We start from the raw sequence: 190,007 nt of genomic DNA on the forward strand, positions 1-190,007 counted from the left end.
AAGACCGTCAAGAACTACGTGTCGAGCCTGCTGGCGAAGCTGGGGCTGGAACGGCGTACGCAGGCTGCGGTGTTGGCCACCCGGCTCCTCCGCCCGCACCCCTGACCGTCAGTCGCCGAGCGGGACGCTCCAACACAGGCGCGTCCCGCGGGGTTCCGCTGGTTCCACAGCGAATTCACCACCCAGGCCGGCGGCACGCTCGCGCAGGTTGACCAGGCCGCCGCGGGCGGCGTCGGGGCTCGTGCCGACCCCGTCGTCGTCGACGGTGAGGGTGAGCCGTGGTCCGCTGACCTCGACCAGCACCTTGACCTGGCTCGCGTGCGCGTGTCGGATCGTGTTGGACAACGCTTCCCGGAGCACCGCGAGCAGGTCCGGGCGTACGGCGTCCGGCACGGCACTGTCGATCGGCCCGGAGATCTCGAGTGCCGGGCGGAACCTCAGTGACCTGGCGGCGGCGTCCACGGCGTCGCGGATCTCGGTCCGCAGGGCCGCGCTCATCGGGGTCCGTAGTTCGAAGATGGCTCGCCGGATGTCCCGGATCGTGGAGTCGAGCTCGTCGACTGCGGCGTTGATCCGCTGGCTGACCTCGGGCCGGGCGATCAGCGGCGCGCTGCTCTGCAACTGCAGCCCGGTGGCGAACAGCCGCTGGATCACCACGTCGTGCAGGTCACGGGCGATCCGCTCACGGTCCTCCAGGACGACGAGGAGTTCCCGTTCCTCCTGAGCCCGGGCGCGCTCCATGGCGAGCGCCGCCTGCGCGGCAAAGCTGGCCAGCAGTGGCACGTCGTCGTCGCTCTGCCGCACCTGACCGGCCGGGTACGCCACGACCAGGACGCCGTGCAGGGTCTCGCCCGCCGACAGCGGGGACACGACGGCCGGGCCGTCGGTGACCGGTGCGAGCCAGGGTGCCGCCTTGGCCAGACTCTCGACGACAGTGTGCCGGCGGTCCGTCACCGAGGCGGCGAAGGTGGTCTCGGCGGCCGGCAGCACCGTGCCGACCAGCGGGGGAGCCGCGCCGTCGATCGAGTCGACGACCTCGATGGTGAACTGGCCGACCTCCTCGTCGTAGAGCAGGACCAGCACCAGTTCGGCGTCCGCGACCTCGCGGGCGTGGCGGGCGACGAGGCCCAGCGCGTCGGTGCGGCGGACCTCGCCCAGCAGCACACTGGTGATTTCGGCGGTGGCGGCCAGCCAACGCTCACGACGGTTGGCGACGGCGTACAGCCGGGCGTTCTCGATCGCGACGCCGGCAGCGGCCGCCAACGCGACGGCGATCTCTTCGTCATCCTCGGTGAACTCGGCGGCTCCCCGCTTCTCCGCGAGGTAGAGGTTGCCGAAGACCTGATCCCGGATGCGGATCGGAGCACCGAGGAAACTGTGCATCGGAGGATGGTTCGGTGGAAAACCGTATGACTGGGGATGCTTCGTGATGTCCGGCATCCGCACCGGCCGCGGGTCGGCGATCAGCAGGCCGAGCACACCTCGACCGTGCGGCAGGTCGCCGATCCGGGCGTGCAGTTCGGCGTCGATGCCGTGCGTGATGAACTCCGTCAGGAGCCGGTCCGGGCCGATCACACCGAGCGCGCCGTAGCGGGCGTCGAGCAGCTCACACGCGGCCTCGACGATGCGGCGCAATGTGGTGCGAAGATCGAGGTCGGAGCCGATCGCCACCACCGCGTCGAGCAGAGCACGCAGCCGCTCACGACTGGTGACGACCTCGCCGACCCGTACGAGCATCTCCTGCAACAACTCGTCCAGACGCACCCGGGACAGCGGGCTCAACCCCAGCAGAGGGACGTCGCGCTGGTCGTCCTCGGACCTTTGGCGCCCGTCGTCAGCAACGTGCGAGGCATCCATCCCCTGATGCTACGGGCAGCCGACGGACGCGACGTACCGCCGGTCAGGCCACCGGGCAACCGCCACCCGTGGTCCGGCGCGCCGGGCCACCGACGGGTTCGTCGTTCACCGGTCGGGGGCCGTCTCGGTGACGGGTCGCAGCGGGCCGCCCCGCAGCGCGTACGCCAGCAGGCCCGTCACCGCCAGCACGGTGGCGCAGATGGTGGCGGCGGTGGTGCCGGCGGGCTGGATGAGCCAACTGGCGACCTGCGTCCGCACGTCCCTGCTGGGGCCCATGACGGGCAGGACCGCGATGAGGGTCCAGATCAGCGGGGCGACCCACGACAGTGCGGCACCGACCAGGGCGGCGCCGAGGGCGGTCAGCCCGAGCAGGCCGGCGGTGTTGCGCAGCACGAGGGCGAGCGGCTCGTAACGCGCGTCGGTGAGCGTGCTGAGCGACAGCAGGGCGGTGATCGCGGCACCGGCGAGGAACAGATGCACGGCACGTCGCAGCGGCCAGTTGACCGACGCGGTGTGGTCGAGGGCGTCGTCCGCGCCGCTGAGGGTGGCGCCGAACGCGACCACCGCCAACATGATGGTGAGGCTCGCGGTCCGGGCGTTGATGGTGGTCGAGTCCGTGTAGACCAGCGACAACACCCAGGCCAGCGTGATCAGCGCCGCCGCGCTGCCGAGCGCGAGGGGGACGCGGCGCGACCGTAGGTGGAGCCGGAACCATCTCATGGCTTCTTCTCCGCCAGGATCGCCAGGAGGCCGTCGCTGCGACAGTCCATCGCCGCCGCGCGGGCCGCCGCCATCCGATCTCGCTGCTCGGCCTGCGGCAGGCTCACCAGCGCCTGGTAGGCGCTCCGCACCCGCTCGATGTCCGCCGGTTCCCACCATCGCTGCGGGGTTGGCGGCTGACCGCTCAGCCAGGCCGTGGCGACCGTCCGAGCCAGGAATTCGTCGGTCTCCGGCTGGTCGCCGCAGTCCTGCCGCCAGGCGGCCTCAAGCAGTGACGGCAGGAAGTAGCCGTCGGACAGGTCGGCGCGGCCGGCCGGGTCGATCGCGGGAGTGTCGAAGACGATCGTGTCGTCGGCGTGCCGGGTCGGTGTCGTGCTCGCGCACAGTCGCCCCCAGTAGGCGATCTGTCGGGACTGCACCGCCCGGACGGGTGCGTTGGGCAGCTTCGCCGCCATAGTTCCGAGTGCCTGGCGGGCGGGGCCGACGACGTCGGGCAGCAACGCGGCGTGCGCCCGTGCCACGCAGACCTGCGGGCCGTCGTCGTCACAGACCAGCTCGATGGCGACCGGGTCGACGACCGCCGCCCCGCGCGTTCCGCCGACGGGCAGGAGCGGTACGGCGACCGCGCCGCCGAGCACCGCCGGAAGCACGGCGAACGCGATGGCGCGGCGGCGGACCGCGCCGAGCAGCAGCAGCCCGGTCGCGGCGAGGGACACCAGCCACAGCGTCTGGAGCACGCTGACCCGGGTCGCGATCGTCTGGAAGTCGTCCAGGCCGTTGAAGGTCGGTATGAGCAGCAGCGCCGACGGCTCCGGCCGGACCCTGGTGAAACTCGCGTCGGTGTGGGCCATCGTGACGAGGTCCGGGACCAACCCCACCAGGACGAAGCCGACCACGGCGAGGATGGGCGCGGTGACCACCCGGGGCACGGCGCGGCCGGCGGCCATGCCGAGCCAACCAGCGGCGACCAGCGCCGGGACGCCGACCGCGGCGACGACGATCGCGCTGGCCGGGAAGTATCCCGCCGTCGGCACCACCCATCCGGCCGCGATGAGGAACACCAGGACGTACGCGGTCGCCACCGCGACGGCCAGCGCGCTGGCGGTCGGGACGACGCGCTGCCAGCGCGGCCGGACGGTGCTGGCGAACAACTCGTTGACCCGGTAACGCGCGTCACGCTGACCCAGCCACGCTCCGCCGGCCAGCGCGAAGGGCAGCGACACCATGAGCATCGACCGCGAGAAGATCGCCAGTTGCATCCACCGCCCGACGAAGAACTGGGTGGACGTGAGCAGCAGCACCGTGCCGGCCACCAGCGACAGCAGGCCGATGCTCAGCGCCGCCGAACGGCGCAGCTCGATGCGAAGGATGCGCCCGGTCATGCCGACACCCGGCCCCGGTGGGCGCGCAGCAGCGACGAGTAACCGCGTTCGGTGGCGCTGTCACCGGCGTCGTCGGTGCCGCCCTGCTGGGCCAGTTCGCCGGCGCTGCCCTGCCACACCAGCCGACCCTCGCTGACCAGCACCACGTCGGTGCAGGCCACCGCGACGTCCTCGACCAGGTGGGTGGAGACGAGCACGCAGCTGTCCAGACCGATGTCGCGCAACAGCTCGCGGAAGTCGAGGCGCTGCTCGGGGTCCAGGCCGACCGTCGGCTCGTCGAGCAGCAGCACCTCCGGGTCGTTGACGATCGCCTGGGCGATGCCGGCGCGGCGCAGCATCCCGCCGGACAGCGTCTTCATCCGGGTGTCGGCGCGGTCGGCCAGGCCGACCCGTTCGATGGCCCGCTGCACCGCAGCGGGGATGACCGTCTTCGGCATCTCCTTGAGCCAGGCCAGATACTCGACGAACTCCCGGACCGTGAAGCGCGGGTAGAAACCGAAGTGCTGCGGCAGGTAACCCAGGCCACGTCGGACCCGGCGCAGGTCCGCGCCGGCGGTGACGTCCTCGCCGAGCAGGGTCAGTCGCCCGGCGGACGGTTTGACCACCGTGGCCAGGGCGCGCATCAACGTCGTCTTACCGGCGCCGTTGGGGCCGAGCAGCCCGTGCACACCGGTGCCCAACGTCAGGTCCAGCTCGTTGACCGCCAGGTGTCGGCCGGCCCGGACCTGCAACTTCTCGGCGTGCACCGCCCACGGATGGGTCGACGGCCTGGTCTCCGCCACGCTGACCGTACGCATCATGAGGTCTCCATTCGGTCCTGGCTCGGTGTCGTCATCGGAAGGTCCTGGTGAGTTCCCGTGGCCGTCGTCGGGCCCGGACGAGCAGCACGGCCGTCAACACCACGGTGGTGACCGCCCACCCGGGCAGGCTGTTGCCCGTGAGGACGGTCGGGAGCTGCCCGCCGGCCAGGCTCGGCGCCACCACACCCGCGGACCAGGTGACCGCCAGCGCGAGCGCGGCCCGGTCGACGCCCACCACGGTGCCCAGCGCCAACGTCCCGGCGGTGAAGCCCAGCGCCGGCAGCAACCAGAGGCCGACGGAGTGCCCGGTGCCCCACCCGGCCACCGCCAGCACCGGTACGACCGCGATCAAAACCCCCAACGTGCGGCGCATCAGCAGCGGCAGGCCGGTGCGCGGAGTGGTGGCCGTCAGCTCCCAGGCCGGGTCGAGTCGCCGGCTCCAGACGGCGGCCACCGGCACCAGCGGCGCGACCGGCGCGATCAGCAGCACCAGCGACGGCAGGCTGGCGAAGGTCTTCTCGAACAGCACCGCGGCCAGCATCAGCCCGGCGGCGGTGGCCAGCCAGGGCAGGACCCGTGCGGCGACCCCGGTACGCCTGCGCCGCCGACGACGCACCGGGCCGGGGCCGGCGGTGATCCCGGCGGCGAGCTCGTCGGCCACCCGGTCCAGCAGGTCCCGGGTGCCCGGGTCGACGGCACCGGTCAGCACCGCCCGGCACTCGGCGCAGACCTCCAGGTGTGCCTCCACCGCCCAGACGGTCGCGTCGTCGACGCCGGCGCCGCCCGACGCGTACCGGGAGATGAGAGCGGGCGTGGGATGAGTGGTCATGACAGCGCCTCCCGGAGTGCGATGCGGGCTCGTCGCGCGCGGGTCTTCACGGTCCCTTCCGGCATGCCGAGCAGCAGCGACGTCTCCCGGGCGGTCAACCCGTCGAGGACCATCGCGCGGAGCACCTGGCGTAGCTCCGGGGGTAGCGCGTGCAGGGCCCGTTCGAGGTTGGCGTCCATCCCGCCGGCCAGTGCCTCGTCCTCGGCGGCCGGGGCCACGGTCTCGAAGGTCTGCACCGACGGGATCCGCTCGCGTCGGGCCCGGTGGCGGAACGCGTCGATCAGCCGGTGTGCGGCGATCGTCCACAGCCAGCCGACGGCGCTGCCGGAGGTGGAGGATGACTGCGCCTGACTGCCGGCCGAGCGCCAGACCGCCAGGTACGTCTCCTGCAACACCTCGGCCACCATGTCCTCGTCGGCGCAGCGCCGACGCAGTCGGGTGGTCAGCCAGGGGGAGGTACGCCGGTACAGCGCGTCGAACGCGCGCCGGTCACCCCGGGCGACCCGGCGGAGCAGCTCGCCCTCGTCGAGTCCGTCCAGACTTCGTCTCACGTCAGGCAAGACGACGCGTACCCCCGCTCCGGTTCTGTCCTGGCTGTGGCCGTCGTCACAGTTCCGCCGTGTCCGTGCCCGACCGGCGCGGCGTGACACCCCACACACCGGGAACGTCGTTCGCCTGCGGGGCGTTGGCGAGCGAGAGAATCACCTTCGGGTGATCGCCGCACCCGGCCACCCCCACCACGACCCCTGCCTCGTCACTTCCTCGCCTCCATGGGCGGGCACCCCGCACCGCGCCCGCCGAGATCTGTGGACGCGGTGACGCCCTCAGTGCCGCACGTGACGACGCACCCGCTTCCGCAGAGAGACCGAGATGATGAAGCAGTTGGTGGACAAGACCGGCCCCGGCACCAAGGTGGGAGACCCCAACGAGGAGGTCCTGCCCGGTGACCTGATGACCAACCGTCAACGGGCACAACTCGTCCTCGTGCTCGGTGCGTTGATCGCGATCGGGCCGTTGACCATCGACATGTACCTGCCCGCGCTGCCCGCCATCACCACCGGGCTGCAGACCACCGAGACCGCGGTTCAGTTGACCCTGACCGGCACGCTGGTCGGCCTCGCGTTGGGCCAGTTGCTGATCGGGCCGCTCTCCGACGTGGTCGGACGACGGGTGCCGCTGCTGGCCGGGCTGGTCGCGCACATCGTGGCCTCCGTGCTGTGCGTCTTCGCGCCCAACATCGAAGTGCTCGGCGCGCTGCGCGTACTCCAGGGTCTTGGCGTGGCGGCCGCCACAGTGGTCGCGACGGCCGTCGTCCGTGACCTGTTCAGCGGAGCCTCCTTCGCCCGGATCTTCTCCCGGCTGATGCTCGTCATGGGTCTGGCGCCCATCCTCGCGCCGACCCTGGGCAGCGGCCTGTTGAGCTGGACCGACTGGCGGGGCGTCTTCGCGGCGCTGGCGGTGCTGGGCGCGTTGCTGATCGTCGTGGCCGCGCTGAAGCTCCCGGAGACCCTTCCGGTGGCGCGTCGGCGACACGGAGGGATCGGCGCCACCATGCGCGACTACCGGGGGCTGCTCAACGACCGGGCGTTCGTCGGCCTGGTGCTGGTCGCCGGGCTGGCGATGGCGGCCCTGTTCGCGTACGTCTCCGGGTCGTCGTTCGTTCTCCAGCGGGAGTACGGCCTCGACGAGCAGGAGTTCGGCCTGGCCTTCGGGGCCGGCGCGGTGGGTCTGATCGCGGCCACCCAGTTCAACGTCCGGCTGCTGCGCCGCTTCACCCCGCAGCAGATCCTGGTCAGCGCTCTGATCGCCGGCACAGCGGCGGGGCTGCTGCTGGTCATGTTCGCCGCGACCGGCTTCGGTGGTCTGGGCACCCTGCTCGCGTCGCTGTGGCTCGTCCTGGCCGCCACCGGCCTGGCAATGCCGAACGCCCCGGCGCTGGCCATGAGCCGGCACAGCGAGGCCGCAGGCACCGCCGCTGCGCTGCTCGGCGCCGTGCAGTTCGGCATCGGTGCGTTGTCGGCGCCACTGGCCGGCCTGTTCGGCACCGGGAGCGTGCCGATGGCGGTCGTCATCGCGGGCGGCATGGCCGCCTCGCTGCTGGTCATGCTTTTCGTCGTGCCCCGCGCCAGCCTGGGCACTGTCGACCCGGACCTCGCGGTCGCGCTGCACTAGGCAGACAGCGGGCGGGCCGGGTGACCGGCCCGCCCGACGATTTCAGCGGATCTCGGTGGTGTCCTCGGGGCGCGACTGACCGCGCGGCGGGGCGGACCAGGGCGACTCGCCGCCGACGCGGCGCGGCAGCGGCTCGGTCGGTGTCGAATCGCCCGGGTAACCGAGAGTGAGGGGCGCGGTGTCGCGCTCAGCGGGCGTGGGAGACGGCCAGTCGGTCAATGTGAAGTCGTCGTTGCGGGGGCCTCCGTCGGGCACGGGGGTCGGCGTCGCGGCCGGCTCGGTCGCCGGGCGTGGCCACTGCCGCCACCGCTGCCCGCTGAAGGTCGCCATCAGCAGCAGCAGACCGATCACGAACAGCGTGCCGTTCTCCACCGGCAGACGCAGCGGCAACGGATCGCCGAGCATCTTCCACTCGTGCGGGATCGCGTCCCGCACCGCGAAGGGCGCCACGAACATTCCGACGTACGGCGTGACCAGCAGCAACCCGGCCGCCAGCGGGCCCAGCGGCGAGAAGCGCAGCGTGCCTACCAGGCCCAGCAGGACTCCGCCGACGGCGAGGTACACGGCCGGCTCGATCAGGTTCGCGGTGTTGAACGTGCCAGTCTCCACCCAGCGGTCGACTGTCCGGCTCGACCCGTCCTGCCCCAGTGTGACCAGCACCCAGGTGATGGGCGCCACCACCAGCCCGGCGAGGAAGCTCCAGAGATGTCGCATCCGCGCACCGTACCGTTTTCGACATGACTGAGCACCTCTCCGCCGCACCGATCGGCAAGCCGACGTCGTACTCGCGCGTCACGCTGAGCAAGATCATGACTGCCGTTGACGTGAACCTGTACGGCACCGTGCACGGTGGGGTTCTGATGAAGTTCGTCGACGACGTGGCGGGTGCCGCCGCGGCCCGGCACAGCGGCGGAACGGCGGTCACCGCGGCGATCGACGAGATCGTCTTCTCCGAGGCGGTCCGGGTCGGCGACCTCGTGCACGCCCACGCGCAGGTGAACTGGACCGGCCAGACCTCGATGGAGGTGGGCGTACGGGTGGTCGCCGAACGCTGGGACTCGGCCGAGGACGCGGCAGTTCGGGTGGCCACCGCGTACCTGGTGTTCGTCGGCGTGGACGTGGGCGGGGCGCCGCGGGTGGTCCGCCCGGTGCTGCCGGAGACGGCGGAGGACGAGCGCCGGTACAAGGAGGCGGAGATCCGCCGAGCCCACCGCCTCGCCCGCCGTCGCGCCATCCAGGCACACCGCGCGGGCTGACCCACATGAGGTGGGTGGGTGCAGTGTGGGGCGGGCACGCGTCGGTTGGCGCACCCGGTGCGCAGAATGGCGCTTCGAGGTAGGGCAAGATGGCGCCACGGCCCATTCACAATGTCGTGCCGGGCCAGGGGAGGGTGAAGCAGTGGGTGACATGCTGTGGGCGCCGCCGGCGGACGTACGCGAGCATTCCCGGATCGGCGGCTACCTGCGCTGGCTGCGGGAGCACCGCGGGCTGGACTTCGCCGACTACGACGCGTTGTGGCGCTGGTCGACCACCGATCTGGACGCGTTCTGGCGTTCGATCTGGGACCACTTCGAGGTGGTCGCGCACACCCCGCCGACCGCGACCCTGGCCGAGCGGGGGATGCCCGGCGCCCGCTGGTTCCCCGGCGCCACGCTCAACTACGCCGAGAACGTGTTGCGGATGCCGGGGCGGCTCGACGACGACCCGGTGGTGATCGCACACGGGCAGACCCGGGCGCCCGTCACGCTGACCGCCGGGGAGTTGCGCGAGCAGGTCCGCCGGGTGTCGGCCGGGCTGCGCCGGCTCGGCGTCACCGCCGGTGATCGGGTGGCGGCGTACGCCCCGAACATTCCTGAGACGTACGTCCTGCTGCTGGCCACCGCCAGCCTGGGCGCGATCTTCTCGTCCTGCGCGCCGGAGTTCGGCACCCGCAGTGTCACCGACCGGTGGCAGCAGATCGAGCCGACGGTGCTGGTCGCCGTGGACGGCTACCGCTACGGCGACAAGCCGGTGGACCGCCGCGCCGAGGTCGCCGCGATCCGGGCGGCCCTGCCGTCGCTGCGGCACACCGTCAGCATCGGCTACCTCGACCCGACCGGCCCCGTGCCCGAGGGCGTGCTGGGCTGGGCCGAGCTGGCCGCGCCCACCGACGAGCCGTCGACGTTCAGGCCGGTGCCGTTCGACCACCCGCTGTACGTGCTCTACTCCTCGGGCACCACCGGGTTGCCCAAGCCGATCGTGCACGGCCACGGCGGCATCCTGCTGGAACACCTGAAGATGCTCGCCCTGCACCACGACCTGGGCCCGGCCGACCGGTTCTTCTGGTTCACCACCACCGGCTGGATGATGTGGAACTTCCTGGTCTCCGGGCCGGCGGTGGGCGCGACCATCGTGCTCTTCGACGGCAACCCGGCGGTCCGGGCGGAGCCCGGCCGGCCGGCCGAGCCCGACCTGGGTGGGCTGTGGCGGCTGGCGGCGGAGACCGGCACCACGTACTTCGGCACCTCCGCGCCGTTCCTGCTGGCCTGCCGCAAGGCCGGGCTGGTGCCCCGGGACATCGCCGACCTGTCGGCGCTGCGCGGGGTGGGTTCCACCGGTGCGCCGCTGCCCGCCGAGGGCTTCGAATGGGTGTACGAGACGGTCGGCGACCGCCTCCAGCTCCAGTCGCTCTCCGGTGGCACCGACGTGTGCACCGGCTTCGTCGGCGGCGTGCCGCTGCTGCCGGTCTACGCCGGCGAGATCGCCTGCCGCGCGTTGGGCGCCAAGGTGGAGGCCCGTTCCGCCGACGGCACCCCGGTCATCGGCGAGCTGGGTGAGCTGGTCATCACCGAGCCGATGCCGAGCATGCCGGTGGGCTTCTGGAACGACCCGGACGGCACCCGCTACCGCGAGGCGTACTTCGACGTCTACCCGGGCGTCTGGCGGCACGGCGACTGGATCACCATCAACGAGCGGGGCGGCTGCGTGATCACCGGCCGCTCCGACGCCACGCTCAACCGCGGTGGGGTGCGGCTGGGCACCGCCGAGTTCTACTCGGTGGTCGAGGGGCTCGACGAGGTGCTCGACTCGGTCGTCGTGCACCTGGAGGACGACGAGGGTGGCGCCGGTGAGCTGCTGCTCTTCGTGGTGCTGGCCGAGGGTCTGGAGCTGGACGACCCGATGCGCGCGAGGATCTGCCGCGAACTGCGGACCGCGCTCTCACCCCGGCACGTGCCCGACGAGATCCACCAGGTGCGCTCGGTGCCCCGCACCCTGTCGGCGAAGAAGCTGGAGGTGCCGGTCAAGAAGATCCTCACCGGCGTCCCGGTTGACCAGGCCGCGGCCAAGGGCGCCCTGGCCAACCCCGAGTCCCTGACGGCCTTCGCCGCCCTGGCCCAACGCCGAGCAACAGACAACACCCACGCCTGACAGCCCCCGGTCCCGGCCGGCCCCCGGCCCCCTCCGCTCGCGTCGATCATGGAGTTGTGGTGCCCCGTAGAACGGGCATCGGCGCATCATTCGCCCACCACAACCCCATGATCGACCCCGAGTCGACCCGGGGCGGGGCGGGGGGGGGGGTTACGGGAGGGTTTGGGTTACCTTTTCGGTGGCTTCGCGGCTGGTCAGCCGGGCCGGGTCGAGGTTGGCGCAGAGGACCACGGTGGCGGCCCGGGTCAGGGGGGCCAGCAGCCAGTCGACCGGGTCGGGGTGGCGGCCGGCGTCGACCAGGACCCGCGCGCCGGGCTCGATGCCCAACTCCGCGGCACGGGCCTCGGCGCGGGTCAGCAGCCGCGCGTCGGCGGGGCCCGGACCGGGCTGCGGGGTGAAGTGGTCGCCGTGTCGGCGGACCTCCACCACGTAGTCGGCGAACCCGGGCGGCACCTGCCGCAGCGGGGCGGCGAGCGGGGCCAGCGCGAGGGCGTACCGCTCGTCGGCGGACCAGGACTGCGCCTCGTCGAGCTGGTCGGCGGCGGCGAAGAGCACGTCCACGTCACCCGGTGCGTCCACCACGTTCAACTTGGCCGACCAGCAACCCAGCAGCACCGCCGCGGTCTGCCAGTGCGGCGGCAGCAGCACGCCGGCCGGGGTGCCCGCAGCGAGGCCGACCTCGTCGACGAGGAGATTGGCGGTCTTCGCCACCCAGTTCGCCAGAGTGGTGCCGGAAAGTTCGGTGCGGTCACCGCTGGCATCGTCGTACCAGGTGAGCAGCGGTCTGGTCGGGTCGGTCGCGATCGCGTCGGCGAACACCCGGGCAATGTTGTCGGCCATCGGCGCGAACGATACGCCCCCGCCGGCCGTACTCGTTGACGATGACAAGTCGGCGTACCGTCGGGTCGCAGTCAGCGCCGCTGCCGCGCCCCGGCGTAGGCTTGACCCCCGGAGTGTTGTTCCCCACAGACGCCAGTGCAAGGAGTCGCCCCGTGACCGCCGGTCGCCCGCCCCGCGTGCTCATCGACGCCACGAGTGTCCCCGCCGACCGTGGTGGTGTCGGTCGATACGTTGACGGTCTGCTCGGAGCCCTCGGCAAGGTGTGCGGGTCGGGGGTGGACCTGGCGGTGGTCAGTCTTCGCACCGACCTGGAGCGTTACACCCGGATGCTGCCCGGCGCGGAGATCATCCCCGCTCCGGCCGCCGTGGCGCACCGCCCGGCCCGGCTCGCGTGGGAGCAGACCGGCCTGCCGCTGCTCGCTCAGCAGGTGGGCGCGCACGTGCTGCACTCGCCCTTCTACACCTGCCCGCTGCGGGCCGGGTGCCCGGTCACGGTCACCGTGCACGACGCGACGTTCTTCACCGAGCCGGAGCATTACGACAAGTCCCGCCGCACGTTCTTCCGCAGTGCCATCAAGACCTCGCTGCGCCGCGCCAACCGGGTGATCGTGCCCAGCAAGGCCACGCGGGACGAGCTGATCCGGCTGCTCGACGCCGACCCGACACGCATCGACGTGGCCTACCACGGTGTCGACCAGGCTGCCTTCCACGCGCCCACCGAGGAGGAGAAGGCCCGTGTGCGGGCCCGGCTGGGGCTGGGCAACAGCAGCTACGTCGCCTTCCTCGGGGCCAAGGAGCCACGGAAGAACGTCCCCAACCTGATCCGTGGTTGGGCGCACGCGGTGGCCGACCGCGTCGACCCGCCGGCCCTGGTGATCGCCGGTGGTCAGGGGCACGACGACGACATCGACCGCGCTGTCGCCGAGGTCCCCTCGCACCTGCGCCTGCTGCGCCCCGGCTACCTGCGCTACGGCGACCTGCCCGGCTTCCTCGGTGGCGCGTTGGTCGCCGCCTACCCGTCCTACGGCGAGGGTTTCGGGCTGCCGATCCTGGAGGCGATGGCGTGCGCCGCCCCGGTGCTGACCACGCCTCGGCTCTCGCTGCCCGAGGTGGGCGGCGACGCGGTCGCCTACACCTCCGAGGACCCGGAGCAGATCGCCACCGACCTGGCCGCGCTTCTCGACGACGAGCAGCGGCGGCTGTCGCTGGCGAAGGCGGGGTTCGACCGGGCGAAGGAGTTCACCTGGGAGTCCAGCGCCGAGGTGCACATCGCCGCCTGGAGTCGCGCCAGTTCCTGACCCTCCGGAGCCCGGCTGGTGACCCATGCCACTCCCGGCAGGCACGTCGGGCATGATGTGCGGATGCTTTATGCGGTCATTCCAGCAGGTGGCAGCGGCACGCGGTTGTGGCCGTTGTCCCGCGCCGGCCACCCCAAGTTCCTCCACCCGCTCACCGGCACCAGCGCCTCGCTGCTCCAGGCGACAGTGGAACGGCTCGCCCCGCTGACCACACCGGATCGGACCCTTGTGGTCACCGGTGCCGCGCACGTCGCGGCGGTGGCTCGGCAACTGACCGGTCTGCCGGAGGAGAACATCCTGGTCGAGCCCTCCCCCCGGGATTCCTGCGCGGCGATCGCGTTGGCCGCTGCGGTGATCGCGATACGCGACCCGGACGCGGTGATGGGCAGCTTCGCGGCCGACCACCTGATCCGCGACCCGGAGAGCTGGGTCCGCACTGTCCAGGAGGCGGTTCGCGGGGCCGAGCAGGGCATGCTGATGACCGTCGGGATCACCCCCACGCGGGCGGAGACCGGCTACGGCTACCTGGAGACCGGCGACCCGACCGATGGCACGCCGTGGCGGCCGGTGGCCGAGTTCAAGGAGAAGCCGGGCGCCGAGGTCGCCGAGGCGTACGTCCGTTCGGGCCGGTACCTGTGGAACGCGAGCATGTTCGTGTGGCGGGTGGACGTCTTCCTCGCCGAGCTGGCCCGCCAACAGCCGGCGCTGCACGCCGGTGTGGCAGCGATCGCCGCCGCCTGGGGCACCCCGGAGCAGGACGAGGTCCTCGGTGCGATCTGGCCGACCCTGCCGAAGATCTCCGTGGACTATGCGGTGATGGAGGGCGCGGCCACGGCGGGTCGCGTCGCGACGGTGCCGGGCGACTTCGGCTGGAACGACGTCGGCGACTTCCACACCCTCGGCGAGGTGCTGCCGACCGACGACGCGGGCAACGTGGTGCTCGGCACCGACGCCAAGCCGGGTGTGCTGCTGCGCGACAGCGCCAACATGGTGGTCGTGCCGCAGTCGGGGCGGTTGGTGGCCGTCCTCGGGTTGCGCGACCTCATCGTCGTGGACACCCCGGACGCGGTCATGGTCTGCCCCCGCGACCGGGCCCAGGACGTCAAGGCCCTGGTCGACGAGCTCAAGGCGCGAGGCGAAGAGGGCTACGTCTGAGGGCTGCGAGGGCCGGCGCGACCATTTGCGCGGTCCCGCCGGCCAGCGGCTCGGGCAGTTGGTCCAGCGGGAACCAGCCCAGCTCCTCGGCCTCGTCGCTGACCTGCTCCACGGCCTCGGGCGGGGCCAGCACGGCGAACCGGACGTCGTGGTGTAGTGACCCGCCCTGACACTGCACCTGGTGCACGTCCACGTCGATCGGCACCGGGTCGATGCGCAGGCCGGCGATCCCGGACTCCTCGGTGGCCTCGCGGAGCGCGGCGGCGACCAGGGTCTGGTCGGTCGGCTCACAGTGGCCGCCGAGCTGCACCCAAAGCCCGAACTTGACGTGCAGGCAGAGCAGCACCCGCGAGCCGGTGGCGTCCAGGACCAGCGCGCTCGCGGTGACGTGCCCGGGTCGGTGCTGCCGACTCATCGCGATCGGGCCGGCGCCGAGCAGGCGGAGGGTCCGGTCCCGCGCTACGGCCGCGTCCGGGCTGGTGGGCTGCCAGCCTTCGAGAAGCGCGGTGGCGTCGGCGTGCAGCGTCGCGTACGTCTCGGGGTCGGTCGGGTGGGCGGTCGGTCCGGTGATCGCGGTGTCGGGCACCCCGTCACTGTACGAGCGGGTGCTTCGTACGCTGGCCCGGTGACCCTGCGACTCGTCGAATTCGTGGTGGCCGGCAACGAGGCCAGTGATCTCCTGCCGGTGCGGTCGGCGGCCCTGCTGCGCGCGTACGGCGCCTGGCGGGGCTTCTGGACCGTGCTGGACGAGGGGCCGGTGGAGCGCTGCCTCGCCCTGCTGCTGGAGCTGGACGACGGCGAGTGGACGGCCCGGCACGTGCTGGCGGACGCCGGTGCGGAGAACGGGCGGACCGAGGACGGTGAGGCGCTCGCCCACCATGACGGCTGGGTGTACGTCTTCGGCTCCCACTTCGGCTCGAAGGGTGGCCCGCTGCGCCCCCGACGTGCGTTCGTGGCCCGGTTCCGCGAGGACGACGCTGCGGCCGGGCCGATCCCGGTGCACGTGGTGCGCAACTCGTTCCGGCTGCACCGGGCGGTGAACGACGCCCTGGCCGGGTCGCCGCTGGTCCTGTTGCCTCCGGGGGAACGGGTGCGGGCCCGGTTCATCGTGGAAACTCTGGCCAGGGGGACCGCCCGGGAGAAGAGCTGGGTGAGCCGCCTCACCCCGGACGACCTGCCGTTGAACGTGGAGGCGGCGGTTTTCACCCCGGCCGGGACGGTGCTGCTCGGTCTGCGTTTCCCGGTCACCGAGGCCGGTGAGCCGATCCTGGTCGAGGTGGCCGACGTGCCGGGCATGTTCACGGCGGAGCCTTCGTGGCCACGGGCGTTGCGCACGTACGTGTTGACCGGGGTCACCCCGCCCGGGGAGCTGACCGGCTTCCGGGCGATCACCCCGACGGCGGACGGCGCGTACGCGGCCGTGATCGGCTCGATCGACGCGCTGGGCAAGGGATCGGTGCTGCTCGACGATCACCCCGGTGGGGGTGATGTCACCTCCCGACACGTCCGCTTCCGTCTCCCGGGCGGTGGGTCGGACGACGCGTGCCGGCTCGGCGGGGAGCTGGTGGCGAACCTGGCGCCGTTCCACCACGTCGAGGGGGTGGCCGAGCTGGACGGGCGGCCGTTCTACGTCACGGACGAGGACCACCGGGTCGCGCTCTGGGTCGGCTGAGCGGGATGATGCGGGGGGCGGGATGACCGGACGGCACCTCTGCGGAGCAAGGGCCGCAGACCCTCGTGGTGCCGCCCGATCACCGGGGCCTCCCCATGGCCCGGCGCCCTGGCGCCGGGAGCGTCGAGGACGCGCCGGCACCTGTTCGGGCACTGAGAGCATGCCGAACCTGCCCCGTTGACGTCGAGGTTTTTCATCCCAGGCTTAAAGATGGAGATTAGTGCCGTCCAGGTAGAGTCGAACGGTCATCCGGCATCCCCCTGCCGGGGACTCAGGAGTGCTCCATGCTGAAGATCCACTTTTCTGGGGAGGACATCCTCCGGACCCGGTTGGCGCCGGCTGCGGACCCGATCTGGGAGCTGGTCCTCAGCCTGCACGTGCTGCAGGGCCGCAACCGCGACCCGTTGACGGCCAACTGGCGGCGCACCGTGTCCCAGGCGTTGCGTCAGGACGTCGCCTCCGAGCAGCTCCGGTTGCTGTTCGCGCTGAACCCGCCACGCGGCTACTTCCCGGACTTCCTCACCCCGTACGACAGCGTCGACGGCTTCGAGGCCGGGCTGGACGCGCTCCGCCGCACCCCCACCGAGCTGTTGCACCGGGACCTGAGCGTGCTGGCCGCCGAGACCCAGCTGCCCTCCTCGGCCGCCGCGCTGGCCCGGGGCGAGGTGGCGGTGCTGCACCACCTCGCCGAGTCGATGGAGCAGTACCGATCGCTGGCGATCAACCCGTACTGGAGCAGGATCCAGGCCGCGGTGGCAGCGGACCGGGCCCGCCGCGCGCGGGCACTGCTCGACGGCGGTGTCGAGGGCCTGCTCACCAGCCTCCGGCCGGCCATGCGCTGGGGGGACAGGGTGCTCGAGGTCCGCCACTACCCGCACAGCCGGGAGATGCACCTCGACGGCCGAGGGCTGCTGCTGGTGCCGTCGTTCTTCTGCGCGAGCACGCCGGTCGCACTGCTCGACCCGGCGCTGCCACCGGTGCTCGTCTACCCGGTCGACCGGCTGGGCGGGCTGGCACCGGCCGACCGCGTCGCGGCGATCCCGTCGGGTGCTCCCCGCGACTCGCTCGCCGCGCTGCTCGGCCGCACCAGGGCGGCGGTGTTGCAGGCCACCGACGAGGGCTCCACCACCGGCGAGGTCGCCCGTCAGCTCAACATCTCACCGGCGGCAGCGAGCCAGCACGCCACGGTGCTGCGCAACGCTGGCCTGCTGGTCAGCCACCGGGAGCGCAACAGCGTGCTGCACACGCTGACGCCGCTCGGCCGGGCCATGCTGGACGCCTGACCCGGCCGTCTCTCACAGCGCGAGCGCGGCGCTCGCCGGGCTGCCCGGCGGTGGCGGCAACAGGGTCGACCCGACACCCTCGGCGGCCAGGGCGACGCGCAGTCGGTGCAGGTCGGCGCCGAAGCGGACCAGACCGATCGGCTCGACGGGCGTCGGGGCCGAGCCCAGCACCAGGGCGGCGCCCTCCGGCCAGCCCGGCATCTCGGCGACCAGACCGGCGCGTACCTCCGCCTCGTCGACCAGGGTGAAGACCGTGCCGGGGGCGACGACCTCGGCGACCGCGTCGATCGCCCGCTGCACCGCGGTCACGTCGGCCGGCGTCGAGCCGAGAGCGTCGGTCAGGGTGGCGGCGTCGGTGAGCCCGGCAGCACGGGCCTCGGCGGTGCCGAGCGAGAAGAGGTCCTGCGCGGCGTCGCGGATCAGCGCCCGCGCACCACCGGCGTCATCCGGGGTGGTCGTGGAGAGGTAGCCACGGACCACCGCGACCGGCACCTGGTCACACTTGCCCTTGATCAGCTCGCCGGCGCCCGCCAGCTCGTCCACCACGGCCATCTGGGTCAACTGCAACTCGTTGCCGTACGGGTCCACCTCGCCACGGTGGTCCCGGATGGCTGGCATTCCGGCCACGCCGAGCGCCACGTCGGTGAGCCCGTTGCGCCAGGGCCGGCCCATGGTGTCGCTGATGATCACGGCCAGATCCAGGTCGTAGCGCTCCCGCAGCGCCTCGCGCAGAGCCCGCGCCGACGCGTCCGGATCGACAGGGAGCAGCACCAGCTGGGTCTTGTCCACGTTCGACGCGTCGATCCCCGCGGACGCCATCACGAAGCCGTGATGGGTCTGCACGATCCGGGTCGGCCCCCGGCTGGCGACCACCCGGGCGGTCTCACCGGCCAGGACCTCGTCCCGGGCGGTCAGCCGCTCCGGACCGTCCGCCGGGACGTCCACCAGCCGCCCCTCCGCCTTGGAGACGATCTTGCTGGTCACCACCAGGACGTCGCCGTTGCGCAGCCACGGCGCCGCTGTCGCGATCGCCGCCGCCAGATCGTCACCCTCGGTCACGTGGCCGATGCCGAGCACCGGCAGGATTTCCAGCCTCACGTCAACTCCACCGCGGCGCGGACCATGGCCGCAGTCGCCGCCTCGTCGGTCATCCGCAGCGGCACCGCGCGGACCGTCACCCCGGGCACCACCGCGCCGGCGTCCTCCTCGGCCACCAGCCACCCGTCCAGCAGGCCGCCGTCCGGTCGGCCCCCGTACAGGCGGCCCACTCCGGCGGCGCTGCACTCGACACCGAGCACGGCGAGGCAGCGGTCGGCCATGCCCCGCACCGGAGCGCCGCCGATGATCGGTGAGACACCCACCACCGGCGCCGGGCTGTCGGCCACCGCCGCACGCAGCCCCGGCACGGCCAGCACCGGCGCGACGCTCACAACCGGGTTGCTGGGCGCGATCAGCACCAGATCGGCCGAGCCGATCGCCTCCAACACGCCGGGTGCCGGCTTCGCCGTCTCCGCGCCGACGAACACGAAGCGCTGAGTGTCGATGTCGGCGCGGTACCGCACCCACCACTCCTGGAAATGGATCGCCCGTTGGCCCTGCTCGTCCTCGACCACCGCGTGGGTCTCCAGACGGTCGTCCGTCGCCGGCAGCAGACGTACGCCCGGCTCCCAACGGGTGGACAGCGCCTCGGTGACCGCGCTCAACGGGTAGCCGCCGTTGAGCATGCTGGAACGCACCAGGTGGGTGGCGATGTCCTTGTCGCCGAGGCCGAACCACGTCGGCTGCGCCCCGTACGCGGCCAGCTCCTCCTTGACCGTCCAGCTCTCGCCGACCCGACCCCAGCCCCGCTCCGGGTCGGCGCCGCCGCCGAGCGTGTACATGACGCTGTCCAGGTCGGGACAGATCTTCAACCCGTGCAGCCACAGGTCGTCGCCGACGTTGACCACGGCGGTCACCTCCGCGCCGACCTCCCGGGCGTACGCCCGGACGCCGAGCAGGAACCGGGCGCCGCCAATGCCGCCGGCCAGAACCACGATGCGCATGTCGACCATCCTCGCGCACGTGACGCCTCCGGTCCGCCGGTGGCCCTAGAGACTAGGCTCACGTGCGCCCTGTCCGTTCATGCCCCGAGGGGGACCTCGTGACCAGCCCCGCCGAGCCCGCGTCGACCGACGCGACGAAGGCCCGTCAGCTGACCAAGCCACTACGCGAACTCGCTGCGCTCGCGTTGCTCGGCGCCAACGCGGTGTTCCTCTTCGTGGGCCTGCTCCGGCTGATCGCCCCGAACGACTACAGCTCCTTCACCGACCGCGCGGGCAGCGCCTTCTACGCGTTCATCGGGGTGGAGGCGGTGGTCCTCCCACTGCTGGCCGTGCTGTTGGCCACGCACGTCTCACCGGTGCTGCCGAAGGCGAAGCTGATCACCCAGGTGGCCCTCGCCGAGTACGCGGTCAGCGCGCTCTTCGGCACGCTGACCATGCTGATCTGGACGGTGGGCCGCCTGGCCGATGCCGAGGTCCTGGACGCGCTCCTCGGTGTGCTCACCCGGTTCGCCTGGATGGTGATCTTCGCGGTCGCCGCCTGGGTGGTCTACACCGTGTGGCGCGCCCACTACTACGTGCCGCGGCCCAAGGCCCAGCCCGGTGTCTACGGCCAGGCGCAGCCAGGCTGGCCGCAGCAGCAGGGTGGTTGGCCGGGCCAGGGGCAGCCCGGTGGCCAGCCGCAGGGCGGTTGGCCCGCCCCCGGCCAGCCGGGTGGCTATCCGCAGCCGGGCCAGCCGGGTGGCTACCCGCAGGCCGGCCAGTACGGTCAGCCGTCGCCGCCGTTCCAGGCCCCGCAGTCGGGACCGCCGCACCCGCAGTCGGGACCGCCGCACCCGCAGTCCGCGCCGCCGTTCCAGGCACCGCAGTCCGCGCCGTCGTTCCCGCAGTCCGCGCCTCCGGCGAACCCTGCCCCCCAGTCCGCGCCGCCTGCGCCCGCCGCGCCGCCGTTCGGGCAGCCGCCGTCGGCCGACCCCACCCAGACCATCCCGCGCCAGTCGGCGGACCCGACCGAGGCCATCTCCCGCCCCGGCGACACGGACAACGACCGCACCCAGCAGCTGAAGCCAGGCGACAACCCCGACCGGCCCCGCTGACCGGGGCCCGGCGGGTTCTTTGATCACTTGATGCTCAGTAGTCGTCAGCGAGTCTGCTGAACTGCTGAGCATCAAGTGATCAAGAGGGCGAACGCGTGCCGTTTCCCACGGTGCGGGCCGGGACTGGTGGGCCGGGCTCGCGCTGCGCATAGGCTGAGCGGATGGTTGATCGCACCCACTCCGGTCCGAGCGACGCGAGCGTGCGGCGGGCCCTGGGCCGGGCCGCGACCGGGCGTGCGCTGGATGTCGACGAGGCGACCGCGCTGCTGTCCGCTCGTGGTGACGCGCTCGACGAGCTGCTCCGGGTCGCCGGGGGGATCCGGGACGCCGGGCTGCGTGAGGCCGGCCGGCCGGGCGTGGTCACGTACTCCAAGAAGGTCTTCATCCCGCTGACCCGGCTCTGCCGGGACCGCTGCCACTACTGCACGTTCGCGACGGTGCCGCACCGGCTGCCGGCGCCATTCCTGGACCGCGACGAGGTCCTCGCGATCGCACGGGCGGGTGCCGCGCAGGGCTGCAAGGAGGCCCTGTTCACCCTGGGTGACCGGCCGGAGGAGCGCTGGCCGGCGGCCCGCAGCTGGTTGGACGAGCGCGGTTACGACTCCACACTGGACTACCTGCGTGCCTGCGCGGTCGCCGTGCTGGAGGAGACCGGCCTGCTGCCGCACCTCAACCCCGGGGTGCTGTCCTGGTCGGAGCTGCAACGGCTCAAGCCGGTCGCGCCGAGCATGGGCATGATGTTGGAGACGACAGCGACCAGGCTCTGGTCCGAGCCGGGCGGCCCGCACTTCGGCTCGCCGGACAAGGAGCCCGCGGTCCGGCTGCGGGTGCTCGACGACGCCGGCCGGGTTGGCGTGCCGTTCACCACGGGCATCCTGATCGGCATCGGGGAGACCCCCGCGGAGCGGGTCGACGCGATCTTCGCGATCCGCCGCGCCCACCGGGAGTACGGCCACCTCCAGGAGGTGATCGTGCAGAACTTCCGCGCCAAGCCGGACACGGCGATGCGCGGCATGCCGGACGCGGAGCTGCACGACCTGGCGGCCACGGTGGCGGTGGCCCGGCTGCTGCTCGGCCCGAAGGCCCGGATCCAGGCTCCGCCGAACCTCATCGCCGGCGAGTACGACCTGCTGCTGCGCGCCGGAATCGACGACTGGGGTGGCGTCTCCCCGCTCACCCCGGACCACGTCAACCCGGAACGCCCGTGGCCGCAGATCGAGGAGCTGGCCCGGCACACCGAGCTGGCCGGGTTCACGCTGCGGGAGCGGCTGACCATCTACCCGGAGTACGTGCGCGCCGGCGACCCGTGGCTCGACCCTCGGCTGCTGCCGCACGTGAACGCGCTGGCCGATCCGACGTCCGGCATGGCGGTGGAGTCGGCCATGCCGCAGGGCCACCCCTGGCAGGAGCCGGAGGAGGTGTTCGGCGGGCGGACCGACCTGCACACCACCATCGACACCACCGGTCGGACCGACGACCGGCGGGGCGACTTCGACAGTGTCTACGGTGACTGGGCGGAGGTCGCCACCAAGGTGACGGCCGGTCCGGCCGCGGCCGCCGGCGACCATGACCTGCGGGCCGGGCTGCGGCTCGCCGCCGACGACCCCGCCGCGCTGCTGGACCCCGCGCACACCGACGCCGCTCTGGCGCTGTTCGGCGCGGACGGTCCGGCACTCGACGAGTTGTGCCGGCTCGCCGACGACGTGCGCCGGGACGCGGTCGGCGACGACGTCACCTACGTGGTCAACCGCAACATCAACTTCAGCAACGTCTGCTACGTGGGCTGCCGCTTCTGTGCCTTCGCTCAGCGTGAACGCGACGCCGACGCGTACCGGCTCTCCGTCGACCAGGTCGCCGACCGTGCCGAGGAGGCGTGGACCCTCGGTGCCAGCGAGGTCTGCCTCCAGGGCGGCATCGACCCGAAGATGCCGGTCACCGGGTACGCCGACATCGTGCGCGCGATCAAGGCGCGGGTGCCGGAGATGCACGTGCACGCGTTCTCGCCCATGGAGATCGTCACCGCCGCCGCGAAGGCCGGCGTGCCGGTCCGCGACTGGCTGACCCAGCTGCGCGAGGCCGGGCTGGACACCATCCCGGGCACCGCCGCGGAGATCCTCGACGACGACGTGCGCTGGGTGTTGACCAAGGGCAAACTCCCGGCCGCCGCCTGGGTCGACGTGGTCAGCACCGCCCATGAGCTGGGCATCCGGTCCAGCTCCACAATGATGTACGGCCACGTCGACCACCCCGGGCAGTGGCTGGCGCACTTCCGGGTGCTGGCCGGGGTGCAGGACCGCACCGGTGGCTTCACCGAGTTCGTGGCGCTGCCGTTCGTGCACACCAACGCCCCGATCTACCTGGCGGGGATCGCCCGGCCCGGGCCGACCTGGCGGGAGAACCGGGTGGTCCACGCGATGTCCCGGTTGCTGCTGCACGGCCGGATCGACAACATCCAGTGCTCCTGGGTGAAGCTGGGCGACGAGGGCACTGTGGCGATGCTCCAGGGTGGCTGCAACGACCTGGGCGGCACCCTGATGGAGGAGACCATCTCCCGGATGGCCGGTTCCGGCAACGGGTCGGCGCGTACCGAGGAGCAGTTGCGGGCCATCGCGACGGCGGCCGGGCGGCCGGCGCGCAAGCGCTCGACCGCATACGGTCACGCCCGGCCCTGACGTCGAACCTTTCCCCGCCGCCGGCCGTACCACGCGGTGCCGGCGGCGGTTGCGGCGAGGACCGCCGCCGGTGTCCCCACGGGGCCCGGCGGCGTCGGTAGACGGCACCGGACCCGTCCGTCTCCGCGGGCGCGTTCGCGCCGCCGCCGGAAAGGTTGCCCATGACCAGTGATCAGCGGAAGCGGCAGTGGCCGCGACTGACCCGCCGGCAGACGTTGACCGCCGCGGCCAGCGCCACCCTCGGCGCCGCCGCGCTCACCGTGCCGGGCCTGTCGGCCGCGCAGAACGCTCCCGGCGCGGCCGGGCGAGCCGACGAGCCGATCGTCGTGCACCTGCGGGACGCCGATTCCGGAACGATGGACATCTTCGTCGGCGAGGCCCGGGTCGAGGTACGCGACCGTAGCCTGGCGGATCGGCTGCGGCGCGCCGCTCGGCGCTGACCCGGCACCCCGCCCTGCCATCCTGTCCCCGCCCAGTGAGGTTGGTCCGCCATGTCTTCCCACCGCGAGGCCCCGGAGATAGCCAAGGATCCGGTCGCCGACAGCTCCGACCTGTACGCGTTCGTCAGCCCCGACAAGCGCGACACGGTCACGTTGATCGCCAACTACGTACCGTTGCAGCTCCCCTCCGGGGGCCCGAACTTCTTCGAGTTCGGCGACGACGTGCGTTATGAGATCCATATCGACAACGACGGCGACGGCCGTCCGGATGTCACCTACCGGTTCGAATTCACCACCGAGATCACCAATCCGAACAGTTTTCTCTACAACACCGGTCCGATCGATTCGCTGGACAGCAGGAACTGGAACCGGCGGCAGTTCTACAGCCTGACCCGGGTGGCCGACGGCCGGGAGCACCGGCTGGCCCACAAGCTGCCCTGCCCGCCGTGCAATGTCGGCCCGCTGTCCACCCCGAAGTACGCCGAGCTGGTGCGGCAGGCCACCTACTCGCTCTCCACCGGGGAGCGGGTCTTCGCCGGGCAGCGTGCGGACGGCTTCTTCGTCGACCTGGGGGCGATCTTCGACCTCGGCACGTTGCGGCCGTTCCAGCAGTTGCACGTCGCCGGCAAGAAGATCTTCAAGGCCGAGGGGGAGCCGGTCAACGCCACCGACCGGATGAACGTGCACAGCATCGCCGTGCAGGTGCCGTTGGACCGGGTCCGCCGGAGTGCCAACCGTTACGGCGCGGGTGACCGGGCCTCGGTGATCGGGGTGTGGACGTCGGCGTCGCGCCGGCAGGTGCGGGTGCTCGGCGACCGGGGCGCTGCGGACACCGCCACCGGCCCGTTCACCCAGGTCTCCCGGTTGGGCAATCCACTGTTCAACGAGGTCATCGTGCCGATGTCCAAGAAGGACCTGTGGAACTCACTGCCGCCGTCGGAGGACAAGCGGTTCGCGCAGTTCGTCGAGCAGCCGGAGCTGGCGGCGTTGCTGCCGGCGCTCTACCCGGACGTCTTCCCCAACCTGGACAAGCTCACCAAGGCCAGGAAGGCGCGCGCCGACCTGGTGGCGATCCTGCTCACCGGCATACCGGCCGGGTTGATCGACGGCTTCACCAACACCACCGGCGACGTGCAGGCCGACATGCTGCGGCTGAACACCGCGATCCCGCGGACCCGGCAGCCGGACCGGTTCGGGGTGCTCGGTGGCGACCTGGCTGGCTTCCCGAACGGTCGGCGTGTCGGCGACGACGTGGTGAGCATCGCGTTGCGGGCGATCGCCGGGGTGACCGTCCCGCTGGTGGACAGGACGTTCCGCCCGGACGCGGCGGCCGCCGCTGTCACCCCGGGGCTGAGCGCCGCCGACGTGACAGCGCCGTTCCTCGGAAACTTCCCCTACCTCGGTACGCCGTACGACGGGTTCAACAACCCGTCGGCGGCGGCGTCCTGACCGGCGCGGGGGAGCGGAGCATGCACGAGCACGCGTACGGGCCGTCGGAGACCGGGAGCGTCGTCCTCGATCTGGGCGGCGACACCGGTGCCCTGATCGTCTACACGAGCCCGGATCTGCACGGTCGGGAGATCGAGATCAGCCGCGAGGGCGAGCGGCGGGTCCACTCGGCGGTGCGTGAGCGCCGGGTGCGCGACGGCTCGTTCCACACAGCGGTCTATCCCGATCTGCCGTCCGGAATTTATACCGTCTGGTGGGACGACAAGACGTCCGCCGGCACGGTTTCTGTCCATGGTGGAGGGATAGCCGAGTTCGTGTTGCCCAGCAGCGGTTTCGGGGTCGCCAGCTGACGTCGCCGCACGGGTTTTTCCACAGCGCCCTGTCCACATTGTGGACGGGGCGCATGTGCTGCCCGCAGCTCGACGGGCAGTCTGCGCCGTGTCGCGTTAACCTGTCCCACACCAAGATCAGCTTGGCGGTGATGGCGGCTGGCGCCGTCCTGGCGGTGACTCGTCAGGGAAGCGCCACGGCAGAAAAGTCGGGCAACTCGCCGGAGAGGGCGTTACTCGGCCGGGGTCTGAATCGATAGGGCAGGTTGCGAGGCTGGACGGCCCGAGTGGTCGTCCGGGGGTGTCGGGAGGGCGACTCCATTATCAAGTTTGGCTTGACGGCGCACGCATTACACGCGTGTAATTTGAATGGGGTTGTTCGCACGGAACGCAACAAAACGGGACCGGACGGACAAGCACGCCTTTCGCGTGGGGGGTTGCAGCGGCGATGACGCCGGTGCGCGACAAGGAGGCATTTGATGGACGGCCAGCTTGAGGTGGCCGACCTGCTCGGAAACGCGCCGGAGTGGCAGGAGCGAGCGCTGTGCTCGCAGACCGACCCCGAGGCGTTCTTTCCCGAGAAGGGCGGCTCGACCCGCGAGGCGAAGAGGATCTGTTCGCGCTGCGAGGTCAAGACGGAATGCCTTGAATACGCTCTCGGTCACGACGAGCGGTTCGGCATCTGGGGTGGGCTCTCCGAGCGGGAGCGGCGCAAGTTGAAGCGGCGGGCCGCCTGAGCGGTGCGAGGTCGGGGCGGTGGGGGCCGCCCGACTCGCCCGGCAGGTTGCCTGATCGGGTCACGGTCCGGCGTGCGGGGGCGCGCTCGGCCTGACTCGCGGGGAGCGCTCGCGGGGGAGCGCTCGGCCTGACTCGCGGGGGGACCGCTCAGGCCAGCTCGTCGGGGTCGACCCCAAGAAGGTTCGCCACCTGCTCGATGATCACGTCATGCACGAGATCGGCGAGGTCCTCACGGTCCATCGCCCGGAACTCCAGGGGTCGCCGGTACAGCACGATCCGCGGCGGCACCTCCTGCCGGCCCGGGCGGCCGGGCAGCAGCCGGGCCAGCGGGACCTCGCCGTCCTCCAGCACATCGGAGTCGTACACGTTCAGGTCCGGCGGGACGTCCTCGACGGCGAACTCGACCCCGGCCAACTCCTTGGCGAACCGACGCTCCAGCGTCTCCACGGTGTCCAGGACCAGGTCGTCGAAGACCTCGGCCTTGGTCCGCGCCAGCGGCACGGTGGCCGGCACCAGCCGCCCGCGCAGGCCGCGCCCGTGCCGGTCACGGTGCGCACGCCGGCCGGAGCCGGGGCGGCGGTGTTCCGGGCTCGTCATGAGGCAAAGGGTAGCGCCCGCGCCGGGCTCGCCAGCGGCAGCGCCGCTCGCCTGGCGCGGCGCGCCCAGGACGGGCAACTGTGATCACCACGACGGGCGTGTCGCAACGCGAAGCGATGCGCCGGACCCGGTAATGGAGATACCCTGCCGCCTGTGAGGTCACCACGGCGCTGCTCCCGTAACGGCTGCCCCCGGCAAGCGGTCGCCACATTGACCTATGTCTACAACGAGTCGACAGCGGTGGTGGGGCCGCTGGCGGCGTTCGCCGAGCCGCACACGTACGACCTGTGTGAGCCGCACGCCCGCAGCCTGACCGCACCCCGTGGCTGGGACGTGGTCCGGCACGAGGGTGAGTTCGAGCCGCCGCCGCCCACCACTGACGATCTGGTGGCGCTGGCCGAGGCGGTCCGCGAAGCCGCCCGCCCGGCCCCCGCCCCTCGCCCCCCGGACCCGGGCCAGCACCACGAGAACCCGAACCAGACCGGCCGGCGAGGCCACCTCCGCGTAATCCCGCCCAACCACTAACTGCCGGGCTCCGCCCGGCGGCCGGCCCGGCCCCGCCCTCCGGGCCCCGCCACCCTCGTTGATCAAGAGGTTTGCGTCAAAAACGCGCCGTTTGGTGACCGAAACCTCTTGATCAACCAGTGCGGGCGGGGTGGGGGCGTGGGGGCGTGGGGCGCGGGGTGGGACCTTGCGGGACGCCTTGGGGGCGTTCGGGGGGCGCCGGGGAAGCGTTCCAACACGTCCGACCGCCACACGCCGGTAAGCCGCAGACATCGGCACTCAGCGTGGTTAGCATGCGCCGCAGCGTGCACCGAGCCAAGTCACCGTGTACGCCTGGCGGGCAGGAGGGTCCGGTGGCGAACGAGGCGTTGCGGGTGGCGATGGCCGAGGCGGGGGAGACTGTCGAATCGCTGGCGGAAAAGGTTCGCGTCGACCCCAAGACGGCCGCGCGGTGGCTTGCCGCGGGGCGCATCCCGCACTCGCGTACCCGGGTCGCGGTGGCCCAGGTGCTGCGTCGGGACGCGGCCGACCTCTGGCCGGAGCCGTTCCGCCGCCGTGACCTGCCGTGGTTTCGACCGTGGGCCGAGCTTGAACAGGACGCCACCGGCATTCGGTGGTACGAGCCGCTGCTCGTGCCAGGCCTGCTCCAGACCGAGGGGTACGCCCGCGCGGTGCTGGGCACCGGTGGCCTGCTCCCACCGTCCGAGGTGGATCTGATCGTGGCGAGCCGCCTCGAACGGCAGGCGGTCCTCAGCCGCGATTCGCCGCCGCAGCTCGTGACGGTGATCGACGAGGTGGTGCTGCGCCGGCTGGTCGGCGACCGCGCCGTGATGTCCGGACAGATGACCCACTTGGCGGCGGTCGCCGAGTGGGAGCACGTGCAGGTCCGGGTCATCCCGGCCGATAGCCCGTGGCACACCGGTCTGGCGGGTCCCTTCGTGCTGGGCCGCCTGCCCGACGGGACGGAATTGGCGTATCTCGACAACCAGCTCCGCGGTCAGGTCGTGACCGATCCCGTCGACATCGCTAGCCTGGGTCGGAGGTGGGAGAGCGTCACCGGTGAGGCGCTACCCCAACGCCGGTCGATCGAGCTGATCAGGGAAGTGGCCACGACATGGACATGACCGACGCCCGCTGGCGCACGGCGACCCGCAGCAGCAACAACGGTGGTGCCTGCGTCGAGGTGGCCGACAACCTGCCCGGTCGGGTGCTGGTGCGCGACAGCAAGGACCCCGACGGCGGCACCCTGGCCTTCGCGCCGGCCGCCTGGTCGTCCTTCGTCGACGTTGTCCGTCGGTCCGACTGCTGACCCCCTGGCCGCTGATCCCCGGCCGCTGATCCCAGCCGCTGACTCCAGCCGCTGATCCACTCGGGTTCACGGAAGGCGCGGTGTCCCGGCGCAGAGACACCCCGACTTCCTGGAACGCGAGTGGATCAAGCTGAGCGTGGCCGACGCCTGCACGGGCAGTGACGCATTGGCCCCGATGCTCTTCCGGTGCCGCCGGTTTGTCATCGTGTCAGTCGTCCACGGCGCCGACCCCTGAGGAAAAGTGATGCGTACTCCCCTCCGGCCCCTCTCCCGGCGTGGACTACTCAGCGGCACTCTCGGTTCGGCTGCCCTGCTGGCCCTGGGCGGTGGCCTTGCCGGCTGCGGCACCAAGGGCGCGCAGCAGACCGAGGTCGGCTGCGTCAGCGAGGACCTGTCCGGCACCGAGCGCAAGCTCGTCTTCTCCAACTGGCCGCAGTATCTGGACGTGGATGAGAAGGACGAGTCCAAGCGGCCCAGCCTTGACGAGTTCGTCCGGAAGACCGGCATCGCGGTCACCTACACCGAGGACATCAACGACAACAACGAGTTCTTCGGCAAGGTGCAGCACCAGCTCGCCGCCTGCCAGAGCACCGACCGGGACATCATCGTGCTGAGCGACTGGATGGCGGCCCGCATGAGCCGGCTCGGCTGGATCCAGAAGCTCGACCCGGCGAACATCCCGAACGTGCGGGCCAACCTGCTGTCGTCGCTGCTCGACCGGTCCTTCGACACCGAGAACCGGCTCTCCATCCCGTGGCAGTCCGGCCTCGCCGGGTTGGCGTACAACGGCAACGTCACCAAAGAGCTGCGGACCGTCGACGAGCTGCTCACCCGCCCCGACCTCAAGGGCCGGGTGACCGCGCTCAGCGAGATGCGCGACACGATGGGCCTGCTGCTCGGTGCGGCGGGGCACGACCCGGCCAACTTCACGAGCGCGCAGTTCGACGACGCGCTCACCACGCTCAAGAAGGCCGTCGACTCAGGGCAGATCCGCAGGTTCACCGGCAACGACTACGCACCCGACCTGGCCAAGGGCGACATCGCCGCCTGCATCGGCTGGTCCGGCGATGTCGTCCAGCTATCCGGCGCGGACGAGAAGATCAAGTTCGTCGCGCCCGACTCCGGGGTGATGCTCTACAGCGACAACATGATGGTGCCCAACAAGGCCACCCACAAGGCGAACGCCGAGCAGCTCATCAACTACTACTACGAGCCGGCGGTCGCCGCGAGGCTCGCCGCGTACGTCAACTACATCTGCCCGGTCAAGGGCGCACAGGCCGAGATGGAGAAGATCGACCCCGAGCTGGCGGCCAACCCGCTGATCTTCCCCGACGAGGCCCTGCTGTCGAAGTCCACGCTGTTCATGGCCTTGGACGAGAAGCAGGAGAAGGAGTACGAGGGCAAGTTCCAGCAGGTCATCGGGGCGTGACGAGGATGGCGCGTGAAACACCCGCCGGCGATCTGCGCCTGGCCAACCTGACCAGACGGTTCGGCACCCTCACCGCGGTCGACGACCTCAGCCTGACGATCGCCCAGGGCTCGTTCTTCGCGTTGCTCGGCGCGTCCGGCTGCGGCAAGACCACCACCCTGCGGATGATCGCCGGTCTGGACGAGCCGACCAGCGGTCAGGTGCTGCTCGGTGACCGGGACATCGGCCGGCTGCGTCCGCACCAGCGACCGGTCAACACCGTCTTCCAGAGCTACGCGCTCTTTCCGCACCTCACCGTCTTCGAGAACGTGGCGTTCGGGCTGCGCCGACGCGGCATCCGCCCGGTTGACGTCGAGGTCAACCGGATGCTGTCGCTGGTGCGACTCGACGGCTACGGCAGCCGCCGCCCGGCCCAGCTCTCCGGCGGTCAGCAGCAACGGGTCGCGCTGATCCGTGCGTTGGTCAACCGGCCGCAGGTGCTGCTGCTCGACGAGCCGTTGGGTGCCCTCGACCTGACGCTGCGCAGGCAGATGCAGATCGAGCTGAAGCGCATCCAGACCGAGGTCGGCATCACCTTCGTGCACGTCACGCACGACCAGGAGGAGGCCATGGCCATGGCGGACACGGTCGCGGTGATGAACGCCGGCCGGATCGAGCAACTCGGCGCACCCGCCGACATCTACGAGTTTCCCGCCACCGCGTTCGTCGCGAACTTCCTGGGCCGGTCCAACCTGCTGGCCGGCGAGGCCGGCGGTGTCAGCGGCGGCGACGTCGTGATGACGGCGCACGGCGCGCGCTTCTCGGTGCCCGCCGGCCGGGCCCGGGCCGACCACGGCCCGGTCCACCTGGGGGTACACCCGGAGAAGCTGCTTCTGGTCGGCTCCGCCGACCAGGTGCCAGTGGGTCATCAGCACGTCACCGGTGTGGTCATCGACGCCTCCTATCTGGGGGTCAGCACGCAGTACCTGCTGCGCACCGGCTGGGGCAGCGAGCTGTCGGTGTTCGCGGCCAACACGGGGACGTCGACGCGGATCGCGGTCGGCAGTGCGGCCGTGGCGTGCTGGGATCCACGGCACGCGTTCCTGCTGCCCCGGGACGCCGCCGACACCGAACGGCCGGTCCCGGTGGTGCCGGACCAGCCGGTGGGCGCGTCGTCGTGACCCTGCTGGCTCCCACCGGACCGGGGCAGCCGCCGCCCGCGCCACCGGCAGCCCGGTCCGGGCGGCGCCGGCTCCTGCCGTACCTGCTGGTGTTGCCCGGTGTGGCCTGGCTGTTGATCTTCTTTGGTGTGCCGCTGGGGCAGCTCGCCGCAGCCAGCCTCTACGACCCCGGCGGCTCGCTCTCCACCGGGTACGCGATGACCTGGGCAGTCGGCAACTACCCGGACGTGTTGCAGGCGTACTGGCCGCAGTTCGTGCGCTCGTTCGGCTACGCCGCGCTGGCGTTGCTGCTGGCGCTGCTGCTGGGCTACCCGCTGGCGTACGCGATCGCGCAGAAGGCCGGTCGTTGGAAGAACCTGCTGCTGGTGTGCGTGGTCGCGCCGATGTTCACCAGCTTCCTGGTCCGCACGCTGGCGTGGAAGACGATCCTGTCGGACAACGGGGTGCTCGTCGGCCTGCTGCGCGACGTGCACCTGCTCGCCCCGGACGGTCGGCTGCTGGCCACCCCGTTCGCGGTGGTGCTCGGCCTGACGTACACCTTCCTGCCGTTTCTGGTGCTGCCGCTGTACGCGAGCCTGGAGCGGTTGGACCGTCGGCTGCTGGAGGCGGCCGGCGACCTGTACGCGAGCCCCGTGCAGGCGTTTCGCCGGGTGACCCTGCCGCTGTCCATGCCCGGCCTGGTCGCCGGCGCACTGCTGTTCTTCATCCCGGCCAGCGGGGACTACATCAACGCGGAGCTGCTCGGCACCCCGAACGAGTACATGGTCGGCAACGTCGTCGACTCGGCGTTCCTGGTCCGGCTGGACTACCCGCAGGGTGCCGCGCTGTCGGTCCTGCTGATGGCGGCGATCCTCGCGATGGTCTTCGGTTGGCTGCGCAGGGCCGGCACCGAGGCGGTGCGGTGAGACTCTGGCGATGGCTCGCCGACCGCTGGGTGATGATCGTGGCACTGCTGGTCCTCGGCTACCTGGCGCTGCCGATCCTGGTGGTGGCCGCCCTGTCGTTCAACCGCCCGTCGAGCCGGCTGTCGTACGACTTCAACGAGTTCACAGTGGACAACTGGCGTCGGCCGTGCGCCACCTCGGACATGTGCGACGCGGTGGTCCGCAGCGTGCAGATCGGGTTCCTCGCCACAGTGGTCGCGACAGTGCTCGGCACCCTGATGGCGTTCGCGCTGGTGCGGCACCGCTTCCGGGGCCGGTCCGCGATCAACGTGCTGGTCTTCCTGTCGATGGCCACCCCGGAGTTGGTGATGGGCACGTCGCTGCTCGCCCTCTTCGTGTCCGCCGGGGTGCCGCAGGGCTTCTGGACCGTCGTGATCTCGCACGTCATGTTCTGTGTGTCGTTCGTGGTGGTCACCGTGAAGGCACGGCTGGCCGGGATGGACCGGCGGTTGGAGGAGGCCGCCATGGACCTCTACGCCAGCGAGTGGCAGACCTTCCGGCGGATCACCCTGCCGCTGGTGCTGCCCGGCATCGTGGCCGCCGCGCTGCTGGCCTTCTCGCTGAGCTTCGACGACTTCATCGTCACGAACTTCAACGCCGGCACCACTGTCACGTTCCCGATGTACGTGTGGGGCGCCGCCCAGCGGGGCATCCCACCACAGGTCAACGTCATCGGTACCGCGATGTTCGCGGTCGCGCTGCTGCTGGTCGGGCTCAGCTCGCTGCGCGGTCGACGGGCCCGTCGCACCTCCGAGCCCGCCCGCTGACGGCATTTCGACACATCCACTGCCGCCCGCCGGTGACCGACCGTGCGACGGCACGGTGGGTGGGGATTTGCGACGCTTGTTGGCAAATGTAGCCGCACGATCGGCCCCGGCCGGCCGACCTGGAGGGTTGTCCCAGGTGTCGTCTCGTCGCCCGAGGAAGCGCCCATGGATCACCGGTGCGCGGCGAACGGCGCAGGTGACCAACGCGACGGATGATATTGCGCGCAGTGTTTGCGACGACACTCATCGCCGTGACGATGCAACCACCGCCGAATCCTGGCCCGCCGTACGCGCCGTCGTCCGGTCCGCCGCCCCGACCGAACTGGTTCCGCCGGGCCAGCCCCGCCCGCCGAGCCGCCGTGGTCCTCGGCTCGGTGACCCTGTCGGTCCTGCTGCTCTGCTGCACCGGCACCGCCATCATCAGCGCGCTGGCCGGCGAGCCGGAGCCGACCAGGACCGGCACGGCAGCCGAGGCGCAACAGCCCATCGTGGCGGCGCCCGCCGAGCCGACCGAGGGTGCCGACGCCCAGGCCGCGTCGCCGCTCGCCGCCCCATCCGCCACGCCGGACCCCAGCGACGCGGTGCCGGCCTCGCCGACCCCGGCCGACGCCGTGTCCCCGTCTCGCGCCGCGTCCACGCCGGTCGTCCGGGTGACGACCGAGACGGAGCGAGCCGCCGTGCGCTACACCGAGCGGACCGTCAAGGACGCGACCCTCGCCGAGGGCAAGCGCGTCGTCCGGACCAAGGGCGTGAACGGCGTACGGACCCTGACGTACGAGGTGACCACCACGGACGGGGTGCGCACGGCCAGGAAACTGGTCAAGTCCACAGTGACGAAGCAGCCGGTCACGCAGGTCGTAGCCGTCGGCACCAAGAAGGCGCAGTCGAAGTGCGACCCGAACTACAGCGGCTGCGTCCCGATCGCCAGCGACGTCGACTGCCTGCCCGGCAGCGGCGACGGACCGGCCTACGTTCGTGGCCCCGTCAAGGTCATCGGCACGGACAAGTACCGCCTCGACAACGACAAGGACGGCTACGGCTGCGACTGATCCTGCATGGCCTGCGATCACGCATTGTCATCTCGCGCGACCGAGACGCGGTGTGGAGCGTGATGCCTGTGAGTCATCTTGATGCCTCACAGGCATCACGGTCTCCAGTGCGAGCTATCCCCGAAGCTCGTCCCGCCCGGGAACGGCGCTCAGGTCAGGGGTCAGGCGGCCAGGCGGGAGCGGATGAGGAAGCGGACTCCGTCGGGTGCTTCCAGGGAGAAGCCGCTGCCTCTGCCCGGGACCACGTCGACGGTCAGCGTCGTGTGTTTCCACAGCTCCCACTGGGATTTCGACATCCAGAACTCGACCGGTTCCGGCACCCCGTCGACGGCCAGCGAGGCGAGCAGGACGTCGGACGAGCCGGTCCGGAACTCGCCCGCCGGGTAACACATCGGGGCGCTGCCGTCGCAGCAGCCGCCGGACTGGTGGAACATCAGTGGGCCGTGTCGCCCCCGCAGCGACCGGATCAGCTCGGCCGCGGCGGGGGTGACGGAGACGACCGGCATCAGAAGAAGCCGAGCTTCTTGGTGGAGTAACTGACCAGCAGGTTCTTCGTCTGCTGGTAGTGCTCCAGCATCATCTTGTGGTTCTCCCGGCCGATGCCGGACTGCTTGTACCCGCCGAACGCGGCATGCGCCGGGTACGCGTGGTAGCAGTTCGTCCACACCCGGCCGGCCTGGATGGCCCGCCCGGCCCGGTACGCCGTGTTCATGTCCCGGGTCCATACGCCGGCACCCAACCCGTACAGGGTGTCGTTGGCGATCTTCACGGCGTCGTCGAGGTCGGCGAAGGAGGTCACCGAGACCACCGGGCCGAAGATCTCCTCCTGGAAGATCCGCATCGAGTTGTCGCCCTCGAAGATGGTCGGCTCAACGTAGTACCCGCCCGACAGGTCTCCGCCCAGGTCTGCGCGGGAGCCGCCGGTCAACACCCGGGCTCCCTCCTGCCGGCCGATGTCCAGGTAGGACAGGATCTTTTCGAGCTGGTCGTTGGAGGCCTGCGCCCCGATCATCGTGTCGGTGTCCAGGGGGTGCCCCTGCACGATCTGCTCGGTGCGAGAAACCGCCGCGGCGAGGAAGTCGCTGTAGTGGCCCTGCTGGATCAGCGCCCGGGACGGGCAGGTGCAGACCTCACCCTGGTTGAGCGCGAACATGGTGAAGCCTTCCAGGGCCTTGTCCAGGAAGTCGTCCGATGCGGCGCTGACGTCGTCGAAGAAGATGTTCGGGCTCTTGCCGCCCAGCTCCAGGGTGACCGGTTTGATGTTCTCACTGGCGTACTGCATGATCAGCCGCCCGGTGGTGGTCTCACCGGTGAAGGCCACCTTTGCGACCCTGGCCGAGGAGGCCAGCGGCTTACCGGCCTCCACGCCGAAACCGTTGACGATGTTGAGCACGCCCGGCGGCAGCAGGTCCGCCACCAGCGACAGCCAGTAGTGGATGGACGCCGGGGTCTGCTCGGCCGGCTTGAGCACCACGGCGTTGCCGGCGGCCAGCGCGGGCGCCAGCTTCCAGGTCGCCATCAGGATCGGGAAGTTCCACGGGATGATCTGCCCAACCACGCCGAGCGGCTCGTGGAAGTGGTATGCCACGGTGTCGTCGTCGATCTCGCCGAGTGAGCCCTCCTGGGCCCGGATCGCCCCGGCGAAGTAGCGGAAGTGGTCGATGGCGAGCGGGATGTCGGCGGCGAGGGTCTCCCGGACCGGTTTGCCGTTCTCCCAGCTCTCGGCGATGGCCAGCGACTCCAGGTTCTCCTGCATGCGGTCGGCGATCCGGTTGAGGATCAACGCCCGTTCGCCCACCGAGGTGCGCCCCCACGCGTCGGCGGCGCCGTGCGCGGCGTCCAGGGCCCTCTCCACGTCGGGGGCGGTGCCACGGGCGACCTCGGTGAAGGTCTGCCCGGTGACCGGGGTGGGGTTCTCGAAGTAGGCGCCGCCGTGCGGCTTGACGTACTCGCCGCCGATGTAGTGGTCGTAACGGGACTGCCAGTGGGTGGGCGCGTCGTAGCGCGTCATGGTGACCTCCGCCGTCGATGGGGGATGACGGCGGGAAGGCTAGTTTCGCGGACGTTGCAGGAACGTTGCGCGCTCCAACGCGTACTCCCTGGCGAGCTGGTCGATGCGCGCGAGGGCGAGGGGCCGACGCGGCGCGCCCAGCGGCAACGCCCGCGCCAGGGCCTGCCACGCGACCAGGTCGTCGGCGCCGGCGGGCGTCGCGGTCCAGGCCGCGAGCAGCGCCGGGTCCGCGGTGGCCAGCACGGCCGCGCGGAGGTGACCGTCGATCAGCCGGCGCAGTCGCGTCACTCCCGGCGCGTCCGAGCCGGGCAGCAACGGCCCGGGGTACGCGTCGAGCGCGCCCGCCGCATCGCCCTGGTCCAGCCGGTGGGCGAGGGTGGTGAAGTCGGCGCGGACAGTGCCGCGCAGCCGGTAGGGGCGGGAGTCGAGCAGCTCGGGGCCGAGCACCCGGCGCAACCGGGACAGCTCGGCGCGCAGGGTGACCGGGTGCAGCCGGTCGTCGCCGTACAGGTCGAGGCCGAGCTGAACGCCTGTGCGTCCCTCCGGGTGGTGCAGCAGCAGCACCAGCAACTCGCTGTGTCGGCGACCGAGTCGGATCCGCCGGCCGTCGACCCGCAGTTCCGCCTCGTCGCGACCGAGCGCGGTCACTGTGGTGACGCCGGGCTCCACCGGTTGGCTGGCGGCGAGCTGCGCCTCGGCGGCCCGGGCGGTGGCACGGACGAGGGCCAGGCTGTGCGGATTGGCCAGGTGGTCCCCGCCGGTGATGTCGATCGCGCCGAGCAGTCGCCCGGTGGTGGGGTCGTGGATCGGCGCGGCCGCGCACGTCCAGCGTTGCACCGGGCGGCTGAAGTGCTCGGTGGCGAAGATCTGCACGCTGTGGTCGACGGCCAGCGCGGTGCCGGGCGCGTTGGTGCCGGCGTGCGTCTCGTCCCAGCGGGCGCCGGGCACGAAGTTCATCCGTTCGGCGTGCCGGAGCACGCCCGGATGCCCCTCGACCCACAGCAGTCGCCCGTCCGCGTCGCAGACCGCCATCAGGTGCGCGCCGTCCTGGGCGATGCCGCCGAGCAGGTCCCGGAACAGCGGCAGCACCCGGGCCAACGGGTGAACGGCCCGGTACGCGGCCAGGACGTCGTCGGCCAGGTCGACAGGTGGGGTGGCCTCGGGGTCGAGTCGTGCCGAGCGCTCCCAGGAGCGGCGCACCACGTCCCGCACCCGGTGTGGCGCGGCGCCGGCGGTGAGGAAGGCTTCGTGGGCGGCACCGACCTGCGCGATCCGTTCCGCCGGATCGACGCCGAACTCCAGGGCGAGCCACGGGTCAGCCATCAGGGCGACCTCCTCGGCCCCCATCGTGACGCAGCTCACCCTCGATCGCCAACCGCCGTGGCCGCCGGACCCCTGGGCGCAGACGGCGCGGCACGGGACGAAGCCGGCAGGGCGAGGGTTGCAATCGTTTGTCCGCTGGTCGCTGCCGTGGAGGATGGCTTCCGCGGGTCCTTACAGAACCCTTAACCCGGGCCTGCGACGGTATGCCGGGCAAGCGGAACTCGGGGGAGCGGACACGTGCGGGTGCTGGTGGCGGACGACGAGCGGTTGTTGGCGGACACGGTGGCCCAAGGGCTGCGCCGCCTCTCGATGGCCGTCGACGTCTGCTACGACGGTGACGGCGCGCTGGAGCGGATCGGGGTCAACCGGTACGACGTCGCGGTGCTGGACCGGGACATGCCGGGGCACACCGGTGACGAGGTCTGCCGCAGCATCACCGACTCACAGGTCGGCACCCGGGTGCTGCTGCTCACCGCCGCAGCCGGCATCCGGGACCGGGTGGAGGGTCTCGGTCTCGGTGCCGACGACTACCTGACCAAGCCGTTCGCCTTCGCCGAGCTGGTCGCCCGGGTGCAGGCCCTCGGTCGACGGTCCGCGCCGGCACTGCCACCGGTGCTCGCCCAGGACGGCCTGGCGCTGGACGTGGGCCGACACGTGGCCACCCGGGACGGCCGCCCGCTCGCGCTGAGCCCGAAGGAGTTCGCGGTGCTGCACGTGCTGCTGCGCGCGGACGGGCAGGTGGTCAGCGCCGAGGAGTTGTTGGAACAGGCCTGGGACGAGTTCGCCGACCCGTTCACAAACGCCGTACGGGTCACCGTGATGACGTTGCGCAGGAAGCTCGGCGACCCGGCGGTCATCCACACCGTGCCGAAGGCCGGCTACCGCATCGGTGGGACGGCGTGACCTGGACGCCCCGACGTCGGGTGCTGCTCGTGGGCCTGCTGGCACTGCTGGCCGGGCCGCTGCTGCCGACCATGGGCAGGTGGGTGTCGGGGGTGACCTGGACCTGGGGGCAGCAGCTCTGCGACCTGCCGGTGCCCGGTCTGATCTCGACCTGCGCCGACGTACGCCCGGGGGCGTTCGTGCTGCCCCTGCTGTCCGTGCTGCTCGTCACCGTGACCGCCCTGGTGGCGCTCTGGTTCGGTGCGGCCTGGTGCCTGCGCCCGGTCCGTGACCTCGTCGGACCGATCGGGCACCTCGGCCCGCAGAACCTCGGTCACCGGATCCGGCCCCGCGGCGGGGACGAGCTGGCCCAGCTCTCCCGCGCGATCGACGAGATGATGGAACGCGTCTCCGCCGGATACGAGGGGCAGCGACGGTTCGCCGCGAACGCCTCACACGAGCTGCGTACGCCGCTGGCGGTGCAGCGGACGCTGATCGAGGTCGGCATGGCCCAGGCGCTCACCAGTGAGCAGTTGGAGCTGTTGACCAGCCAGCTGCTGGAGACCAACGAGCGCAACGAGCGGCTGATCGAGGGACTGCTCGCACTCAGCGAGAGCGACCAGGGCCTGCGCTCGCGGATCCCGCAGCGGCTGGACACGATCGTCGAGGCGGTGCTCGCCGGGTATCAGGACCGCGCCCGGGAGGCCGGCGTCACCATCGACACCCATCTCGCACCCCGGGTCGTCGTCGGCGAACGGGTGCTGCTGGAACGCCTGGTCACCAACCTGGTGGAGAACGGGATCAAGTACAACCGGCGCGGCGGCTCGCTGACCGTCGCGGTGAGCGGCGCGCCCGCGCTGACCGTGGTCAACACCGGTCAGCCGGTGCCGGCCGAGGCGGTGGCCGGTCTCTTCGAGCCGTTCCGACGGCTCGCCCGGGACCGCACCTCGCAGGGCGGAGGCGCCGGCCTGGGGCTGGCCATCGCCCGCTCGATCACCCAGGCGCACGACGGCATCATCGCGGCCCGGCCCGCCGAGCACGGCGGTCTGCGGGTCGACGTCCAACTACCCAATGTGACCTAGCGCTCCACCCACCTCCCGGGGTCCCGCGTACCGCTGGATCCCGCCTGTGGTGTGCCCGAAAGGAGAAAGACGATGTCACACACCGTTGGCCAGGTTCGGGCCGATGTCGAGGAGGCCGCCCGCTGGCTGGCCGGCCGGGTGGTCCGCACACCCGTGCTGCGGTCCCCGGTGATCGACGGTCTGGCCGGCGCTCGGATCCTGCTCAAGGCCGAGAACCTCCAGAACGGCGGCTCGTACAAGATGCGGGGTGCGCTGCGGGCGGTCGGCCGACTCGCAGCCTCCGGCCACACTGGGGTGATCGCGCAGAGCACCGGTAACCACGCGATAGCGGTGGCGTTGGCGGCCCGGGAGCACGGGCTCACGGCCACCGTGGTGCTGCCGGTCGACGCGGCGTCGACGAAGGTCGACCGGGCCCGCGCGGCGGGGGCGCGGGTGGTGCTCGCCGGCACCGACGTCGCGGAGCGGGTGGCGGTGGTCGACGGGCTCAGCGACGAGAGCGGTCACCCGGTCGTCGACGCGTACGACCACCCGGACGTCATCGCCGGGCAGGGCACGGCCAGCCTGGAGTTGATCGAGGAGGCCGAGCGCGCGGGCACACCGCTGGACGCGCTGGTCGTACCGGTCGGTGGTGGTGGCGGGGTGGCCGGCGCGTGCCTGGCCGCCGCCGGCAGGGGCATCGAGGTGTACGGCGTGGAGCCGGTCGGTTGTGACTCGCTCGCCCGCAGCCTGGCGGCAGGTGTTCGCGTCCCGGTCGCGCCGGCGCCCACGATCGCGGACGGGCTGCGGCCGTCCTGTGTGGGTGAGCTGCCGTTCGCCATCGTGCGCGACGTGCTGCGCGGGGTCGTCCGGGTCGACGACGACGAGATCGGGGCGGCGTTCCGGCTGATCCTGATGGAGCTCAAGGTGCTCGCCGAGCCGTCCGGTGCGGCCGGCCTGGCCGGCGCGCTCCGGCTGGCCGGTGACGAGCGCGTGGGTCCCGGTCGGCGGCGGACGGTCGGCGTGGTGCTGACCGGCGGGAACGTGGAGGCGTCAGTGGTGGCTCGGTTGTCCACCCAGCGGTCCGCCACGGTGACGACTGTCGAGGGGATGGCGGCGTGAGCGCGCCTGTTCGGATCGGAATCCTGTTCGGTGGACCGTCGGCGGAGCACGAGGTGTCCTGCGCGTCCGCGCTCGGCGTGGCCCGGGCGCTCGCCGGCGGCGGCTACCGCACTGTCGCCATCGGTGTCACCCGCAGCGGCGGGTTTCGGCTGCTGCCCGACGCGCTGCTGGCCGAGCTGCGCGACCGGCCGGCCGGTGCGCGGGCCATCGACGACCGCCTGGTGGTGTCCGGGCCGTCGGTCGAGCTGCGGGCCGGTCCGCGTCCCGGCGTCGTGCAGGTCTGCGCCGGCAACGCCCCCGGCGCGGTGCACGCCGAGCTGGACGTGGTCTTCCCGGTGCTACACGGCCCGTTCGGTGAGGACGGTGTGGTGCAGGGGCTGTTGGAGGCGCTGAACGTGCCCTACGTGGGGTGCGGCATCCTCGCCTCGGCGGTCGGCATGAACAAGGTGGCGATGAAGCGGGCGTTGCGCGCCGAGGGCGTTCCGGTCACCCCGTACGTCGCGTTCGACGCGCACACCTACCGTGCGGCCGACGACCCGGAGAAGCTGGTCGTCGGGCTGCGCCGGCCGCTCTTCGTGAAGCCGGCCAGCATGGGTTCGTCGATCGGCATCTCCCGCGTCGGCGAGGGTGACGACCTGGCCGCCGCCGTTGAGGAGGCGCTGCGCCACGACCAGCTCGTCATGGTCGAGCAGGGGGTCACCGGCAGGGAGCTGGAGTGCGCGGTCCTCGGTGGCTGGCGCCCCGAGGCGTCGGCGGTGGGCGAGGTACGCGTCGCCGGCGGATGGTTCGACTACCAGCAGAAGTACTTCGGCGACAGCGATCCGATGATCGTCCCCGCGTCGCTGCCGGACGAGGTGACCGCGCGGGTTCGGGAGCTGTCGTTGCGCGCGTTCGCCGCGATCGGCGGTTGGGGCCTGGCCCGGGTGGACTTCTTCTACGACGAGACGACCGGTGAGGTGTACGTCAACGAGCTGAACACCATGCCCGGCTTCACCGCGCACTCGATGTACCCGAAGGTGTGGGCGGCCGTCGGCGTCGCCTACCGGGAGGTGGTGGACCGCCTCGTCGAGCTGGCCCGTGCCCGGCACGCCGAACGGCCGGCGACACCGGTGGGGAACACCCGATGATCCTGCTCTCCGATCCCCGGGTGGCGGCCGTGCCCAGCTCCGACGACGGCGACCCGCTGGTGGACCTGCGTGCGCTGCCGGAGCTGCGCCTCGACGGCCGCGCGGCCGACCCCGCCGGGGCGTACGCCAGGCTGCGCGCGGGAGTCGTGGACCGCCTGCTGGCCGCGCAGCGTGACCTGCCCGCCGGCATGCGCCTGCTGGTCGTCGAGGGTTACCGCCCGTACCAGGCGCAGTTGGCCATCTTCACCGGCTACCGGGACGAGCTGCGCCGACGGCACCCGGACTGGCCCCCGCAGCGACTGCACCGGGAGACCACCAAGTTCGTCTCGCCGGTCGACGTGGCCCCGCACAGCACCGGCGGGGCGGTCGACGTGACCCTGTGCACCGACGGCGGGATGGAGCTGGACCTGGGCACGGCCATCGACGCGACCCCGGAGGACAGTGCAGACGCCTGCTTCACCGACGCGCCCACGATCGGTCGCACCGCCCGCCGAAACCGGCGGATCCTGGTGGACGCTCTCGGCGGCGCGGGGATGGTGAACTACCCGACCGAGTGGTGGCACTGGTCGTACGGGGACCGTTACTGGGCGCTGATCACCGGTGCGCCGCGCACCCGGTACGGGCCGGTGGGCCTGGCCGCCGCACGATCGATACCCGTCCCGGCTGAACGGTAGGGCGCTCCCGTCCGTACCAGGTGAGTGAAGGACACCACCGAGGACGGGAGTGACGGCGATGAGGGTGCAGCGCAGGCACGTGCTGGCGGCGACCGTGGCGGTCGTCGCCGCCGCGGGTGTGGCGGTGGGGACCAGCTTCGGGTTCGCCGGCACCACCCCGGCACGGTCGTCCGTCTGCTCCGGCTCGGTCACGTTCTCGGCGGAGGGCGGTGCGCCGGCGGCCACCAGCGACCGTTTCCCGGTGGGTACCCGGTTGCGGGTGACCAACCTGGACAACAACCGGGCTGCCACGGTGACGGTGACCGGCCCGTCGGGTAGCTGTGTGCTGCTCAACGCCGCCGCCATGGAGCTGGTCCGGGAGCCGGGCAAGAACGTGATCCGCCGCAACGTGGTGGAGCGGCTGGACGGAGCGGCGCCCGTCGGGCAGCCACCTGCCGGCACGGTCCGTCCCGGCGTCGCGTCTCCCGGCGCGCCCGGCCCGGCACCCAGCTCGGCCTGCTCGGGGCCGATTACCTTCTTCGCCGAGGTCGGGGCGCCCGCGGCGACCAGTGGACAGTTCCCGGTGGGCACCCGGCTGCGCGTGACCAACCTGGACAACAACCGGGTGACGACGGTGACGGTGACCGGCCCGTCGGGCAGTTGTGTGCTGCTCAACGACGCGGCGATGGCGCAGATCCGGGAGCCGGGCAAGAACCTCATCCGCCGCAACACGGTCGAGGTCGTCCGCTGACCCTCCAGCCTCAGTCGGCCTGCCAGGTGCCGTCGTCGCGGACCCGGGCCGGTGCGCGGCCCAGCAGCAGAGTCGTCAGCGCGCTGTCGATGGAGTCGCCGAGGAACCACTCGCCGGCCTGATCGAGCGCGAAGACCCGGCCACGCTCGTCCACTGCGAGGATGCTGTCCTGCTGCTCGGTGCCGATCGGAAAGAGGCGTACGCCGAGGACAGCGCCGAAGTCCGCGAGGGTGTCGGCGGTGTGGGCGATGGTGTGCGGGCGGATGTCGAAACGGGAGATCCACACCTGCTCGCCCCGCCCGCGCCGCGCGCCGACCAGGCTGGGAAACGCGGTCAGCGCCTCCACGGCCGCGGGAAAGACCGTGTGCTGATGGGTCAGCCCCGACACGGCGGTGACGTCCCGCACGGCCGCGGCGGCCATGATCTGGTCCCCGATGTGCGGTCGCCACCCGGCCGCGACCAGCGCGTTGGCGACCTCCGCCGGGAAGCGCCCAGGTTCAGGGTCGGTTGCCGCCGGCGCACGCCAGGGTTCGGTGTATGCCCGAGCCGACTCCGGCAGGACGTTGGCGCGCACCAGGAAGGTGATGCACGAGTCGCAGGGCAGCTCGGCGGGGCCACCAGCCGGATCGCCCGGCTCCCGGATCCGGAAGATCTCGAACCGGGCACCCCCCAGCAGCGCCGCCGCCTCGGCCCGACCCATCGGCGCGATGCCCTCGGCGGCCCGGCGGTGGTCGTACTCGTGCAGGACGTCGGAGACCACGATCAGCTCGGCGTGCGACTCCCCGCCCCGGACCAGATCGCCAGGGGGTAGCTGGTCCAGGTAGTCGCGGACCAGCGGGTGATGGTTGAGCGGGACGTCGGCCCTGGTGCCCTGGGCGGTCCAGATCCGCCCGTCGAGCGCCAGATGGGCGGCGGTGTTCGGGGTGGCTGCCCGGTGGATCTCCCGGGCCAGCAGACTCGACGGGTCGACGGTGCGGGGAGAGGCCGGCCCGGTGGGACGGCTGCGTCGGTACAGATCCGCCACCACGTCGCTCGGCACCCGCGGCCAGGTGGTGACAGTGCCGGTCTGCTTGTCGATGACCGTCGTCGGCAGGTCCCCCGGGACCGTACGCACCTCGGTGGGCACCACCGACGTGATGACGAAGCCGAGGTCGAACTCGTCGACCATCGCTGTGCACTCGTGCCCGAGGCGCTGCGAGTCGCGGCGGGCCCAGGTGGCCGCGAGCTGCTCGGCCTGTTGACGGTCGATCACGCACTGAAACTACCGGACTACACGGATCGATGGCAGCCGGTATGGTGCTGCTCTACCGACGGTGACGGGAGGGGCGGCGGTGAGCGAACATGTGGACCGGCACGCCAACCGCGAGCTACGGGCCCGGTTCGACGACGTGTACGGGCAATATCAGCAGCTCAGGTCCGGTTTGGACACCCTGCAGACGAGGCTCGCCGAGCTGCGGGTGACCCGCCGCTCGGCCGACGGGCAGGTCACCGCCACCGTGGGGGCCCGGGGCGAGGTCATCGAGGTCGAGCTGACTCCGGCCGTCTACCGCGAGCGGGACGCCGGGGCGCTCGGCCGAAAAATCACCGAAACGATCCGGGCCGCCGCGACCGCCGCCGCCGACGCCACCCGCGACCTCGTCGCCGAGGCCGTGCCGGCCAACTCCGGCTCGATGGACTTCCTGCGCACCGGCGACTACGCGGCCCTGCTCGGCCGGGCCGACGCCGTGCTCGGCAGGCGTGAGGGGACGGCATGACCGACGGGCAGCTCTGGCTCGATCCGTCCCGGGCGCGTCGGGGCGGTGCCGACCTGGCGCTCGCCGGCGAGGCGGTCACGGCCCGTCGAGCAGCGGAAGGCGGTGCGATCGAGGCCGCCAGCGGTGCCCGGCCCTGGGGCCGCGACGACATCGGCGCCGCTTTCGAACGCAACTACCGCGCGATCGAGCAGACCGTGCTGCGGGCCTGGGCGGGCGTCGGGCATCAGCTCACCGAGTTGGGCGGCGACGTGGTCCGGGCGGTCGACGCGAGCGTGCAGACCGACGGGGCCAGCGCCGCCCGGTTCGGTCGGGTCACCGACCAGCGCTGACGGCCGACGATCCCGATGAGCGTGCTGCCGAGCCCGATCCCGCACCCCCTCGACCACGCACCCTGGGACGTTCCGGGCTGGATCTACGAGGCCCTGGACTGGGTGGTCGGGGTGCAGTGGCCGGAGGGCAACGAGCGGGCCGTCTGGGACGTCGCCGACCAGTGGTACGAGGTCGCCACAGTGCTCGCCGGCCCGCACACCGACGCCGCCACGGCCGCTGCCGAGGTGCACAACGGGTATGGCGGGGTCGGGGCCGTCGACGCGGCGTTCGTGGCGGCCTGGCGGGAGATCGCCGAGGGTGCCGACGCCCCGCTGCCCGTGCTGCTCGCGGTCACCGCCGACCTGGGCCGGCTGGTCGAGGAGTGCGGCTGCGACATCGAGGGCGCCAAGCTGGAAGTCTGGATCGAGCTGGGCATCCTGGTCATCGAGTTGCTCTCGGTGGCGGTCGCGGCGGTGCTGACCGCCGGTGCCGCAACCCCCGCCGCCGGCGCGGCGATGACCGCCACCCGGCTGCTGATCCAGCAGATCTTCAAGCGGCTGATGGGTCAACTGGCCAGCAAGTCCCTCAGACACGGGCTCAAGGAGGCCGGCGAACGGGCCGCCAAGGAGGTCACCCGGGGTGGCGTGCGAGGGCTCGCCAAGCGGGCCACCCGTGGAGGGTTGGAGGAGGCCGCCGAGGAGAGCGGCGTCAGCCTGGCCACCCAGGCGTACCAGAACTCCACCGGGCGGGCGCACGGCCTGGACATGACCGACCTCGGCGCATCGGCGGTCGGCGGGCTCGCCGGCGGGGCCGTGGCTCCGCTCGCCGGCCTGGGCCGGCACGCCACCGGGCGGGCGGCCCGGGTCGGGGAGCACCTGGGGCGGGAGATGACCGGCGAGGTGCTCGCCGACAGCGCTGCCAGCCTGGCCACCGGCCAGGGTCTCACCTCGGTGGAGGACGTGGCACGCGCTGCCGCGTCCGGGGCCACCGGCTCGGCGACCGGCCAGACCGACCACGCGTTACGGGCACGACTCGACGCGCAGGCCAACGCCCTCGCGGGGGCGTCATTCGCCAGCCCGTCGCTTCCGTCCGTGGCGGCGGTGTCGGGGGATTCGGCTCTCTCGGGGGCGGCGTCCTCCTCGGGCGGGGCTGCTTCTCTGGGCGCGGCCTCGTCTGTGGATGGGGCGTCTTCTTCGGGCGCGGCCTCGTCTTCGGGTGCGGCGTCTTCCGGGGGCGCGCCTTCTGCGGCGGGTGTTGTGCCTTCGGGGGAGATCTCGTCGCCGGTGGTGCCGGTGCAGGCGACGGCAGTCGCCGCCACGTCACCTGACCAGCTGACGCCGCTACGCGCCGAGATGCCGACGGAGCCGGGCGTTCACCCGTCGCGGGTGACCGATCTGCCGCCCGTCGCCGCCTCCGCCCTGCCCGCGGTTGCCCCCGAGCTGCACGGGTCGTCACCATCCTCAGTGGGTGCGGTGTCCGGCGTGGACGCCGCCGACCGCTCGCTGCGCCCGTCCGAGCCCACGCCGTCGACGGATGGGCCCCTGTCGAAGGTGGTGGGCGCGGCACACCCGGTCGCGGCCGACCCGACGCTCTCGTCGGTGGCTGCTGATCCGACGCTCTCGTCGGTGGGCACCGATTCGCGGCTCTCGCCGATGGCCGCACCTGCGGCCGGGACCTTCGAGCCGAGCAGCGGACCGGCCACCGGTGTCACGCCGGGCAGTTCGCCGCACACCCCCACCGCTGGCCCGGTCACGTGGTCTCCGTCGACCGGCGCGTCCCCACCGACGACCACCGTCGGCCCGACAACGCCGGTCACCTTCGGTGCCCCAAGCACGACCAACCGCCCGTCGGTCACACCGACGGTGGTGGGCCGATCCGCCGTGCCATCGCGCGCCCCGACACGGGAGGCGCGCCCACCCGACCATCCCGCCAGGGGCAGGGCGTCGATCCCCGTCGAGGTGGTGTTCGGCGATCCGGTCGTGCCAGCGATCGACCCCGACGACTGGTACGCGGCGCAGTGGGCCGCCGAGGCGGAAGCCGCCGAACGGCGGCGCTACCAGGGCCACTACGAGTCGCAACGGACCGGCTTCGAGAACAACCGCCGGCAGGCGGAGGCCACCCGACTGCGCGCCCGGGCCGCGGAGCACGATCGCCGGGCGGTCGAGTACGCCACCTACGCCCGGCAGTTGCACCAAGCAGGTCACCGACAGTGGGCCGACGGCTGGCAGCGGGCCGCGAACGACGAGACACGCGCGTACGCCCAATGGCGTGACCTCGCGGATGCGGTGCTGGCCGGCACCACGGCGCCGCCGGTCGTGGATCTCGGCGCCGGCACCTTCGAGCACGCGAACAGGGACGTCGGCGCGCTCGCGCTCGGCGCGGTGGAAACTGCCGGGCCGTCCCGGCTCACCGGCGACGACGTTCCCCCGCCGATCGACGATTCCCGGCCGTATGGGCGGCCCGGGGGGCTGCGCCCACCGCTCGCCCTGCACCAGGTCGACGTCGAACGGCAGATGCCCCGCGAGTGGGACGGCAGGATCACCCGCACCGCCGACCCCCGACGGGGCGGCTGGTTCCGACTGCTGAACGACGGAGGTCCCGCAGCCGACGCCACCCGGGGCATCAACTGCCTGGACTGCACACTGTCGTTGTTCGAGACCTGGGTGCACGGGCGGCCACGAGTGTCGGCGCCGCGTACCTTCGACGGCTACCTGGACGGGGACATTCGGCGCCCGATCCGCGGCGAGGCAGGCGGCCCGGGCCGGGTGGAGGACGTCACCGGTGGGCGCTTCCAGCAGCTCCTCGCCCCGCCGTCCGGCCAGCGTCCGTACGCCGAGCAGGCACGGCAGGCCGCCGACCGGGGCTACCGCAACCTGCGCGACCAACTGCTGCTGGGAGGCCACGGCAGCTACGCGTTCGTGGTCACCGAGTGGCCGCACGGCGGTTCCCACGCCTGGGTGGCGCTCAACCAGAACGGCACCGTGCTCTACGTCGACCCGCAGAACGGGGTGGTCCAGGACCGTCCCCTGTATCCCGACGTGGTGGGCATCGACGCGCTGGTGCTGAGCGGGGACGGGCGACCGATGCCGCTCGGCGGGCTGCCCCGGGGCCGGTTCAGTGAGCGGCCCGACCTGCCGGACCATCCGTCGACGGACGACAACGGCGGCCACGGTGACCCGTACATCAACCGGATGTACCTGCTGCTGGACGGCCCGGGCTCGGCAGATGTGGGTGACGTTGAGCCCGTCGACACCTCGTCCGGCGCTTTTCGGGGCCACCCCTCGACGAGCGGTCCGGCCCCTGTCGTCTCGATGGCAGACACCCTGGATGAGATCTTCGCGGCCGGAGTGAGTCCCGCCGACTTCGCGGCGGCGATCGACCCGCCTGCGCTCCGTCGTCTGGTACCCGACCTGGATGAGTCGTCGGCGCGGGATGTGGCGCGGCTGTTCGGCGACGGCCGGGTCCGCGACATGCTCGATCACGCACGGAGGGAGCCGCCCGCCAACGAGCCCGAACTGGCCGAGCGTCTGACCCGGGAGTTGGTGCGGCATCCAGACCTGGCGCGCCTGATCCTGTCGGCACCCGAACTCGCGAACTCGCTGACCGCACGCCCGTTGACTCTCTATCACCTGGCTGGTCATCAGCAGGCCATCGACGTCCTCGCCGAGGTGCTCGAAGACGTCGCCCGGTCGGAGGCTGTGTCGTCGGAGGCGGCGACCGACAGGGTCGCGGACCAGCCCCAGCCGACGCCGCTCACCGACGACCAGCGGCGGATCAGCGCGAGTATCCGACTGCCGGATGATTCGGCGAACCAACCGGGATTCGACAAGCGCCGTCAGGCTGACCCCTCATATCGGCAGCATTACCTGGACAGCCTCTACGCGGCGGCAGCGGTCGCCCAGACCGAGCTGAATCAGTTGGCGATGTCCCTGGCCCAGGTCGGTGATCGACGTGTCGGGGAGCCGGGCTGGCGTTCTCAGCCCAAGGACCGTCGCCGTGCCGAGGACAAGGTGGACAAGCATCAGGGCGACGCGTCCATGTTGCTCGATCTGGCGGGTGCGAAAGTCGAGTTCCGTAACCTCGATGACCTCTACGCGGCGCTTGAACGAGTAACCAACCACCCTGCCGCGGTCATCGTAGGCTATGACGATCGCTTCATTTCACCCATGGACAGCGGTTACCGGGATGTGCAGCTCGTGCTCCAGATGAGCAATGGACATCTGGCTGAGTTCCGGCTGCACCTGGCGGCCCTCGACGCAATCGCGGTTTGGGAGCATGTTCTCTATGAGGTTCGTCGCGACGTGGAAGCTCTCGCCGAGATAGATGGCCGAGCCCTGACGGCAAGCGAGCGTGCTATCACAGCCGGTATCCGGCGTCGTGAACGACAGCTGTTCTGGCAAGCATTGCAGTCAACATTCGAGGGGAAAACCTGATGGTTGAGGGTCTGTTACTTCCCTCCTACTACCTCTACTACCACTCCCCGGTCAAGATTGTGGAAACGCCAGATGGAGGTGCCAGAGTGTGGCGCGTCTCCATCGATACGGGTGGCTGGCACGAGAAGAACGAGATCTTTACAGAGATCACGCTAGGCGTTGGGGGAGATATTTTTCGGCGTACCCCTGAGGAGTTCGTGCAGGAGGTGGAGCGCTTTCGGGCTCACTATCTGGAGGGCAACGGCCCGATATTCGCTCTCTACGAGACGATACAGGCGGTCAGAGATGTGGCGAAGGCCGAAGATCGCCACCTGACGTCGAAGGAGCGAGCCCTCATTCACGGGATCCGACAGCGGACGTTCGTGATGTTCGAGGAGCAGCTCCGCGCTGCCGGTGATCCGGGCGCGGACCCTGATATAGCGAGGGCAAAGTAGGCGTTGCTTCGCGAGCGGATCGATGGAAGGGCGGGTCGGTGACGACCGTAGGACTGGACGCTCGGTTGGTGCGGGCGCAGGAACGTTACGAACGGGCGGTGTTCGGTGGCGACGCGAAGCCGCTGGACGAGGCCGAGCGGGATCTCGCGGCGCTGGACGCTGATGTGGCTCTGACCCGTGGCCGGATCCTGCACGCCCGCTTCATCGACACCGGTTCGGAGGACCCTGCGGAGCTGCCGCTCTTCGGACGGGCAGCCGCCATCTACCGCGAGCTGGGCGACGCCCGTGGTGAGGGCGAGTCTCTCTTCTGGGTGGGCGCGGTCCACCAGGTGATCCGGCAGGACCAGGTGACCGCTGCCCCTGCCTTCGCCCGGGCTCGGGAGTTGGCTACCGCGGCGGGGGACGAGCTGACTCTGTCGTACGTGCTGCGGCACCTCTGCTTCGCCGAGCAGGCCGCCGGTCGCGTCGACGCGGCGCGGCAGTTGCTGACGGAGTCGACCCGGCTACGCCGGAAGTTGTCCTTCACCGCGGGGGTGGCGGCGAACCTGATCGGTCTGGCGGACCTGGCGGCGGGCGACGGCGATCGGGACGCCGCCCGTGAGCTGCTCGACGAGGCCGCTGGGCTGGCGGCCGGCAGTGGCGCCCATGGGGTCGGCCGGTGGATCGAGCAGGCCCGCGACCGGTTGGGCCTTGCCTGACCGAACGTAGGTCGCCGCTGTCGCGGAAGGCAGGCGGCGCGGGCGGGAAAGTGGCAGAGCCGAATAACATCGACGCATGGCAAGACCCGGTACGGAGAGCATCAAGTCCAGTCTCTGGGCATGGCCGGTCGGCATCATGATCGGTCTGGCTGTCGGCATTCCCGTTTTCGGTTCGAAGGGCGGGGTGGCCTTCGGTGTCGCCCTCGGGGTTGCCTTCGCGGTCGCCTTCGGTGCGACCAGACGTCGGACCGGCGGCGACCCCGTCGGCGGGGCGGCGGGGCGAGATGTCAGCTCCACGGACGCGGGTCAGGGCAGCATCTCGACTGACGACGCCACCGTGGCTCACGCCGATGGCTCGCGCCGAGGGTGATCGACTCCGGTTTGGTGAAATCGGGGCATCCGGGTCCTTCGGATAGCCCGATTTTCATGAAGTCGAGTGGATCACGGCCGGACGCGGCGCCGGGGCGAGCGGCGGCGGCGCTGGGGCTAGCAGCGCTGAGCCGTGTGGTGGTGCCGGGCAGTGTGGCGGAGGCGGTGGCCGTACAGGAGGAGTTGCGGCCATTGGTCGACCTGGTCGGGCCGGGCCCCAGCGCGCCCGTGACGGTGGCCGGCCTGGACGTCGCGTACGGCCAGGGTGGTGACCTCCTGGCGGCGGCCGTGACGGTGCTGGACGCCGCGACGTTGGAGGTGGTGGATTCCGCGGTCAGCGTGGAAGAGCCCGCGTTCGACTACGTGCCGGGGTTGTTCGCCTTTCGTGAGTTGCCCGCGCTGCTCACCGCGTTGGACCGCCTGAGCGTCCTGCCCGACCTGCTGGTCTGCGACGGGCACGGTCTGGCCCATCCGCGACGGTTCGGGCTGGCCTGCCACCTTGGCGTGGTCACCGGGCTGCCGGCGATCGGGGTGGGGAAGACGCCGCTGGTCGGGACGTGGGATCCGCCGGCCGCCGAGCGGGGTGCGTGGTCGCCGCTGCGCGACGGCGGTGACGTCGTCGGCCGGGTGTTGCGCACCCAGGACGGGGTGAAGCCGGTCTTCGTCAGCGTCGGGCATCGGATGAGCCTGGAGAACGCGACAGCGCAGGTGCTCGCGCTGGCCCCGCGCTACCGGCTGCCGGAGACCACCCGCACCGCCGACCGACTCAGCCGCGACGCCCTCGCCGGCGCCGAACAGACCGACTGACCGCGCCGAGCGCGCCGACCCGACCCCGCCGAGCGCCGACCCGACCCCACCGCGCACGCCGACCCGACCCCACCGCGCGCCGACTGATCGCGCCCGGCGGGCCGGTCGGAACGCGCTCCGGTCGGACCCGTGCCGACCTTCTTCGCAGGTCGGCGGGCCGGGCCGTAAACCGTAACGCCGCACACATCCGGGCCGCTCTATGACCGATGGGGTAGGTGGGCCGGTAGTAGCCTGACCCGCGGACCCCACCCGGGGAGAACGGCGAGGTGATCATGACGGTGCGTCGACGCGCGGCACAGCTCGCGGCGGTCTGCGGTCTGGTGGGCGGCCTGGTGATGCTCGGTGCGTCACCGGCGCTGGCCGACGAGGACTCGGTCCGGGTGGGTGCGGCCAGCAGCTTCGCCGCCGGCGGATCCCCGCAGGGGGTGAACGTGGCGGTGCGCAAGCGCACCAATGGGTGCGTCCTGCTGCGTACCGCGCTGGGTCTGCGTCTTGAGGGTCTTGAGCCAAGCCAGGTGAAGGTCGAGGTCAACGCGGGCGGGCGCTGGTTGCCGGTGGGCGTCTCGGGTGGCGGCGGCACGGTGGCCACCGTGCCGACGTCGCCGACGAAGCCGACCCTGTGCAAGGGCAAGGGCATCACCGTGCGATACCGGGTGGCGTTCGCCGCGGGTGTCCCGGGTGGTCGACTCGTCGTCAGCGGCGCGGGTGTCAGCGCCATCGGTCAGGAGTTGGGTCGGGGCAGCGACACGGCGAAGGTGGCCGGCGCGCGGGTCACCCCGTCGCCGACGCCGTCGAAGAAGCCGACGCCCACCCCGAGCCCGTCCGAGGTCGTGGCCGTCGACGAGGCGGTAAACCCGGCCGCCCCGGGTGTTGTGTCGAGTGCCCCGAACACCACGGCGACTGCCGCGGAGTCGTCCGGAGGAGGTTCGATGGTGATGTTCTTCGGCATCGTGATGGTGGCGGTCGGTCTGCTGCTCATCGTGCTGCTGGTGCGTCGTTCGCGGCAGGACCGCAAGCCGTCCGACCAGTCGCCCGAGATGCTGCCGGGCAACCCCGGTGGCACCACCTACCGCGCCGGCGGTGGGTCGCCGGCCGCGCCCGGTCGCCCCGGCCAGGTGTACGGCCAGCAGCCACCGGCTGCCGGCTGGGGTGCCGTGCCGTCCCCGCGCCCCGCCACCGGTGGGGTCTACGGTGCGCGTCCCGGTGGTGCCGGTGCGGTCCCGGAGGCGACGCAGCCGATGCCGGGGACACCCGGAACTCGACCGCTGCCCGGGGACCCGCCGACGGATGAGGGCGGCCACACTGTCTTCATTCCCCGGCTCCCGGGCTGAGCGGGGCGAGACACGAACCCTCCGTTAGGCTCAGGACCGGTGTCCAACTGCGGCCAAGGAGCGGAACACGTGTCTGATCTGTCCCAGATTGTGAAGGCGTACGACGTCCGAGGGACGGTGCCGGACCAGTGGGACGAGCGGGCCGCCGAGGCACTGGGAGCCGCATTCACCCAGCTGCTCAACTCCACCGACGAGCCGGGCGACGCGGTCGTCGTCGGGTACGACATGCGGGCCACCTCGCCTGGGCTGGCCGCCGCGTTCGCCGCCGGCGTACGGGCCGAGGGGCGCTCGGTGATCGAGATCGGGCTCGCCTCCACCGACCTGCTCTACTTCGCCTCCGGCTCGCTCGACCTGCCCGGTGCGATGTTCACCGCCAGTCACAACCCCGCGCAGTACAACGGCATCAAGATGTGCCGCTCCGGTGCCCGGCCGATCGGCCAGGAGAGCGGCCTGACGGAGATCCGGGATCGGGCCCAGGCCCTCCTGGACTCGGGCGAGGCCCGTCCGGCCGGTGAGCCGACCCAGCCGGTCGAGCGACGTGACATGCTCCCCGACTATGCCGCCTACCTGCGCAAGCTGGTCGACCTCTCGGGCATCCGGCCGCTGAAGGTCGTCGTCGACGCCGGTAACGGGATGGGCGGTTTCACCGTCCCCACCGTGCTGGGCGACGCCGCCCTGTCGCCGCTGCCGCTGGAGATCGTGCCGCTCTACTTCGAGCTGGACGGCAGCTTCCCCAACCACGAGGCCAACCCCCTGGACCCGGCCAACCTGGTCGACCTCCAGCGCGCGGTGGTCGAGCACGGTGCCGACATCGGGCTGGCCTTCGACGGTGACGCCGACCGGTGCTTCGTGGTGGACGAGCGCGGCGAGCCGGTCTCGCCGTCGGCGATCACCGCCCTTGTCGCCGCACGTGAGCTGGCCAAGCACCCGGGCTCCACCGTGATCCACGGTCTGATTACCTCCAGCGCGGTCGCGGAGATCATCCGTGAGCACGGGGGGCAGCCGCTCGTCGCCCGGGTCGGGCACTCCTTCATCAAGGCGGAGATGGCCCGCACCAATGCCGTCTTCGGCGGCGAACACTCCGCGCACTACTACTTCCGTGACTTCTGGTTCGCCGACACCGGAATGCTCGCGGCGATGCACACGCTGGCCGCGTTGGGTGAGCAGTCGCTGCCACTGTCCGTGATGGCCGGCGAGTTCGAGCGTTACGTCGCCTCGGGCGAGATCAACTCGACGGTGGCCGACCAGGCGGCGGCGGTGGCCGAGGTGCGGGCCGCATACCCGGACGCGGTGGCCGACGAGATGGACGGTCTCACCCTGCGATTCCCCGACGGCGCGTGGTTCAACCTGCGCGCCTCCAACACCGAGCCGCTGCTGCGGCTCAACGTCGAGGCGCCCACCCGGGATCGGATGGTCTCGCTCCGGGACGACGTGCTGGACCGCGTTCGCCGATAAGATCGCCTGCGCCGGTCGGCACCGCCGCCGGTGAAGCCGCACACGTGGAAGGAGCCGTGCCATGGCCCTGGATCCGCAGTTGCTCGAGATTCTCGCCTGTCCGGACACGCACCACGCCCCGCTCACCTACGACGCCGAGGCGCAGACGTTGACCTGCACGGAGTGCGGTCGCATCTTCGAGGTCCGCGACGACGTGCCGGTGCTGTTGCTGGACGAGGCGCGCGGCGGCCCCGGGCAGCCGTCGTGATCGACGGTACGGCCGGGGTCAGCGGACGTCGCGATGCCGATGAAGCCCTGCTCGACAACCCGGAGGCGCTGGCCGAGCACGACCCGGGCGGCATGCTCCGGCACACGGCGTCGGCCGGTGCGCAGGTCCGCGAGAGCGCCGCACTGGCTGCCGAGGCGAACCTGGCGGTGCTCGCCGACGACGGGCGGCCCCGAGCCGTGGTCATCGCCGGCATCGGCACGGCGGGGCGTACCGGAGACGTGCTGGCCACGGTCGCCGGACCGCGCTGCCCGGTCCCGATCATCGGGCACCGCAGCGCCGGCGTACCCGGTTGGGTGGGCGCGGCCGACGTGGTGATCGCGGTGAGCGCGTCCGGCCGTAGCCCGGAGGCGCTCGGCGCGGCCGAGGCGGCGCACCGGCGCGGTGCCCGGCTGGTCGCCGTGGGTGCCCCCGACTCGCAGTTGCAGTCGATCGCCGAGCAGGCCCGGGCGCCGTTCATTCCGGTGCCCCGGCGTGCTCCGGCCCGGGCCAGCCTCTGGGCGCTCACCGTGCCGGTGCTGCTCGCGGCCCGTTCCCTCGGGCTCGTGAAGGTCAACGAGGCGGACCTGGCGGAGACCGCGGCCCGGCTCGACGCGGATGCCGACCGCTGCCGGTCCGCCGCCGAGTCCTTCGTCAACCCGGCGAAGTCGCTGGCCCTGGCCCTGGCTGGCTCGATCCCGATCGTCTGGGGCTCGTCCCCACTGGCCACCGTGGCCGCCCGCCGGTTCGGCGACACCCTGTCGGCCAACGCCCGCTACCCGGTGGTCACCGGGGCGCTCGGTGAGGCCGGCCGGGGTCGGGTCGGGCTGCTCGACGGCGTCTTCGGCGGTCTGGCCGAGGGGGAGCGGGACATCTTCGCCGACCCGGCCGAGGACGACGGCGAGGGCACCCGACTGCGGTTGGTGCTGTTGCGCGACGGCGGGCTCAACGCCGAGGACGACACCGACGAGCCCTTCGCCGTCGAGGAGCGCCGCGCGGACGCGGTGCAGACCCTCGCCGAGCGCCGTGGTGTGCGGTGCGACGTGGTGACCGCCGAGGGTGGCTCCGCGTTGGAGCGGCTGGCCTCGCTGATCGCGGTCCCGGACTTTGCCTCGATCTACCTTGCCCTGGCCCATGGGCTGGACCCGATGGCCGTGCCGGCCATCACCGAAATGAAGGAGCTGTCGAACCAGTGAACGAACGCAATGGGCGGCGCATCATGCGCGGACCGTTTGGCTTCGTACGGCGAAGCGGAGCGGTGGCATGAGCGCCAACGGTGGGACGAAGGCGATTGTCGCCGCCCTGCTGGCAAACGTCGGCATCGCCATCACCAAGTTCGTCGCGTTCCTGCTGACCAGCTCGTCGTCGATGTTGGCCGAGTCGGTCCACTCGGTCGCCGACTCCGGCAACCAGGCACTTCTGCTGCTCGGCGGCAAGCGGGCCAAGCGGGCGGCCACCCCGGAGCACCCGTTCGGGTACGGCCGGGAGCGCTACATCTACGCGTTCATCGTGTCCATCGTGCTGTTCAGCATCGGTGGCCTGTTCGCCTTGTACGAGGCGTACCACAAGTGGTCGGATCCGCACGGGATCACCGAGTGGCAATGGGTGCCGATCGTCGTGCTGGTGGCGGCGATCATCATGGAGTCGTTCTCCTTCCGGACCGCCATCAAGGAGTCCAACCACGTCCGGGGCAACCAGTCCTGGGTGCGCTTCATCCGCCGGGCCAAGGCGCCCGAGCTGCCGGTGGTGCTGCTGGAGGACTTTGGCGCCCTGGTCGGTCTGGTGTTCGCGCTGTTCGGTGTGACCATGACGCTGATCACCGGCAACGGTGAGTGGGACGCCGCCGGCACCGCGATGATCGGCGTGCTGCTGGTGCTCATCGCCATCGTGCTGGCAATCGAGACGAAGAGTCTGCTGCTCGGCGAGGGTGCCGAGGCGTCCGACGTCGCCGCCATCGAGCGAGCCGTCACCGAAGGCCCCGAGGTGGAGCGGATCATCCACATGAAGACGCTCTACCTGGGCCCGGAAGAGCTGATGGTGGCCGCGAAGATCGGCGTGCCGGCGTGCGAGAGTGCCCAGGACCTGGCCCGGGGCATCAACGCCGTGGAGGCGCGGATCCGCGCCGCGGTGCCGACCGCCCGGGTGATCTACCTGGAGCCGGACATCTACAGCGTCGCCGCCGCCGAAGCCGGCACCGGCACCGCTGCTGACACCGCCGCGCCGCAGCCAGAGGCCGAGCGGTCCGGGGGCTGACTGGTGGAGCCACTGTACGGACCGATCCGCGACTACGCGTGGGGGTCTCGTTCGGCCATCGCTCTCCTCCAGGGGAGGTCGGTGCCCAGCGAGGGTCCGGAGGCGGAGCTGTGGTTGGGCGCCCATCCGGGCGCCCCGGCCAGCGTGATCCGTTCCGGCCTCCGGGTGAGCCTCTGTGACCTGGTGCGGGACGAGCCGGGGCAGTGGCTCGGCCAGCGGGTGTCCGAGCGGTTCGGCAGTCGCCTGCCGTTCCTGCTCAAGGTCCTCGCGGCCGATGCTCCGCTGAGCCTCCAGGCTCATCCGGACGCCGAGCAGGCCCGGGCTGGCTTCGCGGCGCAGGCCGGGCGCCCCGAGGGGGAGCGCAACTACTCCGACCCGCACCACAAACCGGAGTTGCTGGTCGCGCTCACGCCGTTCGAGGCGCTGTGCGGTTTCCGGGACCCGGCGGAGTCGGCGGAGGCGCTCGCCGCGTTCGGCGTACCGCAGTTGGCGCCGGTGGTCGAGGCGTTGCGGGCCGGGCCGGCGGGGCTGAAGACGGCGGTACGGACGCTGCTCGGCTGGCCGGTCGAGCAGCGCGACGAGTTGTTGGGCGCCGTGCTGGCGTCGTCGGCCGACGGCCCGGACGCGGACCTGGTCCGCCGGCTGGCCAAGGCATACCCGGCCGATCCGGGCGCACTGGTGGCACTGCTGCTGCACCACCTACGACTGGTCGCGGGCGAGGGAATCTGGATGCCGGCCGGCAACCTGCACGCCTACCTGAGCGGCTGCGGGGTGGAGATCATGGCGGCCAGCGACAACGTGCTGCGCGGTGGTCTGACCCCGAAGCGGGTGGACGTCGACGAGTTGCTGCGGGTGCTGCGTTTCGAGGTGCTCGACGATCCGGTGCGGGCTGCCCAGCCGGTGGGCCCGGGTGTGGACTGCTGGCCCGTGCCGGTGGACGACTTCGCGCTGCACCGGGTGCGCGTCGGTGCGGAGGTGCCCTCGGTCACGCTGACGCTGCCCGGTCCCCGGGTGGTCCTCTGCGGTGGCGGTTCGATCACCGTGGACGATGGCGCCGGCGCGGTGACGCTCGCGTCCGGCGAGGCGGCGATCGGCACGGCGGCCGGCGAGCCGTTGCGGGTCAGCGGTGCCGGTGAGGCGTACGTGGCGACCTCTGGGTTGCGCTGACAGGCTCGTCCGGCAACGACACAAGTCCGATTTTCCCGGAATAGCTTGACGCTGCCCTGCCTGAGTGTGACGCTATGAGTACGCAGCGTTATCGCGACGACGGTCCGAGAACGTGCGGGGGAACCAAACCGGGGGGATGCACGGGGCGGGCGGGACGTGGGCGGTTATCCGTCCATCACCGACCGCCCCGTGCGCTGTCCGCAGCCCGTCCCCGGATGCCCGTCGCTGGCGCGCGTAAGGTGGAAGGTCGGCGCAGACATCGTTCGACAGGAGCTTTCATGACCAGCACCCTCCCGGCGTCCGCCAGCGGTACGCCGTCCGAGGCCCGGCCGAGCACGCTCGCCGAAGGCGACTTCAAGGTGGCGGATCTGTCGCTCGCCGAGTTCGGGCGTAAGGAGATTCAGCTCGCCGAGCACGAGATGCCCGGCCTGATGGCGATTCGCCGGGAGTTCGCCGAGGCGCAGCCCCTCGCCGGCGCGCGGATCACCGGCTCGCTGCACATGACCATCCAGACCGCCGTCCTGATCGAGACGCTGGTCGCGCTCGGCGCACAGGTGCGCTGGGCGTCCTGCAACATCTTCTCCACCCAGGACCACGCCGCCGCGGCGATCGTCGTCGGCCCGGAGGGCACCCCAGAGGCCCCGGCCGGCGTGCCGGTGTACGCGTGGAAGGGCGAGACCCTCCCGGAATACTGGTGGTGCACCGAGCAGGTGCTCGCCTGGCCGGACGGTCAGGGCCCGAACATGATCCTCGACGACGGCGGCGACGCCACCCTGCTCGTGCACAAGGGTGCGGAGTTCGAGAAGGCCGGGGCGGTTCCGCCGGTCGAGTCCGCCGACTCCGAGGAGTACGGCGTCATCCTCGAGGTGCTGCACCGCTCGCTCGGCGAGGACAACCAGCGCTGGACCCGGATCTCCGCCGGCATCAAGGGCGTGACGGAGGAGACCACCACCGGCGTGCACCGGCTCTACGAGATGCACCGCGCGGGCACCCTGCTCTTCCCGGCCATCAATGTCAACGACTCGGTGACCAAGAGCAAGTTCGACAACAAGTACGGCTGCCGGCACTCGCTGATCGACGGCCTCAACCGGGCCACCGACGTGCTGATCGGCGGCAAGATGGCCGTGGTGATGGGCTACGGCGACGTGGGCAAGGGGTGTGCCGAGTCGCTGCGCGGCCAGGGTGCCCGGGTCGTGGTGACCGAGGTCGACCCGATCTGCGCGTTGCAGGCCGCGATGGACGGCTACCAGGTCGCCACCCTGGATGACGTGGTCGAGCAGGCGGACATCTTCATCACGGCGACCGGCTGCTTCGACGTCATCACCAACGAGCACATGGCCCGGATGAAGCACCAGGCCATCGTCGGCAACATCGGCCACTTCGACAACGAGATCGACATGGCCGGCCTGGCCAAGCGTTCCGACGTCGAGCGGGTCAACATCAAGCCGCAGGTCGACCTGTGGCGCTTCGCCGACGGGCACGCGATCATCGTGCTCTCCGAGGGCCGCCTGCTGAACCTGGGCAACGCCACCGGCCACCCGAGCTTCGTGATGTCGAACTCGTTCGCGAACCAGACGATCGCCCAGATCGAGCTGTTCACCAAGACCGAGGAATACCCGATCGGCGTCTACGTGCTGCCCAAGCACCTGGACGAGAAGGTGGCCCGGCTGCACCTGGGCGCGCTCGGCGCCAAGCTGAGCACGCTGACCAAGGAGCAGGCCGCGTACCTGGGTGTCTCCACGGAGGGTCCGTTCAAGCCGGATCACTACCGCTACTGATCGACGATTCGGGACCGGGTCGGCTGTTCGCAGCCGGCCCGGTTTCGTCGTTTCCGGCATCAGGGCCGGCGGGGTCAGCCTGACCGAGGGCCGCGGCGGGTGGGGCGGAACCACGTCCAGACGCACCAGGCCAGCCAGCCGACCGACACCACGGTGGCCAGGGCCCGCAGGCGCAACGCGCTGAGCAGCAGCACAACGGCCAGCACCGTCAGCCACGGCAGGAATGCCTTCACGGCGGGGATCCTCCCACAGTCGACCGGGGTGGCCCGCCCTCCCGAGGCCGAAGAGGCTGGTCAACAGGGCGAGTGAGCTTGTCGCGATCGACTTGACGCCAGCCCCGAGCGGGAGGAAGGTATGCCTGCCCTAAGTCAGTTGAGGCGTGCCTAATCAACTCGGAGCCCGGATGTTCGCCACCTACCTGATCGGCCTTCGGGAAGGCCTGGAGGCCACCCTGGTGGTCAGCATTCTGGTCGCCTTCCTGGTGAAGTCGCAGCGTCGGGACCGGTTGCCCCAGGTCTGGGCGGGCGTCGGTCTGGCCGTCGTGCTCTCGGTGCTCTTCGGCTGGCTGATCGAGTACACGTCGACCTCGCTGCTGGCCCGTTCCGAGGACCGGGAGCTGTTCGAGGCGATCACCTCCGTCGCCGCCGTCGTCTTCGTCACTTGGATGATCTTCTGGATGCGCCGGGCTGCCCGGACCATCGCCGGCGAGCTGCGGGGCAAGCTCACCGAGGCGCTGGCCGTCGGGTCCCTCGCGGTCGCCGGCATGGCCTTCCTCGCGGTGATCCGCGAGGGCCTGGAGACGGCACTGATCTTCTACTCGGCCGCCCAGGGCGCGGCCGGCGACAGTCGACCGCTGCTCGCGTTGATCGGCGGCATCGTCACCGCCGTGGTGCTCGGCGTGCTGCTCTACGCCAGCGCCCTGCGGATCAACCTCAGCAAGTTCTTCACCTGGACCGGTGCGCTGCTGATCCTGGTCGCCGCCGGCATCCTCAAGTACGGCGTGCACGACTTCCAGGAGGCCGGCGTCCTGCCCGGCCTGAACGACCTGGCCTTCGACATCACCAGCACGCTCGACCCGAGCACCTGGTACGCCGCCCTGCTCGCCGGAATGTTCAACGTGACTCCCGCGCCCACCGTGCTGGAGACCATCGCCTGGGTCGGGTACGCCGTACCGGTCCTCCTGCTCTTCCTGCGGCCTGCCCGGCGTACGCCGGCACCCGCCGCGACCACCACCGTCACCGAGCGCGGGGCCGAGACCGGCACCGAGGCCGAGGCCGAGGCCGAGGCCGAGGCGGCGTCCACGCCGCAGCGTGCCTGACTCCACGAGGAGAGACAGCTCAGATGCGTACCACCCAGTTCTTCGCGCTGGCCGCCGCCGGCGTGCTGGCGACGGCCGGTCTGGCCGCCTGCTCCGACTCCGACAAGGGTGACTCGACTGCGACCGGCGGACCGATCGTGGTCAAGGCCAGCGACACCGCCTGCGAGGTCGGCACTACCGATCTGGGCGCCGGCACCGCCACCTTCAAGATCACCAACTCCGGCGCGAAGGTGACCGAGTTCTACGTGTACGCCGAGGGCGACCGCGTGCTCGGCGAGGTGGAGAACATCGCCCCCGGGCTCAGCCGTGAGCTGCACGTGGAGCTGCCGGCCGGCACGTACCAGACGGCCTGCAAGCCCGGGATGAGCGGCAAGGGCATCCGGGGCGCGCTCAAGGTCAGCGGGTCGGCGCAGCCGCTCACCGCCGACGCCGCGCTGGGTGACGCCACCGAGAACTACCAGCGCTACGTCAAGAGCCAGACCACCGCGCTTCTCGACAAGACCGAGGAGTTCGTCGGTGCGGTCAAGGCCGGCGACGTTGCCAAGTCCAAGGCGCTCTACCCGGTCGCCCGCACCTACTGGGAGCGGATCGAGCCGGTGGCCGAGATCTTCGGTGACCTCGACCCCAAGATCGACGGCCGCGAGGAGGTCATCGAGGAGGGGATGGAGTTCACCGGCTTCCACCGGATCGAGAAGGACCTCTGGCAGTCCGGCGACATCAGCAAGGACGGCCCGATCGCCGACCGGCTGCTGGTCGACGTCAAGGAGATCGTGGCCAAGGCCAACGCCGAGAAGCTCTCCCCGCTCCAGCTCGCCAACGGCGCGAAGGAACTGCTCGACGAGGTGGCCAGCGGAAAGATCACCGGCGAGGAGGACCGCTACTCGCACACCGACCTGTGGGACTTCGCCGCCAACCTGGAGGGTTCGAAGGCCGCCGTGTCCGCCCTCCGCCCGGCGCTCCAGCAGCGCGCACCGGAGCTGGTCACGCAGCTGGACACCGAGTTCGCCAACGTGGAGGCGCTGCTCGGCAAGCACCGCGACGGCGACGGGTGGAAGCTGCACACCGCGTTGAGCAAGGCCGAGCTCAAGGAGCTCTCCGACGGGATCAACGCGCTCGCCGAGCCGATCAGCAAGGTCGCCGCGGCCGTCGCGAAGTGACCGGATCGCAGAGGGAGTCGAGTCGATGAGCGGAAGCAGGTTCACCCGACGCCGGGCGATCACCCTGGCCGGCGCCGGGGTGGCGGGGGTCGCCGGGGTAGCGGCCGGCGCGGGGGCACTGCTGAACGGCTCCCATGGCCCAGCCGCGGCGAGCGACCACCCGGCCGGGGCGGTGCCGTTCCACGGTGAGCACCAGGCCGGCATCGTCACCCCGGCACAGGACCGGCTGCACTTCGTCGCCTTCGACGTGATCACCAAGGACCGGGCCCGGCTGGTCGAGCTGCTGGAGGAATGGACGGCCGCCGCCGCCCGGATGACCGCGGGGCGGGACGCCGGGATCCTCGGCGCGGTCGGCGGGATGCCGGAGGCCCCACCGGACGACACCGGCGAGGCGCTCGGGCTGTCCCCCTCGCAGCTCACCCTGACGATCGGCTTCGGGCCGACGCTGTTTCGCGACTCCGACGGCCGGGATCGCTTCGGCATCGCCGACCGGCGGCCCGCGGCCCTGGCCGAGCTGCCGAAGTTCCCGGGTGACGCGTTGCAGCCGCAGCTCTCCGGTGGCGACCTCTGCGTGCAGGCGTGCGCCAACGATCCGCAGGTGGCGGTGCACGCGATCCGTAACCTGGCTCGGCTCGGCATGGGCGTGGTGAGCGTCCGCTGGTCGCAGCTCGGCTTCGGGCGTACCTCGTCGACCTCCCGCGACCAGGCCACCGCGCGCAACCTGTTCGGCTTCAAGGACGGCACGGCCAACCTCAAGGCCGAGGACACCGACCTGCTGCGCGACCAGTTGTGGGTGCAGCCGGGCGACGGGCCGGACTGGATGGCCGGGGGCTCGTACCTGGTCACCCGCAAGATCCGGATGCTCGTGGAGACCTGGGACCGCACCTCCCTCGCCGAGCAGGAGGAGATCGTCGGCCGGAGCAAGGGCAGCGGTGCTCCACTCGGTCGGGCCGACGAGTTCGACGAGCCGGACTTCGCGGCGCGCGGCACGGACGGCAAGCCGGTGATCGCCGAGCATGCCCACGTCACGCTGGCCCACCCGAGCCGGAACAGCGGCGCCCAGTTGCTCCGCCGGGGCTACAACTTCGTCGACGGCTCGGACGGCCTCGGCCGGCTCGACGCGGGCCTCTTCTTCATCGCCTACCAGCGCGATCCGCGCCGCCAGTTCGTGCCGATCCAGACCCAGTTGGCCCGGCATGACGTGATGAACGAATACCTGCGGCACGTCTCCAGCGGTGTGTTCGCCTGCCCACCCGGGGTACGCGACGGCGGCGACCACTGGGGGCGCGCCCTCTTCGGGTGACCGTCGTCGAGATGGCGACAGCGGAATCGGTCCGGGCTGCGGTGGCGCCGGGCGGCGCCGAAGGGGGATCATGGTGGCAGCCAGGCCCGGGACCCATCCGTGCGCCCGGCGCCGCAGCACGTGGCGCATCTACCGGCAGACGCCGGTCCCACCGAACTGAATGAGGATGCAATATTAATCCCATGAGAGCCCGCGTACTGGTGGTCGACGACGACCCCGCGCTCGCCGAGATGCTCGGCATCGTGCTGCGTAGTGAGGGTTTCCTGCCCTCGTTCGTAGCGGACGGCGAGCGGGCGTTGGCCGCATTTCGTGACAGTCGTCCCGATATCGTGCTGCTTGACCTGATGCTCCCCGGTATGAGCGGTATCGACGTCGCCCGGTCCATCCGGGCGGAGTCCGGCGTGCCGATTGTCATGCTGACCGCGAAGAGCGACACCGTGGATGTCGTGCTGGGCCTGGAGTCCGGTGCCGACGACTACGTGGTCAAGCCGTTCAAGCCCAAGGAGCTGGTCGCCCGGATGCGGGCCCGACTGCGCCGAGGCGAGGACGTCGCCCCCGAGATGCTGACCATCGGGCCGCCCGACAACCAGATCACCATCGACGTGCCCGCGCACACCGTCAGTCGTAACGACGAGGAGGTGAAGCTGACTCCGCTGGAGTTCGACCTGCTGGTCGCGCTCGCCCGCAAGCCACGTCAGGTCTTCACCCGTGAGGTGCTGCTGGAGCAGGTCTGGGGTTACCGGCACGCGGCCGACACCCGCCTGGTCAACGTGCATGTCCAGCGGTTGCGGGCCAAGATCGAGCCGGACCCGGAGCGACCGGAAATCATCCTCACCGTGCGGGGCGTGGGTTACAAGGCGGGGACCGGATAGCCTGGTCGCACTGTGTCGACCACGCCCCCACCCTCCCCGAGTACGCCTGCCCGCCGGCCCAGCGCCGGCGGGGAGGTCTGGCGTGCGGTGAGCGGCCGGGTCGCCCGCGTGGTGGCCCGGGTGCACCAGACCTGGCGGCGCTCGCTCCAGGTGCGGGTCGTGACCATCACGCTGGTCGCGTCCAGTCTGCTGGTCGGCGGTTTCGCGTTCCTGATCGCCGACAAGATCACCACCATCCTGCTCGACAGCGCCCGCAGCGACGTCCGGCAGAGGGTGACCGGCGGCGCCAGCTATGCCGCCAAGCAGGTCTCGCTCTACGGCCAGCCGCAGGAGGCGCAGCTCCAGGAGACCATCGACGGCACTGTCAACTACCTCGCCGGTGGCGACCCTCAGCAGACCAGCGGGGTGGTGGTGGCGATCACGGCCAACGACTATCCCAGCGAGATCCAGACGCGCACCGCGCCCTCCGCGAACGTCCAACAGCTGATCAGCCCGGAGCTGCGGGCCGCGATCGCCGACGGCAAGGTCGCCAGCCAGATCCGCACCGGCCGGCTCACGGGGAAGTCCACCAAATACCTCGTGTACGGGTCGCCGGTGCCCACCAGCTTCGGCCAGATCGAGCTCTACTATCTGGTGCCGCTGACCGGGCAGGACAAGACCGCCGCCGACGCCCGAGCCACAGTGGTGGCCACCGGGGTCGCCCTGGTGATCCTGCTCGGGCTGCTCGCGGCGCTGGTCACCCGCCTGGTGGTCAACCCGGTCCGGGTCGCCGCGCGCACCGCCCAGCGGCTCTCCGCCGGGCTGCTCGACCAGCGGATGGTGGTCAACGGCGAGGACGACCTCGCCCTGCTGGCCGCCTCGTTCAACCAGATGGCCACCAACCTGCAACGGCAGATCCTGCGCCTGGAGGAGATGTCCCGGCTGCAGCGCCGCTTCACCTCGGACGTCTCGCACGAGCTGCGTACCCCGCTGACTACGGTCCGGATGGCCGCTGACCTGATCTTCGCCGAGCGCGACGAGTTCGACCCGGCGGTGGCCCGCAGCGCCGAGCTGCTCCAAGCCGAGCTGGACCGGTTCGAGGAGTTGCTCACCGACCTGTTGGAGATCAGCCGGTTCGACGCCGGTTTCGCCATGCTGGATTCCGAGCCGACCGACTTGGTGCCGGTGGTGCACCGGGTGGTCGACCGGCTGGCCGGCCTGGCCGAGCGGGTGGGCGTCCCGATCGAGCTCGACCTGCCGGGCGCGCCGGTGATCGCCGAGGTCGACCCGCGCCGGGTCGAGCGGATCCTGCGCAACCTGGTCGGCAACGCCGTCGAGCACGGCGAGGCCCGTCCGGTTCTGATCACCCTCGGCGCCGACGAGACCGCAGTGGCGATCACCGTGCGCGACCGGGGTGTGGGGCTCAAGGTGGGCGAGGAGAAGCTGGTGTTCAACCGGTTCTGGCGGGCGGACCCGTCCCGGGCTCGGCAGACCGGTGGCACCGGCCTTGGCCTGTCGATCAGCCTGGAGGACGCCCGTCTGCACGGCGGCTGGCTGGAGGCGTGGGGTGCTCCCGGGCAGGGCGCGCAGTTCCGGCTCACTCTGCCGGCCCGCGCCGGCGATCGGCTGACCACCTCGCCGCTGCGGCTGGTGCCGGCCGACGCCGCGCTGCCCTTCGGTGGCCCTCGCGACGGTGGCCCGCTGGCCATCGGCCCGGGCACCGGCGGGGCGGTGGCGATCGGCCCGGCGCCGACCGGGGACGGACAGCGGGCGGAGGTGCGCTCATGAGACGGCCCTCTCTGCTCGGGGCACTCGGTGTGGTGGTGCTGCTCGGTGCTGGCTGCGGCATCCCGGCCGGATCCGACGTGCGGGTGGACGGCAAGGGCGGGGCTGTGACCGGGGCCGGCGGGTTCGACGTCCGGCGCAGTGAGCCGCCGACGCGGACCGCCGGCGGCAGCGACAACGAGGTGTTCCTGCGCAACTTCCTGTCCGCCGCCGCCGGCGAGCCGGACCGGGCGTACGAGCGGGTCAAGGCATTCGTCGCCCCGGAGGACAAGTCCCGTCTGCAGGACAAGAAGGGCAGCGAGGTCGCGCTGAACGTGGTCCGGCTGCGCGAGGCGGTCTACACACTCAACAGCGACTCGACCACCACCGTGAAGATCACGGTGCAGCAGCTCGGTGTGCTGCGGGCCAACGGCACCCTCGCCCCGGCCGAGGCGACCGTGTCGGAATACGAGTTCGGGCTGCGCAGCGCGGCGTTGGACGGCGGCGCCAATGACGAGCGCGCCGGTCTCTACGTCCTCGACCCGCCGAACGTGCTGCTGCTCAGCGACGTCGCCCTCAAGCAGTACTACCAGGAGGAGACGATCTACTTCTGGAGTTCCGACCGCAGCCGGCTGGTGCCCGACCAGCGCTACCGGCCGGTGGCGGTGCCCAACGAGCGCCGGGTCAACGAGGTCGTGAAGTGGCTGGTCGGCGGCCCTTCCGACTGGCTGCGCCCGGGTGTCGTCGGGCTGCCCGACCGCACCGAGCTGATCAACAATGCCACCGGCGCGAACAACCGGTGGGAGGTCAACCTGGACATGTCCGGTGACGACCAGAACGGCATCGACCAGCTGATCACCCAGCTCGCCTGGTCACTGGGCGACCTGACGGGCGAGCTGGAGTTGAAGATCCGCAACAACTCGCAGCCCGTGCAGGACCTGAACGAACGGCGCAACTCCCAGCAGCTCTACCCGAACGCCCAGAGCCCACAGCGGTTCGGCGTGTACGAGGGCGCCATCCACCCGCTCGACTTCGAGGGCGAACTCAGCGGGATGGTGCCGCTGGCGCCCGAGGTCAACCGCAACATCGTCTCCGCCGGCCTGGCGTTGGCCCGGGATCAGCGGGTCCTCGCCGGGATGGTGGTCAACGGCAGCAGCAGTGGCCGGTACCGCCTCGCCGTGGGCACGGGTATCGCGCCGGTGTCGGTCATCAACCGCAGTGGCACCGAATACTCCTCGATGAGCCGACCGGTCTGGCTGCGTACCGTCGACTCCCGTGCCGATCGCGGCCTGGTCGTGGCCGACGGGCAGCTCTACCGGTTCGACGAAGCGGCGCGGATGTATCCGGTGCCGCTCAACCTGCCCACCGCTGACGTCACAGCGGTGGCCGCCGCGCTGGACGGTCAGCGGGTCGCGGTGATCGCCGGTGGAAAGCTCTACGTCGCCGCGGTCAACCTGGACGGCGGCGGCGTCTCCATCGGGCCGCCGAGGCAACTGCCCACCTCGCTGACCGGCCTCACGGCGGTCGACTGGGGCAGGGAGGACCGACTGGTGGTGGCGGGGTCCGCAGGCCAACAGGCGATCTACGAGATCAGCGTGGACGGCGCCGTGGAGACGCCCCTGCGGACCGACGTGGGCGCCAAGGTCAACCACCTGACGGCATACCCGACCAACCGCGTCGTGCGGGTCCCCAGCGGGGCCTACATGTACGAGGCGAACGGGGTGGCCTACCGCAGCAGCCCGTTCGAGCGGATCGAGCCGGACCGCGTGCGGGACATCGCCCCGGTGCCGGCCGGCGTCCGACCGAGCAACCCGTCGGCACCGTTCTTCCTCTACTGACACGGTGAGCGGGCTCTGGGCGGACCTCACCGACCTGGTGCTGCCCGCCACCTGCGCGGGTTGTCGGGAGCGCCGGGCCGGCCTGCGGCACGGGGTCTGCCCGGCCTGCGTCGAGGCACTGGACGCGCTGCGTCCACGATCGGTCCGCCCTACACCCGCCCCGCCGGGCCTGCCGTCCTGCGTCGCCCTCGGGCCGTACGCGGGCCCGCTGCGCGAGGCGCTGCTGGCGTACAAGGAACACGGCCGACACGGTCTGGCCCGCCCACTCGGGGCCCTGCTCGCCGAGGTCGTCGCGGCGGCGGTCGGCGTGGCCCGTCCGGTGGCGCTGGTCCCGGTCCCGGACACGGCGGCGGCAGCCCGCTCCCGGTACGGGGATCACCTGGACCGGCTCGCCCGGCACTGCGCGGCCCGGCTCAACCGGGGCGGCTGGGCGGCGCAGGTGCATCGTCCGCTGCGGGCGTTGCCCCGCCCGGACTCGGTGACCCTGGACAGCACCGGGCGGGCGGCCGCGGCCGAGGCCGCGTTCCAGCCCCGCTCCGCCGCGCCTGGCTGGCCCCGTGCCGCAGCCGCGCCCCCGGTCGTGGTGCTGCTCGACGACATCGTCACCACCGGCGTCACCCTGGCCGCCGCGACCAAGGCGCTGACTGCGACCGGGTGGGCACCGAGTGTCGCCGCGGTGCTCGCGGCGACCGAGAAAAGACACCAGTCGTAACCGATCGTGTTTCCGTTTCACCCGTTGGTGTATGAGCTGCGAAAAATCCTGGGCCGTCTCGGCAACATGGGGTGACTGTCGCGCGAACAGGAGTTAGCGTTTCGCTGTCGGGGGTAGGAGGTTCGTTCCACCCCGCCCCCGGCGGTGAGAGGAGGCGTAGCCGTACCAACCGGTCGACGCCAGCGGGTCTCCCCACGGCGCGCGACCGGGTAACCGGATCGAAGACCGTCCGAACAAGGGAGGTCACGTGGACATCGTGGTCAAGGGCCGAAACGTCGAAGTACCGGACCATTACCGGGTGCACGTAGCCGAGAAACTCGCAAAGATCGAACGCTACGACCACAAACTTATTCGTGTCGATGTCGAGCTTTTTCACGAGCGCAATCCGCGCCAAGCCGACCACTGCCAGCGGGTGGAGATCACCTGCATTTCCCGGGGCCCGGTCATTCGGGCCGAGGCGTGCACCAACGACTTCTACAGCGCGCTCGACGCGGCCATCGCGAAGCTCGACACCCGGCTGCGCCGCGCGGCCGACCGCCGCCGCGTACACCGGGGTCGGCAGACGCCGATCTCCGTCGCCGAGGCCACCGCGGGCCTGCCGGTCGCGGACCTGGTGGCCCCCGCCCTGAGCGCGCCGGCTGACGGCGCCCGCGCCGGCACCGCCGTCGCGGAGCGGGTCGAGGAGGAGTACGACGACCAGCAGCCGTGGCACATCGCCCGGGAGAAGGTGCACCCGGCGGAGCCGATGACGATCGACGACGCGCTGTTCGAGATGGAACTGGTCGGGCACGACTTCTACCTGTTCCAGGACAAGGAGTCCGGCCGCCCGAGCGTCGTCTACCGGCGCCACGCGTACGACTACGGCATCATCTCCCTCGCCACCGACCGGTAACGAGACGCGTTGATCAGGGAGTTGAGGTGGGAAGCCCCCGCCACAACTCCCTGATCCGTCAACGGAGGTCGGTGGGCAGCAGCGCGAAGGTCAGGTCGTCCAGGCGGGTGCCGGCCAGCCCGGGCAGACGGCCCCGTTGCAGGGCCTCGCGCTCGAACCCGACCCGCTCCAGCACGCGGTGCGACGCGGTGTTGTCCGGCACCGTGCCGGCGGTCAGCCGCGCCATCCCGGCTGGGCCGAACGCCCAGCCGGCGAGCAGTCGGATCGCCCGCGTCGCGTACCCCCGGCCGCGCCAGTCCGGCAGCAGCGCATAGCCGACCGACGCCTCGCCACTGGCCACGTCGGTGTACGACAGCCCGCAACTGCCCGCCGGCTCCCCGCTGGCCACGTCCGTGATCAGCAGCCGGGCGATGTCGCCGGTCAGCCATCCGCTCTCCGCGAGACAGCAGCGCCGTTCGATCGCCTCCCGCGTCGGCGGTACGGGCGGTGCCTGGTTCGCCACCACCTCGGGTCGGCTGTGCAGCCGGTACATCAGCTCCGCATCGCCGGGCGCGAGCCGGCGCAGCGCCACCACCTGATCGGTGAGCACACCGTCGGGCAGATCGGGCAGCAGCCGGGCGGTCGGGCCGGGCGGATCCCCGGCGAGGCGTACCCAGGCCAGCAGATCGTGCCGCCCCGTGTCCCGGTTGCAACCGGCCGACCGCCGCGAACCCTCGTAGCGGAAGCCGGCGGCCAGCGCGACCCGCTGGCTCGGCCCGTTCTCCGCGTCGGTGAGCAGTTCCAACCGGGCCGTCCCGGCGGCGAACGCGTGCTCGCTCAGCGCGCGGGTCGCCGCCGCGGCCACCCCGCGCCCGCGCGCCCCCGCCCGCACCCAGTAGCCGATCTCGGCCTGGCCCCGGGTGGGCACCGGATTGCTCAGCCCCACCGTGCCGAGCAGCCGGTCGGTGGCCGGGTCCGCGATGGCGTACGCGGCGCCGCCGCCGGCCCAGGCCGCGGGAGCGCCGGCGTCGATCCACCAGCGGGCGTCGGTCTCGGTGTACGGCGACGGCAGCCCCGAGATGAACCGCTGGGTCAGCGGATCCGCGCAGCCGTCGATCACGTCGGCGATGTCCTCGGCGCGGAATGGTCGCAGTCGCACCCCGTGCGCCTCGACGACCTGCTCAAGGCTCATGTCAGGTCCTTGCTGAGCAACGAGGCCACCCAGACGTCGACCCGCTCGCCGCGGTGCTGCACCCCGCCCCGGGCCGTTCCCTCGAACGTGAAGCCCGCCTTCTCGGCCACCCGGCGGGAGGCGGTGTTGCCCACGTTCGCCTTCCACTCGATCCGGGCCAGGCCCAGCGTCGTGAAACCCCAGGCGCTGAGCGCGACCAGCGCGGCCGGCATGTACCCGCGGCCACGGGCCGCCGGGGCGGTCATGAAGCCCACGTCTGCCAGCAGCGCGTCGGCGGGGGAGAGCCGCAGGTCGAGCGAGCCCGCGTACCGGTCGTCCGCGTCGGCGATCACGAAGTGGGCGGCGTCCCCCCGGGCCCAGGCGTCCTGGCCGTGGATCCGGTAACCCTGCGCGTCGGCGCGGTCGTACGGGTCCGGCACCGTCGTCCAGCGGACGGACTCCGGGTCCTGACAGGTCTGCACCACGGCGTCCAGGTCCTGCTCCTCCATGGGGCGCAGGCGTATCTCGCCGGCGCCGGCCGTGGCGAACAGGACGGGCTGCGGGCGGCCGAAGACGGCGGCCCGCCGGGCGGCGAGGGTGCCCGGGCCGGCCGGCCCGGTCGACCCGGGTGCAGGCACCTCGCCGGGCAGCAGCGACCCGATCCAGGTGTCCGCGCCACGGTCCGGCGTCGGGTGGGCCATCCGCAGCCGGCCGTCGCCCCGGAAGCCGGCGCGTAGTGCGACCAGCCGGGAGGCGTGGTTGCCCACCTCGGCGTGCCAGATCAGCCGGCGTAGCCCGAGGCTGTCGAAGGACCAGCGGGCCAGCGCCCGGGTGGCCCGTACCATCACTCCCCGGCCGCGCGCCCAGGGGGCGGTCCAGTAGCCCACCTCACCGGTGCCGGCCTGGTCGATCGAGATCAACCCGCACGAGCCGAGCAGGTCGCCGGTAGCCGGGTCGCAGACCGCGAAGGGGGCTCCGGTGCCTTCCGCCCAGGCCTGTCCGCTCATCTCGGTGACGAAACCGCGAGCGTGTTCCGGGCGGTATGGGCGGGGTACGGTTGTCCAGCGCTGAATGTCCGGGTCCTGACAGGCTCGGTGCACGGCCTCGGCGTCCGCCTCCCGCCAGGGCCGCAGCAGCACGCCGTCCTCGATGATCTCCACGGGCTCCACTCGTGCATCCTGCCGTAGCGTTCGCCGACGGCGTAACCGGATAACGTTTGGAGCGTGCGCAGGACGCGAGTTATGTCGGGTTCGGCGGGGTCGCGCACCGCCACCAGTGACCATCGGGCCGATGCAGCGCCTACGATGGTTCGAGACTGTCTAGGGGAGCGTTGATCCGTGTCGATTCTGGAAAAGGTCCTTAACGCGGGCGAGGGCCGCATGGTGCGGCGGCTCAAGGCCATCGCCAATGCCGTCAGCTCGATCGAGGACGACTACGTCAACCTCACCGACGAGGAACTGGCCGGCATGACCGAACAGTTCCGGGAGCGGCTCGACGAGGGGGAGACCCTCGACGACCTGCTGCCGGAGGCGTTCGCGGTGGCCCGTGAGGCGGCCGCCCGGGTGCTCGGCCAGCGCCCGTACGACGTCCAGGTGATGGGCGGCGCGGCTCTGCACTTCGGCAACATCGCCGAGATGAAGACCGGTGAGGGTAAGACGCTGACCTCGGTCATGGCCGTCTACCTCAACGCGCTGTCCGGCAAGGGCGTCCACGTCATCACGGTCAACGACTACCTCGCCCAGCGCGACGCGGCGTGGATGGGCCGGGTGCACGAGTTCCTCGGGCTGACCGTCGGCGTGGTGCTGCCCAACCGGCCGGCCACCGAGCACAAGGCCGCCTACGAGTGCGACATCACCTACGGCACCAACAACGAGTTCGGCTTCGACTACCTGCGCGACAACATGGCCTGGTCGAAGGAAGAGCTGGTCCAGCGCGGCCACAACTTCGCAGTGGTCGACGAGGTCGACTCCATCCTGATCGACGAGGCACGCACCCCGCTGATCATCTCCGGCCCGGCCGAGCACTCGGCCCGCTGGTACGGCGAGTTCGCCGGCGTGGTGGCCCGGCTCCAGCCCGGCACCGACGGTGAGGGCGACTACGAGGTCGACCACTCCAAGCGCACCATCGCCGTGACCGAGCGGGGTGTCGCCAAGGTCGAGGACCGGCTGGGCATCGACAACCTGTACGAGTCGGTCAACACCCCGCTGGTCGGCTACCTCAACAACGCCATCAAGGCCAAGGAGCTCTACAAGCGCGACAAGGACTACATCGTCAGCGACGGCGAGGTCCTGATCGTCGACGAGTTCACCGGTCGCATCCTGCACGGCCGTCGCTACAACGAGGGCATGCACCAGGCGATCGAGGCCAAGGAAGGGGTGGAGATCAAGCAGGAGAACCAGACCCTGGCCACGATCACCCTCCAGAACTACTTCCGCCTCTACGAGAAGCTGTCCGGGATGACCGGTACGGCGCAGACCGAGGCGAGCGAGTTCAACAAGGTCTACAAGGTCGGCGTCGTGACGATCCCGACCCACCGCCCGATGGTTCGCGAAGACCGGCCGGACGTCATCTACAAGACGGAAAAGGCCAAGTTCAACGCGGTCATCGAGGACATCGCCGAGCGGCACCAGATGGGCCAGCCGGTGCTGGTCGGCACCGTCTCGGTGGAAAACTCCGAGATCCTCTCCCAGCTCTTGCGCCGACGCGGCATCCCGCACAACGTGCTGAACGCCAAGTTCCACGCCCGGGAAGCCGAGATCGTCGCCCAGGCCGGGCGTAAGGGCGCGGTCACCGTGGCCACCAACATGGCCGGCCGCGGCACCGACATCCTCCTCGGCGGCAACCCCGAGTTCCTCGCCGCGAACGAGCTGCGCCAGCGCGGCCTCGACCCGCTGGAAAACGAGGAAGAGTACGCCAAGGCGATGGAGGAGGTCCTTCCCACGTGGAAGCAGGCCTGCGACGCCGAGGCGGACGAGGTCTCCGCCGCCGGCGGCCTCTACGTGCTGGGCACCGAGCGGCACGAGTCCCGGCGGATCGACAACCAGCTGCGCGGTCGCGCCGGCCGACAGGGTGACCCGGGCGAGTCCCGGTTCTACCTGTCCCTCCAGGACGAGCTGATGCGGCGCTTCCGGGCCGGAGCGGTCGAGGCCGTGATGGAGCGCTTCAACATCCCGGAAGACGTGCCCATCGAGTCGAAGATGGTCACCCGGCAGATCAAGAGCGCCCAGGCCCAGATCGAGGGCCAGAACGCTGAGATCCGCAAGAACGTGCTCAAGTACGACGAGGTGCTCAACAAGCAGCGCCAGGTCGTCTACGCCGAGCGGCTCCGGGTGCTCAACGGCGAAGACCTCTCCGAGCAGGTCCGCAACATGATCGACGACACCGTCGAGGCGTACGTGCGGGGTGCCACCTCCGACGGCTACGGCGAGGACTGGGACCTTGAGCAGCTCTGGTCCAGCCTGAAGCAGCTCTACCCGGTCGGTGTGACGATCGAGGAGCTGGAGGAGGAGGCCGGCGGCTCGCGTGCCGGCATGGACGCCGACTTCCTGGTCTCCCGCCTCAAGGATGACGCGAACGCCGCGTACGACCGGCGCGAGGAGCAGGTCGGCACCGAGGGGGTGCGCCAGCTCGAGCGGATGGTGCTGCTCCAGGTCATCGACCGCAAGTGGCGCGAGCACCTCTACGAGATGGACTACCTCCAGGAGGGCATCAACCTCCGGGCGTACGCCCAGCGCGACCCGGTGGTGGAATACCAGCGCGAGGGCTTCGACATGTTCGCCACCATGATGGAAGGCATCAAGGAGGAGACGGTCGGCTTCCTCTACAACGTCGACGTCCAGGTGACCGAACCGGAGCCTGAGGAGGGTTCCGAAGAGGTCGCGCTGCTCGACAAGCCGGTGGAGATCCGGGCCAAGGGCCTCAACCGCGCTCCGCAGCGGCAGGGCCTGCAATACTCCGCTCCCACCATCGACGGTGAGGCCAGCCCCGGCGCGGTCGCCGTCGAACAGGCCGAGCAGCAGGCTCCGGCGCTCGGCGTGGGTCGACCGGCCCCGGGTGCTCCCGCGGCACCGGGGCAGACCGCGCCGTCCGCCCCGCAGCGGCCCGCCTCCGGGCTTCGCGGCCCGGCGGTTCCGTCCGCCGCTTCCCGCCGGCCGGCAGCGAACCAGGCCGAGGCGAGCAACGGTCCGTCCCGCAACGCGCCGTGCCCGTGTGGCTCTGGCCGCAAGTACAAGCGCTGCCACGGCGCACCCAACGGCGGCAACTGACCGACAGCACCTGACGAACGGGTCCCGGCCATCAGGCCGGGACCCGTTCGTCGTCTCCCGGCGTCACGCCCCCGGTTCGCGTGGCGATGATCATCTCGGTTTTCAGGAAGTCGGGGGGTCAACGTCAGGTTGATGGCCGGATTTCCTGAAACCCGAGTTGATCAAGCCAATCCGGCCCGGTTTTGGCCGGCTTGGCCTGGCTGGCGCGGTCCGATCCGGCTCAGCACGGTGCTGCTGGTGCGGTCAGAGGACGTGCAGGGCGGTGCAGAGCCACCGGCCCCGACGGTGTTCCAGGCGGAGCGCCATTGCCCAGCTTCGGCCGCCCGCACCGGTGAGGACGGCAGCCGCCTCCACTGCGGCCTCGCGGGGTTCGCAGACGCGTAGGCGCAGCAGCCGGACGACCGGCCGGTTGGCGCGACGGCGAGGTGCGCCGGTCCGCCCGGACGCGCGGGCCAACTCGGTCAGCAGGTCACTCGCTCGGGGCGGGTCGAGCAGTGCCCGCACCTGCGCCGGGGACCGGTAGCCGTTGATCACCTCCAGGCAGGTGCCGACGAAGCGATGCGCGGCTCGGGTGGCTTCCGGGGCGGTCGCCGGTGGCAGCGGCGTTACCGGGTGGGTGGTGGACCGGCTCGGCACCGGGCGGAGTGCGCCCCGGCGCTCGGGTGGTCGGACCGGGTCTGGCCGGGTCGAGGCGAACAGGTCAAGGGCGAGTTGGCCGTGCACGGGTGCCGGCCAGTACGACCCGTCGGCCTCGTCGGCGTACGGCGGATCGATGGGTGGGACTGGGCGCAGCCGCACGGGTGGTCGGTGAGGGCCGGGTTGCGCCTGGCTCATCTTGGCCCCCTTCGATCTTGCGTTTGCGTTCGTTTGCCTCCGACTGGCCAATTCTCACGGATAAAGAGGCCTCGGTCAATGGTTGAGCGACGACCCTGCCGAGCGCACGGCTTGATCCACTCGGGTTTGCCGAAGTCGCGGTATCCGCACGGCCTGGACACCGCGCTTTCCTTGAAACGGAGTGGATCAAGCACCGGCGGTGAGTCGGCGGCGCTGAGACGCGGGGGCGCCAGCCGCTGCTACTCCGGGTCGCGATCGACCAGGGGGTTGCTCTGGACCCACTCCGCAGTCTCGTCGTACTTGCGCGCTATGTACTCCTCCAGGCGCGCGCGCTCGACGCGCCACTGGCCGCGTCCACCGATCTTGATCGCGGGCAGTTCACCGCTGCGCACCATGTGGTAGACCTGCGAGTCCGACACATTCAGCTCGGTGGCTACGTCGGAGAGCAGCAGGAACCTCGGCTCCACAGGAACTCCCGGGGTTGATGTCGTTTGGCTCAGTTTGCCACCGACAGCCCGTGCCGCCCAGCGCCGGGCCGTCAGAGTGGCCAGCCGGACACACCGGCCGGGAACTTCCACCGACCGGAGGCGGGGGTGTATGACGGTCACGGCGTGCGGCATGATCTGCGCCCGTGCCGGCGGCCGCCGGTGGTGGACGAAGCGGGGAGACGACCGGTGACCGAGGAGCTTGTCCGGGTGTACGTGCCGGCGACCGTACCGATGCTGACCCGGCTGCGTGAGGAGGGGTTGGCTGCCGACGATGCGCATGCCGTGACCCCGGCGCTGCGTGAGTGGTACGCCGAGGGCGACGAGGAGGAGTTGGAGTACGTCGCGTTCACGCGGGCCGCCCAGGACGCGCTGCACCTGCTCCGGGAGGACCCGACGGCGCCCCGCCGCCGCGTCGTCGTTTCGGTCGACCTGCCGGCCGGCGCGGTCGGGCGGGGCGACGGTGAGCTGGGTTCCAGCATGGTGACGTTGGCCGACGCCGTGCCGGTTGGTGCCATCGCGGCCATCCACGTGGATGGAGCGGACGCGGTCGAGGACGTCACGGCGGCGGCCGACGTGGTGACCGAGGCCGCCGCTGGCGACCCCGATGCCCAGTTCGCCGTCGACGGCGCTGAGGACCACGAGCTGGAGTGGTACGACGTGACGGAGCTGGACCTGCTGCTGCGCGCAGTCAACTGAGCCGGACGCCGGACGCCGGACGCCGGACGCCGGACGCCGGACGCCGGACGCCGGACGCCGGACGCCGGACGCCGGACGCCGGACGCCGGACGCCGGCCGACGGACGCCGGACGCCGGCCGACGTCAGCGGGACGGGTCGGCCTTGGCCGGGTCCGCGTCGAACGTGCCGAACGTCTCGGCCGGGCTGGCCTCGTCGTCCTCGGGGTCGACCCGGGCCGCGACGGGCTCGGGGTTGTCGTCGGGTTCGTCGTCGGTGTGGGCCGGGCCGAGGGTGCGGCCGAACGCGATGAGCGCGGTCAGCGCCCCCACGAAGAGCACCCAGATTCCGTTGTCCACCCGCGACGTGCCCAGCGAGGTCTGCGCCACCGCGTCCGCTTCGCTGAGCGCGCTGGCCAGGTCGAGCAGCGACCGGCCCCCGACCCGGATGATCATCTCGGCGAGCAGCAGGAGCAGGCCGGGGCCGGCGCCGGCGAGCAGGTACGCCGGCCAGCGCAGCGCCGGGGCCGCGGGATCGTGGCGGAGGGCCCGACGCCGCGCCCAGGTCAGGTAGCCGAAGGCGAGGAGCCCGGCGAGGAGCCCGGCGACGAGTGACTCGGTGCGGGACACCCACTTGGCCGCGTTGACCACCGACTCCTGGCTGTCGCCGGCCCCGAAGAGGTCGAACAGCGGGTCCCGGGCGCGGCTGAACGCGACCACGAAGATCAGGGTGCCCAGCGCGGCGGTCACCACAGCGCCGACCGCCGGAGCGGACCGTGCGCCGGCCACCGCGCCACCGATGATCGCCGCCGCCGCCGTGGTGCCGGCGATCACGTTGGTGGTCGAGGTGTCGAAGTAGGTGAGGTTGATCGCCAGCGCGGCAGCCAGACCGACGAGCATCCCGCCACCGATCGCCCCGGCGAAGCGCAGGGTGACCCATTCGCCGTACCGGCGGGACAGCAGGTTGCCCGCGGCCAGCGCGACGGCCGCGCCGGCCACCAGCGCGGCCGAGATCACGCCGGGCAGGGCGAACGCGGAGAGGCTGATCGCGGTGACCCCGGCGGCCGCCGAGGTGGTGGCCTCCCGGGTGGACCAGAGCATGGCGGTCAGCCACCCGAGCGCCAGCAGCGCGAGGATCGCCGCGCCGGGGGCGGGCAGCGGCCGGCTGCTGGGGCTGGCCGCGTCGGCCGACGGGTCGTCCGACTCCGCGGCCGGGACGCGGCCGGGCTGCTTGGTCATCGTCTCCCCTTCGAGGCGGCAGGTCACCGACCATTCAGGGTACGCGGGCCCGCCGGGTCACCCGCCGCCCCGGGACGACCGCGAGCGGGTACGCCGGGGCGGGGCTCCCCGGGTGTGCAGGCGACGCGGTCACTCGACGGGCGGGTGAGGGGCTGCCGGCGTACGGGCGGGTCGTCGGATCGAGCTCGATCGGTAAGGGGAGGAGGGGTGGGTCGGTCCTTGGCGAGGGCGGTGGCGGAAGTGGGGCGTGCAGCCCTTCGTGGGAGAATCACGGGAGGTCCCGCCGCTGCTCGGCCCTCCCGGGTAGCGTCCGGTGTCCGGCCGTCCGGTCGGTGCCTGCGGGTCCGGTTTCGCCACTGCTGTCGAGATCGCCAGGAGCCTTGATGGATGCCGTGTTCTCCGTTCCCGAGCCGCGCAACGAGCCGGTTCGCAACTACGAGCCGGGCAGCCCCGACCGGGACCGGCTCCAGCGGCGGCTGACCGAGCTCGCCGCCGAGCGCATCGACCTGCCGATGACCATTGCTGGCGAGCAGCGGATGGCTGCCGGTGACTCGATCGACGTGGTGCAGCCGCACCGGCACGCGCACGTGCTGGGCGTGACCGGGCACGCCACCCACGACGACGCCCACGCCGCGATCAAGGCGGCCAAGGACGCCGCCCCGATGTGGCGGGCGCTGCCGTTCGAGGAGCGCGCCGCGATCTTCCTGCGCGCCGCCGAGCTGCTCGCCGGGCCGTGGCGCGACACGCTCAACGCCGCCACCATGCTGGGCCAGTCGAAGACCGCGATCCAGGCGGAGATCGACGCCGCCTGCGAGTTCATCGACTTCCTCCGGTTCAACGTGCACTTCGCCCGCCGCCTGCTGGAAGAGCAGCCCGCGTCCTCGCCGGGGGTCTGGAACCGGTTCGACCACCGCCCGCTGGAGGGCTTCGTCTACGCGGTCACCCCGTTCAACTTCACCGCCATCGCGGGCAACCTGCCGTCGGCGCCGGCCCTGCTGGGCAACACGGTGATCTGGAAGCCGGGCCCGACCCAGCAGTTCGCCGCGCACTTCACCATGCGGCTGTTCGAGGCCGCCGGCCTGCCGCCCGGCGTGATCAACATGGTCACCGGTCGTGGCGAGGAGGTGTCCGACGTCGTGCTCGCCGACCCGGACCTGGCCGGCATCCACTTCACCGGCTCGACCAAGGTCTTCCAGCAGTTGTGGCGGACCGTTGGCGACAACATCGCCCGTTACCGGGGCTACCCGCGCCTCGTCGGCGAGACCGGCGGCAAGGACTTCGTGGTCGCGCACACCAGTGCCGACGTGGACGCCCTGCACACCGCGCTGATCCGTGGCGCCTACGAATACCAGGGTCAGAAGTGCTCGGCGGCCTCGCGGGCGTACGTGCCGCGTTCGATCTGGGAGGGTGGCCTGCGCGACCGGCTGGCCGCCACCACCGATTCGCTGACGTACGGCGACGTGGCCGACTTCAGCAACTTCGGCGGCGCGGTGATCGACGACAAGGCCTTCGCCCGGCACACCGCGGCGCTGGAGCTGATCGCCGGTGACGACTCCTGCCGGGTGCTGGCCGGTGGCACCGCCGACGACTCGGTCGGCTACTTCGTCCGGCCGACGCTCTTCGAGTGCGGCGACGCCGCCCACGAGACCTTCACCACCGAATACTTCGGGCCGATCCTGGGCGTGCACGTGTTCGACGACGCCCGCTTCGACGACGTGGTGGCGCAGGCCGAGTCGATCGCCCCGTACGCGCTGACCGGCTCGGTGTTCGCCACCGACCGCCGGGTGGTCGACGCGGTCGCCGAGCGCATGCGGTACGCGGCCGGCAACTTCTACATCAACGACAAGCCGACCGGCGCGGTGGTCGGGCAGCAGCCCTTCGGCGGCGCCCGGGCCAGCGGCACCAACGACAAGGCGGGCTCCTGGCTCAACCTGGTCCGCTGGGTGTCGCCGCGGACGATCAAGGAGACCTTCGTGCCGCCGACCGACCACACGTACCCCCACATGGGCTGACCCTGCGGCGACGACCCGCCGGCGGTGCGCGGAGCCGCCGGTGGGTCGGCCGAGGGTCCTGATCCATCGAAAGTCCTCAACGGACAGTCTGTCGCCGACAGTGCACTTAGGAAGTCCTGTTGGGTGGCAAACTGGCAAATCCTGGACGCCGCGTGCGCAAAGTGGCAGCGTAGTGGGCATGGCGGATTCCGGAGTCAACCCTACGGCGGCGGCCCTGCTCGGGCTCCTCCACGAGGGCCCGATGACAGGCGGTCAGTTGATGGCCGCCGCTGAGCGCCGTCTGGCGCCGTACTGGTCGATGACCCGCAGCCAGGTCTACCGCGAATTGCCGGTGCTGGCCGAGCGGGGTTTCGTGCGTCTCGGTAAGCCGGGGCCGCGGATGAGCCAGCCGTACGCACTCACCGCCAGTGGGAAACGGACGTTTTCCCGCTGGCTGGCGGAGAACCCGGGGCGGGACACCATCCGCAACCCGATCGCGCTGCGGATGGCGTTCGGCAACCTGCACTCGGCCAGCCAGCTGAAGGGCCTGTACGCCTCGGCCAACGAATACCACACCGAGGCCCTCGCCCAGGTCCGGGAACAGGTCAAGAACGCCAAACGGGACGGCGAGACGTACGACGCCAGCGCGCTGGAGTTCGCCGTCGCCTACCACCGGGCCGCCCTGTCGTGGTTGAAGACCGCCCCCGTCGGGTGACGCCGGGCGGGTTCGCCCACCGGCAACGAGCTGAGCAGCCTGCAATGGCGCAGCGTCAATTTGGCGTCGGCCTGCGGGGCTCGCAAGCTCACTCCTCGCCCGCGCAGTACGCTTATCTGTCGTGACCGCTGCCGATTACGCCGAACAGCTCAAGGAACTCGACGCGACCCTGCGAAACATCGAGGCCGTCCTCAACCTCGACCGCCTCCACGAGGACAAGGCCCGCCTTGAGCAGGAGGCGTCCGCCCCCGACCTCTGGGACGACCAGGCCAAGGCTCAGCAGGTGACCTCACAGCTGTCGTACGTCAACGGCGAGATCAGCAAGCTGGGCAGTCTGCGTTCCCAGCTCGACGACGCCCGGGTGCTGCTGGAGCTGGCCGAGGCCGAATCCGACCCGGGTGTGCTCACCGAGGTCGAGGGTGAGATCACCGGGCTGACCAAGGCCATCCAGGAGATGGAGGTCCGCACCCTGCTCTCCGGCGAGTACGACTCCCGGGAGGCGCTGGTCGCCATCCGGGCCGGCGCCGGTGGCGTGGACGCGGCGGACTTCGCCGAGATGCTGCTGCGGATGTACCTGCGCTGGGCGGAGCGGCACGGCTACCCGACCGAGGTCTACGAGACCTCGTACGCCGAGGAGGCGGGCCTGAAGTCGGCCACCTTCGCGGTGAAGGTGCCGTACGCCTACGGCACGCTCAGCGTCGAGTCGGGCACCCACCGGCTGGTCCGGATCAGCCCGTTCGACAACCAGGGCCGTCGGCAGACCAGCTTCGCGGGCGTCGAGGTCCTGCCGGTCACCGAGCAGACCGACCACATCGACATCCCGGAGAACGAGGTACGCGTCGACGTCTACCGCTCCTCCGGCCCCGGTGGGCAGAGCGTCAACACCACCGACTCGGCGGTCCGGCTGACCCACATCCCGACCGGCATCGTGGTGACCTGCCAGAACGAGAAGTCCCAGTTGCAGAACAAGGCCTCCGCGCTGCGGGTGCTCCAGGCCCGGCTCCTGGAGCGCAAGCGCCAGGAGGAGGAAGAGAAGATGGCCGGCCTCAAGAGCGGCGGCACCAGCTCGTGGGGCGACCAGATGCGCTCCTACGTCCTGCACCCGTATCAGATGGTGAAGGATCTCCGAACTGAGCAGGAGACCGGCAATCCGAGCGGGGTCTTCGACGGCGACCTCGACGAATTCATCGAGGCCGGCATCCGTTGGCGCAAGCAGCGTCAACTCGCCAACGACGGTGCGTGACGGCTCGCGGGCGGAGCGCGTCATCGATCTCCAGGTAGAGGCCTGATTCGACGACTCGTGGCGGATCGGCGGGGCGTGGGGCTTGGCTCAGTTGTTACACCGCGTAGACTCACCACCCGTGATTCAGCTTGAGCAAGTGACGAAGACGTACCCGAAGGCGTCCCGGCCTTCGCTCGACAACGTGTCCGTCTCGATCGAGAAGGGCGAGTTCGTCTTCTTCATCGGTCCATCCGGCTCCGGCAAGTCCACAATCATCAAGATGCTGCTGCACGAGGTGGCCCCCAACAAGGGCCGCGTCGTGGTCAACGGCAAGGACGTCACGTCGATGCGTTCCTGGAAGCGACCCCACTTCCGACGCTCGATCGGCTGTGTCTTCCAGGACTTCCGGCTGCTGCCGAACCGCACCGCGTACGAGAACGTGGCGTTCGCCCTCGAGGTGATCGGCAAGACGAAGGCGGTTGCCCGCCGGGTCGTGCCGGAGGTGCTGGAGCTGGTCGGGCTCGGTGGCAAGGAGCACCGCTACCCGCACGAGCTCTCCGGTGGTGAGCAGCAGCGGGTCGCCGTCGCCCGGGCGTTCGTGAACCGTCCGCTGATCCTGCTGGCGGACGAGCCCACCGGAAACCTGGACCCGGACACCTCGATCGAGATCATGCGTCTGCTGGACCGGATCAACCGCACCGGCACGACCGTCGTGATGGTCACCCACGACTCCAACATCGTGAATCAGATGCGCCGCCGCGTCGTCGAGATCGAGAGCGGTCGCATCGTCCGTGACCAGGCCCGCGGCGTCTACGGGTGAGCCGGCGCTCCACCCCTGCGCAGCCTGACGACGAACACCTCATGCCGGAGACCCGGAGGAACCCCCGATGCGCGTGAAATACGTCCTGTCCGAGGTATTGGTCGGACTGTGGCGCAACGTGACCATGTCCATCGCGATGATCATCACGATGGCGGTCTCGCTGACCATGCTCGGCGCCAGCGGTCTGCTGTACCGCCAGGTCGACGACATGAAGGACCTCTACTTCAAGAACATCCAGGTCGCGATCTTCCTGAACCAGGAGGTGAGCGAGCCGCAGCGCACCGAGCTGAAGGGCAAGTTGGAGGGTGACCCCCTGGTCAAGGAGGTCATCTACGTCGACAAGGCCCAGGCGTACGAGCGCTTCAAGACGATGTACCAGGACGCGCCGGACCTGGTGAACGCGGTCAAGCCGGACCAGCTGCCCGAGTCCTTCCGGATCACGCTGAACAACCCGGAGCAGTACCGCGACATCTACGACCAGTACAAGGAGACCGACGGCGTCGACGAGATCGTCGACCAGAGCAAACTCCTCGACAAGATCTTCAACATCCTCACCTCGATCCAGAACATCGCGCTGGCCGCCGCCATCGTGATGGCGATTGCCGCCCTGCTGCTGGTCGCGAACACCATTCAGGTGGCGGCGTACAGCAAGCGACGTGAGGTCGCGGTCATGAAGCTTGTCGGTGCGTCCAACTGGTTCATCCAGGCGCCGTTCGTGCTGGAGGCGGTGGTGGCCGGCCTGATCGGCTCGCTGCTCGGTCTGGTCGCCCTGGTCGCGGCGAAGTATCTGCTCTTCGACGGGTCGTTGAGCGCGTTGCAGGGTCTGCTCTCGCCGATCAGCTGGGGCGACATCCTGTTCATCTTCCCGCTGATGGCCGGCGTCGGTGGTCTGGTGAGCGCGGCCACCGCCTGGATCACCCTGCGCTTCTACCTGCGGGTCTAGGCACCGGACGGGTCGTCCCGTCGTCTCCCGAGGACCCTCCCGCAGCCGGAAATAAACGGCGCGGGAGGGTCCTTCTTGTTCGGGTAGCATGATCGGTTGTCCGGCCGGGGTGAGCCCGGCCACGGGCGACGGAGGAGAGGGGGTGGCACCGATGCCACGGGAAAAGGGGCGCAAGGTGGTCGCCTCCAACAAGAAGGCGCGCCACGACTACGCGATCCTCGACACGTACGAGGCGGGCATGGCGCTGACCGGCACCGAGGTCAAGTCGCTGCGGGCCGGGCGCGCGTCGCTGGTCGACGCGTTCGCACAGGAGCGCGACAACGAGTTGTTCCTGCACTCCATGCACATCCCGGAATACACCCAGGGCACGTGGACCAACCACGAGCCCCGGCGTACGCGCAAGCTGCTGCTCAACCGGGGCGAGCTCGACAAGCTTCTCGGCAAGACCCGCGAGGGCGGTCTGACGATCGTCCCGTTGCAGGTCTACTTCTCCGACGGCTGGGCCAAGGTCGAGATTGCGCTGGCCAAGGGCAAGAAGTCGTACGACAAGCGTCAGGACCTCGCCAAGCGGGACGCGGACCGGGAGATCGCCCGGGTGTCCGGTCGGCGGGGCAAGGGGATGGACGACTGATTCATCCCGTTTGTCCGGGCTGGCGCGCCGGCCCGGGCCTCGGGATGAAAGCGGTTGCGGCAGGCGTTAGTCTTGTCAGTGCCGCCACATCGGCGGCCTGTCGAGGGGGTGACTGGTTTCGACTTCGTACGCAGCGACAGGGGAAGCGAGCCGAGGAAGCCGACGTCGTCTCGAGAATCGGTCGTCGGAAACTTATAAGCGCCAAGCAAAATCGCGCTGACTTCGCTCTCGCCGCCTGAGGCGAGTAGCTAAGTCTGTCGGCCTGGGAACGCCTTCGTCCCAGTAGCCGGCATCAGCTAGGAGGCTGGCCAATCGGACCCGGTCGCGGGGTCCGTGCGGCGAGATTAATCAGCGACTGGGCCCGTCACACCAACTTGCTCGCGTGAGCGGTGGGGCCGAGTAGAGGCACAGCGAGCTGCGCTCGGAGAAGCCCTGACAAACCGGCGAAGGACCCGGGTTCGATTCCCGGCACCTCCACCACCTCGAAGCGATGCGCCCCGGCCCACCGGCCGGGGCGCATCGTCGTTTGCGGACCCGTGCCCGGTGGCGTTCGCCTCCGGGCGCGACGACGGCGGGTGACCGCGGTCGTCCAGTTGGCCTACGCTGCGGCGCATGACGAAGGAACACCTGCGCCTGTCCGTGGGCGCGCCGCCCGGCCAACGTGCCGTCTCCGTGCTGGTGGGCGGGTTCTTCACCATCGTCGGCCTGGTCTTCGTGGCGCTGCCGCTGGTCGCCGACGGTCTGCTGCGCCGGTTGACCGGCCCCGGCGGTGGGCTCACCTCGTACGAGGACGCCCGCGACATTCCACCCGAACTGTTGCCGCCCGAGCTGCGCGACGGTGGAACCGGAGGCGGACCGGGCCTCGGCGCGGGCCGGTTCCTCGGGCTCTGCGGGCTGCCGATCGCACTGCTCGGGCTCTATCTCGTGCTGCGGGTCCTGCGCACCGCCGCCTGGCTTGACGGCACCCGGGCACGGGTGCGGGGCGCGTTTGGCAGTCACACGGTCGACCTCGCCACCGCCGAGGTCGGTGCCGGGATGGTCTCCTACCGGGACACGGGCGACGACCGGCCGGGCAGCGTGCAGCGGGTCCCGACGATCGTCGCCCGCGACGCCGGCACCGGGCGGCGGGTCACCATCCCGCTGCGTGGCATGGGGCTGGCCACCCTCCCGCCGTACGAACTACGCGCGCTCGCCGACGCGATGACCGCCGGCCGCCCCACCAGCGGGCGCGACGGCGACGCCCACGCGCTCGCCGGGCAGCTGCGCGCCATGGCCGAGCGCCCGCTCGGGGTCTGATTCTCCGGGACCGCTGGTGCGCGGCGCCAATCTGCTCTGGGAGGCGTACCAGACGGATCTGGGTGGCGAAACCTGAGCCGGGAACCGGAGAGTCGACGGGCGCGTCGAACCGGGCATGCGTCGACCGACAGTGCTGCTCGTACTCCCGTTGTTGCTCGTGGCGGGCTGCGCCCAGACCGGCGCCGGCCCGGCCGACGGGCCCAGCGACCCGACGCCGCACCGTGCCGAAGCCTTCGACCAGCGGGCCGCCCGGGTCGCCGAGGCGTGGCAGCCCGGCCCCGACTGGCGTACGGGGTACGTCCCCCTGGAGGGGCCGACAGTGCTCACTGGTGACCCGCGCTTCACACCGGACACCGAGGCGGCCTTCCGAGCCGGGTGGTACCGCGCGCAGGTCCCGATTCCGCCGACCCGGGTCGGCGGTGAGATCCGGTTCCCGGACGGTCGGCTGACGTTGCCGTTGGTCAGCGCCGCCGAGGCGTATCGGGAGCTTGACCAGGGTGACCCGCTGCCCTGCCCGGGTCGACCGAAGCGGCCAGGCCTGCCCACCCCCGGCGGGCCAACCGTCGAACCGGGGCCGGATGGTTGGGCCACCAGCACGGCGCAGACCGCCTGCCTTCCGCTCACCGTCACCGGGGTCACGCTGGGCACCGTGCCGGTCCGGACTAGCCGGGGTGAGGCGCAGGTCCCGGCCTGGCTGTTCACCGTCGAGGAGCTGGCCACGCCGGTGGCCCGGCTCGCCGTCGCGCCCACGGCGGTCAAGCGGGTGCCCGAGCCCACCGCGCCCGCCGGGCCGTTGCCGGACGGGCTGGTGTCCGCTCAGGACCTCGCGGCGGTCGACGGTGCCCGGTTGACCGTGCGGCTCGGCGTCGGTGCCTGTGACACCGCGATCACACCGCTGGTGTGGGAACGGCCGGACGTCGTGGTGGTCGGTGGCAGTGTCACCCGGAGCACCGGCGAGTGCATCGCCATCCTCAAGATGGAACCGGTCACCGTCACCCTCGCGGCGCCGCTGGGTGCCCGGCCGGTGCTGGACGTGTCCACCGGCGCCGCCCTGTCGATCGCCTCTCGCTGACCGGCCGGCTCAGAGGATGCTGGGCACGTCGGTGCTGATCGGCACGGCCAGCACCGTGGGTCGGTCCGCGCGCAGCCCGGCGCCGAGTGCCGTGCCGAGATGGTCGGGGGTCTCCACCACCTCGGTGGCGCAGCCGTAGCCGGCCGCGATCGCGATGATGTCCAACCCCGGCAGGTCCAGGCCGGGCACCCCGGGAGTGTCCTTCAGCTCGGCGAACGCCTTGAGGATCGCGTACTGCTGGTTGACCGGGACGACCACCACCACCGGCAGGGCGAGGCGCGCGGCCGTCCACAGAGCCTGCACCGAGTAGTGGAACGAGCCGTCGCCGATCACCGCCACCACGGGTCGCCCGCGTCCGGTGTCCCGCTCGGCGAGTGCCACCCCGATCGCGGCGGGCAGGCCGTAGCCGAGGCCTCCGCTGGCCATCGTGAAGTACGACGCCGGGCGTCTGATCTTGAGCTGACGGCGCAGCGCGGACAGATTGGATGGTGACTCCTGGACCAGCACGCCGTCCGCCGGCCAGTGCGCGGCCAGGGCGGCGAACAGGGCGTCGGCGCTCAGGGGAGCGGTGACCTCGGGCGGTGCCGGCGCGTCCCGCCGTGGTGGCGGCTGCCGGTCGGCCGTCGGCACCCGTTCGACCAGCGCGGCCAGGGTCAGCCCCGGGTCCCCGAGCAGGCTGTCCCCGACCGGGGCGCGGGCGGCTTCGTCGGGGTCGTCGGTGACGTGCAGCAGCCGGGCGCCGTCGGGCAGGTGGTCGCCCGGCACGTACGGGTAGTAGCGGAACACCGGAGCACCGACGACCAGCACCGTGTCGTGCCCGCGCAGTGCCTCGGCCAGCGGACCGATCGCGTACGGCAGCACCCCGCGAAAGTGGGGGTGGTCCTCGGGGAACACGGCCCGTTCGGTGGCCGGGGCCGACCAGACCGGTGCGGCCAGCCGCTCGGCCAACGCGACCGCCGTCGACCAACTCCCGGAGCGGTCCACCCCCGGCCCGTACACGAGCACCGGGTTGTGGCTGCCGGCGAGGATCCGGGCGAACTCGTCCAACCGCTCGGGGTCCGGCGCGAACCGGGTGGCCACCGAGCGCGGCGCGGGCGGCGGGTCGGCGGTCTGGGCCCAGTCGTCCATCGGCAGCGAGAGGAAGACCGGCCCGGCGGGTGGCTGCACCGCCGTCGCGTACGCCCGCAGCACCGCCGCGGGGATGTCCTGCGCCCTGGCGGGCTCGTAGGCCCACTTGACGTACGGCTGGGGAAGCTCGGTGGGTCGACGGTTGGCCAGCCGGGGTTCGAGCAGCAGCATCTCCCGGGTCTGCTGGCCGGCGCTGACGATCAGCGGGGTCTTGTTGTGCCAGGCGGTGACCAGGTTGCCCATGCCGTTGCCGGTGCCCGGTGCGGTGTGCAGGTTGACGTGGGCGGGTTGCCCGGTCGCCTGGGCGTACCCGTCGGCCATCGCCACCGCTGTCGCCTCGTGCAGCGCGTGGACGTAGTGGAAGTCGGCGGGGAAGTCCCGCAGGAAGGGCTCCTCGGTGGAGCCGGGGTTGCCGAAGACCGTGGTCATGCCGAGGGTGCGGAGCACGTCGTACGTCGCGTCCCGGACCGTTGCCATCGCCACCCGCCTCCGTGTCGCGGGCAGGGACGATCACGGTCGCCCTCCCGATCAGCCGAATCTATCGGGATGTGACGGACCTTTCGGGCGTTTCCCCGCCGTGGGTGGTCCGGATCCTTCGATCACCAGGAGGTTCACCGTCGGGTCATCGACAGTCCGTCTCAACTGTCCGATCACCCGCCGTTCAGACCTTAGCCAGCACCCGGGACGCAGGCTATGGTGCCAGGCATGGCGTTGACAGCGCGGCTGATCCCGGCGCACCGGGCGGATCCGGCAGATGACCGATCCCCGGCGCGGGCTCACGGTTGACGGGTGTGTGGGATGCAGGGAGAGGGCCAGGCGATCGGCGGACGAGCCATGGAGTCGATGACCGGGCGGCTGCTGGTCGCGACTCCGGCGCTCAAGGACCCGAACTTCGACCGTACGGTGGTGCTGCTGGTCGCCCATGAGCCGGGCGGTGCTCTCGGCGTGGTGTTGAACCGTGCCACCGAGGTGCCGGTGGCCGAGGTGCTCGGCGACTGGAGTGACCTGGCCCGCCACCCGGCGGTGCTCTTCGAGGGCGGCCCGGTGCAGCCCGACTCGGCCATCTGCCTGGCTCGCATGCGGCACCCGATGCGCCGGCTGAAGGGCTTCCACCAGGTCTCCGGGGCGGTCGGCACGATCGACCTCTCGGTCGACCCGGAGCGGCTGCGGGAGAGCATCGGCGGCATCCGCGTCTTCGCCGGCTATTCCGGCTGGGGCAGCGGCCAGCTGGAGCAGGAGATCGCCGACGGCTCGTGGTTTCTGCTGGACGCGTTGCCCGGTGACGCCTTCGTCGACCGCCCCGACGACCTGTGGCCGATGGTGCTGCGCCGGCAGGGCGGGATGATGGCCGCGGTCGCGCACTTCCCGCCGGACGTGGCGCTCAACTGACCCGGCTCGGCGGGGACCCCGCGAGATGACCATGCGGGCCGGTCTGTGTATAGTTTCTCAGTGCCCGGGCGACCGGGACAACAGCAAGGGGCCGTGGCGCAGCTGGTAGCGCACCACACTGGCAGTGTGGGGGTCAGGGGTTCGAGTCCCCTCGGCTCCACCCTTGTGAAACGCCCTGACCGGGGACCAACCGGTCAGGGCGTTTTCCGTTGCGCCCGGCCTGGGTGGGCGCCTAGCGCACGATCGGTGACCACTCCCGCTGGCTGACGATCGTCACACCGGGCGTGCGGTAATAAGCGTCCTCGGCGAGGGTCGCGGCGAGCGCCTCGGCGTCCGGGACGTCGAAGATCAGGACCGCGCCGGAGTCGTCGGGGAACGGCCCGGCCATGACCAACCGGCCCTCCTGGCGCAGAGCCTGGAGACGCTCCCGGTGCGCCGGCCGGGCCGCGAGTCGGTCGGGTTCCTCGCCGAAGGACAGCTCCACGATGAACACGGTTCCTCCTCCTGGGGCCGATCTTTTCGGAAAGCACCCTAGTCGATGCGCCGCCGCCGCACCGACACGCGAAACGCCCTGACCGGATGACCCGGTCAGGGCGTTTGTCGACTGTATGTCCGGTGCGGGCTGGATCAGCCCTGGCGGCTCTTCCACTGCGGGTTGGCGCGGTTCACCACGACCACCCGGCCGCGACGGCGGACCACCGCCGAACCCGGCTTCTGCTTCAGTGCACGCAACGAGCTACGTACCTTCATGTCTGCCTCCTCGGTGCAAGCGGTTCCGAGTATCGAAACGCCGCACCCACCCGCCGGATTCCCGCCGGCCAGCCGTCGAACCTTTGCCGCCCGCTGGCCGTACCAGTGGGTGGAGGTCACCCTCATGCCCGTACGCCGGCTCTTCGCCATGGTGCTGGTCGCTGCCGCGACAGTGCCGCTGGCAGCCACGCCCGCCGCCGCACACGGCGCCCCGACCAACCCGGTCAGTCGGGCGGCCGCCTGCGGGCCCGAGGGCCGGTACGCGGCCACCAGCGCCTGCCGGGCGGCGGTCCAGGCGGGCGCGGCGGTACGCGAATGGGACAACGTACGCGTCGCGGCGATCAACGGTCGGGATCGGGATCGCATCCCGGACGGTGAGTTATGCAGCGGTGGGCTGTCCGCGTACCGGGGGCTGGATCTCCCCCGGACCGACTGGCCGAGCACCGAGCTGACCACCGGTGCGAAGTTCACCTTCACGTACCGGACCACGATCGAGCACCGGGGCACCTTCCGGCTCTACGTCACCAAGCCCGATTACGACCCGCGTGCACCGTTGACCTGGACGGATCTGGAAGCGCGCCCGTTTCTGACGATGAAGGACCCGCCGGTGCGGGCCGGGGCGTACCAGTTGGCGGGTCGGCTGCCGGCGGGCCGCGACGGTCGGCACCTGATCTACACGATCTGGCAGAACTCCAGCACCCCGGACACCTACTACTCCTGCTCGGACGTGGTGTTCCGTGGTGCCAGGGCCACCGCGTCGAAGGCCGTCGCGACGAAGAGCGCGGCGGCTGCTTCGCGTACCGCTGCGGGTCGGCCGGTCGCCTCCGAGTCGGCGGTGGCGGCGGCGGCCGACCCGGGCGTGCCGGTGGCGTCGGTGACGAACCTCGGCGGCCGGTGGTCCGTGCTGGGCGGCGCCGCCGTTGTGCTGGTCCTGCTGCTGTTGCTGATCGGCGCGAGCCGGCGACGTCGCGGCGCCGCCGCACCCGTGGGCCGGCAGTGCGAGGTACGCAACCACCGCGCCGGGCGGCGCCGGATCTGGTGACCCGACCCCGCCCGGAGCCCGGCGGTGTTCAGCTCAGGTGCTGCTCGATCTCGGCCAACTCGTCGGCGGTGAAGTCGAGGTTGTCGAGCGCGGCGATGTTGGTCTCCAGCTGCTCGACGCTGCTCGCCCCGATGATCAGGCTGGTCATCCGCGGGTCGCGCAGGGCCCAGGCCAGCGCCAGCTGCGCGAGGGACTGCCCGCGCCGCTCGGCGACCGCGCCGAGCCCTCGGATGGTGGCCATCTTCTCCTCGCTGAGGTCGCTCTCGTTGAGGAAGACGCTGGTGCGCACCCGGGAGTCCGCCGGGATGCCACCCAGGTAGCGATCGGTCAGCAGGCCCTGGGCGAGCGGGCTGTACGCGATGCAGCCCGCGCCGACCTGCTCCAGCGTGTCGAGCAGGCCGTCGGACTCGGTCCAGCGGTTGAGCATCGAGTACGACGGCTGGTTGATCAGCAGCGGCGTGCCCAGGTCGCGCAGGATCGCGGCAGCCCGTGCGGTCTGCTCGGAGTTGTAGTTCGAGATGCCGACGTAGAGCGCCTTGCCGGAGCGGACGACCGCGTCCAGCGCGCCCATCGTCTCCTCCAGCGGGGTGTCCGGGTCGAACCGGTGCGAGTAGAAGATGTCGACGTAGTCCAGCCCCATCCGGCCCAGCGACTGGTCCAGCGAGGAGATCAGGTTCTTGCGGGAGCCCCACTCGCCGTACGGGCCGGGCCACATGAGGTAGCCGGCCTTGCTGGAGATGACCAGCTCGTCCCGGTACGGCGTCAGGTCGGTGGCGAGCATCCGGCCGAAGTTCTCCTCCGCCGAACCGGGCGGTGGGCCGTAGTTGTTGGCCAGGTCGAAGTGGGTGACACCCAGGTCGAAGGCGCGCCGGACGATGTCGCGCTGCCGTTCGAAGGGGCGGTCCGGGCCGAAGTTGTGCCAGAGCCCGAGGGAGACGGCGGGCAGCCGCAGGCCACTGCGCCCGCTGCGCCGGTAGGTCATGGAGTCGTAGCGGTCATCCGCGGCGAGGTAGGTCACGATCATGAGCCTAACTCTGGCTCGCGCTGGCGGTGATCGTGCGTGTGAACCAGGACATGGGGGTAGTTTCGACGCCATGCGTTTCATTGCTCTCGACACCCCCAAACCGCTGTCCAAGATCGGGCTGGGCACCTGGCAGTTCGGCTCCCGGGAATGGGGCTACGGCCCGGCCTTCGAGAAGCAGGCGGCGCAGATCGTCCGGCGGGCCGTGGAGCTGGGTGTGACGGTGTTCGACAGCGCGGAGATCTACGGCTTCGGGCGCAGCGAACGGATCCTCGGTGCCGCCCTCGGCGACGACCGGCCCAAAATGGTGGTCGCCACCAAGATCTTCCCGGTCCTGCCGGTGGCCGCCGTGGTGCAGCAGCGGGCGGTCGCCTCGGCGGCCCGGCTCGGCGTCACCAGCATCGACCTCTACCAGGTGCACCAGCCCAACCCGCTGGTCGCCGACCACACCACCATGCGCGGCATGCGGGCGTTGCAGGACGTCGGGCTGGTCAGCGAGGTCGGGGTCAGCAACTACGGGCTGCGCCGCTGGCAGGTCGCCGAGGCGGCGCTCGGCCGACGGGTGCTCAGCAACCAGGTCCGCTACAGCATGCTGGACCGCGCACCCGAGCAGGACCTGCTGCCGTACGCGCGGCAGGCCGGTCGGGTGGTCATCGCGTACAGCCCGCTGGCGCAGGGCTTCCTCTCCGGCCGGTACGACGCGAAGAACCCACCGAGCGGCGCGGTCCGGCGGGCCAACCCGTACTTCCTGCCGCAAAACCTGGAACGTGGCGCGGTCCTGATCGACACCCTGCGCCAGGTGGCCGACGCGCACGACGCCACCCCCAGTCAGATCGCGCTGGCCTACCTGCTGCGCCACCCGAACGTGCTCGCCATTCCCGGGGCCTCCGGGGTGGAACAGATGGAACGCAACGCCGCCGCCGCGGACATCGACCTCGCCGACGACGAGTACGCGGCACTGGCCGAGACCGCGAAACGCTTCCGCCCGGTCACCGGCCTCGCCGCGATGCCGGCGATGGTGCGTGCCCGGTTCGCCAGCCCAACGGAGAAGTGAGCACAGTGGACGACATCACCGCACTGATCCTGGACGACCACGCCGCCTTCCGGCGCGGCTTCGCCCGCCTCGACGACGCCCGCGACGAGCAGGAGATGCTCGCCATCTGGGACGCTCTCGCCCTGCACCTGGACATCCACGCCGAGGCGGAGGAGGCGATCCTCTACCCGCACCTGGTCAAACACGGCGACGACGGCGAGGACGAGACCGCCGACGCGATCGGTGACCACAACAAGATCCGGGACGCCATCGCCGAGGCGAAACTGCACCCGGTCGGTTCGGAGCAGTGGTGGGAGGCGGTCGGCACCGCCCGCCGGGAGAACAGCGAGCACCTCGCCGAGGAGGAGGACGAGGCGCTGCCCGACTTCCGCCGGCACGCCAGCACCGAGCTCCGCGCCGAGCTGGGCCAACGCTGGCTGACCTTCTACGGCGAGCACAAGAACGGCCGCAACCTGCCGTTCCGCGACAAGGACCCCCAGCAGTACGTGGCCGACCACCGCTGAGATCTCCCCGGCACGGGGGAGTCGCCGAGCCTGGTTCCGGCATGAGAATGACGAGGTGACCCTCCGAGCGGTGCTGACCCCGCTGGTCGCCGGCACCACCTGGCGACGCGGCGTGTTCCTGCTGCTCGGCGGCGTGCTGGCCCTGCCGTACGGGGTCCTCGCGGTGACCTTCGCCCAACTGCTCGCCGACTCGGAGATCCCCCGCCCACTGGTCTACGCGCTGCTGGTGATCGCGGCGCTGATCGCCGTGGTCCCGCTGCTGCTGGACGGCAGCCGGGCTCTGGAGATCGCCGCCGTACGGGCGTTGCTCGGCATCGACCTGTCCGAACCGGCGCCGGGGCACACGGCCGACCGGGAGACCCGGCTGCGCAGTGCGCTCTGGATCGCCACCCACCTCATCGTCGGCGCGCTGGTGATGGTCGCGCTGTTCAGCGCCCTGCCGATGGCGCTGGCGTTCATCGCTCAGCAGTTCGGCATCGGCACCGAGCTGACCAGCCGAGAACGGTTCGGGCCGCTGGACGGGCGGGACAGCGGCTGGCTGACAGTGAGCGGGGTGGCCCTGCTGGTCGGCCTCGGCTACGCCGTCGCCGGGCTCGGCGCGCTCGCCGGCTCGATGGCGCCGGTGCTGCTCGGCCCCGCCCCGGCGGAGCGCATCGCCGCCCTGGAGGCGCAGGCCATCCGGCTCGCCGAACGCAACCGACTGGCCCGGGAGCTGCACGACTCGATCGGTCACGCCCTGACCGTGGCCACCCTCCAGGCCGGTGCCGCCCGCGAGGTCCTCGACACCGACAGGGAGTTCGTCCGGCGGGCGCTCACCGCCATCGAGGAGACCGGACGGACCGCGATGGACGAACTGGACCACGTGCTCGGGCTGCTCCGGGAAGGCGGCAACGAGCGACCCGTGGTGGCGCCGCAGCGTACCCTCGCCGACCTGGACCGTCTGGTCACCGACGCCCGCGCGGCCGGGCTGGCCGTGCACGCGCTTCGCGTCGGCGACCCGGCGCGAGTGCCCGCGGCGGTCTCCCGGGAGGGCTACCGGATCGTCCAGGAAGGACTGACCAACGCCGCCCGGTACGGCGAGGGGCCGGTGACGTTGCGGCTGGACCTGCACCCGGGGGGCGTTGGAGTTGGAGCTGGTCAACGGGGTGCGCCGCCGCCCCGAGCGGGCTCATCCGGGGCGCGGCGGTCGAGGCCTGGACGGCATGCGGGAGCGGGTGCTGCTGCTCGGCGGCGGCATCACCGTGGGACCGGACGGTGACCGCTGGCTGATCCGGGCCCGCCTGCCCTACGAGGAGACGCGATGACCACCGGCGTGCTCATCGTCGACGATGACGAGCTGATCCGGATCGGGCTGCGGGCCATCATCGACGCCCAACCCGACCTGAGCGTGCTCGCCGAGGCCGCCGACGGCGCCGAGTTGCCGCCGCTGGTCGCCCGGCACCGACCCGACGTGGTGCTGATGGACGTACGGATGCCCGGCATCGACGGCATCCAGGCCACCCGACACCTGCTGGCCACCTCCGCCGACCCACCCCGGGTGCTCGTCGTCACCACGTTCGCCAACGACGAGTACGTCTACGAGGCGCTGCGCGCCGGGGCCTCCGGCTTCCTGCTCAAACGGGCCCGGCCCGCCGAGGTGGTGGAGGCCGTCCGGGTGGTCGCGGCGGGGGAGTCGCTGCTCTTCCCGGCCGCCATCCGCCAGCTCGTCGGGGCGTACGGGCCGGCCGGCGGCGACCAGCTGCGCGCCGCCCGACTCACCGACCGGGAGGCCGAGGTGCTGCGGTTGATGACCACCGGCCGGTCCAACCCGGAGATCGCCGCGCACCTGGTGGTCGGTGTGGAGACGGTCAAGACGCACGTCGGCAACGTGCTGGCCAAGCTGGGCGTCCGCGACCGTACGCAGGCGGTCATCGCCGCCTACGAGTCCGGCTTCGTCACCCCGTCCGGCTGAACGGTCCCTCCGTCGTTCTGACCGGTCCCTCCACCGGGGGAGCGGATTCACCGCCGGCCGGGAGGGAATCCGGCTGTCGTTTGTCGAGGCTGTGAGCATGACAACGATCACTGCCTCCCCGCCTCGATCCGACTCCCGCTGGCCCGATCGGCTGGCCCCACTGGCCGCCGGCTGGCTCGGCCTGTGGGGTGTGCTCGCCCTTGTCGGCACCCTCACCGGCGCCGGCTACCCGTTCGGCGCCAACGACCGCAACGGCGGCGACGTCAACCTGCTGCGCCTGGTGCCGGTGGACCTGGCCACCCCGCTCTTCGCCGGCGTACTGCTGACCGCCGCGGTGGCCGCACTGGCCATGAGCCGCCCCGCCGTACGCCCACCCGGCCCGCTGCGGACGCTGCTCGCCGGCTACGGCTGGGCGGTGGCGTTCGTCCTCGCCGTGGTCGTGCCGGACGTCCGGGTGCTGGTGATCCTCGGCTACCTGCCGATACTGATCGTCGGTGCGCCGTTCGGCTGGCCGCCGGTCGACTACGCCGACATCTTCAACTGGGCGCTGTTCGCCCGGTTCGCCGCGCTGGCCGGCGGGCTGCTGCTGGCCGGGGCGGTGCTCGCCTGGCAGCGCCGCACCGCCGCGGCCTGCGTGGGCTGCGGTCGCGACCACACCGACCGAGGGTGGGCCACCCCGGCCGCCGCCGCCCGCTGGGGCCGGTGGGCCGCCGGCACCGCCGCCGTCATCCCGTTCACGTACGCGCTGACCCGGTTCGCCTGGGCGGCCGGCATCCCGCTCGGTATCTCCCGGGAGTTCCTCACCGAGATGCAGGACAGCGGGCTGGTGTGGGCCGGGTTCGGGCTGGGCGCGTTCGCCACCGTCGGCGCGATCCTCACCCTCGGGCTGGTGCAGCGCTGGGGCGAGCGGTTCCCCCGCTGGGTGCTCGGCCTGGCCGGTCGTCGGGTGCCGGTGACGCTGGCCGTGGTGCCGGCCACCCTCGTCGCCATCGCGGTGACCGCGGCCTCGTTCGGACTGCTCAGCAACCCGAAGTTCTGGGAACTCACCGGCGGGCTCAGCCTGACCGGGGCGCCGATGCTGCTCTGGCCGCTGTGGGGCGTGGCGCTCGGCGTCGCCACGTACGCGTACCACCTGCGCCGCCGCGGAGCCTGCCGGCGCTGCGGTCGGGGTTGATCCGACATGTCGCCGCGCCCGGTCACCGGATCGATGGTCCTTCCCGCCCGGACGCCGGATTTTGGATGGCCGGATGGCCGAGAACAATGTCTGCGGACCGCACTGTGGCGTTGAACCGGATGACCCGCCCGACCCACCGCGCAATCAGCGTGAGGCCGCTAGGATGACCCGGTTCGTCGGCGGGGTCGGCGTTACGTGACGGGTCTCGGCCCGACGGTTTCCGCACAATTCATTGCTCACTCGGGCGCGAGTCCTTTTCGCGGGTGGACGGATCATGATGGATACGACCGATGGCGCACCGCAGGGCACCCTCGTGGACCTCAGTGACGTGAGCCTGGCTGATCTTCAGGAGTTGGACCAGTCGGTGTTCGCCCACTCGCTACGCCGAATCCTCGACGAGATCGACCGCCCCCAGGAGGCGGTCGCCGGGTGGAACTCGGCGATGTGAGGATGCCGGGCGGCGGGCGCGGCATGACGGGGGCCGTCACGGTAGCCGAGGGCGGCGTCGCCGCCCGCCCGCGGCCCGTCCCGTTCTCGGAGTTCATCCTCAAGGTCCACAGCAGGTGCAACCTGGCCTGCGACTACTGCTACATGTACGAACTGGCGGACCGCAGCGCCCTCTCCGACCCCCTGCTGATGGCCCCGGCGATCTTCGACCACGCCTGCCGGCGGATACGTGAACACGTCCGCGCCCACGACCAGACCGATGTGCGGATCGTCCTGCACGGCGGTGAACCGCTCCTGGTCGGCGCTCCCAACCTGGTCCGGATGGCGGACCGGCTCCGGGAGGCGGTCGCGCCGTCGCAGGCCCAGATCAGCGTGCAGACCAACGGCACCCTCCTGACTCCACACGCTCTCTCCCTGCTGGCCGACGCCCGGGTGCGGGTGGGCGTGAGTCTGGACGGAGACCGGACGTCGAACGACAGGCACCGGCGGTACGCGTCGGGCCGCAGCAGCTACGACGAGGTCGACCGCGCCCTGCGCCTGCTCGCCGAGCGGCCCGACTCGTACGCGGGTGTGCTCTGCGTCGTGGACCTCGCCGCCGATCCGCGACAGACCTACGAGACGCTGGTGTCGTACCGGCCGCCGATGGTGGACTTCCTGCTCCCGCACGCCAACTGGGAGGCGCCGCCGCGGCGGGGTGACGGCCCGAGCCCTTACGGCACCTGGTTGGCCGCCGCATTCGATGCCTGGTACGACACCTCGCCCCGCCTGACCCGGGTGCGTCTCTTCGAAGAACTCATCAATCTGCTGTTCGGAGGGCGGAGCCGGACCGAATCCCTCGGGCTGAGCCCGGTGGCCGCAGTGGTGATCAACACCGACGGGGCGTACGAGCAGGTCGACACCCTGCGCTCCACCTACCCCGGCGCGGTCGGCACCGACCTGACCGTCTTCACCGACTCCCTCGACGATGTGCTGCGGCACCCCGCCGTCATCGCCCGCCAGGTGGGAGTTGAGGCCCTCGCCGCCTCCTGCCGAGCGTGCCCCGTGCACCGGGTCTGCGGTGCCGGCAACTATCCCCATCGGTACCGGGAGGGAAGCTTCACCAACCCGTCCGTCTACTGCCCCGATCTTCTGCTGCTCATCGCCCATGTGGAACGACGCCTGCGAGCGGACCTGGCAGCCATGCCCCGGGAGCGGTCGTGACGGGATACCACCGGCTCGCCCCCGACGACCTCGCGGCGCTCGCGGCTGGCCTCGGTGACCGGAGGACGATCCGTCTGCTGCGTGACGGTCAGGTGAGCAAACGCATGCTTCAGCTGCGCGCGCTCCTCGACACCGCCGATTCGGAGGAGACCACCCGACACTTCGCGCTGTGGGCCACGGCGGCGGACCGGTCGCCCGAGGCGGGGCCGGCGGTGCTGGCCCTGCCGCACACCGGTGCCTGGTTGGCCACCGCGCTGCGGCGACTGCGTACGCCGATGCCGTCCGGTTCGGCGTCCGCCGCGGCAGTCGGCCGGACGACCGGCGGGTTGGTGGTGGAGGCCGCACCCGAGTGGCCCGTCGAAGCCGAGCTGACCCCGCTCGGGTCGATCGCCGCGGTGGCGGCCCTCCGGGCCGGAATGGACTTCGAGCTCAGCGTCACGCCGCGCGACGGGGTCGTCTACCTGCCCACGCTCGGGCTCGCGCGGGTGGGGGACGCGCAGCGGGTGACCATCGAACGGGCGGGGTCGCAGCTCCTGGTCGGGCCGGTCACGGTGTCGCTGGTTCCTCCGCCGGACGCTGGGCCGGGTGCGGAGACCGACGGCTGGTCCGGCCTGCACCGACTGTGCAGCACCGCAGACGGGTTGACGCTGCGGATCACTCTCGACGATCTCGACCCGTACCGGGACCGGCACCAGCTGTGCGCCGCGGACCGGCTCACGCCCGCCGAGGTGTCCGAGTGGCAACGGCTGCTCGACGAGGCCTGGCCGATGCTGGTGCGTCACCACCGTCGGCACGCCGAGGCGATAGCCGAGGGCCTGCGCTGCCTCGTGCCGCTGCTGGCCGATTCGGTCAGCGCCGGGGTCAACGTCACCAGCATGGACGCCTTCGGGTCGGTCTCGATGACCCGTCCGATCGACGGGGAGGCGTTCGCGCTTGGTCTGCTGCACGAGTTCCAGCACGCCAAGCTCGGAGCGACGATCGACGTCGAGCCCCTCTACGACCGTGACGACCGGCGCTACTACTACGCCCCCTGGCGCGACGATCCGCGTCCTCTCGGCGCCGTCCTCCAGGGTGTCTACGCCTTCATCGCGGTGACCGAGTTCTGGCGGGGGCGTCGTGCGTTACGCAGTGGTGGCCCGGCCCGGTTGGCCGAGGTGGAATTCGCTCGCTGGCGCGACCGCGTGTCCCGCACCTGCGCGGACATCGAGTCCTTCGGCCGTCTGACCGCGGCCGGCCGCGAATTCGTCACCGGTCTGCGGCGGGTCATCGACGACTGGCGGGACCCGGTGGACCCGGGGGCGGCCGAGCTCGCCAGGGAGGCCGCCGAGGACCACTGGACGGTCTGGCGACTGCGGAACCGCCGGCCGGATCCGGACGCCGTCCACCAGCTCGCCGCCGCCCGCGCGGCCGGCCTGCCGTGCCCCGCCGCCATCGTCACGCTGCGGGTGGAACCGGCCGACGGTCGATGGCTGAGCCTCAGCCCACGGCTCGATCTGGTGCGGCTGCGGTTAAGCGATCCGGAGCGGTTCATGCGGCTGCGCACCGGCGCGGAACGCCTCGTCGACGCACTGCCCATGGCGTCCGACGGTGACCTGGCCCTCGCCGCCGGGGATGACCTCGCCGCCCGCGAGAGCTACCGCGGGCAGGTGTGCGCTGATCCGGAGCAGCTCTCCGCCTGGGTCGGCCTGGCCCTCGCCGAGCAGCGCCTGACGGCAGCGCAGAAGACCGGCGGCGCCGACCCGGAGCTGTGCCGAGCGGTGTACCTGCGGCTGCGCGCGGCCGGGCACCCGGAGGATCCACTCGAACTGGCCCGCTGGCTTGCTCCGGTCACCTGCGTGGCGGCAGCGGGCATCGAGCACGGTGGCGCGTCGTCTACGTCGGTGGCGGTTCCAGATCGCAGTTGAGGCGGTTCGCCTCGACCAGGGCGATGGTGTTCGGGTGGCTGTCACCCAGGACGCGGCGGAAGAGGGGCATCACCGCGTCACGCAGAGTGCGGGCACCTCGGTGGTCTCCGGCGACACTCAGACTGGTGGCCAGGTTGTTCGCCACCGCGAGGGTGTCCGGGTGGGACGGCCCGAGGATGCGCTGCGCCCGCTCGTAACAGTCCTGGTCGGCGGCGAGGGCCGCCGCGAACTCCCGACGCACGTACCAGCAGTTGGCGAGGTTGATGTTCGCGGCCAGCGTGTACGGATGGTCCGCGCCGACCCGTTCGGTGAAACGGTTGACGACCTCGTCGGACAGCGTGAAGGCCGCCTCCAGATCCCCAGCCTTCCGGAGGAAGATCGCCAGGTTGTTGCCGTACGCCAGGGTGAACAGGTGGTCCTCGCCCATCGCGTCCCGATACCACCGGTATACCGGCCGTGCCCGGCGAAGCGCGCCCGCGTCGTCCTCCAGAGCGGACTCGTCACAGGCCAGATTCATCGCTGCGGCCTGCACGTCCGGATGATCGGGGCCGTGCCGACGGCGGGAACGGACCAGCACGTCCGCGCTCAACGCGTGGGCCCGCTCGAACTCGCCCAATTTCCGGAGGGTCACCGCGTAGTTCTTGGCTACCCGTAGCGTCTCGCTGTCCTCCTCGCCGAGCACCTCCCGGTCCGCCTCCACCGCTGCCTCCAGGACCCGGCGGGACTCGGTGAGGTCGCCCGTGTCGCGCAGGTCGCGGCCGTACTGCCCCTCCGAGAAGAGGGTGTACGGGTGCATCGGACCGAGGGTGTCGCGGCGGCGGGCCAGGGTGCGTTCGTTGAGCCGCAACGCCCCACGCAGATCGCCGACCAGCCGGAGCGACAGGGCCAGGTTGTGCGCGGCGATCAACGCCCTTGGGTGTTCCTCGCCGAACACCTCACGGGCCAACTCCTCCGTGCGGGTGTCCAACTCGCGCGCCCGTTCGAAGAACCCGAGCGCGCGCAGGTCCGCGGCGAGGCTGCCCGCCACGATCACCGTGTACTCGTGGTCCTCGCCGAGCGTGTCGGAGAGCCGCTGGTACACGTCCTGATCGATGTCGTACGCGGCCTGGTACTGCGCCTCGAGGCGCAGCGCGTTGGCGAGGTGGAAGCGCATCATCTGGGTCGGCGGGTCGTCAGCGCCATGCTCCGCCCGCCACGCCTCGATCGCCTTCTCGGCCAGCTCGGAGCAGGTGGCGAAGTCGACCCGTGTCCACATGTAGCGGGCCACGTCGAGCAACAGCTGTCGGACCTCCGGCTGGGGCGAGTTGAGGGTCTTCGACGGCAGCAGGTGTGGCCAGAGATCCGCGTAGATCGGCCAGTTGCGGGGCTGGTCGGGGTCCTTCGGGTTGGCGGCGGCGAGGATCGCGTGCACGTGACGCCGGTTCTCCGCCTTGGCCTCGTCGGACATGGACTCCCGGATCAGCTCCTGCACCAGTGGGTGCATGCGGAGGCTGGTCTGGTTGCCGTCGTCACCGCGGTCCGGAGTGCGCCCGCGCCCGCCGCGCACGCTGTCGATTCGCGCCAGCGCGTAGCGGCCGACATCCCGCAGCGCACGCCCCATGAGCAGGGGATCCCGTACCGACGGATCGTAGGGGAGAAGCACGTTGATGAAACTGTCGTCGTAGAGCAGCGACATCGGGATCGGCTCGGCGGCGAAGAAGGCGCAGACCTCCAGCAGCTTCGCCGCCGCCGGATTGCGCTCCCGCAGGCTCTCCAGGGAGACGAGCCATGGCTCCGCGCCGGTCTGTTGATAGTCGGTGGGGAGCTCGTCGGAGAGCATGCCTGGCAGATACCGGCGCAGTCGCTGCAGATACTGGACGGCCGACTCGCCAGTGGTGGCGAGCCATGCTCCCGCCTGCTCGACGGCGAGCGGCAGGTCGCCCAGGCGGTCAGCGACCATCTCGGCATCAGCCAGGGGCAGGCGTGGGATTCGCCGACGCAACAACGCGGTGCTCTCCGCGCGGTCGAAGGCACCCACCTCGAAATTGCGGGCGTGCCGCGCCCAGACGTGGTTGCGGGTGGTGACGAGCACGTGGCCAGGCCCCTGCGGCATCAGGTCGTGCAACTCGGCGGGGTCGTCGGCGTTGTCGAGCACCAACAGCCACCGCCGGAAGGGGTCACCCCGGCGCAGGGCGTCCAGCACCCACTGGACCCGCTCGGCGACGTTGCCCCCGAGGGGTGTGTCCGCCTTGTCCGCCAGCCGGTCGGCGAGCGAGGCCAGAGCGAGCCGCATGACGCTCGGTTGCTGCGCGGAGATCCACCAGACGACGTCGTACTCGGCGCGGAAGCGGTAGGCGTATTCCAGGGCGATCTGGCTCTTGCCGACGCCACCCAGACCGTGCAGTGCGAGCGGGGTGTGCCGGGCCTCGGCCGACGACAGCCAGTCGCGCATCTCCTCCAGGAGTCGGCTGCGGCCGACGAACTGGACGTTACGCGGCAACGGCACCCGCCAGACCGGTGGCTCGTTGCCGGGGAACCGCCGTCGCTGCCCGGCACCCTCCGGGTCGGTCGCCGGGCGGGCGGGATGGTCCAGGGCCTCAAGCAGACGGGTGGCGGCCTCCTCCTGCGTGGCGCCCACCAGGTCCACCGGAACGCGTTCCAGGAACACCGCAGGCGCCCGGGAATTGTCCAACCGGACGGGCACCAGGAAGTTGCCGCCGCTGCCCGACTCGTAGCTGGTGGCCTGGGACCACAACTCGCTGGCGTTAGACGACTGCATGTATTCCTGGGACAGCAGCACCACCAGCCGGGCCGCATCCTTGAAACCGGCGGCCGTCGACGTCCCCTCGACAGGGCTGGCCGGGAAGTCGACCTCTCGCATCACCGTACGCAGCCCCGCCGAACGGAGCTCGTCGCGGACCCATTCGGCCCAGGACCGGTCGAGGGAGACGTAGCTGACGAAGACGTCCGGTGCGGCACCGGAGATGCGTTGCCTCTCGAACTTGGCCAACCACTGACGGCGCAGCCGATCCTCCATGGCTGGCAGGCTGTCGACCGCGTCCTCGGTGATCGCCTTGGTCAGTCGCTCGTAGGCGGCGAGCAGCGTGCCCTCATGGTGGGCCCGGTCGCCGAACCCCGCCAGGATCTCCTCGTACGCGTAGTAGGGCTGGTAGGGGATCTCGATCTCACCCCAGTACCGGTCGCTCTCCTCTACGGAAGTCCGGGGCAGCAGGGGCGCGAAGCGGCGGCGCGCGTGGTCCCGGCCCGCCTCCAACTTGAGCTGCTCGGCGTTGTCCACACGCATCGGGACCGGCAGGATTCGGACCGGTCGGTCGCCGCGCTGCCGGATGATGGAGCGGGTGACGCCGGCAGCTCCGTCGATGCTCTGGTCGTTGAGCGTGAAGGAGGTGACCACGGCGTCGGGCAGCCGCACGGTGCAGATGCCCGCACCGTCGCTGACGCCGGTCCGGCTGTCGATCAGCACGTAGTCGTAGTTGTCCCGCATGCTGGCGGCCAGTGCGTCGAGGAAGCTGTTGCCGCCCAGCTTCTCGAAGAACGCCTGCCAGTCGAAGGTGCTCACGGCCTTGGTGTATGCCGTGTCCTGTCGGCCGGCGGGTAACAGGTCCAGGCTGCCCTTTGGAGTCGGACCCGCAGAAGGCCGGACGGCCGAGTTGGGAGCGGGGAAATCCCAGTGCAGCGAGACGGCGTGGTGCAGCACGTCGGCGGCGCTGCCGAGCCAGTCCTCGTCCTCCGTCTCCTCCAACGGTCGAACGACCGCCTCGGCGTAGTCGCGGACCATGTCGATGATCCCGGTCGACGTCCGCAGATCCTTGTCGAGGAGGAACGGGTGAAAATATTTGTGCAGACCGGGGGATTCCAGGTCCCAGTCGACAGCGAGCACCCGGTAGCCGTTGGCCGCCAGGATCCAGGCGACGTTGGCGAGCGCCATGGTGCGGCCGGTGCCACCCTTGTACGAGTAGAACGTAATGATTCGACCCTCGACACCATCGCCGGTGATGCCCGGGTCAGCGCTCGTTGTCACGGCCGTCCTCCGGTGTGGTGTCGTCGCTCTCCGCGCCCCAGGGCCCGTCGATGCGTGGTGGTCGGGTGTCCGTGGCGGGGCTGGGGGGCCGGTGCACCGCTCCTCGGCTGAACACCCGGTTACGAGCGACCTCCAGGACCTCCGGCAGCTCCTCCTGGAAGGCGCGGTGGGTGAGGATGTTGGACCGGTAGAGCTCGTCGTCCGAGGCCAGGTCGTCGAAGATCTCCCGACACGCGCGCGACAGTGACTGCCAGTGCTCCCGGGTCTCCGTGTCGTCGCGGCTGCTCGGGATCAGCACGGCCGTGGTGCCACCGTCGCGCAGGGCGGCAGTGGCGTGGGCGGCAAGCGACTGTCGTTGCTCGGGCAGGCGGGTCAGCCAGGCGTCGACGATCAGCACCATGATCTGGTTGTAGCGGGCGGCCTGCTCGGCGCGGCGGGCCAGCTCCGTCAGGTCCACCACCGTTGACCGGTAGCTGTGGTCGGCCGCGATCTCACGGGCGTAGTCGACGACCGGATCGGGCAGCGGCGGCCCGTACGGTGCCCAGTCCAACGCATGGTTGCCGTACGTGGTCACGTGTTGGCGTACCGTGCTCATCTCGTCCCGGTGCGACGCCGCGACGATGAAGTGGACCAGCATCGGTGCGAACTGGTCGACGTCCGCCGCGAGCTGCCCGGGCGCCTGGTGGAAGGCGCTGGGCGTGGCGCGCAGGTCGATAGTGCGCTGGCCCTCCGGCAGCGGATGCTCCTCCACACTGGACACGATCTGGTTGGCCAGTTCGAAGAGGAACGTGCGGTAGTCGTCGCTGTGCCGTTGCAGTCGCATCAGCTGCCGGACCCCCAACCGCTGATAGAGGTCGCCCAGGCTGTGGGAGGAATATTGCAGCGGGGAGGCGACCGGATGGATGCGGCCGGGTCGGGCCGGGATCCACATCAGCGGTTTGAGGAGCGAGCTGTCCACCCCGTTCTGCTGGTCGTAGCGGGCAGTGCGGTCGGCGAAGATCCGCCATTCCTGGCCGCAGGGCTCGCTCTGGAAATATCTAGGCGTCATCAGAGCGAGAAAGGATCGGCACGTGCTCAGCGCCTCGACCAGCCGTTGCGGCCACCGCTCGCCCAGCAGGATGGTGCGATCGACGAAACCCACCCGCTCGTCGCGGGGCAGACCCGCGATCAGCCGTACCTCTGCGCTGAGATCCTCGTAAAGACGTTGGACCAGTGCGTCCTCGTCGCCCCTCGCGTAACTGAGGAAGAAGTACAGCACCGCACCTCCGCGCCGGGAGAGGTTGACCATCGGATGGCCGGGCCGTGACCCCGTCGGCCACGGCCATTTTTCGGCGGCCGTAAACGGCGGAGCTAACCGTGAGTATAGGGGCGGAGACGGCGTGCCACAGCCCGCCGATCGGCGCATCAAGAGGGCGTCTCGGATATCACTTTCCGTATTGGCGTAGGTCGACTCCGGGGTGAGCTAGCGTGGGTCGGGTGACTGCGCCTACCCCGGTAATCCCGGTTCCACCGGCCGACCTGCCCGGCACGCTCGGCGCGCTTCGGGCGGCCGGTCACCAGTACCGCACCGTCAAGCAGGAACTCCGCGACAACCTCCTCGCCCGGATGCGCTCCGGCGAGGCCCGTTTCCCCGGCATCGTCGGCTACGACGACAGCGTGCTGCCCGAGGTCGAGCGGGCGCTGCTCGCCGGGCACGACATGGTGCTGCTCGGTGAGCGCGGCCAGGGCAAGACCCGACTGATCCGCGCACTCGGCGCGCTGCTCGACGAGTGGACCCCGGTCATCCCTGGCTCGGTGCTCAACGAGCACCCCATGCACCCGCTCACCCCGGCTTCCCGTGCCCAGGTCGCCGAGGCCGGCGACGACCAGCCGGTCGGCTGGCTGCACCGCTCGATGCGCTACGGCGAGAAGCTCGCCACCCCGGACACCAGCGTCGGCGACCTGATCGGTGACGTGGACCCGATCCGGATCGCCCAGGGCCGCACCCTCGGCGACCCGGAGACCATCCACTTCGGGTTGGTGCCGCGCACCAACCGCGGCATCTTCGCCGTCAACGAGCTGCCCGACCTGGCCGAGCGGATCCAGGTAGCGCTGCTCAACGTGCTGGAGGAGCGGGACATCCAGGTCCGTGGCTACCAGCTGCGGCTTCCGCTGGACCTGCTCCTGGTCGCCAGCGCCAACCCGGAGGACTACACCAACCGGGGCCGGATCATCACGCCGCTCAAGGACCGGTTCGGCGCGGAGATCCGCACCCACTACCCGGTCGACCTGGCCCTGGAGCTGGACCTCATCCGGCAGGAGGCCGACCTGGTCGCCGCCGTGCCGGAGCACGTCCTGGAGGTGCTGGCCCGCTTCGCCCGGGCGGTACGGGAGTCGCCGTCGGTGGACCCGCGCTCCGGGGTCTCCGCCCGGTTCGCCATCGCCGCCGCCGAGACGGTCGCTGGCGCCGCGCTGCGCCGCGCCGGTCTGCTCGCCGCCACCGCCACCCCGGATGGGCGGCCCGAGGCGGCGGTGGCCCGGGTCGGCGACGCCGTGTCGGTGACCAGCACCCTGCGCGGCAAGGTCGAGTTCGAGAGCGGCGAGGAGGGGCGGGAGATCGAGGTCCTCGCCCACCTGCTGCGGACCGCGACCGCCGAGACGTTCCGCGCGCACCTGGCCGGGCTGGACCTGTCCGGCTTCACGGCGCTCGTCGAGGACGGCGCGGCGATCGAGACCGGAGAGCTGGTCAGCGCCTCCGAGCTGCTGCGCCAGGTCGGCACCGTGCCCGGCCTGGCGAAGGTCCTCGACCGGCTCGGCCTGGGCGACGCGCCCACCCCGGAGGAAGCGGCGGCTGCCGTCGAGTTCGTGCTGGAAGGGCTGCACCTGACCCGCCGGCTCGGCAAGGACGTCACCGACTCCGGGCGCACCGTCTACGGCGGCCGGGGCTGACCGTGGCCGGCAACCGGTTCCGGTACGGGCAGTGGAACGGCGGGCCCGACCCGCTCGCACCCCCGTACGACGTGCGTGAGGCGGTGGACGCGGTCGGCGCCGAGGTGCTGGCCGGCGGAAGCCTGCGGGAGGCGCTGCGCGACCTGCTGCGCCGTGGCCCCCAGGGGCGGGGTGGGCTGGACGACCTGGCTGCCCGGGCTCGGCGGCTGCGCCGGGAGGCGCTGCGTCGCGGTGACCTGGACGGCGCGGTGACCAGGGCCCAGGCTCTGCTCGACCAGGCTCTCGCCGCCGAGCGGGACGAGTTGCGCGGGCGCGACGACGACGCCGCGCGGTTCGCCGAGTCGGTGCTGGACAACCTGCCCCGTTCCACCGCGCGGGCGGTGGAGGAGCTGTCCGGCTACCAGTGGGCGAGCGACGACGCCCGCCGCTCGTACCAGCAGATCCTCGACCAACTTCGCGACGACGTGCTCGGTCAGCGGTTCGCCGGGCTGCGCGACGCCGTGCGCGCGTCCGCCGACCCGGCCGCCCAGCAGCGGCTCGCCGAGATGATGGGCGACCTGAACGACCTGCTGGCCCGGCACGGTCGCGCGGAGGACACCACCGACGCGTTCGCCGAGTTCATGCGCAGACACGGTGACTTCTTCCCGGAGAAGCCGGAGACGGTCGACGAGCTGATCGACGTGCTGGCCCGCCGCTCGGCGGCCGGTGAGCGGCTGATGAACTCGCTCTCCGACCGGCAGCGCGCCGAGCTGGCCGGTCTGATGCAGCAGTCGCTCGGCGACCGCCTCTCCGGGGAGTTGTCAGCGCTCGACGCGAACCTGCGGGCACTGCGCCCCGACCTGCGCTGGGGGCGTGGCGAACGGGTCCGAGGTGACCAGCCACTGGACTACGCCGACGCGGCCGGCGCGTTGGGTGAGATCGGCGACCTGGACGACCTGCTGGACCAGCTCGACCAGGAACACCCCGGGGCGACCCTGGACGACGTGGACGTCGACGCGGTGGCCCGGACGCTGGGACGGGACGCCGCCGACGACGTCCGCCGACTGCGCGATCTGGAGCGGGAGCTTCGCCGGCAGGGCTGGGTGAGCCGGGACGCCGAAGGGCTCACGTTGAGCCCGAAGGCGCTGCGCCGGCTCGGCGGGACCGCGCTGCGACGGGTCTTCTCCGACCTGACCGCCGGGCCGCGCGGCCAGCACGACCTGCGCTCGGCGGGGGCCGCCGGCGAGGTCAGCGGTGCGTCACGACCCTGGGAGTACGGCGACGAGCAGCCGTTGGACGTGGTCCGGACGTTGACCCGGGCGGTCAGCCGGGCCGGGCCGACGGTCCCGGTGCAGCTCGCGGTGGACGACTTCGAGGTGGTGGAGACCGAGAAGCGGGCGTCGGCGGCGGTGGTGCTCTGCGTCGACCTGTCGTACTCGATGATCTCTCAGGGTCGTTGGGGGCCGATGAAGCAGACGGCGCTGGCGCTGGCGCACCTCATGGAGACGCGTTTCCCGCAGGACGCCCTGCAGATCGTGGGCTTCGGCCGGGAGGCGACGACGCTCACCCAGCAGGAGCTGGCCGCTGTCGAGCCGGACGGGGAACAGGGCACCAATCTCCAGCACGCGCTGCGGTTGGCTGGTCGGCACCTGCGCCGACACCCGGACGCCGAGCCGGTGGTCCTGGTCGTCACCGACGGCGAGCCGACCGCCCACCTCGACCCGGACGACGGGGAGGCGCTGTTCCACTGGCCGCCGCTGCCGGAGACGATCGAGGCGACGGTTCGCGAGGTGGACCGGCTGAGCCGCTACGGCGCCACGCTCAACCTGTTCATGCTCGGCGACGACCCGGGCCTGCGGCGTTTCGTGGACGCGGTGGCCCGCCGTAGTCGAGGCCGGATGTTCACGCCGGACACCGACGACCTCGGCGAGTACGTGGTCTCCGACTACCTCCGCTCCCGCCAATCCCGCCGCTAACTCCCGGCGGGGCGGGTTGACTGGGGGAATGGAGAGCGGGGGAATGCGGCGGGCTTACGGTGCCCTGTTCGCGGAGGTCGACGCTGGCGGGTTCGGTCCGGCTCCGGAGGGGCAGCTCAGCGCCGAGCAGATCGTCGCGCATCTGGTCGCCAACGACGAGCTGATGATCCAGGCCACCGAGGCGCTGCTGGCCGGGTCGCCGTTCGCCTACTACGAGATGGAGGAAGACTTCCACCGTCCGCAGCTCGACGCGCTGGCCGCCGAGCAGGGTGGTCTGCGGGGTCTCACCGCTCTGCTGCACGGCACCAGCGACCGGTTGTGCGGGCTGGTCGACCAGCTCGGCCTGGCGGCGGAGACCCCGGTCGAGACTCACCTGCGCGAGGGCTTCGACCTCATCGTCGAGGAGTCGCTGCCGTGGTCCCGCACCCTCGATCTGCACACCCGGGTCCACCTGCCCAAACACCAGGCCCAGCTGCACCTGCTCCGCTCCTGAAGCGGGCGTCGGGCATCGCGCTCTGTTGAGCGTGATACCTGTGAGGCATATTTATGCCTCACAGTCATCACGCTCAAAGTTGCGATGCCCTGGACGGTGGCTTCAGGCGCGCGGCGGCAGGACCACCCGGGTGCGCGGCGGGGGTGCCTGGCGGGATCAGCCGCCGATCAGCTCGCTTCGCGGGTGGAAGGTGCGGCGGTAGGTCGAGGGCGCTACGCCGATGCGTTGGTGGAGCTGCTGGCGCAGGGCGGCGGTGGTGCCGAAACCCGAGCGGTGGGCGATCTGGTCGACGGTGAGGTCGGTCGTCTCCAGCAGCAGTCGCGCGTGGTCGGTGCGCTGTTGCAGCAACCACTGGGCTGGGCTCAGGCCGGTCTCGGACCGGAAGCGCCGGGTGAAGGTGCGCACGCTCATCCGCGCCTGCTCGGCCAGGTCGCGCAGCGCGATCGGCTCGTGCAGCCGCTGCCGCGCCCACTCCCGCGCGCTCGCGGTGCTGGTGTCGGTGGCCTTCGGCACCGGCCGCTCGATGTACTGCGCCTGGCCACCGTCGCGCCACGGCGGCATCACGCAGCGCCGCGCGGCCCGGTTGGCCACCTCGCTGCCGTGGTCGAGGCGGATGACGTGCAGGCAGAGGTCGATGCCGGCGGCGACCCCGGCCGAGGTGAGCACCTGATCGTCGGCGATGAAGAGCACGCCCGGGTCGAGGTCCACCCGGCCGTGCAGGCTGCGGAACCGCTCGGCGTACGCCCAGTGGGTCGTTGCCCGACGCCCGTCGAGCAGCCCGGCGGCGGCCAGCACGAACGCTCCCGTGCAGATCGACATGATCCGGACACCCCGCTCGTGTGCCCCACGCAGCGCCTCGGCGACCTCCGGCTCGACGGTGCCCGAGATCAACGCGGTGCCGTCGTGGATGCCCGGGACGATCACCGTGTCGGCGGTGTCGAGCAGTTCCAGACCATGGTCGGGGACCACCTGGAAGCCGGCGGTGCTGCGCACCGGTCGCCCGCCCGGGGTGCACACCCGCACGTCGTAGAAGGGCGTCTGGTCGGCGGCCCGGGCGGTGCTGAAGACCTGCGCGGGGGTGCCGAGGTCCAGGCCGACCACGTGGTCCAGGGCGAGTACGGCGATCCGGTGCGCGCGAACGGTCATGGCCCGATTATTGCGCATGATGGCTTTCCGGCCACTCGTCGTGCCGTACGGCCCCGCCCAGACTGGTGCCGTGTTCAAGAACCGCCGTCTGCATCCCGCCTGGCTGGTCGCCGCCGTCGCCTTCGTGGCGCTGGTCGGTGCTGCCGGCTTCCGCGCCACCCCGTCGGTGCTGCTGCACCCGCTGCACGAGGAGTTCGGCTGGCCACTGGCCACGATCTCCGCGGCCGTCTCGGTCAACCTGCTGCTCTACGGGCTGACCGCGCCGTTCGCCGCCGCCCTGATGGACCGGTTCGGCATCCGCCGGGTGGTCTCGGTGGCGCTGCTGCTGGTCGCCGCGGGCAGTGGGCTGACTGTCTTCATGAGCGCCAGCTGGCAGCTCCTGCTCTGCTGGGGTGTGCTGGTCGGCCTGGGCACCGGGTCGATGGCGCTGGCGTTCGTGGCCACCATCACCGGGCGCTGGTTCGTCCGGCGAAGGGGCTTGGTCACCGGGGTGCTGACCGCCGGCGGGGCCGCCGGACAACTGGTGTTCCTGCCACTGATCGCCATCCTGGTGCGCGACCACGGCTGGCGTACGGCGGCACTCGTCGTGGCCGGAGCCGCGCTGGCGGTCGTACCCCTGGTGGTGTGGTTCCTGCGCGAGCACCCGGCGGATCTCGGTCTGCCCGCCTACGGGGCGGACGAGGTCGTCCCGGCGCCCCCGGCGACCGGCGGCGCGGCGGCCCGGGCGCTGGGCGCGCTGGCGACCGCGGCCCGGACCCGCCCGTTCTGGCTGCTGGCCGGGGGGTTCGCGATCTGCGGCGCGACGACCAACGGCCTGGTCGGCACCCACTTCGTGCCGGCGGCGCACGACCACGGCATGGCCCAGACCACGGCGGCCGGGCTGCTCGCCCTGGTTGGGCTCTTCGACATCGTCGGCACTATCGCCTCCGGCTGGCTCACCGACCGGGTGGACAGTCGGTTGCTGCTCGGCATGTACTACGCGCTGCGTGGGGCGTCCCTGCTGGTGCTGCCGAGCCTGTTCTCCGGCACCGCCGAGCCGACCATGCTGGTGTTCATCGTCTTCTACGGCCTGGACTGGGTGGCCACCGTGCCGCCGACCGTGGCGTTGTGCCGGGAGTATTTCGGTGGCGCCGGAGCGGTGGTGTTCGGCTGGGTGTTCGCCGCGCACCAACTCGGCGCGGCGGTCGCGGCGACCGGTGCGGGGCTGGTCCGCGACCGGCTCGGCGACTACGCGATGGCCTGGTACGTGGCGGGCGCGCTGTCGATCGGCGCGGCCGGACTGTCGTTGCTGCTGCGTCGGCGACCGGGCCGGCCGGTGCCGGAGGCCGTGCTGGCCGCCGCGACCGCCCCGAAGGCGTGGAGCTTCCGAGGCTGAGGCCGGGCCGGCGGCAGCGACTGCGGTCGGTCAGCTCACGGTCCACTGCTGGGCCGGCCGGCCGTCGCAGGGCCGCTGCCGGACCTCGTCGCCCGCCTCGACGCCGTCGTCGTCGGCCTGCGCGCACTTGCCGCTGTGCGCCGCGACCAGCAGCACCGGGCCGGTGCCGGTCGCGGTGAGCCGCCACTGCTGGTTGGCCTCGCCGTGGCAGGGCCACTGCATCACCCGTGCGCCGTCGTCCCGGCTGCCGCCCTCGACGTCCAGGCACTGCCCGTGGGCCGCGTTGGTCAACGTCAGCACGTCCGCGCCGACCGGGTTGACCACCCACTGCTGCTCCGGGCCGCCGCTGCACGCGGCCAACTGGGCGCCGGCCTTCTCGCCGTCGCCGTCGAGCCCGAGGCAGAGCCCGGAGGCGACCCGGAGCACCCGGGGCCCGGTGGGTGGCCCGGCCGGGGTCGCCGACGGGGTCGGTGACGGCTCGGCCGGTGCGCTCGGGTCAGCCGCCGGGTCGGTCGGCGCCGCGGCGCTGGACGACGCGCCGACCGTCGCCGGCACGGGCTGCTCGTCCTGCCCGTCGAGCAGCCCGGTGGCGAAGACCACCCCGAGGAGCGCGCCGACGACCCCGACAGCCACGGCGACCCGCAGCAGCGGGTCGGCCAGCGGCCCGGGGCGGCGTGCCTGTCGCCCGCCGTAGACGGTGCCGGCGGGGTCGGGGCGTTCGTGGGGCGCGGACATACGCGTCATCCTCGCCCACGGCGGCGCGCCGGAGCCAGCCCGGCGGTCAGTCGACGACCCGGACGTCCTTCCAGAACGCCACCCGGTCACGCACCATCTCGGCGTCCGGCTTGGGCTCCGGGTAATACCAGACGACGTCCGCGCTGGTGCTGCCCTCGTGCTCAAGGGTGTAGTACGAGGCGGTGCCCTTCCACGGGCAGACGGTGTGCGTCGCGGACTCCCGGATCAGGTCGTCGCGCAGGGCGGAGCGGGGGAAGTAGTGGTTGCCCTCCACCAGCACGGTGTCGTCGCTCTCGGCGACGACCAGGTCATTCCACACGGCTTTTGGCATGTCTCAACACTAGGCCGTGGCAGTGACGTCGGCAGCGCTCAGCGGGTCGGCTGCGGGTCGGTGACGTCGGCCACTGTGGCGTCGAGGGCGGCGATCACTGCATCGGCGTCGGCGGCGATGGCGAGGCCGCGTTCACCGGCGCCGAGACTGATCTCCCGGCCGCGCAGTCGCTCGTCGGCGATCACCGGCCAGGCCGTGCTCGCGCCGAACGGGGTGATGGTGCCGCGTTCGTAACCGGTGGCGGCCAGTGCGCCCGCCGCGTCGGGCATGGACAGCCGCTGCACCCCGAGCAGCGCGCGCAGCTTGGGCCACGAGACGACCCGGTCCCCGGGGGTGAGCACGAACAGGTGATCGTCCGCACTCCGGCGGACCACGATCGTCTTCACCACATCGGCGACGGCCACACCCTGGGCCGCGGCAGCCTCCGCGAGGCTGCCGGCCTCACCGCGGCTGACCAGCCGATATGGCAGTTGGGCTGCTTCCAGGGCGGCGATCGCGGGCGATGGCATGCCCGCCACGGTAACGGCCGAGCCGGTCAGCGGACGGGAAACTGCCATCGTCGACGTCCCACGGTTTTTGGAACGCGAGCGTAAGGTGATCACATGCGCGCTGAGCGTGTGGATCACCCCATTGACCATGATCAAGCGGTGGACACGCTGCGACGGTCGTACGCCGCGGTGCCCACGGGCGAGCCTGTCCGGCTGGCCAAACGCACTTCCAACCTGTTCCGTCCCCGGTCCGCTCCCCGGACTCCGGGGCTCGACGTGAGTGGCCTGAACGGCGTGCTGTCGGTCGACCCGACCGGCCGCACCGCCGACGTGCAGGGCATGTGCACGTACGAGGACCTGGTCGACGCGACCCTGCCACACGGGCTGATGCCGCTGGTGGTGCCACAGCTGCGCACCATCACGTTGGGCGGTGCGGTGACCGGCCTCGGGATCGAGTCGACCTCGTTCCGCAACGGCCTGCCGCACGAGTCGGTCCGGGAGCTGGACGTGCTCACCGGCTCCGGCGAGATCGTCACCGCCCGACCCGACGGGGAGCACGCCGACCTGTTCGCCGCGTTCCCCAACTCGCTGGGCAGCCTCGGCTACGCCACCCGGCTGCGCATCGAGCTGCAACCGGTCGGCCGGTACGTGGCGTTGCGCAACGTCCGGTTCACCCAGCTGGAGGCCCTCACCGACGCGATCGCGGAGGTGACCGCGACCCGATCCTGGGCCGGCGAGCCGGTCGACGCGATGGACGGGGTGATGTTCAGCCCCGGTGAGGCGTACCTGGTGCTGGCCACGTTCACCGACGCGGCGGGCCCGCCCAGCGACTACACCGGCCAGGCGATCTACTACCGGTCGCTGCGCCAGCGCACCCGCGACGTGCTCACCGCGCACGACTATCTCTGGCGCTGGGACACCGACTGGTTCTGGTGCTCGGCGGCGTTCGGTGCGCAGCACCCGGTCATGCGCAGGTTCTGGCCGGCGCGTTACCGGCGCAGCGACTTCTACCACCGGCTGGTCCGTCTTGAGCACCGACACCAGGTGGCGGCCCGGATCGACCGGCTGCGCGGGCAACCGGCCCGGGAGCGGGTCGTGCAGGACGTGGAGATCCCGCTGGGTGAGACGGCTGACTTCCTGCGGTGGTTCGCCAGCGCAGTGGGGATGAACCCGGTGTGGCTGTGTCCGTTGCGACTGCGTGAGCCGGCGGGGCCCGGCTCGGCACGGTCCTGGCCGCTGTATCCACTCCGGCCGGGGCAGGACTACGTCAACATCGGGTTCTGGGGGAGCGTGCCGATCGCGCCGGGCGCCGCCGACGGCGACGTCAACCGCACGATCGAACGCAGGGTGTCGGAGTCGGGCGGGCACAAGTCGCTCTACTCCGACGCGTACTACGACCGGGACGCCTTCGATCGCCTCTACGGCGGCGACACGTGGCGCGCGGTGAAAGACCGCTACGACCCGGACCACCGGCTGACGGGACTGTACGAAAAGGCGGTAGCACGAGCATGAGCCTGACCGACAGAGATCAGGGGGCGGCGAGCGTCCCCGCCACCCCACCGGCGGGGGGCCGGCAAACGGGTCCGACCGTGGCGGATGTCATCCGCGCGGTCACCTCGGGGCCGTTGCCGGTGCGGATCACCGGGTACGACGGCAGTTCCGTCGGCCCGTCCGACGCGGGCATCACCCTGGCGATCCAATCCGAGCGGGGTTTGTCCTATCTGCTCACCGCGCCCGGTGACCTGGGCATGGCCCGGGCCTACGTCAGTGGCGACCTGGCGTTGCAGGGCGTGCACCCGGGCGACCCGTACGAGGCGTTGCGGGTGCTCAAGGACGAGCTGCGGTTGCGCCCACCGTCGCTGGCCGAGGGGCTCGCGCTGGTGCGTGGGCTGGGCTGGGAGCGGCTGATGCCGCCGCCGGCGCCACCGCAGGAGGCGTTGCCGCGCTGGAAGCGGGTGATGAACGGGATGCGGCACTCCCGGGTGCGCGACAGCACGGCGATCTCCCACCACTACGACGTCTCCAACGCCTTCTACGAGAAGGTGCTCGGCCCGTCGATGACGTACACCTGCGCGGTCTACCGGTCTCCGGACGACACGCTGGAGCAGGCCCAGGCCGCGAAGTACGACCTGGTCGCCGGCAAGCTGGGGCTCAAGAAGGGCATGCGGCTGCTGGATGTGGGCTGCGGCTGGGGTGGCATGGTGCGGCACGCCGCGCGTGAGTACGGCGTCAAGGCGCTCGGGGTGACCCTGTCGCAGGCACAGGCGCAGTGGGCGCAGGCCGCGATCGAGCGGGAGGGGCTGACCGGGCTGGCCGAGGTGCGACACCTGGACTACCGGGACGCGCCGCCGGAGCAGTTCGACGCCATCTCCTCGATCGGGCTGACCGAGCACATCGGGGTGCGCAACTACCCCGCCTACTTCGGGGCGTTGCGCAGTCGGCTGCGGCAGGGCGGCCGCCTGCTCAACCACTGCATCACCCGCGCGGACAATCGGGCGCCGCACCGCTCCGGCGCGTTCATCGACCGGTACGTCTTCCCGGACGGCGAGTTGGCCGGTCCGGGCCGGTTGATCAGCGAGGTGCACGACGCCGGCTTCGAGGTGCACCACGAGGAGAACCTGCGCCAGCACTACGCGCTGACGCTGGCTGCCTGGTGTCGCAACCTGGTCGAGCACTGGGACTTCTGTGTGTCCGAGGTGGGTGCGGGCACCGCCCGGGTGTGGGGGCTGTACATGGCCGGGTCGCGGATGGCGTTCGAGCGCAACGGCATCCAGCTGCACCAGGTGCTGGCCACGCACAACGGCCCGGATGGTGTGAACGGCTATCCGCTGCGACCGGACTGGTTGCCCTGATCACCTGCTGACCGTTGCCTGAAGCCGCGTCGAGAAAGTCGGCGCGGCTTCTCGCGAACCGATTGACAAACAAGTTTTGTACGTACAAACTGATTTTGCCATGAGAGACGTCCTGTACCTGGAGCAGATCGAGCAGGCCGAAGTCCTGCTCAAGCCGCAGCGCGTCGAGGTGCTGCGACAACTGGCCGAACCGCGCACCTGCACCGAGGTCGCGGCCCGACTCGACCAGACGCCACAGCGCGTCTACTACCACGTCAAGCAGCTCGTCGCGGCCGGCCTGGTCGAGCTGGTCAACGAGCGCAAGGTCCGCGGGATCACCGAGGGCATCTACCAGGCCGCCGCCCGGTCCTACTGGCTGTCGCCCCGGCTCGTCGGCCGGATCGGGCTGCGCCGGGCCCGCGACGAGCTGAGCCTGGGCTACCTGCTCGACCTGATGGAAGAGGTCCAGGCCGACGTCGCGGCCCTGGACCGGGCCGCCCCCGAGCTGCCCTCGATCGGCGTCTCCGGCGAGATCCGGGTGCCGGCCGAGCTTCGCCCGCAGTTCCTGCGCGACCTGCAAACCGCACTTCAGGACCTGTTCGCCCGTTACGGCGGCAGTGAGGGAGACGCCTTCAAGCTCGCCGTCGCCTGCTATCCGAAAGGAAATGACAATGAGTGACCCGTTGAAGGTCCAGGCCCGTCTCTCCGCGCCCGTCGGGCGCGTCCGCGAGGCCCTGACCGACCCGGCCGAGCTGCGTCTCTGGCTGGCCGAGCACGCCGAGGTCGAGCTGCCCCAGCGGTACGAGTTCTGGGGCCGCTACACGCCCGAGGGTGACGCCCCGCATCAGCGGCTGCTGCACGCCGACGACGACACGCTGCGCTTCAGCTGGCTGCTCGACGGGGTGGAGACCACCACCGAGTTCCAGTTGACCGCCGAGGGCACCGACAGCACCGTGCTGACGCTGACCCAGAGCCACTTCGACTTCGCCGAGGCGATGAGCGGCTCCAGCATCCGGGGCGTGCTCCAGACGTACTGGTCGCTGTGCATCGCCAACCTGGCGGCCCACCTGGAGGGCCGGCCGTTGCTGCCCCGCACCGACTTCACCTCCGCCGACCTGCGCGGTGAGCTGGTCATCGCGGCCCCGGCCGACAAGGTGTGGGAGTCGCTGACCGACTCCGAGCAGGCCAGCGCCTGGTTCGGCTACCCGATCGGCATCGAGCCCTGGGTCGGTGGCCGGTACGCCATGGGCGGGTTCGACGCCGGTTACGCGGCCAAGGTGGTCGACCTGGAGCCGGGCCGGAAGATGTCCGTCGACTGGGGCCCGGTCGGCGTCACCAGCTGGGAGCTGGCCGAGTCCGGTGGCCGGACCACGCTGACGTTCGTGCAGAGCGGCTTCGACGAGACCAACCCGCCGTACGCGGCCTGGACCGGGTCGGTTTCCGGGCTGGCCGAGCTGCGCCGCTTCCACGAGGTGCCGGACTGGCAGCCGATCTGGCTCCCCGCCGAGATCCCCGGCCTGGAGCCCCAGCCGGCCAGCTGACTTCGACGTCCCCGGTGACCTCCACCTTGGACAGACCGAGCCATCGGCGTCCAAGGTGGAGGGACCGGGCGACGGGTCTGCCAAGCGGCCAGCTGATCGGTACAGTCGGCTGAGTCAGTGTCGAGTCGGCGGCCGGGGCGGTGCGGGTGGCAGGTCCAGAGCATGCAGATCACACAGCGGTCGGGCATTCGCTGGAAGCGGCAATGCGTTTGTTGGGCAGGGCCGCCGGTCCGTCGGCACCGATGGAGTCGACGTCACCACCAGTTGTGCCGCCCGGCGAGGGCGAGCTGCGCGGGCGCGGCACCGCCGCCGACGGGCTGGTCGAGGCCGCGGTGGCCGGATATGGCCGGCTTGAGTCGCTGGAGATCGACCCCCGCCTGCTACGGCACGGCACCCGTGCCATCGCCGACCGCGTGATTGAGGCAGTGCGCGCCGCCCAGGATGACGAGCTGCGGCAGCGTCAAGAGCTGCTCGGCGGTGACATCGACCAGACAGCGATGCGTCGGCAGTTGGAGGCGGTCGCGGCAGAGGCTGCTCGTGGGCTTGACGGGATGATCGGTGACCTGGACGCGTTGACTCGCCGACTCGACCAGCGGTGACCGGATGACCGACGCGATAGAGGTCGACGTCGCCGCGCTGCACTCCGCGGCGCGGAGCATCGAGGCCAGCGGTGACCGGCTCGGCGCCGAGGTGCAGCGGTTGCAGGGCACCGTCACCGGTTCGGCCAGTCCCTGGGGTGGCGACGAGGCCGGGACGGTCTTCGGAGCGGCTTACACCGAGGTGCTGCAACACGCTCTTGACGCCTACGCCTCGATGGCCGACCAGCTCCTGAGTGTGGCCGACAGGCTTGACGCCGCCGCTGACGCCCATGAGCGCAGTGACCTCGACAACGCGGCCCTGTTCACGAGACTGGGGCTGCCCGGTGGGCCTACAGCTGCCAGCTGAGCTCGCCGAGGCCCTCAACTGGGTGGGCTTCACCTGGCCTGAGGCCGACGAGGAGCTGCTGTACGAGGCCGCCCAGGCGTGGATGGCCTTCGCGGGCACGTTGCGCACGGCGGCCAGCGGGGCGAACGCCGGAGCGAGTGTCGTGAGTGCGACCAACCGGGGGCGTGACGTCGCCGCCTTCGAGGCGATGTGGCGTGGCGAGGAGGGCCCGAGCAGCCGTATCGAGGACGGCGCCGAGGCCGCGGAGCTCATCGCCGCCGCCCTGCTCGTAATGGCCGTGATCACGTTGACCCAGAAGGTCCTCACGATCGTCCAGCTCACGATCCTGGTGATCCAGGTTGCCATGGCGCTGGCGGCAGCGACTCCCACCCTCGGTGGCTCGCTGGCACAGATTCCGATCGCGATCGGCGTGGCCCGGGTCGCGATCCGCCGAATCATCAAGGAGGTCGTGCAACGGGTCGTCAACGACATCATTCCGCGACTGCTTCGCCGCGCCAAGACGTTGCTGCGCAGGTTCAACCGCAAGGGCCCGGGTCGGCGTCCGGGACGCCCCGGTGTGCCCGGACCGCTGCAGGAGGTCCGCTACCAGGGCCGGCCGATGCTGGACAAGTACCGGTACGAGACGGCCGGCGACCATCCGGGAAACCCATTTCGGCCCAGTTCGGTGCGTCGGCTCAGTGAGGCGGAACGGGAGGCGCACCGGGTGTACGTCGACTCGGACGGCATCCTGCGCCAGGCGAAAGACGGCGAGCCCTTCGACACTCGCGCCGCGTCCACCCACTGGACCAGGGACGGCGGCCGGGCCATCTTCGTCATGGATGACCGAGGCAACATGTATGCCTCGAACTACCAACGGGTTGGCGACTTCCACCACTCCACCCTGGGCAACGGTAAGCCGGTCGCGGCGGCCGGTGAGATCGCGGTCGTCGACGGTAGGGTCCAGTACGTGACCTCCGCCAGCGGGCACTACCAACCCAGTCCCGGGCATATGCGTCAGGTCACCGACGAGCTGAGCCGCAACGGCGTCAAAGACATTCCGCTCTTCGGCTTCGATGGCCGTACCCGGTTGAACTGACCCGTCGGAAAGGGTGGATGGAATGGACAGCCAAAACTGGAAGGGCGTCATCAACCAGATCCTGTACGGGTTGATGTTCACCCCTCAGCTGGACGACGACTCCGCCAGCCAGATGGCCGCAGCGATGGTCGAGCGGCGCTACTTCGGGGACGGCCCGGGTGTGTACGCCGAAGCGATCGTCCAGGCGCAGCAGTACGACGGTCCGCTCACCGACGAGATCGAGACGTCGCACAGCGAGCAGGGGTTCCGCGACTTTCTCCGCCGGCTGGCGGGCGAGCTGGACCAGCGCCGGCCCTGGCACTGAGGGCGGCGCCCGGCAGCTGAGTGCCTCGCCTCGATCACGATCCTGTGCACCCGCGGCGATGCGTGTCCTGATTCGCCGGCCGGATCTGGTGAGTTCTCTGGGTGAAGTGGGTATTGGCGGGCGATGTTCTTCATCTTTGGTCTGCGTACCAAGGTCGACCGGTCCGGTGTCGTGCAGCAGGTCTGCCGTCACTGCGGCAATCAGGCCGCGCAGGTGATCACCCGCCGCTCGACGAAATTCACCCTGTTCTTCATACCGCTCATTCCGATCCGCACCCGGTATGCGCAGCAGTGCACGTTCTGCGGGGCGCAGTACGACATCTCCAGGTCCGACGCTGAGCGCCTCCCGGTCGGCTGATCTCCCGATGGAACGTTTCCTCTGCTGGCTGATCGGCCGACCGACGCCGCCGGTCGACGTGGCGGTGCACACCGTTGCCCGCCCGCCCTGCACCCCCGGCCGGCGCAGACGCCGCCGCGCACGCCGCCCAGTGGCCGGCACCGCCCTGCCCCGCTCTCCGTGGAACCGCTCCGCCGGCCGCTGACACACTCGTCCCACACCCACCCCACCGCCCGTACCTGGGGCTGGCGGCACACCGGTCAGATGCCAGCCATCGGTGCCGGGGCGGACAACGGCAGCACCGGATCGGCCGCCCGGATCGTGGCAACGATCTGTGTCAGTTGCCGGTAGCCGCCGCCGGCCGCCCTGATGTGGGTGTCCGCATCGGCGTGGTTGCCCAGGTGGCACTCGGCGATGGCCCGCAGGAGAAACGCGACGCTGCACAGATCCGGCGGGTCGACACCGGCCCGAACGTCGAGAAGCAGCGACCGCGCCTGCTCCGGCCGCTGGTTGAGCAGGTGCGCCAGGCTCATCGCGACACGGGCGGCCAACCTGTGTGGCTGCACCTGAAAGCCGAGCTGTGCCAGTTCCCAGATCTCCACCACCTCGCGGTGGTCGACAGGTGATCTGGTCACCACCGCGGCGTACAGGTACCACAACCCGAACTGGATGCTGAGCGCCTGCCCGATCGCGGCGGCCGTCGCGGGATCGGTGCTGTCGGCGCGAGCCAGCGCCGCGAGTCGCTCGGCGTCGGCGATGAAGTCCGTCGTCGACCGCGCGTGTCCCGTGCTCCAGCGTTGTTGAAAGGCGGCGAGCGCGAGCCGCGTGTCGTTACCGTCGCGAACCGGATCTCCGAGGTGGCCGTCGTCCGCCTCCCCATGGCTGATCGTCCGCAGCGTCAGGTCTATCTCCTCCTGGTAGTAGGCCGCCCGCAGCGCCGCGCTGGTGGCGGTCGGCGCCGAAAGCCAGGGGAGCAGGTTGCGGCCGTCACTGTGGGGCGAGGGAATGAGGTTGACCAGCCCCAGAAGCGCCGCGAGTAGTGCTGCGCTGAGCAGCGCGAAGCGTGTCACCGGTGTGCTTGTCAACGCCGCCGCGGCACCCAGCACCGTCGCGGTGCACAGGTTGACCACTGGGCCACTGAGGTAGAACAGCACCATCCGCAGCGGCAACGCAGTCGACGACGGCGCAGGTCGGACCGACACGTGGTTGCGCCACCCGGTGAACGGCGCGATACGGACGGCGACCACCTCCAGGCGCAGCAGCTTCGCCGCGACGAGGTGTCCGCACTCGTGCAGGACGAGGTGCGCCCAGAACGACAGGCAGGTGATGCCAGCGGCGACGATGGCACCCGCCATGGACTCGGTGACGAGGAGTGCGAACAGCACCGCTTCCACCAACAGAAGGATGGAGGCGGCCACCAGCCGCCGGCGGGTAGAGGTCACCGGGGAGATGGTACGGCCGAACAGGTAACGGCGCGGCCGTCCTACGTGGCCGAACCGGGTCGAATCGCGCGGCCGTCCGGACCTTGGCGGGCACCCGGGGCGCTGGCTAGGCTTTCGGGGTTTGCCGTGGACAGGTCCGCCGAGGGTGCACGTACGACGAAGAGCCGGAGCGACCGTGTCCCGACAGGACGGAAAGCAGGCTGCGGGGCTGCTCAGCCCCGCCGGTGCTGTCGTCGCGGCCGCAGTCATCCTGGTGGAGGCGTGCTGGCTGGTCGCCGCGCTGCCCGGTGCCGCGCTGGTCAGTGACCTCGGCGGGATGTTGGTCGCCGGCTGGGCGACGCTCGCATGCGTCGGGGTGGCCCGCCGGCATCCGGCGCCGCTGCGGCGGTTCTGGACGCTGCTCGCCGTCACCATGGCGCTCGCGGCGCTCGGCCGGGCGATCTGGACGACGCAGCGGCTCGTCGGTGGCGACCTGCCGCACACACCGCTGGTGGGGGTGGTCTTCACCGCCGGCATCCTCACCGGTACGGCGGCGCTGCTCAGCTCGCCGTCGGCGCCCCGGTCGGCGGTGGGGCGGGCCCGCACGTTGCTGGACGGGATGATCGTCGCGCTGGCCCTGGTGCCGATCGGCTGGGTGCTGGTGTTCCGCGGGGTGGCCGCCGCCGAGTTGGCCGACCCGGCGCGCACGCTGGGGCTGCTCTACCCGATGTTCGACCTGATGCAGCTCACCATCCTGGTCGCCGTCGCAGGCCCGGCCCGGCCGATGTGGCGGCCGATGAGCGTGCTCGCGGTGAGCCTCACCCTGCGGGTCGTCGCCGACGTCGTCTACGTGTCGTTGGTCGTCCGTGCCGACTACGCCCCCGGTCACCCGATCGACCTGTGCTGGCCACTGAGCTACCTGCTGATCGGCCTGGCCACCCGGAATCCGCCACCACCGGACTGCGACGGCACCGACGACGCCGCCGTGTCGCCGCTGCCGCCCTGGTGGCGGGTGGCGCTGCCGTACCTGCCGGTGGGTGGGGCGATCATCGCGGTGGTGCTGACCCGTCGGCCCACCGGTCAGGCCCCGCAGCTGGTCTTCGTCACCATGATGGCGTTGCTCGCGGCCCTCGCCGTACGGCAGGGGCTGGCCGCCAACGAGAACCTGCGGCTGGTGGCCCGGCTGCGCCGGCTCGCGTACGGCGACCAGCTCACCGGGCTGCCCAACCGGCTGCTGTTCAACCGGCGGCTGCGCCTGGCCCTGCGCGACGGGCGACCGGTGGCCGTGCTGCTGCTCGACCTGGACGGGTTCAAGCAGGTCAACGACCGGTTCGGGCACGCCACCGGCGACACTCTGCTGACCGGGTTGGCGGCCCGGATGCGGGCTGCCGTGAGCGACGACGGCACCATCGCCCGGCTCGGTGGCGACGAGTTCGCGGTGCTGGTCGACGGCGAGCGACCGGTCTCACCGGAGCGGCTCGCCGAGCGGCTGCTGGACGCGCTGCGGCCCTCCGGCGACGAGGAGGACGTCGGGGTGCACCCGTCGGCGAGCATCGGCATCGCCGAGTACGGCCCGCAGCACGCCTCGCACACCGACCTGCTGCGCGACGCCGACATCGCCATGTACGCGGCGAAGGCGGCTGGGAAGTCCGCGTACCGGACGTGCACCCCGGCGCTGCGCGAGTCGGCCGTCTCCCGCGCCGAGTTGATCGCCGATCTGCGCCGCGCGGTCGACGAGGAGCAGCTGCACCTGGAGTTCCAACCCATCGTCGACCTGTGCACCGGCGCGGTTCGCAGCGCCGAGGCGTTGGTGCGGTGGCGGCACCCGCGTCTGGGGATGCTGCCACCGGCGAGGTTCCTGCCGCTGGCCGAGGAGACCGGGTTGATCCTGCCGATCGACCGCTGGGTGATCCACGAGGCGTGCCGGGCCGCCGCGACCTGGCGGGGCCGGGTGCCGGAGGCGACAGTCGCAGTGAACATCGCCGCGGCGCACCTGCGCCGGCCGGACCTGATCGCCACTGTCACCGCGGCCACCAGTGCCGCCGGGCTGGCGCCGCGGGCGTTGACCCTGGAGCTGACCGAGTCGGCGCTGATCGAGGGCACCGACGCGGTGCTGGAGCGGCTGCACCAGATCCGGGAGCTGGGCATCAGGATCGCCATCGACGACTTCGGCACCGGTTACTCGTCGCTGAGCTACCTGCACCGCATCCCGGCCACCGAGCTGAAGATCGACCGCTCGTTCGTGGCCCGGCTGGGTGCCGACGACCGGGCGTACGCCACGGTGGAGATGATCACCCGGCTGGCTGGCGCGTTCGACCTCACTGTGGTCGCCGAGGGTGTGGAGACCGAGCGCCAGCACGAGGCGGTCGCCGCGATCGGGTGCCCGCGCGGTCAGGGCTATCTGTACGGGCGGCCGGACGGCCCGGCCATGGTGGGCCAGAATCGGGCTTGACCCTCACGTAGCGGCAGGCGGGAGCCTGGTTCCCGGAAGGGAGGGGAACCATGGCGTACACGGTGGGTCAGGTGGCGAAGCTGGCTGGCGTGACGATCCGGACGTTGCACCACTACGACGAGATCGGGTTGCTCTCGCCGAGCGGACGGACCTCGGCTGGTTACCGCCGCTACGACGAGGCGGACCTGCAACGGCTGCAACTCGTCCTGTACTACCGGGAGCTGGGTTTCCCGCTTGAGGAGATCACCGCGATCATCGACGACCCGGCGGCCGACCCGGCCGCCCACCTGCGCCGACAGCACGAGCTGCTGACGGTACGGATGAAGCGGTTGCAGGAGATGGTCACGGCGATCGAGTTCGCGATGGAGGCGAGCAAGTTGAACATCCAACTCACTCCGGAAGAGCGGTTCGAGGTCTTCGGTGACGTCGACCCGGAGGAGCACCAGGCCGAGGCGGAGCAGCGCTGGGGTGACACCGACGCGTACCGGGAGTCGAACCGGCGGGCCTCCCGCTACGGCAAGGAGGACTGGCTACGGATCAAGGCGGAGAACGAGGACTGGGGTCGACGGATCGTCGCGGTGATGGCCTCGGGCACCCCGGCCGACGGCCCGGAGGCGATGGAGTTGGCCGAGGAGCACCGGCAGATCATCAGTCGCTGGTTCTACGAGTGCTCGTACGAGATGCAGACCGGATTGGCCGACATGTACCTGGCCGACGAGCGGTTCACCGCACACTACGAGAGCATCGCCCCGGGGCTGGCCGCGTACCTGAACGAGGCGATCCACGCCAACGCGATCAGCCGCGCGTGACGTCGGGCGGTCCGGCTAGTCTGGCCGGACCGCACCGCGGTGAGCGTCGATCGGCGACCGGCCGGCGGCGTGCCGCTCGGGGGAGATGACCGTGCAGAAGCCGAAGCTGATCGCTGCTGTCGCCGTGCTCGTGGTGGCGGTGGGCGCCGGGGCGTACGCCCTGGTGGCTGGCGGCGACGAGCCGGACGCGGGTCGCCCGGCGGCGTCGGCCGGCCCGACCGACCCGGTCGCCGTGCTGAAGGCCGCCGCAGCGAAGGCCGACGAGCAGCCGTACAAGCTGACAGTGGGCACCGGCGGCGCGGACGGCGACGCCACGGTGCTGCTGTGGGACCCGAAGGCGAAGCGTGGTCTGGAGACCACCTCGCTGAAGGTGCCCACCGGTGAGGTGAAGATCGAGCGGTTGACGACCGGGCCGGACGTCTACGTGCGGGTGACCGCCCCGGACCGCCGCGTGCCGGTCTGGGACGGCAAGACCTGGTGGCACGTCGGCGCGGCGGGAAAGCCGGCGGCCAAGCAGGGCTTGGACAACACCCGGCTGGCCAGCACGTTGGCCGCGCCGGCCGGGGTCCGGCAGACCGCCATGCGGGAGTTCGCCGGCACGTTGGACCTGCGCGAGAGCGGCGCGGTGCTGGGCAGCGGGGTCAGCAAGGTGCTCGGTGACCGGGCCGGGGCGGTGCCGTTCACGGCGGCCGTCGACGAGCAGGGGCGGTTGGTGCGTTACCGCATCGAGTTGGCCAGCGAGCAGTCGCAGACCGCACAGCTCGACCTGACGTACTCGGATTTCGGGTCGCCGGTGTCGGCCGACCCGCCGGCGGCCGACCTGGTCGGCGAGGACCCGCCGGCGAACATCCCCGGCGCCTGACGGCTCACTCCTCGACCGCCCCCTCGCTGGGGGTGACGAGGAAGTCGTAGACGGTACGGGCCATCCGACGGACCGTCTCGTCGCCGGTGGCCATCGGCCCGGCGGTGAGGAACGCGACGGCGGTCTCGGTGCCGGGGATCAGGTAGTAGCCGACGTCGTGGGAGGCGTCCGGCAGGTCACCGGTCTTGTGGGCCACCGGCACCCCGGGCGGCAACGCCGCCGGGATCTTGGTGTTCAGGGTCTGCTCCCGCATGAAGCCGATCATCAGGTCACGGGACGCGGGGGTGAGGATCTCGCCGTCCCAGACGGCGCCGAGCAGGGACACCACGTCGTCCGGGCTGGTGTAGTTCTCCTCGCCACGCTGGGCGGCCGCACTGTCGAGCATCCGGCGGGCCAGGATGGTGGACCGCTGGTTCATCGAGTCGATCAGCGCGTTGACCGGGGCGAACCCACCCAGGTAGGTGATCAGCACGTTCGCGGCCACGTTGTCGCTGTACTTGATGAGGTACCGAGCGAGCCGGTGCAGGGTGACCACCTGCGGGAACGTCTCGAACTGCAACTGACCGGTGCCGCCGACCACGTCCTCCGGGGTGACCAGCACGCCGTCGTCGAGGGCGACCTGTCCACAGTCGACCCGGCGGAGTAGCTCGACGAGGATCCACAGTTTGATCACGCTGGCGGCCTTGGGGCGCAGCGAGCCGTTGACCGCGATCTGCTGGTCGCCGTACCGGCCGGACAGGTCGCGGACGGTGACCCCGGCCGGGTTGAGGCTCGCGTCGGCGACCACCCGGGCGAGCTGCCCGCTGAGCGGAAACAGCCGGGCTCCGGCGATCGGGTCGGTGGGCGGTTGCGGGCTGGTGACCACCACGCCGGTCAGCGTCGTCGGCGACCGGTGCTGTTGGATCACCTCAAGCGTGCCCTCGGCGCGTCCAACCAGCGGCACCCGGTAGCGGTAGGCCGTGCCTCCGACGACGACAGCGCCGCTGGCCACCCCGGCGGCGACCCGCATGCCCGGGTCGGCGACCCGGCCGGTGTCGCCGTCGCAGGCGCGGTAGCGCACGGTGTGCCCGAGTGAGTCCACAGCGAACACCCCGCCGGGGAACGACAACCAGGACACCTCGCTGGTCGGCGCCCGCTCCGGCGTCGGCTCCACACCGGGCTCGTGGCCCTGACCGTCCGCGGTGGCCGGCCCGGTCGTCGCGACCACGGCAAGCGCGACCGTCGCCGCCAGCCACTTCAGGGGTACGCGGACAGGGGCTCTCAGCAGGGAAGATGAGCGCTTCTTGTCGCTTTTTCTCACGTTTGCACGATATGAAGCGCCGGGGGCTGGTGAGGCCAGCGGGACCGGCGTCACCCGCCCGGGCGGCGATGTCCGCACGAGCGTGATGACTCACAGGTATAAAAATGACTCACAGGCATCAGCCTCATCAGCGGCACCGACCCCGGAGGTCCCCATGTTGATCATTGCAGGCAGCCTGCAGGTCGAACCGGCCGCACGTGATGCCTACCTGGCCGGCTGCGAGCAGGTCATCGCGCAGGCGCGCGCCACCGCCGGCTGCCTCGACTTCCTGCTCGCGGCCGACCCGTTGGAGCCGGGGCGGATCCACGTCTACGAACGCTGGGAGTCCGCGGAGCAGTTGGCCGCGTTCCGGGGCTCCGGGCCGAGTGACACGCAGGAAGTGGAGATCCTCGACGCCGACGTGCAGCGTTACCTGATCTCCGGCGTCGAGGCACCCTGACCCGGGTCACCCACGGCCGGAGGGTCACATCGGCGGTCCCGCCGAGGGCTCGGGTTCCGCGGGCAGGCTGGGCGCCAGCCGGCGCATCGAGGTGAACGCGGGCACCAGCGCGTCGTACAGCTCGGCGAAGAGCGGCAGCAGCGCCGCGTAGGTGGCGGCGGCGGCCGGGTCGGGGCGTACCGTCTCCTCGATCCGCACCAGGTCGGCGGCGACGTCGATGCTGGGGATCAGCCCCAGCGCCTGCATGCCGAGCAGCGCCGCGCCGAAGCTCGACCCCTCGTGCGCGGCCGGAAAGCTCACCGGCAGGCCGAGCACGTCGGCGAGCATTTGCCGCCACAGGCCGCTGCGGGCGAAACCGCCACCGGCCCGGATCTCGCGGACCTCGTTGCCGGCCGAGCGCACCGAGCTGAGCACCAGCGCAAGCTGCTGACAGACCCCCTCCAGCGCCGCCCGGATCAGATGCTCGCGGCGGTGCCCGTGGGTCAACCCCACGTACGCGCCGCGCGGCAGCGCGCTCCAGTGCGGCGCGCGTTCGCTGTGCAGGTACGGCAGCATGATGAGCCCGCCCGAGCCGACCGGCGCGCGGGCGGCGAGGGCGACCAGCTCCTCCTCGGCGTGCTCGCCCAGGTCCGGGGCGAGCGCCGCGCCGGCCCACTTGAGGACGATGCCGCCGTTGTTGATCGCGCCGCCGACGGTCCAGCGGTGCTCGGTCAGCGCGTAGCAGAACACCCCGCCGAGCGGGTCCACGCCCGGCCGCTCCACCATCACGCGCATCGCGCCGCTGGTGCCGATCGAGCAGGCCACCATGCCCGGGTGCACCGCGCCCAGGCCCAGGTTCGCCAGTGGCCCGTCCCCGGCGCCGACCACCACCGGGGTGCGCTCCGGCAGACCGGTCACGGCCGCGACCTGCGGGGTGAGGCTGGGCAGCACGGCGGTGGTGGCGACGAGCTGGGGGAGTTGCTCCTCGGTGATGCCGGCGATGGTCAGCGCCTCGCTGTCCCACTCCAGTGTGTGGATGTCCATCAGGCCGGTGGCCGAGGCGATGGAGTGGTCGATGACCAGCGCGTCGCAGAGCCGCAGCAGCACCCAGTCCTTGATGCCCACCCAGTGCGCGACGCTCTCGAAGAGCTTCGGCTCCTGCTCGGCGAACCAGAGCAGCTTGGGCAGCGGTGACATGGGGTGGACCGGCGTGCCGGTGCGGCGGTGCAGGGCCAGCCCGGACGGCACCGCCCGCAGCCGCTCCGCCTGCCGGGTCGCCCGCGAGTCGGCCCAGGTGATCGACGGGGTGAGCGGGTTGCCGGCCGCGTCCAGGCCGATCAGGCTGTGCATTGCGGAGCTGAACGAGAGCCCGGCCACCGGCTCGACCAGCTCGGCCACCACCATGCTGATCGACTTCAGCACGGCGTCGAGGATGAGTTGCGGCTCCTGCTCGGCGTACCCGGGTTGGGGGTCGTCCAGCGGGTAGCCGACCGAGTGGCTGGCGAGCTGCCGCCCGTCGGTGTCGTACGCGACGGCCTTGGTGCTGGTGGTGCCGATGTCCACGCCGACGACCACGGCGGGCCTGTCCTGCGGCACGACCCGCACCCCCTCACCAAAAGTGAATCTGCGACGATAATTCGGCCTCCGCGCCGCGAGGCGGCACTCCGGACCGAATGAACGTCGGCAACACTATCCCCCTATCGTGTTGGTTCCTCCGCCGATCGGACAGTTCACCCGTTTCGGCGTTTCCGAGCGCCGCGCCGCGCCTGTTAATCCCCATGACACCCCAGATTGGTGGCCTGCGCGGCGAAGGAGTCGGCGTGGCAAAGACTGAATCGACGGGTTCCACCTGGCGCTACCGGTGGGCGCACCGGCAGAACGTGCGGCGGGTCAGCACCTACCGCGGTGCCGAAGCGGCGTGGCGGCGACGCGACGACGAGTTACGGCGGCTGCGCGTCCTGGCCGCCGAATTCCAGGGCTCTGCGGCGGCCGGTGCGGGACTGCCGCTGGAGTTGGCCGCCGACGAGGTGGTGCTCTGGGCACTGCCCGCGGCGCAACTGGTCGAGGTGCGGCACACCACAGTGCTGCCCGCGCCCGACCTCACTGTCGCCCCGCAGACCGGGCCGCTGCGCCCACGTCGCCCCGACGGCGTACGCGTCACCGACGCCGGCATGGCCGTGATCACCAGCCGTCGACTGGTGCTGCTCGGTGGGCGAGGCCGGCGCGAGTGGGCGTACGGCCGGATCACCGGGCTGGCCCACGACCCGGCGGCCCCGGTCACCCTGATCCAGGCGCTGGACCGGCGGCTCACCTCCGGGTTGCTGCTGCCCACCGACGCCGCGCCGGACTTCCGGTTCAAGCTGACGCTGGCCTTCGCCGACGCGATCGAACAACGCGCCGCGGTGCTCGCCCAGCTCGACGAGCTGATCGCCGAGCACGCCCAGCTCAAGCCGTTCCGGCCGGCAGTGAACACCCCAGCGCAGGCCCGGTTCACCGCGCGGGTGCCGGGTGGTCGGCGGACCCTCGCGGTGGCCGCCGCCATCGCGCTGCTGGTGCCGGCGGCGCTGATCGAGTCGGACCCGTCCGACCCGACCGGTGGCGCGGAGGTCGCCGCCGCCGCCACCCCGGCGCCCACCCAGAGCGCAGCGCCCACCCACAGCGCGGCGCCCGCGCTGATCCGCCCGTCGCCGGTGCGGGTCACCCCGCCGTCGAAGCCGACGAGGTCACCACGGCCGTCACCGAGCGCGTCTCAGGGTCCGCGCTGTGGGGCACCGGAAAACCCGCTGGGGTACGACTATTGCGGCGGGACGCGGATCCGCAAGCCGGCCGCCGAGGTTTGCGACTGGTTCGACTGCGTTCCGCAGTTCTGGTCCGGCCGGGGTTACCTCGTGCAGTGTCGGGACGGTTCGGTCAGCCTGACCGGCGGTCGGCCCAGTGCCTGCGCGGAGCACGGTGGCGTGCGGCGAACCGTCGCCAAGTGACCGATTTAGGGGCGAAAGTCTGCTTCGGTCGGCCAGAATGATCGAGTGGAGATCCGGTCTGACGATGGCGCTCGGGTGCGGATACGCCCCGTCGGCTACCAGCCCGGCATCGACCCGCCCGACGACCCCGAGGGGCCCACGCCCGGCTGGCACGACTGGCTGCTCATCGAGGTGGACGCCCGCACCGCCGACGGTCAGACCTGGTCACACCACTACCCGAGCCTGATGGTCGAGGAGGCCCGCGCCCTCGGCGGCTGGCTGCACGGGCAGGCCACCACCGCCCTCGGGCTGAGCGCGCCACCGGCGCTGGTCCGCTTCACCGAACCCAACCTGGCCCTGCGCAGCCGGGTGCTGCGCCGCCGCCGGCTGGAACTGATCGTGGAGTTCTCCGCCGAGTCACTGCCACCGTGGATGCGCCGCCCGTCCACAGCGATCTACCCGCTGGTCCTCACCGTGTCCGCCGACGCCCTCGCCACCGCCGCCCAGCACTGGGCCGAACACTGCGAGGCGTACCCGCCACGGACCCCGTCGCGGTTTCCAGCCCGGGGCCGGCTCCCCGACCCACTCGGCTAGAGTGATCTTCGTCAGCCACGAGAGGAGGTGAGCCCGGTGACCACCCATCGTCATTCCTGGGCGCTCCTCTCGGCCGTCCCCCTCAGCTGACCTTCCGCGTCGGGGAGCGCCCTCCTTATCGGAGGACCAATGTCTGTCTCTTCCTTCCGCATCGACGTGCCCGATGCGGTCCTCGACGACCTGCGGGCCCGACTGGCCCGTACCCGATTCACCGACCGCAGCGGCAACCAGCCGTGGCAGGGCGGCGTCGACCCCGACTACCTGCGGGACCTGGTGTCCTACTGGCACGACGGATTCGACTGGCGCGCTCGCGAGGCCGAACTCAACGCGTATCCCCAGCACCTGGCCGTCGTCGGCGGCCGGAAGCTGCACTTCCTGCACGTCCGGGCCGCGCGCCCGGCGGGTACGCCCGCGCCGTTGCCGTTGATCCTCAGCCACGGCTGGCCCAGCAGCTTCGTCGAGATGCTGCCGCTGGTCGACCGGCTGACCAGCCCTGCCGGCGGCGCGTTCGACGTGGTGGTGCCCTCCCTGTCCGGCTTCGGCTTCTCGGAGGTCCCGGACGAGCCGGTCACCCGAGCGTTGCTGGCCCGGACGCTGCACGAGCTGATGACCGACGTGCTCGGCTACGAGCGGTACGGCGCCTTCGGCGGCGACGTCGGGGGAGTGGTCACCGGCTGGCTGGGTGCCCTCCATCCGGAGCAGGTGGCCGGCATCCACATGATCCATCCACCGTTCCCGGCCAGCTTCGACGCCCGTCCTCTGTCGGCGGCCGAGCAGGCGTACCTGGACGCCGAAGCCGAATACGACGAGACCGACGGCGGCTACAGCGCCATCATGGGCACCCGCCCGGACACCCTCGCTGCGGCGCTCGCCGACTCACCCGCCGGGCTGGCCGCCTGGATCGTCGACAAGTACCGCGACTGGAGCGACAACCGCGGGGACCTGGCGAACAGCATCGACACCGACACCCTGCTCACCATCATCACGCTCTACTGGGTCACCGGCACGATCGGCTCGTCGTTCCGGCAGTACGCCGACTTCGGCCACAACACGCCACGACCCGACATCACAGTGCCGGCCGCGTTCACGGTGAGCACCGAACCCTCGATGGCCAACTTCCCCCGCGAGATCGCCGAGCGGGCCTGCACCGACATCCGGCACTGGAGCGAGCCGGGCCGGGGCGGGCACTTCATGCCGCTGGAGGAACCGGATCTGCTCGCCGTTGAGTTGAGGGAGTTCTTCACCTCGCTGCGCGCGTAGTCGCGGTGCTTGCTCGCTGACCAGCGCCCGGGGTGGCCGGCGGCTGTTGCGGCAGTCACCGCAACAGCCGCCGGCACCCGTGGCTACCCGCCGAGCGACGCCTTGACGGCGCCGATGGCGTCGAACAACTCCTCGCTGTGCTCGAAGCCGTCCTCGACGACAGCCATGTCAACCCCGCATTCGCGCTGCCGCGCCCGCAGCAGCGTTTCCTCCACGGGACTCACCGGGAAGGCCAGCGGGTCGAGGCCGGGAGCCTGGGCCACGTCGTCGACCAGGAGCCACTTGCTGTGCTCGTCGTAGACGACCACACCGGCGGCTATTCCCCTGGTCCACTGCTCGAAGAGCGTGGCCAGGCTGGTGGCGGCACGGACCGACTCCCAGGAGTCCTCTGAGACCGGGTAGCGCCAGATCTCACCCTCGTGCTCGCCCGCGAGGACGAACGTGTAGAGGACGGCATCGAAGTGGAACAGAGGCATCTGCTGCCGCCACGGGAACGGCGTGCCGATCGACAGCCCCAGGTAGTCCAGCGCGTCCCCACCCTCCGGCCAGGGCATCCGCCATCCGACGTTGGGCAGCAACTGCCGGTCGGGCCAGCGCTGCGACTGCAACCACGTCAGCTGCTCGGCGATGTGATCCACCCCGAAGATCCGGTGGACCACGTCCGGCGGCTGCCCGGCCGGCGACTCGCCCTGGTCGGGCCAGTCGAGGCCGGCAGCCCTCGCCGCGACGCGGTACTCCCGCACCGCGTCGCGCAGCACGCGCATGTCATCGAGCATCAGGAAGCTCCTCGGCTACGGGGCCTTGGGGGTCATGCAGAGGCTAGCCCCGCCCCCGCTGACCTTGAAGGCGAAGCTCGGGCCGCCTGCCTCGACCCACGGCTTCACCGGCAGCACGACGAACTTGGTGTTGTTCGTCACCTTGCACTTGCCGTAGAGCGAGTTGATGTCCCTGGCCTGCGGCAGCGACTCCGCCGTCGACACCAGCTTGAGGCTGGCGACCTGGCCGGTCAGGTTGACCGCCTGGGTCGTCGACCAGAACGGGAATTCGTCGCAGGTCTGCCCGGGCACCCGCACATCGCACGCGTTCGGTTTGAACGCCAGGGTGTTGAACCAGCCGCGGGAGTGGCCCTGGGCGCGTGCCGCCTGCCCTCCCACGCTGCGCGCGGGATAGAACCACACCGCCCGGGTCGGCGGCTGCGGGAACCCGCCGTCGCCCATGGCGGCCACGATGTGCTTGCCGGTCTCGGTCATGTCGTCGCCCTGGTAGTTCTTGGCACCGGGGACGTAGACGATGACGTTGTCGTCACACCCGGCCTTGCCCTGGGTGCCGCGCTGGGCCGTGCACGCCGCGTCGATGATCCGCTTGAGACGCGAATCCTCCGTGGAGTCCCACGCGAAGGGGAGATTGCGCTGACCGGCCACCAACTTCGTGGTCTTGATGACCTCGGCGTAGACCTTCAGGCTGTTGTACCACTCGCCCTCGTCCAGGCCCCAGTTGTCGAACGTGTCGAAGTCGACGTCGTGCTCGATCGGGTACTCGATGATGCCGTTCACACCGATCGTGCCGGGGAACAGGATGGCGAGCAGGACGCCCAGCACGACACCGATGCCGATGCCGGCGGCACCGACGACGATCCACGAGGTGCCGGCGGCGGCGACCTGAGCGGCCGCGACGACCTCGACCGTCTCCGCGATGGGAGCCAGCAGCGTCGCGCAGGCTCCGCTCGCACACCAGGCAATCGGCGCCACCGGGCCCGGCACCAGCAGGCGGGCCTGCGTGACGTCCACCGAGGAGATCACCGGGCCGCGGCCGGACGGGGCCACCGCGAAGAGCATGTCGGTGATGTTGTCCGCGCAGTCGAGCAGTTTCTCGCCCGACGGCGGCAGGAAGGCGTCGAGGCAGCTGCTGTTCGCCGCCCGGTAGCAGCCGAGGAAGACCTCCGTGCTGCCGGCGGGCACCGGCACCGTGGAGCGTGAGCTGGCCGCGATGTAGAAGTCGCCACCGGCGCCAGCGCACTGCGACGTTTCACTGGCAGTCGTCTGCGTGGTCGCCGGCGACACCTCATCCACGTGGACCATGGTGGTGAAGTCACCGGAGAGCTCCCGCGCCACAGTGCCGTCGGCGCGCAGCGCCTCGACCCGGAACTCGTACGGGGTGTACTCCTCAAGCGGTTCGATGGGGAGCTTGATGACGCTGTCCGCCGTGCACGGGTTGGCCGCGTTGCCGTTGCCGTCCACGCAGAGCTGCACCAGCGTGAACTGGTCGTAGATCTGGCCGTCCAGGTAGACGCGGTAGCTCGCCTCGTTGGCGGGCTCGGGGTGCCAGCTGGCCATGGCGCCCCCCTCATCCGGATCCAGGGTCAGACCGGCGTCGACGTCCGGCGGCGGCGGCAACGCGTCCGTCGTAAAGGACGTCGTGGCGGGCGTAGCAGACCGGTTGCCGGCCAGGTCGATGGCGACCACGGAGACGGTGTGGTTGCTGGACGGCGCCAGGCCCGTGATCGAGTACGAGCGGGTGCCGACAGTGGTCCGTTGCGCCGCACCGCCGTCGACCTTGACCTCGTATCCGGCCAGGCCGTAGTTGTCGGTCGCCGCGCCCCAGCTCACCCTGGCGCTGGTCGCCGTGATCGTGCCGACCGCCAGGTTGGGGACGTTGCTCGGCGGGATCAGGTCCTTCACGGTGATGCCGCGCAAAATCTTCGCGTACCGGCCGGGCTCACGCTCGGCGCGGGAGCAGACCTGGACCGGGCCCAGGTGCGGCGGGCGCATGCTGGTGGTCCAGGACGCGGACCAGTTCGTGACGCCGGGCGGCGGCGGCCCGAAGGTGAAGCTCGACGAGGTCGTCTTCTCGATCGAGACGTCCACCATCGTGGCCTGCTTGTGCAGGTAGCCGTTGATGTCGATCTTGCCGTTGGCGTCGACCGCGACCTCCGACCCGGCTGTCGGTCCCTCAAGCCGGATGGAGGCGTGGTTGACGTCCTCCGGTACAGACGGGTCGGCGCAGGCCGGAAGCTGCTCCGCGGGCACCGCCTGGGTGACCGCCGCCGCCTGGGCCGGCGGGGCGCTGATCAGGGTGACTGGCAGGACAAGCGCGACGGCGAGTGCCGTCGCGCGGAGTGATTTGCTGAAATATCGAGTACGTCGATGGTCGGCCATGCGGCTCCGCTCCCCGTAATTGATCAATGACGGAGTAAAGCCTTCCACCTGCATCTATATTTAGTCCAGCCAATATTGACCCGAGGGCACGCCCCCGACGCGGCCACGGCCTGGGCGTCCGTCAAATCTCTCCTTTCGGGCGCAACGGGATGCATCGATCTCGCCCGCGTTGCCTGTCACGTACGTGAGCGGTTGTACCGCGTGTGACCGTGACCTCTGTGGCCAGCGCTCCCTGGCGGATCGTCTGGGCCGAGCGTGAGAACGAGCGCCGGCAGCGCGCGTACCGCGACGCCACCGACGCCTGGCTGCGCCGCGACGACCACCTGGCCCGGCTCCGCATCGAAGCCGCCAGCTTCCTCGGGTGTACGCAGCCACGCACCGGCCTCCCCGTCGAGCTTGACGACGACGAACTCGTCGTCCGCGTCCTCCCCGTCGCCGAGCTGGTCGAGGCCGAGGCCCGGCACATCCCCGGGCTGCCCACCCCAGGCGGCGCCTGTGCCTTCGCGGAGGTGTCGGGCGAAGCGCTGCCGGCGGGCCTGCGGGTCGTCGACACCGGCATGGCCGTCGTGACCAGCCGCCGAGTGGCCTTCGCCGGCCGAGAGCGCCGACGCGAGTGGCGGTACGCCGACCTGGTCGGCCCCGCGCACCACCCCGACGTGCCGGTCACCCTGCTGCCCGACCACAGTCGACTGGCCGGGCTGCTCGTTCCAGCCAACGCCGTGGTGAACTTCCGCTTCTACCTCACCCTCGCGGTCGCCGACGACCGTGCCACCGTCACCGCGCAGGTCGACGCGCTGTTGGCCGCCCACCGGGCCGCCCGGCCTTCGCCCTCTGTCGTGGTGTCACCTGACGAGGCACCGCTGACGGCGGTACGACCCGACCGCCGGGCGCTCGGTGCTGCCGCCGTCGCGGCGGTGGTGTTCGCGACGATGGGTCCCGGCGCTCTGGGTCCCGGTGCGTTGGGCCCTGGCGCTCTGGGGCCTGGTGCTGTGGGGCCTCGCGTCCTGCGGTCGGAGCAGACCGCTCCGGTGCAGCGGGCGGAGATCGTCGCCCTGGAGGCTGCCCTCATTTCGGTACGTCCCGTCGGGCCGGTGGCACCCAAAGCCAGGACCGGATCGGTCAGCGGTGCCGCGCAGAGCCGGCCGAATGCCATCCCGCCGGCCCGGCCGGTGGTTGTCTCCACAGTCGTGGGACCGTCAGCCCCGCCGCCGGTCGTCACGCCGTCCGTCGCTCCGGCACCGTCCGCCAGTTCGGTGCCGACACCTGGCCCGGTCCCCACCACCGGTCCGCCCACGCCGGCCCCACCGACGCCGCCGGCCTCGCCCACTCCGAGTGGGACGGCGTCACCTGGGCTGCTGAAGGTCTGCCTGGATCCTCTTCAACTTTCGTTGCTGGACCCGTTGCTCTGCCCGTCTCCGGCGCCCTGATCGGCGTTCGTGCAGTTCGTGCGTTCGTGCCGCCTGCTTCGTGCGGGCGTGCGTTCGTTTGGGCGTGCTCAGTCCATGGCGCTGAAGTCGGGGACGGTCAGGGTGCCGTCCGCGGCGAGGGTAAAGCCGGGGTTCCAGGCGATCTCCCAGAGGTGACCGTCCGGGTCAGCGAAATAGCCGGCGTAGCCGCCGTAGAACGTCTCCCTCGCCGGCATGGTCACCGTGCCGCCAGCCTTGGTCGCCGTCGCCATCAGCTCGTCGACCTCCTCCCGCGAACGGACGTTCTGAGCCAGGGTCACCCCGCCGAAGCCGTCGGTGCGCCGATCGCTGATGCCGGCGTCGGCGGCCAGCTTGTCCCGGCTCCAGAGGACGAGGGCCAGACCGCCGGCCTGGAGGAAGACCGTCTCCTCGACCTCCTGGCCGTGCCAGCCGAGCTGCTCGTAGAACGCCTTCGCGCGGGCTACGTCCGAGACGCCGAGGGTGACGAGGCTGATGCGCTGCTCCATGGTCCTCAACCTAACGCGCGATCACTCGGGGGCGTGGCAGACAGCCTCGACATTGTTGCCATCCGGGTCACGGACGAACGCGGCGAAGTACGTCGGGTGGTACTCCGGCCACACCCGAGGTGCATGCAGGACCTCCGCGCCGGCCTTGACGGCGGCGTCATGGAACGCCTGGACGGTGGCGCGGTCATCGGCGGTGAAGGCCAGGTGCAGCTCCCGAGCTTCGCCGGAGGTGTCGGTGGGGCCGAGCCAGAACTCGGGGCGGTCCGTGCCGTAGCCGACGACGTTCGGGAACTCCAACAGGCGGCGACCGCCGAGTGGGGCGAGCACCGTGTCGTAGAAAGCGGCGCTGGTTGGCACGTCGCGGACCTGCACGGACAGATGATCCATCATCGCGGGTTCCTCCAGTCACGGGTTCAGGGCGGAGGTCACGCTAACGGCGGGGTCTGACACGCGGCCCGCATCTGCTCACCACCAGGGCGGCGTTCAACGCATAGCATCAACGCTATGGGTGGAGGTGAGCGATGAGTGATCGCCTGTACTGGAACGACCTGCGTGACCGTCGGATGGCGGAGCCAGGGGCGGCCGAGACCTACGAGGCCACCCGGATCGCCTTCGAGCTTGGCCAGGAGGTGCGCCATCTGCGAGAGGGGCACGGTTGGAGTCAGAGTCAGTTGGCGCGGGCCGCCGGCATGACTCAGTCCGCGGTGGCTCGCTTCGAGGCAGGCGGCACCGTGCCGACCTTGCCGGTCCTGGAGCGCCTAGCCCGAGCCCTGGACCGGCGGCTCGACATCAGGTTCACGCCCAACGCGGACGCTGCCTGATCAAGGATCGGGCGGAATCAGGCTGGGCCGGATAAGGCTTAGGCGGCGATCGTTCGAGCGGTGGCGTACACGTCGGCGGGTAGGGCGTGTTGGAGCTTCCACAGGACGCGCATGGGTCGGTCGCCGGTGTGCGACTCGTACGTCATGGTGCCGGCGTACAGGTACGGCGGTGCGCCCAGGTCGCGGTCGGCGATCCGGGTTTCCCGAACGAAGAGGTGCACTGTCGAGCCGCCCGACGTGTAGCGCTGCCCGGTTGCCGACGCCGACGAGGTGGTGCTCTGCGACTCCCACTGGAACAGCGTTTCGGTGATGGCCCGGTCGGCGTACATGGTGGTGGGGGAGTAGTGCGATTCAGACTTGACCAGGGTGACGAAGAACAGGTCGGCCTGGGCGTCGGGCAACCACTTCACCCCCTCGCGAAGCGATCCCGGGTTGGTCATCCCGAAGGCGGCGCACGCCTCGTTGCGGCTGTAGCGAGCGTGCACCCGCAACGGCACCTCGCCCAGAGCGGCAGGGGGCGTGACCCGGTGGATGCGGTCCCGCAGCACCTCGGCGACCTGGCGCAACTCGGCGCAGCGGGCTGGATCCTTCCAGAGTCGGGCCAGCCGCTCGTCGCGTGTCGCTAGTGGTGCGGTTGGCCCCCAGAGGCTGAAGTGCAGCATGTCCAGCAGTCGGCCGTTCCCCGCGTACACCTGCTGACCTGGCGCGGGCGGTCCCGCCGCGACCCTGGTCAGCAGCTCCAGCCGGTCGATGTCGTCGGTGTGCAGCATGCGACCGGTGGCCCGGCCCAGCTCCTGGTCGTCCGGGCCGGGCGCGGACGTCTCGATACCTGCGAGCCGCCGCAGCCCGGTCCAGCCGCCGATGCTGGCGGACCGGTACACGTCCTCGATCTCCAGGCCGGTCTCGCGGAGGAACGTCGCCAGGCTGACGTCGCCGAGTTGCCGCAGTTCAGACACCAGACCGGCCTTGGAGGTGGGCAACGCCGATCGCAGGTTGGCGAGCACGACCTCCTTCGCCACCCGGTCCAGCTCGACGTGGCAGCCGCTCGGCAGGCTTGGGAAATCGTCGCGCACCGCCTCGGTTATCGCCCGCCGGCTCACCCCAGTGAGGGCACGCCACCGCAGGTCAAAACGGAAATTGGCGTGCTGCCCGCCGATGAAGTCGAGCACGGTGAGGCAGGGCTTGTCGTCGTCGAGGCGCAGGCCACGACCGAGCTGTTGCAGGAAGATCGTGGCGCTCTCGGTGGGCCGCAGCATCAGGATCGTGTCGACCATCGGCAGGTCGACGCCCTCGTTGAACAGGTCCACCGTGAAGAGCACCCGCAGCTTGCCGGCCTTGAAGTCCCGCAACAGCCCCGCCCGATCGGTGCCGGCTTTCGAGGTCACCGCCGCCGCCTCGACACCGTGCTGCTTGAACCAAGCCGCCATGAACTCCGCGTGCCCGATGCTCACGCAGAACCCGAGCGCCCGCATCCGCCCGACGTCCACCTTGTCGCTGACCGCTCGCAGCACCGACCGCGCTCGCGCATGGTTGCCTGTGTAGAGGCCGTTGAGCTCTGCCAGGTCGTAGCCCTGCCCGCGCTTCCAGGTCACCTGCGACAGGTCCACGTCGTCGTGCAGCCCGAAATACTGGAACGGAGCCAACAACTGCCGCTCCAACGCCTCCCACAGGTGCAGCTCAACGGCCGCGCGCCCGTCGAACCACCGGCGCACGTCGCCCCCGTCGGCCCGGTCGGGGGTCGCGGTCAGGCCCAGGAGTACGCGGGGACGCAGCTGTTCCAACAGCCGCGTGTACGTCGGCGCCTCCGCGTGGTGGAACTCGTCCACGATCACCATGTCGTACGCCTCGGGATCCACCTCCCGCCGGTGCAGCGACTGGATGGAGGCGAAGACGTGCTTCCAGCCGTTCGGCTTCTCGCCCGCTACGAGCGTTTCGCCAAAGCTGCCGTCTCCCATCACCTGCCGGAACGTGGACAGGCTCTGCCGAAGGATCTGCTCCTGGTGGGCCACGAAGAGCAGCGAGTCTGCTCGTCCCGCCTTGTGCAGCCGGCGGTAGTCGAGGGCGGCGACCACGGTCTTGCCGGTGCCGGTCGCCATCACCACCAGATTTCGCCAGCGCCCGTGCACCAGCCGTTCGGCGTCCAGGTCGGCAAGGATCTCGGCCTGATACGGGTACGGGCGCACGTCCAGGTTCGAGATCTCGGTCGGTGCATCGTCGCGGCGTTCCCCGCTCAACGCGTGCCGTAGGCGCTCGGCGTCCCTGGTCGCGTCGTACGTCTCGAACGCCGGGTCGTTCCAGTAGTCCTCGAACGTCGCCGTGAACGTGTCGATGACGTGCGGCTGCTCCATGTTCGAGATGCGGACGTTCCACTCCACGCCGTCCACCAGCGCGGTCTTCGACAGATTGGACGAGCCGACGTACGCGGTGGTGGTGCCGTTGTTGCGGCGGAACAGCCACGCCTTCGCGTGCAGACGGGTGGTCCTCGTTTCGTACGACACCTTGATCTCGGCGCCTAGCTCCGCGAGTCGGTCGAGGGCTCTTTGGTCCGTGGCGCCGAGGTAGGTGGTGGTGATGACGCGGACCTTGCCGCCACGGGCGATCAGCTCGCGGATGGCTGGCTCGACGATGCGAAGGCCGTACCACTTGATGAACGCGCAGAGCAGGTCGACGCTCTCGGCCGAGGCCATCTCGTGGTTGACCTCGTGGCCGATGCGGGGCTGGTGGCGGCCGTTGACCAGCAGGGCGCCGGTGGAGAGGGGAGTGGTGGGGCGCTGCGGGAAGGCTGGTAGCGCGGGCGGTGTTGGTGGGGCGGCGATGGCGTGGAGCAGGTGCTTGGCGTCGGTTACCTGGTCCTGGTGTGTCGCGGCTTTTGGGCTCAGGGCGGCGATGGCTTCGGCGATCTGGTTCGCCATCGCGATCTGGTGGTGGAGCTTGTCGTCGCCGCTGGCGACGGATTGGAGGGCGCGGGAGGCCAGAGCGGCGATGTGCCGGGCGAGGGTGTTGTGCGCGTCGGCGGGGTCGAGTTTGTGGTGTTGGATCAGGGCGGGGTCGACGTGCTGGAGGCGGCCAGCTAACTCACGGGTGATCAAGTGCTCGTAGACACCCCGCTCAAGATCCGTCACGACCGCACCCTAACGGGTCTCCGAGTTCACGCGCCGCCCCGACCAGCGATCGGATAATAGGTGTCGGATCGCCGACAGGCGATTCAGGCCCGACGGCCTACGACGTCCAATTTCTGAAGGAAGCAATGGTCGTGGCTGTGCGACCTGACGTCCTGGCCGCGTGCCTCTACCTGGCAAAAAGCTTGTCGGCAGACGCGCGTCCGCGACGACAAGTCTGACTTGGTAGACAGTTGACATTGGAAAGAGGTGGAACGGCTCGGCTGAACGGGTGAGACCTGGGGGTCCCGTCAACGGAACTCCTGCCGGTAATCTCCCCGATACGCCTTTGTGTGGGAGGTGCAGAGATGCCCGCTGGGCCAGATGGTCCGATTACTGTCGAAGCGATATGGGGATCACCGCCAGGGCCGGCCCAGACCCGTGCCGGCAGCAATTGCGCCGCATCCCGCCTTGTCGCTCGAAACGTTGCCGCTGTCGCTCGAAACATTGCCGCTAAGGCGAACCGTCATCAGGCTGGCAGCCGCCATCGATCTGTTGATCCAAGGCGTGACGATCGAACCGTAGGGTGGAGGTCTGACCGCCCGCTCGGCGCGATTCGAATGCGTTCTGTTTGCGCCGCCGCCGAGCCCGTGGTCAATGCTAATGCCCAAGACGCCATCGAGGGTGCGCAGCGCGCTGCGGCCGGTGACGAATCGATTCGAGCGAGTGCCTTCCTCCGAGGCGCCGGGAACTGTCTCCCGCCTCCGCCACTGAGGTTGCATCCGTGGATATTCGGCGAGGCGTCGCGCCGTTCCGTCATGACCCCATCGTGAACACGATCGAAAATCAAGGCCATTGTGAAGGCCAGTGGTAAGTCAGCCCTGACCGAGCCCCGGAAGTGTGACGAGAGGATCAGGCGTGAGCGCGAACGATGTAGTACTGCTTGAGTCAACGTTAGAGCGAGAACGCTCGAAGACGGCCTCAAAATTGCCTGTAACCGATTTCCACACCTTCTTCGTGGCGAGGCAGTACCTTAAGGCGTATAGCCCAAACCATGATGACTTGTTGTCGGGGTTGGTGGATGGCGAAAAGGACTGTGGTATCGACGGCATCTACATCTTCGTGGATTCTCTTTGCATTCGCGACGACGAACCTGTCACTCGGCTCGGGCGCCGTGCGAATCTAGACCTCATCATCCTTCAGGTCAAGAATAGTTCGGGATTCACCGAGAATGCTATAGATAAGTTGATTGTAAATCTTCCCAAACTGCTGGATTTCGGGCGAGATGAAGAGACCCTCGCCAAGTTCGTCAATCCTAAACTTATCGAGGCGACTCGGCGGTTCTTGGAAACGTATAAGAACCTCGACTTGCCCCAGCTTAGAATATTCGTTGCATTCGGCTCTTTGAAGGCGACTCATCTCCATCCGCAAACTCAAGTGAAGGCCAGCGAGCTCGAGTCCGTTCTTCTCGGAACATTCGGAGGCTGCGAGCCTTCTGTCCAGTTCCTAGGTGCCGGGGAAATATGCTCGCTTGTTAGGGAGAACCCGCCGACAATTCGTCGCTTGAATCTTGCCGAAAATCCTATATCCACGGATACTGCTGGTGGCTACGTAGGTGTTGTACGGCTCGACGACTATGAAGCCTTCATTACCGGGTCCGCCGGGGATCTGGATGCTGGCCTTTTTGAGGCTAACGTCCGAGACTATGAGGGTGAGACTGCCGTGAACAGAAGCATCCAGCAGACGCTTGAGCAGGCCGAGAGTGACATCGACTTCTGGTGGCTGAACAATGGAGTCACGATTGTCGCTTCGCGAGTCCAGCCAGCAAACAAGATGCTTGAATTGGAATCACCGCAGATTGTGAACGGCCTCCAAACTTCAACCGAAATCTATAAGAGAAAGAAAAGGTCCGCGAACGATAGGGATGCCAGGAGCGTGCTGGTCAAAGTCATCGAGGCACCTGACGACGCGATAAGAGACAGGATTATTCGCGCAACGAACAGTCAGACAGCATTCGGTCCAAGTGTCCTTCGCGCGACGGATCTTGTGCAGAGGCGGATCGAAGAGTACCTTCTTGGCAAGAACCTATTCTACGAACGCCGCCGGCGGTACTACTTTAATAAACAATATCCGGTCGACCGTATCGTTTCCATCGATTCGATGGGTCAATCTGTTTTGAGCGTTACTGTGCAAACTCCGCACGTGGCACGAAAGAACGCGGGCCGAGTATTCGATGATGACGTTTATAAACTCGTTTTTCATCCCGAGCATCCGCTCGCTGCCTACCACGCATGCACTCAGCTTCTTCAGGCTTCAAGAGACTTCCTGTCGGCGTATAGGAAGAAGATCTCTGTAGAGGATTTCCAGTACCAGCTCGCTATGCTGCTGGGGATCGCTCTGGCACGTAGGCAGGAACCGACAATGCGAGATCTCGCAAAGATTGAAGATGCGGAAGTGAGGACCTCTCTTGCCAAAGAGTTGTTCTCGATCATCCAGGAAGAATACGATCATAGTAGTCGGATGACTGGAATATACTTGCTCGACCAGTTGGCCAAGGATCCTGATGTCACCAAGAGGATCCTCGAACGTGGTCGGGGGTACCTGCGATCTTCGTCGCGTAGCGATGGGGTTTAGTGTAGTCGCGCTAGAGCGCGAATTCCGAGTGGATCGATGATGTCTCGGGCCCCGCCAGGGCGGGGCCCGAGAGCAATTGCAGCGATGTCTGATCTAGCCGATTCGAGAAGTGCCGCATGAGTCAAGAGCGGCTAAGTCGGTGGAAGGCTGTCCAGTGCCTACGGTGATCACCTGTACGCACGGATTTAAGGCGGTTTGCAAACTCTTTGGCGACACCGCCCGACGACGACTTCAGTAGCGGCACGGCGGCGGCAATCATCTTCAACTCGCGAGCCTCGCGAAGAAGTGGCCAGGTCGGATCCTTGATGATGTCGAAGCCATAAGAATCGGCCAACTTGCGATGCGACCCTGTGGCCCCGAACCGGGCCTCGCCTACCGCCACCGCTGTCAGGTCAACCTGCTGTGGACCGACACATGTGGCGTCGAAGTCGCAAATCACCGATCGTCCCGTCCGCTTTCTCAGTAGGTTGCCGACGTGAGCATCTCCGTGGATGAGCTTGGGCTTGATCTGAAGTTTGAGCGCAACGAGCTGCGGCTCTAGGCGATCGCACCATTCCAAGAGGAAGTCACGATCACTCACATTGAGGCCTTCGGCGTCGGCCAGGCGTCGTCGTGCGTCGCCGACCGGGTCCCAGGCCGGGAGTGCAAAGGGAGGCACGTCGAGGGCGTGGAACTCACGCAGCACCAAGCCGAGCTCTTCCGTCGTGGGAGCAGGTGGCTGTGGTGGGATGTACGTCCAGACCGAGGCAACCAGGTCCCCGACTTTAAAGGGCGTCTCGATACCGGGTGCTAGCCGAATCGTGGGTGCGCCGACCTCGGCGAACCAGCGCCCAAGCTGAACGATCTTGGTCACCCGGTCCGTGAGCTGATGAGTCCGAGCGATCCGGATGACGATTCCAGGTCGGGGCAGAGCGTAGACGGCGTTATTGGTCATCTGCAGCACGTGAGCGCCTTCGGGTGAAACGTCCAGCACAGCGGCGATGTCCCGCATGGCTGCCGCCATCCTCTTCTCGGAGAACCGCCCGCTCATGCGGCCGTCGCAGCCTGAACAGTTAGAGCGCGCTCGAACGCTCCAACCTCCGGAAGCTGCCGATGCCGAGCGAGATCACGGCGCAAATTGACAACCCGATCGACCACCCGCTTGGAGCTCATCGTCTGTGCCTGTTCCAGCACCCGTGCGCCGACGGCGAGCGCCTGCTCGGGTTCGTCAGCGAGGAACAGCGCGCTGCAGAGCCCGACCTCGTTGAGCACCGTGCTTCGCACGTTTGCCGCGCCGAACGCGGCGATGGCATCCCTGCCCCAACGCACCGCCTCCGACGCGTGCTTGCTGTCGTACCGGGCCATGTCCCGGTACACGCGACCGTACTGGGCGAGCAGCTCGCCGCGGTCGTAGAAGCCCATCCAGGCCGGTTCGCGCTCCTTGTTGATGCGCTCGAACTGATCGCTCGCCTTGCCGAGGATCCGCACGGCGCTCTGATGGTCCCCAAGGGCCGCGATTGAGGCTGCCTCAGCGCCCCAGAGCAGCGCCTTGGCCGCCGGCGTTGCGTGCGAACCGAGCTGTGCATGAGTGAGTTGCAGTGTCGCGAGCGCATCCCGGTTGTGCCGGAGATGTTGAAGCTGCTTGGCCTGTGCATAGCGAATCATCGCGACCAGCGGCACGTTCCCAGCGGCGAGCGCGGCGCGCTCCCCGGCGACGAAGTGTCTCTGGGCGTCGTCATGCCTACCCGCGTCTAGCGCAGTCCAGCCGGCTAGTTGCCGAGCTGTCGCCACCGCCTCAACGAGTGGCGGATTGAGCCCAGTCGGGTGCGACCAATCGAGCATCCTGTACACCGACTCCGCGAACCGGGCCACCTCCCGGTACAGCAGACCACCGCCAGACTCCCGGTCCACCGACCGGTACAGCTCCAACACCGCGTTCAGGCGAGCGATATCCGCCGTGCCGATTCGCCGACGCTGGACAAGCTCGGTGCCGCCGAGCAGACCCGCACCCGCAGCGACAGCGGCAATACCGGCCAACAGAGCCCGCCGACCCTCGTCCGGCCCAGCACCCTGTGGAGCGGTGGAGGCTCTGAGGCTGTCGGTCGACCGCTGAGGCTGCCCGGGGAGGGCGAACCAGAGGCACGAAGCGGGTATCCCGAGAAGCTGCGCCCAGTGCGCCAGCCGGTCCAGATGCACCAGCGGTGGCCCGTTCTCCACCCGACTCAACTGCGCCTGCGTGATCCCCAGCCACCCCGCCACCACGGTCTGCGGCAAGGCGACCCGCCCGTGGTACGGATGGCAGCGATACGCCCGGATCACCCGCCCGAGATGCCGCTCCGCCAGGGCCCGCCGCACCGGCTCGTGCTCCCAGAAGGTCGCCGGCACCACCGGCGGCGCGCTCAACCGGTCCCGCTCGGCGGCGTGGCACGGCGTGCGCCGTCCGCTGTCGTTGTCCCGGGCCAGCCGTCCGCCGCACCGAGGGCAGTTCGCGTGGGTCACCGGCGGCTCCGTCCGTCTCGCCTCATCGAGCGTATCCATTGAACACGCTGCGTGGAGCGCTGGTATACGCACGACGCATATCTCAAGGGCCGCCGAACAAGGGAGCAGATGCTCAGGCCGGACGAAGCAACCGCAGCGCCTCGATGACCATGGCCCAACGATCCTTCTCGTCCGTAGGGTTCAGCACCTTCCCCTTGGCGACGACCACACCGGCAGCGCGCAGCACCGCCAGGTGGCCGGCATACGCCGGATGGGCGTCCAACTCCGCCTTGACGTGCGGGAAGGCAAGGATCGGCAGTCCCGCGCCCAGCGACTCGTTGAGGACGCCGAGCGCCAGCGTGTCGTTGATGCCCAGCGCCCACTTCGTCACCGTGTTGAACGTGAGCGGGGCGGCCACCACCACATCGGCCGGCGGGTGCGGCTCGGGGTCGCCGGGCATGCGCCACTCCACGCGTACGAGATAGCCGGTCTTGTCTTGCAACGCCTCCCGGTCGAGCCACGGAGCGGCGGTAGGACTGACGATCATGCACACCCGCCACCCGTCGGCGATCAGCACATCGACCAGCTCGTCGATGTATTCCGCCGGACCCGCGGCGCAGACGACCAGATACAGCACCGGGTGTTCCATCATGCCCGCAGTCTGCCCGACCAGGGTGGCGCCTGGTTGACCGCATACGGGCCGCGCATGCCGTCGACGATCACTGTGACATGCCGTATTGCCTGGTCAAGCGCGAGAGTCGACCCATGGCCCGGGGCGGGTGCTGGTTTCGGAGTTGCGCCGGCCCTCAACGGCGCAGCTGCGTCCCGCCCGCCCCGGTGCCTCTTGATCCGTCAACGTCTCGGAGCCGGCATGCCCACCCTGATCGACGACGACCACCCGGCTCGCGTGGGCCTGGCCGCCGCCTGGGCGTCGGTCGACGTGCGGGCCGCCGGCGACTTCTGGTGCACAGTCGAAGACCGCCGACCCGGCCTGCTCCCACACCGCGACGCGCCGCTGTTCTTCACCGCGCTGGGCCGCCTCATGGTCGGCGGGGACGACCCGGCGAGCCGGGCGGCGCTGCTCCTGGTGCTCGGCCGCGCGTACCGTCATTTCGACCTGCTCCCGCACTCCACCACCATCGGCGACGCGTTGCTCGCCACCGTGGCCCGCCACGCCCGACCACTGTGGACGCCGCAGCTCGCCCTGGCCGCGGAGCGCGCCCTGTGCCGCGCCACGCACACCGTGCGCCGCGCCGCCGCACAGGCCGGCGACGGCCCGGCCTGGTGGCACGTCCAGGTGATCGGCCACGATCGGCCGTCGCCCGACATCGCCATCCTGACGGTACGTCCCTGGCGGCGACTGCCCTTCCAACCAGGTCAGGCCGTGCCGGTGTGCACGCCGCGCCTGCCGGGGCATTGGCGCTGGCTCTCGCCGGCAAACGCCCTCCGTGCCGACGGCACCGTCGAGCTGCACGTCCGCGCCGTACCCGCCGGCACCGTCTCCCACCGCCTGGTCCATGAGGTACGCCCCGGCGAGCTGCTCTGGCTCGGCCCACCCGGCGACACCGGTCTGCGCCTCGACCCGGCGAGCACGACCGATCTGCTGCTCGTCGCCGGTGGCACCGGCCTGGCGCCGCTGCGCTCCCTGGTCGAGCAGGTCGCCGCCGCACCGGACGGCCGGCGGGTGACGCTGGTCGTCGGCGCGCGCACGTTCACCGACCTGTACGACTCGGTCAGCCTCGACAAGCTGCAGTGCGCCCACGACTGGCTGACCATCGTGCCGGCCTTCTCCGACGACCCCTGCGCCGAGCCGGCCGAGCGGGGTGACGCGCTGACCATCGCCCTCGGTCACCACCGGCCCGGCCAGGAGATCTACCTCTGCGGCCCACCCGCGATGCTGGGCAATGCGCGGCCACGACTGCTCGCCCTCGGTGTCCTCGCGGCAAGCATTCACCTGCCCGCGAGCTTCACCCGCTGATGGCTGGCTGCTGCTCTGGAGTTGTTGTCCGGCCTTCTCATCCAGTGACCATCATGGGAGTCTTGCTGTCTGTGAGTGCGTGACTCGACACGGGGAGTGAGCCGCATGGGTGATGCTGACGGTCCATCCCAGTGGTCGATTGAGAAGTTCGGGCTGGATCTGGCAACCGCTCTGCGTACTGCTGTGCCGGCGGCGTTGGGCCGCGCGGTCGAGCTGGCCCAGGATGCGCGCGAAGCATCGGAGTTGGACACCGATCATGCCTTCGGCCCGGTCCGGTGGAAGCAGCAGTACGAGGTGCTGCACGAGTATCTGCACGACTTTCCCGATGTGGTGGACGTCCATCCGCCGGGCGCCCAGGTGCGGGTCACCATCTGCCGAGGTCATCTGCTGCTGCCCTGGCGGTATGCGACCCGGAGCGACCTGGACATGCGCGACGCCCGCCCCGGGCGTGACCTCAACCGGCTGATCCGAGACCTGCTGATTCTCTTCGGGCCTGAGCCGAGCCATGAGGAGGTCACTCTGCCGCTGATGCCGCTCACGCCAGAGGAGGCCCGCGACCGCTCAGCTCTTCGGGATGCCGTGGAGCAGTTGACCGACGAGCCGAAGGTGCTGCTCGTCGGGTTTGCCTGCAACTCCGACGAAGGTCTACTCCGGGTCTCCTGGGGTGAGGCGGCTCTGGTTGGCGGCACCGAACTCAAGTGGGGCCACGTCGAAGACCTGCCAGTCGATCGCACAAGATGATGGTCGACCGTCGAGACGGATGGCTCGACGGTCTGGACTCCTGGTTCGTGCCCTGAAGCGGTTGATGCCTGTGAGTCATTTTGATGACTCACAGGCATCACGCTCGTCAGGACATCGCCGGCCGGACACCGCTCATGCCGGTCGCCGGACGCGGTCAGGAGGAGAGGTCGCCGAACTCGCGTACCCCGTCGACGTCCAGCGTGATCTTGTCGTTCTCGGTCCACTGGCTGGTGGGGGCGAGCCAGCTCGGGTCGTCGCGTTCTTCGATGTCACTCCAACTGTGCCGGTGGTGCCGTAGCTGGATCGGCCCGGTCGACGCGCCAGGTTCGAGCATCCCGCCGGTGAAGGTCAGCTCCACCCAGCCGGGGGCCGCGGTGCCCGGGATCGGATAGCCAGGCCCGGGTGTCGTCAACGGGGACGGCCCGCCCGGCGGGATGAAGAACTGCACGGTTTGCCGGATCCGGTCGCAGCCCAGCGCGGCCCAGTCGCAGTTCGGCACCAGCGACGTGTTGCCGCCCTCGAAGCGCAGGTGGTAGCGCACCCGCACCGCGCTCAGATCGAGCGGCCCGCTGCCGGTGTTGGTGACCTTGAGGAGGTGCTGGATCTGGTTGTTCGTCGGGGACCAGTCGAGATTGAGGTAGCTGACCGTCGCGCGGCCGCTGGCGGTGCGCACGGTGATGCCGGGCGAGCTGTCGGAATAGCCGCCGAGCGCACGGGCGCCAATCGCGATCCAGTACGTCGTGCCGGGCGCGAGGTCGGTCAGCGTGATCGTGGTGTCGAGCGTGGTGCCGAGCCAGCGGTACGTGTTGGGGCCCAGCAGTGCCTGCACCTCGTAGTTGATCGGCTGCTCCGCCGCCGGATCGCCGATCCAGGTCGAGGGCGCCCAACTGAGGGTGAGCTGGTGCGGCTCGTTGGCTACCACCACCGGGCTGCCGGGGGTGCTGATGGCCGGGCCGTCCGCGCTCGCGGCGTTGACGGCGAGCAGGCTCGCCAGCGCGGCGAGGGCGACGACGGCGGTGACGCGGCGAGCGGACATGCTGCGAACGCTAGGGCGACTTCCTCGAAAAGGATAGGAAAGTGTCAATATGTGGGCTAGAATTCGCCACCGCGTAGTCGATCACCCGGTGTTGCCGCCCCGCGAACACGAGGCGGCAACACCCTTGGCTGGTCAGCTCACGAGCCACCCTGCCGTTGAATTCGCCCGTCGCCGGAAACCTTGGCTCGACCCAGGTCGCGCTCGGTGCCAGCGGAGCCGGTCGCGGTGCGGCGGTGACGTTGGTCAGGCGAGTGCTCCACGGGCGAACCCTGGCGGCCCCGAGCGCCGCTGCCCGGATGCCGCCGACCTCGCGCCGACTCGCCACCGCTGTCGTGTTTGTTCTGCTTGTGGCTACCCATGCACTGCGCGTACCCGGTCGTCGGGCGGCTAGTCCGTCCGGCCTCACGGATTCCAGTAGACGAGGACTCTGGCCTGGTCGAAGCGTCGTTCCTTCAGGTCGGCACGTTGGATCACCCAGTGGATGCTCGCGCCGCCTTGTCTCCCGCCATGGAACTCGGCAAGCACAACCCAGTCACCATGGTCGGCTGGCCCGTCAACCCCTCGCACCGACCCGTCCTGGCCGGGCCGGCCGGAGGGGTTGGCGCCCAACCACGCGGGGTTGAAACCGTTGCAGTCAGTGCCGTAGCCACCCAACAGCAGCGGCGTAGTCCAGCCTCCGTAAGAGAACGGGCCGTCCGGCACGTCGTCCAGGACCTTCTTCCACACCTCGGTCAGCTCTTCGAACGGGGGATCTCCCGGCAGCGGCGGAGACCACGGGGGCCCCGGGATCGTCTTGACGTAGGGCAGCGAGATGTCGACAGTGAGGTGCAGATCGCCCTGCCCGATCTCCGTGTAGACCTCGGCGAACTCCTCGTCGTCCGGAGGGAAGTCAGCCGGATACCGCTCTCGCTCCTCGACCGCCACGCCTGCCGGCACGTACCTGACCTCGCCCCAGCCGCTTTCCTCGGGCCAGCCGAACAGCAGCAGTTGGCCGTCGGACGGTAGTGGAAGGTCGGTCACGTCTGCCGGAAGAGCAGCGCAGTCGATGGTGGCGATCAAGGGATACTCGGGGTCCTCGGCGTCGGCCGGAAGCATCAAGGGTCCACGGATGGCGCCCACGACGGGCCCGTCACCCCCCTGTGTCATGAAGGCGGACGGGCGGGCGAGCTCCAGCCAGCGCTCCACGTCGGCAGCGGGGATGCCGCGGCGGAGCGCCTCGGCGCGGACCTGATCGATGATTTTCACGTTTCGGGGAAGCACGGGAGCACCGTAGATCAACCGTGCGACGTTCCTCGATCCCGCAGCGATGCGGTGTCGCTGTTGGCGGCCCAGTAGGCAGGCACCATGCAGTCGATACCGCGATTTGCCGTCGGCGGGCGGTATGCGGGAGCGCCCGACCATAGCGTCCGAACCACGGAGTTCCGCGAGCGCGCGATCTGGGGAGGCGACCATGCAGGCGGCCGAGGGTGTGGTGTTACCGGGGGAGCGGGCTCCGGTCAGAGTCAACATGGACAGGTGGCGGGCGGGGCTACCACCGGACGCGTGGCCCGACCCCCTGCCGACGAGCGGGGAGATTTGGCGGCGCGACGTCTTCGCGGTCGCCGAGGCATACCGGGCCGGCTCCGCGAGCCCACGGCAACTGCTGACCGCCGTGCTGGTCTGGGCTTACGGACCCATCGGGTACGGCCCGTGGCGCGCCACGAGGTCACTCGACGCCGACCCGGAGGGCAAACGCCTGGCGTACGCGCTGGAAGCTGTGTCCACGCCAGCGCCGGACGAGGGCGCGCTGTGCACGGCGTACCGCCGCTTCGGCGACCCCGACCACGCTCGCCTGCCCTGGTTGGGGCCGGGCCTGTTCACGAAGGTCCTCTACTTCGTCGGCTACCGGCGCGGGGTGGGCGGTGTGCAGCCCCTGATCCTCGACCGGGTCGTGGCCGGCCTGCTCCCCGCCGAGGCGGGTGTCGGTCGGCGCAACGGCTGGTCGTCCGAGGAGTGGCTGGCATACCTGCGGTGGGCGGCCGAGCAGGCCCGGGCGAGGGCGGTCGAGGCGGACGAGGTGGAGATGGCGTTGCTGGCGGCGGGTGATGGGCTATCGCGCCGTGCGGAGGCGGGCGTCGAGCGCGTCGAGGTCGGGGAGAAACCAGATGTGTCCACCCTGGTTCGACTCGTGCACCAGGGCGCGCAACGCGGAACTCTCCGCGAGCTGCGCTGAGATGTCGCCGACGACGGCCAGCCGCAGCCGGTAGTTGACGAACTTCTGCATCACGTCGCCGGCGAAGCGGGTGCCCAGCGAGAAGAAGCGTGCGTCGAGTCGGTTGGCCGGCACGGCGACCACCTGGGCGCCGAGGAACGCCGCCCCGATCAGGTCCAGCGCGTCCTGCTCGGTGGTCAGTGGCGGGCCGTCGGGGTCACAGACCAGCACCGGCACCCCGGCGCGTTCCTGGATCTCGTCAGGCATCGTGGACCTCCCGGTCGAGCAAGCCGTTGTCGGCGTTGAGCACGGCGTCGAGCAGGTGCAGCAACTCGGCGGTGGAGGCCGGGTCACCCAGCACGATGATCTTCATGCGGTTGCGTTGCTCGTCGTACACCGTCTGCACCCGCAGCGGGTTGGCCTGGTCGTGGCCGGTGTTGGCGCTGGTGAGCACGAGCGTGCCGAGCCGGTCGGCGGCGGCTCTGTCGACGCCGTCGATCTGGACGATGCTCGACACCTCCGCCTGCCGGGCGACGCTGGGCGCGACCGGGGCCTGACCGGTGAGCGCATCGAGATCACTGGCGGCGATCCGGTACTGCTTGCCGATCCGCACCGCGCGCAACCGGCCCGAGCGGATATAGCTGCGCACCGTCCGCACGTGCAGCCCAAGCCGGTCGGCGACCTGCTCAACAGAGTACATGTCTTCCGTCATCCTTCCCCATCCTACTCGGATAGGGAAGGTTAGGGACAGGTGGGTGCGCCTTCAAGATCAAGAAAGAGGGTCGGCCGGCTAACTCGCTCGCGCTGTCGGACTGTTCCAGTACCGTCTGGAAACCATGGACGCGCGGCGCGGCGACGCCATCATCGGGCGGGATCACCCCGCAGGTCTGCTGCGCGCCGAATTTGACCGCGCCGCCACCAGCCACGGCGGTCTGGTCCTGGTCACCGGTGAGCCGGGCATCGGCAAGACGACCCTCGTCACGTCGGCCGCCCGGGAGGCCCGGCAACGCGGCGCGCTGGTGCTCGGCGCCGCCTGCTGGGATTCCGACAGCGCACCCGGCTACTGGCCGTGGGTGCAGGTGCTGCGCGGCCTGCGGCGCTCCGCCGACGACTGGGCGGTGGCACGGCCGGACGCTGAGCCGGCCCTCGCGGCACTGCTCGGCGAGGCCGACCCCAGCAAGCAGCAGGCCGACCGGCTCACCAGCTGGGCCGGCGTCGACACGGACAGCGCCGACCAGGAAGAGTTCGCGCTGTACGACGCGGTGACCGCCGCGCTGGTCGCGGTCTCCCAGCAGCGGCCGGTCGTGGTCGTCCTCGACGACCTGCACTGGGCCGACCCGGCCTCACTGCGGTTGCTGAGCTTCGCCGCCCAGCACACCTGGTTCGAGCGGTTGCTGCTGGTCGGCACCTACCGCGACGCGGAGGTCGAGTCGGGCGAGCACCCGCTGCGCCCCCTGCTGATGCCGCTGGTCGCGAAGGCCACCACGATCACCCTCACCGGCCTCGCCCGCGACGAGGTGGCCGCGCTGATGGCACGCACCGCCGGGCGGGAACCCGACGCCGACCTCGTCGACGAGGTGCACCGGCGCACCGGTGGCAACCCGTTCTTCATCGAGCAGACCGCCAGGCTGTGGCACGCCGACGACGCGGCCGGCACGATCGCACCCGGCGTACGGGAAGCGGTGCGCCGCCGCCTGGCCCAGTTGCCGCCGGCCGTGGTCGAGGCGCTCACCGTCGCGGCCGTGCTGGGGCGCGAGTTCCACCGCCAGGTCCTGGCGGCCTGCGGCGCCGCCCCGGTGGCGCAGGCCGACCGGCTGCTCGACCGTGCGGTGACCGCCCGGCTGGTGGTCGCCCGGGGCGGCGGCCGGTTCGTCTTCGCCCATGACCTGGTCCGGGAGACCATCTACGACGGGCTGTCCCCCGACGAGCGGCAGGCGCGGCACGGCGCGGTCGTCCGGGCGGTCGACGACCTGCGGGAGCTCACCGATCAGCTGGTCCCGGCCGACCTCGCCCGCCACGCCTACCTCGCCGGCCCCGCACTCGACCGCGCGCGGGCGGCCACGCTGCTGGTCGCCGCCGGGCGGGACGCGTTCGTCCGGCTGGCCGCCGACGAGGCGGCGGTGCACTTCCGCCGGGCGCTGGAGGTCGTCGAGGACCGGGAGCAACGCGTACGGATCCTGATCGAGTTCGGCGAGGCGCAATATCACCACGCCGGCCGGGAGGAGTCCGCCGCACTGCTCGCCGAGGCCGGGGCGTTGGCTCGCACACTCGACGACCCGGTGCTGCTGGCCCGCGTCGCCCTCATCGTGAACCGGGCCCGCCAGGTGGAGGCCATTCAGCCGATCGACGCGGCGGAGTTGGTGCGCGACGCGTACCGGAAGCTGATCGGCGAACCGGACGCCGACGCGTCGGTCGGCGCGCTGGTCGCCGACCTGATCACCGCCACTGAGACGATCGCCCGGCGAGGGCAGGACGACGAGGCGTTGACGTTCAGCCTCTGGGCCCGCCACGACACCACCTGGGGGTTGGGCACCGCGGCGGCCCGCGCCGCGCTGACCGCCGAGATCCGGGACGTGGCCCGCCGCACGGGAGACCGGGAGACCGAGCTGTGGGCCACCTCGCTGCGCTGGGTGGCGCTACTGGAGTTGGGCGATCCGCACTTCAACGAGGAGCTCACCACCTTCGTCGGCGCGGACCGGCACGGCGACCTCAGCCGGCACCAGATTTCGGCGGCCATCGACAGCGGGATCATCGCGGCTTTCCGGGGTGACTTCGCCGAGGCCGACGAGCGGTTCGCCGTCCTCAGCGACTTCTCCGACCCGGGCCATGCCGAGTTCGGGTTCATGGGCCATCACCTGCGCTGGTCCCGGGCGCTGCTCCAGGGCCGGTTCGCCGAGGCCGACGCCCTGCTGGACGCGCTGGCCCCGATCGACTACCCGTATCAGGAGTTGCTGCGGGCGATCACCGCCGCGGAGCGGGGCGACGGCGAGACGGCGGTCCGGCTGACCGCCGGCATCGAGGCCGCCGCCATCCGCTACCCGCGCCCGGTGTCGCCGATTTGGCTACGGTTACGCGCGCAGGCCGCCGCCGCGTCCGCCGACCCGCAGCGCTGCGACGACGCACGGGCCGCACTCGCCCCGCACCGGGGAGAGTGGATGGTGGCGCTCTTCGGCTGCGACGTCAGCGGCCCGGTCGACCACTGGCTGGCAATGATCGACGCCGCCCAGCAACGCTGGGACGACGCCATCGCCGGCTTCACCGCCGCCCGTGAGTCCGCCGACCGGCTGGGTGCCCGTACCTGGTCGCTCATCGCGCGTGCCGGCCTCGTGAACGCCCTCGCCGGCCGGGGCCACCCGGGCGACGCCGCGACACTCGCCGCGCTGCGCGCCACCACCGTTCAACAGGCAACGGCTCTGGGCATGACGCAGGTGCTGCACCGGCTCGCCGAACCGGCCCCCACCGAAGCGGCCGAGCAGACCGCCACCGCACGCCAGGCCGTCGCGCCGGGCCAGGCCGTCGCACCGGCCGCAGCCGCCGGGCCAGGCCAGGGTGCCGCGCCGGGCCAGGGTGCCGCGCCGGGCCAGGCCGTCGGGGCGGCCAACGCCGGGCCAGGCCAGGCTTTCGCGCCCCGTCAGGCCACGGCGGTCGCGCCAGCCGGCGAGGGGTACGAGTTCCGGCGCGACGGGCCGGTCTGGCAACTCGCGTACGCCGGTGTCGTGGTGCACCTGCCCGACGCCAAAGGGCTGCACGACCTGCACCTGCTGCTCAGCCGGCCGGGCAGCGACGTCCCCGCCGTGGAGTTGCTCGACCCGGCTGCCGGGCCGGAGCTTGTCGCCGCCCGGCGGATGGGCGCCGACCCGGTCCTCGACGACGAGGCGAAGGCCCGCTACCGGCGGCACCTGGCACGCCTCGACGAGGAGATCGACCGGGCCGCCGCCCGCGACGACGACCGGAAGGTGGCCGCGTTGGACGCCGAGCGGGGTGCGTTGCTCGACGAGCTACGTGCCGCAGCGGGGCTGGCCGGTCGGAGCCGCCGCCTGGGCGACGAGGCCGAGCGGGCCCGTAAGACGGTGACCGCGCGAATCAGGGACTCACTGCGCAAGCTCGACGAGCGGCACCCGGCCCTCGCCGGCCACCTGCGCGAGGCCGTCTCGACCGGCAGCACCTGCCGTTACCTGCCGCCCGAGCCGCTGCGCTGGCGGCTCTGAACCCATGGCCGGCGCGTCGGTTGGTCAGCGCCGGCCATGGGTTCGGCTCAGTCCTTGAGGTCGGGGCTGGGGTCCAGGACCCGGGCGAGCCAGTCGGTCTGGGCGCGCCGTGCTGCGGCCGACACGCGGACCTCGGGGAACAGCGCCGAGAATCCGTGGAAGCCCCCGGCCCACAGGTGCAACTCGGCCTGGCCACCGGCGGCCCAGATCCGGGTCGCGTAGCTGACGTCCTCGTCGCGAAAGACCTCGGCGGTCCCGGCGTCGATGTACGTGGTCGGCAGACCGGACAGGTCGTCCGCCAGCGCGGGTGAGACGTACGCGGAGACGTTCTGGTCGGTGTGCCCGCCGAGGACGCTGCGCCACCCGAACTCGTTCATCTCCCGGGTCCACACGCCGTCCAGCCAGCTGTACTGACGGCTGGAGATGGTGTCGTTGCGGTGGTCGAGCATGGGGCACGACAGCAACTGCGCGGCGATGGTCGGGGTGTTGCGGTCGCGAGCCATCAGCGTGACTCCTGCCGCCAGGCCACCCCCGGCGCTGGCGCCGGCCACGACGATGCGAGCCGGGTCGATGCCGAGGTCCACGGCGTTCTCAGCGACCCAGAGCAGGCCCTGGTAGCAGTCGTCGACCAGCGTCGTACCGGTTGCCTCCGGCGCCAGCCGGTAGTCCACAGTGATCACGACGGCGCCGAACCGGTCGAGCCATTCCAGCGGGACATCTATGTTCGAGAAGCGGTCGCCCCACATCATCCCGCCGCCGTGGATCCAGTAGACGCAGGGTGCGCCGGCGGCGCGATCGGTGGGACTGAGGATGGACAGCGGGATCGGCGTTCCGTCACTGGCGGGAACGGTGACCTCGCGCCGCTCGACCGCACGGCCTTCCAGCTGGCTGTCGAGCGACGGTTGGGGGAAGTGGCGCAGCTGCTCGATCACCTCGGGGCCGAGGGGCGGCATCGACGGCAGTTCGGCCAGGGGTACGAGCAACTCGGGGTCGATGCTCGGTCGGGGGAGGTTCATCACGGATCCTTTCGCTGAAACGGTCAGGGGCGCGGTCGGTGCGGTCGCCGGTTCAGAAGGTCGCCTTGCCGCCGACCGGCACCGCGTCGGTGTACGCCGAGTCGCCGGCCAGCAGCGGCTGAAGCTTCGCGACGAGGGCCTGCGCCTGCTCGCCGGCGAAGAACGCGCTGTGCGCCTCGGCGCTGGTCCAGCCTTCGATGACGTGGACGACGTCGCGGTCGGACGCCGAGCGGGCCACGAGGAAGACCACGCAGTCGTCGTGCGGCAGGGACGGTGCGTCGAGCAACAGCTGGATCAGCTCGTCCGCCTTGCCCGGCTGAGCGGTCATGGTGGCCTGGAACCCGTGGTGGACAGACATCGTGGAGACTCCCAATCGTTGAGCTGTGCTGCGCTCTTCAGGAAACTGACACTCCTATGGAAGCGCACCCACCAGCAAAAACGTTAGAAGGATGCTCGCCGGTCCTTGCCTGATCCTCTCGTTGTGGCGAGGATCGGTCCTGTGCTTCAATCGGCCCGTGGATCTCGACGAGCTGCGGGCACTGCTGGCCCGGCACGCCCGAACGGACATGAGCACCGCCATCGAGGGGGTGCTGATCTCCAAGGTCGACCAGCAGACGGCACCGACCACGTCGATGTCGGGCACCGTGCTGGCACTCATCGCTCAAGGCGCCAAACAGATGGCGCTGGGCGACCGCGTGTACGAGTACCGCGCGGGCCAGTACCTCGTCGCGTCGGTCGACCTGCCGGTCACCGGCCGCTTCACGCAGGCAAGCGCCGACGCGCCGGCTCTGGGGTTCGGGCTGGTGCTACACCCGGCCATGGTCGCGGAGCTGCTGCTGCAGGCGGCGCCCGGCGACCTTCCGCCGCTGGCCGGTCCAACGCCGTCGGGGCTGCTGGTCAGCGACGCTCCCGACGAGCTGGGCGACGCGGTGATCCGACTGCTTCGCCTGCTGGACCGACCCCGGGACGTCACGGTGCTCGCGCCCCTGATCAAGCGGGAGATCCTGTGGCGGCTGCTCACCGGGGAGCAGGGTGCGGCCGTACGGCAGCTCGGTCTGGCCGACAGCAGCCTCAGTCACATCGCCCGGGCGGTCCGGTGGATCCGTGACCACTACGCGCAGCCGTTCCGGGTGGAGGATCTGGCACGGCTGACCGGAATGAGCGTGTCGGCGTTCTATCGCAACTTCCAGGCAGTGACCGCGATGAGTCCGATCCAGTTCCAGAAGCAGATCCGACTGCAGGAGGCGCGGCTCCTGCTCGCCACGCATCCCAACGACGTCACCGGGGTGGGCATCCGAGTCGGCTACGAGAGCGCGTCGCAGTTCAGCCGCGAATATCGTCGCCAGTTCGGCGCGCCTCCCAGCCAGGACGCCACCCGCCTGCGGGGCACCATCCGAGCCGAGGTGCCAGCGGTCGTCTGACCGTCAGCGTTCACCTGGGCGCCCAGACGACAGCCGACGAGCACCGCCACAGCCGTGGCGGCGCCCGTCGAACGGGTCGTGGCCGGGTCAGCGGCGGTTGTACCTGTGCATGGTCAGGGTGCCGAAGACGACCAGGAAGCCGGCGCTCCAGACCAGCAACCACATGGTGGCCGACGGGTCCGAATCGCCGCTCATCGCCCCACGGATAGCCGCGACCAGCTGCGTCACCGGGTTGACCTTCACGAACGCCTGGAGCCAGCCGGGCATCGTGCTCGGGTCGACGAAGACGTTGCTCAGGAACGTCAGCGGGAACAGCACCATCATGCTGACGCCCATCACCGACTTCTCGCTGCGCAGGATCAGCCCGAAGAACGTCCACACCCAGGAGAAGGCGAACGAGAAGACCACCAGCAGCCCGATCCCGACGGCCACGCCGACGACCCCGCCCGCGGGCCGGAAGCCGAGCGCCAGCCCCAGGCCCAGGATCACCAGGGCGGCGAGGATGTAGCGCAGCACGTCGCCGAAGATCATGCCGACCAGGGCGGACGGACGCCAGACGGGCAGCGTCCGGAACCGGTCGAAGATGCCCTTCTCGATGTCGGTGTTGAGGCCGACGCCGGTGTACATGGTGATCATCACGACGCTGGTCACCATGATGCCGGGCAGGAAGAACTGCAGATATTCGCGCGGGCTGCCGGCGAGGGCGCCACCGAACAGGTACGTGAACATCAGCACCATGATGATCGGGAACGCGGTGACGTCGAAGAGCTGCTCCGGCACGTGTTTGATCTTCAGCATGGCCCGCCAGCCGAAGGTGAGCGACGCGCCCAGCGCGCTGGGTCGGGGCGGTCGGGTGCCGGGCGCGAGCACTGTCGCCAGCGCGTCGGCGGACGGCACATAGACGGACGGCGCCCGGTCGGTCGTGGTGGTCGTGGTGTCGCTCATCGGGCTGCCTCCAGCTCGTTGTCGGGCTCGCCGGCCGGCACGACGGGGTGATCGGTCAGGGACAGGAAGACCTCGTCGAGGCTCGGCTGGCCAAGGGAGAAGTTGTCCACGACGATGCCGGCGCGGGCCAGCTCGCCGAGCGCGCGCGAGGCCTGGGCGCTGGCATCGAGGTCGGTGCCGGCCTCACCGACGCGGGCGGTCAACGCCACCGGGTCGGCGGCGAGCTGCACCGGCACGCCGAGCGCCTCCCGGAGCACCCTCTCCGCCTCCGGCCGCTGGCCGGGATCGCGCAGTCGCAGGTGGACAGTGCCGGAGCCGATCGACGACTTCAACTCACCCGGGGTGCCCTCCGCGATCACCCGGCCGTGGTCGACGACCGCGATCCGACCGGCGAGCTGGTCGGCCTCGTCGAGGTACTGGGTTGTCAGCAGCACCGTGGTGCCGTGCGACACCACCGCCCGGACGATCTCCCACACCTGGTTGCGGCTGCGGGGGTCGAGGCCGGTCGTCGGCTCGTCGAGGAAGAGCAGGTCGGGCGTGTTCAGGATGCTGGCGGCGATGTCGATGCGCCGCCGCATCCCACCCGAGTACTTCTTCACCTGGCGGTCGCTCGCCTCGGTCAGTCCGAACGCGGCGAGCAGGGCCGCCGCGCGCTCCCGGGCGGCCGGCTTGCGCAGACCGAGCAGGCGGGCGAGGAGCACCAGGTTCTCCGTACCGGTCAGGTCCTCGTCGACCGAGGCGTACTGGCCGGTGAGACTGACCCGGGACCGGACCTTGTCGGCCTCGGTGACCACGTCGTGGCCGAAGACCCGGGCCGAACCGCCGTCGGGGCGCAGCAACGTCGCGAGCACCCGGACCGCTGTGGTCTTGCCCGCCCCGTTGGGGCCGAGCAGACCGTAGACGGTGCCGGCGGGCACCTGAAGGTCGATCCCGGCCAACGCCCGGGTGTCCCCGAACGAGCGGGTGAGCCCCTCGGCCTCGATGGCCAGGCCGGTGGTGCGTCTACTCATGATCCTTACCTTTCGTGTTGGACGTGTTCAGGAGACGTACGGTCGAGCCGCCCGGGCGTCGCGCAGGGCCAGACCCCACCAGCGGAGCTGGTCGAGCAGGACGCTGGCGTCCCGGCGTAGCTCGTCGGTGCACTGCGGTGTCGGCTCGCCGCCGAGCAGGTCGATCCCGACGACGTCACGCACCGTCATCGCGTGCAGCGCCGTGAAGACGGTGCGGAGCTGGTCGACCGCGTACCGGCCGGTGGACCGACAGCCGTACGACACGAAGCCGACCGGTTTGGCCTGCCACTCGTCGTACGCGTAGTCGATGGCTTGTTTCAGCGGTGCGGGGAAGCTGTGGTTGTACTCGGGGGTGACCACGACGAACGCGTCCGCTCGACCCACCTCGCGGACGAACGCCCGGATCGACGCGGTCGGTTCGGCGGGGTAGCTGGCCGGGAAGTCGTACTCGGTCAGGTCAACGACGGTCACCGCCAGGTCGTCGTGCCGCGCGGCCTGTTCGGTGAACCAGCTGGTGACCCGGTCGCCGGCCCGCCCCTCCCGGGTGCTGCCGATGATCACGGCGATCCTGAGCGGTGTCATCATCCCCCCTCCCGAGTGATCGGTTCCACCTCTTCGGCGCGAGAAAGCAGCACGCCGCCCGCTAGATCGGATCTAGCGGGCGGCGTTTCTGGGCGGAATGTCAGTGGGGTCGGCTTGACTGTGGTCGACGGACAGGGGAGTGGGCATGGCACAGGTACGCATCGCACCGTGGGACGAGGACGACCTCGACCTGCTGCGGGAGCTCAACTCACCGGACACCCGCAAGCACACGGGCGGCCCCGAGACCGACGAGCAGGTGCTCGCCCGGCACGACCGGTACGTGCACTTCGCCGGGACCGGGCAGGGCGCGATGTTCACGCTGGTGCTGCCGGACGGCGTGCGGGCCGGCAGTGTCGGCTACTGGGGCCGCGACTGGCACGACCAACCGGTGTACGAGCTGGGCTGGGCGGTGCTGCCCTCTTACCGGGGGCAGGGGCTGGCGACCGTCGCGGTGCGGGCGGTCATCGACGTGTTGCGCGCTCGGCAGGACCGGCGCTACGCCCACGCCTACCCCTCGGTCGACAATCCCGCCTCGAACGCGGTCTGCCGCAAGGCCGGTTTCACACTGCTCGGCGAGACGGACTTCGAATACCCGCCGGGGCAACTGATGCGCGCCAACGACTGGCAACTCGACCTGACCGCCCCACCGACCGCAAGCTGAGGTCGGCGGGGCGGCCGGTGACCGGTCACCAGGTGGTGTCGAGGCGGTGCCGTTGCTCGGCGGTCAGCTCCAGCTCGACAGCTGCCAGGCTCTCCTCCAGTTGCGCCACCGACGAGGCGCCCACCAGCGGAATGGACGGCAGCACACCGCCCAGCAGCCAGGCGAGCACCACCTGGTTGACCGTCGCGCCGCTCTGCCCGGCCACCTCCCGCAGCGCGGCCAGTCGCCGGGGCGCGCTCGGCAGGTCGTACGCCGAGCTGAGCGGCTTGTCCGCCCGGGTGAACGCCCCCTTGAGCAGCGGCGAGTACGCCACCAGGGTCAAGTCGGGCTCGGCACGCAGGTAGCTGAGCAGGTCACCGCTGACGCCGCCCGGCTCGCCGTCCGGGTCCAACTCGCTGACCAGGTCGGTGCGGTTCGGCAGGTAACTGCGCTGGTACTGGAGCACCTCGTACCCCGGCAGGCCTGCGACGGCGGCCAACGCCCGGGCCCGCTCCACCCGCCAGGCCCGGTGGTTGCTGGCACCCAGCAGACCCACCGTGCCCTCGGCGACCAGTTCGGCGAAGCCCTCCACGGTCTCCTGGAGCGGCACGGTCCGGTCCTCGATGTGTGCGTAGAGCAGGTCCAGTCGCTCCACCCCGAGCCGTTCCCGGCTGCGCTCCGCGGACTCGCGGATCACCTTGGCGGAAAGGCCCTCCGCGTTGTCCAGGTAGCTGGTCCCCGGGGCCAGCGGTCGAGCGCCCAGCTTGGTGGCGATGACGATCTCGGCACCGACGCCCCGGCTGCGCCGCCACCGGCCGAGCAGTTCCTCGCTCTGGCCGCCCTGCCCGCCGTCCACCCAGAACGCGTAGTTGTCCGACGTGTCGATGAACGTGCCACCGGCCTCGACGTAACGGTCGAGGATCGCGTACGAGGTGGCCTCGTCGGTGGCGCTGCCGAAGAGCATCGCGCCGAGGCTCAGCACGCTGACCTCGCGCCGGGTCGCCGGGTCAGCGCCGATCGTGCGGTACCGCATGGGGATCTCCTCTCGTGCGCCCTACCGGTGGGCGCACGGGTCACCCTGCCGGCTGGAGCGCACTCCAGGTCAAGCGCGGCACCTCACCCCGGTTCGCCCGGCTCTGGGCCGAGCACGACGTCGAGGAACGCCGACCGATCGTCAAGCGGGTGCCGCACCCCGAGCTGGGGCCGTTGGAGTTCGCGTGCCGCGTCCTGCTGGTGCCGGAGACCGACCAGCGGATGATCGTCTACGTCCCCGAGCCCGGATCGCCGACCCACGCGGTGTTCCGCCGGATCGCCGAGCGCGTCGGCTCCTGAGCGCCGGGGAACAGCGTGATTGACCCGCCGGGAACAGCGTGATGCCTCAGGGTCATCAAGATGACTCTGAGGCATCACGCATTCAGGAGACCCGCCCGCCGAGCGGCGGGCTCAGGTCAGCGGGGGACGTAGGCGAAGGTGTCCGGGTTCGGGCCCTGCCGCCCGGCCTCGCCCTTGTTCAGCGCGGTGATCCGCTCCATCGCTGTGTCGTCCAGCTCGAAGTCGAAGATCCGGGTGTTCTCCTCGATCCGCTTCGGCGTGGTCGACTTCGGGAAGATGATGTCGCCACGCTGCACGTGCCAGCGGAGCACCACCTGCGCCGGGGTCCGGTCGAGCTGACCGGCGATGTCGACCACCGTCGGGTCGTCCAGCACCTTGCCCTGCGCGATGGGCGACCACGCCTCGGTGAGGATGTTGTGCTCGCGGCCGTAGGCGCGGACCTCGTCGTTGGTGAAGTACGGGTGTGCCTCGATCTGGTTGACCGCCGGCACGACGTCCGCCTCGGCGGCCAGCCGCTCCAGGTGCGCCACCTGGAAGTTCGACACGCCGATCGAGCGGGCGCGGCCGTCGCGCTGGAACTCCTCCAGCACCTTCCAGGTCGAGACGTAGTCGCCGTCGTACAGGGTCGGCAACGGCCAGTGGATCAGGAACAGGTCGATGTAGTCCATCTTCAGCGCCGCGAGCGTCGAGTCGAACGCCTTGCGGGCGTCGTCGGGGCGGTGGAAGCCGTTGTTCAGCTTGCTGGTCACGTACACCGAACCCCGGTCGAGGCCGGACATCCGGATCGCCTCGCCGACCTCGGCCTCGTTGCCGTACATCTCGGCGGTGTCGATGTGCCGGTAGCCCGTCTCAAGGGCCGTGGTCACCGCCGCGACGGTGTCCTTCGGCTCGATCTGGAACACCCCGAAGCCGAGCTGCGGAATGGTGGTGCCGTCGTTCAGGCTGATGTCGGGAATGGTGATTGCCACTGCGGCTCCTTCGCGTCATCTTCGTTGCCTGTCATCCATACCCGGGTGGGCGGTCGGTGCACCGCCCAAACCGAGGTGACGAGCGCAACGCCGGGACGGTTCACCCGGTCGTGTCGAAGAGCACAGGCCAGGGCCGTGCCGCCGGCGGCACGGTTCCGGCCGACGCGGGTGGCGCGGGCTCGGAGTCGGCCAGCACCTCGGCGGCGAGCTGCCCGAACATCGACGCCGCCGGGTGCGCCGACCGGTCCGGCCAGGCCGCCGACGTCCGCTTGGCCAGCGGCGCGCCGGCGATCGGCCGCCAGGCGACGCGGGGTTCCCGTCGCGCCACCGTCGCCGGTTCCACGGCCACACCGCCGCCGGCCAGCACCAGGCCGAAGAGGAACTCCGGGTTGCGGGCGGGGCGCACCCGGGCCGGGCGCCAACCCTGCTGTCGGCACACGGCCAGCAGGTGGTCGTGCCAGCCGGGAGCGGTAGCCCGGGGCGCGGCCACCAGATCTAGACCGGCCAGCGACGCGAGCGCCACCTCCCGGTCGCGGGCCAGCGGCGAGGTGCGGGGCAGCAACACCCCCAGGGGTACGTCGACCGGGGCGCCGAAGCGCAGCCCGTCCGCCGACACCGGGTGGTGCACGAGCCCCACGTCGAGGGTCCGCTCGGCGAGCATCCGCACCTGCTCGGCGGTCGTCAGCTCGTGCAGCTCCACGTCCAGGCCGGCTGCCCGGGTGGTGAGCCCGTCCAGCAGCGCGCGCAGCGTCACCGCGGGCGTCTCCGGTGGCACGCCGGCCCGGAGTACGCCCAGCTCACCGGCCCGGACCTGCCCCATCAGGTTGCGGAGCCGACCCTCACCCGCGAGCAGGTCCTCCGCCTCGCCGAGCAGCAGTTCACCGGCGGTGGTGAGGCGTACCTGGCGGCGGGACCGGTCGAACAACTCGACGGTCAGCTCCCGTTCCAGCCGCTGGATCGACTGGCTCAGGGGCGGCTGGGCCATCCCGAGCAGCTCCGCGGCCCGCCCGAAGTGCAGCTCGTGCGCGACCACCACGAAGTGCCGCAGGTGCCGGAGCAGATCCACGGCCGGACCCTACGCCAGCGCTGGCGTAGGGCCGCTGGATACCGTGCTGGCGTGGACGTCAGCGAGCGCATCGAGGCCATCTTCGCCGCCGTGGGGGTGACAGCCAGCCTGCACGTGGTGGACGTGGACGCCACCGACCCGACCCCCGGCGGCACCGCCGACGACGTTCCGGAGATCGGGGTGCGGGCCGACGACCAGGTGGTGATCGCCTCGATCTTCAAGGTCCTGCTGGTGCTGGAGTTCGCCCGGCAGGTCGAGGCCGGTCAACTGGACCCGACCGAACGGGTCCTGGTCACCGCCGACGACCGGCTCGGTGGGTGGGGTCTGGCCGGCTGCACCGACGACGCCGAGGTGTCGCTGCGCGACCTCGCGTACTTCGCCATGTCGGTCACCGACAACACCGCCGCCGACCTGCTGCTGCGCCGCGTCGGTCCGGACCTGCTGCCGATGCTCGCCGCCGAGCTGGGGCTGAGCCGTACCCGCGTCCTCGGCGGCCCTCGGGACCTGGTCGAGTTGATGCTCGCCGACGTGGGCGCACGCACGGAGGCGGAGTTCGCCCGGATCTTCCCCACGTTGCCGGAGGAACGGGTTCGGGCGATGCGGGTCTTCGACCCCGAGCACACCACCTCCAGCACCGCCCGGGAGATCACCCGGTTGCTCACCCTGATCTGGCGGGACGAGGCCGGGCCGCCTGCCGCCTGCGCGATGGTCCGCACCTGGATGGCCCGGCAGATCTTCTGGACCCGGCTGGCCGCCGGGTTCCCGCCGGGCGTCCGGGTCTCCGGAAAGACCGGCACCCTGCCCGGTCTGCACCTGGAGGCCGGGGTTGCCGAATATCCCGACGGCGGCCGGTATGCGATCGCCGTCTTCGCCCGTGCCGACCGGTTGGCCTCGCGGCGGATCGACGTGGACCTGGCGATGGGGGAGGCCGCCCGGACGGCCGTCGAGGCGCTGCGCGGCGACTGATTTCGCACCCGCCGCAGCCTCGGCGCGTGGCCCCTGAGCTGGACCGATATCCGCTGGCGTATCGGAGTCGGTCGTCTTCGATCTTGGACCGGAGCCCGGTGGCGCTGGTTGGCTCGTGGTCGACCAACCGCCCGACCACGGGGAGTGGAACCGCATGCCCAGTCTCGACCGCCGACGTTTCCTGCGCGACACCGCCGCCACCACCGCCCTGGTGACCACCGGTGGGCTCGCCGCCGGCGCCGCCACCCCGGCCCACGCCGCGACGCCGGCCGCCGCACCCACCCCCACCGCCCGGCACAGGGGCGCGGTCAGCTTCCGCTGGTGGGGTACGGCCGGCTGGCGCGTCGACATCGCCGACCGCACCGTTCTCGTCGACCCGTTCCTCAGCCGGATCGACACCGGGCTGTTCACCGGCGCGTTCAGGACCGACACCCCGTTGACAGTGCGCGCCGACGCGATCGACCCGCGCGTCGAGAAGGCCACGACGGTGCTGGTCACGCACACCCACTGGGACCACTTCATGGACGTGCCGCACATCGCCAAGCGCACCGGCGCGCGGGTGTTCGGCACGCTGACCGCGTACCACCTGGGGTTGGCCTACGGGGTGCCGTCGACGCAGCTCAGCCCGGTCAAGGGTGGGGAGGTGCTGGACTTCGGGGACCACACCGTCGAGGTCGTCGGCTCGCTGCACAGCCGCAACCCGTCGTACTCCCTGGCCTTTCCGGGGGTGCGGGTGAGCCAGCCCGCGCAGCCGGCGACCATCGCGGACCTGCCGGAGGGCGACACGCTGGGCTACCTGCTGCGGGTCGACGGCGGGCCGTCGGTGTACTTCACCGGCGCCAGCGACGTCGCCGAGCGGAACCTCACCGGCCTGTCGCCCGACGTGGCGATGGTGGCCCTGCAGAACGCCACCACCACCGGCGACTACCTGCCGCGTCTGCTGGCCGGCCTCGACTATCCGAAGGTCGTGGTGCCGGTGCACTTCGACAACTTCGAGACGGCGCTTCAGAACCCGCCGCCGGTCGCCCCGACCGACCGCACCCGGTTGAACGACATGATCGCGGCCGTCCGCCGGATCTCGCCGCGCAGCCGGGTGCTGGTGCCCGAGTACGAGACCGCGTACCACTTCTGAGCAGCGTCGGTGGGGGTCGCCGAGCCGCGGCCCCCACCCTGGTCAGGCGGCGGTCATCTCCGCCAGGGCCCGAACCGACTTCCAGTTGCGGCTGGTCGACACCACGCCGAGCTTCTTCTCCAGGTACGCGTTGGTGAACTTCGACCGCCCGTAACCGCCGTCCACGAAGTGCAGGAAGACCTCCCGGCCGGTCACCGTGAACGACACGTTCTCCCCACCGGGCACGGTCAGCGCGTCCACCGTGGACTTCTTCGGCGGGGTGGCGAGGAAGGCCACCAGCAGCCTCGTCGGGTCGTCCTCCCGGTCGGCGTACGGGTTGCCGCCGGCCACCGCCGCCAGCTCCCGGCCACTGCGCACCAGCACCGGCACCGTCAACGCCAGCTCGTCGGCGAGGGCCCGCTCGATCCCGGCGGCCAGCTTCTCCGCGTCGCGCACGGTGCTGCCGAAGGCCACGTTGCCGCTCTGCAGGTACGTCTTGACGTCCTCGTGCCCGAGGTCGGCGACGATCCGACGCAGGTCGGCCATCGCCAGCCGGGTGGTGCCGACGTTGACCCCGCGCAGCAGGGCGACGTACCGGGTCATGGCTCCTCCTGGGTTCGCGGCCGACCGGCTCAGCGTAGGCCGCCCGGCCCCACCAGTCCCGTTTCGTACGCGACGATGACCAGTTGCGCCCGGTCGCGTACGGCCAGCTTGGTCAGCAGCCGCCCGACGTGCGTCTTGACGGTGGCCTGGCTGAGGTTGAGGTGCGTGGCCAGCTCCGCGTTGGACAGGCCCCGGGCGATCAGCGCGAGCACCTCCCGTTCCCGCTCGGTCACCCCGTCGAGCTGCCGGGGCAGCGGCCGGGTCGGCTCCGGCTGCCGGGCGAACTCGTCGATCAGCCGGCGGGTCACCGTCGGCGCGAGCAGCCCCTCACCGGCGGCGACCACCCGGATCCCGGTCAGCAGGTCCGCCGGTGGGGTGTCCTTGAGCAGGAAGCCGCTGGCGCCGGCGCGCAACGCCCCGTAGACGTACTCGTCCAGGTCGAACGTGGTCAGGATGATGACCCGGGTGCCGGCCGTCGCCGGGTCGGCGCAGATCCGCCGGGTCGCCTCGATGCCGTCCATCTCCGGCATCCGGATGTCCATCAGCACCACGTCCGGACGGTACCGTTCGGTCAACGCGACGGCTTCCACACCGGTGCCCGCCTCGCCGACAGTCGTGCAGTCTCCGGCGAGATCCACCAGCAGCCGGAAGCTGCCGCGCAGCAGCGCCTGGTCGTCGGCGATCAGCACCCGGATCACGTGGCCACCCGGTAGGGCAGGCTGGCCGTCACCGCGAAGCCGCCATCGGAGCGTGGTCCGGCCCGGAACTCCCCACCGTGCAACGCGACCCGTTCCCGCATGCCGATCAACCCGTGCCCCTCCCCGCCGATCAGCACCGGACGCCGACCGTCGTCGGTCACCTCCACCCGCACCTCGTCGGGGGTGACGGTCACCGTAGCCCGGCAGGCGGCCGGCGCCGCGTGCTTCACCACGTTGGTCACCGCCTCCTGCACGATCCGGTACACAGCGAGGCCCACCGACTCCGGGACCGCGCCGGCCGGTTCCTCCCGCCGGACGTCGAGCCGGACGTCGACACCGCCGATCGCCGCCTGCTGGGCGAGCACGGGCAACTCGTCCAGCCCGGGCGTCGGCGCGTACGGGGTGCCCTCCCGCAGGACGCCGAGCACCCGACGGACGTCGGTGAGCGCGGTGCGGCCGGTCTCCTCGATCACCCGCAGGGCGGCCCCCGCCTCCCGTGGGTCGGCCTCGGCGACGTGGTTGGCGACGGCCGCCTTCACCACGATGAGGCTCAGCGTGTGCGCCACCACGTCGTGCAGCTCACGGGCCACCCGCAGTCGTTCCTCGGTGGCGGCCTGACGGACCAGTTGGTCACTCTGCCGGCTGGCGAGGGCGCGTCGTTCCCGGAGCAGCCAGCCGATCACCCAGGCGGGCGCGATCATGACGGTGGCGTAGACGACGGCACCGGTGCGTGACCACAGATCGCCAGCGGTCAGCACCAGCGCGACGCTCACCAGGGCGAGACAACCGGCGGCACTGAGCAGCGAGCGGCGGGTGGTCGTCGACACGGCCACCGTGTAGAAGGACAGCCCGATGGCAACCGCCGGCGCGGCAGCGGCGAAGTTGGGGATCACGCCGGTGACCAGGGTTGCGGCGGTGCTGCCGCTGATCACGACGGCGACGGGGATCGGCCACCGTCGCCGGACGGCCAACGGCAGCCCGAGGACCATCCCGACGAGCACTGACACCCAGAGCGGCTCGCGTACGCCACCGTGCAGCGGCGACTCCAGCGCCGCGTACGGGCAGAGCAGCCCACCGACCGCCACGGCCAGCACGGCGTCCACGATGTACAGGTCCACCGGTCGCAGCCGCCGGGTCAGCAGGGGAGCGGTCACCTGCCAGACGGTAGCGGCCAGCCGGGTCGGCCGCGTCCACCCACGGGCGGTCATCCCGCAGGACGACGTACCGGCGGTTCCGGGCCCTCGCCTCCACCCGGGGGAGGGCTGGAAAGTGCCCGCGCCGGCACGACGCGCGGCACCCCGCGCACCGGGCACCGTGGCGGTCATGACCACAGACACGGTGACCCTGACGGGGCTGCGCGCGGTGTACGGCACCGGGACCCGGCGGGTGGCGGCGCTCGACGGTGTGACGACCAGCTTCGCGAGCGGCACCTTTACGGCGGTGATGGGCCCCTCGGGCTCGGGGAAGTCCACCCTGCTGCACTGCGCGGCGGGGCTGGACAGCCCGACCGAGGGGACCGTCACGATCGACGGGACCCGCCTCGACGACCTCGGCGAGGACGAGTTGACCCGGCTGCGGCGTGACCGGATCGGGTTCGTGTTCCAGGCGTTCAATCTGGTGTCCACGCTGACCGCCGCGCAGAACGTCGAGTTGCCGTTGCGCCTGGCCGGCCGCCGCCCGCCGGCTCGGGACGTCGTCGCCGCGCTCGACGCTGTCGGGTTGGCCGACCGGGCCGGACACCGGCCGAGTGAGCTGTCCGGCGGCGAGCAGCAGCGCGTCGCCGTGGCCCGCGCGTTGATCACCCGCCCGGCTGTGGTCTTCGCCGACGAGCCGACCGGGGCGCTGGACAGCGCGGCGTCCCGACAGGTGCTCCGACTGCTCCGTGGGCTCGTCGACGACCACGGGCAGACCGTCGTGATGGTGACCCACGATCCTGCCGCCGCCGCGTACGCCGATCGGGTCCTGCTGCTCGCCGACGGCCGCGTCGTCGACGAGCTGGAGGGCGGGATCACGGCGGCGGTGGTCGCCGCCCGGATCGCCGAACGGGAGACGGCTCCTGCGGAGACGGCCGCGGGGCCGTCGTGGTGAGCATCCGGCGGTCGGTCAGCGCGTTCGTGGCCGTGGCCATCGGGGTCACGCTGGTCGCGGCGGCCACCCTGCTCCTCGCCTCCGGGCGCCCACAGGTGCCGGACCGGCTCGCGCGGGCGGCGGTCGTGGTGCAGAGCCCCGAAGCGGGCGCGTCGGCCGACTCGTTCATGCCGACCCGGCCCTGGTCCGCCACCGCGACGGCGGGACTCGTCGGCCGGCTGGCCGCCCTGCCCGGTGTCGCGGCGGCGGTGCCGGACCGGACCTTCTATGCCCAGCCGCTCATCGACGGTCGACCCGCGGGCAGCGACACCCACGACGGGCACGGTTGGTCCAGCGCCCAGCTCGGTGGACTGCGCCTCACGGCCGGCGAGCCGCCGCGCAGGCCCGGCGAGGTGGTCGTCGGCCGCGCGCTCGGGCTGCGCACCGGCGCGCCGGTCACCCTGCTGACGGCTGTGGGTGCGGAGTCGTACACGGTCACCGGTCTGGTCGACGGGCCCGGCGTCCATGTCGCGGACGAGGTCGCCGCGACGCTCGCACCCGGCGTCCGGGCCATCGGGCTGGTGCTCACGGCGGACGCCGACCCCGAGTGGGTCGCCACGGCGGCTCGCGGAATCGTCGGCACCGACGGACGGGTGCTCACCGGAGACGCGCGTGGCGCGCTGGAGCCGCGCAACGACGCCCGCACCCGCTGGATCGGCATGCAGGTGCTCACCGCCACGGCGGCCCTCGCTGGCTTCGTCACGGTGTTCGTGGTCGCCTCCACCTTCGCGTTCACCATCGCGCAACGCCGCCGTGAGCTGGGCCTGCTGCGCGCCGTCGGCGCTACCGGGCGACAGGTCCGTCGCATGGTGTACGGCGAGGCGCTCGTCGTCGGCGCCTCGGGTGGGATCGTCGGCCTGCTGGTCGGCGGAGGGCTCGCGCCGCCGCTCGGTTGGCTTCTCGTCGACGCCGGCTTTGAACCATCGACCTTCCGGGTCACGTACGAGCCCTGGCCGGTGGCGCTCTCGCTCGTCGCCGGTCCGGTGATTTCGCTGTTGGCCGTCTGGTCGGCCTCCCGGCGGGCGGCGCGGGTTCGACCGTTGGAGGCGTTGCGCGAGGCGGCGGTGGAGCAGCGACCGATCGGGCGGCTGCGCGTCGCCACCGGCGCGCTGCTCGTCGCGGTGGGCGTCGCCCTCTGCGTCGGGACGGCGACAGCCGACGAGGCCCGCGTCGCTGGGCAGTACGCCCTGTACGCGGTGATGGCGCTGGTGGCCGGCGCAACAGTGCTCTCCCCGGCGGTGGTCGGGCCGGTGGTGCGACTGCTGCGGTCTCCGGTGCGGCGACGTGGTGGCGCGATCGGGATGCTGGTCCGGGGCGGGGCGTTGACCGCGACGCGGCGGACCGCGTCCACTGCCGCCCCGGTGCTGCTCACCGTCGCCTTCGCGGTGCTGGTGTCCGGGATGGTGCGGACCACCACCGCCGCCTACGCGGCAGGACGGGCGGACAACGTGAACGTCGGCTGGATCGTGCTGCCCGACCGGGCGCCCGGTCTGTCGGACCAGGCCGTCGCCGCGACCGGTGGCACCGCCCTCCTGCCGACCACTGTCTTCCGCACCGATCCCGGAACAGCGCCGGCGGACCGGCCGCTGACCGCGCTGGGTGTGGACCCGGCCGGCTTCGCCGCCGCGAACCGTGCGCTCACCGTCGTCGCCGGCTCGCTCGACGACCTGCGTGGTGACGACACCGTGGTGGTGACCGCCTCGGCGAACCTGCGGCCGTCCGAGCCGTATGCGGTGGTCTTCGCCGACGGGACGCTGGTGTCGTTGCGCGTCGTCGCCGTGGTCACCGACGCCTCGCTCCCCGGGGACCTGCTCGTGCCCAGGGCGGTGGTGCGTACGCACGACCCGTCGGCGTTGACGTCCACTGTGTACATCCGGGACCGGATCGCTCCTCCGGTCGGCGCGCGGATCGTCGACGTCGCCACCTGGGCGGCCGAGGCGGACGCCGCCGAGGACCGACTCGTCTGGCTCTTCACGCTGCTGCTGATCGGTGTGTCGGCCGGCTACGGTGCCATCGCGGTGGCGAACACGCTGCTGCTGGCCGCCGCCGGCCGGGCCGCGGATCTACGGCTGATCCGGATGGCCGGTGCGACCCGGCGACAGGTCGTCTGGCTGGTCACTGCCGAATCCGCACTGGTGGTGCTGATCGGTGCGCTGCTCGGTGGGGCTGTCGCCTTCGTCGGTCTGCTCAGCATCCGCGCCGGCCTCGCCGAGCAGGTCGGTGCCCCCGTCGACCTGGTGGTGCCGTGGTCGGTGGTCGCCGGGGTGGTGGGGCTGTGCCTGCTGCTCGCGGCGCTGGCGAGCGTGCTGCCGACGTGGCGGTCGCTGCGACACCGCCCCGCGCGGTCCTCGGTCGGGGTCGCCGGATGACCGCGTCCCCGCCCCCCGAGGAAGCGGCCGGGCCGCTACCGTCCAAGGATGCGATTCGCGCGTCCGGTCGGGCTGCTGCTCTCCGCCGCCGCCGTGGTGCTCTGGGCGTACGGCGTGACAGTGCTGCAACCGCTGACCGAGCCGATCGGCCCGTGGTCGGAGAGGCTGCCGGGCAACAACGCCTACTGGGCCCGCGACCTGCGGTTCATGGCGATCATGGCGGTGGCCGTCGGACTGGTGCTGGCCGGCCGGGGGCACCTGCGGTGGAGTCGGTCGGCGGTGCTGCTCGGCGGTTGCTGGGTCGCCGCCGACGTGGCGATCGACCGGGTCGACCCGATCGGTGTCCGGGCGACGGTGCTGCTCGCCGTCGGCGGTTGCGCCGTGCTCGGTGCGCTCGCGGGGACGTTGTGGTGGCGGGAGCGCGCCGTGCCGTCAGCCCAGGGCGGTGAGGCGCCGTCAGCCGTCGAGCGGAGGACGCTGACCGGCGCGGCCTGTGTGGCTGGGGTGTTGACGCTCGTGGCGGCCGGCATCGAGTCACCGACCGACCGGGAGCCGGAGCTGAACCAGGGCGCCCTGGCCACGGCGGCGCTGCTGGTCGTCCTGGCCGTCGGTGCAGCGTTGGCGGCGGCCCCGGCTCGTAGCCGGGCCCGCGTCGGGCTGGCTGCCGGCCTCGCCGTGGCGGCGTTGGTCGGCGTCGCGCTGGTCCGGGCCGTCGGGCCCGGCACGCGACTCCTGCCGGAGGCGGCCCTCGGTGCGGTGCTGCTCACCGGCGTCACCCTGCTGGCCTGGGACTGGCCGGGCGGTCGGCCGATCTGGCGGCACCACGCGCTGGCCGCCCTCGCCGCGTTGCTGGGTCCGGTGGCATTCCTGCTGGCCACCGCGATCTCCATGATGATCCTGCTGCCGATCGGGGCGACGTTCACCGAGCTGGCCGGCAACAGCCCGATCAACGCGGCCGACTCCGACCTGCTGGTCTCGCTGTGCGGGCTGCTCTCCGGGCTCGCGATGGCCCTGCTGCTGGCCCGGCCGGCGGTCATCGACCGCCGGTAGCTCACTCGACGACCGGCAGCACGACCTCGTTGCGGCGCAGGAACCACGGTTTCCACGGCGGGTCGAAGCGTGCGTACCGGATCGCGCCCGTGGGTTGCAGCCCGGCGGCGGTGACCGACCGGCCGAGCATGGTTGCCCGCTGGCTGAACGCCTGCTCCGTCCACCGGCCGGAGAAGCGCATGGCCGCGGCCAGTTGCGCCGGAATCTCGCGGATCCGCACCCGGGCGTCCACCGGCTCGGGCACTGTGGCGGCGGTGAAGGTGGCCGGCATCACGAACTGGAGCAGGTACGCGCCCGGCCACTCACCCTCCACCTGCACCATCGGCACCGTCATGGCGATCTTCTCCGAGCCGTCGGACGCGGACGTCGCCGGCGTGTTCGACCCGATCGGGTGCCGAGCCCGGTTGGCACCCGCGAGGTACGCGGCCAGCGGCCGGAACGCCTCGATCGGCGCCCTGGTGAACGACGCCTGGATCTGCATCTCGGCCACCAGGTGGGCCGGGTACCGACGCAGCTCGAAGCCGGGGTGTCGGGACACCACCCGGTACGGCTGCTGTTCGGTCATCGCGCGGCTCCCAGGGTCTGCTGGGACAGACGCTACCGCCCGTCCGGCTCCCGCTCGGCCGAAGTCGACTGCTCCGGCCCCGGGGCGACAGCTCGCGCGGTCAGCCGCCAGTACTGCCGCTTGCTGTCGTCGCGCAGCACCACACCGATCAGACCCAGCTCCCGGCGCAGCTCCCGGGCGTCGTCGCGGCGGTCCCGCTCGATCGCCCGAACGCGCGCGCGCAGCAGTGCGTCCGCGCCGGCGGGCAGGCCGGGCAGGTCGGGCACCCACAGCCGGTACGCCGACCGGTGCGGGTCGTCGTCCGCCCAACCCCAGCCGTGCGTCCGGAAGGCCGCAGCCAGTTGGCTGGCTGGCAGGTCCGTCGGCTCCCGGACGAGTTCCGCGCCGTCGGCGTCGAGCAGCACCAAATGCCCGTCGGTGAGGAAAACGACCCGGGCATCGACCCGTGCGACGGTCCGGTCCTGGTCGGAGCGGCGCAGCCGGACCTGCGCCGGGTCGACGGTGACGATCAGCCGCTCGGCGGTGCCGATCCCGGCGAGGACCAGGCCGCCCAGGACCCCCACCGCGATCGTGCCGGCGGTGGCCTGCGGCTCGGGCAGCCGGTCCAGCCACTCGATCAGATCGCCGAACGGCACCCAGGGCAGCCGGGCGAGCCAACCCGTCGTGGCCGCGAGGAGCCATCCCACGCCCGCGCCGAGCAGCGGAAAGCCGCCCCACATGACCGCCAGCTCCACCGGGCCGCCGCTGACCACGGTGCGTGGTCGGTAGCCGGCCATGTCCATGGTCAGGACACCTCGCGGCGGAGCGTCCGGAACAGCCCGGCGGCCAGCGGCAGGACCAGCCAGACCAGCAAGGACACCACGATCCGTCCCCACTGCTCCCCGGTGAGGGCGTCACTGCTGAACAGCGGTTCCATCGTCTTGCTGGTGTCCAGCCATTCGGAGGGGCCGCGCAGGGGCCGGACCATCTCGCCCAGCACTCCCCAGATGGTGGGCAGCAGGAAGTAGCCGACGATGGCCACCGGCGGGTTGAGCAGCAGCAGACCGAAGGCGGCGCCCATCAGCACGCTGGTGACCTGGAGGATCACCGCGTTCACGATCAGCGACCCGTCGAGCTGCCAGGTGCCGGCGCCGCCGATGGCGGAGGCCACCAGCGTCCCGATGGCGGCGAGGGCGAGGCTGGCCAGCACCGAAGCGAGTGCCGCCACCATGACCGCGACCAGCTTGGCGGTCACCACCCGCTCCCGGCGGGGCACCAGGGCGTACGTGGTGAGGGCGGTCCGTTGCGACCACTCGCTGGTGATCGAGAGGATGCCGAGCACGGGCAACAGCACCCCCACCGGCAGCAGCGAGGGGACGAAGAAGTTGGAGAACGTCTGGTCGGCGTCGTCCGCGTAGATCAACTGGAGGGTGACGACCACTGCGGCGATCAGGCCGATGGTGATCAGCAGCCAGCGGCCGGCCCGGGTGTCGACGAGTTTGCGCAGCTCCACGACGGTGAGCCGGAGCAGCGACGGTCGGCGTACCGGATTGTGCTGCTGGGGCGCGACGGCGCTCGCGGCGGGCGCGGTGGTGGTCATCGGACGGCCTCCTTGGTGGATTCGCCGGCGGTCAGGGTGAGGAAGAGTTGTTCGAGGCCACCGCCGCTGGCGGGGCGCAGCTCGGCCAGCGCGACGCCGGCATCGGCGGCGGCCTGGCCGACCGCCTCGGCGTCGGCCTGCACGAGCAGTCCTTCCGAGCTGTCGGCGGCGCTCAGCCCGGCCACCTCCAGCGCCTGGCGCAACGCCGCGCCGTCGCGGGCCCGGACCACAGTGCCGCCGCCGGCCAGCAGCTCGTTCTTGTTGCCCTGGGCCACGATCCGGCCACCCCCGATCACCACCAGCCGGTCCGCGACCGCCTCCACCTCGCGCAGCAGGTGGGAGGAGAGCAGCACCGTGCCGCCCCGGTCGGCGAAGTCGCGCAGCAGGCCGCGCATCCAGAAGATCCCCTCCGGGTCCAGGCCGTTCGCCGGCTCGTCGAGGATCAGCACCCGGGGGTCACCGAGCAGCGCATGCGCCAGGCCCAGGCGCTGGCGCATGCCCAACGAGTACGCCCGGACGCGGCGCTTCGCGGCCACCGCGTTCAACCCGACCAGGTCGAGCTTCGCGGCGACCTCGCGCCGGTCCAAACCCATGGTGTACGCGGACAGCGTCAACGCCTCGCGGCCGGTCCGCCCGGCGTGCTGAGCGGAGGCGTCCAGCAGCACCCCGACCTCGCGCCCCGGGTTGGGCAGCTCCCGGTAGGGGTGCCCGGAGACGGTGGCGCGGCCGGCGGTCGGCGCGGTTAGCCCGCAGATCATGCGCATGGTGGTCGACTTGCCGGCGCCGTTGGGGCCGAGGAAGCCGGTGACGGTCCCCGGCTCGCAGTGGAACGAGACGTCGTCCACCGCCGGGTGTGGCCCGTATCGCTTGGTGAGGTTCTCCACGGTGATCATGTGGTCGAGCCTGCCCGCGCCGCCCGGCCATCCGCTGCGGCCGCCGGTCGATGCCGTACCGACCTTGGTCGACCGGCGGGTCTCGACTTTGGTAGCTGGTCGTGGTGCCCTTCGGCTGCCTAGCATGGTGCCGTGACCAGCCTCGCCGTGCCGGAACACCCCTGGCTGCTGCCCGGGGCGCTGGCCGGCGCGACCAGCCCGGAGACGGCGACCCGCCGGCCCCGGCGGACCACCCGGGACTGGGCGGTCGACACCCTGGCCTTCCTGATCAGCCTGCTCTGGGTGCTGTACGCCACGGCGGACGCCCTGTCGCCCAACCCGGAGACGGCGGTCGCGCTGCCGCACGACTGGATGGTCGGCGTGGACGCGCTGATCGGGCTGGTCTGCTGCGGGCTGCTCTGGCTGCGGAGGCGGTGGCCGCTCGGGTTGATGGTGGCGACCCTGCCGTTGAACCTGTTCTCGATGGCCGCCTCCATCCCGCTGTTGATCTTCTACTTCACCGTGGTGGTGCACCGGCGGACCGCAGTCTCGGTGGCGGTGACCGGCGTCGGTCTCATCACCAACCTGGTCTACAGCTGGACTCGTCCGGATCCGGTCATGCCCTACTGGGCCACCGTCGCCTGGGGTGTGGTGATCACTCTCACCGTGCTGGCCTGGGGGATGTTCGTCCGGGCCCGACGGCAGTTGATCGTGTCGCTGCGGGATCGGGCCGAGCGGGCCGAAGCCGAGCAGCAGCTCCGGGTCGCCCAGGCCCGCCACCTCGAACGCACCCGGATCGCCCGGGAGATGCACGACGTGCTGGCCCACCGGATCTCGCTGCTCAGCCTGCACGCCGGGGCGCTGGAGTTCCGGCCGGACGCTCCCGCGGACGAGGTGGCCCGGGCCGCCGGGGTGATCCGGGGCAGCGCCCACGCCGCCCTTCAGGATCTGCGGGAGGTGATCGGGGTGCTCCGGGCCGAGAGCGACGACGGCGACTCCCCGGAGCCGCCGCAACCCACACTCGCCGACCTGCCAGCCCTGATCGCCGAATCGCGGGCAGCCGGGGTGCGCGTCAACGTCAGCGACAGCGTCGCCAGCCCGGGGGAGGTGCCGGCGGCGCTGGGCCGGGCCGCGTACCGGATCGTGCAGGAGGGGCTGACCAACGCCCGCAAGCACGCGGCCGGCGCGGCGGTCACCGTGGACGTCGCGGGCGGCCCGGGCAGCGGCCTGACCGTGGCGATCGGCAACCGCTGGCCGGTCGGCGCACCGGCCGGCGACGCTCTGCCCGGCGCCGGCACCGGCCTGGTCGGCATCAGCGAACGGGTCACCCTCGCCGGTGGCCGGCTCGCCTACGGTCGCGACGACGCAGGCGACTTCCGGCTGGCCGCCTGGCTGCCGTGGCCGTCGTGACCGGCCCTTCCGGCGTGGCCGGCCCTTCCGGCGCCGCCAACGCCTCCGGCGTGGCCGGCCCTTCCGGTGCTGCGGTGCCGCAGTCGGCAGTGTCGCCGGTGCGCGTGCTGATCGTGGACGACGACGCGCTGGTCCGGGCCGGGCTCTCGATGATCCTCGGCGGTCTGCCAGACCTGACCGTGGTGGGCGAGGCCGCCGATGGCGGTGAGGTCCCCGCCGCCGTCGCCGCGTACGCCCCGGACGTGGTGCTGATGGACATCCGGATGCCCCGGGTGGACGGGCTGACCGCCACCGAGGCCCTGCGTGCCCAGCCACACCCGCCGGAGGTGCTGGTGCTGACCACCTTCGACGCCGACGAACAGGTGCTGCGGGCGTTGCGCGCCGGGGCGGCCGGCTTCCTCCTCAAGGACACCCCGCCGGCGGAGATCGTGCACGCCGTGCGCCGGGTGGCGGCCGGTGAGGCGACCCTGTCCCCGACGGTGACCCGGACACTGATCGCCCACGTGACCGCCGCCACCCCCGGCCCGGCCGGCCCCGACCCGCGGCGGGAGCGGGCGCTGCGGTTGCTCACCGGGCTCAGTGAGCGGGAGCGGCAGGTGGCGGTCGCCCTGGGCCGCGGGCACACCAATGCGGAGATCGCGGGGGAGCTGTTCATGAGCGTGGCGACGGTGAAGGCGTACGTCTCCCGGCTGCTGACCCGGCTCGATCTCAACAACCGGGTCCAGGTGGCCCTGCTCGTGCACGACGCCGGCCTGGTCTGACGAGCCGTTCGCTGGGCCAGATGGCCAGGCATACCAACACGGATGAGGTTACACTCATTTTTGGTTGTTCCATTGTTGGTTGTCTCAGGAGTGATCGTGGATGGCTTTGTCGGACGGGACCGTGAACTCCACCTCCTCGGCGGCATGCTTTCTCGGGTGCAACGAGGTGGTCGTGCTGGTCGGCCTGGGCGGGCCCTTCTCATGCGCGGTCGCCGACGGGTAGGCAAGTCCCGACTGGTGGAGGAGTTCGTCGAGCGGGCCGACGTGCCGCATCTCTTCTTCACCGCCTCCGCGCAGCCGACCGTCGCAGCCGACCTCGCACTCTTCGTGGAAACGGCGGCCGCCTCGACGCTGCCGGGGGCACAGATCCTTCGTGAGCAGCAACCGCAGACGTGGGACGCCGCTCTGACCCTGCTCGCCGCCGCGCTGCCGTCCGACCGACCGAGCGTCGTCGTCCTGGACGAAATGCCGTACCTCATCGCGAGTGACCCGGGCTTCGAGGGAACGTTGCAGAAGGTCTTCGATCGCGAGTTGTCCCGGCGGCCCGTCCTGCTGATCTGCGTCGGCTCGGATCTGGCGATGATGGAGGCCCTGAACGACTACGGCCGGCCGTTCCACCAGCGAGCCACCGAGATGGTCATTCCGCCGCTGAGCCCAGCCGACGTCCGCGACATGCTCGACCTGTCCGCCGCTGACGCGTTCGACGCCTACCTGGTGTCCGGCGGTCTGCCGCTGATCCTCGACGAGTGGCCGAACGGCGCATCCGTCCACGACTATCTGAGCGAGGCGGTACGGGATCCGACCTCCGCCCTGCTGGTCAGCGGCGAGCGAGCGCTGGCGGCGGAGTTTCCGCCCCAGTCCCAGGCAGGGCTGGTGCTGCGGGCCATCGGCAGCGGTGAGCGGACCTTCTCGCTGATCTCCCGCGCCGCGGGGGATCTTCCACAGGCGTCCCTGAACCGCGCCCTGCGCCTGCTGGCCCAGAAGCGGGCCGTGGAGGTCGCCGTTCCGCTGTCGACCAAGCCGTCGCGGGAAACCCGCTATGCGGTGGCCGACCCGTACCTGCGCTTCTGGCTGTCATTCCTGGGACCTCACCTGTCCGAGATCGAGCGCGGGCGAGGTGACCTGACCCTGGATCGGATCGTCCGGTCGTGGGCGTCCTGGCGGGGACGGGCCATTGAACCTGTCGTCCGAGAGGCGCTGCGCCGGCTGAGCGGCGACCACCTGCCGGCGGAGGCAGCGGTGATCGGCAGCTACTGGACCCGGACCAACGACCCGGAGATCGACCTGGTTGGCGCCGACCGGGGGCCCGTCGCTCAGCGCATCAGTTTCGTCGGTTCGATCAAATGGCAGGAGAGCCGGCCCTTCGACGCGCATGACCTGGGTCGGCTGCTGCTGCATCGGTCCCGGCTGCCCGGTGCCGACGACGCGGTGCCGGCCGTTGCCGTATCGCGCAGCGGCACCGTCGTCGAGGGGATCCGAGTGCTGTCGCCGGAGGATCTGCTTACCGCGTACCAGAATTGAACTTTCGTCCGGTGCCGGCCGTACCCATGGCCGAGGATGTCGGTGCGGTGGGTCCGCCGTACCGCTGCCGAACTGCGGGAGGCCTGCCGTGCGAGTTGGTGAGCAGTCGACGGATCCCATCGATCAGGTACTGGGTGAGGTGCCGATGCCGGCATCGCTGACCCCGGAAGATGTCCGGCTTGCGGTGCGGGCGGTGGTCGTGCACACCGCCGAGGAGTGGCCCACCGGGCCGCTGTGCCGCAACGACGGCGCCTCGTACCCGTGCCGCCTGCACCGCTGGGGGCGACGGGTGTTGGAGACACACGGGCTCAACGAGCGCCAGATCGAGGCGTTGATCCGGCACGGAAATCCGTTCGTGCACGTACCGTTCCCGTTCACGGCGAACGGGCCGTCTCCCGCACGTCCCGCCGGTAGCCGGCCGGCGACGACCGGCTACCAGGCGCCGGCCGGGCGTACCGGTGGGTTGCCGGCGCGGCAGCAGGCCGCGCGGGTCGTCCCACCGGGTCTACGGCCCACCGCTGCTGGCCGGCCGGTGACTCCCCCCGTCACCGCGCCGCGCTGGCCCCGGGCGAGCTGAGCGCACCCCTCCGCCCACCCGACCCGGGCCGACGTCGCGCCCAACAGATGAGTCGGTCGTCGCCGGCTCAGATCCCGCAGTCCGGCGCGGACCAGTTCGTCGTGTTCGAGCTGTTGTCCCTGTTGTTCTCCCGACGCGAGTCGACGTGCACGTGGTCGTCGTGGTCCGGGTAACCCGGCCCGTAGATCCCGCTGAAGCCGTTGTTACGGGCGCCGCGGGCGACCTGGCACAGCGACGACGTCCGTGAGGTGACGTCGGCCGCGTTGCCGTACAGGTGCTGGCTGTCCGACGCGCCGCCGACCTGGTTGTTGCAGGCGCGGCTGCGGTATCCGCTGGACACGTTGAGCGGCTTGTCGCCGAGGCTCTTGCGCAGCGCCTCCAGCTTCCACATGGTGCGCAGCGCGTTCTGCTTGGTCTGGGCCGCCGACAGCGGACCGCCGCTCCAGCCACTTCCGCCGCACCCGTTGTCGAGTTCGTTGAAGCTGAAGTGCGCGGGTGTGCAGTCGTTGTCCTGGAGCTGGTACAGCTTCGCGTAGGTCTGCGGGCCGGCGACGCCGTCGGCGCGCAGCCCGTACGCCTGTTGGAACCGCTTGACCGCGGCGGCCGTCTTCGGTCCGTAGCGGCCGTCGTTCTCCACGATGTTCCGGTTGCCGGCCCAGCCGGCGACCCGGATCTGCAGCTGTCGGACGTCGTCGCCGGAGCGCCCCTGGGCCAGGGTGCGGTTCCACGTGTAGCAGCCGTCCGCATACGCCGCTGGCGCGGCGACCACCGCAGCGATCGCTGCCCCGGGCAACGCCAGGGCGAATGCGATGGCAGCACGCTTCAAGGTGTTTACGCGCACAGAAGTCCTCCCGATAGGAGAGCGAATGGGGTGGCCACGGGACATCGACCGAGAAGTCCCGCGATCTCCACCTTGACACTGATCGGTGTGGTTGGAGGCGATTAACGAGAATCGTCCTCACAATCTGCGGTCCCTGGGTATTGGCTGGGAATTAGGCTGATTTGCGAAACAACCATTGATCGCCGATCGGCTCTTGCGGGATCAAGCGCACCGAACGTCGCAATCTGCCACACCGAGGGTGATGTTCCCTGGCTGCTGGCGGCCGGTAACGTCAGCCTCGGGCTGCGGACTGGCGGAGGTGCACGTGGCACGCGGTGGCGTCTTCTGTGTCGAGGGTCAGTGGCACCGCGACCTCAACGAGCGGGGCTCCGTGCTGCCCACCCTTGAGCTGCTGGAGCGGCTCGGCAAGATCCGTTTCATCCACAAGGACGCGGCCACCCGCGACGAGTTGTTCTACTTCCTGGACCGTTGGCTGCTCAAGCAGTACGCGGACCACCGGGTCGGCTTCTTCGCCATGCACGGCGAACCGAGCCGGTTGTGCCTCACCGACTGGCAGTCCGTGGAGTTGAACGAGGTGGCCGACCTGATGGCCGGCCGGGCCGAGGGACGGCGACTCTATTTCGGCAGTTGCTCCGTCCTGCGGGCCTCCGACGCGGTGCTGCGCGAGTTCCTTGAGGTCACCGGAGCCGCTCTGATCTGCGGTTTCACCCGAGAAGTCGACTGGGTCGAATCGGCGGCTTTCGAAACCGTCCTCCTCGACGTGCTCGCGAACGGCCAGCGGCACAATGCCGCCGAGCTGCGAATGGGTTCGGCCCACTGGGCGCCGCTGGCGTCGTACCTCGGCTTTCGGGTGATCTACGCCAACGGCCGGGCCTGGCGCCCGTCCAGCCGCCCCCGGGTGCCCACCCAGGCGGTGCACCGCTCCACGGCCCGGCCCCGCTGACCCGCTGCCGCCGACCCGCCCGCACCCTGGTAGGAACGAGGAATGGCGCGCAGCATCGCACGGAACACCCGGGTCGACCGGGACAGCCTGCTCGACTTCCTCCGGCCGCGACACCGCGTCCTGCTGATGACCACCCGGGCCGACGGTCGCCCGCAGTCCTCCCCGGTCTCGGCGGGGATCGACGGGCAGGGGAGGCTCGTCGTCTCGACCTACCCCGAGCGGGCCAAGGTGACCAACATCCGCCGCGATCCGCGGGTCTCGGCGTGCGTGCTCAGCGACGACTGGAACGGCCCCTGGGTGCAGATCGACGGCACCGCCGAGGTGCTCGACCTGCCCGAGGCGCTGGAGCCGCTTGTCGAATACTTCCGCAGCATCTCCGGCGAACACCCGGACTGGGACGACTACCGGGCGGCGATGGTGCGCCAGGGCAAGTCGCTGATCCGGGTCACCATCGACGCCTGGGGCCCGATCGCCACCGGTGGCTTTCCCGCCCGCCTCGCCGACTGAGGTCGATCGCGCTCGGTAGGCCAGCGCGGCGCCCGACCGCCACGACCACCTCGACCACCGACGACCGCGGACACCCGAGGCGGAGGTCATGGGTGGGGCCGCCGTGCTGTAGAGCTGCCCCGGATATGGGGCGGCCGGCGGCGGCAGGTCGCTGGCCGCGCTCGAGGTGCGGCGTGCTTGGGGTGCGGCGTGCTCGGGGTGCGGCGCGCTTGCCGGGACAGCTGCCGCCGCGTGCCCCACATCTGGGGCAGCTCTACAGCGGCGGCGACACACGGGTCGGGTCGGCGGCCTGACCTCCCGGCGTCGCTGCCGCCGGGTCCGCGGAGGTCAGCGCCGAGCGGCGCGGCGGTCGTGCCGCCTCAGTCGAGCAGCGCGGCGTAGACGAGTTGGCGCAGCTGGGAGCGCAGCGGGTAGGTGCTCGACGGCATCAGCTGCGTGAACAGCAGCGCGGTGATCTCCTCGGTCGGGTCCACCCAGAACGCGGTGCTGGCCACTCCACCCCAGTAGTACTCGCCGACGCTGCTTGGCACCCGGCTGGGGATCGGGTCGTCGGTCACCGCGAAGCCCAGGCCGAAGCCGATCCCGTCCAGGGTCGACTCCGCGAAGCCGCCGGTGGACAGGGTGCCCAGGTCCTGCCCGCCGGGCAGGTGGTTGCGGGTCATGAACCGCACCGTGCGCGGCCCGAGCAGCCGAACCCCGTCCAGCTCGCCGCCGCGCAGCAACATCTGGGTGAAGCGGTGGTAGTCGGCGGCGCTGGAGATCAGGCCACCGCCGCCGGACAGCAGGGCCGGCTTGTTGAACGCGAGCGAGCCGAGGCTGTCGTAGCGGACGGCCCGCCCGCTGCGCGGGTCCGGGACGTAGAGCGCGGCCAGGCGGTCCGCCTCCTCGCCCTCCACCCACCAGCGGGTGTCGGTCATGCCCAGCGGCCCGAAGATCCGGTCGGCGAAGAATGCGTCGAGGCTCTGCCCGGAGATCACCTCGACGAGCCGACCGAGCACGTCGGTGGCGACCGAGTAGCCCCAGGCCGAACCGGGCTGGAACAGCAGCGGCAGCTTCCCGAAGACCGCGCAGGCGCCGGCCAGGTCGACGTCCGCCGGCGGGTACAGGTCGTAGCCGGCGGCCCGGTAGAGCCCGTCGACCACCGACGTCTGCATGAAGCCGTACGTCAGGCCGGCGGTGTGGGTGAGCAGGTGCCAGACCCGGATCGGCTCGGTCGCCGGCACGGTGTACGGCTTCAGCACCGATCCCTTGGAGTAGACCCGTAGGTCGGCGAACTCCGGAAGCCAGCGGCTGATCTCGTCGGTCAGCTCGAACCGGCCCTCCTCCCACAGCATCATCGCCGCGACCGAAGTGACCGGCTTGGTCATCGAGTAGATCCGCCAGAGCGTGTCGGCCGCGACCGGTGCGCCCGACTCCCGGTCCCGCAGCCCGTACGTCGAGGAGTGCGCCACCTCGCCGCGACGGGTGACCACCACCTGCCAGCCGGCCAGCCGGCCGTCGTCGACGTACCGGCCGAAGTGCTCGTCGATCCGCGCCAACCGCGCCGGGTCGAAACCGATCTGATCCGGGTCCTTGCTCCGAGCCACACTCACGTCGCCGAACCTACTCGCCGGTTCGCCCGTACCGGAAGGGGGTCACAGCGTGCCACGTCGGCTGCGCGGCTGTCGTTGCTGGCTACTAGCCTGGCCAGATGCCGGAGCTGACCGAGGACGTGACCTACCGTAACGAGGACTGGTATGGCGAGGAGCTGACCGACCGACACTTCGTGGGTTGTGAGTTCTTCGACGTGGACCTGACCGAGGCGGTGAGCCGTGGAGCGGTCTTCACCGGGTGCACGTTCGGCAACGTGCGGTTCAACGCGTCCCGGCACGTCGACTCGGCCTTCACCCGTTGCGTGTTCCGGCGGTGCAACTTCTTCGAGGCCGAGTTCACCGGCTGCAAGCTGGTCGGCAGCACCTTCTTCGAGTGCGACCTGCGACCGTTGACCGTCGACGGCGGTGACTGGTCCTTCGTCACCCTGCCCGGCGCCGACCTGCGGGGTGTTCGGCTGACCGGGGTGCGGATGCGCGAGGTGGACCTGACCCGGGCCAATCTCACCGGGGCCACCGTGGCTGGCGTCGATCTGTCCGGCGCGCAGCTGCTCAACGTCAAGCTGGGCGGCGCCGACCTGCGCGGCAGCGATCTCACCGCGCTCGACCCGACGGCCGTCGAGCGGGCCGGTGCCGTCATCGACGTCGGGCAGGCCGTGGTCATCGCGCAACTCCTCGGCTTCCGGATCGGCTGACGCGAGCGGCGCTCGTGGCCTGCCGAAGTGCCGGTTCGCGCGGGCGGGTTGTCCGGCAGCGTCCGGTTGCGGGCTGGACACGTCAGGCAGTCCGGATCTAGCGTGTCGTCCACGCCGGTACGAACGCGAAACGGCCCACAGTGGACGGTATGACGCGCGGCGGTCGACGGCGGCCGGGTGGTGGAGTTGGAGGGGTCGGTGTCGGACGAAGACCGCATGCGGGCGGATCCGGGTGCCGGGGACGCGCCGCCGAAGCACCGCTCGGGCGCCGGCACCTTCGGGCAGACCCTCGCCGTGCTCCGCCGTGTCGCCCGTGTCCGGCGGCGGCGACGTTGGGCGGTGGAGGGTGCGGCCGTACTCGCGTGTCTGGTGGTGCTGGTTGCCTACCTCGGCAGCCGGTCGGACCCGGAGCCCGGCGACGGCCAGGGTGGTCGCTCCGGCGATGTGACAGCGGGCGCCGCCCGTTCCCCCGGTCTCCCGGCCACCGACGGGCGCACCGGTGAGGCGGGGCCGGCGATGCCGGGCCTGCGTCCGCGCCAGCGTCCACCCTCGCCCGAGCCGACACCGTCGGCCAGCGCACCGGCCCCACCGCCGCCATCGCCCGAGGCGTCGGCGCTGTCGGTCACCCAGGCAGAGATGCCCGCCGAGGTCGACCTCACCGCCGTGGGCGCCCGGGACTGGATGCACTGGGGGGAGCGCGGCGGCACCTCGACGGTCCGCAAGCGCGCCGGCTCCGGGGAGATCGCCGACGAGGGCGGTGCCGGCAGGCGGGTCGGCTGGGACGGCAACCAGGAGCACGTCCGCTGGTCCGACGGCTCGTCCCAGCGGTCGGCGAGCGACAGCTCCAACGGCGTCTACACCTGCGGCGCCGGCAACGGTTTCCGCCTGGCCGTCGCTGGCAGCGGTGAGTCGCGCACGGTCCAGCTCTATGCCGGCACGTGGATGGCCCGGGGGCGCCTGGACGCGCGACTGTCCACCGGCGGACCTGTCAGGACCGCCGTGCTGGAGGACCCGTACACCGGTAAGAGCGCTCAGTTCACCGTCCGGTTCACGGTGCCGAAGGGTGCCAAACTGCTCCTGACCTGGACCGTCGAGAAGGTCTTCACCTCACACTGCGGCAACGTCGGCCTCCAGGCCGTGGCGGTGCGCTGACCAGCCGACCGCTGCGCGATGGCACAGCGGGACAGTTTGTCCGTCGCGGACCGTCGATATGGTCGTAACTTTCTGCTGTTCCCACCCGACCATCCAGTGTGGAGGCAGCGGAGATGAGCAGTAGCACCGCCCACCGCGTCCGTGGCGCCGCTTCGTCCGGTGCCGGTGAAGCGTCCGGGGAGGTGCTCCGCGACATCCCCCTGCCGCCGTACGTGACGGGCGAGGACACCCAGTTCGCGGTGCGGGCGGTGGTGGTGCACGCCCCCCGGCGGTGGTCCGGGGGAGTGGTCTGCCGCAACGATGCCAGCCCGCACCCGTGCCGCCTGCACCGCTGGGGCACCCGGGTGCTGGCGCTGCGCGGGCTGCGGGCCGCCGAGATCGACGCGCTCATCGAGCGTGGCGACCCGACGGCGGTGGTCCCCCCACCGGACCGACCGGCCTGAGCGCGCGCCCGGCCGGGAGGCACACCAGTGCCTCCCGGCCACAGCTCAACAGGTGATCGGCTTGACCCAGGAGCACTCGACGCCCTCCGGGGTCCGCGGCGTCTCCGGCACCGCTGGCGGTGCCATCCGCGCCGCCGTCGCGGCATCCTCGCGGAACCCGGCCAGGGCCACGGCGATCTGATCCTCCAACGACTTGACCGACGCCGTCAGGTAGTTGTTCAGCAGGATGGAGAACGCCAACAGGCGGCCGTCGGCGCTGGTGACATAGCCGGAGAGTCCGGAGACACCGGTCAGGCTCCCCGTCTTGGCGTGCACGTTGCCCGCCGCCGCGGTGCCGGCCATCCGGCTGCGCAGGGTGCCGCCGACGAACCGCTCGGGTTGCCCGGCGATCGGCAGGGCCGCGTACCAGGTCTGGAACCACGGTTCGGCGCGCACAGCGGCCAGCAGGTCGACGAACTCCGTAGCCGGCACCAGGTTGCGCCGGGACAGCCCCGAGCCGTCGCGCTGACGCAGCCGACCGGTGTCCATTCCGGTGTCGGCGACGTACTCGCTGATCGCGGTCAACCCGGCCGCCCAGGTGCCCTCGCCGGACAGCACCCGGCCGATCTCCTTGGTCAGCACCTCGGCGTGCCCGTTGTTGGAGAGCTTGAGGAACGGCGTCATCAGCTCGCCCAGGCTCATCGAGTCGTGCCGGGCCACTGGGTGGGCCGTCTCCGGTGTGGGCTGGCCGAGCACGGTCCGGCCGAGCACCCGCACACCGTGCCGGTGCAACGCCGAGCGGAACACGTCGGCCGCGTAGCCGGCGGGCTCCCAGACGGTCACCCAGTCGCTGGCAGGCTCGTCACCGACGGCGATCTGGCCGGTCACCACGATGGTGTTGCCGCCGTGTTCGCGTTCGATCGAGATCGAGGTCTCGCCCTCGGCGACCGTCTCGGCCCGGTTGTCGACGCGGATGTAGCCGGTGGCCGGGGTGGTGCTGACCACCGGCGGGGCGCCGGCCCGACCGGCCGGGGCGGCCTGCACGATCACGGTGCCGGCGTCGTAGTCGGTGTCCGGGGCCACGGTCAGCGCGGAGACCTGGGCGGCGTAGTAGTAGGGCTCGTCGTCCCAGGTCCAGTCGGGGCCGAGCCGGGTGCGGTCGTAGCGGGTGTCGTCGGCGATCAGGTTGCCGGCGACCACCCG

The 190,007-nt window shown here is 71.1% G+C and carries 178 protein-coding genes, 1 tRNA gene, 1 other RNA gene and 1 pseudogene (1 of these 181 only partly in view); 116 read left to right on the top strand and 65 right to left on the bottom strand.

Features of this window, described 5'->3' with window-relative positions; genetic code table 11:
* Positions 1-105 carry the end of a response regulator transcription factor gene (locus KBX34_RS00265; protein WP_088946276.1) on the top strand. 534 nt of this gene lie to the left of the window's left edge, so only the last 105 of its 639 coding nucleotides appear in the window; its start codon lies beyond the left edge, outside the window; it ends in the stop codon at positions 103-105.
* A 3-nt stretch (positions 106-108) separates the two neighbouring features.
* Here the strand turns inward: KBX34_RS00265 and KBX34_RS00270 are convergent, their stop codons facing one another.
* The 6 genes from KBX34_RS00270 to KBX34_RS00295 form a co-directional block, all read right to left on the bottom strand.
* Positions 109-1,737, bottom strand: a complete 1,629-nt coding sequence (locus KBX34_RS00270; protein WP_231927532.1) for a GAF domain-containing sensor histidine kinase — start codon at positions 1,735-1,737, stop codon at positions 109-111.
* Positions 1,738-1,962: 225 nt separating this feature from the next.
* Positions 1,963-2,577 (bottom strand): hypothetical protein, encoded by a 615-nt coding sequence (locus KBX34_RS00275; RefSeq protein WP_210793220.1) that lies wholly within the window; start codon positions 2,575-2,577, stop codon positions 1,963-1,965.
* A complete protein-coding gene (locus tag KBX34_RS00280) occupies positions 2,574-3,959 on the bottom strand; it encodes a hypothetical protein (RefSeq protein WP_210922570.1) in 1,386 nt (461 codons plus the stop codon). Before KBX34_RS00280 ends, KBX34_RS00275 begins: the two co-directional genes overlap by 4 nt.
* Complete coding sequence (locus KBX34_RS00285) at positions 3,956-4,756, bottom strand: ABC transporter ATP-binding protein (protein WP_210793284.1); 801 nt, start codon at positions 4,754-4,756, stop codon at positions 3,956-3,958. Before KBX34_RS00285 ends, KBX34_RS00280 begins: the two co-directional genes overlap by 4 nt.
* 34 nt (positions 4,757-4,790) lie before the next feature.
* Positions 4,791-5,588 carry a zf-HC2 domain-containing protein gene (locus tag KBX34_RS00290; protein ID WP_210793218.1) on the bottom strand — a complete coding sequence of 266 codons (798 nt, stop codon included), beginning with the start codon at positions 5,586-5,588 and terminating at the stop codon, positions 4,791-4,793.
* On the bottom strand, positions 5,585-6,139 hold the full coding sequence (locus KBX34_RS00295; protein WP_197699583.1) for an RNA polymerase sigma factor: 555 nt from the start codon (positions 6,137-6,139) through the stop codon (positions 5,585-5,587). The genes KBX34_RS00290 and KBX34_RS00295 overlap by 4 nt, the downstream gene beginning before the upstream one ends.
* Before the next feature lie 322 nt (positions 6,140-6,461).
* Between KBX34_RS00295 and KBX34_RS00300 the strand changes: the two genes are divergently transcribed.
* Positions 6,462-7,760 (top strand): multidrug effflux MFS transporter, encoded by a 1,299-nt coding sequence (locus tag KBX34_RS00300; protein WP_374223640.1) that lies wholly within the window; start codon positions 6,462-6,464, stop codon positions 7,758-7,760.
* A 42-nt stretch (positions 7,761-7,802) separates the two neighbouring features.
* Here the strand turns inward: KBX34_RS00300 and KBX34_RS00305 are convergent, their stop codons facing one another.
* A complete protein-coding gene (locus tag KBX34_RS00305) occupies positions 7,803-8,474 on the bottom strand; it encodes a hypothetical protein (RefSeq protein ID WP_210793217.1) in 672 nt (223 codons plus the stop codon).
* Between the two features lie 23 nt (positions 8,475-8,497).
* Here KBX34_RS00305 and KBX34_RS00310 point away from each other — a divergent pair, with 23 nt between their 5' ends.
* Positions 8,498-9,016, top strand: coding sequence for an acyl-CoA thioesterase (locus tag KBX34_RS00310; protein ID WP_088946282.1), 519 nt, complete (start codon positions 8,498-8,500; stop codon positions 9,014-9,016).
* Positions 9,017-9,158: 142 nt separating this feature from the next.
* Entirely contained in the window at positions 9,159-11,168 is a 2,010-nt protein-coding gene (locus KBX34_RS00315; protein WP_210922571.1) for an acetoacetate--CoA ligase, read from the top strand.
* Positions 11,169-11,318: 150 nt separating this feature from the next.
* Here KBX34_RS00315 and KBX34_RS00320 read toward each other — a convergent pair whose 3' ends face one another.
* Entirely contained in the window at positions 11,319-12,008 is a 690-nt protein-coding gene (locus KBX34_RS00320; protein WP_210922573.1) for a TIGR03089 family protein, read from the bottom strand.
* Between the two features lie 152 nt (positions 12,009-12,160).
* Between KBX34_RS00320 and KBX34_RS00325 the strand changes: the two genes are divergently transcribed.
* Positions 12,161-13,306, top strand: coding sequence for a glycosyltransferase family 1 protein (locus tag KBX34_RS00325; RefSeq protein WP_088946285.1), 1,146 nt, complete (start codon positions 12,161-12,163; stop codon positions 13,304-13,306).
* 63 nt (positions 13,307-13,369) lie between these two features.
* Complete coding sequence (locus KBX34_RS00330; RefSeq protein WP_210922575.1) at positions 13,370-14,461, top strand: mannose-1-phosphate guanylyltransferase; 1,092 nt, start codon at positions 13,370-13,372, stop codon at positions 14,459-14,461.
* On the opposite strand, the gene KBX34_RS00335 is transcribed toward KBX34_RS00330, so the two are convergent.
* Positions 14,430-15,032 carry an NUDIX domain-containing protein gene (locus KBX34_RS00335; protein ID WP_307871299.1) on the bottom strand — a complete coding sequence of 201 codons (603 nt, stop codon included), beginning with the start codon at positions 15,030-15,032 and terminating at the stop codon, positions 14,430-14,432. The genes KBX34_RS00330 and KBX34_RS00335 overlap by 32 nt on opposite strands.
* A 54-nt stretch (positions 15,033-15,086) precedes the next feature.
* Here KBX34_RS00335 and KBX34_RS00340 point away from each other — a divergent pair, with 54 nt between their 5' ends.
* Positions 15,087-16,133 (top strand): hypothetical protein, encoded by a 1,047-nt coding sequence (locus KBX34_RS00340; protein ID WP_210922579.1) that lies wholly within the window; start codon positions 15,087-15,089, stop codon positions 16,131-16,133.
* Between the two features lie 284 nt (positions 16,134-16,417).
* On the top strand, positions 16,418-17,416 hold the full coding sequence (locus KBX34_RS00345) for a winged helix-turn-helix domain-containing protein (RefSeq protein ID WP_210922581.1): 999 nt from the start codon (positions 16,418-16,420) through the stop codon (positions 17,414-17,416).
* Between the two features lie 12 nt (positions 17,417-17,428).
* Here the strand turns inward: KBX34_RS00345 and KBX34_RS00350 are convergent, their stop codons facing one another.
* Both KBX34_RS00350 and cofD read right to left on the bottom strand, forming a co-directional pair.
* A complete protein-coding gene (locus KBX34_RS00350; protein WP_210922582.1) occupies positions 17,429-18,514 on the bottom strand; it encodes a coenzyme F420-0:L-glutamate ligase in 1,086 nt (361 codons plus the stop codon).
* Positions 18,511-19,458: a 2-phospho-L-lactate transferase gene (cofD, locus tag KBX34_RS00355; RefSeq protein WP_141907944.1), complete on the bottom strand. Its 948-nt coding sequence runs from the start codon at positions 19,456-19,458 to the stop codon at positions 18,511-18,513. The genes KBX34_RS00350 and cofD overlap by 4 nt, the downstream gene beginning before the upstream one ends.
* A gap of 98 nt (positions 19,459-19,556) precedes the next feature.
* Here cofD and KBX34_RS00360 point away from each other — a divergent pair, with 98 nt between their 5' ends.
* From KBX34_RS00360 to KBX34_RS00385, 6 genes are all read left to right on the top strand, one after another.
* Positions 19,557-20,552 (top strand): hypothetical protein, encoded by a 996-nt coding sequence (locus tag KBX34_RS00360; protein WP_210793209.1) that lies wholly within the window; start codon positions 19,557-19,559, stop codon positions 20,550-20,552.
* A gap of 161 nt (positions 20,553-20,713) precedes the next feature.
* A complete protein-coding gene (locus tag KBX34_RS00365) occupies positions 20,714-23,224 on the top strand; it encodes a bifunctional FO biosynthesis protein CofGH (RefSeq protein WP_210922583.1) in 2,511 nt (836 codons plus the stop codon).
* 161 nt (positions 23,225-23,385) lie between these two features.
* Positions 23,386-23,664, top strand: coding sequence for a hypothetical protein (locus tag KBX34_RS00370; protein WP_088946293.1), 279 nt, complete (start codon positions 23,386-23,388; stop codon positions 23,662-23,664).
* 51 nt (positions 23,665-23,715) lie between these two features.
* Positions 23,716-25,113, top strand: coding sequence for a DUF4331 domain-containing protein (locus KBX34_RS00375; RefSeq protein ID WP_210922584.1), 1,398 nt, complete (start codon positions 23,716-23,718; stop codon positions 25,111-25,113).
* 20 nt (positions 25,114-25,133) lie between these two features.
* Positions 25,134-25,463, top strand: a complete 330-nt coding sequence (locus KBX34_RS00380) for a phospholipase (protein ID WP_210922585.1) — start codon at positions 25,134-25,136, stop codon at positions 25,461-25,463.
* A gap of 458 nt (positions 25,464-25,921) precedes the next feature.
* Positions 25,922-26,179 carry a WhiB family transcriptional regulator gene (locus tag KBX34_RS00385; RefSeq protein ID WP_007455784.1) on the top strand — a complete coding sequence of 86 codons (258 nt, stop codon included), beginning with the start codon at positions 25,922-25,924 and terminating at the stop codon, positions 26,177-26,179.
* A gap of 148 nt (positions 26,180-26,327) precedes the next feature.
* Here the strand turns inward: KBX34_RS00385 and KBX34_RS00390 are convergent, their stop codons facing one another.
* Entirely contained in the window at positions 26,328-26,777 is a 450-nt protein-coding gene (locus tag KBX34_RS00390; protein ID WP_074316962.1) for a metallopeptidase family protein, read from the bottom strand.
* A 153-nt stretch (positions 26,778-26,930) separates the two neighbouring features.
* Here KBX34_RS00390 and KBX34_RS00395 point away from each other — a divergent pair, with 153 nt between their 5' ends.
* The 8 genes from KBX34_RS00395 to KBX34_RS00430 all read left to right on the top strand — a co-directional run bounded on the left by KBX34_RS00395 (position 26,931) and on the right by KBX34_RS00430 (position 33,939).
* Entirely contained in the window at positions 26,931-27,302 is a 372-nt protein-coding gene (locus tag KBX34_RS00395) for a DUF3499 domain-containing protein (protein ID WP_088946295.1), read from the top strand.
* A gap of 359 nt (positions 27,303-27,661) precedes the next feature.
* Complete coding sequence (locus KBX34_RS00400; RefSeq protein WP_210922763.1) at positions 27,662-28,405, top strand: Scr1 family TA system antitoxin-like transcriptional regulator; 744 nt, start codon at positions 27,662-27,664, stop codon at positions 28,403-28,405.
* Positions 28,396-28,590 (top strand): DUF397 domain-containing protein, encoded by a 195-nt coding sequence (locus KBX34_RS00405; protein WP_210922586.1) that lies wholly within the window; start codon positions 28,396-28,398, stop codon positions 28,588-28,590. The genes KBX34_RS00400 and KBX34_RS00405 overlap by 10 nt, the downstream gene beginning before the upstream one ends.
* Positions 28,591-28,834: 244 nt before the next feature.
* Positions 28,835-30,019, top strand: a complete 1,185-nt coding sequence (locus tag KBX34_RS00410) for a spermidine/putrescine ABC transporter substrate-binding protein (RefSeq protein ID WP_210922587.1) — start codon at positions 28,835-28,837, stop codon at positions 30,017-30,019.
* Between the two features lie 5 nt (positions 30,020-30,024).
* On the top strand, positions 30,025-31,179 hold the full coding sequence (locus KBX34_RS00415) for an ABC transporter ATP-binding protein (RefSeq protein WP_210922588.1): 1,155 nt from the start codon (positions 30,025-30,027) through the stop codon (positions 31,177-31,179).
* Entirely contained in the window at positions 31,176-32,084 is a 909-nt protein-coding gene (locus KBX34_RS00420) for an ABC transporter permease (protein ID WP_210922590.1), read from the top strand. Before KBX34_RS00415 ends, KBX34_RS00420 begins: the two co-directional genes overlap by 4 nt.
* Positions 32,081-32,890 (top strand): ABC transporter permease, encoded by an 810-nt coding sequence (locus KBX34_RS00425; RefSeq protein WP_307871284.1) that lies wholly within the window; start codon positions 32,081-32,083, stop codon positions 32,888-32,890. Before KBX34_RS00420 ends, KBX34_RS00425 begins: the two co-directional genes overlap by 4 nt.
* Before the next feature lie 257 nt (positions 32,891-33,147).
* Positions 33,148-33,939: a G5 domain-containing protein gene (locus KBX34_RS00430; protein ID WP_247671300.1), complete on the top strand. Its 792-nt coding sequence runs from the start codon at positions 33,148-33,150 to the stop codon at positions 33,937-33,939.
* 161 nt (positions 33,940-34,100) lie between these two features.
* Here the strand turns inward: KBX34_RS00430 and KBX34_RS00435 are convergent, their stop codons facing one another.
* Genes KBX34_RS00435 through KBX34_RS00445 form a run of 3 tightly spaced genes read right to left on the bottom strand, consistent with a single transcriptional unit; the run spans position 34,101 to position 37,273 of the window.
* A complete protein-coding gene (locus KBX34_RS00435) occupies positions 34,101-34,445 on the bottom strand; it encodes a DUF779 domain-containing protein (protein WP_374223637.1) in 345 nt (114 codons plus the stop codon).
* Positions 34,445-35,950 (bottom strand): aldehyde dehydrogenase, encoded by a 1,506-nt coding sequence (gene adh, locus KBX34_RS00440; RefSeq protein WP_210922594.1) that lies wholly within the window; start codon positions 35,948-35,950, stop codon positions 34,445-34,447. The genes KBX34_RS00435 and adh overlap by 1 nt, the downstream gene beginning before the upstream one ends.
* 39 nt (positions 35,951-35,989) lie before the next feature.
* On the bottom strand, positions 35,990-37,273 hold the full coding sequence (locus KBX34_RS00445; protein WP_210922596.1) for a GAF domain-containing protein: 1,284 nt from the start codon (positions 37,271-37,273) through the stop codon (positions 35,990-35,992).
* 237 nt (positions 37,274-37,510) lie between these two features.
* On the opposite strand from KBX34_RS00445, the gene KBX34_RS00450 reads away from it, so the two are divergent.
* The 6 genes from KBX34_RS00450 (at position 37,511) to KBX34_RS00475 (ending at position 42,866) form a co-directional block, all read left to right on the top strand.
* Entirely contained in the window at positions 37,511-38,176 is a 666-nt protein-coding gene (locus KBX34_RS00450) for a response regulator transcription factor (protein WP_210922598.1), read from the top strand.
* Positions 38,173-39,237: a HAMP domain-containing sensor histidine kinase gene (locus KBX34_RS00455; protein ID WP_307871285.1), complete on the top strand. Its 1,065-nt coding sequence runs from the start codon at positions 38,173-38,175 to the stop codon at positions 39,235-39,237. Before KBX34_RS00450 ends, KBX34_RS00455 begins: the two co-directional genes overlap by 4 nt.
* Positions 39,238-39,309: 72 nt before the next feature.
* Complete coding sequence (locus tag KBX34_RS00460) at positions 39,310-40,335, top strand: threonine/serine dehydratase (protein ID WP_210922599.1); 1,026 nt, start codon at positions 39,310-39,312, stop codon at positions 40,333-40,335.
* The gene (locus KBX34_RS00465; protein ID WP_210922601.1) at positions 40,332-41,462 is read left to right on the top strand and encodes a D-alanine--D-alanine ligase family protein; all 1,131 of its coding nucleotides are present in this window, start codon (positions 40,332-40,334) and stop codon (positions 41,460-41,462) included. Before KBX34_RS00460 ends, KBX34_RS00465 begins: the two co-directional genes overlap by 4 nt.
* A complete protein-coding gene (locus KBX34_RS00470) occupies positions 41,459-42,136 on the top strand; it encodes a M15 family metallopeptidase (protein ID WP_210922603.1) in 678 nt (225 codons plus the stop codon). The genes KBX34_RS00465 and KBX34_RS00470 overlap by 4 nt, the downstream gene beginning before the upstream one ends.
* 58 nt (positions 42,137-42,194) lie before the next feature.
* On the top strand, positions 42,195-42,866 hold the full coding sequence (locus tag KBX34_RS00475) for a hypothetical protein (protein WP_210922605.1): 672 nt from the start codon (positions 42,195-42,197) through the stop codon (positions 42,864-42,866).
* Between the two features lie 10 nt (positions 42,867-42,876).
* Here the strand turns inward: KBX34_RS00475 and KBX34_RS00480 are convergent, their stop codons facing one another.
* Positions 42,877-44,118, bottom strand: coding sequence for an SUKH-3 domain-containing protein (locus tag KBX34_RS00480; protein ID WP_210922607.1), 1,242 nt, complete (start codon positions 44,116-44,118; stop codon positions 42,877-42,879).
* Between the two features lie 79 nt (positions 44,119-44,197).
* Here KBX34_RS00480 and KBX34_RS00485 point away from each other — a divergent pair, with 79 nt between their 5' ends.
* The 14 genes from KBX34_RS00485 to ahcY all read left to right on the top strand — a co-directional run bounded on the left by KBX34_RS00485 (position 44,198) and on the right by ahcY (position 59,898).
* Positions 44,198-44,620: a YbaB/EbfC family nucleoid-associated protein gene (locus tag KBX34_RS00485; protein ID WP_099850692.1), complete on the top strand. Its 423-nt coding sequence runs from the start codon at positions 44,198-44,200 to the stop codon at positions 44,618-44,620.
* Positions 44,617-44,949: a hypothetical protein gene (locus KBX34_RS00490; RefSeq protein WP_099850694.1), complete on the top strand. Its 333-nt coding sequence runs from the start codon at positions 44,617-44,619 to the stop codon at positions 44,947-44,949. The genes KBX34_RS00485 and KBX34_RS00490 overlap by 4 nt, the downstream gene beginning before the upstream one ends.
* Positions 44,950-44,964: 15 nt before the next feature.
* Positions 44,965-49,362, top strand: coding sequence for a toxin glutamine deamidase domain-containing protein (locus KBX34_RS00495; protein ID WP_210922609.1), 4,398 nt, complete (start codon positions 44,965-44,967; stop codon positions 49,360-49,362).
* Positions 49,362-49,796 carry a hypothetical protein gene (locus tag KBX34_RS00500; protein ID WP_210922611.1) on the top strand — a complete coding sequence of 145 codons (435 nt, stop codon included), beginning with the start codon at positions 49,362-49,364 and terminating at the stop codon, positions 49,794-49,796. Before KBX34_RS00495 ends, KBX34_RS00500 begins: the two co-directional genes overlap by 1 nt.
* A 38-nt stretch (positions 49,797-49,834) precedes the next feature.
* Entirely contained in the window at positions 49,835-50,494 is a 660-nt protein-coding gene (locus KBX34_RS00505) for a tetratricopeptide repeat protein (RefSeq protein WP_307871286.1), read from the top strand.
* A gap of 76 nt (positions 50,495-50,570) precedes the next feature.
* Positions 50,571-50,864 (top strand): hypothetical protein, encoded by a 294-nt coding sequence (locus KBX34_RS00510; protein WP_210922613.1) that lies wholly within the window; start codon positions 50,571-50,573, stop codon positions 50,862-50,864.
* A 140-nt stretch (positions 50,865-51,004) separates the two neighbouring features.
* Positions 51,005-51,670 (top strand): deoxyribonuclease V, encoded by a 666-nt coding sequence (gene nfi / locus KBX34_RS00515; RefSeq protein WP_307871300.1) that lies wholly within the window; start codon positions 51,005-51,007, stop codon positions 51,668-51,670.
* Positions 51,671-51,942: 272 nt separating this feature from the next.
* Positions 51,943-53,001 carry a hypothetical protein gene (locus KBX34_RS00520; RefSeq protein WP_210922618.1) on the top strand — a complete coding sequence of 353 codons (1,059 nt, stop codon included), beginning with the start codon at positions 51,943-51,945 and terminating at the stop codon, positions 52,999-53,001.
* A gap of 69 nt (positions 53,002-53,070) precedes the next feature.
* Positions 53,071-54,456 carry a phosphomannomutase/phosphoglucomutase gene (locus KBX34_RS00525; protein WP_088946312.1) on the top strand — a complete coding sequence of 462 codons (1,386 nt, stop codon included), beginning with the start codon at positions 53,071-53,073 and terminating at the stop codon, positions 54,454-54,456.
* Positions 54,457-54,517: 61 nt separating this feature from the next.
* Positions 54,518-54,703, top strand: a complete 186-nt coding sequence (locus KBX34_RS00530) for a Trm112 family protein (RefSeq protein ID WP_030490836.1) — start codon at positions 54,518-54,520, stop codon at positions 54,701-54,703.
* Entirely contained in the window at positions 54,700-55,896 is a 1,197-nt protein-coding gene (locus KBX34_RS00535) for an SIS domain-containing protein (protein WP_088946313.1), read from the top strand. Before KBX34_RS00530 ends, KBX34_RS00535 begins: the two co-directional genes overlap by 4 nt.
* Positions 55,897-55,963: 67 nt before the next feature.
* Positions 55,964-56,953 carry a cation diffusion facilitator family transporter gene (locus tag KBX34_RS00540; RefSeq protein WP_088946314.1) on the top strand — a complete coding sequence of 330 codons (990 nt, stop codon included), beginning with the start codon at positions 55,964-55,966 and terminating at the stop codon, positions 56,951-56,953.
* A 3-nt stretch (positions 56,954-56,956) separates the two neighbouring features.
* On the top strand, positions 56,957-58,120 hold the full coding sequence (manA, locus tag KBX34_RS00545) for a mannose-6-phosphate isomerase, class I (RefSeq protein WP_210922620.1): 1,164 nt from the start codon (positions 56,957-56,959) through the stop codon (positions 58,118-58,120).
* Positions 58,121-58,398: 278 nt separating this feature from the next.
* Positions 58,399-59,898: an adenosylhomocysteinase gene (ahcY, locus tag KBX34_RS00550; RefSeq protein ID WP_141907969.1), complete on the top strand. Its 1,500-nt coding sequence runs from the start codon at positions 58,399-58,401 to the stop codon at positions 59,896-59,898.
* 74 nt (positions 59,899-59,972) lie between these two features.
* On the opposite strand, the gene KBX34_RS00555 is transcribed toward ahcY, so the two are convergent.
* Entirely contained in the window at positions 59,973-60,131 is a 159-nt protein-coding gene (locus KBX34_RS00555) for a hypothetical protein (protein WP_172861943.1), read from the bottom strand.
* Between the two features lie 170 nt (positions 60,132-60,301).
* Here KBX34_RS00555 and efeU point away from each other — a divergent pair, with 170 nt between their 5' ends.
* From efeU to hpf, 8 genes are all read left to right on the top strand, one after another.
* On the top strand, positions 60,302-61,216 hold the full coding sequence (efeU, locus tag KBX34_RS00560; RefSeq protein ID WP_210793187.1) for an iron uptake transporter permease EfeU: 915 nt from the start codon (positions 60,302-60,304) through the stop codon (positions 61,214-61,216).
* Positions 61,217-61,239: 23 nt separating this feature from the next.
* Positions 61,240-62,373, top strand: a complete 1,134-nt coding sequence (gene efeO, locus KBX34_RS00565; RefSeq protein ID WP_210793186.1) for an iron uptake system protein EfeO — start codon at positions 61,240-61,242, stop codon at positions 62,371-62,373.
* 25 nt (positions 62,374-62,398) lie between these two features.
* Positions 62,399-63,676 (top strand): iron uptake transporter deferrochelatase/peroxidase subunit, encoded by a 1,278-nt coding sequence (gene efeB, locus KBX34_RS00570; RefSeq protein ID WP_210922621.1) that lies wholly within the window; start codon positions 62,399-62,401, stop codon positions 63,674-63,676.
* Positions 63,677-63,858: 182 nt separating this feature from the next.
* A complete protein-coding gene (gene mtrA / locus KBX34_RS00575) occupies positions 63,859-64,548 on the top strand; it encodes an MtrAB system response regulator MtrA (RefSeq protein WP_030331519.1) in 690 nt (229 codons plus the stop codon).
* Positions 64,549-64,560: 12 nt separating this feature from the next.
* Positions 64,561-66,315: an MtrAB system histidine kinase MtrB gene (gene mtrB / locus KBX34_RS00580; protein ID WP_210793184.1), complete on the top strand. Its 1,755-nt coding sequence runs from the start codon at positions 64,561-64,563 to the stop codon at positions 66,313-66,315.
* On the top strand, positions 66,312-68,129 hold the full coding sequence (locus tag KBX34_RS00585) for an LpqB family beta-propeller domain-containing protein (protein WP_210922623.1): 1,818 nt from the start codon (positions 66,312-66,314) through the stop codon (positions 68,127-68,129). Before mtrB ends, KBX34_RS00585 begins: the two co-directional genes overlap by 4 nt.
* Before the next feature lie 37 nt (positions 68,130-68,166).
* The gene (locus KBX34_RS00590) at positions 68,167-68,841 is read left to right on the top strand and encodes a ComF family protein (protein ID WP_210922769.1); all 675 of its coding nucleotides are present in this window, start codon (positions 68,167-68,169) and stop codon (positions 68,839-68,841) included.
* 247 nt (positions 68,842-69,088) lie between these two features.
* Positions 69,089-69,733 carry a ribosome hibernation-promoting factor, HPF/YfiA family gene (gene hpf / locus KBX34_RS00595; RefSeq protein WP_088946321.1) on the top strand — a complete coding sequence of 215 codons (645 nt, stop codon included), beginning with the start codon at positions 69,089-69,091 and terminating at the stop codon, positions 69,731-69,733.
* Positions 69,734-69,791: 58 nt separating this feature from the next.
* Here hpf and KBX34_RS00600 read toward each other — a convergent pair whose 3' ends face one another.
* Together KBX34_RS00600 and KBX34_RS00605 are read right to left on the bottom strand one after the other, a co-directional pair.
* Positions 69,792-70,904: a GNAT family N-acetyltransferase gene (locus tag KBX34_RS00600; protein WP_210922625.1), complete on the bottom strand. Its 1,113-nt coding sequence runs from the start codon at positions 70,902-70,904 to the stop codon at positions 69,792-69,794.
* Entirely contained in the window at positions 70,901-72,052 is a 1,152-nt protein-coding gene (locus KBX34_RS00605; RefSeq protein WP_210922627.1) for a GNAT family N-acetyltransferase, read from the bottom strand. Before KBX34_RS00605 ends, KBX34_RS00600 begins: the two co-directional genes overlap by 4 nt.
* A gap of 168 nt (positions 72,053-72,220) precedes the next feature.
* On the opposite strand from KBX34_RS00605, the gene secA reads away from it, so the two are divergent.
* Entirely contained in the window at positions 72,221-75,148 is a 2,928-nt protein-coding gene (secA, locus tag KBX34_RS00610) for a preprotein translocase subunit SecA (RefSeq protein WP_210922629.1), read from the top strand.
* A 243-nt stretch (positions 75,149-75,391) separates the two neighbouring features.
* Here secA and KBX34_RS00615 read toward each other — a convergent pair whose 3' ends face one another.
* Positions 75,392-75,982, bottom strand: a complete 591-nt coding sequence (locus KBX34_RS00615; RefSeq protein WP_141907976.1) for an Rv3235 family protein — start codon at positions 75,980-75,982, stop codon at positions 75,392-75,394.
* Positions 75,983-76,221: 239 nt separating this feature from the next.
* Positions 76,222-76,449, bottom strand: a complete 228-nt coding sequence (locus KBX34_RS00620; protein ID WP_088946326.1) for a helix-turn-helix domain-containing protein — start codon at positions 76,447-76,449, stop codon at positions 76,222-76,224.
* 207 nt (positions 76,450-76,656) lie between these two features.
* Between KBX34_RS00620 and KBX34_RS00625 the strand changes: the two genes are divergently transcribed.
* Positions 76,657-77,166 (top strand): hypothetical protein, encoded by a 510-nt coding sequence (locus KBX34_RS00625; RefSeq protein ID WP_210793177.1) that lies wholly within the window; start codon positions 76,657-76,659, stop codon positions 77,164-77,166.
* A gap of 123 nt (positions 77,167-77,289) precedes the next feature.
* Here the strand turns inward: KBX34_RS00625 and KBX34_RS00630 are convergent, their stop codons facing one another.
* On the bottom strand, positions 77,290-78,381 hold the full coding sequence (locus tag KBX34_RS00630) for a hypothetical protein (protein ID WP_247671279.1): 1,092 nt from the start codon (positions 78,379-78,381) through the stop codon (positions 77,290-77,292).
* Between the two features lie 383 nt (positions 78,382-78,764).
* Between KBX34_RS00630 and pruA the strand changes: the two genes are divergently transcribed.
* The 9 genes from pruA to KBX34_RS00675 all read left to right on the top strand — a co-directional run bounded on the left by pruA (position 78,765) and on the right by KBX34_RS00675 (position 87,071).
* Entirely contained in the window at positions 78,765-80,393 is a 1,629-nt protein-coding gene (pruA, locus tag KBX34_RS00635; RefSeq protein WP_099850729.1) for an L-glutamate gamma-semialdehyde dehydrogenase, read from the top strand.
* A 178-nt stretch (positions 80,394-80,571) separates the two neighbouring features.
* A complete protein-coding gene (locus tag KBX34_RS00640) occupies positions 80,572-81,087 on the top strand; it encodes a PadR family transcriptional regulator (RefSeq protein WP_099850731.1) in 516 nt (171 codons plus the stop codon).
* Between the two features lie 121 nt (positions 81,088-81,208).
* Positions 81,209-82,330: a peptide chain release factor 2 gene (gene prfB, locus KBX34_RS00645; protein WP_088946330.1), complete on the top strand. Its 1,122-nt coding sequence runs from the start codon at positions 81,209-81,211 to the stop codon at positions 82,328-82,330.
* Between the two features lie 118 nt (positions 82,331-82,448).
* Positions 82,449-83,129 carry a cell division ATP-binding protein FtsE gene (ftsE, locus tag KBX34_RS00650; protein WP_030331491.1) on the top strand — a complete coding sequence of 227 codons (681 nt, stop codon included), beginning with the start codon at positions 82,449-82,451 and terminating at the stop codon, positions 83,127-83,129.
* A gap of 67 nt (positions 83,130-83,196) precedes the next feature.
* A complete protein-coding gene (ftsX, locus tag KBX34_RS00655) occupies positions 83,197-84,072 on the top strand; it encodes a permease-like cell division protein FtsX (protein ID WP_088946331.1) in 876 nt (291 codons plus the stop codon).
* A 151-nt stretch (positions 84,073-84,223) separates the two neighbouring features.
* A complete protein-coding gene (smpB, locus tag KBX34_RS00660) occupies positions 84,224-84,703 on the top strand; it encodes an SsrA-binding protein SmpB (RefSeq protein ID WP_007455863.1) in 480 nt (159 codons plus the stop codon).
* Between the two features lie 104 nt (positions 84,704-84,807).
* Positions 84,808-85,183, top strand: a transfer-messenger RNA (tmRNA) gene (gene ssrA / locus KBX34_RS00665).
* A 132-nt stretch (positions 85,184-85,315) separates the two neighbouring features.
* Entirely contained in the window at positions 85,316-85,999 is a 684-nt protein-coding gene (locus KBX34_RS00670) for a hypothetical protein (RefSeq protein ID WP_141907978.1), read from the top strand.
* 115 nt (positions 86,000-86,114) lie between these two features.
* Entirely contained in the window at positions 86,115-87,071 is a 957-nt protein-coding gene (locus tag KBX34_RS00675) for a hypothetical protein (RefSeq protein WP_210922630.1), read from the top strand.
* A gap of 9 nt (positions 87,072-87,080) precedes the next feature.
* On the opposite strand, the gene mdlC is transcribed toward KBX34_RS00675, so the two are convergent.
* Positions 87,081-88,676, bottom strand: a complete 1,596-nt coding sequence (mdlC, locus tag KBX34_RS00680) for a benzoylformate decarboxylase (RefSeq protein ID WP_210922631.1) — start codon at positions 88,674-88,676, stop codon at positions 87,081-87,083.
* Between the two features lie 321 nt (positions 88,677-88,997).
* On the opposite strand from mdlC, the gene KBX34_RS00685 reads away from it, so the two are divergent.
* Complete coding sequence (locus tag KBX34_RS00685; protein WP_088946335.1) at positions 88,998-89,588, top strand: YqgE/AlgH family protein; 591 nt, start codon at positions 88,998-89,000, stop codon at positions 89,586-89,588.
* Between the two features lie 87 nt (positions 89,589-89,675).
* Positions 89,676-89,748 (top strand) — tRNA-Ala (locus KBX34_RS00690).
* A gap of 72 nt (positions 89,749-89,820) precedes the next feature.
* Here KBX34_RS00690 and KBX34_RS00695 read toward each other — a convergent pair.
* On the bottom strand, positions 89,821-90,081 hold the full coding sequence (locus KBX34_RS00695) for a YciI family protein (RefSeq protein WP_141907981.1): 261 nt from the start codon (positions 90,079-90,081) through the stop codon (positions 89,821-89,823).
* A 134-nt stretch (positions 90,082-90,215) separates the two neighbouring features.
* On the bottom strand, positions 90,216-90,338 hold the full coding sequence (locus KBX34_RS00700) for a 50S ribosomal protein L36 (protein ID WP_210922632.1): 123 nt from the start codon (positions 90,336-90,338) through the stop codon (positions 90,216-90,218).
* A 124-nt stretch (positions 90,339-90,462) separates the two neighbouring features.
* Here KBX34_RS00700 and KBX34_RS00705 point away from each other — a divergent pair, with 124 nt between their 5' ends.
* A complete protein-coding gene (locus KBX34_RS00705; RefSeq protein ID WP_210922635.1) occupies positions 90,463-91,380 on the top strand; it encodes a lytic polysaccharide monooxygenase in 918 nt (305 codons plus the stop codon).
* Between the two features lie 28 nt (positions 91,381-91,408).
* Here the strand turns inward: KBX34_RS00705 and mgrA are convergent, their stop codons facing one another.
* Positions 91,409-92,404 (bottom strand): L-glyceraldehyde 3-phosphate reductase, encoded by a 996-nt coding sequence (mgrA, locus tag KBX34_RS00710; RefSeq protein ID WP_210922637.1) that lies wholly within the window; start codon positions 92,402-92,404, stop codon positions 91,409-91,411.
* A 70-nt stretch (positions 92,405-92,474) separates the two neighbouring features.
* On the opposite strand from mgrA, the gene KBX34_RS00715 reads away from it, so the two are divergent.
* The 8 genes from KBX34_RS00715 to KBX34_RS33310 all read left to right on the top strand — a co-directional run bounded on the left by KBX34_RS00715 (position 92,475) and on the right by KBX34_RS33310 (position 100,634).
* Positions 92,475-93,455 (top strand): aldo/keto reductase, encoded by a 981-nt coding sequence (locus KBX34_RS00715; protein ID WP_099850749.1) that lies wholly within the window; start codon positions 92,475-92,477, stop codon positions 93,453-93,455.
* 5 nt (positions 93,456-93,460) lie between these two features.
* Positions 93,461-93,958: a hemerythrin domain-containing protein gene (locus KBX34_RS00720; protein ID WP_307871287.1), complete on the top strand. Its 498-nt coding sequence runs from the start codon at positions 93,461-93,463 to the stop codon at positions 93,956-93,958.
* A 55-nt stretch (positions 93,959-94,013) separates the two neighbouring features.
* A complete protein-coding gene (locus KBX34_RS34155; protein WP_307871288.1) occupies positions 94,014-95,216 on the top strand; it encodes a histidine kinase in 1,203 nt (400 codons plus the stop codon).
* Positions 95,217-95,258: 42 nt separating this feature from the next.
* Positions 95,259-95,909: a response regulator transcription factor gene (locus tag KBX34_RS00730; RefSeq protein WP_210922640.1), complete on the top strand. Its 651-nt coding sequence runs from the start codon at positions 95,259-95,261 to the stop codon at positions 95,907-95,909.
* Between the two features lie 97 nt (positions 95,910-96,006).
* Complete coding sequence (locus tag KBX34_RS00735; protein ID WP_210922641.1) at positions 96,007-97,083, top strand: hypothetical protein; 1,077 nt, start codon at positions 96,007-96,009, stop codon at positions 97,081-97,083.
* Positions 97,084-97,357: 274 nt separating this feature from the next.
* On the top strand, positions 97,358-97,531 hold the full coding sequence (gene fxsA, locus KBX34_RS00740) for an FxSxx-COOH cyclophane-containing RiPP peptide (protein ID WP_088946343.1): 174 nt from the start codon (positions 97,358-97,360) through the stop codon (positions 97,529-97,531).
* A gap of 23 nt (positions 97,532-97,554) precedes the next feature.
* The gene (locus KBX34_RS00745) at positions 97,555-98,730 is read left to right on the top strand and encodes an FxsB family cyclophane-forming radical SAM/SPASM peptide maturase (protein ID WP_210922644.1); all 1,176 of its coding nucleotides are present in this window, start codon (positions 97,555-97,557) and stop codon (positions 98,728-98,730) included.
* Complete coding sequence (locus tag KBX34_RS33310; RefSeq protein ID WP_210922646.1) at positions 98,727-100,634, top strand: HEXXH motif domain-containing protein; 1,908 nt, start codon at positions 98,727-98,729, stop codon at positions 100,632-100,634. Before KBX34_RS00745 ends, KBX34_RS33310 begins: the two co-directional genes overlap by 4 nt.
* Here KBX34_RS33310 and fxsT read toward each other — a convergent pair.
* On the bottom strand, positions 100,603-104,655 hold the full coding sequence (gene fxsT / locus KBX34_RS00755; protein ID WP_210922648.1) for an FxSxx-COOH system tetratricopeptide repeat protein: 4,053 nt from the start codon (positions 104,653-104,655) through the stop codon (positions 100,603-100,605). The two genes, KBX34_RS33310 and fxsT, sit on opposite strands and share 32 nt — an antisense overlap.
* A complete protein-coding gene (locus KBX34_RS00760; protein WP_210793165.1) occupies positions 104,639-105,913 on the bottom strand; it encodes a TIR-like protein FxsC in 1,275 nt (424 codons plus the stop codon). The genes fxsT and KBX34_RS00760 overlap by 17 nt, the downstream gene beginning before the upstream one ends.
* Positions 105,914-106,122: 209 nt before the next feature.
* On the opposite strand from KBX34_RS00760, the gene KBX34_RS00765 reads away from it, so the two are divergent.
* The 3 genes from KBX34_RS00765 to KBX34_RS00775 are packed head-to-tail and all read left to right on the top strand — an operon-like array spanning position 106,123 to position 110,031.
* On the top strand, positions 106,123-107,583 hold the full coding sequence (locus KBX34_RS00765) for a sigma 54-interacting transcriptional regulator (protein ID WP_210922650.1): 1,461 nt from the start codon (positions 106,123-106,125) through the stop codon (positions 107,581-107,583).
* Between the two features lie 2 nt (positions 107,584-107,585).
* On the top strand, positions 107,586-109,538 hold the full coding sequence (locus KBX34_RS00770; protein ID WP_088946349.1) for a VWA domain-containing protein: 1,953 nt from the start codon (positions 107,586-107,588) through the stop codon (positions 109,536-109,538).
* Between the two features lie 28 nt (positions 109,539-109,566).
* Positions 109,567-110,031: a hypothetical protein gene (locus tag KBX34_RS00775; protein WP_088946350.1), complete on the top strand. Its 465-nt coding sequence runs from the start codon at positions 109,567-109,569 to the stop codon at positions 110,029-110,031.
* A gap of 156 nt (positions 110,032-110,187) precedes the next feature.
* Here KBX34_RS00775 and KBX34_RS00780 read toward each other — a convergent pair whose 3' ends face one another.
* On the bottom strand, positions 110,188-111,195 hold the full coding sequence (locus KBX34_RS00780; RefSeq protein WP_210922652.1) for a GlxA family transcriptional regulator: 1,008 nt from the start codon (positions 111,193-111,195) through the stop codon (positions 110,188-110,190).
* Between the two features lies 1 nt (position 111,196).
* Between KBX34_RS00780 and KBX34_RS00785 the strand changes: the two genes are divergently transcribed.
* Complete coding sequence (locus KBX34_RS00785) at positions 111,197-112,552, top strand: MFS transporter (RefSeq protein WP_247671280.1); 1,356 nt, start codon at positions 111,197-111,199, stop codon at positions 112,550-112,552.
* A gap of 30 nt (positions 112,553-112,582) precedes the next feature.
* Here KBX34_RS00785 and KBX34_RS00790 read toward each other — a convergent pair whose 3' ends face one another.
* Genes KBX34_RS00790 through KBX34_RS00800 form a run of 3 tightly spaced genes read right to left on the bottom strand, consistent with a single transcriptional unit; the run spans position 112,583 to position 114,127 of the window.
* On the bottom strand, positions 112,583-113,287 hold the full coding sequence (locus KBX34_RS00790) for an RICIN domain-containing protein (RefSeq protein WP_141907997.1): 705 nt from the start codon (positions 113,285-113,287) through the stop codon (positions 112,583-112,585).
* Between the two features lie 46 nt (positions 113,288-113,333).
* On the bottom strand, positions 113,334-113,618 hold the full coding sequence (locus KBX34_RS00795) for a DUF427 domain-containing protein (RefSeq protein WP_210922655.1): 285 nt from the start codon (positions 113,616-113,618) through the stop codon (positions 113,334-113,336).
* A gap of 38 nt (positions 113,619-113,656) precedes the next feature.
* Positions 113,657-114,127 (bottom strand): aminoacyl-tRNA deacylase, encoded by a 471-nt coding sequence (locus KBX34_RS00800; protein WP_088946353.1) that lies wholly within the window; start codon positions 114,125-114,127, stop codon positions 113,657-113,659.
* 93 nt (positions 114,128-114,220) lie between these two features.
* Between KBX34_RS00800 and KBX34_RS00805 the strand changes: the two genes are divergently transcribed.
* From KBX34_RS00805 to KBX34_RS00845, 9 genes are all read left to right on the top strand, one after another.
* Positions 114,221-115,618, top strand: coding sequence for an FAD-binding oxidoreductase (locus KBX34_RS00805; protein WP_099850771.1), 1,398 nt, complete (start codon positions 114,221-114,223; stop codon positions 115,616-115,618).
* Positions 115,615-116,958, top strand: a complete 1,344-nt coding sequence (locus KBX34_RS00810) for a class I SAM-dependent methyltransferase (RefSeq protein ID WP_099850773.1) — start codon at positions 115,615-115,617, stop codon at positions 116,956-116,958. The genes KBX34_RS00805 and KBX34_RS00810 overlap by 4 nt, the downstream gene beginning before the upstream one ends.
* Before the next feature lie 100 nt (positions 116,959-117,058).
* Positions 117,059-117,616, top strand: coding sequence for a helix-turn-helix domain-containing protein (locus KBX34_RS00815; RefSeq protein WP_210922657.1), 558 nt, complete (start codon positions 117,059-117,061; stop codon positions 117,614-117,616).
* The gene (locus KBX34_RS00820) at positions 117,609-118,478 is read left to right on the top strand and encodes an SRPBCC family protein (protein WP_099850776.1); all 870 of its coding nucleotides are present in this window, start codon (positions 117,609-117,611) and stop codon (positions 118,476-118,478) included. The genes KBX34_RS00815 and KBX34_RS00820 overlap by 8 nt, the downstream gene beginning before the upstream one ends.
* A 242-nt stretch (positions 118,479-118,720) precedes the next feature.
* The gene (locus KBX34_RS00825) at positions 118,721-119,077 is read left to right on the top strand and encodes a YbaB/EbfC family nucleoid-associated protein (RefSeq protein ID WP_210922659.1); all 357 of its coding nucleotides are present in this window, start codon (positions 118,721-118,723) and stop codon (positions 119,075-119,077) included.
* 4 nt (positions 119,078-119,081) lie between these two features.
* Positions 119,082-119,423 (top strand): WXG100 family type VII secretion target, encoded by a 342-nt coding sequence (locus KBX34_RS00830; protein WP_141908000.1) that lies wholly within the window; start codon positions 119,082-119,084, stop codon positions 119,421-119,423.
* On the top strand, positions 119,401-120,498 hold the full coding sequence (locus KBX34_RS00835) for a hypothetical protein (RefSeq protein ID WP_210922662.1): 1,098 nt from the start codon (positions 119,401-119,403) through the stop codon (positions 120,496-120,498). Before KBX34_RS00830 ends, KBX34_RS00835 begins: the two co-directional genes overlap by 23 nt.
* Positions 120,499-120,520: 22 nt before the next feature.
* Positions 120,521-120,802, top strand: coding sequence for a hypothetical protein (locus KBX34_RS00840; protein WP_088946358.1), 282 nt, complete (start codon positions 120,521-120,523; stop codon positions 120,800-120,802).
* A 123-nt stretch (positions 120,803-120,925) separates the two neighbouring features.
* Complete coding sequence (locus tag KBX34_RS00845; protein WP_088946359.1) at positions 120,926-121,159, top strand: zinc-ribbon domain-containing protein; 234 nt, start codon at positions 120,926-120,928, stop codon at positions 121,157-121,159.
* 239 nt (positions 121,160-121,398) lie between these two features.
* Here the strand turns inward: KBX34_RS00845 and KBX34_RS00850 are convergent, their stop codons facing one another.
* Entirely contained in the window at positions 121,399-122,580 is a 1,182-nt protein-coding gene (locus KBX34_RS00850) for a hypothetical protein (protein WP_307871290.1), read from the bottom strand.
* 175 nt (positions 122,581-122,755) lie between these two features.
* Between KBX34_RS00850 and KBX34_RS00855 the strand changes: the two genes are divergently transcribed.
* From KBX34_RS00855 to KBX34_RS00865, 3 genes are all read left to right on the top strand, one after another.
* The gene (locus KBX34_RS00855; RefSeq protein ID WP_210793159.1) at positions 122,756-125,011 is read left to right on the top strand and encodes a bifunctional diguanylate cyclase/phosphodiesterase; all 2,256 of its coding nucleotides are present in this window, start codon (positions 122,756-122,758) and stop codon (positions 125,009-125,011) included.
* Between the two features lie 50 nt (positions 125,012-125,061).
* Positions 125,062-125,820, top strand: a complete 759-nt coding sequence (locus KBX34_RS00860) for a MerR family transcriptional regulator (protein WP_210922665.1) — start codon at positions 125,062-125,064, stop codon at positions 125,818-125,820.
* A 91-nt stretch (positions 125,821-125,911) separates the two neighbouring features.
* Positions 125,912-126,682 (top strand): hypothetical protein, encoded by a 771-nt coding sequence (locus tag KBX34_RS00865; RefSeq protein WP_210922673.1) that lies wholly within the window; start codon positions 125,912-125,914, stop codon positions 126,680-126,682.
* A gap of 4 nt (positions 126,683-126,686) precedes the next feature.
* Here the strand turns inward: KBX34_RS00865 and KBX34_RS00870 are convergent, their stop codons facing one another.
* Entirely contained in the window at positions 126,687-127,982 is a 1,296-nt protein-coding gene (locus KBX34_RS00870; protein WP_210922675.1) for a serine hydrolase, read from the bottom strand.
* A gap of 154 nt (positions 127,983-128,136) precedes the next feature.
* Between KBX34_RS00870 and KBX34_RS00875 the strand changes: the two genes are divergently transcribed.
* Positions 128,137-128,421 carry a putative quinol monooxygenase gene (locus tag KBX34_RS00875; RefSeq protein WP_210922677.1) on the top strand — a complete coding sequence of 95 codons (285 nt, stop codon included), beginning with the start codon at positions 128,137-128,139 and terminating at the stop codon, positions 128,419-128,421.
* Between the two features lie 24 nt (positions 128,422-128,445).
* Here KBX34_RS00875 and KBX34_RS34160 read toward each other — a convergent pair whose 3' ends face one another.
* Positions 128,446-129,996, bottom strand: coding sequence for a gluconokinase (locus KBX34_RS34160; protein WP_141908006.1), 1,551 nt, complete (start codon positions 129,994-129,996; stop codon positions 128,446-128,448).
* Between the two features lie 224 nt (positions 129,997-130,220).
* On the opposite strand from KBX34_RS34160, the gene KBX34_RS00885 reads away from it, so the two are divergent.
* The 3 genes from KBX34_RS00885 to KBX34_RS00895 all read left to right on the top strand — a co-directional run bounded on the left by KBX34_RS00885 (position 130,221) and on the right by KBX34_RS00895 (position 133,214).
* Positions 130,221-131,381, top strand: coding sequence for a hypothetical protein (locus tag KBX34_RS00885; protein WP_210922680.1), 1,161 nt, complete (start codon positions 130,221-130,223; stop codon positions 131,379-131,381).
* A gap of 45 nt (positions 131,382-131,426) precedes the next feature.
* Positions 131,427-131,954 carry a hypothetical protein gene (locus KBX34_RS00890; RefSeq protein WP_210922682.1) on the top strand — a complete coding sequence of 176 codons (528 nt, stop codon included), beginning with the start codon at positions 131,427-131,429 and terminating at the stop codon, positions 131,952-131,954.
* Between the two features lie 129 nt (positions 131,955-132,083).
* Positions 132,084-133,214 (top strand): epoxide hydrolase family protein, encoded by a 1,131-nt coding sequence (locus KBX34_RS00895; RefSeq protein ID WP_210922685.1) that lies wholly within the window; start codon positions 132,084-132,086, stop codon positions 133,212-133,214.
* A gap of 83 nt (positions 133,215-133,297) precedes the next feature.
* On the opposite strand, the gene KBX34_RS00900 is transcribed toward KBX34_RS00895, so the two are convergent.
* Together KBX34_RS00900 and KBX34_RS00905 are read right to left on the bottom strand one after the other, a co-directional pair.
* Complete coding sequence (locus KBX34_RS00900; RefSeq protein ID WP_099850802.1) at positions 133,298-133,990, bottom strand: hypothetical protein; 693 nt, start codon at positions 133,988-133,990, stop codon at positions 133,298-133,300.
* A 15-nt stretch (positions 133,991-134,005) separates the two neighbouring features.
* Positions 134,006-136,369 carry a fibronectin type III domain-containing protein gene (locus KBX34_RS00905; RefSeq protein ID WP_210922687.1) on the bottom strand — a complete coding sequence of 788 codons (2,364 nt, stop codon included), beginning with the start codon at positions 136,367-136,369 and terminating at the stop codon, positions 134,006-134,008.
* A gap of 218 nt (positions 136,370-136,587) precedes the next feature.
* On the opposite strand from KBX34_RS00905, the gene KBX34_RS00910 reads away from it, so the two are divergent.
* Positions 136,588-137,796: a hypothetical protein gene (locus KBX34_RS00910; RefSeq protein WP_210922689.1), complete on the top strand. Its 1,209-nt coding sequence runs from the start codon at positions 136,588-136,590 to the stop codon at positions 137,794-137,796.
* Between the two features lie 68 nt (positions 137,797-137,864).
* Here the strand turns inward: KBX34_RS00910 and KBX34_RS00915 are convergent, their stop codons facing one another.
* Entirely contained in the window at positions 137,865-138,302 is a 438-nt protein-coding gene (locus KBX34_RS00915) for a VOC family protein (protein WP_141908012.1), read from the bottom strand.
* Between the two features lie 21 nt (positions 138,303-138,323).
* Positions 138,324-138,692, bottom strand: coding sequence for a VOC family protein (locus KBX34_RS00920; protein ID WP_210922691.1), 369 nt, complete (start codon positions 138,690-138,692; stop codon positions 138,324-138,326).
* A 131-nt stretch (positions 138,693-138,823) separates the two neighbouring features.
* On the opposite strand from KBX34_RS00920, the gene KBX34_RS00925 reads away from it, so the two are divergent.
* Positions 138,824-139,123, top strand: coding sequence for a helix-turn-helix transcriptional regulator (locus KBX34_RS00925; RefSeq protein WP_210922692.1), 300 nt, complete (start codon positions 138,824-138,826; stop codon positions 139,121-139,123).
* Between the two features lie 38 nt (positions 139,124-139,161).
* Here KBX34_RS00925 and KBX34_RS00930 read toward each other — a convergent pair whose 3' ends face one another.
* Entirely contained in the window at positions 139,162-142,245 is a 3,084-nt protein-coding gene (locus tag KBX34_RS00930; RefSeq protein WP_210922694.1) for a DEAD/DEAH box helicase, read from the bottom strand.
* Positions 142,246-143,139: 894 nt separating this feature from the next.
* Here KBX34_RS00930 and KBX34_RS34165 point away from each other — a divergent pair.
* Complete coding sequence (locus KBX34_RS34165; protein ID WP_210922695.1) at positions 143,140-144,855, top strand: AIPR family protein; 1,716 nt, start codon at positions 143,140-143,142, stop codon at positions 144,853-144,855.
* 121 nt (positions 144,856-144,976) lie between these two features.
* Here the strand turns inward: KBX34_RS34165 and KBX34_RS00940 are convergent, their stop codons facing one another.
* The 3 genes from KBX34_RS00940 to KBX34_RS00950 form a co-directional block, all read right to left on the bottom strand.
* On the bottom strand, positions 144,977-145,885 hold the full coding sequence (locus KBX34_RS00940) for an aminoglycoside phosphotransferase family protein (protein WP_247671282.1): 909 nt from the start codon (positions 145,883-145,885) through the stop codon (positions 144,977-144,979).
* On the bottom strand, positions 145,882-147,333 hold the full coding sequence (locus KBX34_RS00945) for a helix-turn-helix domain-containing protein (protein WP_210922697.1): 1,452 nt from the start codon (positions 147,331-147,333) through the stop codon (positions 145,882-145,884). Before KBX34_RS00945 ends, KBX34_RS00940 begins: the two co-directional genes overlap by 4 nt.
* Positions 147,334-147,445: 112 nt before the next feature.
* On the bottom strand, positions 147,446-147,964 hold the full coding sequence (locus tag KBX34_RS00950) for a flavoprotein (RefSeq protein WP_210922698.1): 519 nt from the start codon (positions 147,962-147,964) through the stop codon (positions 147,446-147,448).
* A gap of 219 nt (positions 147,965-148,183) precedes the next feature.
* On the opposite strand from KBX34_RS00950, the gene KBX34_RS00955 reads away from it, so the two are divergent.
* Positions 148,184-149,290, top strand: a complete 1,107-nt coding sequence (locus KBX34_RS00955) for an FAD-binding oxidoreductase (RefSeq protein ID WP_247671283.1) — start codon at positions 148,184-148,186, stop codon at positions 149,288-149,290.
* 96 nt (positions 149,291-149,386) lie between these two features.
* Positions 149,387-150,031 carry a hypothetical protein gene (locus KBX34_RS00960; RefSeq protein ID WP_210922699.1) on the top strand — a complete coding sequence of 215 codons (645 nt, stop codon included), beginning with the start codon at positions 149,387-149,389 and terminating at the stop codon, positions 150,029-150,031.
* A 154-nt stretch (positions 150,032-150,185) separates the two neighbouring features.
* Here the strand turns inward: KBX34_RS00960 and KBX34_RS00965 are convergent, their stop codons facing one another.
* Positions 150,186-151,067 carry a cellulose binding domain-containing protein gene (locus KBX34_RS00965; RefSeq protein ID WP_210922700.1) on the bottom strand — a complete coding sequence of 294 codons (882 nt, stop codon included), beginning with the start codon at positions 151,065-151,067 and terminating at the stop codon, positions 150,186-150,188.
* Positions 151,068-151,469: 402 nt separating this feature from the next.
* Positions 151,470-152,519: a hypothetical protein gene (locus tag KBX34_RS00970; protein WP_210922701.1), complete on the bottom strand. Its 1,050-nt coding sequence runs from the start codon at positions 152,517-152,519 to the stop codon at positions 151,470-151,472.
* Here KBX34_RS00970 and KBX34_RS34360 point away from each other — a divergent pair.
* Positions 152,518-153,126, top strand: a pseudogene (locus tag KBX34_RS34360) (hypothetical protein); the annotation flags it as partial. The gene KBX34_RS00970 and the pseudogene KBX34_RS34360 sit on opposite strands and share 2 nt — an antisense overlap.
* A 30-nt stretch (positions 153,127-153,156) precedes the next feature.
* Here the strand turns inward: KBX34_RS34360 and KBX34_RS00975 are convergent.
* Together KBX34_RS00975 and KBX34_RS00980 are read right to left on the bottom strand one after the other, a co-directional pair.
* On the bottom strand, positions 153,157-153,525 hold the full coding sequence (locus tag KBX34_RS00975; RefSeq protein WP_210922709.1) for a DUF4180 domain-containing protein: 369 nt from the start codon (positions 153,523-153,525) through the stop codon (positions 153,157-153,159).
* Positions 153,518-153,970, bottom strand: a complete 453-nt coding sequence (locus KBX34_RS00980; RefSeq protein WP_210922711.1) for a helix-turn-helix domain-containing protein — start codon at positions 153,968-153,970, stop codon at positions 153,518-153,520. Before KBX34_RS00980 ends, KBX34_RS00975 begins: the two co-directional genes overlap by 8 nt.
* A gap of 124 nt (positions 153,971-154,094) precedes the next feature.
* Here KBX34_RS00980 and KBX34_RS00985 point away from each other — a divergent pair, with 124 nt between their 5' ends.
* Positions 154,095-157,466, top strand: a complete 3,372-nt coding sequence (locus KBX34_RS00985; RefSeq protein ID WP_210922712.1) for an AAA family ATPase — start codon at positions 154,095-154,097, stop codon at positions 157,464-157,466.
* 47 nt (positions 157,467-157,513) lie between these two features.
* On the opposite strand, the gene KBX34_RS00990 is transcribed toward KBX34_RS00985, so the two are convergent.
* Both KBX34_RS00990 and KBX34_RS00995 read right to left on the bottom strand, forming a co-directional pair.
* Complete coding sequence (locus KBX34_RS00990; protein ID WP_210922714.1) at positions 157,514-158,482, bottom strand: alpha/beta hydrolase; 969 nt, start codon at positions 158,480-158,482, stop codon at positions 157,514-157,516.
* Between the two features lie 52 nt (positions 158,483-158,534).
* Positions 158,535-158,840, bottom strand: a complete 306-nt coding sequence (locus tag KBX34_RS00995; protein ID WP_210922716.1) for a putative quinol monooxygenase — start codon at positions 158,838-158,840, stop codon at positions 158,535-158,537.
* A gap of 157 nt (positions 158,841-158,997) precedes the next feature.
* Between KBX34_RS00995 and KBX34_RS01000 the strand changes: the two genes are divergently transcribed.
* Positions 158,998-159,903 (top strand): AraC family transcriptional regulator, encoded by a 906-nt coding sequence (locus tag KBX34_RS01000; protein WP_307871292.1) that lies wholly within the window; start codon positions 158,998-159,000, stop codon positions 159,901-159,903.
* An 87-nt stretch (positions 159,904-159,990) separates the two neighbouring features.
* On the opposite strand, the gene KBX34_RS01005 is transcribed toward KBX34_RS01000, so the two are convergent.
* From KBX34_RS01005 to KBX34_RS01015, 3 genes are read right to left on the bottom strand one after another with little or no spacing between them, the layout of a single operon-like run.
* Complete coding sequence (locus tag KBX34_RS01005; RefSeq protein ID WP_210922720.1) at positions 159,991-160,848, bottom strand: ABC transporter permease; 858 nt, start codon at positions 160,846-160,848, stop codon at positions 159,991-159,993.
* Positions 160,845-161,858: an ATP-binding cassette domain-containing protein gene (locus KBX34_RS01010; RefSeq protein WP_210922722.1), complete on the bottom strand. Its 1,014-nt coding sequence runs from the start codon at positions 161,856-161,858 to the stop codon at positions 160,845-160,847. Before KBX34_RS01010 ends, KBX34_RS01005 begins: the two co-directional genes overlap by 4 nt.
* A 27-nt stretch (positions 161,859-161,885) precedes the next feature.
* Positions 161,886-162,443, bottom strand: coding sequence for an NADPH-dependent FMN reductase (locus KBX34_RS01015; protein WP_088946389.1), 558 nt, complete (start codon positions 162,441-162,443; stop codon positions 161,886-161,888).
* Between the two features lie 142 nt (positions 162,444-162,585).
* Here KBX34_RS01015 and KBX34_RS01020 point away from each other — a divergent pair, with 142 nt between their 5' ends.
* Positions 162,586-163,101 carry a GNAT family N-acetyltransferase gene (locus KBX34_RS01020; RefSeq protein WP_210922724.1) on the top strand — a complete coding sequence of 172 codons (516 nt, stop codon included), beginning with the start codon at positions 162,586-162,588 and terminating at the stop codon, positions 163,099-163,101.
* A gap of 25 nt (positions 163,102-163,126) precedes the next feature.
* Here KBX34_RS01020 and KBX34_RS01025 read toward each other — a convergent pair whose 3' ends face one another.
* Positions 163,127-164,113, bottom strand: a complete 987-nt coding sequence (locus tag KBX34_RS01025) for an aldo/keto reductase (protein ID WP_210922726.1) — start codon at positions 164,111-164,113, stop codon at positions 163,127-163,129.
* Positions 164,114-164,127: 14 nt separating this feature from the next.
* Here KBX34_RS01025 and KBX34_RS01030 point away from each other — a divergent pair, with 14 nt between their 5' ends.
* Positions 164,128-164,412, top strand: a complete 285-nt coding sequence (locus KBX34_RS01030; RefSeq protein WP_307871294.1) for a hypothetical protein — start codon at positions 164,128-164,130, stop codon at positions 164,410-164,412.
* 116 nt (positions 164,413-164,528) lie between these two features.
* Here KBX34_RS01030 and KBX34_RS01035 read toward each other — a convergent pair whose 3' ends face one another.
* Positions 164,529-165,380 (bottom strand): aldo/keto reductase, encoded by an 852-nt coding sequence (locus KBX34_RS01035; protein ID WP_210794612.1) that lies wholly within the window; start codon positions 165,378-165,380, stop codon positions 164,529-164,531.
* A 100-nt stretch (positions 165,381-165,480) separates the two neighbouring features.
* Complete coding sequence (locus KBX34_RS01040; RefSeq protein ID WP_210922728.1) at positions 165,481-166,446, bottom strand: LysR family transcriptional regulator; 966 nt, start codon at positions 166,444-166,446, stop codon at positions 165,481-165,483.
* A gap of 51 nt (positions 166,447-166,497) precedes the next feature.
* Between KBX34_RS01040 and KBX34_RS01045 the strand changes: the two genes are divergently transcribed.
* On the top strand, positions 166,498-167,412 hold the full coding sequence (locus KBX34_RS01045) for a serine hydrolase (RefSeq protein ID WP_210922730.1): 915 nt from the start codon (positions 166,498-166,500) through the stop codon (positions 167,410-167,412).
* A gap of 154 nt (positions 167,413-167,566) precedes the next feature.
* The gene (locus KBX34_RS01050; protein ID WP_210922732.1) at positions 167,567-168,544 is read left to right on the top strand and encodes an MBL fold metallo-hydrolase; all 978 of its coding nucleotides are present in this window, start codon (positions 167,567-167,569) and stop codon (positions 168,542-168,544) included.
* 42 nt (positions 168,545-168,586) lie between these two features.
* Here KBX34_RS01050 and KBX34_RS01055 read toward each other — a convergent pair whose 3' ends face one another.
* From KBX34_RS01055 to KBX34_RS01065, 3 genes are read right to left on the bottom strand one after another with little or no spacing between them, the layout of a single operon-like run.
* Complete coding sequence (locus KBX34_RS01055) at positions 168,587-169,126, bottom strand: DUF1697 domain-containing protein (protein ID WP_099850859.1); 540 nt, start codon at positions 169,124-169,126, stop codon at positions 168,587-168,589.
* Positions 169,127-169,155: 29 nt separating this feature from the next.
* Positions 169,156-169,824: a response regulator transcription factor gene (locus KBX34_RS01060; protein ID WP_099850861.1), complete on the bottom strand. Its 669-nt coding sequence runs from the start codon at positions 169,822-169,824 to the stop codon at positions 169,156-169,158.
* On the bottom strand, positions 169,821-170,978 hold the full coding sequence (locus KBX34_RS01065) for a sensor histidine kinase (protein WP_307871296.1): 1,158 nt from the start codon (positions 170,976-170,978) through the stop codon (positions 169,821-169,823). The genes KBX34_RS01060 and KBX34_RS01065 overlap by 4 nt, the downstream gene beginning before the upstream one ends.
* A 169-nt stretch (positions 170,979-171,147) precedes the next feature.
* On the opposite strand from KBX34_RS01065, the gene KBX34_RS01070 reads away from it, so the two are divergent.
* The 3 genes from KBX34_RS01070 to KBX34_RS01080 are packed head-to-tail and all read left to right on the top strand — an operon-like array spanning position 171,148 to position 175,370.
* Positions 171,148-171,912, top strand: a complete 765-nt coding sequence (locus KBX34_RS01070; RefSeq protein WP_210922736.1) for an ABC transporter ATP-binding protein — start codon at positions 171,148-171,150, stop codon at positions 171,910-171,912.
* On the top strand, positions 171,906-174,320 hold the full coding sequence (locus KBX34_RS01075) for an ABC transporter permease (RefSeq protein ID WP_307871297.1): 2,415 nt from the start codon (positions 171,906-171,908) through the stop codon (positions 174,318-174,320). The genes KBX34_RS01070 and KBX34_RS01075 overlap by 7 nt, the downstream gene beginning before the upstream one ends.
* 48 nt (positions 174,321-174,368) lie before the next feature.
* Positions 174,369-175,370, top strand: a complete 1,002-nt coding sequence (locus tag KBX34_RS01080) for a hypothetical protein (RefSeq protein WP_210922738.1) — start codon at positions 174,369-174,371, stop codon at positions 175,368-175,370.
* Between the two features lies 1 nt (position 175,371).
* Here KBX34_RS01080 and KBX34_RS01085 read toward each other — a convergent pair whose 3' ends face one another.
* The 4 genes from KBX34_RS01085 to KBX34_RS01100 are packed head-to-tail and all read right to left on the bottom strand — an operon-like array spanning position 175,372 to position 178,407.
* A complete protein-coding gene (locus tag KBX34_RS01085; RefSeq protein WP_210794600.1) occupies positions 175,372-175,935 on the bottom strand; it encodes a heme-binding protein in 564 nt (187 codons plus the stop codon).
* Positions 175,936-175,967: 32 nt separating this feature from the next.
* Entirely contained in the window at positions 175,968-176,717 is a 750-nt protein-coding gene (locus KBX34_RS01090; RefSeq protein WP_210922740.1) for a hypothetical protein, read from the bottom strand.
* A gap of 2 nt (positions 176,718-176,719) precedes the next feature.
* Entirely contained in the window at positions 176,720-177,514 is a 795-nt protein-coding gene (locus KBX34_RS01095; RefSeq protein ID WP_210922742.1) for an ABC transporter permease, read from the bottom strand.
* Complete coding sequence (locus KBX34_RS01100) at positions 177,511-178,407, bottom strand: ABC transporter ATP-binding protein (RefSeq protein WP_210922744.1); 897 nt, start codon at positions 178,405-178,407, stop codon at positions 177,511-177,513. The genes KBX34_RS01095 and KBX34_RS01100 overlap by 4 nt, the downstream gene beginning before the upstream one ends.
* A 132-nt stretch (positions 178,408-178,539) precedes the next feature.
* Between KBX34_RS01100 and KBX34_RS01105 the strand changes: the two genes are divergently transcribed.
* The 4 genes from KBX34_RS01105 to KBX34_RS01120 all read left to right on the top strand — a co-directional run bounded on the left by KBX34_RS01105 (position 178,540) and on the right by KBX34_RS01120 (position 182,655).
* Positions 178,540-179,796, top strand: a complete 1,257-nt coding sequence (locus tag KBX34_RS01105) for a sensor histidine kinase (protein WP_210922746.1) — start codon at positions 178,540-178,542, stop codon at positions 179,794-179,796.
* On the top strand, positions 179,775-180,557 hold the full coding sequence (locus tag KBX34_RS01110; RefSeq protein ID WP_210922776.1) for a response regulator transcription factor: 783 nt from the start codon (positions 179,775-179,777) through the stop codon (positions 180,555-180,557). The genes KBX34_RS01105 and KBX34_RS01110 overlap by 22 nt, the downstream gene beginning before the upstream one ends.
* 201 nt (positions 180,558-180,758) lie before the next feature.
* The gene (locus tag KBX34_RS01115) at positions 180,759-182,078 is read left to right on the top strand and encodes a DUF234 domain-containing protein (protein WP_330464132.1); all 1,320 of its coding nucleotides are present in this window, start codon (positions 180,759-180,761) and stop codon (positions 182,076-182,078) included.
* Between the two features lie 145 nt (positions 182,079-182,223).
* Positions 182,224-182,655, top strand: a complete 432-nt coding sequence (locus KBX34_RS01120) for a hypothetical protein (RefSeq protein ID WP_247671285.1) — start codon at positions 182,224-182,226, stop codon at positions 182,653-182,655.
* A 67-nt stretch (positions 182,656-182,722) separates the two neighbouring features.
* On the opposite strand, the gene KBX34_RS01125 is transcribed toward KBX34_RS01120, so the two are convergent.
* Positions 182,723-183,496 carry a D-Ala-D-Ala carboxypeptidase family metallohydrolase gene (locus tag KBX34_RS01125; protein ID WP_210922752.1) on the bottom strand — a complete coding sequence of 258 codons (774 nt, stop codon included), beginning with the start codon at positions 183,494-183,496 and terminating at the stop codon, positions 182,723-182,725.
* 304 nt (positions 183,497-183,800) lie between these two features.
* Between KBX34_RS01125 and KBX34_RS01130 the strand changes: the two genes are divergently transcribed.
* Positions 183,801-184,439 carry a DUF6642 family protein gene (locus KBX34_RS01130; RefSeq protein ID WP_088951490.1) on the top strand — a complete coding sequence of 213 codons (639 nt, stop codon included), beginning with the start codon at positions 183,801-183,803 and terminating at the stop codon, positions 184,437-184,439.
* 42 nt (positions 184,440-184,481) lie between these two features.
* Entirely contained in the window at positions 184,482-184,946 is a 465-nt protein-coding gene (locus KBX34_RS01135; protein WP_099850879.1) for a PPOX class F420-dependent oxidoreductase, read from the top strand.
* 359 nt (positions 184,947-185,305) lie between these two features.
* Here the strand turns inward: KBX34_RS01135 and KBX34_RS01140 are convergent, their stop codons facing one another.
* The gene (locus KBX34_RS01140) at positions 185,306-186,538 is read right to left on the bottom strand and encodes a serine hydrolase (RefSeq protein ID WP_210794589.1); all 1,233 of its coding nucleotides are present in this window, start codon (positions 186,536-186,538) and stop codon (positions 185,306-185,308) included.
* Between the two features lie 98 nt (positions 186,539-186,636).
* On the opposite strand from KBX34_RS01140, the gene KBX34_RS01145 reads away from it, so the two are divergent.
* From KBX34_RS01145 to KBX34_RS01155, 3 genes are all read left to right on the top strand, one after another.
* Positions 186,637-187,230 (top strand): pentapeptide repeat-containing protein, encoded by a 594-nt coding sequence (locus KBX34_RS01145; protein WP_210794587.1) that lies wholly within the window; start codon positions 186,637-186,639, stop codon positions 187,228-187,230.
* A gap of 216 nt (positions 187,231-187,446) precedes the next feature.
* Complete coding sequence (locus tag KBX34_RS01150) at positions 187,447-188,382, top strand: hypothetical protein (protein WP_247671287.1); 936 nt, start codon at positions 187,447-187,449, stop codon at positions 188,380-188,382.
* 113 nt (positions 188,383-188,495) lie between these two features.
* Positions 188,496-188,825 (top strand): hypothetical protein, encoded by a 330-nt coding sequence (locus KBX34_RS01155; RefSeq protein ID WP_172861950.1) that lies wholly within the window; start codon positions 188,496-188,498, stop codon positions 188,823-188,825.
* A gap of 45 nt (positions 188,826-188,870) precedes the next feature.
* On the opposite strand, the gene dacB is transcribed toward KBX34_RS01155, so the two are convergent.
* On the bottom strand, positions 188,871-190,007 hold a 1,137-nt coding region (gene dacB / locus KBX34_RS01160; RefSeq protein ID WP_210922756.1), incomplete at its 5' end, for a D-alanyl-D-alanine carboxypeptidase/D-alanyl-D-alanine-endopeptidase.

The organism is Micromonospora sp. M61 (genome assembly GCF_018070245.1).
GTDB classification, from domain to species: domain Bacteria; phylum Actinomycetota; class Actinomycetes; order Mycobacteriales; family Micromonosporaceae; genus Micromonospora; species Micromonospora zamorensis.

Coding starts and splice junctions, on each gene's coding strand:
- KBX34_RS00400 (WP_210922763.1), top strand. CDS start 27,662: ATGGCCGAGGCGGGGGAGACTGTCGAATCGCTGGCGGAAAAGGTTCGC.
- KBX34_RS00895 (WP_210922685.1), top strand. CDS start 132,084: ATGTCTGTCTCTTCCTTCCGCATCGACGTGCCCGATGCGGTCCTCGAC.
- KBX34_RS01090 (WP_210922740.1), bottom strand. CDS start 176,717: ATGGACATGGCCGGCTACCGACCACGCACCGTGGTCAGCGGCGGCCCG.
- efeB (WP_210922621.1), top strand. CDS start 62,399: ATGAGCGGAAGCAGGTTCACCCGACGCCGGGCGATCACCCTGGCCGGC.
- KBX34_RS00410 (WP_210922587.1), top strand. CDS start 28,835: ATGCGTACTCCCCTCCGGCCCCTCTCCCGGCGTGGACTACTCAGCGGC.
- KBX34_RS00965 (WP_210922700.1), bottom strand. CDS start 151,067: ATGTCCGCTCGCCGCGTCACCGCCGTCGTCGCCCTCGCCGCGCTGGCG.
- KBX34_RS00300 (WP_374223640.1), top strand. CDS start 6,462: ATGAAGCAGTTGGTGGACAAGACCGGCCCCGGCACCAAGGTGGGAGAC.
- KBX34_RS00615 (WP_141907976.1), bottom strand. CDS start 75,982: ATGAGCCAGGCGCAACCCGGCCCTCACCGACCACCCGTGCGGCTGCGC.
- KBX34_RS01050 (WP_210922732.1), top strand. CDS start 167,567: ATGCCCAGTCTCGACCGCCGACGTTTCCTGCGCGACACCGCCGCCACC.
- pruA (WP_099850729.1), top strand. CDS start 78,765: ATGGATGCCGTGTTCTCCGTTCCCGAGCCGCGCAACGAGCCGGTTCGC.
- KBX34_RS00845 (WP_088946359.1), top strand. CDS start 120,926: ATGTTCTTCATCTTTGGTCTGCGTACCAAGGTCGACCGGTCCGGTGTC.
- KBX34_RS00685 (WP_088946335.1), top strand. CDS start 88,998: ATGCAGGGAGAGGGCCAGGCGATCGGCGGACGAGCCATGGAGTCGATG.
- KBX34_RS00270 (WP_231927532.1), bottom strand. CDS start 1,737: ATGCTCGTACGGGTCGGCGAGGTCGTCACCAGTCGTGAGCGGCTGCGT.
- KBX34_RS01155 (WP_172861950.1), top strand. CDS start 188,496: ATGAGCAGTAGCACCGCCCACCGCGTCCGTGGCGCCGCTTCGTCCGGT.
- KBX34_RS00785 (WP_247671280.1), top strand. CDS start 111,197: ATGGCTTTCCGGCCACTCGTCGTGCCGTACGGCCCCGCCCAGACTGGT.
- KBX34_RS00530 (WP_030490836.1), top strand. CDS start 54,518: ATGGCCCTGGATCCGCAGTTGCTCGAGATTCTCGCCTGTCCGGACACG.
- mtrA (WP_030331519.1), top strand. CDS start 63,859: ATGAGAGCCCGCGTACTGGTGGTCGACGACGACCCCGCGCTCGCCGAG.
- KBX34_RS00405 (WP_210922586.1), top strand. CDS start 28,396: ATGGACATGACCGACGCCCGCTGGCGCACGGCGACCCGCAGCAGCAAC.
- KBX34_RS00905 (WP_210922687.1), bottom strand. CDS start 136,369: ATGGCCGACCATCGACGTACTCGATATTTCAGCAAATCACTCCGCGCG.
- KBX34_RS01025 (WP_210922726.1), bottom strand. CDS start 164,113: ATGCGGTACCGCACGATCGGCGCTGACCCGGCGACCCGGCGCGAGGTC.
- KBX34_RS00820 (WP_099850776.1), top strand. CDS start 117,609: ATGAGTGACCCGTTGAAGGTCCAGGCCCGTCTCTCCGCGCCCGTCGGG.
- efeU (WP_210793187.1), top strand. CDS start 60,302: ATGTTCGCCACCTACCTGATCGGCCTTCGGGAAGGCCTGGAGGCCACC.
- KBX34_RS00310 (WP_088946282.1), top strand. CDS start 8,498: ATGACTGAGCACCTCTCCGCCGCACCGATCGGCAAGCCGACGTCGTAC.
- KBX34_RS00805 (WP_099850771.1), top strand. CDS start 114,221: ATGCGCGCTGAGCGTGTGGATCACCCCATTGACCATGATCAAGCGGTG.
- mgrA (WP_210922637.1), bottom strand. CDS start 92,404: ATGATCGTGACCTACCTCGCCGCGGATGACCGCTACGACTCCATGACC.
- KBX34_RS00925 (WP_210922692.1), top strand. CDS start 138,824: ATGAGTGATCGCCTGTACTGGAACGACCTGCGTGACCGTCGGATGGCG.
- KBX34_RS01135 (WP_099850879.1), top strand. CDS start 184,482: ATGGCGCGCAGCATCGCACGGAACACCCGGGTCGACCGGGACAGCCTG.
- KBX34_RS00430 (WP_247671300.1), top strand. CDS start 33,148: ATGCAACCACCGCCGAATCCTGGCCCGCCGTACGCGCCGTCGTCCGGT.
- KBX34_RS00320 (WP_210922573.1), bottom strand. CDS start 12,008: ATGGCCGACAACATTGCCCGGGTGTTCGCCGACGCGATCGCGACCGAC.
- KBX34_RS01115 (WP_330464132.1), top strand. CDS start 180,759: ATGCGCGGTCGCCGACGGGTAGGCAAGTCCCGACTGGTGGAGGAGTTC.
- KBX34_RS00735 (WP_210922641.1), top strand. CDS start 96,007: ATGACAACGATCACTGCCTCCCCGCCTCGATCCGACTCCCGCTGGCCC.
- KBX34_RS00970 (WP_210922701.1), bottom strand. CDS start 152,519: ATGGTCGCCTCCCCAGATCGCGCGCTCGCGGAACTCCGTGGTTCGGAC.
- KBX34_RS01085 (WP_210794600.1), bottom strand. CDS start 175,935: ATGACCGAACAGCAGCCGTACCGGGTGGTGTCCCGACACCCCGGCTTC.
- KBX34_RS00800 (WP_088946353.1), bottom strand. CDS start 114,127: ATGCCATCGCCCGCGATCGCCGCCCTGGAAGCAGCCCAACTGCCATAT.
- KBX34_RS00330 (WP_210922575.1), top strand. CDS start 13,370: ATGCTTTATGCGGTCATTCCAGCAGGTGGCAGCGGCACGCGGTTGTGG.
- KBX34_RS00780 (WP_210922652.1), bottom strand. CDS start 111,195: ATGCGCAATAATCGGGCCATGACCGTTCGCGCGCACCGGATCGCCGTA.
- KBX34_RS01145 (WP_210794587.1), top strand. CDS start 186,637: ATGCCGGAGCTGACCGAGGACGTGACCTACCGTAACGAGGACTGGTAT.
- KBX34_RS01080 (WP_210922738.1), top strand. CDS start 174,369: ATGCGATTCGCGCGTCCGGTCGGGCTGCTGCTCTCCGCCGCCGCCGTG.
- fxsA (WP_088946343.1), top strand. CDS start 97,358: ATGATGGATACGACCGATGGCGCACCGCAGGGCACCCTCGTGGACCTC.
- KBX34_RS00900 (WP_099850802.1), bottom strand. CDS start 133,990: ATGCTCGATGACATGCGCGTGCTGCGCGACGCGGTGCGGGAGTACCGC.
- KBX34_RS00445 (WP_210922596.1), bottom strand. CDS start 37,273: ATGGCTGACCCGTGGCTCGCCCTGGAGTTCGGCGTCGATCCGGCGGAA.
- KBX34_RS01015 (WP_088946389.1), bottom strand. CDS start 162,443: ATGATGACACCGCTCAGGATCGCCGTGATCATCGGCAGCACCCGGGAG.
- cofD (WP_141907944.1), bottom strand. CDS start 19,458: ATGCGCATCGTGGTTCTGGCCGGCGGCATTGGCGGCGCCCGGTTCCTG.
- KBX34_RS00980 (WP_210922711.1), bottom strand. CDS start 153,970: ATGACGGAAGACATGTACTCTGTTGAGCAGGTCGCCGACCGGCTTGGG.
- KBX34_RS00370 (WP_088946293.1), top strand. CDS start 23,386: ATGACCAGTGATCAGCGGAAGCGGCAGTGGCCGCGACTGACCCGCCGG.
- KBX34_RS00975 (WP_210922709.1), bottom strand. CDS start 153,525: ATGCCTGACGAGATCCAGGAACGCGCCGGGGTGCCGGTGCTGGTCTGT.
- KBX34_RS00490 (WP_099850694.1), top strand. CDS start 44,617: ATGACCGACGGGCAGCTCTGGCTCGATCCGTCCCGGGCGCGTCGGGGC.
- KBX34_RS00920 (WP_210922691.1), bottom strand. CDS start 138,692: ATGATGGATCATCTGTCCGTGCAGGTCCGCGACGTGCCAACCAGCGCC.
- KBX34_RS00730 (WP_210922640.1), top strand. CDS start 95,259: ATGACCACCGGCGTGCTCATCGTCGACGATGACGAGCTGATCCGGATC.
- KBX34_RS00830 (WP_141908000.1), top strand. CDS start 119,082: ATGACCGACGCGATAGAGGTCGACGTCGCCGCGCTGCACTCCGCGGCG.
- KBX34_RS00775 (WP_088946350.1), top strand. CDS start 109,567: ATGGAGAGCGGGGGAATGCGGCGGGCTTACGGTGCCCTGTTCGCGGAG.
- KBX34_RS01020 (WP_210922724.1), top strand. CDS start 162,586: ATGGCACAGGTACGCATCGCACCGTGGGACGAGGACGACCTCGACCTG.
- KBX34_RS00860 (WP_210922665.1), top strand. CDS start 125,062: ATGGCGTACACGGTGGGTCAGGTGGCGAAGCTGGCTGGCGTGACGATC.
- KBX34_RS00630 (WP_247671279.1), bottom strand. CDS start 78,381: ATGACCAAGCAGCCCGGCCGCGTCCCGGCCGCGGAGTCGGACGACCCG.
- KBX34_RS00275 (WP_210793220.1), bottom strand. CDS start 2,577: ATGAGATGGTTCCGGCTCCACCTACGGTCGCGCCGCGTCCCCCTCGCG.
- KBX34_RS00460 (WP_210922599.1), top strand. CDS start 39,310: ATGTCACACACCGTTGGCCAGGTTCGGGCCGATGTCGAGGAGGCCGCC.
- KBX34_RS00915 (WP_141908012.1), bottom strand. CDS start 138,302: ATGGAGCAGCGCATCAGCCTCGTCACCCTCGGCGTCTCGGACGTAGCC.
- KBX34_RS00790 (WP_141907997.1), bottom strand. CDS start 113,287: ATGTCCGCGCCCCACGAACGCCCCGACCCCGCCGGCACCGTCTACGGC.
- KBX34_RS00715 (WP_099850749.1), top strand. CDS start 92,475: ATGCGTTTCATTGCTCTCGACACCCCCAAACCGCTGTCCAAGATCGGG.
- KBX34_RS00700 (WP_210922632.1), bottom strand. CDS start 90,338: ATGAAGGTACGTAGCTCGTTGCGTGCACTGAAGCAGAAGCCGGGTTCG.
- KBX34_RS00435 (WP_374223637.1), bottom strand. CDS start 34,445: ATGCCGGTCGTCTCCGTCACCCCCGCCGCGGCCGAGCTGATCCGGTCG.
- KBX34_RS00510 (WP_210922613.1), top strand. CDS start 50,571: ATGGCAAGACCCGGTACGGAGAGCATCAAGTCCAGTCTCTGGGCATGG.
- ftsX (WP_088946331.1), top strand. CDS start 83,197: ATGCGCGTGAAATACGTCCTGTCCGAGGTATTGGTCGGACTGTGGCGC.
- smpB (WP_007455863.1), top strand. CDS start 84,224: ATGCCACGGGAAAAGGGGCGCAAGGTGGTCGCCTCCAACAAGAAGGCG.
- KBX34_RS00520 (WP_210922618.1), top strand. CDS start 51,943: ATGACGGTGCGTCGACGCGCGGCACAGCTCGCGGCGGTCTGCGGTCTG.
- KBX34_RS00380 (WP_210922585.1), top strand. CDS start 25,134: ATGCACGAGCACGCGTACGGGCCGTCGGAGACCGGGAGCGTCGTCCTC.
- KBX34_RS00705 (WP_210922635.1), top strand. CDS start 90,463: ATGCCCGTACGCCGGCTCTTCGCCATGGTGCTGGTCGCTGCCGCGACA.
- KBX34_RS00825 (WP_210922659.1), top strand. CDS start 118,721: ATGGAGTCGACGTCACCACCAGTTGTGCCGCCCGGCGAGGGCGAGCTG.
- KBX34_RS00670 (WP_141907978.1), top strand. CDS start 85,316: ATGACGAAGGAACACCTGCGCCTGTCCGTGGGCGCGCCGCCCGGCCAA.
- KBX34_RS00415 (WP_210922588.1), top strand. CDS start 30,025: ATGGCGCGTGAAACACCCGCCGGCGATCTGCGCCTGGCCAACCTGACC.
- KBX34_RS00985 (WP_210922712.1), top strand. CDS start 154,095: ATGGACGCGCGGCGCGGCGACGCCATCATCGGGCGGGATCACCCCGCA.
- KBX34_RS00365 (WP_210922583.1), top strand. CDS start 20,714: ATGGTTGATCGCACCCACTCCGGTCCGAGCGACGCGAGCGTGCGGCGG.
- KBX34_RS00585 (WP_210922623.1), top strand. CDS start 66,312: ATGAGACGGCCCTCTCTGCTCGGGGCACTCGGTGTGGTGGTGCTGCTC.
- KBX34_RS00385 (WP_007455784.1), top strand. CDS start 25,922: ATGGACGGCCAGCTTGAGGTGGCCGACCTGCTCGGAAACGCGCCGGAG.
- KBX34_RS01120 (WP_247671285.1), top strand. CDS start 182,224: ATGCCGGCATCGCTGACCCCGGAAGATGTCCGGCTTGCGGTGCGGGCG.
- KBX34_RS00500 (WP_210922611.1), top strand. CDS start 49,362: ATGGTTGAGGGTCTGTTACTTCCCTCCTACTACCTCTACTACCACTCC.
- KBX34_RS00285 (WP_210793284.1), bottom strand. CDS start 4,756: ATGCGTACGGTCAGCGTGGCGGAGACCAGGCCGTCGACCCATCCGTGG.
- adh (WP_210922594.1), bottom strand. CDS start 35,950: ATGACGCGCTACGACGCGCCCACCCACTGGCAGTCCCGTTACGACCAC.
- mdlC (WP_210922631.1), bottom strand. CDS start 88,676: ATGGCAACGGTCCGGGACGCGACGTACGACGTGCTCCGCACCCTCGGC.
- KBX34_RS00745 (WP_210922644.1), top strand. CDS start 97,555: ATGACGGGGGCCGTCACGGTAGCCGAGGGCGGCGTCGCCGCCCGCCCG.
- KBX34_RS00540 (WP_088946314.1), top strand. CDS start 55,964: ATGAGCGCCAACGGTGGGACGAAGGCGATTGTCGCCGCCCTGCTGGCA.
- KBX34_RS01150 (WP_247671287.1), top strand. CDS start 187,447: ATGCGGGCGGATCCGGGTGCCGGGGACGCGCCGCCGAAGCACCGCTCG.
- KBX34_RS01095 (WP_210922742.1), bottom strand. CDS start 177,514: ATGACCACCACCGCGCCCGCCGCGAGCGCCGTCGCGCCCCAGCAGCAC.
- KBX34_RS00955 (WP_247671283.1), top strand. CDS start 148,184: ATGCCCACCCTGATCGACGACGACCACCCGGCTCGCGTGGGCCTGGCC.
- KBX34_RS00810 (WP_099850773.1), top strand. CDS start 115,615: ATGAGCCTGACCGACAGAGATCAGGGGGCGGCGAGCGTCCCCGCCACC.
- KBX34_RS00875 (WP_210922677.1), top strand. CDS start 128,137: ATGTTGATCATTGCAGGCAGCCTGCAGGTCGAACCGGCCGCACGTGAT.
- KBX34_RS00940 (WP_247671282.1), bottom strand. CDS start 145,885: ATGAGCGGGCGGTTCTCCGAGAAGAGGATGGCGGCAGCCATGCGGGAC.
- KBX34_RS00475 (WP_210922605.1), top strand. CDS start 42,195: ATGAGGGTGCAGCGCAGGCACGTGCTGGCGGCGACCGTGGCGGTCGTC.
- KBX34_RS00950 (WP_210922698.1), bottom strand. CDS start 147,964: ATGATGGAACACCCGGTGCTGTATCTGGTCGTCTGCGCCGCGGGTCCG.
- KBX34_RS01100 (WP_210922744.1), bottom strand. CDS start 178,407: ATGATCACCGTGGAGAACCTCACCAAGCGATACGGGCCACACCCGGCG.
- KBX34_RS01010 (WP_210922722.1), bottom strand. CDS start 161,858: ATGAGTAGACGCACCACCGGCCTGGCCATCGAGGCCGAGGGGCTCACC.
- KBX34_RS00795 (WP_210922655.1), bottom strand. CDS start 113,618: ATGCCAAAAGCCGTGTGGAATGACCTGGTCGTCGCCGAGAGCGACGAC.
- KBX34_RS01005 (WP_210922720.1), bottom strand. CDS start 160,848: ATGAGCGACACCACGACCACCACGACCGACCGGGCGCCGTCCGTCTAT.
- KBX34_RS00470 (WP_210922603.1), top strand. CDS start 41,459: ATGATCCTGCTCTCCGATCCCCGGGTGGCGGCCGTGCCCAGCTCCGAC.
- KBX34_RS00345 (WP_210922581.1), top strand. CDS start 16,418: ATGCTGAAGATCCACTTTTCTGGGGAGGACATCCTCCGGACCCGGTTG.
- KBX34_RS00640 (WP_099850731.1), top strand. CDS start 80,572: ATGGCGGATTCCGGAGTCAACCCTACGGCGGCGGCCCTGCTCGGGCTC.
- KBX34_RS01055 (WP_099850859.1), bottom strand. CDS start 169,126: ATGACCCGGTACGTCGCCCTGCTGCGCGGGGTCAACGTCGGCACCACC.
- KBX34_RS00600 (WP_210922625.1), bottom strand. CDS start 70,904: ATGAGCCTTGAGCAGGTCGTCGAGGCGCACGGGGTGCGACTGCGACCA.
- KBX34_RS00280 (WP_210922570.1), bottom strand. CDS start 3,959: ATGACCGGGCGCATCCTTCGCATCGAGCTGCGCCGTTCGGCGGCGCTG.
- KBX34_RS00995 (WP_210922716.1), bottom strand. CDS start 158,840: ATGTCTGTCCACCACGGGTTCCAGGCCACCATGACCGCTCAGCCGGGC.
- ahcY (WP_141907969.1), top strand. CDS start 58,399: ATGACCAGCACCCTCCCGGCGTCCGCCAGCGGTACGCCGTCCGAGGCC.
- KBX34_RS00495 (WP_210922609.1), top strand. CDS start 44,965: ATGAGCGTGCTGCCGAGCCCGATCCCGCACCCCCTCGACCACGCACCC.
- KBX34_RS01070 (WP_210922736.1), top strand. CDS start 171,148: ATGACCACAGACACGGTGACCCTGACGGGGCTGCGCGCGGTGTACGGC.
- KBX34_RS00815 (WP_210922657.1), top strand. CDS start 117,059: ATGAGAGACGTCCTGTACCTGGAGCAGATCGAGCAGGCCGAAGTCCTG.
- KBX34_RS00390 (WP_074316962.1), bottom strand. CDS start 26,777: ATGACGAGCCCGGAACACCGCCGCCCCGGCTCCGGCCGGCGTGCGCAC.
- efeO (WP_210793186.1), top strand. CDS start 61,240: ATGCGTACCACCCAGTTCTTCGCGCTGGCCGCCGCCGGCGTGCTGGCG.
- KBX34_RS00990 (WP_210922714.1), bottom strand. CDS start 158,482: ATGAACCTCCCCCGACCGAGCATCGACCCCGAGTTGCTCGTACCCCTG.
- KBX34_RS00305 (WP_210793217.1), bottom strand. CDS start 8,474: ATGCGACATCTCTGGAGCTTCCTCGCCGGGCTGGTGGTGGCGCCCATC.
- KBX34_RS00840 (WP_088946358.1), top strand. CDS start 120,521: ATGGACAGCCAAAACTGGAAGGGCGTCATCAACCAGATCCTGTACGGG.
- KBX34_RS00375 (WP_210922584.1), top strand. CDS start 23,716: ATGTCTTCCCACCGCGAGGCCCCGGAGATAGCCAAGGATCCGGTCGCC.
- KBX34_RS00675 (WP_210922630.1), top strand. CDS start 86,115: ATGCGTCGACCGACAGTGCTGCTCGTACTCCCGTTGTTGCTCGTGGCG.
- KBX34_RS00290 (WP_210793218.1), bottom strand. CDS start 5,588: ATGACCACTCATCCCACGCCCGCTCTCATCTCCCGGTACGCGTCGGGC.